The sequence below is a fragment of the Citrobacter sp. MGH105 genome (assembly GCF_001037485.2).
Taxonomy (GTDB): Bacteria; Pseudomonadota; Gammaproteobacteria; order Enterobacterales; family Enterobacteriaceae; genus Citrobacter; species Citrobacter portucalensis.
Genome location: NZ_CP073048.1, coordinates 4,536,743 through 4,767,428 on the forward strand (window position 1 = coordinate 4,536,743; position 230,686 = coordinate 4,767,428).

General features: G+C 52.2%; 212 protein-coding genes, 5 tRNA genes, 3 rRNA genes and 2 pseudogenes (1 of these 222 only partly in view). 107 read left to right on the top strand and 115 right to left on the bottom strand.

The genetic code is table 11. The annotated features are described in order from the left end of the window. Positions 1 to 1,484, bottom strand: partial view of a methyl-accepting chemotaxis protein gene (locus SK35_RS21720; protein ID WP_048215077.1) — the 5' portion only. 88 nt of this gene lie to the left of the window's left edge; the window shows 1,484 of its 1,572 coding nt (coding positions 1-1,484); the start codon lies at positions 1,482 to 1,484; its stop codon lies beyond the left edge, outside the window. 244 nt (positions 1,485 to 1,728) lie between these two features. Here SK35_RS21720 and ytfE point away from each other — a divergent pair, with 244 nt between their 5' ends. Continuing rightward, positions 1,729 to 2,391, top strand: a complete 663-nt coding sequence (gene ytfE / locus SK35_RS21725; protein WP_003025690.1) for an iron-sulfur cluster repair protein YtfE — start codon at positions 1,729 to 1,731, stop codon at positions 2,389 to 2,391. A gap of 147 nt (positions 2,392 to 2,538) precedes the next feature. Here the strand turns inward: ytfE and cycA are convergent, their stop codons facing one another. Both cycA and fklB read right to left on the bottom strand, forming a co-directional pair. After that, positions 2,539 to 3,948: a D-serine/D-alanine/glycine transporter gene (gene cycA, locus SK35_RS21730; RefSeq protein ID WP_008786019.1), complete on the bottom strand. Its 1,410-nt coding sequence runs from the start codon at positions 3,946 to 3,948 to the stop codon at positions 2,539 to 2,541. 308 nt (positions 3,949 to 4,256) lie between these two features. Then, entirely contained in the window at positions 4,257 to 4,877 is a 621-nt protein-coding gene (gene fklB, locus SK35_RS21735; protein WP_032934269.1) for an FKBP-type peptidyl-prolyl cis-trans isomerase, read from the bottom strand. Between the two features lie 219 nt (positions 4,878 to 5,096). Between fklB and SK35_RS21740 the strand changes: the two genes are divergently transcribed. Then, positions 5,097 to 5,747, top strand: coding sequence for a LysM-like peptidoglycan-binding domain-containing protein (locus SK35_RS21740; RefSeq protein WP_008786018.1), 651 nt, complete (start codon positions 5,097 to 5,099; stop codon positions 5,745 to 5,747). Positions 5,748 to 5,818: 71 nt separating this feature from the next. Here the strand turns inward: SK35_RS21740 and SK35_RS21745 are convergent, their stop codons facing one another. From SK35_RS21745 to SK35_RS21770, 6 genes are all read right to left on the bottom strand, one after another. Then, the gene (locus SK35_RS21745) at positions 5,819 to 6,742 is read right to left on the bottom strand and encodes a DMT family transporter (protein ID WP_048215078.1); all 924 of its coding nucleotides are present in this window, start codon (positions 6,740 to 6,742) and stop codon (positions 5,819 to 5,821) included. Positions 6,743 to 6,884: 142 nt separating this feature from the next. Then, on the bottom strand, positions 6,885 to 7,334 hold the full coding sequence (gene rplI / locus SK35_RS21750) for a 50S ribosomal protein L9 (RefSeq protein WP_003025676.1): 450 nt from the start codon (positions 7,332 to 7,334) through the stop codon (positions 6,885 to 6,887). Between the two features lie 41 nt (positions 7,335 to 7,375). Continuing rightward, on the bottom strand, positions 7,376 to 7,603 hold the full coding sequence (rpsR, locus tag SK35_RS21755; RefSeq protein ID WP_000135199.1) for a 30S ribosomal protein S18: 228 nt from the start codon (positions 7,601 to 7,603) through the stop codon (positions 7,376 to 7,378). Between the two features lie 4 nt (positions 7,604 to 7,607). Next, positions 7,608 to 7,922, bottom strand: coding sequence for a primosomal replication protein N (gene priB, locus SK35_RS21760; RefSeq protein ID WP_048215079.1), 315 nt, complete (start codon positions 7,920 to 7,922; stop codon positions 7,608 to 7,610). 6 nt (positions 7,923 to 7,928) lie between these two features. Continuing rightward, positions 7,929 to 8,324, bottom strand: coding sequence for a 30S ribosomal protein S6 (rpsF, locus tag SK35_RS21765; protein WP_003025672.1), 396 nt, complete (start codon positions 8,322 to 8,324; stop codon positions 7,929 to 7,931). Positions 8,325 to 8,482: 158 nt separating this feature from the next. Further along, on the bottom strand, positions 8,483 to 9,247 hold the full coding sequence (locus SK35_RS21770) for a TSUP family transporter (RefSeq protein WP_003830447.1): 765 nt from the start codon (positions 9,245 to 9,247) through the stop codon (positions 8,483 to 8,485). A gap of 299 nt (positions 9,248 to 9,546) precedes the next feature. On the opposite strand from SK35_RS21770, the gene yjfY reads away from it, so the two are divergent. Further along, a complete protein-coding gene (gene yjfY, locus SK35_RS21775) occupies positions 9,547 to 9,822 on the top strand; it encodes a DUF1471 family protein YjfY (protein WP_003025668.1) in 276 nt (91 codons plus the stop codon). 131 nt (positions 9,823 to 9,953) lie between these two features. On the opposite strand, the gene SK35_RS21780 is transcribed toward yjfY, so the two are convergent. The 6 genes from SK35_RS21780 to ulaA are packed head-to-tail and all read right to left on the bottom strand — an operon-like array spanning position 9,954 to position 14,363. Beyond that, positions 9,954 to 10,640, bottom strand: a complete 687-nt coding sequence (locus tag SK35_RS21780) for an L-ribulose-5-phosphate 4-epimerase (RefSeq protein ID WP_048215080.1) — start codon at positions 10,638 to 10,640, stop codon at positions 9,954 to 9,956. Next, a complete protein-coding gene (locus SK35_RS21785) occupies positions 10,640 to 11,494 on the bottom strand; it encodes an L-ribulose-5-phosphate 3-epimerase (RefSeq protein WP_008786014.1) in 855 nt (284 codons plus the stop codon). The genes SK35_RS21780 and SK35_RS21785 overlap by 1 nt, the downstream gene beginning before the upstream one ends. Positions 11,495 to 11,503: 9 nt before the next feature. After that, complete coding sequence (gene ulaD / locus SK35_RS21790) at positions 11,504 to 12,154, bottom strand: 3-keto-L-gulonate-6-phosphate decarboxylase UlaD (protein WP_003025660.1); 651 nt, start codon at positions 12,152 to 12,154, stop codon at positions 11,504 to 11,506. 12 nt (positions 12,155 to 12,166) lie between these two features. Continuing rightward, positions 12,167 to 12,634 carry a PTS ascorbate transporter subunit IIA gene (gene ulaC, locus SK35_RS21795; RefSeq protein ID WP_006686330.1) on the bottom strand — a complete coding sequence of 156 codons (468 nt, stop codon included), beginning with the start codon at positions 12,632 to 12,634 and terminating at the stop codon, positions 12,167 to 12,169. Between the two features lie 10 nt (positions 12,635 to 12,644). Next, positions 12,645 to 12,950, bottom strand: coding sequence for a PTS ascorbate transporter subunit IIB (gene ulaB, locus SK35_RS21800; RefSeq protein ID WP_003025655.1), 306 nt, complete (start codon positions 12,948 to 12,950; stop codon positions 12,645 to 12,647). Between the two features lie 15 nt (positions 12,951 to 12,965). Continuing rightward, on the bottom strand, positions 12,966 to 14,363 hold the full coding sequence (gene ulaA, locus SK35_RS21805; RefSeq protein ID WP_003830456.1) for a PTS ascorbate transporter subunit IIC: 1,398 nt from the start codon (positions 14,361 to 14,363) through the stop codon (positions 12,966 to 12,968). A gap of 367 nt (positions 14,364 to 14,730) precedes the next feature. Here ulaA and ulaG point away from each other — a divergent pair, with 367 nt between their 5' ends. Then, positions 14,731 to 15,795 carry an L-ascorbate 6-phosphate lactonase gene (gene ulaG, locus SK35_RS21810; protein ID WP_003025649.1) on the top strand — a complete coding sequence of 355 codons (1,065 nt, stop codon included), beginning with the start codon at positions 14,731 to 14,733 and terminating at the stop codon, positions 15,793 to 15,795. A gap of 106 nt (positions 15,796 to 15,901) precedes the next feature. After that, positions 15,902 to 16,657 (top strand): HTH-type transcriptional regulator UlaR, encoded by a 756-nt coding sequence (gene ulaR, locus SK35_RS21815; protein WP_003025646.1) that lies wholly within the window; start codon positions 15,902 to 15,904, stop codon positions 16,655 to 16,657. On the opposite strand, the gene yjfP is transcribed toward ulaR, so the two are convergent. Further along, the gene (yjfP, locus tag SK35_RS21820; RefSeq protein WP_048215081.1) at positions 16,654 to 17,403 is read right to left on the bottom strand and encodes an esterase; all 750 of its coding nucleotides are present in this window, start codon (positions 17,401 to 17,403) and stop codon (positions 16,654 to 16,656) included. The genes ulaR and yjfP overlap by 4 nt on opposite strands. Before the next feature lie 181 nt (positions 17,404 to 17,584). Between yjfP and bsmA the strand changes: the two genes are divergently transcribed. After that, complete coding sequence (bsmA, locus tag SK35_RS21825) at positions 17,585 to 17,914, top strand: biofilm peroxide resistance protein BsmA (RefSeq protein ID WP_057066585.1); 330 nt, start codon at positions 17,585 to 17,587, stop codon at positions 17,912 to 17,914. A 147-nt stretch (positions 17,915 to 18,061) separates the two neighbouring features. Beyond that, a complete protein-coding gene (gene yjfN, locus SK35_RS21830) occupies positions 18,062 to 18,337 on the top strand; it encodes a DUF1471 family protease activator YjfN (protein ID WP_003830465.1) in 276 nt (91 codons plus the stop codon). Between the two features lie 86 nt (positions 18,338 to 18,423). Here the strand turns inward: yjfN and SK35_RS21835 are convergent, their stop codons facing one another. The 22 genes from SK35_RS21835 to nnr all read right to left on the bottom strand — a co-directional run bounded on the left by SK35_RS21835 (position 18,424) and on the right by nnr (position 41,328). Beyond that, positions 18,424 to 20,046 (bottom strand): isovaleryl-CoA dehydrogenase, encoded by a 1,623-nt coding sequence (locus SK35_RS21835; protein ID WP_048215082.1) that lies wholly within the window; start codon positions 20,044 to 20,046, stop codon positions 18,424 to 18,426. A gap of 84 nt (positions 20,047 to 20,130) precedes the next feature. Continuing rightward, positions 20,131 to 21,297 carry a glutathionylspermidine synthase family protein gene (locus tag SK35_RS21840; protein ID WP_048215083.1) on the bottom strand — a complete coding sequence of 389 codons (1,167 nt, stop codon included), beginning with the start codon at positions 21,295 to 21,297 and terminating at the stop codon, positions 20,131 to 20,133. 2 nt (positions 21,298 to 21,299) lie between these two features. Continuing rightward, positions 21,300 to 21,941, bottom strand: coding sequence for a DUF1190 domain-containing protein (locus SK35_RS21845; protein ID WP_048215084.1), 642 nt, complete (start codon positions 21,939 to 21,941; stop codon positions 21,300 to 21,302). A 9-nt stretch (positions 21,942 to 21,950) separates the two neighbouring features. Continuing rightward, complete coding sequence (locus SK35_RS21850) at positions 21,951 to 22,349, bottom strand: DUF350 domain-containing protein (RefSeq protein ID WP_003830474.1); 399 nt, start codon at positions 22,347 to 22,349, stop codon at positions 21,951 to 21,953. A 19-nt stretch (positions 22,350 to 22,368) separates the two neighbouring features. Beyond that, positions 22,369 to 23,052, bottom strand: a complete 684-nt coding sequence (locus SK35_RS21855; protein ID WP_156174778.1) for a YjfK family protein — start codon at positions 23,050 to 23,052, stop codon at positions 22,369 to 22,371. Continuing rightward, positions 23,028 to 24,095 carry a potassium channel family protein gene (locus SK35_RS21860; RefSeq protein WP_048215085.1) on the bottom strand — a complete coding sequence of 356 codons (1,068 nt, stop codon included), beginning with the start codon at positions 24,093 to 24,095 and terminating at the stop codon, positions 23,028 to 23,030. The genes SK35_RS21855 and SK35_RS21860 overlap by 25 nt, the downstream gene beginning before the upstream one ends. Beyond that, positions 24,095 to 24,793: a PspA/IM30 family protein gene (locus SK35_RS21865; RefSeq protein WP_048215086.1), complete on the bottom strand. Its 699-nt coding sequence runs from the start codon at positions 24,791 to 24,793 to the stop codon at positions 24,095 to 24,097. The genes SK35_RS21860 and SK35_RS21865 overlap by 1 nt, the downstream gene beginning before the upstream one ends. A 15-nt stretch (positions 24,794 to 24,808) precedes the next feature. Beyond that, complete coding sequence (locus SK35_RS21870; protein WP_048215087.1) at positions 24,809 to 25,213, bottom strand: YjfI family protein; 405 nt, start codon at positions 25,211 to 25,213, stop codon at positions 24,809 to 24,811. A gap of 124 nt (positions 25,214 to 25,337) precedes the next feature. Then, entirely contained in the window at positions 25,338 to 26,069 is a 732-nt protein-coding gene (rlmB, locus tag SK35_RS21875) for a 23S rRNA (guanosine(2251)-2'-O)-methyltransferase RlmB (protein WP_003830482.1), read from the bottom strand. Between the two features lie 72 nt (positions 26,070 to 26,141). Then, positions 26,142 to 28,604 carry a ribonuclease R gene (gene rnr, locus SK35_RS21880; protein WP_048215088.1) on the bottom strand — a complete coding sequence of 821 codons (2,463 nt, stop codon included), beginning with the start codon at positions 28,602 to 28,604 and terminating at the stop codon, positions 26,142 to 26,144. Between the two features lie 38 nt (positions 28,605 to 28,642). Then, the gene (nsrR, locus tag SK35_RS21885; protein ID WP_003830485.1) at positions 28,643 to 29,068 is read right to left on the bottom strand and encodes a nitric oxide-sensing transcriptional repressor NsrR; all 426 of its coding nucleotides are present in this window, start codon (positions 29,066 to 29,068) and stop codon (positions 28,643 to 28,645) included. A gap of 216 nt (positions 29,069 to 29,284) precedes the next feature. Beyond that, positions 29,285 to 30,583 (bottom strand): adenylosuccinate synthase, encoded by a 1,299-nt coding sequence (gene purA, locus SK35_RS21890; RefSeq protein ID WP_003025606.1) that lies wholly within the window; start codon positions 30,581 to 30,583, stop codon positions 29,285 to 29,287. 102 nt (positions 30,584 to 30,685) lie between these two features. Continuing rightward, positions 30,686 to 30,883 (bottom strand): DUF2065 domain-containing protein, encoded by a 198-nt coding sequence (locus tag SK35_RS21895; RefSeq protein WP_003025602.1) that lies wholly within the window; start codon positions 30,881 to 30,883, stop codon positions 30,686 to 30,688. Positions 30,884 to 30,965: 82 nt separating this feature from the next. Then, on the bottom strand, positions 30,966 to 31,970 hold the full coding sequence (gene hflC, locus SK35_RS21900) for a protease modulator HflC (RefSeq protein ID WP_003830491.1): 1,005 nt from the start codon (positions 31,968 to 31,970) through the stop codon (positions 30,966 to 30,968). 2 nt (positions 31,971 to 31,972) lie between these two features. Next, complete coding sequence (gene hflK, locus SK35_RS21905) at positions 31,973 to 33,226, bottom strand: FtsH protease activity modulator HflK (RefSeq protein ID WP_008786005.1); 1,254 nt, start codon at positions 33,224 to 33,226, stop codon at positions 31,973 to 31,975. 189 nt (positions 33,227 to 33,415) lie between these two features. Continuing rightward, on the bottom strand, positions 33,416 to 34,696 hold the full coding sequence (hflX, locus tag SK35_RS21910) for a ribosome rescue GTPase HflX (RefSeq protein WP_003830495.1): 1,281 nt from the start codon (positions 34,694 to 34,696) through the stop codon (positions 33,416 to 33,418). A 74-nt stretch (positions 34,697 to 34,770) separates the two neighbouring features. Then, on the bottom strand, positions 34,771 to 35,079 hold the full coding sequence (gene hfq, locus SK35_RS21915) for an RNA chaperone Hfq (protein ID WP_003025584.1): 309 nt from the start codon (positions 35,077 to 35,079) through the stop codon (positions 34,771 to 34,773). Positions 35,080 to 35,163: 84 nt separating this feature from the next. After that, entirely contained in the window at positions 35,164 to 36,114 is a 951-nt protein-coding gene (gene miaA, locus SK35_RS21920; RefSeq protein ID WP_008786004.1) for a tRNA (adenosine(37)-N6)-dimethylallyltransferase MiaA, read from the bottom strand. Continuing rightward, positions 36,107 to 37,993, bottom strand: coding sequence for a DNA mismatch repair endonuclease MutL (mutL, locus tag SK35_RS21925; RefSeq protein WP_048215089.1), 1,887 nt, complete (start codon positions 37,991 to 37,993; stop codon positions 36,107 to 36,109). Before mutL ends, miaA begins: the two co-directional genes overlap by 8 nt. 9 nt (positions 37,994 to 38,002) lie before the next feature. Beyond that, positions 38,003 to 39,331, bottom strand: a complete 1,329-nt coding sequence (gene amiB, locus SK35_RS21930) for an N-acetylmuramoyl-L-alanine amidase AmiB (protein ID WP_048215090.1) — start codon at positions 39,329 to 39,331, stop codon at positions 38,003 to 38,005. A 16-nt stretch (positions 39,332 to 39,347) separates the two neighbouring features. Further along, positions 39,348 to 39,809 carry a tRNA (adenosine(37)-N6)-threonylcarbamoyltransferase complex ATPase subunit type 1 TsaE gene (tsaE, locus tag SK35_RS21935; RefSeq protein ID WP_008786002.1) on the bottom strand — a complete coding sequence of 154 codons (462 nt, stop codon included), beginning with the start codon at positions 39,807 to 39,809 and terminating at the stop codon, positions 39,348 to 39,350. After that, on the bottom strand, positions 39,781 to 41,328 hold the full coding sequence (nnr, locus tag SK35_RS21940) for a bifunctional ADP-dependent NAD(P)H-hydrate dehydratase/NAD(P)H-hydrate epimerase (protein ID WP_048215091.1): 1,548 nt from the start codon (positions 41,326 to 41,328) through the stop codon (positions 39,781 to 39,783). Before nnr ends, tsaE begins: the two co-directional genes overlap by 29 nt. On the opposite strand from nnr, the gene queG reads away from it, so the two are divergent. Beyond that, positions 41,327 to 42,466 (top strand): tRNA epoxyqueuosine(34) reductase QueG, encoded by a 1,140-nt coding sequence (gene queG / locus SK35_RS21945; RefSeq protein ID WP_048215092.1) that lies wholly within the window; start codon positions 41,327 to 41,329, stop codon positions 42,464 to 42,466. The two genes, nnr and queG, sit on opposite strands and share 2 nt — an antisense overlap. 269 nt (positions 42,467 to 42,735) lie before the next feature. On the opposite strand, the gene SK35_RS21950 is transcribed toward queG, so the two are convergent. The 4 genes from SK35_RS21950 to orn form a co-directional block, all read right to left on the bottom strand. Further along, positions 42,736 to 42,811, bottom strand: a tRNA-Gly gene (locus SK35_RS21950). A gap of 37 nt (positions 42,812 to 42,848) precedes the next feature. Then, a tRNA-Gly gene (locus tag SK35_RS21955) sits at positions 42,849 to 42,924 on the bottom strand. 37 nt (positions 42,925 to 42,961) lie between these two features. Next, positions 42,962 to 43,037, bottom strand: a tRNA-Gly gene (locus tag SK35_RS21960). Positions 43,038 to 43,233: 196 nt separating this feature from the next. Next, on the bottom strand, positions 43,234 to 43,779 hold the full coding sequence (orn, locus tag SK35_RS21965; protein ID WP_020996267.1) for an oligoribonuclease: 546 nt from the start codon (positions 43,777 to 43,779) through the stop codon (positions 43,234 to 43,236). A gap of 105 nt (positions 43,780 to 43,884) precedes the next feature. On the opposite strand from orn, the gene rsgA reads away from it, so the two are divergent. The 3 genes from rsgA (at position 43,885) to mscM (ending at position 49,330) form a co-directional block, all read left to right on the top strand. Beyond that, positions 43,885 to 44,937: a small ribosomal subunit biogenesis GTPase RsgA gene (gene rsgA, locus SK35_RS21970; RefSeq protein ID WP_170974257.1), complete on the top strand. Its 1,053-nt coding sequence runs from the start codon at positions 43,885 to 43,887 to the stop codon at positions 44,935 to 44,937. Between the two features lie 92 nt (positions 44,938 to 45,029). Continuing rightward, positions 45,030 to 45,998: an archaetidylserine decarboxylase gene (gene asd, locus SK35_RS21975; protein ID WP_008785997.1), complete on the top strand. Its 969-nt coding sequence runs from the start codon at positions 45,030 to 45,032 to the stop codon at positions 45,996 to 45,998. A gap of 17 nt (positions 45,999 to 46,015) precedes the next feature. Next, positions 46,016 to 49,330 (top strand): miniconductance mechanosensitive channel MscM, encoded by a 3,315-nt coding sequence (mscM, locus tag SK35_RS21980; protein WP_008785996.1) that lies wholly within the window; start codon positions 46,016 to 46,018, stop codon positions 49,328 to 49,330. 181 nt (positions 49,331 to 49,511) lie between these two features. On the opposite strand, the gene yjeM is transcribed toward mscM, so the two are convergent. Both yjeM and epmA read right to left on the bottom strand, forming a co-directional pair. Further along, positions 49,512 to 51,014, bottom strand: a complete 1,503-nt coding sequence (yjeM, locus tag SK35_RS21985; RefSeq protein WP_008785995.1) for a glutamate/gamma-aminobutyrate family transporter YjeM — start codon at positions 51,012 to 51,014, stop codon at positions 49,512 to 49,514. A gap of 214 nt (positions 51,015 to 51,228) precedes the next feature. Beyond that, positions 51,229 to 52,206, bottom strand: a complete 978-nt coding sequence (gene epmA / locus SK35_RS21990) for an elongation factor P--(R)-beta-lysine ligase (RefSeq protein WP_048215093.1) — start codon at positions 52,204 to 52,206, stop codon at positions 51,229 to 51,231. A gap of 324 nt (positions 52,207 to 52,530) precedes the next feature. Here epmA and frdA point away from each other — a divergent pair, with 324 nt between their 5' ends. The 4 genes from frdA to frdD are packed head-to-tail and all read left to right on the top strand — an operon-like array spanning position 52,531 to position 55,821. Further along, the gene (gene frdA, locus SK35_RS21995; RefSeq protein ID WP_003830519.1) at positions 52,531 to 54,321 is read left to right on the top strand and encodes a fumarate reductase (quinol) flavoprotein subunit; all 1,791 of its coding nucleotides are present in this window, start codon (positions 52,531 to 52,533) and stop codon (positions 54,319 to 54,321) included. Then, complete coding sequence (gene frdB, locus SK35_RS22000; protein WP_003025540.1) at positions 54,314 to 55,048, top strand: fumarate reductase iron-sulfur protein; 735 nt, start codon at positions 54,314 to 54,316, stop codon at positions 55,046 to 55,048. Before frdA ends, frdB begins: the two co-directional genes overlap by 8 nt. Positions 55,049 to 55,058: 10 nt before the next feature. Beyond that, a complete protein-coding gene (frdC, locus tag SK35_RS22005; protein ID WP_003025537.1) occupies positions 55,059 to 55,454 on the top strand; it encodes a fumarate reductase subunit FrdC in 396 nt (131 codons plus the stop codon). Positions 55,455 to 55,464: 10 nt separating this feature from the next. Beyond that, the gene (gene frdD, locus SK35_RS22010) at positions 55,465 to 55,821 is read left to right on the top strand and encodes a fumarate reductase subunit FrdD (protein WP_003025535.1); all 357 of its coding nucleotides are present in this window, start codon (positions 55,465 to 55,467) and stop codon (positions 55,819 to 55,821) included. A 41-nt stretch (positions 55,822 to 55,862) separates the two neighbouring features. On the opposite strand, the gene ampR is transcribed toward frdD, so the two are convergent. Beyond that, positions 55,863 to 56,738 (bottom strand): LysR family transcriptional regulator AmpR, encoded by an 876-nt coding sequence (gene ampR, locus SK35_RS22015; RefSeq protein WP_020996269.1) that lies wholly within the window; start codon positions 56,736 to 56,738, stop codon positions 55,863 to 55,865. 131 nt (positions 56,739 to 56,869) lie between these two features. On the opposite strand from ampR, the gene SK35_RS22020 reads away from it, so the two are divergent. Together SK35_RS22020 and SK35_RS22025 are read left to right on the top strand one after the other, a co-directional pair. Beyond that, on the top strand, positions 56,870 to 58,015 hold the full coding sequence (locus tag SK35_RS22020; RefSeq protein ID WP_048215094.1) for a class C beta-lactamase CMY-183: 1,146 nt from the start codon (positions 56,870 to 56,872) through the stop codon (positions 58,013 to 58,015). Between the two features lie 93 nt (positions 58,016 to 58,108). Continuing rightward, a complete protein-coding gene (locus tag SK35_RS22025; RefSeq protein WP_001221666.1) occupies positions 58,109 to 58,642 on the top strand; it encodes a lipocalin family protein in 534 nt (177 codons plus the stop codon). On the opposite strand, the gene sugE is transcribed toward SK35_RS22025, so the two are convergent. Next, positions 58,639 to 58,956, bottom strand: a complete 318-nt coding sequence (gene sugE / locus SK35_RS22030; protein ID WP_000118520.1) for a quaternary ammonium compound efflux SMR transporter SugE — start codon at positions 58,954 to 58,956, stop codon at positions 58,639 to 58,641. The two genes, SK35_RS22025 and sugE, sit on opposite strands and share 4 nt — an antisense overlap. Before the next feature lie 256 nt (positions 58,957 to 59,212). Between sugE and SK35_RS22035 the strand changes: the two genes are divergently transcribed. Continuing rightward, complete coding sequence (locus tag SK35_RS22035) at positions 59,213 to 59,812, top strand: LuxR C-terminal-related transcriptional regulator (protein WP_048215095.1); 600 nt, start codon at positions 59,213 to 59,215, stop codon at positions 59,810 to 59,812. Positions 59,813 to 59,848: 36 nt separating this feature from the next. Here the strand turns inward: SK35_RS22035 and ecnB are convergent, their stop codons facing one another. The 3 genes from ecnB to efp all read right to left on the bottom strand — a co-directional run bounded on the left by ecnB (position 59,849) and on the right by efp (position 60,861). Further along, a complete protein-coding gene (ecnB, locus tag SK35_RS22040; RefSeq protein ID WP_003025482.1) occupies positions 59,849 to 59,995 on the bottom strand; it encodes a lipoprotein toxin entericidin B in 147 nt (48 codons plus the stop codon). A 107-nt stretch (positions 59,996 to 60,102) separates the two neighbouring features. Beyond that, positions 60,103 to 60,237, bottom strand: a complete 135-nt coding sequence (gene ecnA / locus SK35_RS22045) for a lipoprotein antitoxin entericidin A (RefSeq protein WP_003830568.1) — start codon at positions 60,235 to 60,237, stop codon at positions 60,103 to 60,105. Between the two features lie 57 nt (positions 60,238 to 60,294). Beyond that, the gene (gene efp, locus SK35_RS22050) at positions 60,295 to 60,861 is read right to left on the bottom strand and encodes an elongation factor P (RefSeq protein ID WP_003025478.1); all 567 of its coding nucleotides are present in this window, start codon (positions 60,859 to 60,861) and stop codon (positions 60,295 to 60,297) included. A 41-nt stretch (positions 60,862 to 60,902) separates the two neighbouring features. Between efp and epmB the strand changes: the two genes are divergently transcribed. Both epmB and yjeJ read left to right on the top strand, forming a co-directional pair. After that, a complete protein-coding gene (gene epmB, locus SK35_RS22055; RefSeq protein ID WP_008785989.1) occupies positions 60,903 to 61,931 on the top strand; it encodes an EF-P beta-lysylation protein EpmB in 1,029 nt (342 codons plus the stop codon). A gap of 183 nt (positions 61,932 to 62,114) precedes the next feature. Next, entirely contained in the window at positions 62,115 to 62,978 is an 864-nt protein-coding gene (gene yjeJ / locus SK35_RS22060) for a YjeJ family protein (protein ID WP_032942156.1), read from the top strand. An 88-nt stretch (positions 62,979 to 63,066) separates the two neighbouring features. On the opposite strand, the gene SK35_RS22065 is transcribed toward yjeJ, so the two are convergent. From SK35_RS22065 to SK35_RS22075, 3 genes are all read right to left on the bottom strand, one after another. After that, positions 63,067 to 63,420, bottom strand: coding sequence for a DUF4156 domain-containing protein (locus SK35_RS22065; RefSeq protein ID WP_003025468.1), 354 nt, complete (start codon positions 63,418 to 63,420; stop codon positions 63,067 to 63,069). A gap of 252 nt (positions 63,421 to 63,672) precedes the next feature. Continuing rightward, entirely contained in the window at positions 63,673 to 65,316 is a 1,644-nt protein-coding gene (gene groL, locus SK35_RS22070; RefSeq protein ID WP_003830576.1) for a chaperonin GroEL, read from the bottom strand. Positions 65,317 to 65,359: 43 nt separating this feature from the next. Next, entirely contained in the window at positions 65,360 to 65,653 is a 294-nt protein-coding gene (locus SK35_RS22075; RefSeq protein ID WP_000027827.1) for a co-chaperone GroES, read from the bottom strand. A 275-nt stretch (positions 65,654 to 65,928) separates the two neighbouring features. Here SK35_RS22075 and yjeH point away from each other — a divergent pair, with 275 nt between their 5' ends. Further along, entirely contained in the window at positions 65,929 to 67,194 is a 1,266-nt protein-coding gene (gene yjeH, locus SK35_RS22080; protein WP_008785985.1) for an L-methionine/branched-chain amino acid transporter, read from the top strand. Between the two features lie 49 nt (positions 67,195 to 67,243). Here the strand turns inward: yjeH and SK35_RS22085 are convergent, their stop codons facing one another. Continuing rightward, on the bottom strand, positions 67,244 to 67,720 hold the full coding sequence (locus tag SK35_RS22085) for an FxsA family protein (protein ID WP_003025457.1): 477 nt from the start codon (positions 67,718 to 67,720) through the stop codon (positions 67,244 to 67,246). Positions 67,721 to 68,058: 338 nt separating this feature from the next. Between SK35_RS22085 and aspA the strand changes: the two genes are divergently transcribed. The 7 genes from aspA to SK35_RS22120 all read left to right on the top strand — a co-directional run bounded on the left by aspA (position 68,059) and on the right by SK35_RS22120 (position 76,025). Next, positions 68,059 to 69,495 (top strand): aspartate ammonia-lyase, encoded by a 1,437-nt coding sequence (gene aspA / locus SK35_RS22090; RefSeq protein WP_048215096.1) that lies wholly within the window; start codon positions 68,059 to 68,061, stop codon positions 69,493 to 69,495. A gap of 115 nt (positions 69,496 to 69,610) precedes the next feature. Then, a complete protein-coding gene (gene dcuA / locus SK35_RS22095; protein WP_003830670.1) occupies positions 69,611 to 70,912 on the top strand; it encodes an anaerobic C4-dicarboxylate transporter DcuA in 1,302 nt (433 codons plus the stop codon). Positions 70,913 to 71,040: 128 nt separating this feature from the next. Then, a complete protein-coding gene (cutA, locus tag SK35_RS22100; RefSeq protein WP_003025447.1) occupies positions 71,041 to 71,388 on the top strand; it encodes a divalent cation tolerance protein CutA in 348 nt (115 codons plus the stop codon). Then, positions 71,364 to 73,073 carry a protein-disulfide reductase DsbD gene (locus SK35_RS22105; RefSeq protein ID WP_048215097.1) on the top strand — a complete coding sequence of 570 codons (1,710 nt, stop codon included), beginning with the start codon at positions 71,364 to 71,366 and terminating at the stop codon, positions 73,071 to 73,073. Before cutA ends, SK35_RS22105 begins: the two co-directional genes overlap by 25 nt. Positions 73,074 to 73,109: 36 nt before the next feature. Further along, positions 73,110 to 73,685: a transcriptional regulator gene (locus SK35_RS22110; protein ID WP_008785982.1), complete on the top strand. Its 576-nt coding sequence runs from the start codon at positions 73,110 to 73,112 to the stop codon at positions 73,683 to 73,685. Between the two features lie 152 nt (positions 73,686 to 73,837). After that, positions 73,838 to 73,913 (top strand) — tRNA-Phe (locus tag SK35_RS22115). Positions 73,914 to 74,363: 450 nt separating this feature from the next. After that, complete coding sequence (locus tag SK35_RS22120) at positions 74,364 to 76,025, top strand: fatty acid--CoA ligase (protein WP_048215098.1); 1,662 nt, start codon at positions 74,364 to 74,366, stop codon at positions 76,023 to 76,025. Positions 76,026 to 76,335: 310 nt separating this feature from the next. On the opposite strand, the gene SK35_RS22125 is transcribed toward SK35_RS22120, so the two are convergent. The 5 genes from SK35_RS22125 to SK35_RS22145 all read right to left on the bottom strand — a co-directional run bounded on the left by SK35_RS22125 (position 76,336) and on the right by SK35_RS22145 (position 83,610). After that, the gene (locus tag SK35_RS22125) at positions 76,336 to 78,057 is read right to left on the bottom strand and encodes a SulP family inorganic anion transporter (protein ID WP_008785980.1); all 1,722 of its coding nucleotides are present in this window, start codon (positions 78,055 to 78,057) and stop codon (positions 76,336 to 76,338) included. A 505-nt stretch (positions 78,058 to 78,562) separates the two neighbouring features. After that, positions 78,563 to 78,678 (bottom strand): 5S ribosomal RNA (rrf, locus tag SK35_RS22130). Between the two features lie 100 nt (positions 78,679 to 78,778). Further along, positions 78,779 to 81,686, bottom strand: a 23S ribosomal RNA gene (locus tag SK35_RS22135). 221 nt (positions 81,687 to 81,907) lie between these two features. After that, positions 81,908 to 81,983, bottom strand: a tRNA-Glu gene (locus tag SK35_RS22140). Between the two features lie 85 nt (positions 81,984 to 82,068). Continuing rightward, positions 82,069 to 83,610, bottom strand: a 16S ribosomal RNA gene (locus SK35_RS22145). The 16S, 23S and 5S rRNA genes sit together here with 1 tRNA gene alongside, the layout of an rRNA operon. Before the next feature lie 615 nt (positions 83,611 to 84,225). Between SK35_RS22145 and SK35_RS22150 the strand changes: the two genes are divergently transcribed. From SK35_RS22150 to SK35_RS22170, 5 genes are all read left to right on the top strand, one after another. Then, complete coding sequence (locus SK35_RS22150; protein WP_003826772.1) at positions 84,226 to 85,857, top strand: sensor histidine kinase; 1,632 nt, start codon at positions 84,226 to 84,228, stop codon at positions 85,855 to 85,857. After that, positions 85,854 to 86,573: a two-component system response regulator DcuR gene (dcuR, locus tag SK35_RS22155; RefSeq protein ID WP_008786975.1), complete on the top strand. Its 720-nt coding sequence runs from the start codon at positions 85,854 to 85,856 to the stop codon at positions 86,571 to 86,573. Before SK35_RS22150 ends, dcuR begins: the two co-directional genes overlap by 4 nt. A gap of 717 nt (positions 86,574 to 87,290) precedes the next feature. Then, complete coding sequence (gene dcuB, locus SK35_RS22160) at positions 87,291 to 88,631, top strand: anaerobic C4-dicarboxylate transporter DcuB (protein WP_003031873.1); 1,341 nt, start codon at positions 87,291 to 87,293, stop codon at positions 88,629 to 88,631. A gap of 96 nt (positions 88,632 to 88,727) precedes the next feature. Continuing rightward, positions 88,728 to 90,374 (top strand): class I fumarate hydratase FumA, encoded by a 1,647-nt coding sequence (fumA, locus tag SK35_RS22165; RefSeq protein ID WP_008786974.1) that lies wholly within the window; start codon positions 88,728 to 88,730, stop codon positions 90,372 to 90,374. Between the two features lie 147 nt (positions 90,375 to 90,521). Further along, entirely contained in the window at positions 90,522 to 91,145 is a 624-nt protein-coding gene (locus SK35_RS22170; protein ID WP_048215100.1) for a DUF2238 domain-containing protein, read from the top strand. Between the two features lie 20 nt (positions 91,146 to 91,165). Here the strand turns inward: SK35_RS22170 and SK35_RS22175 are convergent, their stop codons facing one another. The 3 genes from SK35_RS22175 to melA all read right to left on the bottom strand — a co-directional run bounded on the left by SK35_RS22175 (position 91,166) and on the right by melA (position 94,301). Beyond that, complete coding sequence (locus SK35_RS22175) at positions 91,166 to 91,420, bottom strand: SemiSWEET transporter (protein ID WP_032942140.1); 255 nt, start codon at positions 91,418 to 91,420, stop codon at positions 91,166 to 91,168. 2 nt (positions 91,421 to 91,422) lie between these two features. Next, complete coding sequence (gene melB, locus SK35_RS22180) at positions 91,423 to 92,853, bottom strand: melibiose:sodium transporter MelB (protein WP_032942138.1); 1,431 nt, start codon at positions 92,851 to 92,853, stop codon at positions 91,423 to 91,425. Between the two features lie 92 nt (positions 92,854 to 92,945). Beyond that, positions 92,946 to 94,301 (bottom strand): alpha-galactosidase, encoded by a 1,356-nt coding sequence (gene melA, locus SK35_RS22185; RefSeq protein ID WP_008786970.1) that lies wholly within the window; start codon positions 94,299 to 94,301, stop codon positions 92,946 to 92,948. 269 nt (positions 94,302 to 94,570) lie between these two features. On the opposite strand from melA, the gene melR reads away from it, so the two are divergent. From melR to pmrB, 7 genes are all read left to right on the top strand, one after another. Further along, positions 94,571 to 95,503, top strand: a complete 933-nt coding sequence (melR, locus tag SK35_RS22190; RefSeq protein WP_003826756.1) for a transcriptional regulator MelR — start codon at positions 94,571 to 94,573, stop codon at positions 95,501 to 95,503. A gap of 237 nt (positions 95,504 to 95,740) precedes the next feature. Further along, positions 95,741 to 98,008 carry an arginine decarboxylase gene (gene adiA, locus SK35_RS22195; RefSeq protein WP_020996085.1) on the top strand — a complete coding sequence of 756 codons (2,268 nt, stop codon included), beginning with the start codon at positions 95,741 to 95,743 and terminating at the stop codon, positions 98,006 to 98,008. A gap of 314 nt (positions 98,009 to 98,322) precedes the next feature. Further along, entirely contained in the window at positions 98,323 to 99,084 is a 762-nt protein-coding gene (locus SK35_RS22200; RefSeq protein WP_008786968.1) for an AraC family transcriptional regulator, read from the top strand. Positions 99,085 to 99,211: 127 nt separating this feature from the next. Continuing rightward, positions 99,212 to 100,549, top strand: coding sequence for an arginine/agmatine antiporter (gene adiC, locus SK35_RS22205; RefSeq protein ID WP_003031853.1), 1,338 nt, complete (start codon positions 99,212 to 99,214; stop codon positions 100,547 to 100,549). 146 nt (positions 100,550 to 100,695) lie between these two features. After that, entirely contained in the window at positions 100,696 to 102,333 is a 1,638-nt protein-coding gene (eptA, locus tag SK35_RS22210) for a phosphoethanolamine transferase EptA (RefSeq protein ID WP_048215101.1), read from the top strand. A gap of 4 nt (positions 102,334 to 102,337) precedes the next feature. Beyond that, positions 102,338 to 103,006 carry a two-component system response regulator PmrA gene (gene pmrA, locus SK35_RS22215; RefSeq protein ID WP_008786966.1) on the top strand — a complete coding sequence of 223 codons (669 nt, stop codon included), beginning with the start codon at positions 102,338 to 102,340 and terminating at the stop codon, positions 103,004 to 103,006. 9 nt (positions 103,007 to 103,015) lie between these two features. Next, positions 103,016 to 104,089, top strand: a complete 1,074-nt coding sequence (gene pmrB / locus SK35_RS22220) for a two-component system sensor histidine kinase PmrB (protein ID WP_103015279.1) — start codon at positions 103,016 to 103,018, stop codon at positions 104,087 to 104,089. Here pmrB and pmrR read toward each other — a convergent pair. Together pmrR and proP are read right to left on the bottom strand one after the other, a co-directional pair. Beyond that, positions 104,083 to 104,172: an LpxT activity modulator PmrR gene (gene pmrR / locus SK35_RS22225; protein ID WP_003826741.1), complete on the bottom strand. Its 90-nt coding sequence runs from the start codon at positions 104,170 to 104,172 to the stop codon at positions 104,083 to 104,085. The two genes, pmrB and pmrR, sit on opposite strands and share 7 nt — an antisense overlap. A gap of 674 nt (positions 104,173 to 104,846) precedes the next feature. Next, positions 104,847 to 106,349 (bottom strand): glycine betaine/L-proline transporter ProP, encoded by a 1,503-nt coding sequence (proP, locus tag SK35_RS22230; RefSeq protein ID WP_003826737.1) that lies wholly within the window; start codon positions 106,347 to 106,349, stop codon positions 104,847 to 104,849. Positions 106,350 to 107,048: 699 nt separating this feature from the next. On the opposite strand from proP, the gene kdgT reads away from it, so the two are divergent. Continuing rightward, positions 107,049 to 108,047, top strand: a complete 999-nt coding sequence (gene kdgT / locus SK35_RS22235; protein ID WP_003826735.1) for a 2-keto-3-deoxygluconate transporter — start codon at positions 107,049 to 107,051, stop codon at positions 108,045 to 108,047. Between the two features lie 30 nt (positions 108,048 to 108,077). Here kdgT and SK35_RS22240 read toward each other — a convergent pair whose 3' ends face one another. Then, positions 108,078 to 108,971 carry a diguanylate cyclase regulator RdcB family protein gene (locus SK35_RS22240; RefSeq protein ID WP_048215103.1) on the bottom strand — a complete coding sequence of 298 codons (894 nt, stop codon included), beginning with the start codon at positions 108,969 to 108,971 and terminating at the stop codon, positions 108,078 to 108,080. Then, positions 108,968 to 111,325: a clamp-binding protein CrfC gene (gene crfC / locus SK35_RS22245; protein ID WP_048215104.1), complete on the bottom strand. Its 2,358-nt coding sequence runs from the start codon at positions 111,323 to 111,325 to the stop codon at positions 108,968 to 108,970. Before crfC ends, SK35_RS22240 begins: the two co-directional genes overlap by 4 nt. Positions 111,326 to 111,866: 541 nt before the next feature. Here crfC and SK35_RS22250 point away from each other — a divergent pair. From SK35_RS22250 to SK35_RS22335, 18 genes are all read left to right on the top strand, one after another. After that, on the top strand, positions 111,867 to 112,202 hold the full coding sequence (locus SK35_RS22250) for a zinc ribbon domain-containing protein YjdM (RefSeq protein ID WP_048216364.1): 336 nt from the start codon (positions 111,867 to 111,869) through the stop codon (positions 112,200 to 112,202). A 139-nt stretch (positions 112,203 to 112,341) separates the two neighbouring features. After that, positions 112,342 to 112,791: a VOC family metalloprotein YjdN gene (gene yjdN, locus SK35_RS22255; protein ID WP_048215105.1), complete on the top strand. Its 450-nt coding sequence runs from the start codon at positions 112,342 to 112,344 to the stop codon at positions 112,789 to 112,791. 132 nt (positions 112,792 to 112,923) lie between these two features. After that, positions 112,924 to 113,712, top strand: a complete 789-nt coding sequence (phnC, locus tag SK35_RS22260) for a phosphonate ABC transporter ATP-binding protein (protein WP_048215106.1) — start codon at positions 112,924 to 112,926, stop codon at positions 113,710 to 113,712. Between the two features lie 155 nt (positions 113,713 to 113,867). Beyond that, positions 113,868 to 114,884 (top strand): phosphonate ABC transporter substrate-binding protein, encoded by a 1,017-nt coding sequence (gene phnD, locus SK35_RS22265; protein ID WP_008786961.1) that lies wholly within the window; start codon positions 113,868 to 113,870, stop codon positions 114,882 to 114,884. A 133-nt stretch (positions 114,885 to 115,017) separates the two neighbouring features. After that, on the top strand, positions 115,018 to 115,797 hold the full coding sequence (gene phnE, locus SK35_RS22270) for a phosphonate ABC transporter, permease protein PhnE (RefSeq protein WP_038636402.1): 780 nt from the start codon (positions 115,018 to 115,020) through the stop codon (positions 115,795 to 115,797). A 20-nt stretch (positions 115,798 to 115,817) separates the two neighbouring features. Beyond that, the gene (gene phnF / locus SK35_RS22275; RefSeq protein WP_020996086.1) at positions 115,818 to 116,543 is read left to right on the top strand and encodes a phosphonate metabolism transcriptional regulator PhnF; all 726 of its coding nucleotides are present in this window, start codon (positions 115,818 to 115,820) and stop codon (positions 116,541 to 116,543) included. Further along, complete coding sequence (phnG, locus tag SK35_RS22280) at positions 116,544 to 116,996, top strand: phosphonate C-P lyase system protein PhnG (protein ID WP_048215107.1); 453 nt, start codon at positions 116,544 to 116,546, stop codon at positions 116,994 to 116,996. Next, on the top strand, positions 116,993 to 117,589 hold the full coding sequence (gene phnH / locus SK35_RS22285) for a phosphonate C-P lyase system protein PhnH (RefSeq protein WP_048215108.1): 597 nt from the start codon (positions 116,993 to 116,995) through the stop codon (positions 117,587 to 117,589). The genes phnG and phnH overlap by 4 nt, the downstream gene beginning before the upstream one ends. Beyond that, entirely contained in the window at positions 117,589 to 118,656 is a 1,068-nt protein-coding gene (locus tag SK35_RS22290; RefSeq protein WP_048215109.1) for a carbon-phosphorus lyase complex subunit PhnI, read from the top strand. Before phnH ends, SK35_RS22290 begins: the two co-directional genes overlap by 1 nt. Positions 118,657 to 118,702: 46 nt before the next feature. Further along, positions 118,703 to 119,494: an alpha-D-ribose 1-methylphosphonate 5-phosphate C-P-lyase PhnJ gene (gene phnJ / locus SK35_RS22295; RefSeq protein WP_049259807.1), complete on the top strand. Its 792-nt coding sequence runs from the start codon at positions 118,703 to 118,705 to the stop codon at positions 119,492 to 119,494. Beyond that, positions 119,491 to 120,249: a phosphonate C-P lyase system protein PhnK gene (gene phnK, locus SK35_RS22300; protein WP_048215110.1), complete on the top strand. Its 759-nt coding sequence runs from the start codon at positions 119,491 to 119,493 to the stop codon at positions 120,247 to 120,249. The genes phnJ and phnK overlap by 4 nt, the downstream gene beginning before the upstream one ends. 415 nt (positions 120,250 to 120,664) lie before the next feature. After that, positions 120,665 to 121,351 carry a phosphonate C-P lyase system protein PhnL gene (gene phnL, locus SK35_RS22305; protein WP_003826708.1) on the top strand — a complete coding sequence of 229 codons (687 nt, stop codon included), beginning with the start codon at positions 120,665 to 120,667 and terminating at the stop codon, positions 121,349 to 121,351. Then, positions 121,348 to 122,484 carry an alpha-D-ribose 1-methylphosphonate 5-triphosphate diphosphatase gene (gene phnM / locus SK35_RS22310; protein ID WP_048215111.1) on the top strand — a complete coding sequence of 379 codons (1,137 nt, stop codon included), beginning with the start codon at positions 121,348 to 121,350 and terminating at the stop codon, positions 122,482 to 122,484. Before phnL ends, phnM begins: the two co-directional genes overlap by 4 nt. 2 nt (positions 122,485 to 122,486) lie before the next feature. Next, a complete protein-coding gene (phnN, locus tag SK35_RS22315) occupies positions 122,487 to 123,041 on the top strand; it encodes a ribose 1,5-bisphosphokinase (protein ID WP_048215112.1) in 555 nt (184 codons plus the stop codon). Then, complete coding sequence (gene phnO / locus SK35_RS22320; RefSeq protein ID WP_048215113.1) at positions 123,028 to 123,462, top strand: aminoalkylphosphonate N-acetyltransferase; 435 nt, start codon at positions 123,028 to 123,030, stop codon at positions 123,460 to 123,462. The genes phnN and phnO overlap by 14 nt, the downstream gene beginning before the upstream one ends. 8 nt (positions 123,463 to 123,470) lie before the next feature. Further along, complete coding sequence (gene phnP / locus SK35_RS22325; protein WP_048215114.1) at positions 123,471 to 124,229, top strand: phosphonate metabolism protein PhnP; 759 nt, start codon at positions 123,471 to 123,473, stop codon at positions 124,227 to 124,229. Positions 124,230 to 124,307: 78 nt separating this feature from the next. Beyond that, a complete protein-coding gene (locus SK35_RS22330) occupies positions 124,308 to 124,559 on the top strand; it encodes a type II toxin-antitoxin system Phd/YefM family antitoxin (protein WP_006688247.1) in 252 nt (83 codons plus the stop codon). Further along, positions 124,556 to 124,843: a type II toxin-antitoxin system RelE family toxin gene (locus tag SK35_RS22335; protein ID WP_048215115.1), complete on the top strand. Its 288-nt coding sequence runs from the start codon at positions 124,556 to 124,558 to the stop codon at positions 124,841 to 124,843. Before SK35_RS22330 ends, SK35_RS22335 begins: the two co-directional genes overlap by 4 nt. Here the strand turns inward: SK35_RS22335 and yjdP are convergent. After that, complete coding sequence (yjdP, locus tag SK35_RS22340) at positions 124,840 to 125,169, bottom strand: DDRRRQL repeat protein YjdP (RefSeq protein WP_003031807.1); 330 nt, start codon at positions 125,167 to 125,169, stop codon at positions 124,840 to 124,842. The genes SK35_RS22335 and yjdP overlap by 4 nt on opposite strands. Positions 125,170 to 125,238: 69 nt before the next feature. Then, entirely contained in the window at positions 125,239 to 127,503 is a 2,265-nt protein-coding gene (locus tag SK35_RS22345) for a hybrid sensor histidine kinase/response regulator (protein WP_048215116.1), read from the bottom strand. Between the two features lie 114 nt (positions 127,504 to 127,617). On the opposite strand from SK35_RS22345, the gene SK35_RS22350 reads away from it, so the two are divergent. From SK35_RS22350 to SK35_RS22375, 6 genes are all read left to right on the top strand, one after another. Continuing rightward, a complete protein-coding gene (locus SK35_RS22350) occupies positions 127,618 to 129,141 on the top strand; it encodes a sugar ABC transporter ATP-binding protein (RefSeq protein WP_003844755.1) in 1,524 nt (507 codons plus the stop codon). Beyond that, the gene (locus tag SK35_RS22355) at positions 129,134 to 130,129 is read left to right on the top strand and encodes an ABC transporter permease subunit (RefSeq protein WP_008786947.1); all 996 of its coding nucleotides are present in this window, start codon (positions 129,134 to 129,136) and stop codon (positions 130,127 to 130,129) included. Before SK35_RS22350 ends, SK35_RS22355 begins: the two co-directional genes overlap by 8 nt. A gap of 88 nt (positions 130,130 to 130,217) precedes the next feature. After that, positions 130,218 to 131,159 carry an ABC transporter substrate-binding protein gene (locus SK35_RS22360; protein WP_003826688.1) on the top strand — a complete coding sequence of 314 codons (942 nt, stop codon included), beginning with the start codon at positions 130,218 to 130,220 and terminating at the stop codon, positions 131,157 to 131,159. A gap of 119 nt (positions 131,160 to 131,278) precedes the next feature. Further along, on the top strand, positions 131,279 to 131,962 hold the full coding sequence (locus SK35_RS22365; protein ID WP_008786945.1) for a D-lyxose/D-mannose isomerase: 684 nt from the start codon (positions 131,279 to 131,281) through the stop codon (positions 131,960 to 131,962). A gap of 14 nt (positions 131,963 to 131,976) precedes the next feature. Next, positions 131,977 to 132,837, top strand: a complete 861-nt coding sequence (locus tag SK35_RS22370) for a ketose 1,6-bisphosphate aldolase (RefSeq protein WP_003826670.1) — start codon at positions 131,977 to 131,979, stop codon at positions 132,835 to 132,837. Beyond that, positions 132,834 to 133,838: a carbohydrate kinase family protein gene (locus SK35_RS22375; protein ID WP_156174779.1), complete on the top strand. Its 1,005-nt coding sequence runs from the start codon at positions 132,834 to 132,836 to the stop codon at positions 133,836 to 133,838. The genes SK35_RS22370 and SK35_RS22375 overlap by 4 nt, the downstream gene beginning before the upstream one ends. A gap of 87 nt (positions 133,839 to 133,925) precedes the next feature. Here the strand turns inward: SK35_RS22375 and SK35_RS22380 are convergent, their stop codons facing one another. After that, positions 133,926 to 134,657, bottom strand: a complete 732-nt coding sequence (locus tag SK35_RS22380; RefSeq protein ID WP_008786942.1) for a response regulator transcription factor — start codon at positions 134,655 to 134,657, stop codon at positions 133,926 to 133,928. A 288-nt stretch (positions 134,658 to 134,945) separates the two neighbouring features. Between SK35_RS22380 and fdhF the strand changes: the two genes are divergently transcribed. Together fdhF and yjcO are read left to right on the top strand one after the other, a co-directional pair. After that, positions 134,946 to 137,093 (top strand): formate dehydrogenase subunit alpha, encoded by a 2,148-nt coding sequence (gene fdhF / locus SK35_RS22385; RefSeq protein WP_081003612.1) that lies wholly within the window; start codon positions 134,946 to 134,948, stop codon positions 137,091 to 137,093. A 91-nt stretch (positions 137,094 to 137,184) separates the two neighbouring features. Continuing rightward, positions 137,185 to 137,868: a Sel1 family TPR-like repeat protein YjcO gene (gene yjcO, locus SK35_RS22390; protein ID WP_048215118.1), complete on the top strand. Its 684-nt coding sequence runs from the start codon at positions 137,185 to 137,187 to the stop codon at positions 137,866 to 137,868. A 78-nt stretch (positions 137,869 to 137,946) separates the two neighbouring features. Here yjcO and gltP read toward each other — a convergent pair whose 3' ends face one another. The 7 genes from gltP to nrfA form a co-directional block, all read right to left on the bottom strand. Further along, complete coding sequence (gene gltP / locus SK35_RS22395) at positions 137,947 to 139,257, bottom strand: glutamate/aspartate:proton symporter GltP (protein WP_020996087.1); 1,311 nt, start codon at positions 139,255 to 139,257, stop codon at positions 137,947 to 137,949. A 344-nt stretch (positions 139,258 to 139,601) separates the two neighbouring features. After that, positions 139,602 to 140,213, bottom strand: a complete 612-nt coding sequence (gene nrfG, locus SK35_RS22400; RefSeq protein ID WP_003826658.1) for a heme lyase NrfEFG subunit NrfG — start codon at positions 140,211 to 140,213, stop codon at positions 139,602 to 139,604. Further along, on the bottom strand, positions 140,210 to 142,423 hold the full coding sequence (gene nrfF, locus SK35_RS22405; protein ID WP_048215119.1) for a heme lyase NrfEFG subunit NrfF: 2,214 nt from the start codon (positions 142,421 to 142,423) through the stop codon (positions 140,210 to 140,212). Before nrfF ends, nrfG begins: the two co-directional genes overlap by 4 nt. An 8-nt stretch (positions 142,424 to 142,431) precedes the next feature. After that, positions 142,432 to 143,388 (bottom strand): cytochrome c nitrite reductase subunit NrfD, encoded by a 957-nt coding sequence (nrfD, locus tag SK35_RS22410; protein ID WP_032942109.1) that lies wholly within the window; start codon positions 143,386 to 143,388, stop codon positions 142,432 to 142,434. Further along, positions 143,385 to 144,056 (bottom strand): cytochrome c nitrite reductase Fe-S protein, encoded by a 672-nt coding sequence (gene nrfC, locus SK35_RS22415; protein WP_003031761.1) that lies wholly within the window; start codon positions 144,054 to 144,056, stop codon positions 143,385 to 143,387. Before nrfC ends, nrfD begins: the two co-directional genes overlap by 4 nt. After that, positions 144,053 to 144,619, bottom strand: coding sequence for a cytochrome c nitrite reductase pentaheme subunit (gene nrfB / locus SK35_RS22420; RefSeq protein ID WP_003826649.1), 567 nt, complete (start codon positions 144,617 to 144,619; stop codon positions 144,053 to 144,055). Before nrfB ends, nrfC begins: the two co-directional genes overlap by 4 nt. A gap of 44 nt (positions 144,620 to 144,663) precedes the next feature. Then, complete coding sequence (gene nrfA / locus SK35_RS22425; protein WP_048215120.1) at positions 144,664 to 146,100, bottom strand: ammonia-forming nitrite reductase cytochrome c552 subunit; 1,437 nt, start codon at positions 146,098 to 146,100, stop codon at positions 144,664 to 144,666. A 434-nt stretch (positions 146,101 to 146,534) separates the two neighbouring features. Here nrfA and acs point away from each other — a divergent pair, with 434 nt between their 5' ends. The 3 genes from acs (at position 146,535) to actP (ending at position 150,696) form a co-directional block, all read left to right on the top strand. Next, entirely contained in the window at positions 146,535 to 148,493 is a 1,959-nt protein-coding gene (acs, locus tag SK35_RS22430; RefSeq protein WP_003826645.1) for an acetate--CoA ligase, read from the top strand. A 242-nt stretch (positions 148,494 to 148,735) separates the two neighbouring features. Further along, complete coding sequence (locus SK35_RS22435; protein WP_003031750.1) at positions 148,736 to 149,050, top strand: DUF485 domain-containing protein; 315 nt, start codon at positions 148,736 to 148,738, stop codon at positions 149,048 to 149,050. Further along, positions 149,047 to 150,696: a cation/acetate symporter ActP gene (actP, locus tag SK35_RS22440; protein WP_008786931.1), complete on the top strand. Its 1,650-nt coding sequence runs from the start codon at positions 149,047 to 149,049 to the stop codon at positions 150,694 to 150,696. Before SK35_RS22435 ends, actP begins: the two co-directional genes overlap by 4 nt. A gap of 45 nt (positions 150,697 to 150,741) precedes the next feature. Here the strand turns inward: actP and SK35_RS22445 are convergent, their stop codons facing one another. Both SK35_RS22445 and SK35_RS22450 read right to left on the bottom strand, forming a co-directional pair. Next, positions 150,742 to 151,431: an LrgB family protein gene (locus tag SK35_RS22445; RefSeq protein ID WP_003031745.1), complete on the bottom strand. Its 690-nt coding sequence runs from the start codon at positions 151,429 to 151,431 to the stop codon at positions 150,742 to 150,744. Next, positions 151,424 to 151,834, bottom strand: coding sequence for a CidA/LrgA family protein (locus SK35_RS22450; protein ID WP_003826638.1), 411 nt, complete (start codon positions 151,832 to 151,834; stop codon positions 151,424 to 151,426). Before SK35_RS22450 ends, SK35_RS22445 begins: the two co-directional genes overlap by 8 nt. A 101-nt stretch (positions 151,835 to 151,935) precedes the next feature. On the opposite strand from SK35_RS22450, the gene SK35_RS22455 reads away from it, so the two are divergent. Beyond that, the gene (locus SK35_RS22455) at positions 151,936 to 152,826 is read left to right on the top strand and encodes a LysR family transcriptional regulator (protein WP_032942105.1); all 891 of its coding nucleotides are present in this window, start codon (positions 151,936 to 151,938) and stop codon (positions 152,824 to 152,826) included. 75 nt (positions 152,827 to 152,901) lie between these two features. Here the strand turns inward: SK35_RS22455 and SK35_RS22460 are convergent, their stop codons facing one another. The 4 genes from SK35_RS22460 to soxR form a co-directional block, all read right to left on the bottom strand. Further along, on the bottom strand, positions 152,902 to 153,393 hold the full coding sequence (locus tag SK35_RS22460) for an REP-associated tyrosine transposase (protein ID WP_032942104.1): 492 nt from the start codon (positions 153,391 to 153,393) through the stop codon (positions 152,902 to 152,904). 310 nt (positions 153,394 to 153,703) lie between these two features. Then, positions 153,704 to 155,350, bottom strand: a complete 1,647-nt coding sequence (locus SK35_RS22465; RefSeq protein WP_003826634.1) for a Na+/H+ antiporter — start codon at positions 155,348 to 155,350, stop codon at positions 153,704 to 153,706. A 157-nt stretch (positions 155,351 to 155,507) separates the two neighbouring features. Beyond that, positions 155,508 to 156,857 carry a guanine/hypoxanthine transporter GhxP gene (ghxP, locus tag SK35_RS22470; RefSeq protein WP_003826632.1) on the bottom strand — a complete coding sequence of 450 codons (1,350 nt, stop codon included), beginning with the start codon at positions 156,855 to 156,857 and terminating at the stop codon, positions 155,508 to 155,510. Positions 156,858 to 157,465: 608 nt separating this feature from the next. Beyond that, positions 157,466 to 157,924: a redox-sensitive transcriptional activator SoxR gene (gene soxR / locus SK35_RS22475; protein ID WP_003826630.1), complete on the bottom strand. Its 459-nt coding sequence runs from the start codon at positions 157,922 to 157,924 to the stop codon at positions 157,466 to 157,468. 86 nt (positions 157,925 to 158,010) lie between these two features. Between soxR and soxS the strand changes: the two genes are divergently transcribed. Beyond that, entirely contained in the window at positions 158,011 to 158,334 is a 324-nt protein-coding gene (soxS, locus tag SK35_RS22480) for a superoxide response transcriptional regulator SoxS (RefSeq protein WP_003031731.1), read from the top strand. Between the two features lie 2 nt (positions 158,335 to 158,336). On the opposite strand, the gene SK35_RS22485 is transcribed toward soxS, so the two are convergent. Beyond that, a complete protein-coding gene (locus SK35_RS22485) occupies positions 158,337 to 159,923 on the bottom strand; it encodes an EAL domain-containing protein (protein ID WP_048215121.1) in 1,587 nt (528 codons plus the stop codon). 552 nt (positions 159,924 to 160,475) lie between these two features. Here SK35_RS22485 and SK35_RS22490 point away from each other — a divergent pair. After that, entirely contained in the window at positions 160,476 to 160,757 is a 282-nt protein-coding gene (locus SK35_RS22490; RefSeq protein WP_003826625.1) for a YjcB family protein, read from the top strand. 243 nt (positions 160,758 to 161,000) lie between these two features. On the opposite strand, the gene SK35_RS22495 is transcribed toward SK35_RS22490, so the two are convergent. After that, on the bottom strand, positions 161,001 to 161,177 hold the full coding sequence (locus tag SK35_RS22495; protein WP_156174781.1) for a hypothetical protein: 177 nt from the start codon (positions 161,175 to 161,177) through the stop codon (positions 161,001 to 161,003). 166 nt (positions 161,178 to 161,343) lie between these two features. Between SK35_RS22495 and SK35_RS26935 the strand changes: the two are divergent. The 5 genes and pseudogenes from SK35_RS26935 to SK35_RS22510 all read left to right on the top strand — a co-directional run. Beyond that, positions 161,344 to 161,472: pseudogene (locus SK35_RS26935) on the top strand (IS3 family transposase); the annotation flags it as partial. Between the two features lie 84 nt (positions 161,473 to 161,556). After that, entirely contained in the window at positions 161,557 to 161,601 is a 45-nt protein-coding gene (locus SK35_RS26940; RefSeq protein WP_251365199.1) for a hypothetical protein, read from the top strand. A gap of 186 nt (positions 161,602 to 161,787) precedes the next feature. Beyond that, the gene (locus SK35_RS26945; RefSeq protein ID WP_053071026.1) at positions 161,788 to 162,009 is read left to right on the top strand and encodes an integrase domain-containing protein; all 222 of its coding nucleotides are present in this window, start codon (positions 161,788 to 161,790) and stop codon (positions 162,007 to 162,009) included. 222 nt (positions 162,010 to 162,231) lie between these two features. Beyond that, the gene (locus SK35_RS22505; RefSeq protein WP_048215122.1) at positions 162,232 to 163,869 is read left to right on the top strand and encodes an AAA family ATPase; all 1,638 of its coding nucleotides are present in this window, start codon (positions 162,232 to 162,234) and stop codon (positions 163,867 to 163,869) included. Then, entirely contained in the window at positions 163,866 to 165,062 is a 1,197-nt protein-coding gene (locus SK35_RS22510; RefSeq protein WP_048215123.1) for a hypothetical protein, read from the top strand. The genes SK35_RS22505 and SK35_RS22510 overlap by 4 nt, the downstream gene beginning before the upstream one ends. Here SK35_RS22510 and SK35_RS22515 read toward each other — a convergent pair. The 5 genes and pseudogenes from SK35_RS22515 to ssb1 all read right to left on the bottom strand — a co-directional run. Next, positions 165,058 to 165,219 (bottom strand): annotated as a pseudogene (locus SK35_RS22515) (transposase); the annotation flags it as partial. The gene SK35_RS22510 and the pseudogene SK35_RS22515 sit on opposite strands and share 5 nt — an antisense overlap. A gap of 67 nt (positions 165,220 to 165,286) precedes the next feature. Continuing rightward, positions 165,287 to 166,993 (bottom strand): integrase, encoded by a 1,707-nt coding sequence (locus SK35_RS22520; protein ID WP_048216365.1) that lies wholly within the window; start codon positions 166,991 to 166,993, stop codon positions 165,287 to 165,289. Beyond that, complete coding sequence (locus SK35_RS22525; RefSeq protein ID WP_048215125.1) at positions 166,986 to 168,584, bottom strand: tyrosine-type recombinase/integrase; 1,599 nt, start codon at positions 168,582 to 168,584, stop codon at positions 166,986 to 166,988. The genes SK35_RS22520 and SK35_RS22525 overlap by 8 nt, the downstream gene beginning before the upstream one ends. Next, positions 168,581 to 169,756, bottom strand: a complete 1,176-nt coding sequence (locus tag SK35_RS22530) for a tyrosine-type recombinase/integrase (RefSeq protein WP_048215126.1) — start codon at positions 169,754 to 169,756, stop codon at positions 168,581 to 168,583. The genes SK35_RS22525 and SK35_RS22530 overlap by 4 nt, the downstream gene beginning before the upstream one ends. 217 nt (positions 169,757 to 169,973) lie before the next feature. Then, the gene (gene ssb1, locus SK35_RS22535) at positions 169,974 to 170,498 is read right to left on the bottom strand and encodes a single-stranded DNA-binding protein SSB1 (RefSeq protein ID WP_003826621.1); all 525 of its coding nucleotides are present in this window, start codon (positions 170,496 to 170,498) and stop codon (positions 169,974 to 169,976) included. 251 nt (positions 170,499 to 170,749) lie between these two features. On the opposite strand from ssb1, the gene uvrA reads away from it, so the two are divergent. Both uvrA and SK35_RS22545 read left to right on the top strand, forming a co-directional pair. Next, positions 170,750 to 173,572 carry an excinuclease ABC subunit UvrA gene (uvrA, locus tag SK35_RS22540; RefSeq protein ID WP_003826619.1) on the top strand — a complete coding sequence of 941 codons (2,823 nt, stop codon included), beginning with the start codon at positions 170,750 to 170,752 and terminating at the stop codon, positions 173,570 to 173,572. Between the two features lie 29 nt (positions 173,573 to 173,601). Continuing rightward, positions 173,602 to 174,006 (top strand): hypothetical protein, encoded by a 405-nt coding sequence (locus SK35_RS22545; protein WP_187426964.1) that lies wholly within the window; start codon positions 173,602 to 173,604, stop codon positions 174,004 to 174,006. 543 nt (positions 174,007 to 174,549) lie between these two features. Here the strand turns inward: SK35_RS22545 and SK35_RS22550 are convergent. The 5 genes from SK35_RS22550 to dnaB all read right to left on the bottom strand — a co-directional run bounded on the left by SK35_RS22550 (position 174,550) and on the right by dnaB (position 179,765). Further along, entirely contained in the window at positions 174,550 to 174,906 is a 357-nt protein-coding gene (locus tag SK35_RS22550; protein WP_008786927.1) for an MmcQ/YjbR family DNA-binding protein, read from the bottom strand. Between the two features lie 127 nt (positions 174,907 to 175,033). Further along, entirely contained in the window at positions 175,034 to 175,747 is a 714-nt protein-coding gene (gene aphA, locus SK35_RS22555; protein ID WP_003826615.1) for an acid phosphatase AphA, read from the bottom strand. A 184-nt stretch (positions 175,748 to 175,931) separates the two neighbouring features. Then, a complete protein-coding gene (gene tyrB, locus SK35_RS22560; protein ID WP_048215128.1) occupies positions 175,932 to 177,125 on the bottom strand; it encodes an aromatic amino acid transaminase in 1,194 nt (397 codons plus the stop codon). Between the two features lie 128 nt (positions 177,126 to 177,253). Beyond that, positions 177,254 to 178,333: an alanine racemase gene (gene alr / locus SK35_RS22565; RefSeq protein WP_003826612.1), complete on the bottom strand. Its 1,080-nt coding sequence runs from the start codon at positions 178,331 to 178,333 to the stop codon at positions 177,254 to 177,256. Between the two features lie 16 nt (positions 178,334 to 178,349). Then, a complete protein-coding gene (dnaB, locus tag SK35_RS22570; protein ID WP_003826610.1) occupies positions 178,350 to 179,765 on the bottom strand; it encodes a replicative DNA helicase in 1,416 nt (471 codons plus the stop codon). A 64-nt stretch (positions 179,766 to 179,829) separates the two neighbouring features. On the opposite strand from dnaB, the gene SK35_RS22575 reads away from it, so the two are divergent. After that, positions 179,830 to 180,813 carry a quinone oxidoreductase gene (locus SK35_RS22575; protein WP_008786924.1) on the top strand — a complete coding sequence of 328 codons (984 nt, stop codon included), beginning with the start codon at positions 179,830 to 179,832 and terminating at the stop codon, positions 180,811 to 180,813. A gap of 179 nt (positions 180,814 to 180,992) precedes the next feature. On the opposite strand, the gene pspG is transcribed toward SK35_RS22575, so the two are convergent. The 3 genes from pspG to SK35_RS22590 all read right to left on the bottom strand — a co-directional run bounded on the left by pspG (position 180,993) and on the right by SK35_RS22590 (position 182,963). After that, complete coding sequence (pspG, locus tag SK35_RS22580; RefSeq protein ID WP_003031713.1) at positions 180,993 to 181,235, bottom strand: envelope stress response protein PspG; 243 nt, start codon at positions 181,233 to 181,235, stop codon at positions 180,993 to 180,995. A 133-nt stretch (positions 181,236 to 181,368) separates the two neighbouring features. Continuing rightward, positions 181,369 to 182,367 (bottom strand): tRNA dihydrouridine(20/20a) synthase DusA, encoded by a 999-nt coding sequence (dusA, locus tag SK35_RS22585; protein ID WP_048215129.1) that lies wholly within the window; start codon positions 182,365 to 182,367, stop codon positions 181,369 to 181,371. Positions 182,368 to 182,474: 107 nt separating this feature from the next. Further along, on the bottom strand, positions 182,475 to 182,963 hold the full coding sequence (locus SK35_RS22590; RefSeq protein WP_003031710.1) for a cupin domain-containing protein: 489 nt from the start codon (positions 182,961 to 182,963) through the stop codon (positions 182,475 to 182,477). A 115-nt stretch (positions 182,964 to 183,078) separates the two neighbouring features. On the opposite strand from SK35_RS22590, the gene zur reads away from it, so the two are divergent. Further along, a complete protein-coding gene (zur, locus tag SK35_RS22595) occupies positions 183,079 to 183,597 on the top strand; it encodes a zinc uptake transcriptional repressor Zur (protein ID WP_003031709.1) in 519 nt (172 codons plus the stop codon). A gap of 48 nt (positions 183,598 to 183,645) precedes the next feature. Here zur and SK35_RS22600 read toward each other — a convergent pair whose 3' ends face one another. The 4 genes from SK35_RS22600 to SK35_RS22615 all read right to left on the bottom strand — a co-directional run bounded on the left by SK35_RS22600 (position 183,646) and on the right by SK35_RS22615 (position 186,529). Then, a complete protein-coding gene (locus SK35_RS22600) occupies positions 183,646 to 183,855 on the bottom strand; it encodes a CsbD family protein (protein WP_003031706.1) in 210 nt (69 codons plus the stop codon). A 136-nt stretch (positions 183,856 to 183,991) separates the two neighbouring features. Next, the gene (gene dinF, locus SK35_RS22605; RefSeq protein WP_048215130.1) at positions 183,992 to 185,311 is read right to left on the bottom strand and encodes an MATE family efflux transporter DinF; all 1,320 of its coding nucleotides are present in this window, start codon (positions 185,309 to 185,311) and stop codon (positions 183,992 to 183,994) included. A gap of 131 nt (positions 185,312 to 185,442) precedes the next feature. Continuing rightward, complete coding sequence (gene lexA, locus SK35_RS22610; RefSeq protein WP_003826596.1) at positions 185,443 to 186,051, bottom strand: transcriptional repressor LexA; 609 nt, start codon at positions 186,049 to 186,051, stop codon at positions 185,443 to 185,445. 109 nt (positions 186,052 to 186,160) lie between these two features. Further along, positions 186,161 to 186,529, bottom strand: a complete 369-nt coding sequence (locus SK35_RS22615) for a diacylglycerol kinase (RefSeq protein ID WP_048215131.1) — start codon at positions 186,527 to 186,529, stop codon at positions 186,161 to 186,163. 170 nt (positions 186,530 to 186,699) lie between these two features. Between SK35_RS22615 and plsB the strand changes: the two genes are divergently transcribed. Continuing rightward, on the top strand, positions 186,700 to 189,120 hold the full coding sequence (plsB, locus tag SK35_RS22620; RefSeq protein WP_008786919.1) for a glycerol-3-phosphate 1-O-acyltransferase PlsB: 2,421 nt from the start codon (positions 186,700 to 186,702) through the stop codon (positions 189,118 to 189,120). Between the two features lie 55 nt (positions 189,121 to 189,175). On the opposite strand, the gene ubiA is transcribed toward plsB, so the two are convergent. The 5 genes from ubiA to malK form a co-directional block, all read right to left on the bottom strand. Next, positions 189,176 to 190,048 carry a 4-hydroxybenzoate octaprenyltransferase gene (ubiA, locus tag SK35_RS22625; RefSeq protein WP_003826589.1) on the bottom strand — a complete coding sequence of 291 codons (873 nt, stop codon included), beginning with the start codon at positions 190,046 to 190,048 and terminating at the stop codon, positions 189,176 to 189,178. A 13-nt stretch (positions 190,049 to 190,061) separates the two neighbouring features. Then, the gene (ubiC, locus tag SK35_RS22630; RefSeq protein WP_032942095.1) at positions 190,062 to 190,559 is read right to left on the bottom strand and encodes a chorismate lyase; all 498 of its coding nucleotides are present in this window, start codon (positions 190,557 to 190,559) and stop codon (positions 190,062 to 190,064) included. 180 nt (positions 190,560 to 190,739) lie between these two features. Then, positions 190,740 to 191,687, bottom strand: coding sequence for a maltose operon protein MalM (malM, locus tag SK35_RS22635; RefSeq protein ID WP_048215132.1), 948 nt, complete (start codon positions 191,685 to 191,687; stop codon positions 190,740 to 190,742). Positions 191,688 to 191,800: 113 nt separating this feature from the next. After that, positions 191,801 to 193,141 (bottom strand): maltoporin, encoded by a 1,341-nt coding sequence (locus tag SK35_RS22640; RefSeq protein ID WP_048215133.1) that lies wholly within the window; start codon positions 193,139 to 193,141, stop codon positions 191,801 to 191,803. A gap of 91 nt (positions 193,142 to 193,232) precedes the next feature. After that, positions 193,233 to 194,342, bottom strand: coding sequence for a maltose/maltodextrin ABC transporter ATP-binding protein MalK (gene malK / locus SK35_RS22645; protein WP_048215134.1), 1,110 nt, complete (start codon positions 194,340 to 194,342; stop codon positions 193,233 to 193,235). Between the two features lie 360 nt (positions 194,343 to 194,702). Between malK and malE the strand changes: the two genes are divergently transcribed. From malE to xylE, 4 genes are all read left to right on the top strand, one after another. After that, positions 194,703 to 195,893 (top strand): maltose/maltodextrin ABC transporter substrate-binding protein MalE, encoded by a 1,191-nt coding sequence (gene malE / locus SK35_RS22650; protein WP_048215135.1) that lies wholly within the window; start codon positions 194,703 to 194,705, stop codon positions 195,891 to 195,893. Between the two features lie 130 nt (positions 195,894 to 196,023). Continuing rightward, positions 196,024 to 197,568: a maltose ABC transporter permease MalF gene (gene malF, locus SK35_RS22655; protein WP_048215136.1), complete on the top strand. Its 1,545-nt coding sequence runs from the start codon at positions 196,024 to 196,026 to the stop codon at positions 197,566 to 197,568. A 14-nt stretch (positions 197,569 to 197,582) separates the two neighbouring features. Continuing rightward, complete coding sequence (gene malG / locus SK35_RS22660) at positions 197,583 to 198,473, top strand: maltose ABC transporter permease MalG (protein WP_003826575.1); 891 nt, start codon at positions 197,583 to 197,585, stop codon at positions 198,471 to 198,473. Between the two features lie 324 nt (positions 198,474 to 198,797). Beyond that, entirely contained in the window at positions 198,798 to 200,273 is a 1,476-nt protein-coding gene (gene xylE / locus SK35_RS22665; RefSeq protein WP_008786913.1) for a D-xylose transporter XylE, read from the top strand. Between the two features lie 45 nt (positions 200,274 to 200,318). On the opposite strand, the gene psiE is transcribed toward xylE, so the two are convergent. Continuing rightward, positions 200,319 to 200,729 (bottom strand): phosphate-starvation-inducible protein PsiE, encoded by a 411-nt coding sequence (gene psiE / locus SK35_RS22670; RefSeq protein ID WP_003031674.1) that lies wholly within the window; start codon positions 200,727 to 200,729, stop codon positions 200,319 to 200,321. A 138-nt stretch (positions 200,730 to 200,867) separates the two neighbouring features. Between psiE and SK35_RS22675 the strand changes: the two genes are divergently transcribed. Next, a complete protein-coding gene (locus SK35_RS22675; RefSeq protein WP_008786912.1) occupies positions 200,868 to 201,320 on the top strand; it encodes an acyltransferase in 453 nt (150 codons plus the stop codon). A gap of 86 nt (positions 201,321 to 201,406) precedes the next feature. Here SK35_RS22675 and SK35_RS22680 read toward each other — a convergent pair whose 3' ends face one another. The 5 genes from SK35_RS22680 to pgi form a co-directional block, all read right to left on the bottom strand. After that, on the bottom strand, positions 201,407 to 203,503 hold the full coding sequence (locus SK35_RS22680; protein ID WP_048215137.1) for a YjbH domain-containing protein: 2,097 nt from the start codon (positions 203,501 to 203,503) through the stop codon (positions 201,407 to 201,409). Then, on the bottom strand, positions 203,503 to 204,240 hold the full coding sequence (locus SK35_RS22685; protein ID WP_048215138.1) for a capsule biosynthesis GfcC family protein: 738 nt from the start codon (positions 204,238 to 204,240) through the stop codon (positions 203,503 to 203,505). Before SK35_RS22685 ends, SK35_RS22680 begins: the two co-directional genes overlap by 1 nt. Further along, positions 204,237 to 204,875, bottom strand: coding sequence for a YjbF family lipoprotein (locus tag SK35_RS22690; protein WP_020996091.1), 639 nt, complete (start codon positions 204,873 to 204,875; stop codon positions 204,237 to 204,239). Before SK35_RS22690 ends, SK35_RS22685 begins: the two co-directional genes overlap by 4 nt. 118 nt (positions 204,876 to 204,993) lie before the next feature. Further along, positions 204,994 to 205,236: an exopolysaccharide production protein YjbE gene (gene yjbE / locus SK35_RS22695; RefSeq protein WP_003826562.1), complete on the bottom strand. Its 243-nt coding sequence runs from the start codon at positions 205,234 to 205,236 to the stop codon at positions 204,994 to 204,996. A 391-nt stretch (positions 205,237 to 205,627) separates the two neighbouring features. Further along, entirely contained in the window at positions 205,628 to 207,277 is a 1,650-nt protein-coding gene (pgi, locus tag SK35_RS22700; RefSeq protein WP_003826559.1) for a glucose-6-phosphate isomerase, read from the bottom strand. 314 nt (positions 207,278 to 207,591) lie between these two features. On the opposite strand from pgi, the gene lysC reads away from it, so the two are divergent. The 7 genes from lysC (at position 207,592) to SK35_RS22735 (ending at position 214,490) form a co-directional block, all read left to right on the top strand. Then, positions 207,592 to 208,941: a lysine-sensitive aspartokinase 3 gene (gene lysC / locus SK35_RS22705; protein WP_032942084.1), complete on the top strand. Its 1,350-nt coding sequence runs from the start codon at positions 207,592 to 207,594 to the stop codon at positions 208,939 to 208,941. Between the two features lie 87 nt (positions 208,942 to 209,028). After that, positions 209,029 to 209,967, top strand: a complete 939-nt coding sequence (gene panS, locus SK35_RS22710; protein ID WP_032942083.1) for a ketopantoate/pantoate/pantothenate transporter PanS — start codon at positions 209,029 to 209,031, stop codon at positions 209,965 to 209,967. Positions 209,968 to 210,210: 243 nt separating this feature from the next. Then, positions 210,211 to 211,797: a PTS sugar transporter gene (locus SK35_RS22715; RefSeq protein ID WP_048215139.1), complete on the top strand. Its 1,587-nt coding sequence runs from the start codon at positions 210,211 to 210,213 to the stop codon at positions 211,795 to 211,797. A gap of 27 nt (positions 211,798 to 211,824) precedes the next feature. After that, complete coding sequence (locus SK35_RS22720) at positions 211,825 to 212,664, top strand: histidine biosynthesis protein (protein ID WP_032942081.1); 840 nt, start codon at positions 211,825 to 211,827, stop codon at positions 212,662 to 212,664. A gap of 18 nt (positions 212,665 to 212,682) precedes the next feature. Beyond that, positions 212,683 to 213,399, top strand: a complete 717-nt coding sequence (locus SK35_RS22725) for a Cof-type HAD-IIB family hydrolase (protein WP_048215140.1) — start codon at positions 212,683 to 212,685, stop codon at positions 213,397 to 213,399. After that, positions 213,386 to 214,144, top strand: a complete 759-nt coding sequence (locus tag SK35_RS22730) for a DeoR/GlpR family DNA-binding transcription regulator (protein ID WP_048215141.1) — start codon at positions 213,386 to 213,388, stop codon at positions 214,142 to 214,144. Before SK35_RS22725 ends, SK35_RS22730 begins: the two co-directional genes overlap by 14 nt. Before the next feature lie 73 nt (positions 214,145 to 214,217). Then, on the top strand, positions 214,218 to 214,490 hold the full coding sequence (locus tag SK35_RS22735) for a DUF3811 domain-containing protein (protein ID WP_003826541.1): 273 nt from the start codon (positions 214,218 to 214,220) through the stop codon (positions 214,488 to 214,490). On the opposite strand, the gene rluF is transcribed toward SK35_RS22735, so the two are convergent. Continuing rightward, positions 214,487 to 215,362, bottom strand: a complete 876-nt coding sequence (gene rluF / locus SK35_RS22740; RefSeq protein ID WP_008786901.1) for a 23S rRNA pseudouridine(2604) synthase RluF — start codon at positions 215,360 to 215,362, stop codon at positions 214,487 to 214,489. The two genes, SK35_RS22735 and rluF, sit on opposite strands and share 4 nt — an antisense overlap. A gap of 343 nt (positions 215,363 to 215,705) precedes the next feature. Between rluF and SK35_RS22745 the strand changes: the two genes are divergently transcribed. The 8 genes from SK35_RS22745 (at position 215,706) to SK35_RS22780 (ending at position 222,251) form a co-directional block, all read left to right on the top strand. Then, positions 215,706 to 216,659, top strand: coding sequence for a sugar-binding transcriptional regulator (locus SK35_RS22745; RefSeq protein ID WP_048215142.1), 954 nt, complete (start codon positions 215,706 to 215,708; stop codon positions 216,657 to 216,659). Between the two features lie 69 nt (positions 216,660 to 216,728). Further along, on the top strand, positions 216,729 to 217,535 hold the full coding sequence (locus SK35_RS22750) for an SDR family oxidoreductase (protein ID WP_032942076.1): 807 nt from the start codon (positions 216,729 to 216,731) through the stop codon (positions 217,533 to 217,535). A gap of 9 nt (positions 217,536 to 217,544) precedes the next feature. Then, complete coding sequence (locus SK35_RS22755; protein ID WP_048215143.1) at positions 217,545 to 217,952, top strand: mannose/fructose/sorbose PTS transporter subunit IIA; 408 nt, start codon at positions 217,545 to 217,547, stop codon at positions 217,950 to 217,952. Then, positions 217,952 to 218,446, top strand: coding sequence for a mannose/fructose/sorbose PTS transporter subunit IIB (locus SK35_RS22760; protein ID WP_048215144.1), 495 nt, complete (start codon positions 217,952 to 217,954; stop codon positions 218,444 to 218,446). Before SK35_RS22755 ends, SK35_RS22760 begins: the two co-directional genes overlap by 1 nt. A 65-nt stretch (positions 218,447 to 218,511) precedes the next feature. Beyond that, positions 218,512 to 219,309 (top strand): PTS mannose/fructose/sorbose transporter subunit IIC, encoded by a 798-nt coding sequence (locus tag SK35_RS22765; RefSeq protein WP_003826527.1) that lies wholly within the window; start codon positions 218,512 to 218,514, stop codon positions 219,307 to 219,309. Positions 219,310 to 219,320: 11 nt separating this feature from the next. After that, a complete protein-coding gene (locus SK35_RS22770) occupies positions 219,321 to 220,145 on the top strand; it encodes a PTS system mannose/fructose/sorbose family transporter subunit IID (protein WP_048215145.1) in 825 nt (274 codons plus the stop codon). Between the two features lie 68 nt (positions 220,146 to 220,213). Then, positions 220,214 to 221,437 carry an L-sorbose 1-phosphate reductase gene (gene sorE / locus SK35_RS22775; protein ID WP_048215146.1) on the top strand — a complete coding sequence of 408 codons (1,224 nt, stop codon included), beginning with the start codon at positions 220,214 to 220,216 and terminating at the stop codon, positions 221,435 to 221,437. Position 221,438: 1 nt separating this feature from the next. Further along, positions 221,439 to 222,251, top strand: a complete 813-nt coding sequence (locus tag SK35_RS22780) for a shikimate 5-dehydrogenase (RefSeq protein WP_048215147.1) — start codon at positions 221,439 to 221,441, stop codon at positions 222,249 to 222,251. 49 nt (positions 222,252 to 222,300) lie between these two features. Here SK35_RS22780 and SK35_RS26950 read toward each other — a convergent pair whose 3' ends face one another. Further along, complete coding sequence (locus SK35_RS26950) at positions 222,301 to 222,483, bottom strand: hypothetical protein (RefSeq protein WP_008786892.1); 183 nt, start codon at positions 222,481 to 222,483, stop codon at positions 222,301 to 222,303. A gap of 254 nt (positions 222,484 to 222,737) precedes the next feature. Between SK35_RS26950 and SK35_RS22790 the strand changes: the two genes are divergently transcribed. The 4 genes from SK35_RS22790 (at position 222,738) to pepE (ending at position 224,941) form a co-directional block, all read left to right on the top strand. Beyond that, on the top strand, positions 222,738 to 223,289 hold the full coding sequence (locus SK35_RS22790; RefSeq protein ID WP_048215148.1) for an AAA family ATPase: 552 nt from the start codon (positions 222,738 to 222,740) through the stop codon (positions 223,287 to 223,289). A 262-nt stretch (positions 223,290 to 223,551) separates the two neighbouring features. After that, a complete protein-coding gene (locus SK35_RS22795) occupies positions 223,552 to 223,869 on the top strand; it encodes a type II toxin-antitoxin system RelE/ParE family toxin (RefSeq protein ID WP_048215149.1) in 318 nt (105 codons plus the stop codon). Beyond that, the gene (locus SK35_RS22800) at positions 223,862 to 224,140 is read left to right on the top strand and encodes an addiction module antidote protein (protein WP_032942057.1); all 279 of its coding nucleotides are present in this window, start codon (positions 223,862 to 223,864) and stop codon (positions 224,138 to 224,140) included. The genes SK35_RS22795 and SK35_RS22800 overlap by 8 nt, the downstream gene beginning before the upstream one ends. Before the next feature lie 111 nt (positions 224,141 to 224,251). Continuing rightward, entirely contained in the window at positions 224,252 to 224,941 is a 690-nt protein-coding gene (gene pepE / locus SK35_RS22805) for a dipeptidase PepE (RefSeq protein ID WP_032942056.1), read from the top strand. Between the two features lie 166 nt (positions 224,942 to 225,107). Here pepE and SK35_RS22810 read toward each other — a convergent pair whose 3' ends face one another. Then, the gene (locus SK35_RS22810) at positions 225,108 to 226,739 is read right to left on the bottom strand and encodes a Na/Pi cotransporter family protein (protein WP_048213962.1); all 1,632 of its coding nucleotides are present in this window, start codon (positions 226,737 to 226,739) and stop codon (positions 225,108 to 225,110) included. 220 nt (positions 226,740 to 226,959) lie between these two features. After that, the gene (gene metH / locus SK35_RS22815) at positions 226,960 to 230,643 is read right to left on the bottom strand and encodes a methionine synthase (protein WP_048215150.1); all 3,684 of its coding nucleotides are present in this window, start codon (positions 230,641 to 230,643) and stop codon (positions 226,960 to 226,962) included. Positions 230,644 to 230,686: the final 43 nt, after the last annotated feature.

Below are 230,686 nucleotides of genomic sequence, written 5' to 3' on the forward strand. Positions count from 1 at the left end.
GCGGACTCTTCTACCAGCGAGGCGTTTTGCTGCGTGACGCGATCCATTTCGGCAACCGCCAGGCCTACCTGATCGATACCCCGACTTTGTTCATCAGAAGCTGAGGCAATCTCCCCCATGATGTCGGTCACGCGGGTCACGGCGCTAACTATTTCCGCCATCGTTTCTCCCGCTTCATGCACCAGCGCCGTACCGGCATTGACCCGATTCCCTGAGTCATCAATCAGCGCTTTGATCTCCTTCGCCGCCTGAGCGCTACGCTGCGCCAGCGTCCGAACCTCGCCAGCGACCACGGCAAACCCGCGCCCCTGCTCGCCCGCCCGCGCCGCTTCCACCGCAGCGTTCAACGCCAGGATGTTGGTCTGGAAGGCAATGCCGTCAATAACATTGGTTATTTGCGCGATTTTGCTGGAACTGGTGGCGATTTCATCCATCGTACGCACCACGCCATCAACCACGGTTCCGCCTTTTTGCGCCGTCTGTGAAGCATTTTTTGCCAGACTGGTCGCCTGACGCGCGTTATCTGCGTTCTGTCTCACGGTTGCGGTAAGTTGTTCCATGCTGGCTGCGGTCTCTTCCAGAGAGGCAGCCTGCTGCTCGGTACGTGAAGAGAGATCGTTACTGCCTGCGGCGATTTCACCCGCGCCGGTATAGATGGTATCAGCCCCGTCACGCACCACGCTGACCGTATTCGCCAGCGCCTGCTGCATGTCACGGACGTTGCTTGCCAGCAGCGCCATTTCATTACTGCCGTCGGCGCTGATGGGGTGCGTCAAATCGCCTGCGGCAATGTGGCGAATATGTCCCATCACCTCGTGGAGCGGCTTGAGCAGCACTCGCTGCATCGCCAGCCAACTGGCGATAATCACGGTGACGACAATCAGCATCACCGCGGACAGCAGCCAGATTATCTTCTGGTAATCACTCTCATTGTCCTGCACTCCGGCAGTGGCCAGCGCCGTTTGCGCGCTACGCCATTGCCGATAAACTTCCTGCATGGCCGTTTGCTTTTGCTCGGCATTCTGCTTAAACATCTCTTCCAGCTTTCCTTCAGCCAGCAGCGCGTTCATTTTTGCCAGCGTCGCAGAATAGATGCCGTACTGCTCTTCCAGTCGATCGGCCAGATGCTCATCCAGCCCCGGCGTTTCCGGCAGAGCGTAGTATTTATCGTAATGCTCTTTCGATTCGGCCAACAGGCGATTTGCCGTGTTCACCAGCTCCTGCAGCTGACCGCCGTTAATATCGCTGGCCATCGTTCCCTGTAAACGCAGCATGCCCCGGTTGAGCGTGACGCGAGCCTGGTTCAGGCTAATCCACGCATCGGTAAACTCGGCCACGTTCTGGCTGGAAAGTTGAGACACGTTAAAGTTCTGTTTATCGTTATTGAGTGCACCAATAAAGACGCCCGCGGAGATGAGCTGCATTGCGCCCAGCGCGAGTAGCACGGTGATAAGTAAGGTTATCACTTTGATTCGTTTGAACATCTGTAGCCTTTTATTATGCAGGTATTGTCTGAGGTCTAACTATCGGCAGCGGCGTGCGCTTATTTAATCCTGTCGTGCGGCTTTTTTCTCCGTACCTCTCCTTTCCAATAAGATTCAGCATCTTAACGAGATAAGAAATTTTCGTGACGTCCATCACAAAATACCCCACCCCGAAAGGGTTATATCCTTCGCAATAAGTTGCATTTAAAATGCACCTTATATTATTGAGAATGAGGTAACGGCAATGTCTTATCGCGATCAACCTTTAGGTGAACTGGCGCTCTCTATTCCTCGCGCTTCGGCCCTGTTTCGTAAATACGATATGGATTACTGCTGCGGCGGTAAGCAAACGCTGGCACGCGCTGCCGCGCGTAAAGAGCTGGATTTAGACGTTATTGAGGCGCAGCTCGCGCAGCTGGCTGAACAGCCGCTGGAGAAAGACTGGCGTACCGTGGCTCTGGCTGAAATCATCGACCATATCATCGTGCGTTATCACGACAGACACCGCGAACAGCTGCCGGAGCTGATCCTGCAGGCCACTAAAGTTGAACGCGTTCACGCAGACAAACCGAACGTACCGCGCGGTCTGGCGAAAAACCTGACCATGCTGCATGAAGAGCTGTCCAGCCACATGATGAAAGAAGAACAGATCCTGTTCCCGATGATCAAACAGGGCATGGGTAGCCAGGCGATGGGGCCAATCAGCGTGATGGAAAGCGAACATGACGATGCGGGTGAACTAGTAGAAGTGATCAAACACATCACCCATAACGTAACGCCGCCACCAGAGGCCTGCACCACCTGGAAAGCCATGTATAACGGCATTAACGAGATGATCGACGACCTGATGGAACACATCAGCCTGGAAAACAATGTGTTGTTCCCGCGTGCCCTCGCAGGTGAATAAAAAAGCCCGGTAGCGCTAGCGCTTACCGGGCCTACAACGACCTCGAACGTAGGCCTGATAAGGCGAAGCCGCATCAGGCAATCCCGCCAGCATAGTGCCGGATGCGGCGTAAACGCCTTATCCGGCCTACATCTCACGTCTTAGCGATTAACGCACGCCTGCCATACGTTTCTTACCGATAAACAACCAGCCCAGACCCAGCGCGATGAACCACAGCGGCGTCACGATCAGCGCCTGACGGGTATCATCTTCCAGCGTCAGCAGTACCAGTACGAAGACGAAAAACGCCATACATACCCAGCACATCAGCTTGCCTAACGGCATCTTGTAGATTGATTTTTCATGCAGGTGAGGACGCTGCTTGCGGTACACCAGGTACGAGCAAAGAATGATGGTCCAGACGAACATGAACAGAATCGCCGATACAGTGGTGATCATGGTGAAGGCGCCAATCACGCTCGGGTTCACGTACAGCATCACCACGCCGCCCAGCAGACAGATACAGGAGAAGGTTAAACCCTTCGCCGGAACTGCGCGTTTTGAGAGTTTGGCAAACGCTTTAGGCGCAACGCCTTCCTGCGCCAGACCGAACAGCATACGGCTGGTAGAGAACACGCCGCTGTTTGCAGAAGAGGCAGCTGAAGTCAGTACAACAAAGTTGATCAGGCTCGCCGCAGCAGGCAGACCAACCAGCACAAACAGTTCAACGAATGGGCTCTTGGTTGGCACTACCGAGCTCCACGGCGTAACGGACATAATCACGATCAGCGCGAACACGTAGAACATGATGATACGGATTGGAATCGAGTTAATGGCGCGCGGCAGAGATTTCTCCGGGTCCTTGGTTTCCGCTGCGGTCGTACCCACCAGCTCAATACCCACAAATGCGAACACCGCTATCTGGAAGCCGGCAAAGAAGCCGCTCAGACCTTTCGGGAACCAGCCACCGTCATTCCACAAGTGCGTGAACGATGCCTGAACGCCGGTTGGCGACTGGAAGTGCGTCAGCACCATCACCAGACCGACGACAATCAGGCCGATAATGGCAACGATTTTGATCATCGCGAACCAAAACTCCATCTCACCGAACATTTTTACGGTGGCGAGGTTAAGGCTCAGCAGTAGCACGATCACCGCCAGCGAGGCGACCCAGTCTGAGAGTTCGGGGAACCAGAATTGCGCATACGCGGTAATGGCGACAACGTCTGCCATCCCGGTAACGACCCAGCAAAACCAGTAGGTCCAACCGGTAAAATACCCGGCCCATGGCCCGAGCAGGTCAGAGGCAAAATCACTAAACGATTTGTACTCCAGATTCGAGAGCAGCAATTCACCCATTGCACGCATCACGAAAAACAGCATAAAACCGATGATCATATACACAAAGATGATCGACGGTCCGGCGAGACTGATGGTTTTACCGGAGCCCATAAACAGGCCAGTACCGATAGCGCCACCAATAGCAATAAGTTGAATATGACGGTTTGTGAGATTGCGCCGTAGCGACTGTTCAGACGACGCCTCTTCAGCGGTGTCGACTTTTACCTGATCTACCATGTTTTTTCTTCCTGTACCTGTCTGTGTTGTTCAGGCTCTACGGCCTTTAGTGTGTCTATGATACGACGATCCTGTTATCAGGACTCATCGATATTAGGTAAGAATTGGCGGGATGAATACTAAGATTTAGATATAATGTTAATTTAATGTTTAAAGTGAGTGTCATATCACTCTGATAGCGCGAATCAGCTCACAAAAATACACGCTGATGGGGCATTTGCAAGATAAAATATCGACAACGACGTAACTATAGCTTTTCACGCTATTTTTTTGCTCCCCCCGGCCTCGGGGGGAACAGAAGTCACTGCTTACAGGATCTCAAGCAGCTCAACTTCGAATACCAGCGTGCTGAACGGAGGAATGGACGCGCCAGCGCCACGCTCGCCGTAAGCCAGTTCCTGAGGAATAGTCAGTTCCCATTTGGAACCTACCGGCATCAGGGTCAGCGCTTCAATCCAGCCTGGGATTACGCCGTTAACCGGGAATTCAGCCGGTTCGCCACGTGCGACAGAGCTGTCAAATACGGTACCGTCGATCAGCTTACCGGTGTAGTGCACGCGAACGCGGTCAGTACGTGCCGGAATAGCACCTTCACCCTGGGTCAGAACACGGAACTGCAAACCGGATTCAGTGCTGTTCACACCGTCTTTCTCACGGTTTTCTTCCAGATATTTGACGCCATCAGCCGCCATAGCCTGGAAACGCTCGCGACGAACTGCATCAGCACGTTCGTGGATTTCACGCAGTGCGCGATGCACAACATCAACCGGCACTGCCGGGTGCTTACCTTCCAGCGCGTCAGCGATACCCGCTACCAGCGCTTCAGGCAACAGTCCTTCCAGTCCGGATTCGCTCAGCTGTTGTCCTACCTGCAAACCAATGCCGTAGCTTGCTTGCGCTTCGATAGTGTCAAAAGTCGGGTTAGCCATCATATTTCCTTTCATCGGATGTAAAGTAGCGGGCAGCATATCAGCCATGCCGCATCCGGTAAAACTTTGTCTCGGGAACAGATGACAAATCGCGAGGAAACATAAACAATAGGAATATCCCGCGTTGACGTCACGAAAGCGGGTAATATGACGAACATCATAGCGTTAGCCATCTATACTCTATGATCGAGGAACGAGACGCGGAGCAGGAGGAAAGCCATGCCCGGGCGCTTTGAATTAAAACCAACCCTGGCGAAAATCTGGCATGCACCGGACAATTTTCGCATTATGGACCCGCTACCGCCTATGCACCGCCGCGGCATTATTATTGCTGCTATTGTGTTGGTGATAGGTTTCCTGCTCCCTTCCAGTGACACCAGCGATACCCCTGTGGTGACGCGTACTGCCCAGCTGGATTTACAGTCACAATCGCAGCCACCGACCGAGGCTCAGTTGCAGGCACAGCTTGTCCCGCCGCAAAATGATCCCGGCCAGGTCGCTCCGGTTGCGCCAGAGCCAATCCAGGAAGGCGAACCTGATGCGCAGCCTCAGGTCCAGCAATCTCAGCCGCAGACACAACCTTTCCAACAGGATAGCGGAATTGACCAGCAGTGGCGCTCCTACCGCGTAGACTCAGGTAAAACGCTGGCGCAGGTATTCCGTGACCATAACCTCCCGCCAACCGATGTGTATGCGATGGCACAGGTTGAAGGCGCCGGAAAACCGCTGAGCAATCTGAAAGACGGACAGATGGTGCAGATCAGGCAGAATGCCAATGGCGTAGTGACAGGATTAACCATTGATACCGGAAATGGCCAGCAGGTCCTGTTTACCCGCCAGCCTAACGGCAGTTTTATTCGCGCCCGTTAAGCGCTGTGACCCCGCGATTCCAGGCCTGATAAGCGATAACGCCATCAGGCATCAGGCATCAAGGTGAAACGTCAGCGTTTCACCTTGTTCACCCACCAGATCCCCGAACACACCAGCACCAGCGCTACCGCATATTTCCATTCGAGAATGTTTTCACCGAGGAATATTGCCGACAGCACTGCACCCGAAACCGGGATCAGGAAGTTAAACGGCGCAATCATCCCCACGCGATTATGCTTGAGCAGAATACTCCACAAGGCGAAAGCGACCGAAGAGAGTAACGTCAGGTAGCCGAGAATCGCCACCGAAGACGCACCGTGTACGGTTAGCGTGCCGCCAAAAGCGTAGCCGCCGATAACCAACGCCAGGCCGCCACCGCCCAACTGGTACCCTGTCATTACCGTCGGGTCCACCGTCTGAGAAATACGTTTTCCATATAGCGTGGCAGCAGAGAGAATAAAGGCTGCCATCACTACTGAGCCGTCGCCTAACAGGCTGAAGCTAAAATCCATTCCGCTGCTAAAGTTCACCACCATTACACCGGTAAAGCCCAGAATACAGCCCAGCGCTTTGTTGTAGCTCAGTTTGTCGTTATGGTAGATAAAATGGGCCAGCAGCACGCTGAAGAAGGTCCCGGTCGCATTCATGATGGACCCTTTCACTCCCGTCGTGAACGCCAGGCCAATGTAGAAGAAGATGTATTGCAGCGAGGTTTGCGTTAGCCCCAACAGCGTGAGTTGGCCGTACTGACGCGGGCTTAACCGGCCAATCGGTTTACGCTGCGCTACCGCCAGCAGTAGCAGCAATAATCCCGCAAACAGAAAGCGATATCCGGCAAAGACAATCTTTGAGGGAATGTCATCCGTGGCAATCTGGAAGATCTCATATCCGCTTTTGATCGCCGGATAGGCGCTCCCCCACAGCAGGCAGCAGAACGCCGCGCTCAGGTAGACAATATTTTTACGCGCAAACAGAGGTTGGTGCGTTGGTTCCATTCCATCACCACTTTGAAATAATGTTTTATTTTTGTGATTATCCCGAAAAGGATAAAGAATAGCCAGAGAGAAAAGCGGGGGAACAGAAAAGCAAAACGCCGGCACAGGGCCGGCGCTTTTACGCGGTCATCAGAATAAAAACTTATTCTGCAACTACGTTTACAGTCAGCTTAGCAAACACTTCGCTGTGAACCTGGAAGCTCACTTCGTGCTCGCCAGTGGTACGCAGAACGCCGTTCGGCAGACGAACTTCGCTCTTAGCCACTTCAACGCCAGCTGCAGTTACAGCGTCAGCGATGTCGCGAGTACCGATGGAACCGAACAGTTTACCTTCGTCGCCAGCTTTAGACGCGATGGTTACGGTTTCCAGTGCGTTGATTTTCTCAGCACGAGCTTCAGCAGCGGACAGAACGTCAGCCAGTTTAGCTTCCAGCTCAGCGCGACGCGCTTCGAAAAATTCAACGTTTTTCTTGGTAGCAGGAACAGCTTTACCCTGTGGTACCAGGAAGTTACGAGCATAGCCCGCTTTAACGTTAACCTGATCACCCAGGCTACCCAGGTTTGCTACTTTATCAAGCAGAATAACTTGCATTACCTTATCCTCTCAAAGTCGTATTAATGGACCGTGACCGATTACTGATGACGATCAGTATACGGCAGCAGGGACAGGTAGCGAGCGCGTTTGATAGCGCGAGCCAGCTGACGCTGGTATTTTGCACGGGTACCGGTGATACGGCTTGGGACAATCTTACCGCTTTCGGTGATGTAGTTTTTCAGCGTAGCGATATCTTTATAGTCGATCTCTTGAACGCCTTCCGCGGTGAAACGGCAGAACTTGCGACGACGGAAATAACGTGCCATATGGCTAGTCTCCAGAATCTATCAATTCAATCTGCTCGGCATGCAGAACCATTTTGCTCAGGCCGTTCTTTGCCTTGTGGCAAGAGATGAACCCCTGAACGGTCACTGCGCTACCGACCGTTATACTGTGAGTAATGGCCTGGTTTTCGTGTCCGCTAATAATAACGGGCATTTGGCACCACGCCTGCCGGTGAAACCCGGCTTCCTCCTGCACAGAACGATGCTCAAGCACGAACTGGCAATGAGGAATTCCTGATGGACTGACCTTTCGAAGGGGGGCCCTGCACACATTGCCGGACAACGCCAGACGGTTGGTCATCAGAAATTACTCTTCAGAATCCCCAGCTTCAGCATCATCTGCGGTTTCGTTAGCGAAATCATCGCGACGTTCACGACGCTCGTCTTTCGCTTTAACCATCGGAGATGCTTCGGTAACAGCGTGTTTAGTACGCATAACCATGCTGCGGATAACGGCATCGTTGAAGCGGAAGGTAGTTTCCAGCTCATCGATCACTTCCTGCGGCGCTTCAACGTTCATCAGAACGTAGTGAGCTTTGTGCAGTTTGTTGATCGGGTAAGCCAGCTGACGGCGGCCCCAGTCTTCCAGACGGTGGATCGTGCCTTCTGCACCAGTGATGGCAGCAGTGTAGCGTTCGATCATACCCGGAACCTGTTCGCTCTGGTCAGGATGGACCATAAAAACGATTTCGTAATGACGCATCGAATTGCTCCTTACGGATTATTCAGCCTCCTGTCTGGGTCAGCCGAGGCCCATGGAGGCAAGGAACGTGTTAAAGGTCGGCTGAAAAATGACGCGTCATAATACTGGGGTCAGCAGGTAAACTCAAGGTGCTTGTACGATTATTTATCATGTTGCCATTAATACATATCCAGCAGCATTTTGATGCTGATACAAATGGAGACAATGACAATCATGGGTCGGATGACTTTCTTACCGCGCGTCAGTACGACTGTCGCACCAAGACGTGCGCCAAGGGATTGCCCTGCAAACATCACCAAACCCAGCGACCAGATCATTTTACCGCCGAAAATGAAGAACAAAATTGAGGCGATGTTCGACGCCAGGTTAATAAAATTCGAGTGGATTTGCGCTTTATCAATACTGTATCCCCACAGCAGAATATAGCTGAGGGTATAAAAGGAACCTGCCCCAGCCCCGAGAAAGCCATCATAAAAACCAATACATCCCCCACCGATCAACGAGAAGAGAAACAGGGATACCTGCTGCTTTCTTTTCGGTTCGCTAAGGTTTGGCGCAAAAATAAAGTAAATGGCGACTGCGATAATCAGGATTGGGAGCAGTTTCTTCAGCAGTTCCGGTTCAATGAACTGGATAAGCGTCGTTCCCAGCGCAGAACCGATAAAGGCAGATAAAAACACATACTTGTGCTCCTGCACGTTGATATGTCCTCGGCGTAAAAAGTAAATTCCGGAGGTCAGCGAGCTACCCAGAGCCTGAATTTTATTGGTTGCCAGCGCATTAGCCGGGGGTAAACCAGAAATTAAGAGTGCGCCAATAGAGAGAAATCCACCACCACCCGACACCACGTTAATAAAGCCAGCCACCAGCGCGACCATAAACATAACCACGAAATAGCTGAAATCCATGAATGAAGTATCCATAAGTTTTTGCCTTATTATCATAAAGTTATATTAATTATCCGGCTCACTATAAACGGCGTACTCACCCGATTAAATTGACTATTTAGTAAGAGCTTATGCGCGAAAGGCAGGTATTTTTTCACCGCAGCGGTATACACCAGCAGACTGTTAATTAAAGAAAAGATGGCTATGCGGTAATTTTTTGAACAACTGCATCAGAAATGGTCGCTATCGACTACGCTGGTAGCGGTTAAAATTACATCAGAAGTTAATCACTCACAGGAGAGAGGCAACCAGAGACCGCAGTCGAGGAGGTACATATGCGAGCCCGTGTTTTGACCCTTCTGGCTGTGCTTTTGCTCAGTGCAAATGCAACGGCAGCCATCAAAATTGATAACCATCAGGCCAGGAACATGGATGATGTGCAGAGCTTAGGCGTCATTTACATAAATCATAACTTCGCCACTGAAAGTGAAGCCACTCAGGCCCTGAATGAAGAGACCGATGCGCAAGGCGCAACCTACTACCACGTGATCCTCACCAGGGAACCCGGTAGTAACGGAAATATGCACGCCAGTGCAGATATTTATCGTTAACACCAGAAATAACCAACGAGAACATTGCCACAGTTTGACTTGCCCCCTTCACTGGGGGCTTTTTTTGCAAAACAATCCCGAAGCCAGACCGATCTCATCCCCATGAAGAGTTGGCTCCGGAACGTTTTTTCCTACTTCTGCCCGTAATAGGCATTTGGGCCGTGCTTACGCATGAAGTGCTTATTCATCAGATAACTGTCGATGGGGCTAAGAGCCGGATTAATGCCACGCGCAATCCATGCCATTTTTGCCACCTCTTCCATCACCACCGCGTTATGTACCGCGTCATGAGCATCTTTGCCCCAGGCAAACGGGCCATGCTGGTACACCACTACGCCTGGCGTATGCAAAGGTTCCACCTCCCCCAGCGTTTCAACAATCACCCTGCCGGTATTCAGCTCATACTCATCCTGAACTTCCGCTTCAGTTAACGCCCGGGTGCAGGGGATATCACCAAAGAAGTAGTCCGCATGCGTCGTGCCTAGCGCAGGAATTGCCAGACCTGCCTGCGCCCATGCCGTCGCGTGGGTTGAGTGGGTATGCACCACGCCGCCAAGAGAGGAATAGCGACGATACAGCGCCAGATGGGTGGCGGTATCGGAAGAAGGACGATAGCGTCCTTCCACCACGTTGCCGTGCAGATCCACAACTACCATGTCGTCCACTGTCATTGTCTGGTAGTCGACGCCGCTGGGCTTAATCACCACCAGCCCGCGTTCGCGGTCGATGGCGCTGACATTACCCCAGGTAAACGTCACCAGCCCGTAGCGCGGCAGATCCATATTGGCCTCAAAAACCTGCTGTTTGAGTTTTTGCATTACACCGCCTCCACCAGACCGGCGCTGGCCATACGCGCTTTCACCCAGTCGCGCGCCTTCGCCACTTCACGAGCCGGATCGTCCGACGTTTCACTCCACATCTCAATCAAGTATGGCCCGCAATACCCACTCTGTTTGAGCGTCGCAAAACAACGTTCGAAATCGACAACCCCTTCACCAAACGGCACATTTTTGAATACGCCGGGTTTGGTATCCTTCACGTGTACGGCAACGATATGCCCCATTCCCGCCTGCAGCTCCATCTGCACATCGTTGTCCCACGCCGACAAATTGCCGATATCGGGATACAGCTGGAACCACGGATTGTTGAGATAGTGAGCGTATCCCAGCGCCTTACTGATCGAATTCATCAGTGGATAATCCATGATTTCCATCGCCAGCGTCACCTGTGCACGGCTCGCCATCTCTACGCTTTCTTTCAGCCCATCGCGAAACCGACGACGCGTTTCGTTATTGGCCTGCTGGTAATAGACGTCGTAACCGGCCAGTTGAATAACGCGAATACCGATATCCTGCGCAAACTGAATCGCTTTACGCATGATCTCCAGCCCTTGTTCGCGTACCGCATCATCTTCACTGCCCAGCGGGAAACGTCGATGAGCGCTCAGGCACATGGACGGCACCCGTATCCCTGTCTCGGCGATAGCGGCCACCAGCGCCAGTCGCTGCTCGCGGTTCCAGTCAAGACGCGCCAGGCGAGCGTCGGTTTCATCAACCGACATTTCGACAAAGTCAAAGCCCAGTTCCTTCGCCAGCTGCAAGCGCTCCAGCCAGCACTCCCCGCCGGGGAGTGCTTTTTCATAAATACCGAGCGGGACCTGTTTCGACAACATAGTCGCTCCTTATCCCCACAGCTGGGCGATAGAACGTTTGAACTGACGGGCCGCTTCCACCGGAGAGGCGGCATCGCGAATGCTGCGACCGGCAATAAATACGTGAATCGGAATTCCCTGGAACAGCGGCAGATCTTCCAGCGCCAGACCGCCAGTGACAGTGACTTTAAAGCCCATCTCGGACAGGCGTTTGATCGCGCTGATATCCGCCTCTCCCCACGCCACACCCGCTGCCTGCGCATCACGGCTGCGGTGATACACAACTTGCCCAATGCCCGCGTCACGCCACTCTTGCGCCTGCTCCCAGGTCCAGTAACCCGTCAGTTCAATCTGTACATCACCGTTAAATTCTTTCGCCACCTCCAGTGCCCCCTTGGTGGTGTTGATATCCGCACAGCAGATGACGGTGACCCAGTCAGCGTTGGCTTCGAAACACATGCGAGAGAGGATTTTTCCCGCATCGGCAATTTTGGCGTCCGCCAGCACAATTTTATGCGGGTAAAGCGCCTTCAGATCGCGTACGGCGCGCACGCCCTCTGCCACGCAAAGAATAGTGCCCACCTCAATGATATCGACCTCTTCGGCAATCAAACGCGTCGTTTCATACGCGGAAGACATTGATTGGTTATCCAGCGCAACCTGCAACATAGGTAATGACATTTTGGTATCCTTTTAAACAGCCGCCGCAGTGGCGTTATCAATTAAATCCAACACTTCCTGCGCGGTGCGGCAGGCGCGTAAACGGTCAAAATTGGCTTCGTCATCAAAGAGATTCACGATCTGCATGATGCCCACTTCCTGATGCGTGTTGGCGTCAACTGCCGCCATCGTTATCAGAATATCGACCGGGTCATTATCTTCGTGGTTAAACACCAGCGGCGTTTTCAGCGTCACCAGCGCAAAACCGGTTTTCTTAACCCCTTCCTCCGGACGGCCGTGCGGCATTGCCAGGCCTGGCGCAATCACAAAGTACGGGCCAAACTGCTCAACGCCATCAAGGATGGCCTGGTAGTAGCGTGGTTCAACCACATCAGCCTTAACCAACAGATCCACACCAAGCTTTACCGCTTCCTGCCAGGTACTGGCCTCGGCTTGCAAAAGGATGGAATTATTGTCTGCCAGCGAGTCACGTAATTTCATATGCCGCCCCTTACTTCACGTCCTGCGGGAAATGCGCTTTGATCACTTCCAGCAGTTTTGGTCCAAAATCGGCAGGAGACAGCATGTTGCGTACGCCAACGACATATTTATTGCCAGAAACGGTAATCTCACCGGCGATATGCGTAGAAGCGATGATGATATCCGCACCGCTCAGTTCACTTTTGTATTCACCCACGGCGCAGCTGTTCACCGTATGGTCAATATTTGACTGGGTTAAAAACTGGTCCACTTTCATTTTCATGATCATGGAACTGCCCTGCCCATTGCCACACACAGCCAGAATACGTACGGTCATAATCGGAACTCCTTATTAAGCAGAGTGTTCTGCCAGTTGTTTTTCTGCGTCTTCCTCAGCGCGCAACGTGCGTCCTGCGAAAAACATATAAGCCAGTGCAATCAGAATAATGACGGCCATAAACACGATGCCGATGGAGGCAAAGCCTTGCATCATCGGCGGTGCCAGAATTGACCAATCCGCCATGCCCATCCAGGCGCTCATACCGGTGAGCTTAACCGCCCAAACGCAGCCGAAGATTTCGATCATCCCCATCACCAGGCAAATCTTGAGCGCCGCGCGCCAGCCGCCAAAGTGGTTAGCAAATACGCCGATAGTGGCGTTCGAGAAGAACATCGGGATAAAGCCTGGGATAATCAGGATGGAAGAGCCGCAGGCAACCAGAATACCTACCGCAATCAGTTGACCGATGGTGCCCCACATAAAACCCCAGACCACCGCGTTGGGGGCAAAGCTGTAAATCGCTGCGCAGTCGATAGCCAACACCGCCCCGGGGATCAGACGTTGAGAGATACCGTTGAACGCTTCTGAAAGTTCAGCAACGAACATACGTACGCCCTGGGTGATGATGAAGATAGCGACAGCAAACGAAAAACCGGTTTGCAGGATATAGACCGTCCAGTGGGTTTTACCCGCCATCGCCTGAACCACATCTATGCCGAAAGAGAGCAGGATCGCCCCGAAAAAGATGGTCATCACAATCGCGGTGGAAACGATGTTGTCATGGAAGATATTCAGCCAGCCTGGCAGCTTGAGATCTTCTACGCTCTCCTCTTTCTTACCCAGATACGGCGCGACTTTGTAAGCAATCCATGAGGCGAACTGCTGCTGGTGACCGATGGAAAAACCGCAGCCGTCAGTTACTTCCTGCGTCGGTTTGTACATCATATTGGAGGTAATGCCCCAGTAGAGCGACACCAGCACCGCGGTACAGATGATGGTGGTCCACATCGGGTAACCAAAGATGTAGAAAGAGACAGCAATCAGCCCCGCCTGCTGGAACATGATGTGCCCAGTCAGCATGATGGTTCGAATACCGGTAATACGCCGTAGCAGTACGTAACAAATGTTCAGCGCCAGCGCTAACAGTACGGCGTACCCTACCCAACTGTAGGCATCACCCATTCGTTCGATGGTTGCCATCATGGAGGCATAGGTATCGGAGATCGCGCCATTGATACCGTAAACCTCAGACATCTTCGCCACCACCGGTTTAAACGTGCTGGTCAGAATGCCCGACCCTGCCTGCAATAACATAAAACCGATAATCGTTTTGATCGTGCCTTTGATAATGACGCTGACACTTTTACGCAACAGGATATAGCCGAGGCAGGTCACAATACCCAACAGCAACGGTGCATTGGTCATGACCTGATTAAAAAAGACGGTAAAGATGTTGTAGAGGATCTCCATAACGATCTCCAGTAGACGAAGTTGCTGAACATTCATTACAGATGCCCAGGATGTTGTGCCCTCACTCTAATTTTCAAAAGTAATCACAACAAGATTGAATTTGATTAAATGTGATGAAGTACGCAAATAATTCTCTTACTTGCAGAGTGGATTTACTTCAAATTCATACACGTCAAAATAAATTCATTTAAAACAATAAAATACAAAAATACATTTCATATAAACCATGTTGTCACGTTGTAATTTGTTCACATTTTCCCATTCAACACCAAAAATCAGCGCATTGCCTTCTTGAGAAAATGATGTCAGTATCAATCAAAACAAATCATAATTTGATTCAACTTGAACAAACATGAAGGTAATTGCGATGAGTAAAGTAAAAAGCATCACGCGTGAATCATGGATTCTGAGCACATTCCCGGAGTGGGGAAGCTGGCTCAATGAAGAGATCGAGCAGGAACAGGTCGCACCCGGCACTTTCGCTATGTGGTGGCTTGGCTGTACCGGAATTTGGCTAAAGTCTGAAGGCGGAACTAACGTCTGCGTCGATTTCTGGTGCGGTACGGGTAAACAGAGTCACGGTAACCCGCTGATGAAAACCGGTCACCAGATGCAACGCATGGCGGGCGTGAAGAAACTGCAGCCAAACCTGCGCACCACACCGTTTGTTCTTGATCCGTTTGCCATTCGTCAGATCGATGCGGTGCTGGCCACGCACGATCATAACGATCACATCGACGTAAATGTTGCGGCAGCCGTCATGCAGAACTGTGCCGACGACGTGCCGTTTATTGGACCGCAGACTTGTGTGGATCTGTGGATCGGTTGGGGTGTACCAAAAGAGCGCTGCATCGTGGTAAAACCTGGCGATGTGGTGAAAGTGAAAGATATTGAAATTCACGCGCTTGATGCGTTTGATCGTACGGCATTGATCACGCTTCCTGCCGATCAAAAAGCGGCAGGTGTGCTGCCGGATGGTATGGATGCCCGTGCCGTAAACTATCTGTTCAAAACGCCGGGCGGTACGCTTTATCACAGCGGTGATTCACACTACTCCAACTACTATGCAAAGCATGGCAATGAGCACCAGATCGACGTCGCGCTCGGATCCTACGGCGAGAACCCACGGGGTATTACGGACAAAATGACCAGTTCCGACATGCTGCGTATGGCGGAGGCCCTGAATACAAAAGTGGTGATCCCTTTCCATCACGATATCTGGTCAAACTTCCAGGCCGATCCTCAGGAGATCCGCGTACTGTGGGAGATGAAAAAGGATCGGCTGAAGTATGGCTTTAAGCCTTTTATCTGGCAGGTGGGTGGCAAGTTCACCTGGCCGCTGGACAAAGATAACTTTGAATATCACTATCCGCGCGGCTTTGACGACTGCTTCACGATTGAACCGGATTTACCATTTAAATCGTTCTTGTGATCCACACAAAATGCCGGGCCATCCCGGCATTTTTTCCCATTTACTTTAGTATTTCCAGGCTATTTCAAATATCATCTTTTCAAATCAATTTGTATCGGAATAGCTCATGACTGAAGCACAAAGACATCAAATATTGCTGGATATGCTGGCGCAGTTGGGCTTTGTTACCGTTGAGAACGTGATTGAGCGTCTGGGGATTTCACCCGCCACAGCACGCCGGGATATCAACAAACTCGATGAAAGCGGCAAACTCAAGAAAGTCCGCAACGGCGCAGAAGCTATTACCCAGCAGCGACCGCGCTGGACGCCAATGAATCTGCACCAGGCACAGAACCACGATGAAAAAGTTCGCATTGCCAAGGCGGCATCCCAGCTTGTGAATGCGGGTGAAAGCGTGGTGATCAACTGCGGATCGACCGCCTTTCTGCTGGGTCGCGAAATGTGCGGCAAGCCGGTGCAGATCATCACTAATTATCTGCCGCTGGCAAACTATCTGATCGACCAGGAGCATGACAGCGTGATCATCATGGGAGGGCAATATAACAAAAGCCAATCCATCACGCTTAGCCCGCAAGGCAGTGAAAATAGCCTGTATGCCGGGCACTGGATGTTCACCAGTGGCAAAGGGTTGACCGCAGATGGACTGTATAAAACCGATATGCTCACCGCGATGGCGGAGCAGAAGATGCTTAACGTGGTGGGCAAACTGGTGGTACTGGTCGATAGCAGTAAAGTCGGTGAACGCGCGGGGATGCTGTTCAGCCGCGCCGATCAAATCGATATGCTGATTACCGGCAAAAATGCGAACCCTGAGATCCTACAACAGCTCGAAGCTCAGGGCGTGAGCATTATGCGCGTTTAAAGGTGCTGGCGGAAAAACGTCACCGTCGCAGCCAGCGCTTCTGGCGTGATGCGATGTCGTACGCCCGCTTCCCACAGGCAGGTCAGATTGTTGTCCAAACCTGCCTGAATCAGCGCTTGCTGTAAGCGGAAAGTTTCAACAGCCGGTACAACATCATCATCCTGTCCATGCCACAGCAGCAACGGCCTGTCAGCGAGGCGTGGTAACTGATGCGTAACATCCCATTCGGCAAGCGGGGCGATAACGGTATCAAATTCCGCCTGCTGCTCTGGGGTCTGAACCAGTAAAGGGGGAAACAGCGTCTGCGCAAGCCGGGTAAAATAGCCAGAACCCATCAGGCTAGCTACACATTTAACCTCAGGATGGCGCGCCATTATGCCCAATGCTGTCATTCCCCCCATCGACGCCCCACCGACGGCAAGCCGCTCATCTGAAAGCCAATTTTCCGCCACCAGCGCCGCACGTAACGTCGTAAACTCCTGCATATTTTGCTGCAAAATATGCCAGAAGCGGTGCATTCGCACCTGGGCATCGCTTTTGAAGCGAGCGCCATGGTCGGGCGCATCTGGCATGACGACGCGGAACCCGGCCTGAGCCAGCGCAACGGCAAAATAGCTGTAAACCAGGCTTGAAGAGGTAAACCCGTGATAGAAGATAATACAAGGGAGTGAACATTCGCGTTTGCCAGCCGGAACGGCGTGCAGGACAGGGATACCCGCCAACTGTCGTGTTTCAATTTCGATCATTTGTCGCCTCTTTCTTTCTGGTATGCCATGCAGCAATACTTAACGCAAGCGAATGTGTTCGGCAATGATTCATAATGTTGAGAACTGGGTTACGCTTTCGCAACATTTTCATTCGAAAATCGCGTGAGAGATAACAATTCGGGAACATTCCCCTAAAGGGAAATTAATAAGGCACTACACTATGGCTATCAGGAAACGAGATAGAGTTATGCGTCGGTTTGCCTCTTTGTTGTTGGTTATGTTTTTAAGCGCCTGTAGCGTGCTACAGGGAACGCCGCAACCCGCACCGCCCGTTGCCGACCACCCGCAGGAGATCCGCCGTGACCAGAGTAATGGGTTACAGCGATTAGGGACGGTTAGCGCACTGGTAAGAGGCTCTCCGGATGATGCGCTGGCAGAGATCCGTGCCAAAGCCGCCGCGGCTAAAGCTGATTACTACGTGGTTTTATTAGTGGATGAAACTATCGTGACAGGCCAATGGTATTCACAGGCTATTTTGTATCGTAAATAACATTGGGTTGAAATTTAGTCAGCTTTACATTGCTTTGCGCCCCTATGCGTTTACCTGTGCACAATAAACCAACAGCAGGAAGCTTGAGGTTTATTATCGCGATGGAATGCCCTGCCGTGTGTAGGGGTACGAATAATGGAGCTGACGATGAAACAATCACTTGCCTTATCCTCACTGCTGCTTTCTGCCGGACTGGTAGGTACTACGGCGCAGTCTGCCGAATTCGCCAGTGCTGACTGTGTTACTGGCCTGAACGAAATTGGCCAGATATCTGTCAGTAACATTGCAGGAAATCCGCAGGATGTAGAACGTGTTGTCGCGTTAAAAGCGGATGAACAAGGTGCCTCATGGTATCGGATCATTCAAATGTACGAAGATCAGCAGCCCGACAACTGGCGCGTACAGGCCATACTCTATGCTTAACACATTGCCGGATGGCGTAAACTTATCTGAGCTACAGTGAACTGTAGACATGATAAGACGCGAAAGCGTCGCCATCAGGCATATTATTACCGTAATCCCCCCGTTGCCCGCAGAAGCAAATCATTCAGCACCTGCTCAGACAATCGTAGTCCCCCCCGCGTATCAAGCATCATTTGGCACCAGGCCTGCGCCACTGGCGGAGAAGAATAACGCAACATCTGCGCCCCGCAACCGAGCAGGAAAAGCTGCTGTGTAATCTCCCTTCCCATCTCCTCGCTGGGTTTACGTAAACGCTGCTGGAGCTGACGTACCATTCGATCGTAATGTCGATCTTGCCCTTTGACTTCCGCAAAGGCTTCGCTGAGCATATCGTACATGCCGGGTTGTTTGGTCAGTACCCGCAATACATCAAGGCACATAATGTTGCCAGAGCCTTCCCAGATACTGTTTACCGGCATTTCACGATACAAACGCGGCAGCTCGCTCTCCTCGCAATAGCCAATCCCACCCAGCACTTCCATCGCTTCTGCCACAAATGGCATACCGCTTTTGCAAACGGAGAATTTCGCCGCTGGTGTGAACAATCTGGCCCACAGCGCTTCTTTAGCATCAGCACGGCGGTCCCAGGCCCGCGCCAGTCGAAACAGTAACGCCGTTTGACCCTCCAGTTGGAGCGCCATCCGACCTAACACTTGACGCATCATCGGCTGTTTAATCAATGGCTTGCCAAAGACCTGCCGCTGGTGCGCATGGTAAATCGCGACGGAAAAAGCACGCCGCATCATACCGTGACTACCGAGCGCACAGTCAAAACGCGTCATCCCCCCCATTTTCAGGATATGGCGTATACCTTCCCCTTCTTCACCCAATAGCCAGCCAATCGCATCGTGGAATTCAACCTCGCAGCTGGCGTTGGAGCGGTTGCCTAACTTATCTTTCAATCTCTCAAGACGGATAGCATTACGCTGCCCGTCAGGTAAAAATCGCGGCACAAAAAAGCAGGACAATCCTCCCTTAGCCTGGGCCAGCACTAAATGGGCATCGCTTTGCGGCACGGAGAAAAACCACTTATGTCCCACCAGCCGATACGAGCCGTCAGCAAGACGTTCTGCCTGAGTGGTATTGCTCAGCACATCTGAACCACCCTGTTTCTCAGTCATGCCCATGCCGATAAGCAGCCCACGCTTTTGCCCACCTGGCAGTAAATGCGAGTCATAACGGTCGCTTAGCAGCGGCGTAAGCCAGTCGTGAAAGGGGGCGGGTAACATTTGAAGTAACAGCGGCGTGGCGGCAAAAGTCATGGTCACCGGACACAACGTGCCAGCTTCCACCTGCGCATGCAGCATGAAACGGGCCGCCCGGGCAACAAATGTTCCCTGCCTCGCATCTTCTTCCCAGGCCAGATTATGTACGCGGTTGGCGCATAATCCCTGCATCAGCAAATGCCAGGCAGGATGAAAACGCACATCATCCAGCCGCTGCCCCTGCGGGTCGTAGCGCAACAGTTCAGGTGGAAAAGCATTGGCCAGACGGCCCAGTTCGAGCGACTCGGCAGTCCCTAGCTGCTGACCAATACTGGCGAGAAGATCGCTGTCCCAGCCAGCGCCTTCGCGGATAACCGCTTCGCACAGTGCGCCGTCGGACAAATATAAGTTACTGTTATTGAGCGGTACAGGTTGGTTAAAAACGGTATGCGTTTGCCAGTGCATTGTGTCTCCCTCCGTCAATGGCCGTCGCTTTAAGTATGGTCAGAACCACATTATTCGCGACGGAGGGAGATCACAAAAGTACGGTTAGCCCGCAATATAATGAGGAATAAAACGAGAAGTATCTTTAGTGATCAAAGTATTATCCTCGCGGATCCCCATACCACAGGCTTCATCATCCACGATCCAACTGCCAATCAACGTGTAGCTGTCGCCAAAGCGCGGTAATGGCTGAAATGCCTGATAGATCATCGGTTCTTCCGCATAATCCCCCTCAGCATGCTCCACTATCTGCTGCTGACCATTAAAAATGGTAACGTTACCCCCCTCTCGAGAAAATATCGGTTTGCGTACATAGCTTTCACCAGCCGCAATTTGTGGCGTTTCACCGTCAAACCAGGCAGGCAGCAGGTTGGGATGGTTGGGAAAAAAATGCCACAGCAAAGGCATTAGCCCTTTATTGCTGAGCACACTCTTCCACAACGGCTCAACCCACTGTTCGCGGCGATGGCGCAGCAAGGGGCCATTCTCATCTCGCATCATCCACTCCAGGGGATAGAGCTTAAAGGCGCGACGAATGACGTTATCGTCAAGGTCAGTGAGAACGCCGCCAACGCCAAGACCCAGATCCTCCACGTAAATAAACCGTGATTCTTGCCCGGCCTGCTGCGCGCAATCCTGTAAATACAACACCGTGGTACGATCTTCGTCAGTATCTTCGCAGCAGCAAAAATAGAAGGGCTCTGAGCTATAAAGCTCAGCAAAACGGGAGATTAGCCGCTCCTGAATGGCGTTGTACTGGTCGGCGTCGCGTGTGATCACCCCGCTGCGACGCGCATCTTCCAGCCATAGCCACTGGAAATACGCTGACTCATAAAGCGACGTTGGCGTATCCGCGTTGTACTCCAGCAGCTTGACCGGGGCGTTATTTCCGCACCAGACAAAATCCATGCGGCCGTACAGGGAGGGATCGCGATTGCGCCAGCTTTCGGCAATAACGTCCCAGTACAGCGGCGGGATCGCCAGTTGCTGCATAATCTGTTCGTCGTTAACTGCTCGTTCGACGACATCCAGACACATCTGGTGCAGTTCCGCAGTGGGTTTTTCGATCTGCTCTTCCACTTGCCGGAGCGTAAAGCGGTATGCCCGGCTCTCATCCCAGTAAATCTCGTTATCGATAATATGAAAATCAAAGCCGTGATCGTAGGCGATCCGGTCCAAATCCTGGCGAACAGGGACATCATGTCGCAGCATCGTTAACCTCCCCAGTGCCCACGCGCGCTGGACGAACGCCCGTAGCCGCCGCGTGAAACCGTCGAGACTTTCTTCGTCGTATAACTATGGCTGGTTGCAGTATCATGTTTTCCACTACCGGAACGCCAACTGTAATCCCCGGAAGTCGTACGCCAGACCGGGCGCGAAGCATAGGAAGAACCGCCGCTGCTATAAACATATTGTTCGTCGCGATTTTTGCGAATGACGCGGCTGAGTAAAAAACCGGAGAATATCGGCACCCAGCTTTGATCGGTACTATCGAGATAGCAGTCGCCAAACTGCGTCTGACAGCTCTGCTTGTTCATTTGCTTTGGCAGACTGGAGTAGAACTCTGTTTTCGCATTGTTCCAGCCATCGGCACAAACGGTGGCGCTATTGCCATCGTCAATGCATTCACTCACTGCAGAGTAAAAAGTACCGTCACCATCATTATCGGTATTGCCGTCATCAGCACATCCTTTGAGGACAAAAAATGCCGCTCCGCCCATAATGGCCAGCGTCAGGTATTTTCCACTGTATCGGCTGCGTTTTTTTGCATAGGGGTTCGCCGGGCGCCCAATTCGCGTGATGGCAGAATGCCCTGGCACCCTGTTTTTGTTTCCAGATTTACGTTTTCTTGCCATGATCGTCCATTACCATGTCATGCAGGCGGCGTTAAAAATGCCCCCCGCCAGGGCAGCAGTTCCCATAAATAATCCCGCTGCAGTATTATGGTTAATAATTTTTTCACTCAGTGCCGGCATGTATAAACGCACACCGCCGTAAATGACGAGTTGTATCACCAGCGCGATGCCGCCCCAGGCGAAATAATCCGGAATGCTGACGGCGTTAATTGCCGCGCTGGATAATGGAATAACGTAGCCCAGCAACGTGCCGCTAAAGGCCAGTGACGCTGCCGTATTATTATTTTTAATCAGTTGCCACTCGTTGTGCGGCGTGATTTTTGAGTATATAAACAGAAAAACGATCACCATGGCCGCGCCAATAAAAAAATAGGCACAAAAAGCCAGTAATGAATCCAGTATGTGCATTGTGTAACCTTCCCTGAAATTAACCAATTACATTAAGTGATGTTAATGGAATATCTACACCCAGCGCCCGTGAGAATACCCACTCTGGCTCTCCCTGCTCATTAAACGACTCTTCACCGTTCAACAGCAGGTATTCCCATGTATCCTCTGTAACCTGTCGCTGATAGCCCATGGTAAAATTATGTACATTCCATATGGCATGCTGATGATTTTCTACTTTTTCCAGCATATAAACCGGCTCAATGTTCCCCGGTTCTTCCTCGTTAAAAAAGCGTTGCCAGCGCTCTTCCTGCCAGCTAAGCGCCGGAGTCCCTATTGCAGAAGGGCTAATGGCAGACTGCCAGTGTTTTTTCTTCGAAATCCCGTAACTTTCCGCATAAACAAAGAATTTGATATCGTCGATATCATCAATGTCTGAGCCGCCCGTGGTATTAATTTGCAGAAACTCTTCTCCGGACGTGTAGTAGCGAAAAATCTGGCTTCCGCCGCCTAAATCAATGTGGCTGGCGGCTGCAACGGTGTACTCCTCACCAGGCAATTCGATCAATAGTGACTCTTCAAGCAGACGAAATGCCAGCGTGTTAAGCGTAAAACCAGCATTCAGATGTAACCCTAACGGCCCGCGGGCTGGCGCAACAACAGCCTCTTTACCAAATAAACGCCGGATAAAACTCGTGATCATTTTCCCTCTATCTCCATCCATGCAATCTCTTTCGCCAGAATGCGGCTGTTACCTATCAAATGCAGCCACATACCGCCCTTTACCTCTGTCGAAATGACCGGATTTAATTCCATACCCCGACCATTTTTGCAGCTGCTAATACCCAAAACTGTGGCATCGTGGCGAAGCTTCATATAACGCATGAGATCGCCATAACGAATTGAAACGACCTCCTCAGGTATTGGCACGGCAAACCCTGTATCACCCAGCATGGGATTCATGATGGATGCGACCGACTGCGAAGACCCCGGATCCTGAATGGATCGAGAAAGCTGCTCAGCGGAGAGATTGCGCACAATTTCAATACGTGGACAATGAACTTCCAGCAATCCTGCGTAACGCTCATCTTCCATATAAGCAACCACATGGCATTGTTCAGGAATCGAATCCGCCAGTGAAAGCGCGATGGTGAACGTGAGTTCATCTGTACGAGCAAATATGATCGCACTCTGGCAATTGCATAACCCCATACGAGCATGCTCTTGCGGGTCATTAAAATTACGTATACGAATGAAATCGACCCAGTTATTTCCCGACAAAGGATGCTGTATGTCATCGGATTCACACAGGAGCACCCGCTCAAAAACACGCCGGGTGTCATACAGCAGCAGCGATATCATTTTTTCCGTCTGGTGGCCTCGCCAGCCGACCACCAGCATATGGTTTCGCAAATGCCGATAATCTCCCATCCCCATCATTCCTTTTGCTAACATCCCTTGCACCAGGCCGATAACCTTTCCCATTAATGCGCCAAATAAACCAACGCTGACAGGAATTTGCCAGATCACCGTAAAAATCCGGCCTGCCGCAGTTTGCGGACTGATGTCGCCAAAACCCAATGTTGAGCCGACGACTGAGCAGTAATAGATAAAATCGCTCAGACGACCCACCAGCGTTTCTTCACCCAGTAATCTCAGCACCAGGTAACAAAACAGGTACTGCCCAGCGAACAGGCCGAATAATGCAGGCCAGGTCAGTCTTGAAAGATGCCGTTGGCACGTTTTGATGACCCAAGTAAACAGCATTACTCGCCTTGCTGACGCTGCAGTCGTGCCAGTACATCCTGAGCCGAACTTTTATTGCTCGCCCCAATGCCGGCTTCGGCCAGCTTCTCATCCAGGTCACGCCCATCCGCAACCTTTTCCAGCTGCGCAGCGGCATCCAGACGGGCCTGACGCTCTGCCTGTCGCGTTTGCAAACGCTTGAGCGACTCTGCGGCTGTAGACACACTCGAAGACGCGCCTACGGTTGAGGTGGTCACTGCCTGCTGGGCGCGCTGCATCGCTTCCGTCGCCTTTACCACCTCAAGCTGCTGTTCAAACTGTGCAATCCGTTGTGCGGTTGCACTCACCGCTTTTTCAACGCCATCCCGCGACAATTCAAGGTTAGCGAGTACTTGCTCTTCTGCAGCAATGACATTCTCTAAGCGGGCAATTTCTTCTGCAACTTCGTTGATCAGTGACGGGTTAGCGTTTTTACTTAGCGCTTCCAACACTCGTGTTTCCAGACTGGATTTACGCTCACGCAGATCGTTCAACTTGTCATTACTCAGCCTCACGCGCGCCAGCAGGTCTACTCGTGATTTTCCGGCTTTATCCAGCTCACCTTTCGCATCACGGATATGCTGCTCCAGCATGCGGACCCCCTGCGCTTCTTCAATTGACTCTTCCGCCTGAGACAGTACGGACTTACCGAGGGTAAACAGGCTTTTTAAAATTCCCATAAATAGCGTTCCTTGTTATTCGTGAGTGTATTCTTCAGTGATTTCAGCCAGATCTAGCGCGTTTTCCGCAAGCGTAGTCATCTCCAGCACTACATCATCAAGTGATGAATTAAGCGAAAGTGCTCCAAATGCGACGTAATATTCATCCTGCTGAACGCGAGAAATCCCCACGGAAGACAGAGGAAGGAGTTTCTGATTACGTAATAAGAAAATATTGAATTCATTTTTCTGATTAATACTGCAGACAGGACAAATAACTGTTTCAATAATTATCTGGCGGGATGTGAATAAAATACCGAGTGATAAATCACCATAATCATTCATTTTGATAATTAATGATTGCTCGTTATATTCAATATCTATATTTAATTCAGGAAGAGTTTGTACTGCTTCAGCAAGCAACTGCGGAGTCCATGCCATATATTATCCATATATAATTCAATTAAAAATAAATGAAATGAATATCATTTCCTACCCTTTATCATACTCGTTTAAAATAAAAAAAAGCCACCCGAATCCGGGTGACTTTGTCTGAAAAATAAGTTTAGCCGCGCTGGCGGACGGCTTCAAACAGGCAGATACCCGTCGCAACTGAAACGTTCAATGACGAAACGCTCCCTGCCATCGGGATGCTGATCAGTTCGTCACAGTGTTCGCGAGTCAGACGGCGCATACCTTCACCCTCTGCGCCCATCACCAGCGCCAGACGACCGGTCATTTTGCTCTGATAGAGAGTATGGTCGGCTTCACCTGCGGTTCCGACGATCCAGATATTCTCTTCCTGCAGCATACGCATGGTGCGCGCCAGGTTGGTGACGCGGATCAGCGGTACGCTTTCTGCCGCACCACAGGCCACTTTTTTCGCCGTCGCATTCAACTGTGCGGAACGATCCTTCGGTACGATTACAGCATGTACGCCAGCAGCATCAGCGCTACGCAGGCATGCACCCAGGTTATGCGGATCGGTGACGCCATCGAGAATCAAAAAGAACGGCTGATCGAGCGTAGCAATCAGATCCGGCAGATCGTTTTCCTGATACTGACGGCCCGGCTTCACGCGAGCAATAATCCCCTGATGTACCGCACCCTCGCTTTTCTCATCCAGAAACTGACGGTTAGCCAGTTGAATGACAACACCCTGTGCTTCCAGTGCGTGGATCAGCGGCAGCAGGCGTTTATCTTCACGACCTTTGAGAATAAAGACGTCCTGGAAGCGCTCAGGCGCACGTTCCAGCAGGGCCTGCACCGCATGGATGCCGTAAATCATTTCACTCATGAATGTACTCGTTAATAGTTTATGCGTAACGCCGGGCAACGCGAAGGTTGCCCGACTTACAGTCTATGGCTGTTATTGTGCGACTTTCTTTTTCGCCGCACGTTTAGCTTTAGTGGCGGCAGCAATTTTAAGCGTTTTTGCCGAGGGCTTTTTCGCTTTTTTATCACCTTTCTTCTCAGCCGCATTCTTATCCGCCTGAGGTTTGGCTCTGCCTTTCTTCTCGCCGCGGAAAGCGCTGTCCGGCTCGAAATTCACCTTTTTGCCCATCTGACGACGTTTACCGGTATTTTTACCCGCATCGCCTTTTTTGGCTTTTTCGCGCGCAGTTTTACCTTCATTACGCGGCGCACGTTCACTGGAGATCAAACTGAAATCGATCTTACGCTCGTCCATGTTGACTGCTTCCACGCGAACTTCCACGCGATCGCCCAGGCGATACATCTGGCCGCTGGATTCCCCTGTCAGGCGCTGCCCAACCTGGTCGAAACGATAGTAGTCGTTATCCAGAGAGGAGACATGCACCAGACCGTCGATAAACAGTTCATCAAGACGGACAAAGAAACCAAATCCGGTCACGCTAGCAATCACGCCTTTGAAGACATTACCCACCTGGTCCAGCATGAAGTCGCACTTCAGCCAGTCAGAGACATCGCGCGTAGCTTCATCAGCACGGCGCTCGGCCATCGAACAGTGCTGACCCAGTTGCAGCATCTCTTCCATCGAATAATGGTAGCCACCGGTTTCCGTGGTGTTGCCCTTATGGCCCTGCTCCTGCGCCAGCAGATACTTAATCGCCCGGTGCAAGGAGAGATCCGGGTAACGACGGATCGGTGAAGTAAAGTGTGCATAAGATTGCAGCGCCAGGCCAAAGTGACCACGATTTTCCGGATCGTAAATCGCCTGCTTCATCGAACGCAGCAGCATGGTTTGCAGCATTTCTGCGTCAGGACGGTCAGCAATCGACTCCAGCAGTTCAGCGTAATCACGCGGCTCAGGTTTGTTGCCACCTGGCAGCTCCAGCCCCAGCTCTGCCAGGACGGAACGGAACGAGTTAATCGCTTCGGTCGTCGGCTTATCGTGAATACGGAACAGCGCTGGCTCTTTGGCTTTCTCAACGAATCGTGCCGCGGAGATGTTCGCCATGATCATGCACTCTTCAATCAGCTTGTGCGCGTCGTTACGCTGCGTCTGCTCGATACGCTCAATACGGCGTTCAGCATTGAAGATAAATTTCGCTTCTTCACTTTCAAACGAGATACCGCCACGCTCTTCACGGGCCTTATCCAGCACTTTGTAGAGGTTATGCAGCTCTTCAATGTGTTTAACCAGCGGTGCGTACTGCTCACGCAGCTCCTGGTCGCCCTGCAGCATGTGCCAGACCTTGGTGTAGGTCAGACGTGCGTGGGAACTCATGACCGCTTCGTAGAATTTAAAGCCGGTTAAGCGGCCTTTCGACGAAATGGTCATTTCACAGACCATACACAACCTGTCCACCTGCGGGTTGAGTGAACACAATCCGTTGGACAGCACTTCCGGCAGCATCGGAACAACCTGCGACGGGAAGTAAACGGATGTGCCACGGCTACGCGCTTCCTGGTCCAGCGGAGTCGGCGGGCGGACGTAATAGCTTACGTCAGCAATCGCCACCCATAAACGCCAACCACCGCCGCGTTTCTTCTCGCAATAAACCGCATCGTCGAAGTCGCGCGCATCTTCGCCATCGATAGTCACCAGCGGCAGGGAGCGCAGATCGACACGTCCTACTTTCGCCTCTTCCGGCACTTCTTCTTTCAGCCCGGCGACCTGTTTCTCAACCGCCTGCGGCCAGATATATGGGATTTCATGAGTACGCAGGGCCATATCAACGGCCATGCTGGTTCCCATGTTGTCACCCAGCACTTCAACAATTTTACCCACCGCTTTAGTGCGGCGAGTTGGACGCTGGGTCAGTTCAACGACAACCACAAAGCCCATACGAGCGCCCATTACCTCTTCCGGCGGGATCAGAATATCGAAGCTCAGGCGGCTGTCGTCTGGGACGACAAATCCAACACCAGCGTCGGTGAAGTAGCGGCCGACAATCTGGCTGGTTTTCGGCACCAGTACGCGCACAATACGCGCTTCGCGGCGACCTTTACGGTCCGCGCCCAACGGCTGCGCCAGCACCTGATCGCCATGAATGCAGGTTTTCATTTGCTCGCTGGACAGATACAGGTCATCTTTGCGGCCTTCAACGCGCAGAAAGCCGTAGCCATCACGGTGGCCAATAACGGTACCTTTCAGCAGGTCGAGACGCTCCGGCAGCGCATAGCATTGACGACGGGTGAAGACCAGTTGTCCGTCACGCTCCATCGCGCGCAGGCGACGACGCAGCGCTTCTTGCTGCTCTTCACCTTCAATATTGAGTTCAGCGGCCAGCTCATCGCGGTTGGCCGGCTTTTCACGTTTAGTTAAATGTTCGAGGATAAATTCCCGGCTCGGGATAGGATTCGCGTATTTTTCTGCTTCGCGTTCCTGGAAAGGATCTTGTGACATGTCGGTTCCTCCGTCATCATCGCTGCTGGCGGGAGTCGTTACTCCACCAGCAATAATTTATAAAGCGGTTGATTCTTTTCAACCAAATCAGCAAGTGTGTAGTTGTCCAGTTCCGTGAGAAAACTTTGCACTGCTTTAGAAAGCGCCTGTTTGAGTCGACAGGCCGGGGTAATGTGGCAAAACTCGCTGCTACAGTTGACCAACGATAAGGGTTCCAGCTCGCGAACCACATCACCAATACCAATATCCTTAGCGGGTTTACCCAGGCGGATACCGCCATTTTTTCCTCGAATAGCAGTAACAAAGCCCGCCCGGCTAAGTTGATTGATTATTTTGACCATATGATTACGGGACACGCCGTAGACTTCTGTCACCTCAGAAATACTGGTCATACGTCCTTCGGGAAGTGACGCCATGTAGATTAGCGCACGTAATCCGTAATCGGTGAAACTTGTTAACTGCACATCAACCTCAGGAAAAGGGATAAAACGGATAAACCTGGTAGTATTAATTACATTGATGATAAACCAGCCACCAGCCAGGTCGCTAATTTATTTCAGTTCGGGAAGGAAAAAAGCGAGGAACTTACGTGATTTTAAGCCGGATTCTGATGCAAAGCACCTTATCCGGCCTAAATTAGTGCAAGCGCAGCGCCGTTTGACGCTACGCTATAACCAGAATTATGCGTCGAACGGGTCGCGCAGGATCATGGTTTCAGTACGGTCTGGGCCAGTTGAGATAATATCAATCGGCACACCGGTCAGTTCTTCAATACGCTTGATGTAGTTCAGCGCTGCCTGCGGCAGACCGCTACGTTCCTTCACGCCGAAGGTGGATTCAGACCAACCCGGCATGGTTTCGTAAATCGGCTCGATACCTTTCCAGTCGTCAGCTGCCAGCGGAGTAGTCGTTACTTCGCGGCCATCCGGCATACGGTAAGCAACACAGATTTTCACCTCTTTCAAACCGTCCAGTACGTCCAGTTTGGTCAGGCAGAAGCCAGACAGGGAGTTAATCTGTACTGCACGGCGTACAGCAACGGAATCCAGCCAACCGGTACGACGACGACGACCGGTGGTCGCGCCATACTCGTTACCTTGTTTGCACAGGAACTCGCCAACGTCATCAAACAGCTCAGTCGGGAACGGACCCGCACCTACACGAGTAGAGTAAGCTTTGATGATACCCAGAACGTAGTCCACATAACGTGGGCCCAGGCCGGAGCCGGTTGCCACGCCACCTGCGGTGGTGTTGGAGGACGTTACGTACGGATAGGTACCGTGGTCGATATCCAGCAGCGTACCCTGTGCACCTTCAAACATGACGAAATCGCCACGCTTACGCGCCTGGTCCAGCAGATCGGAAACATCAACAACCATTGAGGTCAGGATGTCGGCGATAGCCATCACATCATCCAGCACTTTCTGGTAGTCAACTGCTTCAACTTTATAGAAATTCACCAGCTGGAAGTTGTGATATTCCATCACTTCTTTCAGTTTTTCAGCGAAAGTTGCTTTATCAAACAGATCGCCAACACGCAGACCGCGACGAGCTACTTTGTCTTCATAAGCCGGACCGATACCACGACCGGTAGTACCGATCGCTTTCTCGCCACGCGCTTTCTCACGAGCGTTATCCAACGCAACGTGATAATCAAGGATCAGCGGACAAGCTTCAGACAGCAGCAGGCGCTCGCGAACCGGGATACCACGATCTTCCAGTCCTTTCATTTCTTTCATCAGCGCGGACGGAGACAGAACAACACCGTTACCGATGATGCTGATTACGTTTTCGCGAAGAATGCCTGATGGAATAAGATGGAGGACGGTTTTTTCACCGTTGATTACGAGAGTATGGCCTGCGTTGTGACCACCCTGGTAGCGCACAACATATTTAGCCCGTTCAGTCAGAAGATCGACGATCTTCCCTTTACCTTCGTCACCCCATTGGGTGCCCAGTACGACGACGTTGTTACCCATTTTTCAAAATCACCGTTTGCTTAAAAATGGATTCTACCACCGCTTTTTCAGATATACAGCACTTTTTGCATGCGAAAATCCGCAAATTAGTCTACTTATTGATCAGCCAATCGTTTTCCTCAACATGTAGTAGACCACAACGCCCGCAACCACAAGACCTCCACCAAAACGACGCAAAATATTTTCGGGAAGTTGCGCCATTGCAGAGATCATTTTCTTCCATGCGCTGGGATAAAGCATCGGACCCAGCCCTTCCAGCACCAAAACCAGCGCGAGCGCCAGCAAAATTGTTGAATTCATCCATCGCCCTTATATAAAAAGAAAACCACCGCATCCCTGGAGATGCCGGTGGTTTTGCTGCTTTAAAACCGCTGGAACGCGATTAGCGTGTCGCGGTATTTGGTGTCTTCATGTAGCGGAAGAAATCGCTGTCTGGGCTCATGACCATTACGTCCTGATTCCCTTCAAAGCTCTTCTCGTAAGCACGCAGGCTACGGATGAAGGCGTAGAAGTCCGGATCCTGACTGAACGCATCGGCAAACAGCTTAGCGGCTTCTGCATCGCCTTCACCGCGCATAATACGGCCCTGACGCTCAGATTCTGCCAGCGTTTTAGTGACTTCATAGTCAGCCGTTGCACGCAGTTTTTCCGCCTCTTCTTGGCCTTGTGAACGATGGCGACGCGCTACCGCTTCACGCTCAGCGCGCATACGGTTGTAGATAGCCTCGGACACTTCAGCAGGCAGGTTGATTTGCTTAATACGCACGTCAACAACTTCGATGCCCAATGCCGCCATACTGTTCGGGTTGATGACCGGTACTTTACCGTTCGTTTCAGCCTGAACACGTTCAGCCGCTTCGGCAATCGCGCTATCTGCTGCCGGAGTCGCCACTTCGTCTTCCGTGCCAGCAGAACCGGAGTTCAGCGCGTCACGAACTTCCAGGGTCAAACGACCGCGGGAATCGGTAACGATGTCCTTCACGTCCAGACGACCAATTTCAGAACGCAGACGGTCAGAGAACTTACGTTTCAGCAGGACTTCCGCCTGAGAAACATCGCCACCGCCCGTTGCCAGGTAGTAACGGCTAAAGTCACTGATGCGCCACTTGATGTAGGAGTCAACGATCAGGTCTTTCTTCTCTTTGGTAACAAAGCGATCGGCTTGGTTGTCCATGGTCTGAATACGCGCATCCAGCATCTTCACAGATTCAATAAACGGAATCTTGAAGTGCAGGCCAGGTGCTACGACCAGCGGCTTGTTTTCATCGTCACGCAGAACTTTACCAAAGCGCAGAGTAATACCGCGCTCGCCTTCTTTGACCACAAAGACAGACATGAACAGAACTACCAGAACGATGATGATAATCGCAATAACTGACTTACGCATCGTTATTCCCCCTGACGCTGGTAGTCGTTACGCTGCGCATTCGCGCGGCGTTGATCCATAATATCGCCCTGACTGGTGGACGATGTGTTGCTTGCTCCAGTGCTGGAAGTCGTTGCTGGCGGCAGACGCAGCAGGTTTGAACTGCTGTCAGTCTTTGCTGCTGGCGCACTACCACCTTTCAGCATTTGATCCAGCGGCAGAACCATCAAATTGCTGCCTTTATCGTTAACCAGGACTTTGCGGGTATTGCTCAACACTTTTTCCATGGTTTCGATATACAGACGCTCGCGGGTAATTTGCGGTGCGGCTTTATATTCCGGCAGAATTTTTGCGAAGCGAGCCACTTCACCCTGTGCTTCCAGGATTGTCTGAGTCTTATACGCACGCGCTTCTTCCAGAATACGCTGCGCCTGACCGTTTGCACGCGGCTGAACTTCGTTGGTGTACGCTTCCGCTTCACGGATGTACTGCTGTTCGTTTTCACGTGCTGCGATAGCATCGTCAAACGCGGCTTTTACTTCTTCCGGCGGACGTGCAGCCTGGAAGTTGACGTCCAGCAGGGTGATACCCATGTTGTACGGACGGATCGTTTCTTCCAGTTCACGTTGGGTATCGCTACGAATAACGGTACGACCTTCGGTCAGGATACGGTCCATGGTGTATTTACCGATAACCCCACGCAGGGCACTGTCGGTAGCCTGACGCAGACTGTCATCCGCGCTGGTTACGCTAAACAGGTAACGCTGCGGATCGGTCACGCGGTACTGTACGTTCATTTCGACGCGCACGACGTTTTCGTCAGAGGTCAGCATGACGCCGGATGCGGCAAGTTCACGCACGGCTTCAACGTTGACCGGTGTCACTTCGTCGACAAAGGTCGGTTTCCAGTTCAGACCCGGTTCAACCAAATGGCTGAATTTACCGAAGCGTGTTACCACGCCGCGTTCCGCTTCTTTAATGGTATAGAAACCGCTGGCCGCCCAGATAATGACGATAGCGGCCGCTGCGATAGTAAAGACTCGACCGCCCAGTTGCGGACGCGGGCCTTGCGATGAACTACCGCCGCCAGAGCCAGTACCTTTACCGCCACCCAGACCACCGAGCTTTTTACTCAGTTTGCGGAAGATATCGTCCAGATCGGGAGGTCCCTGCTCGCGACCACCTTTGTTTCCATTTCCCTCAGGGTTGCCGCCAGGTTTGCTGCTTCCCCAGGGGTCGCGGTCTTGTCCGTTATTACCGGGCTGATTCCACGCCATTTTTGTGCTCCATATTTGTTATGCGATGCTATACCTGCGTCTTTTGCGCTGCCGTTGCGTTGGCTGCGTCCCTCAACGCCAGTCACATAGTTGACTATGTTCCTGGAGATTTCAGGACTTGCCGCCTTCCTGCCGCACAAAATCCACAAGGTATAGAGGCGAAAAAATCTTCAGGCCATATCCGTCAGATCAGACAACATAGTCTTCCAGTGCCGGTTCTTGTTTACAGAGGCGACGCCAGTCTACGATCGGCATACGAACCTGCAGACCTACGCTGCCGTCCTCCTCCATCCACTCTTTTTCTATTGCCTGAAGTTGATAAAACCGGCTTCTCAAACGCCCTTCCTGCGGCGGCAAACGCAACGTATGCTGCGCCACCTCACCGGAAAGTCGCTCAGTCAAAGCCTGAAAAAGTTGTGGTATACCAATCCCCGTTTGCGCTGATACCCAAACGCGAATGGGTTTATTCTCTTCATCTCTGTCGATACGCGGCTCAAAGTCATCCAACATATCGATTTTATTCATCACCAGCAGGGTCGGGATCTCATGCGCATCGATCTCTTCGAGCACCGTATCGACGGCCTCAATGTTTTCCTGCACACGAAAATCTGCTGCATCAATAACGTGCAGCAGCAATGTCGCCTGACGTGTTTCCTGCAAGGTGGCCTTAAACGCCGCCACCAGGTCGTGCGGCAAATGACGGATAAACCCAACGGTATCCGCCAGCACAGTCTCACCCACGTCCGCAACGTCTATTCTGCGTAGCGTCGGGTCCAGGGTCGCAAACAGCTGATCTGCTGCGTAGACCTGGGCTTCGGTGATCTGGTTGAACAGGGTGGATTTTCCGGCGTTGGTATATCCCACCAGTGATACGGTTGGGACATCCGCTTTCTTGCGCGACTGTCGCCCCTGCTCACGTTGCTTTTCAACTTTTTCCAGGCGCGACTGTATCTGCAAAATGCGATTACGCAGCAAACGACGGTCGGTTTCGAGCTGGGTTTCACCCGGGCCGCGCAAACCAATCCCGCCCTTTTGCCGTTCAAGGTGAGTCCAGCCACGGACCAGACGCGTAGCCATATGGCGCAACTGCGCCAGCTCAACCTGCAACTTACCCTCATGGGTTCGCGCACGCTGGGCAAAAATATCTAAAATGAGACCAGTCCTGTCGATAACAAGACACTGGCACAACTGTTCCAGGTTACGTTCCTGGGCAGGGCTTAGAGCATGATCAAAAATCACCACCGCAGCGCCAGTCGCTTTTACGGCTTCGGCAATTTCGATTGCCTTACCTTCACCAACAAAATACTTCGGGTGCGGTGCTTTACGGCTCCCGGTAATCACCTGCATTGCTTCGACACCGGCGGAAGAAACCAGAGATTCAAACTCCTGGAGGTCTTCCATATCTTTGTCTTGCGAAAAATAGATGTGTACCAGTACCGCCTGCTCACCGGCATCATAACGGTCAAACAAGCGTCAACCCCTTAATATAAATCAACGGGGAACACAGGATCGCTGGCTCCCCGTATGTAAAACAGCTAATAACCTTATTCGGTTTCTTCGCTGTCCTGTTGCGCAGATGAACCTTGCGCGTTGCTACCGTGATGGTAGTTGCTGCCTGTGCCGCCGGTGGCATTATTGCTGTGATGAGAAACCGGACGAGACGGGACAACAGTAGAAATCGCGTGCTTATAAACCATCTGGCTGACCGTGTTTTTCAACAGGATCACGAACTGATCAAAAGACTCGATTTGACCTTGCAGCTTAATACCATTCACCAAATAAATAGAAACTGGAACACGTTCCCGACGCAGTGCGTTCAGGAACGGATCTTGTAAAGATTGCCCCTTAGCCATTCTCTCTTTTCCTTATATGCTTATTTGTACTTTGAACCTTTCGATTCTGAAAAATTGCGCACGATACGTTTCAATTGTACACATTCAGTTCGCGATAGCACCAACAACCTGTAATACTTCGTTTCGCGCCTGGTCAGGCTTTTCACTGTCAAGCCAGTGCACCCCTTCCCAACCACGCAACCAGGTTACCTGTCGCTTCGCCAACTGCCTCGTGGCGCAAACACCTCTATAAACCATTTCATCGTATGAAATTTCACCTTCAATGTATGACCACATCTGGCGATACCCTACACAACGAATGGAAGGCAAATCCGTATGCAAATCTCCACGGGCAAAAAGCGCCCGGACTTCTGCTTCAAAACCTGAAGCTAACATCTGATGAAAACGCTGCTCAATTCGCTGATGGAGCAGTTCACGGCTCGCCGGGGCGATTGCAAACTGATGCACCTGATACGGCAAAGCATCTCCTGACGTTTGCGTCAGCTCCGTTAAAGTTTTACCCGAAATGAAAAAAACTTCCAGTGCCCGGGAAAGTCTTTGCGGATCATTTGGATGAATACGCGCCGCTGCCACGGGATCGATGTCCTGAAGCTGTCGGTGTAACGCGTCCCAACCCTGCTCTGCCGCCTGCTGCTCAATTCTGGCCCTGACTTCCGGGTCCGCCGACGGTAACGGCGACAGTCCTTCAAGCAAGGCTTTGAAATATAACATTGTGCCGCCCACCAGCAACGGGATACGGCCCGCGGCGGTGATGTCGGCCATCTCGGCTAACGCATCGCGACGAAAATCCGCAGCGGAGTACGCCTGCGATGGATCGCGGATATCCAGCAATCGGTGCGGTGCGGCCTGTAATTCAGCTGCATCAGGTTTAGCTGTACCGATATCCATCCCCTTGTAAATAAGGGCGGAATCAACGCTTATCAACTCTATGGGCAAAACTTTACGCAATTCAATTGCTAATGCCGTTTTACCGGAGGCCGTTGGCCCCATCAAAAAAATCGCCTTTGGCAGGCTCGCCTTACGGGTATCACTCATGTTTCAGGGCATTCATTACCGAATGTAAATCAACAGGTTGTAACAGACCACCCGGCGGTGCCTTCACGAGTTGTGGGCAGAGCCGCTCAACATCCGCTAACAGCGTAATCGCCTGTGCCATGCTCCACTGTGGATGCTCGCTCATCAGGTTACGTGCGATCCACTGTGCAATATTGCCCGGCTCGAATACGGATTGCTGCGCCAGGTAGCCTATCAGTTCAGGAATCAAGATTTGTAAATTTTGTTGGCGTAAGGGTAAAGGCACCGCCCGGATGGTCACATGCTGCGCATCCAGCTGAAATTCAATGCCCAACTCAGCCAGTTGGCTCTGTCCTTTTTGCAGTGCCGCTTTTTCATCAGCGGTCACTTTTAGACGTAAAGGGATCAGTAACGGTTGAGCACAAACCGCTCCCTGACCCGGCGTTAACTGCGCCTGACGCAACCAACGCTCAGCCACCGGTAATGCCAACAACCGAATATGGCCATCGCACTCGAGTAACGCGCAGTCTGCACCAACTATCGTTAGCACCCGGCCAAAGCCCTGACTGCTGCCAGTCAGAGGCGTCGATGGCGTTTCAGAGACCGGCGTTTTACGCGTTGGAGCCGGCGTCTGCATCAGTTGCTGATAAATTTCGCCCTGCTGCTTTTGGTATCCGGGTTGAGCATGAGGCCAACTGGCCCCCGCCTGACGGCCACCGCCACCACTACTGCCACCGCTACTGCCACTTCCAGTGCCAGCGGATGCTGAGTACCGCGGTGTCGCAGGTTCACGCGCGGGAGCCGGCTCGGCAAAATGGTTGCGTCCAGCAGCAACGCGGTTTTCCGGAATGTGCCTTGGGGCGGGTTCGTTGTCATCAGCCAACGGCAGCGGCGTTTCAAGCTGCTGTTGCAGGACACTCAACACGCCCTGGTAAATAAAATCGTGCACCAGCCGGGATTGATGGAAACGGACCTCATGTTTAGCTGGGTGTACGTTGACATCCACTTGATGCGGATCGATTTCCAGATACAACACAAAAGCGGGCTGTTGATCGGCTCCCAGCTTATCTTCACAGGCCTGGCGGATAGCATGGTTGATCAGCCGGTCGCGCATCATCCGACCATTCACGTAGCAGTACTGGATTTCTGCCAGTGCTGCCGTTGTGTGGTTAGGATCGGCCACCCAGCCGCGCAATGTTAAATCGCCATGCTGCCATTCGATCGCCAGCGCATGCTCCAGAAACGGCGTGCCGCAAATCGCGCCCAGTCGGCGCTCTTTCTGCCCATCCGCGGCCACTGCCCGGTACTGACGCACCACTTTGCCGTTGTGCGACAAATTTATCGTCACATCAAAACGCGCCAGCGCAATGCGGCGAATAATCTCGTCGATATGATTAAATTCGGTTTTCTCGGTGCGCATAAATTTGCGCCGCGCCGGGGTGTTGTAGAACAGATCTAGCACCTCCAGCGTGGTTCCCACCGGATGCGCAGCGGGTTTAACTGTGACATCCATGTCACGCCCTTCGGCATACGCCTGCCAGGCTTCGGGTTGTTCTTGCGTACGCGACGTCAGGGTTAAACGAGACACGGAGCTGATACTGGCCAGCGCTTCGCCGCGAAATCCGAGGCTTACGATGGCTTCAAGATCGTCAAGCGAGGCTATTTTACTGGTGGCATGACGCGCCAACGCCAACGCCAGCTCGTCTTTTTTAATCCCGCAGCCGTTGTCACGAATACGGATAAGCTTCGCGCCGCCGCGTTCAATATCGATATCAATGCGCGTCGCACCGGCATCGATGCTGTTTTCCACCAGCTCTTTCACCACTGACGCAGGCCGTTCTACCACCTCGCCTGCGGCAATCTGGTTCGCCAGCTGTGGCGGTAGAACCTGAATCGGCATGGCTAATCCTTAATTTGTTAACGTGTTACCCGGCGATATGGCGCTGGCGGTTTGCGCCGGTGCGCCCTGCGGCCCGGTTTGCATCGGGTGCGCCTGGAAATAGTTACGCAATCCTTTGTAAATCGCCTCAGCCAGTTGCTGCTGGTAATCATCGCTCGCCAACAAGCGCTCTTCGCTGTTGTTACTGATAAAGCCAGTTTCAACCAGCACTGACGGGATATCAGGCGAACGCAGTACGCCAAGACTGGCGTGTTCTGGACGACGCTTATGCATCGAACCAATACGTTCTAACTGGCCGATCATGCTGGTCGCCACATCATACCCGACGCGCTGCGAATGACCGAACTGCAGATCCAGTACGGCCTGGCTGAGATAAGGATCGGACTGGCTGTTTGCCAGCACATCGCCCGCGCCGCCCAACAGCTCCGATTGCTTCTCGTGCTGTTCCAGCCAGCCGGCCATCTCACTGTTCGCCCGACGGTTTGACAGCACCCAAACGGAAGCACCTGTGGCATCACGATTTGGCGCGGCATCCGCGTGAATAGAAACCAGGAAATTGGCGTTTTGTTTACGCGCGACGTCTGAACGCCCCATCACCGAGATAAAGTAATCACCATCACGGGTGAGTACACCTTTAAACATCGGGTCATCATTGAGCAAACTGCGCAGCTTGCGCGCCACGGCAATCGTGACGTTTTTCTCACGCGTGCCGCCAGGACCAATAGCGCCAGGATCCTGTCCACCGTGTCCGGCATCAATGGCAATCACCACCTTATCGCCGTTGCTGGTGCTGGCGCGCGCCGCAGGGCGCGTGGAGGTATTGCTGTTAGTCACAGCCGTAGTGCGATCGTTTTCTGCTTTAAACGGATTGCGCGCTGGCTCGACAGGACGTGGGGCAACAATCGGCGCTTCAACACGCTTTGCAACCACGGGAGGTGGAGGCGGCGGCGGCGCATCAGCGTTGATGGTAAACACGACGGTATAATTGCCGCCGTTCTGGCGTTTTACTGCTTCGGCTTTACCGTTCTCGGTTAAATCCACCACCAGGCGCAGAGACTGCGCATCTTTTGGCGTGCCGGAACGGATAGATTTCACCAGATTATTGCCGCTAAACAGCAGCGGTAACCCCTGAATCACACCGGTTTGTTTAATATCCAGCGCGACGGTTCGTTTCCCGTCCTGCGAAACGGCATATTCAGGATCGCCAATAAAGCTCAGCGTAATCCGCGCCTGTTGATCGCCATTGGACACCTGAAGATCGGAGAGGCTGGCGGCCCCTGCCTGCGCGCACAGCAGGACCAGGGTTGCCATCAGCCAGTTTCTGATGCGATAAATCATCCCGCCACCCTTAAGGTTAATCGGCTAAACGCGCCAGCAATAAATCACCTGATGAGGAGACTGCGCTTACACGCGCCTCTCGACCTTGCGCCTGGTATTCAATGTGTATTTCGACGTCCGGGTCTGGCAGTACACCTTTACCTTGTTGCGGCCATTCCACCAGGCAGATGGCATCATTGGCAAAATAATCGCGGATCCCCATAAATTCCAGCTCCTCTGGGTCCGCAAGTCGGTATAAATCGAAGTGATATACCATCAAGTTATCGAGTGAATAGGGTTCAACCAGCGTGTAGGTGGGGCTTTTTACATTACCTTTATGACCTAACGCCTGCAGAAATCCCCGGCTGAAGGTGGTTTTACCCGCCCCCAGGTCGCCGTACAAATATATAACCGTCGCGCCGTCACAGGCTTTGGCTACCCGCAGTCCCAGGTCTAAAGTCGCCTGCTCATCAGGTAGTGGAATTACTCGATTCATCATGATAAACGTCAATCACATCAGGGTTAACAATACGCTGTAGCGTGGTAAAGAGATCTGTCGCCAGCATGCCGCGCGTACCAAAACGCGCCGCCAGCACATCCGCCGCCGCTCCGTGCGCAACACATCCCGCACATGCTGCATCATACGGGGTAAGCTTCTGTCCGAGCAATGCGCCAATAATACCGGAAAGCACATCCCCCATTCCGCCGCTGGCCATCCCGGCATTGCCGGTATCAATAATACCCAACTCCGCCTGTTCAGCAGCAACAACCGTACCCGCGCCTTTCAGCACCACCACGCCTCCGTACCGTTTTACCAGACGTTGTGCACAAAGTAAGCGATCGTCTTCAATTTCTGCAATGGAACAACCCAGCAGTCGCGCGGCTTCACCTGGATGCGGCGTGATCACGCGATTGTGACGTTTATCGGGGTTGATTGCCAGCAGGTTCAGCGCATCCGCATCCCAGAGCATCGGTTTGCGAAAATTCTCCACTTTTTGCAGCGCTTTTTTGCCCCACTCCTGCTGACCAAGCCCGGGGCCTATCACCACTACATCCGCCCACGCCAGACTCTCTTCCAGCGTCTGCGGCGTCAGCGCATCGACCATCAGTTCCGGTCTGGCTGTCAAAATAGGCGCAATGTTTTCACTGCGCGTCAGCACTTTGACCAGCCCGGCACCTGCTCGCAGCGCGGCTTCCCCGGCCATGCGTATTGCGCCTGCCGTACCGTGGTCACCGCCGATAATCACCAGTCGACCGTGGGACCCCTTGTGCGAGGTGGGTCGACGCGGCGTTAGCCAGTGTGCAAGCTGTTGAGCATCAAAACGTTGTATTGGCGCATTCTGCCCCACCAGCCAGTCGTCCAGCCCAAGTGCGTTAACATGCAGACGCCCGGTGACATCGCGCGCTTTACCGGTGAGCAGGCCCGGCTTGAATGCAATAAAGGTAATGGTATGCGCTGCGTTGATGACCGCGCCCGGCGTCGCTCCCGTCTGCGCTAGCAGGCCGGAGGGAATATCTATCGCCACGGTGGGGGCTGGGTGAGAATTGGCACGTTCAATCAATACCGAGAGAGACTCACGCGGCGCATGTTTTAAGCCAGTGCCTGACAGCGCATCAATAATGACGTCCACGTTATTTGGCCAATTGATATCCGCCGCGTGAATGACGCCACCAGCGTTAAGCCAGGCATCACGCGCCTGCTGCGCCTCCTCGGGGAGCGGTTTGTCACTTTCCTGCGCCAGCAACGTAACTTCAAGACCCAGCGCTTTGGCAAGTCTTGCCACTACGTAACCATCACCGCCGTTGTTGCCATGACCACATAGCACCAGCCAGTGCCGGGCGTTCGGATAAGCCTCATGAGTGACCTGAAACGCCGCCTCTCCCGCCCGTTGCATCAGTTCGTACAGCGTCAGCCCTGAACTGTCTGCCGCCTCTCGCTCCATCCGCCTGATGTCATCGGCGTGCCAGATGGAGTGTGGTATACTTGCGGGGTTTTTCTTCATTGTATGGTCCGTCATGTCAGAGCCCCTCGATCTCAATCAGTTAGCGCAAAATATTAAGCAGTGGGGGCTGGAGCTTGGCTTTCAGCAGGTCGGGATTGCCGATACCGACCTCAGCGAAGCGGAACCCAAACTGCAGGCCTGGCTGGATAAACAATACCACGGCGAGATGGACTGGATGGCCCGTCACGGCATGATGCGCGCCCGACCTCACGAATTATTGCCCGGTACGCTACGTGTCATCAGCGTACGTATGAACTATCTTCCTGCCAATGCGGCCTTCGCCAGCACGTTGAAGAATCCTTCTCTGGGTTACGTCAGCCGTTACGCGCTGGGGCGCGACTACCATAAGCTGCTACGTAACCGCTTAAAAAAGCTGGGAGAGATGATTCAACAGCACTGCGTTTCGCTGAATTTTAGACCTTTTGTCGATTCTGCGCCCATTCTTGAGCGTCCGTTAGCGGAAAAAGCCGGGCTTGGCTGGACAGGTAAGCACTCACTTATCCTCAATCGCGAAGCCGGTTCATTTTTCTTCCTCGGGGAATTACTGATCGACTTACCCCTACCGATCGACCAACCAGTAGAAGAAGGATGTGGGAAATGCGTCGCCTGCATGACCATCTGTCCCACCGGGGCCATTGTTGAACCCTACACGGTGGATGCGCGCCGCTGTATCTCTTATCTCACTATCGAACTGGAAGGCGCGATCCCGGAAGAATTTCGTCCATTGTTGGGGAATCGAATTTACGGCTGCGATGATTGCCAGCTTATTTGCCCGTGGAACCGCTATTCACAGTTGACGGCAGAAGATGACTTCAACCCGCGCAAGCAGCTTCATGCTCCGGAGTTAATAGAGCTGTTTAGCTGGAGCGAAGCGTGGTTTTTAAAAGTCACGGAGGGGTCTGCCATTCGTCGTATTGGCCACCTGCGCTGGCTGCGAAATATCGCCGTTGCGTTGGGTAATGCTCCCTGGAATGAAGCCATTCTTCACGCACTGGAAAGTCGCAGAGGTGAGCACCCACTTCTCGACGAACACATAGAGTGGGCGGTTGCTCAGCAAATCGAGAAGCGAAATGCCTGCGTAGTTGAGGTGCAGCTACCGCAGAAACAACGTTTGGTCAGGGTCATTGAGAAGGGTCTGCCGCGCGACGCTTAAGTCATCCACAGCTTGTGTATAAAAATAAAAACACATTGATATTCAAGAGGGAAAAAATCGTCAAGTGATCGCATTAACAATTTGCAATGATAATTAAATTAATAATTTCAAATAGTTAAAATGATACTATTCACCCGGCGAAGTTTTTTGCATTCCAGGAATAATACCCGAACCTGTGGATAAGTCTGTTTACAAGAGTATGTCAATGACGAAACAAAACGTCCCCAACGCGATTATTCGTTGTGGATATTTTTATTGGGGTAAGAATTTGGAGCGGGAAACGAGACTCGAACTCGCGACCCCGACCTTGGCAAGGTCGTGCTCTACCAACTGAGCTATTCCCGCTTGGGTGTGTCTGTGCTTAATAAGCACTTTCAAATTTTGGAGCGGGAAACGAGACTCGAACTCGCGACCCCGACCTTGGCAAGGTCGTGCTCTACCAACTGAGCTATTCCCGCTTGGGTGTGTCTTTGCTTAATAAGCATTTTCAAATTTTGGAGCGGGAAACGAGACTCGAACTCGCGACCCCGACCTTGGCAAGGTCGTGCTCTACCAACTGAGCTATTCCCGCAAATCTGTACTGCTTTTGTTGCTGTCGTAATTCGCATTTCTGCGTCGTTACGGGAGGCGCATTATACGAGAAATCCGTTTAGCTGCAACCCCCCTGAAAGCGTTTTTTTCGAAAATTTGTTCAAGTGATTAATTTGCAATCAAGCTGAACAATTTAGCGTCAAAAAACCGGTGGCGCAAGCCACCGGAGAACAAAATCAAAGATTAATAAAATGTTCGCGATAGTAAGCAAGCTCAGCAACAGATTCACGAATGTCGTCCATCGCCTGATGTGTTCCCTGCTTGGTGAAGCCCGCAAGGATTTCCGGCTTCCAACGACGCGCCAGTTCTTTGAGCGTACTGACGTCCAGATAGCGATAATGGAAATACGCCTCCAGCTCCGGCATGTATTTAAACAGGAAACGACGATCCTGCCCGATGCTGTTGCCGCAGATAGGTGATTTCCCTTCCGGAACCCACTCTTTCAAAAAAGCCAGCGTGGCCAGTTCAGCTTCACGATCGCCCATGGTGCTCGCCTTCACGCGCTCCACCAGCCCACTTCCGGTATGCGTACGTACGTTCCAGTCATCCATTAATGCCAGCTGTTCGTCGGACTGGTGCACCGCAATTGTCGGTCCTTCAGCCAGAATATTCAGGTTGGCATCCGTCACCAGCGTGGCGATCTCAATAATGCGATCGCGCTCGGGATCCAGACCTGTCATCTCCAGATCGATCCAAATCAGGTTGTTTTCATTGGCACTCATGCTATTTTCCACCCTTCAGCGTCACATTCAGTGTGACTACATTGATCTAAAATTGTGTGTATCATAAATGTTTTGCCCATCATGGGCGACCAGGAGCCAGTCCGATTGAGTAAGAATAAACTCTCCAAAGGCCAACAGCGCCGTGTGAACGCCAATCACCAGCGTCGTCTTAAAACGTCCACGGAGAAGCCTGACTACGACGACAACCTGTTTGGCGAAACCGCTGAAGGCATCGTTATCAGCCGTTTTGGCATGCATGCCGACGTAGAGTCTGCTGACGGTGAAATTCACCGCTGCAACATCCGCCGTACAATTCGCTCGCTGGTTACTGGCGATCGCGTAGTCTGGCGCCCGGGTAAAGCGGCAGCTGAAGGCGTGAATGTCAAAGGTATCGTTGAAGCGGTACACGATCGTACCTCGGTACTGACACGCCCCGACTTTTACGACGGGGTAAAGCCTATTGCCGCCAACATCGACCAGATCGTTATTGTCTCAGCCATCTTACCCGAGCTGTCACTCAATATTATCGACCGGTATCTGGTAGCCTGCGAAACGCTACACGTTGAACCGATTATCGTGCTGAATAAGATCGATCTGCTGGATGATGAAGGCATGGCCTTCGTTAACGAACAGATGGATATCTATCGCAACATTGGCTATCGGGTGTTGATGGTATCAAGCCGCACAAAAGACGGCCTGAAACCGCTTGAAGAAGCATTAACCGATCGCATCAGCATTTTTGCCGGTCAATCGGGCGTAGGTAAATCCAGCCTGCTCAATAACCTCCTCGGCCTGCAGGAAGAGATCCTGACCAATGATGTCTCTGACAACTCCGGCCTTGGACAGCACACCACCACGGCCTCTCGCCTGTATCACTTCCCGCACGGCGGCGACGTTATCGACTCCCCTGGCGTACGTGAGTTTGGACTGTGGCATCTGGAGCCGGAACAAATCACGCATGGCTTTGTCGAATTTCATGACTACCTGGGCCATTGCAAATACCGCGACTGCAAGCATGATACCGATCCAGGCTGCGCTATCCGTGAGGCTGTAGAAAAAGGGGCCATAGCCGAAACCCGGTTTGAAAATTATCACCGCATCCTGGAAAGCATGGCGCAGGTAAAAACGCGTAAAAACTTTTCTGATACAGACAACTGACAACTAAGCTAAGCATCGCTAGAATCGTCCCCCTTTTTTCAGGATCCGGCCCGTATGCCGGATCGGGAACAAATTATGGCCTGGAGGCTACCTTGTTAAACTCATTTAAGCTTTCGCTACAATACATTCTGCCGAAACTATGGCTCACTCGCCTGGCGGGTTGGGGTGCGAGCAAACGAGCGGGATGGCTGACCAAACTGGTTATCGATCTGTTCGTGAAATATTACAAGGTCGATATGAAAGAGGCGCAAAAGCCGGACACCGCCAGCTATCGCACCTTCAACGACTTCTTTGTTCGCCCGCTGCGCGACGATGCTCGTCCGATTAATACCGATCCAAACGTACTGGTCATGCCCGCTGACGGTGTGATTAACCAGTTAGGCAACATCGAGGAAGACAAACTGCTGCAGGCTAAAGGGCACAGCTATACCCTTGAAGCGCTGCTGGCTGGCAACTATCAGATGGCGGACAAATTCCGCAACGGTACGTTTGTAACCACTTACTTGTCTCCACGCGATTACCACCGTGTACACATGCCGTGTAACGGTATCCTGCGTGAAATGATGTACGTGCCGGGCGATCTCTTCTCTGTAAACATCCTGACTGCGCAAAACGTACCGAACCTGTTTGCCCGCAACGAACGTGTAATCTGTCTGTTTGATACCGAATTTGGCCCGATGGTGCAGATTCTGGTCGGCGCGACCATCGTCGGCAGTATTGAAACCGCATGGGCTGGCACCATTACTCCACCGCGTGAAGGCGTCATCAAGCGCTGGACCTGGCCGGAAGGCGAAAGCGAAGGGTCGGTGGCGCTGCTGAAAGGTCAGGAAATGGGCCGCTTTAAGCTCGGTTCCACCGTCATCAACCTGTTCGCACCTGGCAAAGTTAACCTGGTTGAGCAGTTGCAGGATCTGTCCGTGACCAAAATCGGCCAACCAATGGCCATCTCGACCGAGACTTTCGTGACGCCAGAGGCAGAACCGGCCCCGCTGGCGAAAGAAGAGATCGAAGCAGAACACGATGCCAGCCCGCTGGTTGACGACAAAAAAGACGAAAGTTAAACATAGGAATCGCTGCTGTGCGCCTGATTATCACTTTTCTGATGGCCTGGTGCCTCAGCCTGGGGGCGTACGCTGCGACGGCCCCCGATGCCAAACAACTCACCCAGGAACTGGAGCAGGCAAAAGCGGCAAAACCCGCTCAGCCAGAAACCGTCGAGGCGCTCCAGTCCGCGCTGAATGCCCTTGAGGAGCGTAAAGGCTCTCTCGAGCGCGCCCAGCAATACCAGCAAGTTATTGATAACTTCCCCAAGCTGTCCGCAACGTTACGCGCGCAGCTTAGCAACCTGCGTGATGAACCGCGCAATGTACCAACCGGACTCACTACCGATGCGTTAAACCAGGAGATCCTCCAGGTTAGCAGCCAACTGCTGGAAAAGAGTCGTCAGGCCCAACAGGAGCAGGATCGCGCCCGGGAAATCGCCGACTCGTTAAGCCAGCTTCCTCAACAGCAAACCGATGCCCGCCGCCAGCTCAATGAGCTTGAGCGACGCATTGGTACCGCCAACGGCAATTCCGCACAGAATCAGGCGATGCAGGCTGAATCCGCCAAACTTAAAGCCCAGGTCGATGAACTGGAGCTGGCGCAGCTTTCCGCCAATAACCGTCAGGAACTGGCGCGTATGCGCTCCGAACTGGCGGAAAAACAGAGTCAACAACTCGACGCTTACCTGCAGGCTTTGCGCAACCAGCTTAACAGTCAACGTCAGCGTGAAGCTGAGCGAGCGCTGGAAAGCACTGAACTGCTGGCGGAAAACAGCGCGGGACTGCCGGAGGGTATTGTCGACCAGTTCAAGGTAAACCGCGAGCTGTCTCAGGCCTTAAACCAGCAAGCACAGCGTATGGACCTGGTCGCTTCGCAGCAGCGTCAGGCCGCCAGCCAAACGCTGCAGGTGCGTCAGGCATTGAATACGCTGCGAGAGCAGTCTCAGTGGCTTGGGGTTTCAAATATGCTGGGAGAAGCGCTGCGAGCGCAGGTATCCCGTCTGCCGGAAATGCCTAAACCTCAGCAGTTGGATACCGAAATGGCGCAGCTTCGCGTACACCGCATGCGCTATGAGGATCTCCTCAACAAACAGCCGCAGCTGCGTCAGATTCATCAGGCCGATGGACAACCTCTGACCGCTGAACAGAGCAGCATCCTCAACGCCCAGCTACGCACCCAGCGTGAGTTGCTGAACTCATTGTTACAGGGCGGCGATACGCTGATCCTTGAGCTGACCAAGCTCAAAGTTTCCAACAGCCAACTGGAAGATGCGCTAAAAGAGGTCAATGAAGCGACGCACCGCTACCTGTTCTGGACGTCAGACGTTAGCCCTATCTCCCTCTCCTGGCCTGTCGACATCGTTCAGGATCTGCGGCGTCTGATCTCATTAGATACGTTTAATCAGTTGGGCAAAGCCAGCATCATGATGCTGACCAGCAAAGAAACGCTGCTACCGCTGTTCGCGGCGTTGGTATTAGTTGGCTTTAGCCTCTCTTCGCGCAAGCACTTCACCCGTTTCCTTGAACGCTCGTCCGCGCGGGTCGGGAAAGTCACCCAGGACCACTTCTGGCTGACAATACGCACGGTATTCTGGTCAATACTCGTCGCTTCGCCGTTGCCAGTGCTGTGGGCAACGCTCGGTTACGGATTGCAGGAAGCCTGGCCTTATCCGTTGGCTGTCGCGATCGGCGATGGCGTTACCGCCACGGTGCCCATGCTGTGGGCGGTAATGATCTGCGCCACCTTTGCACGCCCCAACGGTCTGTTCATTGCCCACTTTGGCTGGCCGCGGAACCGCGTCGCGAAAGCTATGCACTATTACCTGATGAGCATTGGGCTGATTGTCCCGCTGATCATGGCGGTGATTATGTTTGATAACCTCAATGACCGGGAATTCTCCGCCTCACTGGGACGTCTGTGCTTTATTCTGATTTGCGGTGCGCTGGCGGTCGTAACCCTGAGCCTGAAACGCGCCGGGATACCGCTGTACCTCGATAAAGAGGGCAACAGCGATAACATGGTCAACAGCATGCTGTGGAATATGCTGATGGGTGCGCCGCTGATTGCCATTCTCGCCGCGGCAGTAGGCTACCTCGCCACGTCACAAGCCCTGCTGGCACGTCTGGAAACGTCTGTAGCGATTTGGTTCTTATTACTGGTGGTGTATCACGTTATCCGCCGTTGGATGCTGATTCAGCGTCGCCGCCTGGCGTTTGACCGCGCCAAGCATCGACGCGCTGAAATGCTGGCGCAGCGCGCGCGGGGCGAAGAAGAACCACCGCATTCCACCAGCCTTGAAGGCGCGATTGACGTTGATGAAAGCGAAGTGGATCTGGATGCTATCAGCGCGCAATCGCTGCGCCTGGTACGTTCTATCCTGATGCTTATCGCCCTGCTCTCGGTCATTGTACTGTGGTCAGAAATTCATTCCGCTTTCGGCTTCCTGGAAAACATCTCGTTGTGGGATGTCACCTCCACGGTTCAGGGCGTGGAAAGCTTAGAACCGATAACGCTGGGCGCGGTGCTTATCGCGATTCTGGTATTTATCATCACCACCCAGTTAGTGCGCAACCTACCCGCACTGCTGGAGCTGGCACTACTGCAACATCTGGATTTAACCCCCGGCACCGGTTATGCCATCACCACCATTACCAAGTATTTGCTGATGCTGATTGGCGGTCTGGTTGGTTTCTCGATGATCGGTATTGAATGGTCCAAACTGCAATGGCTGGTGGCGGCTCTCGGTGTCGGTCTGGGCTTTGGTTTGCAGGAGATCTTCGCCAACTTTATTTCCGGCCTGATTATCCTGTTTGAAAAACCAATCCGCATTGGCGACACGGTGACGATTCGCGATCTTACCGGTAGCGTGACGAAAATTAATACCCGCGCCACCACTATCAGCGACTGGGACCGCAAAGAGATCATCGTGCCCAACAAAGCCTTTATCACTGAACAGTTTATCAACTGGTCGTTATCCGATTCCGTTACCCGTGTGGTGTTAACCATCCCGGCACCGTCGGAGGCTAATAGCGAGGAGGTTACGCAGATCCTGCTGACTGCCGCGCAGCGCTGTTCGCTGGTTATCGATAATCCGGCACCTGAAGTCTTCCTGGTTGACCTGCAGCAGGGGATTCAAATCTTCGAACTGCGTATTTATGCCGCAGAGATGGGACATCGCATGCCGCTGCGCCATGAAATCCATCAACTGATTCTGGCAGGCTTCCGCGAGCACGGTATTGATATGCCGTTCCCTCCGTTCCAGATGCGTCTGGAGAGCCTCGGCGGTAAGCAAACAGGGAGAACATTAAGTTCTGCAGGAAGAGGCAGTCGCCCGGCAGGGAGTTTGTAACGCACAATGCAGGCAAGAAATGCCGGATGGCGACCCGTTGGGTCTAATCCGGCCTACGGGTCTGCAATTAACCTGTAGGCCCGATAAGCTTGCACCATCGGGCATTTCATCGCCGACCACAGACATTTTCGGGCTTAATATGCGTCCGGATCGGCAACAGGCAATAAACGCCAGATGGCCTTTATTCCACCGCCCACTCAGGCTCGTTGGTCGTGCGACGGCTGTAGTTCTGATAAATCGCCATCGCCAGCAGTGAGAAGAAGATCGGACCGCCGGTCATCCACAGTGCGCTGTTCCAGTCTCCGGCTTCAATTACCGGCTGGATGATGGTGAACACGTTAGCAAACGTCACCACCAGCACGACCACTCCCGTTGCCAGCAGCGTCGCCGCTCGGGTTTTAAAGACAACAAACGGCCTTTCCAGACCCGGACGGGATTTAAAGAACGGAAACGCCAGCGCCAGGAACAGATACGGCAGCGTCATCGAGACGTTCGCCATCAGCGTCAGTTTGTTATAGAACGCTGAAGCCGTATCGCCACCAAATGAAACCAACAGGATAAACAGGCTCACCAGCAGACACTGTAACCACATTGCCGTCGTCGGCATCCCTACGGCATTCAGTTTGGTCATCGGCGCGGGCCACAACGCCTTCGGCGTACCCTGAATAATCGCTTTCAGCGGTGAGTAGCTGAGGGTGAAAAAAGCGCCGGTGTAGGCAAGGAACATGGAAAGCCCGGTAATACGTGCAAACCATACGCCCATCACCATTGCGGCATCAGGGGAAAGATGTAGCGCGTTACCCAACGTCATTCCGAGGCTTTTCATCAGGATATAGGTAATATTCCCGAGGTTAACTGAGCTATTACTTAATACCTGCTGCCAGTTGGTGCTAACGCCCCATAAAAAGATGGCCAGTGAATAACCAACAGAAATGACAATAGCGGCAAAGACAATGCCTTTTGCAAAGTTCTTTTCTGGTTTTTCTGTTTTATCAACCAGTCCCCCCACAGCTTCAATTCCGCCGTAAGCAAAAATGGCAAACACAACAAATGACAACATTGCCAGTCCAGACTGATATCCTGGATTAGGCGAAGAGATGAAATTAATATCCTGTGCAAAGTGGCCACCAGTTAATAACAAAATAGCGACACTCACTAACAACAGAACTAAATTAAGACACATTACGGCAATTCCACCTACAGCCGTAATACGCGCAATCTTATTAATACCCCGGGATGCCACGCAGGTCACTAGGATCATCCAACCGACTGCGAGCAGTCCGACAACCTGCGTAGGCTCAAGCCCTGCAATACGCCAGTGCTGCGTCATGTCTGCGCCAAACAAGAAGGTTGAAAAAGGTACCCAGACTTTCGCCGCAGTACTAACCATCCATATCACATAAGAAGAAAACCACATAAACGTGCCGATAAACGCATAGCGTGGTCCAACGCTATTATTCATCCACGAATAGATTCCCCCCTCTTCTTTCCGATAGGCAGAACCCATTTCCGCCATCATTAAAGCAAATGGAATAAAGAATAATAATGCAGAAAATATATACCACGGTATTGCACTATACCCCATTAAATAGAACGCGGAGGGGCTATTAGCAAAACCGAAAACTGACGTAAATATCATGAGAATGAGACCTATCAGGCTCATCTTTTTTATTGTTTGGGTCATTAAACCATCCCTTACTCTGGCAAGCGTTTAACAAACGCCGCTCACCGGTTGGCACTGCTCTCTTTGCAGAGTTCAGCGATAAAAAAATCAACACAGAATTGATACCTAAACGATATCAAATATCCAGGTGTAAATTGTGGCTATTAGAGGGGAAATGAAAAAATATGCTACAAAGTGGCGATTAAGCCACCACTTTGTATTGCAGAAGAGTAAGTTATGCGCGATCGACGGTAAATGCGATTACCTCGGCCAGGCTCTCTGCGCCCAGCGCCAGCATCACCAGACGGTCAACGCCCAGCGCAACGCCTGAGCAATCCGGCATGCCGACTTTCAGCGCTTCCAGCAGGTTGGTATCGATAGGTTGCTGTGGTAAGCCTCGTGCGGCACGTTTGCGGTTATCCTGCTCAAACCGCTGCTGCTGTTCGCGCGCGTCGGTTAATTCATGGAAACCATTCGCCAGCTCAATACCTTTGAAATAAACCTCGAAACGTTCAGCCACGCGGTGATCTTCGGTACTGATTTGCGCCAGTGATGCCTGGCTGGCCGGGAAATGATACACAAACGTCGGCTTGTCTTTACCAATATGCGGTTCAACACCCATCGTAAACAGCAGTTGCAGTAAGGTATCCCGGTCTTCTTCGGTATCAGCGATATTGCTGAGATCCAATTTCGCCGCCACTTCCCGCAGTTGGGTTTTATCCGCAGACAGCGGGTCAATCTCCAGATGGCGCTGGAAGGCCTGCTGGTAAGAAAGGCTTTCCGCAGGTGAGCAGTCCAGCACCTGCTGGAGCAAATCATCCACTTCATTCATCAGGCGATACATATCGTAGTGCGGACGATACCACTCAAGCATGGTGAATTCAGGGTTATGATGGCGCCCCATCTCTTCATTACGGAAGCTGCGGCACAGTTGATACACCGGGCCGCATCCTGCCACCAGCAGGCGCTTCATATGGTATTCAGGGCTGGTCATTAAATAGAGATTCATTCCCTGGGAGTGTCCAGGGCCAACGAAACGCGTTTCGAACGGGAACAGGTGGATGTCCGTTACCGTTGCCTGACTCATACAAGGGGTCTCAACCTCAAGCACGCCACGATCGGCAAAAAAGCGGCGAATCTCCGCTATAATTGCTGCACGTTTTAACAGATTGGGGATGGACGCGCTCGGCTGCCAGGTTGCCGTTTCGCTCATGGTTGTTTCTCCGATTTATGACAAGGGCACGAAGTCTACTCGTATCGCGCTAACGAGACAAATTTCAGGCAGCACTAATCATCACTGGCAATTGGATAAAAAAAGCGACTTAGGGTGGTTTAGTAATTAAATTAATCAAATTCAATGATAATTCCCCCCTATGACACGCTAAAAAAATCGAACACGTCAAATTTCCCGCACATCCCTAAGACTATACTATTGTACCTATAAAGGAGCAGTGGAAACGCGTTCATAACCTGTTTGAAGCCGATGAAGCATCTGATTTCAGGCAGGGATGAAATAACAACAATCTGGAGGAATGTCGTGCAAACCTTTCAAGCCGATCTTGCCATTATAGGCGCCGGTGGCGCGGGATTACGTGCTGCAATTGCTGCCGCACAAGCAAATCCCAACGCTAAAATCGCACTGATCTCAAAAGTGTACCCAATGCGCAGCCATACCGTTGCTGCCGAAGGCGGCTCTGCTGCTGTCGCGCAGGATCATGACAGCTTTGACTACCATTTTCACGATACGGTAGCAGGCGGAGACTGGCTGTGTGAGCAGGATGTCGTGGATTACTTTGTCCACCACTGCCCAACTGAAATGACGCAACTGGAACAATGGGGCTGCCCATGGAGCCGTCGTGAAGACGGTAGCGTCAACGTACGTCGCTTCGGCGGCATGAAAATCGAGCGTACCTGGTTTGCCGCGGATAAGACCGGCTTCCACATGCTGCATACGCTGTTCCAAACATCTTTGCAGTTCCCGCAGATTCAGCGCTTTGACGAACACTTCGTTCTGGATATCCTGGTTGACGACGGTCATGCTCGCGGCCTGGTTGCCATGAACATGATGGAAGGCACGCTGGTGCAAATCCGTGCTAACGCTGTTGTTATGGCAACGGGCGGCGCAGGTCGTGTTTACCGTTACAACACCAACGGCGGCATCGTAACCGGCGACGGTATGGGCATGGCGCTGAGCCACGGCGTTCCGCTGCGTGATATGGAATTCGTTCAATATCACCCAACAGGTCTGCCAGGCTCCGGTATCCTGATGACTGAAGGCTGCCGTGGTGAAGGCGGTATTCTGGTCAACAAAAACGGCTACCGTTATCTGCAAGACTACGGCATGGGTCCGGAAACCCCGCTGGGCGAGCCAAAAAACAAATACATGGAACTCGGTCCGCGCGACAAAGTTTCTCAGGCGTTCTGGCACGAATGGCGCAAAGGCAACACCATTTCCACTCCGCGTGGCGATGTGGTTCACCTCGACCTGCGTCACCTCGGCGAGAAAAAACTGCTCGAACGTTTACCGTTCATCTGCGAACTGGCGAAAGCTTACGTGGGTGTCGATCCGGTTAAAGAACCGATCCCGGTACGTCCGACCGCGCACTACACCATGGGCGGTATCGAAACCGATCAGCACTGTGAAACCCGCATTAAAGGTCTGTTCGCTGTCGGCGAATGTTCCTCTGTTGGTCTGCATGGCGCTAACCGTCTGGGCTCTAACTCCCTGGCAGAACTGGTGGTCTTCGGTCGTATGGCCGGTGAGCAGGCAGCAGAACGCGCTGCAACGGCTGGCGCTGCAAACAGTGCTGCTCTTGATGCACAGGTTGCTGGCGTTGAAAAACGTCTGAAAGATCTGGTTAACCAGGAAGGTAACGAAAACTGGTCTAAGATCCGTGACGAAATGGGCCTGTCCATGGAAGAAGGTTGCGGTATCTACCGTACGCCGGAACTCATGCAGAAAACCGTTGATAAGCTGGCGGAACTGCAGGAACGCTTCAAGCGCGTACGTATCACTGATACCTCCAGCGTCTTCAACACCGACCTGCTGTATACCATCGAACTGGGTCACGGTCTGAACGTTGCTGAATGTATGGCGCACTCTGCTCTGGCGCGTAAAGAATCCCGCGGCGCGCACCAGCGTCTGGATGAAGGCTGCACCGAGCGTGACGATGTGAACTTCCTCAAACACACCCTCGCCTTCCGCGATGCTGACGGCACGACTCGCCTGGAATACAGCGACGTGAAAATCACCACTCTGCCACCGGCTAAACGTGTTTACGGTGGCGAAGCGGAAGCAGCCGATAAGAAGGAGAAGGCGAATGGCTGAGATGAAAAACCTGAAAGTTGAGGTGGTGCGCTATAACCCGGAAACCGATACCGCGCCGCACAGTGCTTTCTACGAAGTTCCTTATGATGAAACCACGTCACTGCTGGATGCGCTGGGCTACATCAAGGATAACCTGGCACCGGACCTGAGCTACCGCTGGTCCTGCCGTATGGCGATCTGCGGCTCCTGCGGCATGATGGTCAACAATGTACCGAAACTGGCATGCAAAACCTTCCTGCGTGATTACACCAACGGCATGAAGGTTGAAGCGCTGGGCAACTTCCCGATTGAGCGCGATCTGGTCGTCGACATGACGCACTTTATCGAAAGCCTGGAAGCGATCAAACCGTACATTATCGGTAACCCGCGTACACCGGATCAGGGTCCAAACACCCAGACTCCGGCGCAGATGGCGAAGTATCATCAGTTCTCCGGTTGCATCAACTGTGGTCTGTGCTATGCCGCGTGTCCGCAGTTCGGCCTGAACCCTGAGTTCATTGGACCGGCTGCGATTACGCTGGCGCATCGTTACAACGAAGATAGCCGCGACCACGGTAAGAAGGAGCGTATGGCTCAGTTGAACAGCCCGAACGGCGTCTGGACCTGTACTTTCGTGGGCTACTGCTCCGAAGTCTGCCCGAAACACGTCGATCCGGCTGCGGCCATTCAGCAGGGTAAAGTTGAAAGTTCAAAAGACTTTCTTATCGCTACCCTGAAACCACGCTAAGGAGTGCACGATGACGACTAAACGTAAAGCCTATGTGCGGCCAATGACGTCCACCTGGTGGAAAAAGCTGCCATTTTATCGTTTTTACATGCTGCGTGAAGGCACGGCAGTTCCGGCAGTCTGGTTCAGCATTGAACTGATTATCGGCCTGTTTGCACTCAAGCATGGTGCAGAGTCCTGGATGGGCTTTGTCGCCTTTTTGCAAAACCCGGTGGTGGTAATCCTTAACATTATCGCCCTGGCAGCAGCACTGCTGCATACCAAAACCTGGTTTGAGCTGGCGCCAAAAGCAGCCAACATCATCGTAAAAGACGAAAAAATGGGGCCAGAGCCGATCATCAAAGGTCTCTGGGCAGTTACTGTGGTTGCGACAGTAGTCATACTGTTTGTTGCCCTGTTCTGGTAAGGAGTCCGGAATGATTAATCCAAATCCAAAACGCTCTGACGAACCCGTATTCTGGGGCCTGTTTGGTGCAGGCGGTATGTGGAGCGCAATCATTGCGCCAGTAATGATCCTGCTGGTAGGCATTATGCTGCCGCTGGGCTTTGTTCCTGATGCTTTCAGCTATGAACGCGTACTGGCATTCGCTCAGAGCTTCATCGGACGTGCGTTTCTGTTCCTGATGATCGTTCTGCCGCTGTGGTGTGGTTTACACCGTATGCACCACGCGATGCATGACCTGAAAATCCACGTGCCTGCTGGCAAATGGGTATTCTACGGACTGGCAGCAATCCTGACCGTCGTAACGGCTATTGGTATTCTGACAATCTAAGTACATGCGTTAATTATCAGGCCCGCCATTGGCGGGCCTTTTTATTTGTGCAGCATTCCTGTCAACCAACGGGAAAATTCACGCATCGCGGGTGTCTCCGGACGCGATTGCAAACGCGTTATCCAGTAACTTCCCAAATCAATCTGCGTTAAAAACGGTTGAACGATTCGTTCCCTACTGAGTAAATGCGTGAACATTCTGACTGGTGCAATTGCCACACCGATCCCCGCCTGCGCGGCTTCCAGCATGGTGACGGACGAATCAAACACCACCACGTTGTGCGTCGGTGACGGGGGCGCCTCTCCGGCGGCCTGCATCCAAAGCGTCCATTCATCCCGCCGATACGAACGTAATAACGGAAATTTCAGGATGTCCGCAGGCGTTTGAATCTGCGAAGCCAATGTTGGCGAACACAGTGGAGACATCAACGCGCTACATAAATATTGCGCGTCGGTATCGTGCCAGGCTCCCCCTCCGTAGCGAATGGTATAATCCAGCCCTTCGGCAGCGGGATCCACGCGGTTATTATGGGTAGAAATATGCAAATCAATATGCGGGTAACTGCGCTTAAAATCGCCCAGTAGAGGAAACAGACACCCAACCGCAAAGGTCCCCACCACGCCAATTTTAAGTTTTTCCTGGGTCTGTTTGGTGGCAAAACGATCCAGCATCCCCGCCATACGATCGAAAGAGTCATTAAGTACAGGTAACAGACTTTCCCCTTCAGTCGTCAACATTAATCCACGAGAACCGCGCACAAAAAGCTGACAATTTAGCTGCTGCTCCAGCGCTTTTACATGCTGACTGATGGCAGAATGCGTCACGTTGAGCTCAATCGCGGCGCGGGTAAAACTGAGATGTCTGGCCGCGGCTTCAAAAGCCCGCAGCGAGTTAAGAGGGATATAGCTACGCGTCATCATCCGGCCTGTTAGAAAAACTTATATCTGCTGCTAAATTTAACCGTTTGTCAACACGGTGCAAATCAAACACACTGATTGCGTCTGACGGGCCCGGACACCCTTTTGCTTTTAATTACGGAACTGATTTCATGATGAAAAAATCGTTATGCTGCGCTCTGCTGCTGACAGCCCCTTTCTCCACGTTTGCCGCCGCCAAAACAGAACAACAGATTGCCGATATCGTTAATCGCACCATCACCCCGTTGATGCAGGAGCAGGCTATTCCGGGTATGGCCGTTGCCGTTATCTACCAGGGAAAACCCTATTATTTCACCTGGGGTAAAGCCGATATCACCAATAACCACCCAGTCACGCAGCAAACTCTGTTTGAGCTAGGGTCGGTCAGTAAGACGTTTAACGGCGTGTTGGGCGGCGATGCTATCGCCCGTGGCGAAATTAAGCTCAGCGATCCGGTCACGAAATACTGGCCAGAACTGACAGGCAAACAGTGGCAGGGTATCAGCCTGCTGCACTTAGCCACCTACACGGCAGGCGGCCTGCCGCTGCAGATCCCCGATGACGTTACGGATAAAGCCGCATTACTGCGTTTTTATCAAAACTGGCAGCCGCAATGGGCCCCGGGCGCTAAGCGTCTTTACGCTAACTCCAGCATTGGTCTGTTTGGCGCGCTGGCGGTGAAACCCTCAGGAATGAGTTACGAAGAGGCAATGACCAGACGCGTCCTGCAACCATTAAAACTGGCGCATACCTGGATTACAGTTCCGCAGAACGAACAAAAAGATTATGCCTGGGGCTATCGCGAAGGGAAGGCTGTACACGTTTCTCCGGGACAACTTGACGCCGAAGCCTATGGCGTGAAATCCAGCGTTATTGATATGGCCCGCTGGGTTCAGGTCAACATGGACGCCAGCCGCGTTCAGGAGAAAACGCTCCAGCAGGGCATTGCGCTTGCGCAGTCTCGCTACTGGCGTATTGGCGATATGTACCAGGGATTAGGCTGGGAGATGCTGAACTGGCCGCTGAAAGCTGATTCAATCATCAACGGTAGCGACAGCAAAGTGGCATTGGCAGCGCTTCCCGCCGTTGAGGTAAACCCGCCTGCCCCCGCTGTGAAAGCCTCATGGGTGCATAAAACGGGATCCACTGGAGGATTTGGCAGCTACGTAGCCTTCGTTCCAGAAAAAAACCTTGGCATCGTGATGCTGGCAAACAAAAGCTATCCTAACCCTGTCCGTGTCGAGGCGGCCTGGCGCATTCTTGAAAAGCTGCAATAACTAACGATGAGGCCCAGGATATTGGGCCTCCTTTCTTTCTCTTTTTTTCCTGTTGTCATCTACACTTAACAAAAATACAGCAAGGAAAATCCCATGCGCATTTTGCCCGTCGTTGCTGCAGTTACGGCTGCATTCCTGGTTGTCGCGTGTAGCTCCCCGACACCGCCGAAAGGCGTTACCGTGGTAAATAACTTTGATGCCAAACGCTATCTGGGAACCTGGTATGAAATTGCACGCTTCGACCATCGTTTCGAGCGCGGGTTGGATAAAGTGACCGCAACATACAGCTTGCGCGACGACGGCGGCATCAACGTTATTAACAAGGGCTATAACCCTGACAGGGAGATGTGGCAGAAAACGGAAGGGAAAGCCTATTTCACCGGCGACCCAAGCAGAGCCGCGCTTAAAGTTTCTTTTTTCGGCCCCTTCTATGGCGGGTATAACGTAATTGCACTCGACCGGGAATATCGTCACGCGCTGGTTTGTGGTCCGGATCGCGACTACCTGTGGATCCTTTCACGGACCCCTACTATTTCAGATGAAATGAAACAGCAAATGTTAGCCATCGCGACCCGGGAAGGGTTTGAAGTGAATAAACTGATTTGGGTGAAACAGCCTGGCGCTTAGTGAGTGCTCAGCTTCAGACCAATAATACCAGCTACGATCAGCCCAAGGCTCAGCAAACGTGCCGGGCTGGCAGACTCACCCAGCAGCAAAATCCCTGTAATGGCCGCCCCAACAGCGCCAATACCGGTCCAGACCGCATAAGCTGTTCCAACAGGCAACGTGCGCATTGCCCAGGAGAGCATGGCGATGCTGACGATCATCGCCGCAATAGTGATAATGCTTGGCGTAAGACGCGTAAAACCGTGGGTGTATTTCAGGCCAATCGCCCATACGACTTCGAGCAAACCTGCAATTAATAAAACGATCCAGGACATATCAGGCTCCAGAACTATGGGGCCGTCCCCGGTGAATGAAGCGTTTGCAGGTCGTCCTGCAAAGCTGATGTGTGAAATGGCATTTTTGCCCGGAAGAAAATGAATTTCAACCTTTTTATTCACTGCCTGCTAAAAGCAAGAATTAAGCATAATTAGCGGCGTAGTTCCCGCATTTGGCACTCATCGGAGTTCTCTATGATGAAGGGCTTTCTGAAACCAGAAAGTCGATTGCCCCTCTTCTGAATGCGAAACGTTTATGCTTAAAATTTTAGTGATTGACCGGTGCCACTTTACCCGCACAGGGATAGAGGCCTTGCTTAATCATTCTGGCAGGTTCAGCTCCTCATTTCTGGTATCAGGAATCAATAATCTCCTGTTAGCAAAAGAGCATATTTTGCAATGGAAACCGCATCTGGTGATCGCGGATTTATACAGTTTTATTAGCGAGACGCACTCCAGTCCGCCAATTAAACCTTTTTTTATGAGTTGTGGCGTCATCCCACTGATTTTACTGCAATCAGCAGACAGACAGCATGCCCCCATCGTGCCCTCTCAATCCGTAGCCCATTCGGTCTTGACCAAGCACACCACGCTGAACACACTCTCCCACACAATTCAGGAAGCGCTTCAGGTTCGCCCCGCATTAGAAATAGCCAAAAACGCCACGCCTTTGCTTACGCCGCAAGAGGAGAAAGTATTATCAATGTGGATGGATGGTGTGAGTAACAATGCCATTGCCGCCGCGCTCAGCATTCATGGCAAAACGGTCTACACCTATAAGCGGAATATCCGTATGAAACTGCACCTGGGGAACCGCTTCTCGCCGTTCCTGTCACTCCCAAAGAAGGGTGATTAACGGTACGACACGACGTCGTACCGTTCTTCATTATTGCTATTGCTGAGCTTTTGTCGCTGCACCAGAGATTGCGCTACCGCCTTCAGAGATATCCTGTCCTACGCCTCGTGTGGTATTACACGCGGTTAAAACGGAAGAAAGTACCAACACAGAAAAGATCGCAGCAATTGTTTTCTTAACCATAACGTCTTCCTTTTCTAGCCAATATTGTTTGTGTATAGCTACTTAATAATAGACAAGATCCGGGAGTGTGATGGATAAACAACCGTTTTTAAGACTATATGAAAGGATTAGCTGGCGGCGTGTGAAATTGAGTTGCCAAGATGTTTGATGTCTTCACCGAAGCCGCGCGCGGTGTTGCATCCTGTCAGAAGGGTGCTGGTGAAAAGGAGTAGCATTACAAGACCGAGAAGACGTTTCATCATTCCTGCCCTGGAAAAAGTATGGCGCAGCAACCTGCGCCATAAGATCAAATGGAAGACTTATTTTACGCGAGAAACGTATTCGCCGGAGCGGGTATCCACTTTGATCACTTCGCCGATCTGTACGAACAGCGGAACTTTAACGACTGCGCCGGTAGACAGGGTAGCCGGTTTGCCGCCAGTACCAGCGGTATCGCCTTTCAGACCTGGGTCGGTTTCAACAACTTCCAGCTCAACGAAGTTCGGCGGAGTTACGGAGATCGGCTGACCGTTCCACAGGGTCACGATGCATTCAGCCTGGTCCAGCAGCCATTTAGCGTTATCGCCTACCGCTTTCTCGTCTGCAGCCAGCTGTTCGAAAGTGGTGTTATTCATAAAGTGCCAGAACTCACCGTCGCTATACAGGAAGGTCAGGTTCATGTCGGCTACGTCTGCGCCTTCAGCGGAGTCAGTAGACTTGAAGGTTTTCTCTACGCGAGTACCGGTCAGCAGGCGACGCAGCTTAACGCGCGCAAACGCCTGGCCTTTACCTGGTTTAACGAATTCGCTGGCTTCAACCGCATAAGGTTCGCCGTCCAACATGATTTTAAGACCAGCACGAAAATCGTTGCTATAGTACGTTGCCATAAGGCCCTCTGAAAATTGTTAACTGGTAGCTAAGCCACAAAATGGCGCATATTGTAACCCTAAATACCCCATCCAGAGAAGATTGGTTATCGCAACTTGCCGATGTTGTGACCGATCCCGATGAACTTCTGCATCTTTTGAACATAGATGCAGATGAAAAACTGTTGGCCGGACGCGACGCGAGACGGCTTTTCGCCCTGCGCGTGCCGCGTGCGTTTATTGCCCGCATGGAGAAAGGCAACCCGGACGATCCGCTTTTACGTCAGGTACTGACTGCCCAGGAAGAGTTTGTGGCCGCGCCAGGCTACTCAACCGACCCACTGGAAGAACAGCACAGCGTGGTTCCCGGTCTACTGCATAAATATCGCAATCGGGCACTGCTGCTGGTTAAAGGCGGTTGCGCGGTAAATTGTCGCTATTGCTTCCGCCGGCATTTCCCATACGCCGAAAATCAGGGCAATAAGCGCAACTGGCAGGTCGCCATCGACTACATTAACGCGCACCCTGAGCTGGATGAAATCATCTTCTCTGGTGGAGATCCGTTAATGGCCAAGGACCACGAACTGGACTGGTTGCTCACGCAACTGGAAGCTATCCCGCACATTAAGCGTCTGCGTATTCACAGCCGTTTGCCGATAGTGATCCCGGCGCGCATTACAGAAGGACTGGTCGAGCGTTTTGCGCACTCCTCCTTGCAGATTCTGCTGGTCAATCACATTAACCATGCCAATGAAATTGATGAGACGTTTCGCCAGGCGATGAGCAGTCTGCGCGCCGCGGGCGTTACGTTACTCAACCAGAGCGTATTGCTGCGTGGCGTGAACGATAACGCACAAACCCTGGCTAACCTTAGCAACGCACTGTTTGATGCCGGTGTAATGCCCTATTACCTGCACGTGCTGGATAAAGTGCAGGGTGCCGCACACTTTATGGTAAGCGACGATGAAGCGCGTCGCATTATGCGTGAGCTTCTGACGCTAGTTTCCGGCTATATGGTCCCCAAACTGGCGCGTGAAATTGGTGGAGAGCCAAGTAAAACACCGCTGGATCTGCAGTTACGTCAACAATAGCCATTACTGAGTGTCCGATTCCGGACACTCACCACGATTACTTATTATTTAAATCCCCACAAGTGGAGCCTCGCTTTTAATCTGTGCTATTTTAATTAGCGCAGTTCAATTATTCATTCGTAAATTTTATCAATAGTTTCAAATGCAGAATATTAATAAATATATGGTTAGGGAGAACCTTTTATGGCTATAAGTATTAAGGGCGTTAATACTGGCATTATTCGCCAAAAGAATGAATTTGTTGCCATGGCATTAAAAATAAAAGAACCAAGAAACAAAGAATCTCTCTTTTTTCTCTCTCCACTTGGACTTAGAGACCTGCTTATCGCGCTGGAGAGCCGGCTGTACGCCATTTCACAGCTAAACACAGACGAGCGTATGCAATATGAAAAGACATGTGATAAAGCCAGCAAAAAAATGCACGAGAATATTCCGTCAATTCAGGAAGATGAACTAAAAAATGCGGATATTAACCGTCGCATAAATTCGCTGATGTTAGTGGATGACAAAGGCGAGAATTTAACATTTTCTCTGACGTTGCATGACGGACAAACATGCGAATTACTGGTTAATGAATTACAGATTCAGGTGCTGGCGCATGCAATTATTCACGCAATAAATAATGCTGGCATGAGAGAACTCGCGCTACGAATAACATCGCTGCTGGATTTCCTGCCGCTGTACGATGTTGATTGTCAGCAAAACGACAATCTGGAATACGACTCTTATACACAACCCGAATGGAAACATAACCTGTTTAATCATTATCTGGCGATTATTTACCGCTATACAGATGATAAAGGAAAAGCCCAGTTCTGTGGTTCGGTCGTGAAAACTCGCGCCCTTTCCGGTAGCAAAGAAGCCGAAGCCATTACTCGCCGCCTTCTCGACTTCAGCCCGCGGCTGAAAAAACTTGCCGGTGTACCGTGCCAGGTGTTTGTCAGAACGTTGACGGGTGATAAGACGCAAAAGCTCAATCAGGATCAGTGCCTGCGCGCATTGCATCATTTACGCGTTCAGTCTGCGCATAAGACTCAGAATGCCTGATGGCGCTGCGCTTATCAGGCCTACGATCATTCGTACCGTAGGCCGGATAAGACGATTTAGCGTCGCCATCCGGCATCAGCAGCAGTTCTCAATTAGGGCACTTATAAACCTGTCCAATCATCTCACTGGCGGTAGGAACAAAGCTGGACAGCATTCCCTGCGATGGGCTGCTGACGCCATAAATCACGTTACCGCCCATTGCCGCAGCCTGGTTACGCAGATCGTTTGCTGCGCCACGCATTGAGCCGCCCTCTTCGCCGTGCTGGCCTGAAAGCCAGTTGCTTTGCTTACCGGTTGCAGTGCCTATCAATTGGCACTCTGCGCCAGGCTTGTCTTCAACAAAACGGACGCTTTGCCCGGCAGAACTCAGTTCGTTGCTGGAGCTACAACCCGCCATCAGTAGCGCGGCACCAACGATCCCTGCTAAATATTTCACGTGCATGTCATTCCCCATAATCAATTAGTTGGACGTTATGTCCGTAGCTGAATCATATACTAAAAAGATGACCAAAAGAAAAACCCCCAGACATTTCTGCCCGAGGGTTTCTCAATTCTGGGAGATGAGCACCCAAATCATTCTGGTTGCAGGAAGGCGGCCAGTTTGTTAATCCCCTGGAGCTTACTCAAGTAAGTGACTGGGGTTAGCAAACGCAGCCAACGCATCTGCAGCCTGAAGGATGCAGGGTGTAGGCAATTACATCATGCCGCCCATTCCACCCATGCCACCCATACCGGCAGCACCTAAGTCAGGCGCATCGCCTTTCGGCAGGTCGGTAACCATGCACTCGGTGGTGATCATCAGACCCGCAACAGAAGCCGCGTACTGCAGAGCAGAACGAGTTACTTTGGTTGGATCCAGGATACCCATGTCGATCATGTTGCCGTATTCTTCAGTTGCAGCGTTGTAACCGTAGTTACCGTCACCCGCTTTTACGGTGTTAGCCACTACAGACGGCTCTTCGCCACAGTTCAGTACGATTTGACGCAGTGGGGATTCCATTGCGCGCAGCGCAACTTTGATACCTACGTTTTGGTCTTCGTTCTGACCTTTCAGGCCGGCAATTTTAGACGCTACGCGAATCAGCGCAACACCACCACCAGCAACCACGCCTTCTTCTACCGCAGCACGGGTAGCGTGCAGGGCATCTTCAACGCGGGCTTTCTTCTCTTTCATTTCAACTTCAGTCGCAGCACCAACTTTGATAACCGCAACGCCGCCTGCCAGTTTCGCTACGCGCTCCTGCAGTTTTTCACGGTCATAGTCAGAAGTTGCTTCTTCGATCTGCTGACGAATCTGAGTCACGCGACCCTGGATTGCAGCTTCGTCGCCCACGCCATCGATGATGGTGGTGGTATCTTTGTTGATAACAACGCGTTTCGCCTGACCCAGATCTTCCAGAGTTGCTTTTTCCAGCTCCATACCGATCTCTTCAGAGATAACGGTACCACCGGTCAGGGTAGCGATATCCTGCAGCATTGCTTTACGACGATCGCCGAAGCCAGGTGCTTTAACCGCAGCGACTTTCACGATACCGCGCATGGTGTTAACAACCAGAGTTGCCAGCGCTTCGCCTTCAACATCTTCAGCGATGATCAGCAGCGGTTTGCCTGCTTTCGCTACAGCTTCCAGAACCGGCAGCATTTCGCGGATGTTGGAGATTTTCTTGTCAGCCAGCAGGATGAACGGGCTTTCCAGTTCTACTGCGCCAGTTTCCGGCTTGTTGATGAAGTAAGGAGACAGGTAGCCACGGTCGAACTGCATACCTTCAACCACGTCCAGTTCGTCCTGCAGACCGGTACCGTCTTCAACGGTGATCACGCCTTCTTTACCGACTTTGTCCATCGCTTCAGCGATCAGTTTACCTACGGTTTCGTCGGAGTTAGCGGAGATGGTACCAACCTGAGCAATAGCTTTAGAGTCGGAGCACGGTACGGACAGTGCTTTCAGTTCTTCAACTGCAGCAGCGACAGCTTTGTCGATACCACGTTTCAGATCCATCGGGTTCATGCCCGCAGCAACGGCTTTCAGACCTTCAGTGATGATGGACTGAGCCAGTACGGTTGCGGTGGTGGTACCGTCACCTGCAGCGTCGTTCGCTTTAGAGGCAACTTCTTTCACCATCTGCGCACCCATGTTTTCGAACTTGTCTTCCAGTTCGATTTCACGTGCTACGGAAACACCATCTTTAGTGATGGTCGGTGCACCGAAAGATTTATCCAGAACTACGTTACGGCCTTTTGGACCGAGGGTAACTTTCACTGCATCTGCCAGTACGTTTACGCCGCGCAGCATTTTCACACGAGCGTCGTTACCGAATTTTACGTCTTTAGCTGCCATTTTCTCTTTCCCTTAAATTCGTATGTTCAGTGTCGTTCGCGGATTAGGCTTCAACAATCGCCAGGATGTCGCTTTCAGACATGATCAACACTTCTTCATTGTCGATCTTCTCAGATTTAACTCCGTAGCCATCGTTGAAAATAACGATATCGCCGACTTTCACGTCCAGCGGCTGTACGGTACCGTTGTCCAGGATGCGACCCTTACCGACAGCGATGATTTCGCCACGAGTTGATTTACCTGCTGCAGAACCGGTCAGTACGATGCCGCCAGCAGATTTGGATTCAACTTCTTTACGTTTGACGATCACACGATCATGTAACGGACGAATACTCATTGATAGCTCTCCTTTGAGAAAGTCTTTATCAGTTATGGGTGACGCCGGCCCGTAAACGGTTTCCCGGCTAGTGACCAGAGAGATGGGGATGGGGTTTTGTGCCTTCAAGGGGGCAAGCGAAAAAAATTTTTTATCAGCAGAAAATCCCGTCAAAACGCCGACGCACCTCACATTTCATAACGATTTCAGTCACGTCGTCATAAGCAAATCTGATTGTGATACCATCAAAAATCTGCGCTGTAGCCCGATCAATGGGCATAACCGGATAACAATTTATGAGCGGACTGAAACAAGAGCTGGGACTGGCTCAGGGCGTTGGCCTGTTGTCGACATCATTGTTAGGTACAGGCGTTTTTGCCGTCCCCGCGCTGGCCGCACTGGTTGCGGGCAACAACAGCCTGTGGGCATGGCCGGTGCTGATTGTTTTGGTCTTTCCTGTGGCGATTGTCTTCGCCGTACTGGGTCGTCATTTTCCCAGCGCAGGCGGTGTGGCGCATTTTGTCGGCATGGCCTTTGGTTCACGCCTGGAGCGCGTCACCGGATGGCTATTTTTGTCGGTCATTCCTGTCGGTTTGCCTGCGGCATTGCATATCGCCGCCGGATTCGGTCAGGCGATGTTTGGCTGGCATGACGAGCAGCTTTTGCTGGCTGAGCTCGGTACGCTGGCATTGGTTTGGTACATCGGCTCCCGCGGCGCAAGCTCCAGCGCGAATCTACAAACGGTCATTGCAGGACTGATTGTTGCCCTGATTGTTGCTATCTGGTGGGCAGGCGATCTGACACCTGGCGAAATCCCCTTCCCTGCGATTACCGATATTGAGCTTCCCGGCCTGTTCGCCGCGTTGTCGGTCATGTTCTGGTGCTTTGTCGGCCTTGAAGCGTTTGCTCACCTGGCGTCTGAATTCAAAAATCCGGAGCGAGACTTCCCACGCGCACTGATGATCGGCCTGCTGCTGGCAGGGTCTGTTTATTGGGCATGCACCGTTGTCGTTCTCCATTTTGGTGCCTACGGCGAGCAAATGGCGGCCGCAGCGTCGCTGCCAGAGATCGTCGTGCAACTGTTTGGCGTACAAGCTCTGTGGGTCGCCTGCATCATTGGTTATCTGGCCTGTTTTGCCAGCCTCAACATTTATATACAAAGCTTCGCCCGGCTGGTCTGGTCGCAAGCGCAGTATAAGCCGGAGAGTTATCTGGCTCGTCTGTCCCCCCGACACCTTCCGCGCAATGCGCTAAACGCCGTATTGGGCTGTTGCGTAATCAGTACTCTGTGCATCTATATGCTGCAAATCAATCTCGATGCGTTAATCGTCTACGCCAACGGCATCTTTATTATGATTTATCTGCTGTGCATGCTGGCAGGTTGTCGATTACTGAAAGGGCATTATCGCGTACTGGCGGTCATTGGCGGTCTGCTGTGCCTACTGCTACTGGCGATGGTCGGCTGGAAGAGTCTGTACGCGTTGATTATGCTGGCAGGACTGTGGCTGTTTTTACCCCGCAGGCCGGATAAGGCAACGTTGACGCCATCATCCGGCCTATAAACACTTTTGCCGGATGACGCTAATGCTTATCCGGCCTACATACTGATGCTTAATCCCGACGATCGTCTTTATGTTCGATGCTGTCGCGCTTGTCATCCTTGCGCTGAAATTCACCATCAAAAGTCTCACCGCCACCCGTTCCGGCGCTAAAACCACCGCCAGGCATACGCGAAAAACGCAAATGTGGCAGCAGTTTCATCGTCAGATGTTTTTGCACCGGGGGTAATAAAAGAAGAAGACCGAGGAAATCGGTGAAAAACCCGGGCAGCACCAACAGCAGACCGGCAATAATCAGCGATACGCTTTTGATCATTTCTGCAGCCGGACTTTCACCTGCCGCCATTTTCTGTTGCATCAGTAAAAAGTTCTTAAATCCCTGATTACGAACCAGAGACATACCGATAACCGATGTAAAAATAACCAAAATCAGCGTCATCAGGACGCCCATCACATGGGCAACCTGAATAAAAATAGATATCTCTATGTAAACATAGAGAAAAATGGCAAGTAATGGTATCCAGCGCAAAGGGATCTCCTGTTAATAACAGCCGTTTTGTTCAACTTCTGTTCGAAAAATTATGTTAATCGCATCGATTTGATATTGTGGTGGTTAGCAAAATTTCAAGTGGCTTGTACACTAATATTTGGGGTTAATCACAAAGGGGTGATCCATTTCACAGAATAATAAATAAGGGGTAAATTCCACGCTTTAAGTGATCCAGATTACGGTAGAAATCCTGAACCAGCATATGATCTCGGGTATCAGACCGATGCAGGGGATAATCGTCGGTCGAGAAACAATCGAAATCACATATATCCTGTGTGTTTAGTCAAATCATTGGCAGCTTGAAAAAGAAGGTTCACATGTTAAACAACATTCGTATCGAAGAAGACTTGTTGGGTACCAGGGAAGTTCCAGCGGACGCCTACTACGGTGTCCACACTCTGAGAGCGATTGAAAACTTCTACATTAGCAACAACAAAATCAGCGATATTCCTGAATTTGTTCGCGGTATGGTAATGGTTAAAAAGGCAGCGGCTATGGCCAACAAAGAGCTGCAAACCATTCCTAAGAGTGTGGCAAATGCCATCATCGCGGCGTGTGATGAAGTCCTGAATAACGGAAAATGCATGGATCAGTTCCCGGTAGACGTTTACCAGGGTGGTGCGGGTACCTCCGTCAACATGAACACCAACGAAGTTCTGGCCAATATCGGTCTGGAACTGATGGGTCACCAGAAAGGTGAATATCAGTACCTGAACCCGAACGACCACGTTAACAAATGTCAGTCTACCAACGACGCATACCCAACTGGCTTCCGTATCGCTGTATACGCATCCATCATCAAACTGATTGATGCACTGAACCAGCTGCGCGAAGGCTTCGAGAAAAAAGCTGTTGAATTCCAGGACATCCTGAAAATGGGTCGTACCCAGCTGCAGGATGCTGTACCGATGACCCTCGGTCAGGAATTCCATGCTTTTAGCGTACTGTTGAAAGAAGAAGTGAAAAACATTAGCCGTACCGCTGAGCTGCTGCTGGAAGTTAACCTCGGCGCGACAGCAATCGGTACTGGTCTGAACACACCGAAAGAGTACTCTCCGCTGGCAGTACAGAAACTGGCTGAAGTCACCGGCTTCGCCTGTGTTCCGGCAGAAGATCTGATTGAAGCAACTTCTGACTGTGGCGCATACGTTATGGTGCACGGCGCACTGAAACGTCTGGCTGTGAAGATGTCCAAAATCTGTAACGACCTGCGTTTGCTCTCCTCTGGTCCGCGTGCGGGTCTGAACGAGATCAACCTGCCGGAATTGCAAGCTGGTTCTTCTATCATGCCAGCTAAAGTGAACCCGGTTGTTCCGGAAGTCGTAAACCAGGTGTGCTTCAAAGTCATCGGTAACGACATCACTGTAACCATGGCATCTGAAGCTGGTCAGCTGCAGCTGAACGTAATGGAGCCGGTCATTGGTCAGGCAATGTTTGAATCCATTCACATTCTGAGCAATGCTTGCTACAACCTGCTGGAAAAATGCGTTAGTGGTATCACTGCTAACAAAGAAGTCTGTGAAGCGTTTGTATTCAACTCCATCGGCATCGTTACTTACCTCAACCCGTTCATTGGTCACCACAACGGCGACATCGTCGGTAAAATTTGTGCCGAAACCGGTAAGAGCGTACGTGAAGTTGTCCTGGAGCGCGGTCTGTTGACCGAGTCTGAACTGGACGATATCTTCTCTGCACAGAACCTGATGCACCCTGCTTATAAAGCAAAACGTTATACTGATGAAAGCGAACAGTAATCGTGTAGGGTAGTACCGGAGAAGGCACGTCATGATGACGTGCCTTTTTTCTTACTCGAAGTTACTTAAAAACAACAATTTAATATCAACTTGTTAAACAACAAGGAAGGCTAATATGATAGTTTTAGAACTTATCATCGTTTTGCTGGCAATCTTTTTAGGTGCCAGACTTGGGGGTATCGGTATTGGATTTGCAGGTGGGCTGGGTGTTCTGGTTCTCGCCGCTATCGGCGTAAAACCCGGTAATATCCCGTTCGATGTTATTTCCATCATCATGGCGGTTATCGCTGCCATTTCAGCTATGCAGATTGCAGGTGGTCTGGACTATCTGGTTCATCAAACTGAAAAACTGCTGCGTAAAAACCCGAAATACATCACGATCCTTGCACCTATCGTGACCTATTTCCTGACTATCTTCGCAGGTACCGGCAACATCTCTCTGGCAACGCTGCCAGTTATCGCCGAAGTTGCGAAGGAACAAGGGATCAAACCTTGCCGTCCGCTCTCTACTGCAGTGGTTTCTGCACAGATTGCGATTACGGCTTCTCCAATCTCCGCAGCCGTGGTTTACATGTCTTCCGTAATGGAAGGTCATGGCATCAGCTACATTCACCTGCTGTCCGTGGTCATTCCGTCCACCCTGCTGGCTGTTCTGGTCATGTCCTTCCTGGTAACTGCGCTGTTCAACTCCAAACTGTCTGACGATCCGATTTATCGTAAGCGTCTGGAAGAAGGCCTGGTTGAACTGCGTGGTGAAAGACAAGTTGAAATCAAAGCGGGCGCAAAAACTTCTGTTTGGTTGTTCCTGCTGGGCGTGGTTTGTGTCGTCGTATATGCGATCGTCAACAGCCCAAGCCTCGGTCTGGTCGCTAAACCGCTGATGAACACCACCAACGCAATCTTGATCATCATGCTGAGCATCGCGACGCTGACCACGATCATCTGCCGCGTTGAAACTGACTCCATCCTGAACTCCAGCACTTTCAAAGCCGGTATGAGCGCCTGTATTTGTATCCTGGGTGTTGCATGGCTGGGTGATACCTTCGTATCTCACAACATTGACTGGATCAAAGATACTGCAGGTAGCGTAATTCAGGGTCATCCGTGGCTGCTGGCTGTCATCTTCTTCTTTGCTTCTGCACTGCTGTACTCTCAGGCTGCAACCGCTAAAGCACTGATGCCGATGGCTCTGGCTCTGAACGTTTCCCCACTGACTGCTGTTGCGTCTTTCGCCGCGGTTTCTGGCCTGTTCATTCTGCCAACCTACCCAACTCTGGTTGCGGCAGTTCAGATGGATGACACCGGTACAACTCGCATTGGTAAATTCGTCTTTAACCATCCGTTCTTCATCCCGGGTACTCTGGGTGTGGTTCTGGCTGTCTGCTTCGGCTTCTTGCTGGGCAGCTTCATGCTGTAAGTTTTTCCTGCAGGGTGCCTGGGCGCCCTGCAGTTCCTCCTCCCCACCCCGCTTTAACTAACATCCTTCCCTCGTCCGTTGTATAGTGACCATTCTTTTGCTGGTTACTCTGTTCTTTCGAGGTGTTTATGCTTGATGTAAAGAGTCAGGATATTTCCATCCCCGATACCGTTGTGGTGCTCTGTACCGCCCCGGATGAAGCAACCGCCCAGGATCTCGCCGCCAAAGTGCTGGCGGAAAAGCTGGCTGCTTGCGTGACCCTGCTACCCGGTGCGACCTCCCTCTACTATTGGGAAGGCAAACTGGAACAGGAATATGAAGTCCAGATGATTTTAAAAACCACCGTCACACACCAGCAAGCCCTTCTCGATTGCCTGAAGTCACATCATCCATATCAAACACCTGAACTTCTGGTTTTACCCGTCACTCACGGAGACTTTGATTACCGCTCATGGCTCAACGCATCCTTACGCTGATCCTGCTGCTGTGCAGCACATCTACCTTTGCCGGATTATTTGACGCGCCTGGCCGCTCGCAGTTTGTTCCTGCCGATCGGGCGTTTGTTTTTGATTTTCAGCAAAACCAACACGATCTGAACCTCACATGGCAGGTTAAAGATGGCTACTATCTGTATCGCAAACAGATAAGCATTACGCCATCTCAGGCCGATATTGCTGAGGTAAAACTGCCGCCAGGCGTCTGGCATGAAGATGAATTTTACGGCAAAAGTGAGATTTACCGTAAACAGCTGACTGTCCCGATCACGGTCAATCAGGCTAAGTCTGGCGCAACATTAACGGTCACATATCAGGGCTGCGCCGACGCTGGATTTTGCTATCCACCAGAAACAAAAACGGTGCCATTAAGTGAAGTGTCTTCTGGTTCCGCGGCGGCCCCTGCACCAGCCCCAGCCACTGCAGATCCGCAAGAAAAACCGCAGCCCACGGCCCAACTCCCCTTCTCTGCGCTGTGGGCATTGCTGATCGGAATTGGTATCGCGTTTACGCCTTGCGTATTGCCGATGTATCCGTTGATTTCCGGTATCGTACTGGGTGGCAAGCAACGCTTATCAACCGGACGGGCACTGCTGCTGACGTTTATCTACGTTCAAGGTATGGCGCTCACCTATACCGCGCTGGGTTTGGTTGTTGCAGCCGCCGGTTTGCAGTTTCAGGCTGCGCTTCAGCATCCCTACGTCCTGATTGGCCTTGCCGTCATCTTTACGCTGCTGGCTCTGTCGATGTTTGGCTTGTTCACGCTGCAATTGCCTTCATCACTGCAAACGCGTCTCACGCTAATGAGTAACCGCCAGCAAGGCGGATCTCCCGGCAGCGTCTTTGCGATGGGGGCGATTGCTGGCCTCATCTGTTCTCCTTGCACAACGGCCCCGCTAAGCGCGATTTTGCTGTATATCGCTCAGAGCGGGAACATGTGGCTGGGAGGCGGCACACTGTATCTGTATGCGTTGGGGATGGGATTACCCCTGATGCTGATTACCGTATTTGGCAACCGCCTGCTGCCTAAAAGTGGCCCATGGATGGAACATGTCAAAACCGCTTTTGGCTTTGTCATTCTGGCGCTTCCCGTCTTCTTACTCGAACGTATCGTTGGCGACGAGTGGGGCGTTCGCTTATGGTCACTGCTAGGCGTCGCGTTCTTTGGCTGGGCGTTCATCACCAGCCTGCAGGCAAAGCACGCCTGGATGCGCATCGTGCAGATTGTCCTGTTAGCCGCAGCGCTTGTCAGTGTACGTCCATTGCAAGACTGGGCGTTCGGCGCGCCACATGCTCAAACCCAGGCACATCTTAACTTCACACCGGTGGCATCGGTAGATGCGTTAAATCAAGCACTGGCGCAAGCTAAAGGCAGGCCAGTCATGCTGGATCTGTATGCCGACTGGTGTGTAGCCTGTAAGGAATTTGAAAAGTACACGTTCAGTAATCCGCAAGTTCAGCAAGCGCTAGGCAACACGGTGCTATTGCAGGCGGATGTGACAGCAAACAATACCCAGGATGTCGCTCTCCTGAAACATCTACAGGTTTTAGGTTTGCCGACTATCTTGTTCTTTGATGCCGAGGGGAAAGAGCACCCGGAAGCTCGGGTTACGGGCTTTATGGATGCCGCGACCTTCAGCGCACATTTGCGCGATCGCCAACCGTGAGCGACACTTGCAACAGGAAATACGGAGGAGAATACCGTGCAACGTGAAGATGTCCTGGGAGAAGCCCTGAAATTACTTGAGGTGCAAGGGATAGCCAATACCACGCTGGAAATGGTGGCCGAACGCATCGATTATCCTCTGGATGAACTGCAGCGCTTTTGGCCCGATAAAGAGGCCATTCTGTACGATGCGCTACGCTACCTCAGCCAGCGGGTGGATATCTGGCGGCGTCAGCTTTTGCTGGATGACACGCTGAGCGCTGAGCAGAAATTACTGGCGCGCTACACTGCGCTGTCCGAATGCGTGAGCAATAATCGCTATCCCGGCTGTCTGTTCATCGCCGCCTGTACGTTTTACCCCGATCCCGGGCATCCGATCCATCAGTTAGCCGATCAGCAAAAAAAGGCGGCACATGACTTCACCCATGAGCTGCTGACGACGCTGGAAGTTGACGACCCGGCAATGGTCGCCAAACAGATGGAACTGGTGCTGGAAGGCTGCCTGAGCCGCATGCTGGTTAATCGTAGTCATGCTGATGTCGAAACGGCACACCGCCTGGCTGAAGATATCCTGCGCTTTGCCCAGTGCCGAATGGGCGGTGCGCTGACCTAAGCGAGCATTATCTGTTTTCGTCGCCTCTGCCGGATAGTTTTGTGCAAACTTCAGGCATAACCATGCAGATTGCCGCAATATTAAGCGGTTGAACAATGTTTCCAGAAATTTGATTGACTGACAGACGTGAATACGGTTTAATGCGCCCCGTTGCCCGGATAGCTCAGTCGGTAGAGCAGGGGATTGAAAATCCCCGTGTCCTTGGTTCGATTCCGAGTCCGGGCACCACTATTTAGAAGAACCCGCCTATGGCGGGTTTTTTGCTTTCTGGGCTCCGCGAGATTTCTTATCGTTCTGACCACAGAAACTCCTACCCCACCTCATCACGACAGTTAAACCTTTCACTGGAACCACCATAGTACGGCAAAAAATATAGCGGTATCAGACACACCTCTTTGTCTGGCGTGCTTAACCGTAGGCTAAATTTGAGTAATTTATCTGAACAACCTTGGGCACAATACTGTTGCGGGTGCGCCAGGTCGCGCCGCATTTCATTGATAAGCTCGCTGAAGGTCGCCCCCCTCTTCCAGCTGGCGTTGTAGGTTACGCACATTCATCCCCAGGGGCTGGAGCTGGTGTGCCGCCTCGACATCTGAAGCAAACGCCAGGGAGTAAATACCAACCTTCATCTACAATTGCCATCATACCGAGCAAATAATGAGTCAACGAGGAACCTGGATGGTGAAAACAAGAGTCATACAGTCAGCGCAGGGAGCCCATGCCTATCCGCTGCTGATCAAGAGCTTGCTGCTGTCGGGTGGGCGTTCTCATCCCGAGCGAGAAATCGTCTACGCCGACAAGCTGCGTTACGACTATCGCACCCTCAAACAGCGCATCCATCGCCTGGCAAACATGCTGACAGCGGCCGGTGTCATGCCTGGAGACACCGTCGCCCTCTTAGATTGGGACAGCCATCGCGCCCTCGAGTGCTTCTTCGCGGTGCCTATGATTGGTGCCGTGCTACACACGGTGAACGTCCGCTTCTCGGCGGACCAAATCGCTTACACCATGAATCATGCCGAGGACAACCTGGTACTGGTGCACGACGACTTCTTGCCGGTTGTCGAGTCACTGGCAGAGACACTGACCACTGTCCGGGGATACATCCAGCTTAGCGACGAAGAATCGAAGGCAACCAGCCTGCCGGTGCTGGGGGAATATGAGCCCCTTCTGGCCGCAGCGGGAGATCGCTTTGACTTCCCCGACTTCGATGAAAACTCGGTAGCGACCTTGTTCTACACCACTGGAACCACGGGCAATCCCAAGGGGGTCTACTTCAGCCATCGTCAGCTGGTCCTGCACACGCTCAATGAGCTGGGCCTCCTGGCAGCCCACGAGGGACAGTCGCTGCTACGATCGAACGATGTCTACATGCCGATCACTCCTATGTTTCACGTGCACGCCTGGGGCGCTCCCTATGTCGCAACAATGCTTGGTGTGAAGCAGGTCTACCCCGGTCGTTACGAACCCAACAAGCTGGTGCGGTTCTATCACGATGAGGGTGTAACCTTCTCGCACTGTGTGCCAACCATCTTGCAAATGATCCTCGAGTGCGACGAAGCCACACGGACCGATCTGTCGGGATGGAAGATGTTGCTGGGTGGCAGTTCACTGTCCCTTGGACTGGCGACACAGGCCCACCATAAGGGCATACGCATTCACGCTGGCTATGGTATGTCTGAAACCTGTCCCCTGCTCTGTATGACCCACTTAAGCGATGCCGAGCTGGCCCTTCCCATGGATGAGCAGTTACCCTTGCGGATTCGAACCGGCCTGCCTGTTCCGTTGGTGGATCTGCGTATCGTCGATGGCGAAGGTCGGGAGGTAGTGCACGACGGCGAAGCCCTGGGTGAAATAGTGGTGCGAGCCCCTTGGCTGACTCAGGGCTACCTGAAGGAACCCGAGAAAGGAGCTGAGCTATGGAATGGCAGTTGGCTGCATACCGGCGACATTGCCTCTATCGATCCCCATGGGATAGTGGAAATCAAGGATCGCATCAAAGACGTAATCAAGACGGGCGGTGAGTGGATAAGCACGCTGGAGCTGGAGAGCCTCATCAGCTCACACGCGGCGGTCAGGTCGGTAGCCGTCGTCGGGATACCTGATGAACAGTGGGGCGAACGCCCCCTGGCTCTGGTGGTTTGCAAGGAAGGAGAAGACCTGGAGCCGCAGGCCATAGCGGCACATCTGCAAGGATTCGTCGACCGCGGCCACATCACTAAATGGGCGATCCCACGGCAGATAAGGATAGTCCCGGAAATTCCCAAAACCAGCGTCGGCAAGATCAACAAGCGCTTGATCCGCGAGCTCGAAGCCAGCAATGGGAAGGAAAGCATTTAAGCGATCTGTCGCATTCATAGCGTAAGGTTAACAACAGTCACACTGCTTATATTTCAGGTAGCATGTCGGTATCAATGCTCTGCCGGGGATCTCACCGTCCCCGCGCGGATGCTGATCGCCCTTTAGCAAATGGGTGCCTGGGCATGTTCATCGCCACAGGCACCTCGGGCCCGGCGTTATGTTGATTCGGCAAAATCAGTTTACGGGCTGATTTCCTTGCTTTGTGGATTCCGGTCAATGTCAGGTCCTGCTGGACGAAAAATCCTCCCCCAGACCTTCCATCCAGCCTGATCACTTACCTAAATCTGCATTATTCAACAACGCCAGATTCACCCTCACTCATGCTTTCTTTGCTTTGAATGAACCGGAGCGCCAAATAAAGGTCTGGTGCCAGAATCATGTCGTCATCTTTCATTGTCGGTCGACTCTCCTTAAACCAGCGTGTTAACTCCGTTTTTCGGCCCGCAAGAATTAACTTAATCTGCCGCCCCTTCAGGTCCCGTTTTAACTCATTAATGGTTGCCAGAACGCTGATATCTGAATAGGTAAAGCAAGAAACGGCGTCAATGACCACCCATTTAGGTTGTAGTACTGCACCATCGACTAAATTCAAAACGCGGCGCTTAAAATAGGCCACATTAAAATAAGTCAGCGGTGAGTTAAATCGGTACATCAACACGCCAGGGATCATTTTCACATCAGTTGAATTACCTAATGAGTGAATCATTCCATGTTCGTCAATTCCCAATAAGTGTTCAGTAGGACGAAAAACTGTGCGCAGGAACTGCAACAGACCCAGCAATACCGCAAGGCCAATCCCCTGAATAACACCAATAATCAGAACACAGCCAAAGGTGAAGAACGCCAGGCGAAATGCGGGTTTATTTCTTCGCCTCAGGTTCCAGAGTCCGCGTAAATCAATTAATGACCACGATGCATAAATTAGAACAATGCCTAATGCAGATACCGGAATAAATTGTAATGGCTGCGTGAAAAATACCACGACGATTCCGATGATTAAGGCAGCAACAACGGAAACAAGCTGGCTTTTCCCTCCAGAGGAATCATTTACCGCAGTCCGGGAATCGGCTCCGCTAATCGCAAACCCCTGAGATAAGCCAGACATTAGATTCGCGACACCCAAAGCCCTGAACTCAGCATCAGCATTTATTTCGTATCCGTTTTTTGCGGCAAAACTGCGAGCGGTTAGCATCAGGCTAACAAAACTGACTAACGCCAGGTTCAGCGCAGGGATCAATAAATCACGCGCCAGACCAGGCTGAAACGATCCCCAGTGAACGACGGGCAAACCAGACTGAAAGCCCGATCCCCCAATAGTGGCAATCCCATACTGCTGCGCAGATGTAATCCATACCAGCGCCGTTGTTATCACAATAGCAATCAACGGTGCTGGCCATTGGCTACGAAACGTTTTGATAGCTATTAAAATCGCTAACGTTAGGATGGAGATACCTAAGGTTAATAAATGAATTTCTGAGAGTCGGCCAGGCAGGGCAATGATCTTCTCAATCACTTGCTCTTCATCAAGCGTAATCCCCAACACCTTACCGAGTTGCCCGACAATAATCGTCACGGCAACCCCGTTAAGCAGACCCGTTAGAATAGGATGCGAAAGCAAGTCAGCAAGCGCACCCAGGCGAAATTTACTGGCAAGCAGGCACCATCCCCCCATCATCACAGTCATGACAATTGTCAACTGCCAGTGAAGTTCTGGGTTTCCGGCAGAAAGAGGAACCACAACGGCCGCAATCACCGCGCAGGTCGTGGCATCAGGACCAACAATCAATTGGCGGGAAGAACCAAACAGCGCATAAGCTAGCATTGGCAAAACGCAGGAATATAACCCGACGATAGCCCCGACTCCCGCCAACTCAGCGTAAGCAATCGCAACCGGTAGTGCTACGGCAGCAACGGATAACCCGGCTTTAACATCATGTTTTAGCCAGCTTTTATCGTACGCTAATAAATTTTTTAGCCCTGGCATGTAGTTTAATACCATTTTTCCGAACACTTTATTCTCCGGATAGACCCTTACTTATAGATAAAGGTACACGTAACTGTCGCAGGCGATCCTGATATTTTCGGGAGGTAATACAGAAAATTCAGATTGGGGGTTTACTGCATATACCGCAGGATGGCTTGTGTTATGGAGGCTCAGGATATAGCTTTGCACCCGATGGTGCGGTGTTGTGATGTGCCTGATGCGCTGCGCTTATCAGGCCTACAAAATACGTTCAGCCCGGCCTCTGTAGGCCGGATAAGGCGGCACGCCGCATCCGGCGGTTTTCATCCCGCACAGACGCAAAAAAGCCCATCCGTCAGGATGGGCTTCTTCACTTTAATTAATGCCTGGCAGTTTATGGCGGGCGTCCTGCCCGCCACCCTCCGGGCCGTTGCTGCGCAACGTTCAAATCCGCTCCCGGCGGATTTGTCCTGGGCAGGAGAGCGCTCACCGACAGACAACAGATAAAACAAAAGGCCCAGTCTTTCGACTGAGCCTTTCGCTTTTATTTGATGCCTGGCAGTTCCCTACTCTCGCATGGGGAGACCCCACACTACCATCGGCGCTACGGCGTTTCACTTCTGAGTTCGGCATGGGGTCAGGTGGGACCACCGCGCTACAGCCGCCAGGCAAATTCTGTTTATCAACACACCTCCTGGGCATGTCGATGTAATCTGTAATCAAACTGAATCTTGTGTCTGTCTCTTCGCCAAAACATCTTCGGCGTTGTAAGGTTAAGCCTCACGGTTCATTAGTATCGGTTAGCTCAATGTATCGCTACACTTACACACCCGACCTATCAACGTCGTCGTCTTCAACGTTCCTTCAGGACCCTTAAAGGGTCAGGGAGAACTCATCTCGGGGCAAGTTTCGTGCTTAGATGCTTTCAGCACTTATCTCTTCCGCATTTAGCTACCGGGCAATGCCATTGGCATGACAACCCGAACACCAGTGATGCGTCCACTCCGGTCCTCTCGTACTAGGAGCAGCCCCCCTCAATTCTCCAGCGCCCACGGCAGATAGGGACCGAACTGTCTCACGACGTTCTAAACCCAGCTCGCGTACCACTTTAAATGGCGAACAGCCATACCCTTGGGACCTACTTCAGCCCCAGGATGTGATGAGCCGACATCGAGGTGCCAAACACCGCCGTCGATATGAACTCTTGGGCGGTATCAGCCTGTTATCCCCGGAGTACCTTTTATCCGTTGAGCGATGGCCCTTCCATTCAGAACCACCGGATCACTAAGACCTGCTTTCGCACCTGCTCGAGCCGTCACTCTCGCAGTCAAGCTAGCTTATGCCTTTGCACTAACCTCCTGATGTCCGACCAGGATTAGCTAACCTTCGTGCTCCTCCGTTACTCTTTAGGAGGAGACCGCCCCAGTCAAACTACCCACCAGACACTGTCCGCAACCCGGATTACGGGTCTACGTTAGAACACCAGCCATTAAAGGGTGGTATTTCAAGGATGGCTCCATGCAGACTGGCGTCCACACTTCAAAGCCTCCCACCTATCCTACACATCAAGGACCAGTGTTCAGTGTCAAGCTATAGTAAAGGTTCACGGGGTCTTTCCGTCTTGCCGCGGGTACACTGCATCTTCACAGCGAGTTCAATTTCACTGAGTCTCGGGTGGAGACAGCCTGGCCATCATTACGCCATTCGTGCAGGTCGGAACTTACCCGACAAGGAATTTCGCTACCTTAGGACCGTTATAGTTACGGCCGCCGTTTACCGGGGCTTCGATCAAGAGCTTCTCCTTACGGATAACCCCATCAATTAACCTTCCGGCACCGGGCAGGCGTCACACCGTATACGTCCACTTTCGTGTTTGCACAGTGCTGTGTTTTTAATAAACAGTTGCAGCCAGCTGGTATCTTCGACTGATTTCAGCTCCATGAGTAAATCACTTCACCTACATATCAGCGTGCCTTCTCCCGAAGTTACGGCACCATTTTGCCTAGTTCCTTCACCCGAGTTCTCTCAAGCGCCTTGGTATTCTCTACCTGACCACCTGTGTCGGTTTGGGGTACGATTTCGTGTTACCTGATGCTTAGAGGCTTTTCCTGGAAGCAGGGCATTTGTTACTTCAGCACCGTAGTGCCTCGTCATCACACCTCAGCGTTAATAAGATACCGGATTTACCTGGAACCTCCGCCTACATGCTTAAACCGGGACAACCGTCGCCCGGCTAACATAGCCTTCTCCGTCCCCCCTTCGCAGTAACACCAAGTACAGGAATATTAACCTGTTTCCCATCGACTACGCCTTTCGGCCTCGCCTTAGGGGTCGACTCACCCTGCCCCGATTAACGTTGGACAGGAACCCTTGGTCTTCCGGCGTGCGGGTTTTTCACCCGCATTATCGTTACTTATGTCAGCATTCGCACTTCTGATACCTCCAGCATACCTCACGATACACCTTCAACGGCTTACAGAACGCTCCCCTACCCAACAACACATAGTGTCGCTGCCGCAGCTTCGGTGCATGGTTTAGCCCCGTTACATCTTCCGCGCAGGCCGACTCGACCAGTGAGCTATTACGCTTTCTTTAAATGATGGCTGCTTCTAAGCCAACATCCTGGCTGTCTGTGCCTTCCCACATCGTTTCCCACTTAACCATGACTTTGGGACCTTAGCTGGCGGTCTGGGTTGTTTCCCTCTTCACGACGGACGTTAGCACCCGCCGTGTGTCTCCCGTGATAACATTCTTCGGTATTCGCAGTTTGCATCGGGTTGGTAAGTCGGGATGACCCCCTAGCCGAAACAGTGCTCTACCCCCGAAGATGAATTCACGAGGCGCTACCTAAATAGCTTTCGGGGAGAACCAGCTATCTCCCGGTTTGATTGGCCTTTCACCCCCAGCCACAAGTCATCCGCTAATTTTTCAACATTAGTCGGTTCGGTCCTCCAGTTAGTGTTACCCAACCTTCAACCTGCCCATGGCTAGATCACCGGGTTTCGGGTCTATACCCTGCAACTTAACGCCCAGTTAAGACTCGGTTTCCCTTCGGCTCCCCTATTCGGTTAACCTTGCTACAGAATATAAGTCGCTGACCCATTATACAAAAGGTACGCAGTCACACCCCGAAGGATGCTCCCACTGCTTGTACGTACACGGTTTCAGGTTCTTTTTCACTCCCCTCGCCGGGGTTCTTTTCGCCTTTCCCTCACGGTACTGGTTCACTATCGGTCAGTCAGGAGTATTTAGCCTTGGAGGATGGTCCCCCCATATTCAGACAGGATACCACGTGTCCCGCCCTACTCTTCGAGTTCACAACACATGCACTTTTGTGTACGGGACTTTCACCCTGTATCGTGCGACTTTCCAGACGCTTCCACTAACACACATGCTGATTCAGACTCTGGGCTGCTCCCCGTTCGCTCGCCGCTACTGGGGGAATCTCGGTTGATTTCTTTTCCTCGGGGTACTTAGATGTTTCAGTTCCCCCGGTTCGCTTCATTACGCTATGTATTCACATAATGATAGTGTGTCAAAACACACTGGGTTTCCCCATTCGGAAATCGCCGGTTATAACGGTTCATATCACCTTACCGACGCTTATCGCAGATTAGCACGTCCTTCATCGCCTCTGACTGCCAGGGCATCCACCGTGTACGCTTAGTCGCTTAACCTCACAACCCGAAGATGTTTCTTTCGATTCATCATCGACTTGCAAAAATTTGAGAGACTCGAACACACCGCTTTTCATTTCTTATTACGGAGAAATGAAACAGTGTGTCGTTTCAATTTTCAGCTTGATCCAGATTTTTAAAGAGCAAATATCTCAAACGTGACTCGAAAGTCAGTTTTGAGATACTTCGGTCGGCGACTTTCACTCACACATACCAGCAAGTGGCGTCCCCTAGGGGATTCGAACCCCTGTTACCGCCGTGAAAGGGCGGTGTCCTGGGCCTCTAGACGAAGGGGACACTGAAGTCTCAATCGCAAGACGCCTTGCTATTTACTTTTCATCAGACAATCTGTGTGAGCACTACAAAGGCAGGTTCTTTAAGGTAAGGAGGTGATCCAACCGCAGGTTCCCCTACGGTTACCTTGTTACGACTTCACCCCAGTCATGAATCACAAAGTGGTAAGCGCCCTCCCGAAGGTTAAGCTACCTACTTCTTTTGCAACCCACTCCCATGGTGTGACGGGCGGTGTGTACAAGGCCCGGGAACGTATTCACCGTGGCATTCTGATCCACGATTACTAGCGATTCCGACTTCATGGAGTCGAGTTGCAGACTCCAATCCGGACTACGACATACTTTATGAGGTCCGCTTGCTCTCGCGAGGTCGCTTCTCTTTGTATATGCCATTGTAGCACGTGTGTAGCCCTACTCGTAAGGGCCATGATGACTTGACGTCATCCCCACCTTCCTCCAGTTTATCACTGGCAGTCTCCTTTGAGTTCCCGACCGAATCGCTGGCAACAAAGGATAAGGGTTGCGCTCGTTGCGGGACTTAACCCAACATTTCACAACACGAGCTGACGACAGCCATGCAGCACCTGTCTCAGAGTTCCCGAAGGCACCAAAGCATCTCTGCTAAGTTCTCTGGATGTCAAGAGTAGGTAAGGTTCTTCGCGTTGCATCGAATTAAACCACATGCTCCACCGCTTGTGCGGGCCCCCGTCAATTCATTTGAGTTTTAACCTTGCGGCCGTACTCCCCAGGCGGTCGACTTAACGCGTTAGCTCCGGAAGCCACGCCTCAAGGGCACAACCTCCAAGTCGACATCGTTTACGGCGTGGACTACCAGGGTATCTAATCCTGTTTGCTCCCCACGCTTTCGCACCTGAGCGTCAGTCTTTGTCCAGGGGGCCGCCTTCGCCACCGGTATTCCTCCAGATCTCTACGCATTTCACCGCTACACCTGGAATTCTACCCCCCTCTACAAGACTCTAGCCTGCCAGTTTCGGATGCAGTTCCCAGGTTGAGCCCGGGGATTTCACATCCGACTTGACAGACCGCCTGCGTGCGCTTTACGCCCAGTAATTCCGATTAACGCTTGCACCCTCCGTATTACCGCGGCTGCTGGCACGGAGTTAGCCGGTGCTTCTTCTGCGAGTAACGTCAATTGCTGTGGTTATTAACCACAACACCTTCCTCCTCGCTGAAAGTACTTTACAACCCGAAGGCCTTCTTCATACACGCGGCATGGCTGCATCAGGCTTGCGCCCATTGTGCAATATTCCCCACTGCTGCCTCCCGTAGGAGTCTGGACCGTGTCTCAGTTCCAGTGTGGCTGGTCATCCTCTCAGACCAGCTAGGGATCGTCGCCTAGGTGAGCCGTTACCCCACCTACTAGCTAATCCCATCTGGGCACATCCAATGGCAAGAGGCCCGAAGGTCCCCCTCTTTGGTCTTGCGACGTTATGCGGTATTAGCTACCGTTTCCAGTAGTTATCCCCCTCCATCGGGCAGTTTCCCAGACATTACTCACCCGTCCGCCACTCGTCACCCAAGGAGCAAGCTCCTCTGTGCTACCGTTCGACTTGCATGTGTTAGGCCTGCCGCCAGCGTTCAATCTGAGCCATGATCAAACTCTTCAATTTAAAAGTTTGATGCTCAATGAATTAAACTTCGTAATGAATTACGTGTTCACTCGTTGAGACTTGGTATTCATTTTTCGTCTTGCGACGTTAAGAATCCGTATCTTCGAGTGCCCACACAGATTGTCTGATAAATTGTTAAAGAGCAGTTGCGACGCGCTTTAGCGCTCTGTCGCGAGGTGGCGTATATTACGCTTTCCTCTTTCAGAGTCAACCCTCATTTTCAGGTTTTTCTCTTCAACCGAACTGGCTGTTTGTGTGAAGTGATTCACATCCGCCGTGTCGATGGAGGCGCATTATAGGGAGTTTCCTGCGGCCCGCAACCCTTAAATGACAGAAAAATGACTGACTGCTGCATTCCACAGCAAAACCCCGCCTTATACCCATTTACACACAGAGTTATCCACAATCGTAAGGAAATTATCTGTAAGCGTCCCTAAAAAGGGAGAGAATCGGTATGAAAACCTCTATTATGAAAACCTCTATATAGAAAGAAATTCACTCTACGCTATATAAAGAAGAAGGACTGACAACTTAAGCGCCATAATCCCTACCACCTTTGAATTACGCACCCCATCAGGCAATAATACCCGCACAAACCGTGATTTCAGGACCGTGATGAGATACTCCCTGCAACGTACTGCTATACGTAAACGCCCGATGAAGCTTGGCACCACCGTGATCCTCATGGTTAGTGCAGTACTCTTCTCCGTGCTGCTTGTCGTTCATCTGATTTATTTCTCGCAGATCAGCAACATGACGCGCGATGCATTAGCGAGTAAAGCGCTTGCGGTCGCGCGAACGCTAGCCAACTCTCCGGAGATCCGCCAGGGACTAATGAAAAAGCCCGAGGAAAGCGGCATTCAGGCGATTGCCCAGGCGGTGAATAAGAGCAACGACTTTTTGTTCATCGTCGTCACTGATATGCAAAGCATTCGTTACTCCCATCCCGAAGCGCAGCGAATCGGTCAGCCATTTAAAGGTGATGACATATTGCTGGCCCTGCAGGGTAAAGAGAATGTCGCCATTAATCGCGGATTCCTGGCTAAAGCTCTACGTGTATTTACTCCTATCTATGACGAACATCACCGGCAGATTGGCGTCGTGTCGATCGGCCTTGAGCTAAGCCGGGTGACTGAGCAGATCAATAACAGCCGCGGCAGCATCATCTGGTCAATCTTATTTGGCGTACTGGTTGGACTGCTCGGTACATGGGTATTTGTCAAAGTCCTCAAGCGCATTCTGTTTGGCCTGGAGCCTTATGAAATCTCCAATCTGTTCGAACAACGCCAGGCGATGCTGCACTCTATAAAGGAAGGTGTTATTGCCGTTGACGAATGCGGTGAAGTGACCCTGATTAACCAGGCTGCGCAGGAGCTGCTGGATTATCACAAATCACAAGATGATGCCCAGCTCTCCACACTCAGCCATGCGTGGTCACAGGTGGTCGATTTTTCACAGGTACTACATGACGGAACGCCACGCCGCGATGAAGAGATCATGGTGAAGGATCGGCTACTCTTAATTAACACGGTCCCGGTACTCAGCAACGGTAAAATCATCGGTGCCATTTCAACCTTCAGAGATAAGACAGAAGTCCGAAAACTAATGCAACGTCTGGATGGTATGGTCAACTATGCCGACGCACTTCGTGAACGATCCCACGAATTCATGAATAAATTGCACGTGATTCTGGGATTATTGCATCTGAAAAGTTATAAGCAGCTTGAAAATTACATCCTGAAGACCGCAAACAATTATCAGGAAGAAATTGGCTCACTGTTAGGAAAAATAAAATCACCGGTGATCGCAGGATTTTTACTCAGTAAGATTAATCGCACATCTGATTTAGGCCATAGTCTGGTCATTAGCAATGAAAGCCAGTTACCGGAAAATAGCAACGAAGATCAGGTGGCGGTGCTGATTACCGTTCTGGGGAATCTGATTGAAAACGCCCTGGAAGCGCTAGGTCAAGAACCTGGTGGTGAGATCAGCGTATCCTTGCATTATCGACACGGCTGGTTGCATTGCGAAGTGAATGACGATGGTCCGGGGATTGCCCCCGAAAACATTGAGCACATCTTTGAGAAGGGCGTTTCGTCAAAAGGAACCGAACGGGGCGTTGGTTTAGCGCTTGTTAAACAACAGGTTGAAAACGTTGGCGGTAATATTTCCGTCGAGTCTGAACCTGGGATCTTCACCCAATTTTTTGTACAGTTACCGTGGAATGGTGAGAGGGCCAGCAGATGATCAATGTCTTAATTGTCGATGACGATGCAATGGTAGCGGAATTAAACCGCCGTTATGTCGCGCAACTCTCCGGTTTTCACTGCTGCGGCACAGCCTCCACGCTGGAGAAAGCAAAAGAGATAATCTTTCATAGCGGTCATCATATCGATCTGATTTTGCTAGATATTTATATGCAAAAAGAAAACGGTCTGGACCTGCTGCCGGTTCTGCACAGCGAAGGTTGCAAGTGTGATGTCATCGTCATCTCTTCCGCCGCTGATGCCACCACCATCAAAGATTCACTTCACTACGGTGTTGTTGACTACCTGATCAAACCTTTCCAGGCTTCCCGGTTTGAAGAAGCGCTCACCGGCTGGCTGCACAAGAAAAATGAGATGGACAAGCATCAGTATTATGAACAGTCTGAGCTTGACCAGCTGATTCACGGCAGCTCTTCCAATGAACAGGAAGCACGGCGCTTACCTAAAGGGTTAACGCCACAAACGTTACGCACGCTGTGTCAGTGGATTGATGAGCACCAGGATCAGGAGTTCTCCACGGATGAGCTGGCCAACGAGGTCAATATCTCGCGCGTCTCTTGCCGTAAATACCTTATCTGGCTCGTCAATTGTCACATCTTATTTACCAGCATCCATTATGGCGTGACCGGCAGACCTGTTTATCGTTATCGCGTGCAGGCTGAACACTACTCATTGCTTAAACAATATTGCCAATAAATACACTTGGGATTATTTGTTATTTGAAAGTAACAATTATTAAAATAATGAAAAATCCCAATTTCACCAGCTGGCACTGTAAAATTATAAATTTGCGTTAGATCAAATATATTTGTATCCGGCATGTTAAATGTATTATTTTAATATTGACAACCATCACACTGTTTTTAATTTCAAAATCGCTAACAAAAGTTAATTAAGTATTATCTAACTCGCAGAGTGTGTATTTTTACCCATAAAGGATTAGTCTGAAATTAACCAGACATACAAAATCTAGACTGGTAGCAATGGAGACCATGCTACGTACCATGGACACCGTACATTTTTGTGAGCAAATAAAAGTATCCCCACGCCAACTTCATCACATCATGAAATGGCGTGACCGTGATCACATAAATAACCCACTCACTCATTCTGTCGGTGGTTCATGTAATAGCGGAAAACGCAAAACAGATAAATTACAGCGTCAACCGCGGCTCTCCATGTTCAGCTCTGCTTCCCATCGCCTGAGGATTCTCTCCTCTGATCAAAGCCACAGAAAAAAACTAAATATCGCCATAACTTTAAAAAAACATTCTAGCAAGACATTTGAACATTAATCGCAAATACGGACATATCGAATACTGACCATTTTTTGATGCTTATTCTGGCAAAAAAGAATGTGGCACAGATCCATTTTTCAAAAAATTGACTGGGTTTTTCGCGAGGGTAAATAAAATGTTATTTAGTATACAACTTCTCATAATATTAATATGTTTGTTTTATGGTGCCAGAAAGGGCGGTATCGCGCTGGGTTTATTAGGCGGTATCGGCCTGGTCATTCTGGTTTTCGTTTTCCATCTCCAGCCGGGTAAACCACCTGTAGATGTCATGCTGGTTATTATTGCCGTGGTGGCCGCATCGGCAACCTTGCAAGCCTCCGGCGGCCTTGACGTTATGCTGCAAATCGCTGAAAAGCTGCTGCGCCGTAACCCAAAATACGTTTCCATCGTCGCACCTTTCGTTACCTGCACCCTGACGATTCTCTGCGGTACAGGGCACGTGGTATACACCATCCTGCCAATCATTTATGACGTTGCCATTAAGAACAATATTCGCCCGGAACGTCCGATGGCGGCGAGTTCTATCGGCGCGCAGATGGGGATTATCGCCAGCCCGGTTTCTGTAGCCGTGGTGTCACTGGTGGCAATGCTGGGTAACGTAACGTTTGAAGGCAAGCATCTCGAATTCCTCGACCTGCTCAGCATCACCATCCCGTCTACCCTGTTGGGTATCCTGGCGATCGGTATCTTCAGCTGGTTCCGTGGTAAGGATCTGGATAAAGATGAAGAGTTCCAGAAGTTCATTTCCGTACCTGAAAACCACAACTATGTGTATGGCGATACCGCCACGCTGTTAGACAAAAAGCTGCCGAAAAGCAACTGGCTGGCCATGTGGATCTTCCTGGCTGCTATCGCCGTTGTTGCCGTGCTTGGCGCGTTCTCTGAGCTGCGTCCTACCTTTAGCGGCAAACCGCTGTCAATGGTGCTGGTTATCCAGATGTTCATGCTGCTGACCGGTGCGCTGATTATTATCTTGACGAAGACCAATCCCGCTTCAATATCTAAAAACGAAGTCTTCCGTTCCGGTATGATCGCGATTGTGGCGGTGTACGGTATTGCCTGGATGGCCGAAACAATGTTCGGCGCGCACATGACAGAAATCGAAGGTGTGCTGGGCAATATGGTGAAAGAGTATCCGTGGGCCTATGCAATTGTTCTGCTGCTGGTATCCAAATTTGTAAACTCCCAGGCAGCGGCGCTGGCAGCGATTGTTCCGGTCGCGCTGGCAATCGGGGTTGATCCCGCGTACATCGTGGCTTCTGCTCCGGCATGTTACGGTTACTACATTCTGCCGACCTACCCGAGCGATCTGGCTGCAATCCAGTTTGACCGTTCCGGCACCACCCACATCGGCCGCTTCGTTATCAACCACAGCTTCATTCTGCCTGGCTTGATCGGCGTAAGCGTATCCTGTGTCTTTGGTTGGATCTTCGCCGCAATGTACGGTTTCCTGTAATCACAGTTCGCGTGCCGTCCACGTTGGTACGGCACGCCACCATGAAGACACAGAGAATTTTAAAATTCCTGAGAAAAATGAAAAGGCTGGAAGCAAATGTCAAAAGTTGAATTCACTTACCAGGCGGCTTTCCCACTGGGGGAAGACAAAACTGAGTACTACCTGCTGACATCCGATCACGTCAGCGTCGGCGAGTTTGAAGGCGAAACAATCCTGAAAGTAGCCCCTGAAGCACTTACACTACTGGCCCAGCAAGCCTTCCACGATGCCTCCTTCATGCTCCGCCCAGAACACCAACAGCAAGTCGCCTCAATTCTCCATGATCCCGAAGCCAGCGAAAACGATAAGTACGTGGCGCTGCAGTTCCTGAGAAACTCCGAAATCGCCGCCAAAGGCGTGTTGCCAACCTGCCAGGACACCGGTACGGCAATCATCATGGGTAAAAAAGGTCAGCGTGTTTGGACCGGCGGCGGCGATGAAGCGGCGCTCTCCAAAGGCGTATTTAATACCTATATCGAAGATAACCTGCGCTACTCACAAAACGCGGCGCTGGATATGTACAAAGAAGTGAATACCGGCACCAACCTGCCCGCACAGATCGATCTGTACAGCGTGGACGGCGACGAATACAAATTCCTGTGCGTGGCCAAAGGCGGCGGCTCAGCCAACAAAACCTATCTGTATCAGGAAACCAAAGCGCTGCTGACTCCCGGCAAACTGAAAAACTTCCTGGTTGAGAAAATGCGCACGCTGGGTACCGCAGCCTGCCCGCCGTATCACATCGCATTCGTTATTGGCGGTACGTCAGCGGAAAGCACCCTCAAAACGGTGAAGCTGGCCAGCACACACTACTATGACGCGCTGCCGACTGAAGGTAATGCTCACGGCCAGGCGTTCCGCGATCTGCAACTGGAACAAGAACTGCTGGAAGAAGCGCAGAAACTCGGCCTTGGTGCTCAGTTCGGCGGGAAATACTTCGCACATGATATCCGCGTGATCCGCCTGCCTCGCCATGGCGCGTCCTGCCCGGTTGGTATGGGTGTTTCTTGCTCCGCAGACCGTAACATCAAGGCCAAGATCAACCGCGAAGGGATCTGGATTGAAAAACTGGAACATAACCCAGGTCAGTACATTCCGGAATCTCTGCGCCAGGCGGGCGAAGGCGAAGTGGTTAAAGTTGACCTTAACCGCCCAATGAAAGAGATCCTCGCCCAGCTCTCTCAGTACCCGGTTTCTACTCGTCTGTCACTGAGCGGTACTATCATTGTTGGTCGTGACATTGCCCACGCGAAGTTAAAAGAACGTATTGAGTCCGGCGAAGGTCTGCCGCAGTACGTGAAAGATCATCCGATCTACTACGCGGGTCCGGCCAAAACGCCTGCAGGCTACCCGTCCGGTTCTTTAGGTCCAACTACCGCGGGTCGTATGGACTCCTACGTTGACCTGTTGCAGTCTCACGGCGGCAGCATGATCATGCTGGCAAAAGGTAACCGTAGCCAGCAGGTGACTGACGCCTGCCACAAACACGGCGGCTTCTACTTGGGCAGCATCGGTGGACCAGCAGCGGTACTGGCGCAGCAGAGCATTAAGCATCTGGAATGCGTGGAATACCCGGAGCTGGGTATGGAAGCTATCTGGAAAATCGAAGTAGAAGATTTCCCGGCTTTCATTCTGGTCGATGACAAAGGCAACGATTTCTTCCAGCAAATCGTCAGCAAACAATGCGCTAACTGCGCGAAGTAACCCATTCGGCCCGGCACTGGACTGGCACTAAATTTTTGGCGTCAGTCCAGCGATCCCCCCGGGCCAACTTTATCCCCCCATTTACTGGTATTGAATTTTTGCCGTTCACAGGGAATAGTGATCTTTTCCATTACGTGTGAATTCGCAATGCTCCGCACTCTGAACCCCACAATCTTGCGCACCGGTGCATTGATCCTGGCGCTGATTCTAATCTACACCGGTATCTCTGCCTCTGAGAAAATCACCTGGCTGATGGAAGTCACGCCAGTCATTATTGTCGTCCCGCTGTTGCTGGCTACCATGAAGCAGTACCCATTGACGCAGCTGCTTTATACGTTGATTTTCTTGCACGCCATCATTCTGATGGTAGGTGGGATGTATACCTACGCCAAAGTCCCCGTCGGTTTTCAGGTTCAGGAATGGCTGGATCTCAGTCGAAACCCCTATGACAAGCTGGGCCACTTCTTCCAGGGGCTGGTACCAGCCCTGACGGCAAGAGAGATTTTAGTGCGCGGCAATATTGTCCGTGGTCGTAAGATGCTGGCATTTTTGGTCTGCTGCGTAGCACTGGCGATTAGCGCAATGTATGAACTCATCGAATGGTGGGCCGCGCTGGCAATGGGACAAGGTGCGGATGACTTCCTTGGCACGCAGGGTGACCCGTGGGATACCCAGTCGGACATGTTCTGCGCCCTGCTCGGTGCGTTAACAACGGTCCTCGCACTGGCGGGCTGGCACAATCGGCAGTTGAAAACGGCCGGAGAGCGCTAACGCTTCTCCGGCAATCTACATTACCTACTGCGATACTTGATAACCAGAATCGGCAAGGCGAACAACAGTGTCAGAAAGTTCGCCATGCTGACGGCAGTATCTTCAATCAATAATCCGTAAATCAGCCACAAAACCAGCCCGCACACAAACATCACATACATCAAACCGGAGATGCCTTGCGTGTTGCGAGTGGTAATAACCTTAATGGCTTGCGGTAAGAAAGAGAGCGTCGTCAGGCTGGCCGCCAAATATCCAATCAACGAATGCCATTCCATCGCTACGCCTTCACATCGCCCGGAGCCACTACCGCAATAGCCGGGATATCCGGTTGCTCATGGTGCTGAGGCACCTTGCGATACTTATCCAGTAAATGGATCTGGATCCTGCGCAGGGTGTCGCCATTCAGTCGATAAAAGCGGAAATACAGGACTAAGGTCACCACAAAAAAGAGTGCGGGTAGCGCTATCATAATAAACTGCATGCCAACGATGGTTTCGGCAGACTGCGCGACATTTGGCGCGTAATTAATCACTCCGAGTATCAACGCGATAAAGAAAGCGGCAAATGCTGACCCACCTTTTACCACCATTGTCTGCACCGAATAAGCGATACTTTCACAACGAACATTAAGTTTGTATTCGCCGTAATCAACGGTATCCGCCACCATAATGACCTGCAACACCCAGAAAAGCGCAGAACCAATATTCAGTAAAACACCCGCTATAACAATCAGTAAGATATTATGGAAATCTGCCAGCGCCATCACCAGTAGTACGCTACAGCTAAGCACCGGCAACACCGATGCCCCAGCCCACAAGATCCGTCGTGACAACGCGTTTACCAGCCGAGGAAAGAAAATCAGCGTCAACAGGTTTGCCGCACCTGCGTAAGACATGTAGTACGGGAAGAGACTTGCATCGCCAATCACGTAGGTAAAATAGTAAATGGCAAAGCCAGCAATGATATTGGATGCAATATTGTAAGCCAGTGCCATACCTAACAGGCAGGATAGCTGGTCATTTTTATAGATAAGCCCAACGATCGCTTTCAACCCAAGACGACTGCTGTCTGCCGTGGCCTCACTGTCTGACGAATAAACCTCATGCACATTCCGTAGCGTCACAACGGTGGAAACGATAAAGAACGCGATGAGAATTAGTGTAAACATCTGAAAACCAAAACCACGATCTGCTCCGCCAACATAGCTCACAAAAGGCAGCGTCACGCCTGCGGTAACAAACCCAGAAAGGCTGGCGAAGAAACGGGGGTACGGCACCAGTTGTTCACGCTCGCGTTTATCCAGCGTAATGGTTGGCACCAGTGACCAGAATGGAATATCCATAATGGTGTAGGTCATTCCCCATAATATATACGTCACGCAAACAAATACGACCTGCGCAGTACCCTCAAAAAGATGTGCGCTAAAAAGCAAAAACAGCACCAATGAGTTCGCCAGCGTACCGAGCAAGATCCAGGGTTTAAATTTCCCCCAGCGCGATCGGGTGGCGTTCACAATCCAGCCCATGATGGGATCGTTTACCGCATCCCAGATCCTTGCCGCCAGGAACAACGTTCCGACCAGCCCCACCGATAATCCCACTACGTCGGTGTAGTAATACATCAGGTACATGTACACGATACCGATGGCGAAATCCTTACCAAACGCTCCAAATCCATAACTGAGTTTTGTTGTCAGAGATATGCTCATAGGGTATCGGGTCGCTGTTACCAGCGCCCGCCTTCTGTAAGAGGAAACGTCAGAGGTTAAACGCCGGATACAATGCCCGGCGTGATTGTGTATTAACGGTGCAGCCAGGCCGGCAGCCAGTCGCCGTGAGACGCGATCAGGTCGTCCACCAGCGCATAAATCTCTTCAATCCCCAGTACCGCGGCGGTATGCGGATCCATCATCGCCGCGTGATAAACGCGATCGCGATTCTCCGTCAGGATGGCTTCCGTTAGCAGGGTCTGAACATTGATATTGGTTTGCATCATGGCCGCCAAATGTGACGGGAGAGTCCCGACTTTCGTTGGCTGAATACCATTCGCATCAACCAGACAAGCGACCTCAACGCAGCAGCCTTGCGGCAGGTTATCGATCAGATTGTCATTGCGAACGTTGCCATACACGACGCTCGGTTCACCGGTCCAGATAGCGTTCATGATAGTGCTGGCATATTCGCGCGACGGTTTAATGTCGATCCGCTCAGCCGTTTTGTACTCTTCCAGCTCTTTTTTCCAGTTCGCCAACTGTTCCACACAACGTTTCGGATATTCATCCAATGGCACCTTATAGCGCTCAATCAGATCTTCACGCCCCGGTTTGATAAACCACGGCGTATATTCGGCGAAGTGCTCCGACGATTCGGTGACGAAATACCCCAATTTTTTGAACATTTCATAACGCACAATGTTCTGGCAACGGGTATTTCCGTGAATATTTGGTTTCGGCGCCTGACCGGATTCATAGGCCGCCAGCAGCTCCGGGTAGAGATTCACATAGGCACCGTCCGCCGTTTTGCGCTCCAGCTCCAGATAAAACGCCATATGGTTGATCCCGGCACTGCGATAGCGCAAAGAAGCAGGGTCGATGTTCAGATCGCGGGCCAACTCCTCCGCCGTCCCCTGCACCGAATGACACAACCCAACCTGCTTAATATGCGGATAGCGCGCATACATTGCCCAGGTGTTCATTGCCATCGGGTTAACGTAGTTAAGCATCGTGGCCTGCGGACAAACTTCGGTCATATCCTCACAAATCTGCCATAAATGCGGGATGGTGCGCAGCGCGCGCATAATGCCGCCCGGCCCCAGCGTGTCGGCAATCGTCTGCTCCAGACCATGGCGTTTACACACCGTAAAATCGGTGACGGTACAAGGTTCATAGCCGCCAATCTGGAAAGCGACCACCACAAAATCAGCATCCTGTAATGCTGCTTTTTGATCGGTATAGCAGGTGATTCGTCCAGACGCGCCCGCAGAATCCATCAACTTGCGCACAACAACGTGTGACTCTTCCAGACGCGTAGGATCGAGATCCATCAAGGCGATATGCGCAGATTTAAGCGCATCGCGGTGAAAGACGTCCCCAAGAATATTTTTGACGAAAATCGTGGAACCGGCGCCGATAAAGGTAATTTTGGGTGCAGACATCATGACTCTCCAGAACATTAGTGAACACAGTCATGGTGGCACAGCGCATAGATGAAAACCTCCGACTTCCCTGCTGAGCATTCCCATAAACTCAGATCATCACTCTGCGCCCTATTGGATCTGAGTTTATGGGACAAAATTACCCAAAAAGCAGAGTATGCGGCCGCAAAATGTCGCTATGCTCAATGGTAACGGTCCAATTTGTGTCCTGATTCTCAGCCTTAATACGTGTTAAATGACATGATTCTGATAATTCAGGAAATGGAGCAACCATGAGTACATTACCGACATCGCCTCTCCCTCCCGATCCGCACATGTGCAGTAGCGATGAAGAACAAACCCGCAGCCCGCTATCGCTGTACTCAGAATATCAACGGATGGATATCGAGTTGCGCTCACCGCATGCTATGCCTGCCAGCCACTGGCATGGGCAGGTGGAGATCAATGTTCCGTTTGATGGTGACGTCGAGTACCTTATCAACAACGAAGTCGTGCAGATAAAACAGGGACACATCACGCTATTCTGGGCCTGTACACCGCATCAGCTCACGCGTCCGGGCAGCTGCCAAAGTATGGCTATCTTCAATTTACCGATGCACCTTTTCCTCTCCTGGCCGCTGGATCGCGAGCTGATCAACCATGTTACCCATGGAATGGTCATCAAATCGCTGGCGTCGCAGCAGTTGAGCACCTTTGAGGTTCAGCGCTGGCAACAGGAACTGAGCAACCCGAACGAACAAATTCGCCAGCTCGCCATTGATGAAATTGGTCTGATGCTCAAACGGTTTAGCCTTTCCGGTTGGCAGCCTATCCTGGTCAATAAAACCTCGCGGACCCACAAAAACAGCGTGTCGAGGCACGCCCAGTTTTACGTCAGCCAAATGCTGAGCTTTATTGCCGACAACTATGATCAGGCGCTCACCATCAACGACGTCGCGGAACACGTGAAGCTCAACGCCAACTATGCGATGGGGATTTTCCAACGCGTAATGCAACTCACCCTGAAGCAGTACATCACGGCAATGCGGATTAATCACGTCCGCGCATTGCTTAGCGATACCGATAAAACCATTCTCGACGTTGCGTTGACCGCCGGATTCCGATCCAGCAGCCGTTTTTATGACACCTTCAGCAAGTTTGTCGGCATGTCGCCGCAGCAGTACCGCAAACTAAGCCAGCAGCATCGGCAAACAATCGCTGGTTGATATCATTCGGCAATATCAGTATCAGCCAAAAAAATATTCCCCCTGTCGATAAACGGCGGTGAAAAACCGCCAACAAGCAAACATAACCTACTGTTTAAAAACAAATTAAACACAAATCAGACTATTTTTCACCCGCTTTACAGCCCATTTTGACAGGATAATACTTGCCTGCGTCACATTCATACGGTGTGTCTGCAATTCATAGATTGCAACCTTTCCACAACCGGGTAAAAGATGATGAAAGTATTAATTGTTGAAAGTGAGTTTCTGCATCAGGACACCTGGGTCGGTAGCGCTGTCGAACGTCTGGCTGACGCATTAAGCCGCCAAAATGTTACCGTCATTAAGTCCACCTCATTCGACGATGGTTACGCAATCCTCGCCGCCAATGAAGCCATTGATTGCCTGATGTTCAGCTATCAAATGGAACAACAAGACGAGCACCTGAACGTCAGGCAATTGATCGGCAAGCTCCACGAGCGCCAGCAAAACGTTCCCGTTTTCCTGCTGGGCGATCGCGAAAAAGCCACCGCATCGCTGGATCGCGACCTGCTGGAGCTTGTCGATGAATTCGCCTGGATTCTGGAAGATACCGCAGACTTTATCGCCGGTCGCGCCGTTGCGGCGATGACCCGCTACCGCCAACAACTTCTGCCACCGCTGTTCAGCGCGCTGATGAAGTACGGCGACATCCATGAATACTCCTGGGCAGCTCCGGGTCACCAGGGCGGCGTCGGATTCACCAAAACGCCGGCCGGTCGTTTCTACCATGATTACTATGGTGAAAACTTATTCCGTAGCGACATGGGTATTGAACGCGCATCGCTCGGCTCGCTGCTGGATCATACCGGCGCGTTTGGCGAGAGCGAAAAATATGCCGCCCGCGTGTTTGGCGCTGACCGCTCCTGGTCCGTAGTGGTCGGGACTTCCGGCTCTAACCGCACCATCATGCAGGCTTGTATGACCGATGATGACGTCGTGGTGCTGGATCGTAACTGCCATAAATCCATCGAGCAGGGGCTTATCCTCACCGGGGCAAAACCGGTGTACATGGTGCCAAGCCGCAACCGGTACGGCATTATCGGGCCTATCTACCCGCAGGAAATGCAGCCTGAAACATTGCAGAAAAAGATCAGCGAAAGCCCGCTGACCAAAGGTAAAGCCGGGCAAAAACCGTCTTACAGCGTTGTGACCAACTGTACCTACGACGGTGTTTGCTACAACGCCAAAGAGGCCCAGGACCTGCTCGCGCAAACCAGCGATCGCATCCACTTCGATGAGGCCTGGTACGGCTATGCTCGCTTCAACCCAATTTACGCCGATCACTACGCCATGCGTGGCGCGCCGGGCGATCATAACGGTCCTACCGTTTTTGCCACCCACTCGACCCACAAACTGCTGAATGCGCTTTCTCAGGCATCTTACATTCACGTTCGTGAAGGTCGTGGGGCCGTGAACTTCTCCCGCTTTAACCAGGCGTACATGATGCACGCCACTACCTCTCCGCTGTATGCCATCTGCGCCTCAAACGACGTGGCGGTCTCCATGATGGACGGTAACAGCGGCCTGTCGCTCACCCAGGAAGTGATCGACGAAGCGGTCGATTTCCGTCAGGCCATGGCACGGTTGTACAAAGAATTCACCGCCGAAGGCGACTGGTTCTTCAAACCGTGGAACAAAGAGATTGTGACCGATCCGCAGACCGGCAAAACCTATGACTTTGCCGATGCGCCAACCCAACTCCTGACCACCGACCAGAACTGCTGGGTAATGCGCCCGGGTGAATCCTGGCACGGATTTAAAGACCTGCCGGATAACTGGAGCATGCTGGACCCGATCAAAGTCAGCATTCTGGCTCCGGGGATGGGCGACGATGGTGAACTGGAAGAGAACGGCGTACCGGCTGCACTGGTCACCGCCTGGCTTGGCCGTCACGGCATCGTGCCGACCCGTACCACCGATTTCCAGATTATGTTCCTGTTCTCCATGGGGATTACCCGCGGGAAATGGGGCACACTGATCAACACGTTGTGCTCTTTCAAACACCATTACGATGCCAATACCCCGCTGGCACAGGTGATGCCAGAACTGGTTGAGGAACATCCAGACACTTACGCCAACATGGGCATTCACGATCTGGGCGACACCATGTTCGCCTGGCTGAAAGAGAACAACCCAGGCGCACGTCTTAACGCGGCCTACTCCGGCCTGCCTGTTGCTGAAATCACCCCGCGTGAAGCCTATAACGCGATAGTCAGCGATAACGTTGAGATGGTGGCCATTGAAAATCTGCCGGGTCGTATAGCCGCGAATTCCGTTATTCCTTACCCACCAGGAATTCCGATGCTGCTGTCCGGGGAAAACTTTGGCGACGCCAATAGCCCGCAGATTAGTTATCTACGTTCGTTGCAGTCCTGGGACCACCACTTCCCTGGATTTGAACATGAAACCGAAGGAACGGAAATTATTGACGGTGTGTACCACGTTATGTGCGTGAAAGCATAATGTCGTTTTATAGATAGTCCGATGTTTAAGGTAGACATGTCATGCTTGAGTAATTCCTGAGTATTGCTGCAAAACAATAACATTGTCATACCTTTTTGCGCGGGACCACCCCGCGCTTTTTTTATACGCAAATAGCGCCTTTCCACTTGCGTACAAAAATGTGTACATAAGAAAAATCCCGCCAAACATTGTAATTAATTTCAGACACGTTATTTTATTGCAGTCCTGGTTTCATCATACAATTTCAATTTAGCCGATTTGGCTCATCTGATGTTGAGCTACGGTGTTTTATGTTCATATTCCTGGAGTTGGGTATGAGGCTTTGCAGCAAAGAAGCTTGTGTTGTTGTATTAACGGAGAAGGATGTTTGGTTAAGGATTAACGGTAAAGAAGCCATCAGTTTAAAAGCTAATCATATGGCACTGGTGGCATGCGATAATAATATTATCGATTTCTCATCACTTAATAACGCATTGGTCGTACATATCAGCCGCGATATCATTAAAGATTATCTGCGCTTTTTAAATAAAGACCTTTCACAGATCCCACTCTGGCAACGCAGTGCCAGCCCAGTGATGACCGCCGCGTGCCTGACGCCGGATGTCTTCAGGGTGGCAGCCCAACATAGCGTAATGGACACAGTGAACGAAGCTGAAAGAGAGCGTACGCGCTCGCTACTGTTCACGGTGTTATCACGCTTTCTCGACAGCAAAAAGTTTATTTCTTTGCTCATGTATATGCTGCGCAACTGTATCAGCGATAGCGTTTATCACATTATTGAGAGCGATATACATAAAGACTGGAATTTAAGCATGGTTGCCAGTTGCTTATGCCTGAGTCCCAGTTTGTTAAAGAAAAAGCTCAAAAGTGAAAATACAAGTTACAGCCAAATAATTACCACATGTCGCATGCGATATGCCGTCAATCAATTACTGATGGACGGCAAAAACATTTCTCAGGTCTCTCAACTGTGTGGATATAACAGTACCTCATACTTTATCTCCGTATTCAAAGAGTTCTATGGGATGACGCCTCTGCATTATGTTAGCCAACATAGGGAGCCATCCGCCGCCTGATTTTTAATCAGTTAGCGATAAGCCATAATAATATCAGCATTAGCGATACCCCAGCTCCGTCATCATTAAACAGACTTTTGACGAGGTATGATAAGGCGTCATTTATCCTTATCAGGAGTTAAAAAATATGTCGACGGATGCTGATGCTCACAAAGTGGGCTTAATCCCCGTCACCCTTATGGTGTCGGGGAATATTATGGGTTCCGGTGTATTCCTGCTACCCGCAAACCTTGCGTCAACTGGCGGGATTGCAATCTACGGATGGTTGGTCACGATTATCGGTGCTCTGGCACTGTCGATGGTGTACGCCAAAATGTCGTCCTTAGACTCCAGTCCCGGTGGTTCTTATGCTTACGCCCGCCGCTGCTTCGGTCCTTTTTTGGGCTACCAGACCAACGTGCTGTACTGGCTGGCCTGCTGGATTGGTAACATCGCCATGGTGGTCATTGGCGTCGGTTACCTGAGCTACTTCTTCCCCATCTTAAAAGATCCGCTGGTCCTGACGCTGACCTGCGTCGTAGTGCTGTGGATCTTCGTATTACTGAACATTGTCGGACCGAAAATGATCACCCGCGTGCAGGCCGTCGCAACGGTACTGGCACTGGTGCCAATTGTCGGGATTGCCGTCTTCGGCTGGTTCTGGTTCCGCGGTGAAACCTATATGGCAGCCTGGAACGTCAGCGGGATGAACACCTTCGGCGCGATTCAAAGCACTCTGAACGTCACCTTGTGGTCATTTATCGGGGTGGAAAGCGCCTCCGTTGCGGCTGGCGTGGTTAAAAATCCCAAACGTAACGTACCTATCGCTACCATGGGCGGCGTGCTGATTGCCGCTGTTTGCTACGTGCTCTCCACCACCGCAATCATGGGTATGATCCCTAACGCGGCGCTGCGTGTATCAGCCTCTCCGTTCGGTGATGCCGCACGTATGGCGCTGGGTGACACCGCTGGGGCGATAGTTTCCTTCTGTGCTGCTGCCGGGTGTCTTGGTTCTCTGGGCGGCTGGACGCTGCTTGCCGGGCAAACCGCCAAAGCCGCAGCCGATGACGGCCTGTTCCCACCTATTTTTGCCCGCGTGAACAAAGCCGGTACGCCAGTGGCCGGGTTAATTATTGTCGGCATCCTGATGACCATCTTCCAGTTCAGCAGCATGTCGCCGAACGCAGCAAAAGAGTTTGGTCTGGTCTCTTCGGTTTCCGTTATCTTCACCCTGGTGCCGTATCTGTACACCTGCGCCGCGCTGCTGCTGCTCGGCCATGGCCACTTTGGTAAAGCACGCCCGATGTACTTACTGGTGACCTTTATCGCCTTTGTCTACTGCATCTGGGCGGTTGTCGGTTCCGGCGCCAAAGAAGTGATGTGGTCGTTCGTCACGCTGATGATCATCACCGCGCTGTACGCATTGAACTACAACCGGATCCATAAAAACCCGTATCCACTGGATGCCCCGGTAAACAATAACTAACGCCAACAATCGTCGTGGCCCGATGGCGTAAGTTCATCGGGTCAACGTTCTCCTACCGCTCTTCGAAAAATCAACATTAAGAACTTAAGGTTGGCTTAATTTTACTTTGAGAGGATTTGCGCCACATAGTCGATGGAACCCCCTTAATGTTAAAGCTCTTGTTTAAAAGGCCCACTCTCGGGCTAATCAGCTGGCTTCTGCTGATCTCATTTTATCTTGCGACCTTCCTGAACATTGCGTTCTATAAACAAGTGCTGCAAGACCTGCCTCTGGACTCTGTGCGTAACGTGCTGGTGTTTTTATCAATGCCAGTCGTCGCGTTCAGCGTCATGAACATCGTGCTGACGCTGGCCTCATTCCTGTGGCTTAATCGCCTGGTGGCGTGCATTTTCATTCTGGTTGGCGCATCGGCCCAATATTTCATCATGACCTACGGCATCATCATCGACCGCTCGATGATCGCCAATATGATGGACACTACGCCCGCCGAAACCTTTGCTTTGCTGACGCCGCAAATGCTCATCACACTCGGGGTGAGCGGCATTCTGGCCGCGCTCATTGCCTGCTGGGTAAAAATTAAACCGATCACGCCAGTTATGCGCAGCGTACTGTTTCGTGGCGCGAACATTCTGATCTCCGCGCTGCTGATCGTGCTGGTCGCTGCGTTCTTCTATAAAGATTACGCCTCACTGTTTCGCAACAACAAAGAACTGGTGAAATCCCTCAGTCCATCCAACAGCATTGTGGCGACGTCATCCTGGTATTCACACCAGCGACTGGCCCACCTGCCGCTGGTGCGCATTGGCGAGGATGCACATCGCAATCCGTTGATGGTGAAAGAAAAGCGTAAGAACCTGACGATTGTGGTTCTCGGCGAGACCTCGCGCGGCGATAACTTCTCCCTGTCAGGCTACTCGCGCCAGACCAACCCGCTGCTGGAAAAAGATGATGTGGTCTATTTCCCCCGCACCACATCCTGCGGAACGGCAACGGCAGTATCAGTACCCTGCATGTTCTCGGATATGCCACGCGCGCACTACGACGAAGAACTGGCACAGCATCAGGAAGGCGTACTCGACATCATTCAGCGGGCGGGAATTAACGTTCTGTGGAACGATAACGACGGCGGCTGCAAAGGGGCTTGCGACCGGGTTCCACACCAGAATATGACTAAGCTGAACCTGCCAGGGCAGTGTATTGACGGTGAATGCTACGATGAAGTCCTGTTCCACGGGCTGGAAGAGTACATTAATAATCTGCAAGGCGACGGCGTGATTGTGCTGCATACCATCGGCAGCCACGGTCCGACCTATTACAACCGCTATCCTGCGCAGTTTAAGAAATTTACGCCAACCTGCGATACCAACGAAATCCAGACCTGTTCGCAGCAACAGTTGGTCAATACTTACGACAACACCATTCTTTACGTTGACTATATTGTTGATAAAGCGATCAATATACTGAAAGAACATCAGGATAATTTCACCACCAGCCTGGTGTATCTTTCCGATCACGGCGAATCCTTAGGGGAAAATGGCGTCTATTTGCACGGCCTGCCGTATTCGATTGCACCAGATACACAAAAACATGTGCCGATGCTGCTGTGGCTCTCCGAGGATTATCAGCAACGCTATCAGGTCTCTCAGACATGTTTGCAAAAACGGGCAAGCTCAGAAGACTTCTCGCAGGATAATCTCTTCTCAACTCTGCTGGGATTAACGGGCGTGCAAACACAGAAATATCAGGCGGCAGATGATATTCTGCAACCCTGCCGGGGAGGCTAAACGAATGAAAATCCTGATTGTTGAAGACGATACGTTGTTATTACAGGGACTGATACTCGCTGCGCAAACAGAAGGCTACGCCTGTGATGGCGTGTCAACCGCCCGTGCAGCCGAGCAGTGTCTGGAGACCGGACATTACAGTCTGGTTGTTCTGGACCTGGGCTTGCCGGATGAAGACGGTTTGCACTTCCTGACCCGTATCAGACAGAAGAAATACTCTCTCCCCGTGCTGATCCTCACCGCCCGTGACACGCTCAAAGACCGGGTCAGCGGGCTGGACGTGGGTGCCGATGACTATCTGGTCAAACCGTTCGCACTGGAAGAACTGCACGCCCGCATCCGGGCACTTCTGCGTCGCCACAACAATCAGGGTGAAAGTGAATTAATTGTCAGCAATCTGACGCTGAATATCGGTCGTCGCCAGGTGTGGATGGACGGACAAGAGGTTATCTTAACGCCGAAAGAATACGCGCTCCTGTCGCGTCTGATGCTCAAGGCAGGCAGTCCTGTTCACCGGGAAATTCTGTATAACGACATATACAGTTGGGATAACGAACCGTCGACCAATACGCTGGAAGTCCACATCCATAATCTGCGCGATAAAGTGGGGAAATCACGTATCCGCACGGTCAGGGGATTTGGCTATATGCTGGTCGCCACTGAGGAAAGCTAAGTGAAGCTGCTGCAATATCTAAAACGACCTCTCCCTCTTCGCCAACGGTTAATACTGACGATCGGTCTAATTCTGCTGGTCTTTCAGCTCATTAGCACCTTCTGGTTGTGGCACGAAAGTACCGAGCAAATACAGTTATTCGAACAGGCGCTGCGCGATAACCGTAACAACGATCGCCACATCATGCATGAGATCCGCGAGGCTATCGCCAGCCTGATCGTCCCCGGCATCTTTATGGTCAGCCTGACGCTGCTAATTTGCTACCAGGCGGTGCGACGTATTACCCGTCCCCTTGCCGATCTGCAAAAAGAGTTAGAAGCGCGAGCAGCCGATAACCTGGCCCCCATTGAAATTCACAGCTCAACCGTTGAGATCCAGGCCGTTGTCTCAGCGCTCAATGACCTGGTAACGCGGCTGACCAGCACTATTGAAAACGAACGTTTATTTACCGCCGATGTCGCCCACGAACTGCGCACACCGCTATCAGGCGTTCGCCTGCATCTGGAATTATTATCCAAAACCCATAAGGTCGACGTTACGCCGTTGATTGCCCGCCTTGATCAAATGATGGACAGCGTATCGCAGCTGCTGCAACTCGCCCGCGTCGGACAGTCGTTTTCGGCCGGGAGCTACCAGCATGTCAAACTGCTGGAGGACGTTATTCTACCCTCCTACGATGAACTCAGCACCATGCTGGACCAACGTAAACAGACGCTGCTCCTGCCACAAAGCGCGGCGGACGTTGTCGTGCGTGGCGATGCTACGCTGTTGCGGATGCTGCTACGAAATCTGGTGGAAAACGCGCATCGTTACAGCCCGGAAGGCACCCATATTACGATTAGCCTGAACACCGAGCATGATGCCGTCCTGGCCGTCGAGGATGAAGGGCCGGGCATTGATGAAAGTAAATGCGGGGAGTTGAGTAAAGCATTCGTCCGTATGGACAGCCGTTTTGGTGGGATTGGGCTGGGGCTGAGCATTGTCAGTCGCATCACCCAGTTACATCACGGGCATTTCTATCTGCAAAATCGCCAGGGAGCCAGCGGCACTCGCGCATGGGTGGAATTGGCGAAAAATCAGTAAGAGCTCACCCACACATACAAAAAGCTGCTGACGATAAGCACACTGCACACGGTGGTCAAACTTTCATAAATACGGGTTTTCATGACACTCTCCTCCGAAACTATGGAGGAGAGTTTGCCTGACACAGATTAAGCCAACCTTAAGTTGATATCATAAGACACCTTATCCGGCCTACTGAGTACAATGCTGCCCGTAGGCCTGATAAACGTAGTCTCATCAGGCAATAACACGAATGCCCTGGCCATGCGCCGGATGGCGGCTAACACCTTATCCGGCCTACTGAGTACAACACTGCCCGTAGGCCTGATAAACGTAGTCTCATCAGGCAATAACACGAATGCCCTGGCCATGCGCCGGATGGCGGCTTGCGCCTTATCCGGCCTACTGAGTACAATGCTGCCCGTAGGCCTGATAAACGTAGTGCCATCAGGCAATAACACGAATGCCCGGGCCATGCGCCGGATGGCGGCTAGCGCCTTATCCGGCCTACTGAGTACAATGCTGCCCGTAGGCCTGATAAACGTAGTGCCATCAGGCAATAACACGAATGCCCTGGCCATGCGCCGGATGGCGGCTAGAGCCTTATCCGGCCTACTGAGTACAATGCTGCCCGTAGGCCTGATAAACGTAGTGCCATCAGGCATTAACACGAATGCCCTGGCCATGCGCCGGATGGCGGCTAGCGCCTTATCCGGCCTACTGAGTACAATGCTGCCCGTAGGCCTGATAAACGTAGTGCCATCAGGCAATAACACCGTTACTCTTCAATACGCGGATGCTGCTGCACCAGACGCGTGCGCTTAACCTGTAGCTCAGCAATTTCCTGATCGATATCTTCGATTTTCTGTTCAATGTTATCGTAGTGTTCGCCGAGGATCTCTTTCGCTTCCTGAATATCCGAAGCAGCAGGTGTCGCGCCTTTCAGCGGCTGATTAGCCGTCTCTTTCATGGTCACGCCGGTAATCAAACCTACTACCGCAATCACCATCAGATAATAAGCGGGCATCATCAGATTCTGCGAGCTTTCCACCAGCCATGCGGCCAATGTCGGAGTCAGACCGGCGATTAATACCGAGATATTAAACGCGGCGGCCAGCGCACTGTAGCGAATATGCGTCGGGAACATCGCCGGTAACGTTGACGCCATCACCCCGGTAAAGCAGTTGAGGATCACCGCCAACATCAGCAACCCGGCGAAAATCAGGCCAATAACGTTACTGTTAATCAGAATAAATGCCGGAATCGCCAGCACAAACAGCGCAATACTGCCCATGATCACAAACGGACGACGCCCAAAACGGTCGCTGAGCAACCCCATAATCGGCTGCACAAACAGCATACCAATCATGATGGCGATAATAATCAACACGCCATGGTCTTCAGAGTAATGCAGGTTATGCGACAGATAGCTCGGCATATAGGTGAGCAGCATGTAGTAGGTGACGTTGGTGGCAATCACCAGACCAACACATGCCAACAGGCTGCGCCAGTGCTTAGTCGCAATCTCTTTAAACGAGACCTTAGGACCTTCCTGCAGACCCTGACGATCGCCCTGCTCCAGTTTATCCACGTGCTGCTGGAACGCCGGCGTCTCTTCCAGCGCATGGCGCAGGTACAGACCAATCAGCCCTAACGGTAGAGCCAGGAAGAACGGAATACGCCAGCCCCACTCAAGGAAGTTATCCTCGCCGACGATAGTTGAGATCAGGACCACCACGCCCGCGCCCAGCACAAACCCGGCAATCGAGCCGAAGTCCAGCCAACTGCCCATAAATCCGCGCTTACGGTCTGGCGAGTACTCTGCGACAAAAATCGATGCCCCGGTATACTCTCCGCCGACCGAGAACCCCTGCGCCATCTTACACAGCAACAGCAGAATCGGTGCCCAGATACCAATTGAGGCATACGAGGGAATAAGACCGATACAGAATGTACTGATCGACATGATCACGATGGTGATAGCGAGTATCTTCTGACGACCGTATTTATCGCCGAGCATACCGAAGAACAATCCGCCAAGCGGTCGAATCAGAAAGGGAACAGAGAAGGTGGCGAGTGCAGCAACCATCTGCACGCTGGGGTCAGCCCCCGGGAAGAACACTTTACCTAATGCGTAAGCAACAAATCCATAAACACCAAAATCGAACCACTCCATCGCATTACCTAATGACGCTGCGGTAATGGCTTTTCGCAATTTACCGTCATCAATGATGGTAACGTCGCGCAGCGTTATCGGTTTTATTTTTTTCCTTTTTAGCATACTCGTCCTCATAGACTTAGCCCTGTCGCGCTCCAGTTCGAGTCCCCTAACGCCCATGCGTCAGGGTCATCACCGAGCGGGGAATGCACAGGCGCATTCCCTGTAACAAGCGTAGCAGGTTTACTTACACTGACGAGAAACGCACAGTACAACCGAACCTGTTGACGCCTGATTGGGCGGTTAATGACCTCTTTACCCTAACAGCGTTTAAATTTGTGATCAACTTCACATATAGTTTTTCATTTCGTCAACATGCGTAAATTAGGTCATTCTTAGTCAGCTTTTTTACATGTAATGCTTGCGATTTACTGACAATTAAATACAAGAATAAATCGCTTTATTGCACCAACAATCACAGCGGTCACTATTATTCTGCTAGCAAAAAAACCACCTAATCCCTTCACAAAAAGATCACAGCTTTTTTAATAATCAGAGCGACCGGGAACTTTTGCGCGGAATATGTGATAAAGATAACTAAAACATCGTTTTATTTTGATTGAATCAATGTTCCTGTGAATGCAAACTAATTCCAGACGCAATATCCCTGGGAGCAGCAACACGCTCAACGTATGCCGCGTTAGATTTTATAAAACAAAGAGATAGCGATTTTCTTTGTTAAGAAACACCAGTAACTATTTGAATTTATTAATTTTTACCCTCTTGCGCGAGTTTTAGCAGCGACAAGACATGAGGACGTTTATGAAAATTAAAGCCACGATTGAACGCATCCCCGGCGGAATGATGTTGATTCCTCTGTTATTAGGCGCAGTGTTAAATACGTTAGCTCCGGATACCGGTGCGTATTTCGGTTCGTTTACCAAAGGAATGATCAGCGGAACGGTACCGATTCTGGCAGTGTGGTTTTTTTGTATCGGCGCATCTATTGATTTACGGGCAACCGGTACGGTATTACGCAAGTCCGGTACGCTGGTAATAACCAAAATAGCCGTGGCGTGGGTAGTAGCAATGATTGCTGCTTCATTTATTCCTGATACCGGTATTCAAACCGGGTTCTTTGCAGGCCTCTCAGTTTTGGCAATTGTCTCCGCAATGGACATGACCAACGGTGGTTTGTACGCCAGCCTGATGAACCAGTACGGCACCAAAGAAGAGTCCGGCGCATTTGTGTTGATGTCTCTGGAATCCGGTCCGTTAATGACCATGGTGATCCTCGGCTCTGCGGGTCTGGCCTCCTTCGAGCCACACCATTTCATCGGCGCGGTATTACCGTTCCTGATTGGCTTTACGTTGGGCAACCTGGATCACGACCTGCGTTCTTTCTTCAGCAAAGCCACACCGGTGCTGATCCCGTTCTTCGGCTTCGCGTTGGGTAACACTATTAACCTGAGCGTGATCGTTGATACCGGTCTGCTGGGTATCCTGCTGGGTGTCGCGGTTATCGTCATCACCGGTATCCCGCTGATTATTGCTGACCGTGTTATTGGTGGCGGGAACGGTACGGCAGGCGTCGCAGCCTCTTCAGCAGCAGGCGCTGCGGTAGCAAACCCGGTGATTATCGCTCAGATTAACCCGGCGTTCGAACCGGTTGCCGCATCCGCTACGGCGCTGGTTGCCGCCAGCGTAATTGTCACCGCCATTCTGGTGCCGATTATCACCGCGCTGTACGCCAAACGTTTTAATAAAAACCTGGTCGCCAACGAAGCGGTGGCCACCCCGGCAGACTCTCTACACCACTAAACCTGCCATTATCCTACTCACCAGCCCTGCTCAATTGACGAGCAGGGTCGGTGCAAAAATCTCCTCAACCATCGCATCGACCAGCCGCTTTGCCGAACACAATCGCGGCATTCCCAGCGCCACATTTTGCCAACGCTGCGTCACCGACCAGCTCACAGGATGGCGTTGCGCATCGCACCAGCTCCCCAGCCAGCTCAGCATATCGTTATACTCGCCCGATCCGCCGACAGCTGGCGTGCTGAGCCAATGATGATAGTAATGACGCGTAGCAGGCGCTGCATTCACGCTATCCGCCAACGCCTGAGCCGCCATGGTTCGCAGGTTGTCTTTTAGCATTAACACCACATCGGCATTCGCTAACCGGCAGGCATCACCAAAAGCCCCCCAACGTAGCTCCTCCAGCGCGACAAAACAGCGTCCTGGTAACGACCAGCCGTCATACGCGCCAGCCCGCCAGCGGGTAAAAATTTGTTCGCTATGCTCGCCCGCCTGAACCGTGAGGCCGCGCTGGGTCAGCGCCTTCTCTTTATACGCCGCGCGTTGGGTAAACCAGTCAGTCAGTGAATTTATTTGCTGTAAAAGACCGGGGGTTGAAAACCCACGCGGGTGTTCTGTTTGTTGCAAAAACATCAGCCCTTCGGCGATCCGTACCAGCGCCAGATGACCCGGGTCAATCATGCCTGCCAGCTTCTCCACCAGCTTAAGGCGCATCACCAGATGCTCGCTGGACACTCCCGCCATCACCCACGCACGCAGTTGCGTCTGGGATAACACTTCCTGCGTCAGACGCGCACGCAGCCGCTGCTGCTGTTGCAGAAAACCGCCGGAACGTTTGGTTTCATCTCCCTGAACCAGATCGACCATAAACTTCGGGTAGACACACTCCAGCGTCCTCCCGGGGCCTTCCAGTAAAACGTTAGTCATGTGTGCTCGGTTGCAAAAAGGGTATTGATATCGTCACGCAGCAATCGGGAATCTTCATAAAGCCATGCCGCAATCGTAATGCGCTGCTGCAATTGCTCATTCATTGCATTCACCGCGGATTCATTTTGTTGGCGTAGCGTCAGACTCTCACTCAGACTCGCCTGCAATTGCGCCAGGCACAGAGAGAAATCAGCAAAAAATGTGGCCATGCCAGCCGTAACGGAGATATCGACCTGAGCAGCTAAAGCTTTACGAATTTGTTGGCAAAACTGGGAGACGTACTGCACAAGGTTTTTATGCAATGCGCCCATATCAATGAGATAACGCGTTTTTGTTTCGACGTAATCATTCCATCCCCAGTTGGGTTGATTTAGCCAACGAGAGAAAGTGTCACGCACCACACCGCCAGTAGACGGCACATTTTCTGCCGGAATATCCTGCTCAATGGCCTCGTTAAACAATTGGCGGGTATTGAAATTAAACATCGCCGTATGGAACGCTGGAAAACGGATCCGCGCACGAAAACCGGCGTGGTTTAGCTCCTCTTTCACCCTTTGCTCAATTGGCCGCATCGCGTCATTTAGCGCCCGGGAGAGCGTCGACTCAAGCTGTTCAAAACGCAGGGCTAAGTCCCGGCTGATGCTTTCCTGCGCCGCCAGCAATACCCCCTCACAGGACGAGCGAATTTTATCTAACACAATTTTTGCCTGCCCTTCATCATGCAGCACCAACATCTCTCCGGCCATTTCTGCCGTATTCACAGCATTCCCCAGACCGTGTTGTGACATCATCAGGACGTTATCTTTGACAAAGAACGTATTGATACCGCAAAGAATCTCAGTCTGTTGCTCACTGAGATAGGCAGCGGCAGCCTCCAGCGCCAGTTCTACTTCATGGCTGACTTCATCGCTCACCCGCCCCTGGCTCACTTCTAACTGCTGCATATCCTCTTCAATATGCGTGATGTTCAGCCGCAGTTTGTCATAGGCGACCGTTAACCCGTGGGCGCGAAATTCCAGATATTCGTGCACGCTTTGTGCATAGTTCAATAACTTATGTGACGCAGAGCGAAGCGCATACAACGAAGCATTAGCATAAGCGGCGTGGATCACTTTCTGGATCGGCTGTTCAAACAGCGAGTCTTCCCACAACAGGTCGGCGGCATGGCGGATGTGTTCCGTATCGTCAAGATCGGTGGTGCGCCAGCGTCTGCCAAGCGCCGCTTCGGCAAAATCCTGCACCCAACGTTGCTCCTGATGATCCGGCAGTCGCCCGCGCGTCGTCAGCTCATGACGCGCCCTGTTTGCCAGATAGCCCCACATTGAGGAGACCGGATAAATTCTTTCAGGGGCGATTCCGCCTTGCATCAATGTGCCGGAAATCAACGCCCGCACCTGGTCTTCATCGTCACTGTTGCGGTCTTTCTGATCGAACTTGTTCACCAGCGCATACAGAGGAACTGACTTGCCGACCGCCATAATCGCCTGACGCACTTCCTCATCGGAAATCGATTTCAGTTGGGTGTAATCCAACACCGCCAGCACCGCAGAGGCCCGCACCAGCTGTTCATTGAGCATTTTTTGTAAGTGCGGTTGTCCCGCCTCGTTCGGCCCCGGCGTATCCAGCAGCGTTAATTGCCCTGGGTAGCTTGCCTGTCCGGCCAAATGGACAAATTCAACCTCAATAACCGGAATATGCTCAATCGCAGCATAGGCAGCAAAAGGAAAATCAACGTCCAATGCTTTTGACAGGCGCACCAGGTCGTTCAGGCTTTTAAGGCAATGGAAAATAGGCTGTGCGCCAAGATAATACCGTTCAAATGCCACACCATTTTCAATATGTTGCAGCAGGACATTCATATCCTTGTCAATTTCCAGGGTCTGCGTAAGACGCAGGCGATCGCACTCGCGCACGCGTTGCTGCAAAACCTTCATTAAGGCATCGATCGGCGCGACATGTGAAAAATGCAGCACCGGCTCTTTCTGCCCCGGCGTATGGCGTATTAGCGTTGGTAACGCCGTCATGGGGCGATTACGATTAGGTAACACCTCTGTCCCCACAATCGCGTTAATCGTCGTCGATTTTCCCGCTTTCATGGTGCCAACAATCGCCAGCACCATTTCCAGACGCGTAATCTTGCGCAGCTCATTATTGAGCGTTGCTTGCTGGACATCCATGCCACGCGCGCTGAAATGCAGGGGCTGAACAACCTGACTGCTATGCTCTCCTTGTTTTAGCGCGACATCATCCAACGAGGTCACGGGCAATTTTTGCAATTGCCTGAGATGTTCAAGCGAGAGCATCAGCAAGCGTTCCGCTTCCTGACTTAATTCATAAATTGTCTGTGTGTGCATGGAAAATTTTTCCTTAACGCAAATGGCATTACTTTTATTTAGCCCAATCGTTTTATTTATAGATTTTTTGGCTTTTATAATTACGTATAGAAATAATTAAAATCAAAACAACCAATTGATATTATTAAAATAAATTTGGTGTATAACCGCTGGCCCGATGCCTCTCACTTATGAAAATAAGTAAGAAAGATAGACAGCGTAGTTCAGTTTTAAAAAATGCCAGCGGAATCCCCCTACTAAATTTAAGGGGTTCAATGATATTCAATCACAATGACTTAGGCATTTCTAAGCAATGTTACCTATGAATATCAGATATTTCGCCTCACCTTATCTTAAATATCTAAGCGTAGCAATTTCCCTTAAAAAATATTCCGCCATACTTTCATTGAGGTGAAAGCAGAGGGTCTTTACAGCAGATCATTTTGCGTAATCGCGCAGTAGTCCCGACAAATGCAGGGATTTTATGTATAATTGCGGCCTTTTTCGGCAATCTGCCATTTTTTGGGCGCATTTGCCCCTGCTGACTTTTGAGGAAATCCACATGTCATTACCACACTGCCCGCAATGCAACTCCGAATACACTTACGAAGATAACGGCATGTTCATCTGCCCGGAATGCGCTCACGAATGGAACGATGCTGAACCGGCGCAGGACAGCGACGAACTGATCGTTAAAGATGCCAACGGCAACCTGCTGGCTGACGGCGACAGCGTGAGCGTCGTGAAAGACCTGAAGGTAAAAGGTAGCTCTTCCATGCTGAAGATTGGTACCAAAGTGAAAAACATTCGTCTGGTTGAAGGTGACCACAACATCGATTGCAAAATCGATGGCTTTGGCCCAATGAAGCTGAAATCTGAGTTTGTGAAAAAGAACTGATGCAAATTGCCTGATAGCGCGACGCTAATCAGGTCAACACCAGCTCATCTGCCAGGCGGGAAGCTCATACTTCCCGCCTGGTTTATTTTTGCAGACGCTAACTACACTTAATTGGCTTCTTTTACCTGAGGTAAAGATTATGCCGTTAAGTCCCTATATCTCCTTTGCAGGCAACTGCGCTGACGCTATCGCCTACTATCAAAAAACGTTAGGCGCTGAGCTACTCTACAAAATCAACTTCGGTGAAATGCCCAAATCGGCGCAGGAAAGCGAAGATGGTTGCCCTTCAGGCATGAAATTCCCCGACACCGCCATCGCCCACGCCAACCTGCGCGTTGCGGGCAGTGACATCATGATGAGCGATAGCGCCCCGGACGGAAATGCTCACTACTCTGGCTTCACGCTGGTGCTCGACACGCAAAACGTCGATGAAGGCAAACGCTGGTTTGATAACCTGGCAGCAAACGGAAAAATCGAAATGGACTGGCAGGAAACCTTCTGGGCCCACGGTTTCGGTAAAGTGAGCGACCAGTATGGCGTGCCGTGGATGATCAACGTCGTCAAACAACAGCAACCCCCTACAGAGTAATCCAACGGGAGGCCAGCCCTCCCGTACTGTCATCAAATAGCGCTCAACTCTTCATCATCGAGTAACCATCACTTAACGAAAACGTCACATTGATCCGCCACGATGGGGCCACTTTTTTAGGGAGGCCGCATCATGCAAACGATTATTCGCGTCGAAAAACTCTCCAAGTCCTTCAATCAACATCAGGCGCTCAATGCGGTTGATCTGAACATCTGTTCCGGTGAGATGGTGGCTCTGCTTGGGCCGTCTGGCTCCGGCAAATCCACCCTTTTACGTCATTTAAGCGGTTTGATCACCGGTGATAAATCACCCGGTAGCCGCGTCGAGCTGCTGGGCCGCACCGTTCAACATGAAGGCCGCCTGGCGCGCGATATCCGCAAAAGCCGTGCCCACACCGGCTACATCTTTCAGCAGTTCAATCTGGTGAACCGCCTGACGGTGCTGGAGAACGTCCTGATTGGCGCGCTCGGCAGCACGCCGTTCTGGCGTACCTGTTTTAGCTGGTTTAGCCAGGAACAAAAACAGCGCGCATTACAGGCGCTGACCCGTGTGGGCATGGCGCACTTTGCATACCAGCGCGTTTCCACGCTTTCGGGCGGTCAGCAGCAGCGTGTCGCAATCGCCCGCGCGCTGATGCAGCAGGCCAAAGTGATCCTCGCCGATGAGCCGATTGCTTCGCTGGACCCGGAATCCGCACGGATCGTGATGGACACCCTACGCGAGATAAACCAGACCGACGGCATCACCGTGGTCGTCACGCTGCATCAGGTGGATTACGCCCTGCGCTACTGCGAACGCATCGTCGCGCTGCGCCAGGGCAACGTCTTCTTTGATGGCAGCAGCCAGCATTTTGATAACGATCGTTTTGACCATCTCTACCGCAGCATGAACCGCGTAGAACAGAACGCGCAGGCTGCATAGTTCTAAAAAACCAGGCGTTATTGGCGCAGCCAGGCTGGAGACGACCAGCGCGGAAAAACCGGAGCGTACACGCAGTACGTGAGGATTTTGAGCACTGCCCGGATTCAGGCTGGCAAGTGAAATAGCCTGGAACAATGACTAATTAAGGAAACGACATGAGCTATAAGACAGTTGCCGCGCTGGCCTTCACCAGCATGTTTAGTCTCAGCACACTGCTCACCCCGGCCCATGCCGAAGAACAGGAAAAAGCGCTGAACTTTGGCATTATTTCGACCGAATCACAGCAAAACCTGAAACCGCAGTGGGAACCGTTCCTGAAGGACATGGAAAAATCACTGGGCGTGAAAGTGAACGCCTTCTTCGCCCCGGACTACGCCGGGATCATCCAGGGAATGCGCTTTAACAAAGTTGATATCGCCTGGTACGGCAACCTCTCGGCAATGGAAGCGGTGGATCGCGCTAATGGGCAAGTGTTTGCCCAGACCGTCGCCGCCGACGGATCCCCAGGTTACTGGAGCGTGTTGATCGTTAACAAAGACAGCCCGATCAATAACCTGAACGATCTGATCGCCAAACGTAAGGATCTGACCTTCGGCAACGGCGATCCCAACTCAACGTCAGGCTTCCTCGTCCCCGGCTACTACGTCTTCGCCAAAAACAACATCTCCGCCAGCGACTTCAAACGCACCGTTAACGCCGGACACGAAACCAACGCGCTGGCCGTCGCCAACAAGCAGGTCGATGTCGCCACCAACAACACCGAAAACCTCGACAAGCTGAAAACTTCCGCACCGGAAAAACTGAAAGAGCTGAAGGTGATCTGGAAGTCGCCGCTGATCCCGGGCGATCCGATCGTCTGGCGTAAAAACCTCTCCGAAACCACCAAGGACAAGGTGTACGACTTCTTTATGAATTACGGCAAAACGCCGGAACAGAAAACCGTACTGGAACGCCTGGGATGGGCACCGTTCCGCGCCTCCAGCGATCTGCAACTGGTGCCGATTCGCCAGCTGGCACTGTTTAAAGAGATGCAGGGTGTGAAGGACAACAAAGGGCTGAACGAGGAAGAGAAAACCAGCAAAACCTCGGCATTGAAAGCGCAGCTCGATGACCTTGACCGTCTGACCGCCGCACTGGGCGCTATGACCAGCGTCACCAAAGCGGTGCAGTAAACCTGGTGACCAAATTGTAGGCCTGATAAGCGCAGCGCCATCAGGCAATGCAAGGGATTCCATGCCGGATGGCGGTGCCAGCACCTTATCCGGCCTACAACAGACCCGAAACATCGACACCCAGGAGCTAAACATGCAAACCATCACCGTCGCCCCGCCCAAACGTAGCTGGTTCTCGCTGCTGAGCTGGGCCATTCTTCTCGCCGTGCTGGTGGTCTCGTGGAAAGGTGCCGAAATGGCCCCGCTCACGCTGATCCAGGATTCCGGCAATATGGCGACCTTCGCCGCCGACTTCTTCCCGCCGGACTTCAGCCAGTGGCAGGACTATCTCGGTGAAATGGCCGTCACCCTGCAAATTGCCGTCTGGGGGACTGCCCTTGCCGTTGTGCTATCAATTCCCTTCGGCCTGATGTGCGCCGATAACCTCGTGCCGTGGTGGATTTACCAGCCGATGCGCAGAGCGATGGACGCCTGCCGCGCCATCAATGAAATGGTCTTCGCCATGCTGTTCGTAGTCGCCGTCGGCTTAGGCCCATTCGCCGGGGTGATGGCGCTGTTTATCCACACTACCGGGGTGCTCTCCAAGCTGCTTTCCGAAGCGGTAGAAGCTATTGAGCCAGGTCCGGTAGAAGGCATTCGCGCCACCGGTGCCAACAAAATTGAAGAGATCCTGTACGGCGTTCTGCCACAGGTCATGCCGCTGCTTATCTCCTATTCGCTGTATCGCTTTGAATCCAACGTTCGCTCGGCCACGGTGGTCGGAATGGTAGGCGCAGGCGGTATTGGCGTGACCTTATGGGAGGCGATTCGCGGCTTTCAGTTCCAGCAAACCTGCGCCCTGATGGTGTTAATCATCGTCACCGTCAGCCTGCTGGATTTCCTTTCCCAGCGTTTGCGTAAGCACTTTATCTGACTAGCGAGGCCTTGATTGCTATGCACTTGTCTACACATCCGACCAGTTATCCAACGCGTTATCAGGAAATTGCCGCGAGACTTGAGCAGGAGCTTCGTCAACATTATCGCTGCGGTGACTATCTGCCCGCTGAGCATCAGCTTGCCGCGCGCTACGAGGTAAATCGACATACCCTGCGCCGCGCCATTGACCAGTTGGTTGAGCGCGGTTGGGTTCAGCGTCGGCAGGGCGTCGGCGTGCTGGTGCTGATGCGCCCGTTCGATTACCCGCTTAATGCCCAGGCGCGCTTTAGTCAGAATCTGCTGGACCAGGGCAGCCATCCCACCAGCGAAAAACTGCTGGCGGTGCTGCGTCCGGCCTCCAGCCACATTGCCGATGCGCTCAGCATAAACGAGGGCGATAACGTGATTCACCTGCGCACCCTGCGCCGGGTTAACGGCATCGCACTGTGCCAGATCGACCACTATTTTTCCGACCTCTCGCTGTGGCCGCTGCTGCAAGGCTTCAACAGCGGTTCACTGCATGACTACCTGCGCGAACAGTCCGGTCTGACGCTGCTACGCACGCAAACGCGCATCAGCGCCCGCCGCGCGCAGGCCAAAGAGAGCAAGGTACTGGAAATCCCCAATATGGCGCCGCTGCTGTGCGTGCGCACCCTGAACCACCGTGAAGGCGAAGAACACGCGGCGGAATACTCCGTCAGCCTGACCCGCGCCGACATGATCGAATTCACTATGGAGCACTGAATGCATTTCGATACCGCCACCCGCCAGCGCTGGATGCGCGCGCTGGCTTACAGCAATGCCGATGCCCTGAACGCCCGCATCACCGCGCTCAAACTAACGCCGGACTATGAACTTATCCGCGCTCCGGAAAGCGGACTGATGCAGATCCAGGCCCGTATGGGCGGTACCGGCAACCGCTTCTTTGCTGGCGACACCACGCTTACCCGCGCAGTGGTACGCCTGAAGAGCGGCACGCTGGGTTACAGCTACCTGCTGGGACGCAATAAACAACATGCCGAGCAGTGCGCGGTGATTGACGCACTGCTGCAGGAACAAACGCATTTCCAGAACCTAATGGAAACCTTAATTACCCCGCTGGAAGCGGAACGCGATGCGCTGATTAACGCACGCCGTGCCGAAGTCAACGCCAGCCGGGTCGACTTCTTCACGCTGGTACGCGGAGATAACGCATGACACGATCTACAGCACTTCTGACCGCTTTTAATTTACCCGTTCAGGATGCTCAGCAGAGCTTTCGTCGCCTGCTGAAAGCCATGAGCGAACCGGGCGTAATCGTCGCCCTGCATCAACTGAAACATGTCTGGCAGCCGCTGGGTCTGGCCACCACCAGCGTGCTGCTGACCCTGGTCGATGGCGACACGCCGGTCTGGCTAGCGCCGTCGATGGATAACGATATTGCCCGCCAGAACCTGCGTTTTCATACCAACGCGCCGCTGGTGGATCAGCCGCAGCTGGCGGCCTTTGCCGTCGCCGACGAGCGCATCAGCAGCGAACAGCTTAACGCCCTCTCCGCCGGTTCAGCCGTCGCGCCAGAGACCAGCGCCACGCTGATTGTGCAGGTCTCTGGCTTAAGCGGCGGACGCATGCTGCGTCTGACCGGAGCGGGCATTGCCGAAGAGCGCATGATCGCGCCACAGCTGCCGGAATGCCTGATTCACGAACTCACCGAACGCCCGCACCCGTTCCCACTGGGGGTCGATTTGATCCTCACCTGCGGCGAACGCCTGCTGGCTATTCCGCGAACCACCCATGTGGAGGTGTGCTGATGTACGTCGCCGTCAAAGGGGGCGAAAAGGCGATAGCCAACGCCCACGCCCTACAGGAAAACCGACGCCGGGGCGATGAAACCATAGCTGAACTGAGCGTGGCACAAATCGAACAGCAGATGAACCTGGCCGTTGACCGGGTAATGACCGAAGGCGGCATCGCCGACCGCGAACTGGCGGCACTGGCGCTGAAGCAGGCCAGCGGCGATAACGTCGAAGCCATCTTCTTGCTCCGCGCCTACCGCACTACGCTGGAAAAAGTGGCGGTCAGCGAGCCGCTTAACAGTGCAGAAATGCGCCTTGAGCGCCGAATCTCGGCGGTCTACAAAGATATTCCCGGCGGGCAACTGTTGGGTCCAACCTATGACTACACCCATCGCCTGCTGGATTTTACCCTGCTGGCCAATGGCGAAACGCCGCCTCTGCGCAGCGCAGACGGCGCGCAGGATGCCTCCCCGCACGTTTTTTCCCTGCTGGCCAACCAGGGGCTGGCAAAGCGTGAAGAGGATGATGGCGCGACACCCGACGACATCACCCGCACGCCGCCGGTTTACCCCTGCTCACGCGCTTCACGTCTGCAGCAGCTGATGCGCGGTGACGAGGGCTATCTGCTGGCGCTGGCCTACTCCACCCAGCGCGGCTACGGGCGCAACCACCCGTTTGCCGCCGAAATCCGCAGCGGCTATGTGGCACTGGAAACCGTACCGGAAGAGCTGGGATTTGCGGTGAACGTCGGCGAACTGCTGATGACCGAATGCGAAATGGTGAACGGGTTTGTCGCACCAGAAAACGAATCTCCCCATTTTACCCGCGGCTACGGGCTGGTGTTCGGTATGAGCGAACGTAAAGCGATGGCGATGGCGCTGGTGGACCGCGCCCTACAGGCAGCCGAATACGATGAAACGGTCACAGGACCGGCGCAGGACGAAGAGTTCGTGCTGGCGCATGCGGATAACGTCGAGGCGGCGGGTTTTGTTTCGCACCTCAAACTTCCCCATTACGTCGATTTCCAGGCCGAACTGGAACTGCTCAAACGCCTGCAACAGGAGGCCACCCGTGACCACTAACCTCTCCGGCTACAACTTTGCCTATCTTGATGAGCAGACCAAACGCATGATCCGCCGCGCAATTCTGAAAGCGGTGGCAATCCCCGGTTACCAGGTCCCGTTTGGCGGACGTGAAATGCCGATGCCCTACGGCTGGGGAACCGGCGGTATTCAGCTTACCGCCAGCGTGATTGGCGAGCCGGACGTACTGAAGGTGATTGACCAGGGCGCAGACGACACCACTAACGCCGTGTCGATTCGTAATTTCTTCAAGCGTGTGACCGGGGTGAATACCACTGAACGTACGGAAGATGCGACACTGATCCAGACCCGCCACCGCATCCCGGAAACGCCGCTGGTGGAAGATCAAATCATTATCTTCCAGGTACCGATCCCTGAGCCGCTGCGCTTTATCGAACCGCGCGAAACGGAAACCCGCACCATGCACGCGCTGGAAGAGTACGGCATCATGCAGGTGAAACTGTATGAAGATATCGCCCGCTTCGGCCATATCGCCACCACTTACGCCTATCCGGTGAAAGTTAATGACCGCTACGTCATGGACCCGTCGCCCATCCCGAAATTCGACAATCCAAAGATGGACATGATGCCAGCCCTGCAACTGTTTGGCGCTGGCCGCGAAAAGCGTATCTATGCCGTTCCACCTTATACCCGCGTGGAGAGCCTCGATTTCGACGATCACCCGTTTACCGTGCAGAGCTGGGATGAGCCTTGCGCCATCTGCGGCTCAACCCACAGCTATCTCGATGAAGTGGTGCTCGATGACACCGGCAAACGCATGTTTGTCTGCTCCGACACCGACTACTGCCGCCAACAGAGCGAGGCCCTCAGCAAATGACGCAACCGCTGCTTTCAGTCAACAACCTGACCCATCTCTACGCGCCGGGCAAGGGCTTCAGCGATGTCTCTTTTGACCTGTGGCCAGGCGAAGTGCTGGGCATCGTCGGCGAGTCCGGTTCCGGCAAAACCACGCTGCTGAAATCAATCTCTTCACGGCTGACGCCGCAGAGCGGTGAGATTTTGTATCAGAACCGTTCGCTGTACGGCATGAATGAGGCCGACCGTCGCCGTCTGCTGCGCACCGAATGGGGCGTGGTGCATCAGCATCCGCTGGATGGCCTTCGCCGTCAGGTCTCCGCAGGCGGCAATATCGGCGAACGCCTGATGGCCACCGGCGCGCGCCACTATGGCGACATCCGTGCCACCGCGCAGCGCTGGCTGGAGGAGGTGGAGATCCCTGCCTCGCGTATCGACGATCTACCCACCACCTTTTCTGGCGGCATGCAGCAACGCCTGCAGATTGCCCGCAACCTCGTCACCCATCCCAAACTGGTGTTTATGGACGAACCTACCGGCGGGCTGGACGTTTCCGTACAGGCCAAACTGCTGGACCTGCTGCGCGGCCTGGTGGTGGAACTGGATCTGGCGGTAGTGATTGTCACCCACGATTTGGGCGTCGCGCGCCTGTTGGCCGACCGTTTACTGGTGATGAAGCAAGGTCGGGTGGTGGAAAGTGGGTTAACCGACCGCGTGCTCGACGACCCGCATCATCCGTATACCCAGTTGCTGGTGTCGTCGGTGTTGCAGAACTGATTTTTTGTTGTGCCGGATGGCGGCTGCGCCTTATCCGGCCTACGGAGCGGCATCGCTTGTGCCGGATGGCGGCTGCGCCTTATCCGGCCTACGGAGCGGTATCGCTTGTGCCGGATGGCGGCTGCGCCTTATCCAGCCTACGGAGCGGTATCGCTTTTGCCGGATGGCGGCTACGCCTTATCCGGCCTACGGAGTGGCATCGCTTGTGCCGGATGGTGGCTATGCCTTATCCGGCCTACGGAGCGGCATCGCTTGTGCCGGATGGCGGCTATGCCTTATCCGGCCTACGGAGTGGTATCGCTTGCGCCGGATGGTGGCTATGCCTTATCCGGCCTACGGAGCGGCATTGGTTGTAGGCCTGATAAGCGAAGCGCCATCAGGCAATCGAACGCAAAAATGTCTAAAGAGGCTAAAAATGAACGCGATCCGCGTTGAAAATGTCAGTAAAACTTTTGTCCTGCATCAGCAAAACGGTGTGCGTCTGCCGGTGTTGCAAAACGCCACTCTGGACGTTAAAAGCGGCGAATGCGTGGTGCTGCACGGTCACTCGGGCAGCGGCAAATCCACATTGCTGCGTTCGCTGTACGCCAACTACCTGCCGGATGAAGGACACATCCACATCCGCCACAGCGATGAATGGGTTGATCTGGTGCAGGCCCCGGCGCGCAAAGTACTGGAAGTTCGCCGTTCAACCATCGGCTGGGTGAGCCAGTTCCTGCGCGTGATCCCGAGGATTTCCGCGCTGGATGTGGTGATGCAACCGCTGCTGGATCTGGGGGTCTCCCGTGAGGAGTGTGCAGCCAAAGCAGCTAACCTGCTTACCCGCCTGAACGTGCCGGAGCGATTGTGGCACCTGGCGCCGTCGACCTTTTCCGGCGGCGAACAGCAGCGCGTCAATATCGCCCGCGGGTTTATCGTCGATTACCCAATTCTGCTGCTCGATGAGCCTACCGCCTCGCTGGACGCCAAAAACAGCGCCGCCGTCGTCGCATTAATTGAAGAGGCGAAAGCCCGCGGCGCAGCAATTGTCGGCATTTTTCACGATCAAACCGTGCGCGACCGCGTAGCGGATCGTCTGCATCTGATGGGAACAACAGCATGATTATCAATAATGTAAAGCTGGTACTGGAAGATGAAGTGGTGCAAGGATCGCTGGAAATTGCGGGCGGGTTTATTCGCGCCTTTGCCGAAACCCAGAGCCGTCTACCTGAGGCGCTGGACGGCGAAGGCGGCTGGCTGCTACCAGGGCTTATCGAGCTGCATACCGATAATCTCGACAAATTTTTCACCCCGCGCCCGAAGGTAGACTGGCCTGCCCACTCGGCGATGAGCAGTCACGACGCGCTAATGGTCGCCAGCGGCATTACCACCGTGCTGGACGCGGTGGCAATTGGCGATGTACGCGACGGCGGCGACCGTCTGGAAAATCTGGAGAAGATGATCAATGCAGTCGAAGAGACGCAAAAGCGCGGGGTCAATCGCGCCGAGCATCGCCTGCACCTGCGCTGTGAGCTGCCGCATCACACTACCCTGCCGCTGTTTGAAAAACTGGTCAGCCGCGAGCCGGTAACGCTGGTGTCGCTGATGGATCACTCGCCAGGCCAGCGTCAGTTCGCCAATCGCGAGAAGTACCGCGAGTATTATCAAGGCAAGTATTCGCTCACCGACGAGCAGATGGCCCGCTATGAAGAAGAACAGTTAGCGCTGGCGGCGCGTTGGTCACAGCCCAATCGCGCGGCGATTGCCCAGATGTGTCGTGAGCGCCAGATTGCGCTGGCGAGCCATGATGATGCCACCCATGATCATGTGCTGGAATCGCACCAGCTTGGCAGCGTGATCGCCGAATTTCCCACCACCTTCGAAGCGGCTGAAGCCTCGCGCCAGCATGGTATGAACGTGCTGATGGGCGCGCCGAACATCGTGCGCGGAGGATCTCATTCCGGCAATGTGGCGGCGCATAAGCTGGCTGAGCTGGGGCTACTGGATATTCTTTCTTCCGATTACTACCCCGCCAGCCTGCTCGACGCGGCATTTCGCGTGGCGGATGACGACGCCAACCGCTTTACCCTGCCGCAGGCCATTCACATGGTGACCCGCAATCCGGCGCGGGCATTAAATCTCGACGATCGTGGCGTTGTAGCCGAAGGCAAACGCGCGGATCTGGTGCTGGCACACCGCAAAGGCGGCAACATCCATATCGACCACGTCTGGCGTCAGGGCAAAAGGGTATTCTGACTATGGGTAAACTGATCTGGCTGATGGGGCCATCCGGCTCCGGTAAGGACAGTCTGCTGGCCGAACTCCGCCAGCAGGAACCGGCGCAACTGCTGGTGGCGCACCGTTACATCACCCGCGCCGCCAACGCCGGGAATGAAAATCATATTGCGCTGAGCGAACAAGAATTTTTTACCCGCGCCGGGCAGAACCTGCTGGCACTGAGCTGGCACGCCAATGGCTTCTACTACGGCGTTGGTGTGGAGATTGACCTCTGGCTACACGCCGGTTTTGATGTGGTGGTCAACGGCTCGCGTGCACATCTGCCCCAGGCGCAGGCCCGTTACGGCACATCTTTACTCTCCATTTGCTTACAGGTTTCTCCGGCGATTTTACGCCAGCGCTTGCAGGCTCGTGGACGGGAGAGCGAAACGGAAATCGCCGCCCGTCTTGAGCGCGCAGCCCGCTACGCCCCGTATGACTGCCACGTCCTGAACAACGATGGAAGTTTACTACAGTCTGTCGATACACTACTCACACTGATGGGACGCAAGGAGAAGAAACATGTCTGTCTGTGAATTACGCCGCGCAACGCTATACGATACCGATGCGGTTTATGCGCTCATCTGTGAGTTGAAACAGGGTCAATTCGACCTGCAGGCCTTTAGTGCCGGGTACGCCGCAAATCTGCAAGATCCCAATATGCACTACCAACTGGCGCTGCTCGACGGACAGGTCGTCGGCTTGATTGGTCTGCACCTGCAGTTTCATCTGCACCACGCTAACTGGATTGGCGAAATACAGGAACTGGTGGTGATGCCGCAGGCGCGAGGATTAACGGTAGGCAGTCAGTTACTGGCCTGGGCCGAAGCCACCGCGCGCGAAGCGGGTGCAGAGATGACCGAGCTTTCCACCAGCACTCAACGCCTTAACGCTCACCGTTTTTATCAGCGCGAAGGCTATACCCAGAGCCATTTTCGCTTCACTAAACCGTTGTAGGGGGAGCCATGAGTCTGACCATTACGCTGACGGGAACGGGCGGCGCGCAGCTGGTGCCGACATATGGCTGCGACTGTGCGGCCTGCCAACGAGCACGCTTACAGGCGCAATACCGTCGACGCCCTTGTAGCGGGGTGGTCAAGTTCAATAATACGGTGACGCTGCTGGACGCGGGGCTCCCACATCTGATGGACGACTGGCCGGCGGGCAGCTTCCAGCAGTTTCTACTGACCCACTATCATATGGATCATGTGCAAGGGCTGTTTCCGTTGCGCTGGGGTGTGGGGGCGACTATCCCGGTGTACGGTCCGCCGGATGAACAGGGTTGCGACGATCTGTTTAAGCATCCCGGCATCCTCGATTTTAGCCATACCGTGGCACCGTTCGTGGTGTTCGACCTGCAAGGATTGCAGGTAACGCCGCTACCGCTCAACCATTCAAAGCTGACGTTTGGTTATCTGCTGGAGACCGCACATAGCCGCGTGGCGTGGCTCTCCGATACCGCCGGACTTCCCGACAAGACGTTGAAGTTTCTCCACAATAACCAGCCTCAGGTGATTATCATCGACTGCAGCCATGCCCCGCGCGCCGAGCCACCGCGCAATCATTGTGATTTAAACACCGTTATCGCCTTAAACGAAGTTATCCGCTGCCCACGGGTGATCCTGACGCATATCAGCCATCAGTTTGACCTGTGGATGATGGAACATCCGCTACCAGTAGGGATTGAGGCAGGATATGACGGAATGGAGATTGTGCTGGAGTAATTTCCCGGACAATAAGACTTGTTAACAGGTCTCTTAAATCCTATATTAAGACCAGTTAAATGGTCTTTAGGAGAGGTTATGCCGCATATCATTTTAAGCGATACCACCGCGAGTGTGAGTGAGCTAAAAAAGAACCCGATGGCGACTGTTAGCGCAGGAGATGGGTTTCCGGTCGCAATCCTGAACCGTAACCAGCCCGCCTTTTATTGTGTGCCAGCAGAGCTTTACGAAAAAATGCTCGATGCGCTGGACGATCAACAGCTGGTTAAATTAGTCCATGAACGTAGCCAACAACCCCTGGTGGATGTGGATCTGGACAGCTACTTATGAGTTATACGGTAAAGTTCAGGGAAGATGCGCTGAAAGAATGGCAAAAACTTGATAAAGCCATTCAGCAGCAATTTGCCAAAAAACTAAAGAAATGCTGTGAAAATCCGCATATTACTTCAGCAAAGCTCAGGGGAATAAAAGATTGCTACAAAATCAAACTACGAACATCAGGGTTTCGTCTTGTTTATCAAGTCATTGACGACACCCTGGTCATCGTGGTCGTTGCCGTCGGTAAACGCGAGCGTAGTGAAGTCTATAATCTTGCCAGCGAAAGATTTCGCTAACGATCGTAATCTTCTTCCATTCTGCGCTCTTCGTCTTCTAACTGACGCCGTTCTTGATCGAGCTGGCGCTGGCGGTCATCCAGTTGGCGACGTCGATCTTCAAACTGGCGGCGGCGATTGTCATATTGCCTGCGCCGGTCGTCACTCATCTGGCGCTGCCAGCTTTCATCACGGGAGTCGTCATAATCCCGCCCGTTGTCCGGTTTGTATGCGTCGTTAATCGCCTGCTGAATATTACCAATGGCGTCATCGATAATATCCGCCTGTGCCGATACGGTGGTCAGCATTAGCAAACTAAAAAGAAGGAATGTCGCGGAGCGTTGCATAAAACCAGCCTCATCAAGAAACTCGCCCCACGGTAATCAAAGCGTATTTGCGCGGGTAGCGGAGGAATCTCAATTACGCGAATGCCGCAGCGCCTGCGCCAGCTCTCCCCGAGTAAAAGGCTTACGCAATAGCGCCACATCCGGCAACGCTGGGTTATGCGCCGGACGTAAATCCTGACCGCTAATCAGCAGGATGGACAACTGCGGATAATGTGCCAGCGCATGATTCACCACATCCACGCCGCTCAACCCTCCTGGTAGCATTAAGTCGCTGATTAAAATATCAATCTCGGATGAAGCCGCCAGCATATGCATCGCCTGTTCGCCGTTGGCGGCCTCTAACGTCAGGTAGCCCAGCAGGTGTAACTGCTCGCACAACGTCTGGCGTACATCGGCTTCATCTTCAAGCACCAACACCAGTTTTTCACCGCTGTTCGCCGCATGTACCGCCACCGGTTCTGCCTGAGCCTGCACCGGCACAACGGCGCGAGGCAGTTGTAGCCTGACCGTCGTTCCCTGCCCGGGAGCGCTTTCAATCTCCACCCGACCTCCGGACTGGCGCACAAAACCGTAAACCATCGACAGCCCCAGTCCGCTGCCGCTACCGGTCTGTTTGGTGGTGAAAAACGGCTCGAAGACCTGGGCTTTCACCTCCTGTGACATCCCGCTCCCCTGGTCGGCAACCTCCAGCATCACCATATCCTGCTTGCGCCCATCGCTGCGCGTGACCCGCTGATTCCAGGTACGGATTTTAATCGTGCCCGCCTGCCCGTCCATGGCGTCACGGGCGTTCATCACCAGATTGATAATAGCGTTTTCCAGTTGGCTGACGTCAATCCACGCGGGCCAGGCGGGAGACTGGGCTTCAATCTCCAGCGTCAACGTGGCCGGAAGAGAGTGGCGCATCAGTTCGCCCAGATTTTCCAGCAGCGTTTTCAGCTCCACCGCATGAGGGTGCAACGACTGTTTGCGCGAAAAGGCCAGCAGTCGCTGGGTAAGCAACGCCCCACGCTCGGCGGCTTTTAGCGCCCGATTGACCCGTGGCGCATCGGGCGACTCCGGATTCACCAGATCCAGACTGCCAATAATAACCGCCAGCAGGTTATTGAAATCATGTGCTAATCCACCCGTCAGTTGCCCCACCGCCTTCAGCTTTTGGCTGTGCAACAGCGCTTCTTCCAGCCCCTGACGTTCGGTGCGATCGATTTCCATCTGGCTGGTTTTTTCTTTTAGCAGTCGGGTTGTGTGCTCCAGCGACGCGGTGTTACGGGCAAAGACGCTAAAAGCGCGGGCCAGCTCGCCCAGCTCATCGCGACGCTGCAGGGCCGGGACGCTGACGTCTGATTCACCGTGCGCCAGCCGGGTCATCGCCCGTGAAATGGCCGTCAGGTTGGAACCGAGATTACGGTAGATATACCACCCGGCAAAACCGGTGATCACCACCGCCAGCAGCGCAAACACTAAAATAAACAACGCGCCGGATTGCAGTTCCTGATGGCTTTGCGCCACCCGCTGCTCTGAGATCAGCGCCACCTGCGAGGCATACTGATTGATATCGCTGTTGAGGATCGCCACCAGCGCTTTGATATGAAACATATACCAGTTGATGGCCAAATCGCTCTGCTCCAGCGCGGAAGAGAGCGGCTCCAGCTTATGCAGCTCCTGGTTGAAGTCGTTGAGGATACCGCTAATCAGCGGACTAGCATGGCGCAAGGGAAGCGCAGGCATCACCGCATCCAGTTGTTTCACCACCGAACGCGGCGTGGGCGTGTCGATGGCGGCAACAATTAAGCGGTCCATCTGCCCCAGCAACGCATCATCCTGCGCGCCGGTCAACTTTTGCAGATGACGTAAATAGCTTTGATTTTGATACAGCGAACTGAGCAACGCGTTACGCTCCAGGTGTCGCCGCTGCCCGCGCTGCAACATCCCTTCTACGCTTCTTTGTAGTTCATTACTGCGCTGGATAATACGCTCGACCAGCACCGGCTCTTGCTGTGCCAGCGGCGCGGTAGCCAGTTGTTCCAGCGACTGCTTCAGCGCCCTTTGCGTCTCCTGCAGCCGCTCCGCTTCCCCTTTGTATTCCAGCGCCCCGACCACCTGCGACAACCGCACCGCCGCTGTCGCCACATTCGCCGTATCCCGCGCCAGGTTCATGCTGCCGGTCATGTCGTCAACGGTTTGCTGCTGCACCTGCTCCTGAATCTGACTGGCATGCTGAAAACCCAGCACCGCCACGCCGCTCACCATCAGCGTGACAGCCACCACCAGCAGATTGAAGAACAGCAATCGTCCGCGCGCACTGGCGAAAAAGTGACGTCCCGGTTGCGGCATATCACGCTCCGTGAAGAAAAATCGCAATATGACAAATATGAACGGCTTCTGACATTTTGCATTTACATTCCTGTGATGGACTGCTGATATCGGCCACCCCACAGGAGATCCGCCATGAGCAGGACACCGGTTCTGGAGATGCGCAACATTGCTAAAGCGTTTGGCAAATTTTACGCGCTGAAAGGGGTCGATTTAACGGTCTGGCCGGGCGAGATTCATGCCCTGATGGGCGAGAATGGCGCGGGGAAGAGCACCCTGATGAAGATCCTCGCGGGCGCCTATACCGCCACCAGCGGTGAGATCCTGATTGACGGTCAGCCGTTCCATATTCGCGGTCCTAAAGATGCGCTTAGCGCAGGCATCACGCTGATTTATCAGGAGATGCAGCTCGCGCCGAACCTGACGGTAGCGGAAAATATCTTTCTTGGCAGCGAGCTGTCGCGCGGCGGGCTGGTCCAGCGTAAAGAGATGGTGATGCAGTCGCAGAAAGTCATCGACCGACTCGGCGCCCAGTTTAAGGCCAGCGACCGTGTGATGACGTTGACCATCGCCGAACAGCAGCAGGTGGAAATTGCCCGCGCCCTGCACCGTAACAGCCGCATTCTGGTAATGGATGAACCCACCGCCGCCCTCTCCTCACGTGAAACCCACCGCCTGTTTGAACTGATCATGCGCCTGCGCGATGAGGGGATGGCGATTATCTACATCAGCCATCGCATGGCGGAAGTGTACGAACTTTCGGACCGCGTCAGCGTCCTGCGCGACGGGCAATATGTTGGCAGCCTGACCCGCGACAAGCTCAACGCCTCGGAGCTGGTACGCATGATGGTGGGCCGTCCGTTGAGCGATCTGTTCAACAAAGAGCGCGACATTCCCTTAGGTAAAGCACGCCTCAATGTTCATCACCTGACCGACGGCCATAAAGTCCAGCCGTGCAGCTTGCTGGTGCGCTCCGGGGAGATCGTCGGCCTGGCCGGGCTAGTCGGTGCCGGGCGTTCTGAACTGGCTCAGCTTATTTTTGGCGTGCGTAAAGCCATCGGCGGCATGATTGAAGTAGACGGTGAACCGGTAGTGATCCACTCCCCCCGCGAGGCGATTGACCACGGCATTGGCTTTCTGACGGAAAACCGCAAAGAACAGGGATTATTTTTAGAGCTGGCAGCGGCAGAAAACATCACCATGGCAACGCTGGAGCGTGACGCCAACTGGGGCATGCTCGATCGCAAAAAGGCGCAGGCTATTTCCGATGACGCCATCAAGCTGCTCAACATCCGCGTGCCGCACGCACAGGTACGCGCGGGTGGGCTGTCCGGCGGTAATCAGCAAAAACTGCTGATTTCACGCTGGGTCGCGATCGGCCCACGTATTTTGATCCTCGATGAACCCACGCGCGGCGTGGACGTCGGTGCCAAAAGCGAGATCTACCGGATCATGAACGATATGGCGCGCAAAGGCGTAGCGATCCTGATGATCTCCAGCGAACTGCCGGAAGTCGTCGGTATGAGCGATCGCGTGTACGTCATGCGGGAAGGCAGCATTGCCGGCGAGCTGAACGGACAAAGTATTACCCAGGAAAATATTATGACGCTGGCAACCGGCGTGAACGACTCCCACCATCAGGCGGTGCCCCATGAATAATCCAACCACTCCCCAGCAGGTGGCGAAATCCGCCTCCGCAAAAAAAATGCTGATGAGCGATCTGATGCAAACGGTCGGTATCTTACCGATTCTCATCCTGATTGTGGCGGTATTTGGCTTTATCGCGCCTAACTTTTTTACCGAAAGCAACCTGCTGAATATTACCCGTCAGGCCTCAATCAACATCGTGCTGGCGGCTGGCATGACCTTCATTATTTTGACCGGCGGGATCGACCTCTCGGTTGGCTCGATTCTCGGTACCACCGCTGTCGCAGCCATGGTCGTTTCTCTTATTCCTGAGCTTGCCATGCTGTCGATTCCGGCGGCGCTGATGCTCGGTCTGGTGCTGGGGCTGTTTAACGGCGCGCTGGTTGCTTTTGCCGGACTACCGCCGTTTATCGTCACGCTTGGAACCTATACGGCGCTGCGCGGTGCGGCCTATCTGCTGGCCGACGGTACAACGGTGATTAACTCCAATATCAGCTTTGAGTGGATCGGTAACAACTATCTCGGCCCGGTTCCGTGGCTGGTGGTCATTGCGCTGGCGGTGGTGGTGGTGTGTTGGTTCATTCTGCGCCGCACCACGCTCGGCGTTCATATCTACGCGGTCGGCGGCAATATGCAGGCCGCACGTTTAACCGGGATCAAAGTGTGGCTGGTGCTGCTGTTCGTCTACGGCATGAGCGGTTTGCTCTCAGGTCTTGGCGGGGTGATGAGCGCCTCGCGGCTGTATAGCGCCAACGGCAACTTAGGTATGGGTTACGAGCTGGACGCCATCGCGGCGGTGATCCTCGGCGGCACCAGCTTTGTTGGCGGGATCGGCACCATCACCGGCACGCTGGTGGGGGCGTTGATAATCGCCACGCTCAATAACGGCATGACGCTGATGGGCGTCTCCTATTTCTGGCAACTGGTGATCAAAGGGGCGGTGATCATCATAGCGGTGCTGATCGACAAATACCGTACCCGACACCATCAAAGTGCATAGACAAGCTTACTGGCCTGCTCATTCGTAGGCCTGATAAGCGCAGCGCCATCAGGCGTATAACAACAATACCCTACGTGAGGAAACGAGTATGCGTTTGAAGCCATTAGTAACCGCGCTCTGTGCTGGCGCCCTGCTTGCTGCAGCTCCGTTTGTGCAGGCAAAAGAACTGAAATCGATCGGCGTTACGGTAGGCGATCTGGCCAACCCGTTCTTCGTGCAGATCACCAAAGGCGCGGAGCTGGAAGCACGCAAGCTGGCAGGTGATAGCGTTAAAGTAACGCTGGTTTCCAGCGGTTACGATTTGGGGCAACAGGTGTCGCAGATCGACAACTTTATTGCCGCAAAAGTCGACATGATTATCCTTAACGCCGCCGACTCCAAAGGCATCGGCCCGGCGGTAAAACGCGCGAAAGACGCCGGGATCGTGGTGGTTGCCGTTGACGTGGCGGCGGAAGGCGCAGACGCGACCATTACCTCCGATAACACCCAGGCAGGTGAAATGGCCTGTAAATACATTACCGACCGCCTGAAAGGCAAAGGCAACGTCGTCATCATCAACGGGCCGCCGGTTTCCGCCGTCCAGAACCGCGTGGAAGGCTGCCAGACTGAGTTCAAACGCCACCCGGACATCAAGGTGCTGTCGCATAACCAAAACGCCAAAGGCAGTCGCGAAGGCGGGCTGGAGATCATGACCGCGTTGCTGGCGGCGAATCCGAAGATCGACGGCGTATTCGCCATTAACGATCCGACGGCGATCGGTGCCGATCTGGCGGCAAAACAGGCGCAGCGTAGCGAATTCTTTATTGTCGGCGTAGATGGATCCCCGGACGGTGAAGAAGCGCTTAAGCGCGAAAACTCACTATTTGTGGCGACTCCGGCACAAGATCCGCAGGTGATGGCTGCCAAAGCGGTCGAAATCGGCTATGACATATTGCAGGGGAAACCCGCCCCGAAAGAACCCGTGCTGATCCCGGTGACGATGATCGATAAAAACAACGTCGGCAGTTATAAGGGTTGGACGGTTAAATAGCCCGCCACAACAACGCCGGATGGCGGCGAAAATGCCCTATCCGGCCTACAAGATCGCTATGAATTTGTAGGCCGGATAAGCGCGGCCCATCCGGCATTATATTAAGGAGGATTCAGCCGATGAAACGCTCCGCAATAAACGAGATCCTTGGCCACACGCGCCAGTTTTTCTCTCAGCACGACGTGCATCTCCCCCCTTTTGCCAGCTTCCCCCCGACCCAATGGCGCAAGCTTGATGCCACAGCCTGGAGCGAAGTGTTCGACCTTAAGCTCGGTTGGGATGTCACCGCATTTGGCGGCAACAATTTCGCCGCGCAAGGGTTAACGCTGTTCACTCTGCGTAATGGCTCGCCGAAAGGAATGCCTTACGAGAAATGCTACGCCGAGAAAATCATGCATGTTCGCGATGCGCAGGTCACGCCGATGCATTTTCACTGGCGCAAACGCGAAGACATTATCAATCGCGGCGGCGGCAATTTAATTGTGGAACTGTGGAATGCGGGGATCCGGGAACAAACGGAGGAGACCGACGTGAGCGTAGTGATTGACGGCTGTCGGCAAACCCATGCAGCGGGCAGTCAGTTACGCCTGACGCCGGGTGAAAGCATCTGCCTGCCGCCGGGCCTGTATCACAGCTTCTGGGCGGAAGAAGGTTTTGGCGACGTGTTGGTCGGCGAGGTTTCTTCTGTTAATGACGACGACCACGATAACCACTTTCTGCAACCGATCGCCCGCTATAACGACATTGAAGAAGACGAGCCGGCGCAGCTGGTGCTGTGTAACGAATATCGCCTGTTCCGCTAACCAAGGAGCGCATTATGCCGTTGATATCTCTCGCTGATGGCCTTGCACATGCCCGTGAGCATCGCTATGCCTTAGGGGCATTTAATGTTCTGGATTCACACTTCCTGCGCGCGCTGTTTGCCGCGGCAAAGCAGGAACGTTCGCCGTTTATCATCAATATCGCCGAAGTACATTTTAAATATATCTCGCTGGATTCTCTGGTCGAGGCGGTCAAGTTCGAAGCCGCGCGGCATGACATTCCGGTGGTGCTAAACCTTGACCACGGCCTGCACTTTGAGTCGGTAGTTCGGGCACTACGCTTAGGGTTCAGTTCAGTGATGTTCGATGGCTCCACGCTGGAGTATGAAGAAAATATCCGCCAGACCCGCGAAGTGGTGAAAATGTGCCATGCCGTCGGCGTGTCGGTGGAAGCCGAACTGGGTGCGGTGGGCGGTGATGAGGGCGGCGCGCTGTACGGTCATGCCGACGAGTCGCTGTTTACCGACCCAATGATGGCGCGTGATTTCGTCGACAGAACCGGGATTGACGCGCTGGCGGTCGCCATTGGCAATGCCCACGGCAAATACAAAGGCGAACCGCTGCTCGACTTCCCGCGTCTGGACGCCATTCGCCAGCAGGCGGCAATCCCGCTGGTACTGCACGGCGGCTCCGGCATCAGCGACGACGATTTCAAGCGCGCGATTGAACTCGGCATTCACAAAATCAACTTCTATACCGGCATGTCGCAGGCGGCGCTGTCGGCGGTAGAAACACGGATGGCGAATCGCCAGCCGCTGTACGACGAATTCGCCGAACTGCTGCTCGGCATTGAAGAGGCCATTACCGATACCGTTTCGGAACAGATGCGCATTTTTGGCAGCGCGGGACGGGTCTGATGGAACGCAAAGGCGTTATCGCCGCAGGCAACATGCTGGTCGATCACGTGCATCAAATTGTGCAGTGGCCGGAACGTGGCTGGCTGGCGGAAATCACCCGTAGCGAACGCGCCACGGGCGGTGCGCCGCTTAATGTGCTGCTGACGCTGGCAAAAATGCACACTGGGCTGCCGTTGCAGGCGGTGGGGTTAATCGGTCAGGACAGCGACGGCGACTACATCATGGCGATGCTGGAGCAGTATCACGTTAATCGCCAACACGTGCAGCGCACCACATTCGCCCCCACGTCGATGTCGCAGGTGATGACCGATCCCAGCGGTCAGCGCACCTTTTTCCACTCGCCCGGTGCCAATCGGCTACTCGATCTGCCTGCGTTTGAGCAACTGGATACCTCGATGAAAATCTTCCATCTGGGATATCTGCTGCTGCTCGACAGTCTGGACATGCCGGATGAGGAGTTCGGGACGCGTAGCGCACGGCTGCTGGCGCAAATGCGCGACAACGGCTTTGAAACGTCGCTGGATCTGGTCTCACGCAAGGGCGACCCGCGCTATCAACCACTGGTGATGCCAGCCCTGCGCCATCTAGACTATCTGGTGATTAACGAGCTGGAAGCCGGGGAGTTCAGCGGGCTGGAGATCCGCCAGCCCAACGGCGAACTGCATATTGCGCACATCGCCACCGCCGCACGCGAATTATTGGATGCAGGTGTACGCCAGCGGGTGGTGATCCACTGTCCGGAAGGTGCCTGGGGTGAAGCGCCGGATCTGCCGGGCGTCTGGATCCCGTCGCAGTACCTGGCGCAGGAGGAGATCGTTGGCAGCGTCGGGGCGGGAGATGCGTTTTGCGCTGGATTTTTGTATGGCTGTCATGAGCGCTGGTCGCTGGCGGACAGCGTCAGGTTGGCACACGCCTGTGCGCGGGCAAGTTTGCTGTGCGCGAATGCGATAGATGGCGCGAAGACGCTGGCAGAGTTGAAAGCAGAAATGGCTGACGCCTGATGCGCTACGCTTATCAGGCCTACGGAGTTGTTATCGCTTTTGTAGGCCGGATAAGGCGTTTACGCCGCATCCGGCAACTGCACACGTTCACGCCGCCTTATCGTGATGTTGCACGTCGGCGGCAAACACATAACCCAGCCCGCGCAGGGTTTTGATCAACATTGGCTGGTGCGGGTTGTTCTCTATTTTTCGCCGCAGCCGCATGATTAACACGTCAATAGTGCGGTCAAACACCTCAACGCTGTCGCTGCGCGTCAGCTCCAGCAGTTGTTCCCGGCTCAGCACCCGCCGGGCATTTTGGGCCAGCGCCAACAGCAGGCTGTATTCCCCTTGCGTCAACTCCACCTTCAACTGCTGGGGATTATGTAACTGGCAACCGGCGGTATCGAGATGCCAGCCATTAAAAGAAAGCCCCGTGGTCTGTGGGCCGCCGCTTTCTGCCGTTAACACGCCAACGCGTCTGAGCACCGCCTTTACCCGCGCCACCAGCACCCGCGCATTGAACGGCTTACCGATATAGTCGTCAGCCCCCATTTCCAGCCCGACAACCACATCCGACTCGCTGCCTAAGCCCGTCAGCATGACTACCGGTAATCCGGGCCTCATCTTCTGCACCTGTTGTAGCACCATCAGACCGTTAATATCGGGCAACATCATATCCAGTAATACCAGAGCGATATCCGGCTGAGTCTCAATGCAGCGCAGCGCCTCCTGCCCGGTGTGACAGGCGGTCACCGTAAAGACGTGTTCGCTCAGCACATCCTGTAAAAGCGTGCAGACAGCGATGTCATCATCCACAACCAGTATGGCTGGCTTCATTGTTTTTCCCCATTTCTGGCCAACTTAAATGAGTGTGATTGATTCTGCACAGAGTGACAGCGATAAGGCACAAGGATGTGCGGGAAACATAACCTCGGTCACACTGCCGGGGCGTCACGTATTGGAGATTCGTCACGTCAAATATGACGACAGCCTGTTTTTCGTCAGGGTTTTGCGCAAAATTCGCCCGTAATATCGACTAATGCCCCTGATAAAAACATGGCATAAAAGATGCATAACAAAAACGACAAGCGCGTATGCGCGATTTGATTAACTGGAGCGAGACCGATGAAAAAAGTCGTCACGGTTTGCCCATATTGCGCATCAGGTTGCAAAATCAACCTGGTGGTCGATAACGGCAAAATCGTCCGGGCTGAAGCGGCGCAGGGGAAAACCAACCAGGGTACCCTGTGTCTGAAGGGCTACTATGGCTGGGATTTTATCAATGATACCCAGATCCTGACCCCTCGTCTGAAAACCCCTATGATCCGTCGCCAGCGTGGCGGCAAACTGGAATCCGTTTCCTGGGATGAAGCGCTTGATTACGTCGCCAGTCGTCTGAGCGCCATCAAAGCGAAGTATGGCCCGGACGCTATTCAGACGACCGGTTCATCTCGCGGTACGGGTAACGAAACCAACTATGTAATGCAAAAATTCGCGCGCGCCGTTATTGGTACCAATAACGTTGACTGCTGCGCTCGCGTCTGACACGGCCCATCGGTTGCAGGTCTGCACCAATCGGTCGGTAACGGCGCAATGAGTAATGCTATCAATGAAATTGATAACACAGATTTAGTGTTCATCTTCGGGTACAACCCGGCGGATTCCCACCCGATCGTGGCGAATCACGTGATTAATGCTAAACGTAACGGGGCGAAAATCATCGTCTGCGATCCGCGCAAAATTGAAACCGCGCGTATTGCCGACATGCACATCGCGTTGAAAAACGGCTCGAACATCGCGCTGCTCAACGCTATGGGTCATGTCATCATCGAAGAAAAACTGTACGACCAGGCGTTCGTCGCCTCCCGTACGGAAGGATTCGAAGAGTACAGCAAGATCGTCGAAGGCTATACGCCGGAGTCTGTCGAAGATATCACGGGCGTTAGCGCGCAGGATATTCGTCAGGCTGCACGTATGTATGCCACGGCGAAAAGCGCGGCAATCCTGTGGGGCATGGGTGTTACCCAGTTCTATCAGGGCGTGGAAACCGTGCGTTCACTGACCAGCCTCGCAATGCTGACCGGCAACCTCGGTAAGCCGAGCGTGGGCGTTAACCCGGTTCGTGGGCAGAACAACGTTCAGGGCGCATGTGACATGGGCGCCCTGCCGGATACCTATCCGGGCTATCAGTATGTGAAAGATCCGGCTAACCGCGAGAAGTTCGCTAAAGCCTGGGGCGTGGAAAGTCTGCCTGCTCATACCGGTTATCGCATCAGCGAACTGCCGCACCGTGCAGCGCATGGCGAAGTCCGCGCGGCGTACATCATGGGTGAAGATCCATTACAAACCGATGCTGAACTCTCCGCAGTGCGCAAAGGCTTTGAGGATCTGGAACTGGTCATCGTGCAGGATATCTTCATGACCAAAACTGCCGCTGCCGCAGACGTTATTTTACCGTCTACGTCATGGGGTGAGCATGAAGGCGTATTCTCCGCAGCTGACCGTGGCTTCCAGCGCTTCTTTAAAGCCGTTGAGCCGAAGTGGGATCTGAAAACGGACTGGCAGATTATCAGTGAAATCGCCACCCGTATGGGCTATCCGATGCACTACAACAACACCCAGGAAATCTGGGACGAGTTGCGTCATCTGTGCCCGGATTTCTATGGTGCCACTTACGAGAAAATGGGCGAACTGGGTTATATCCAGTGGCCTTGCCGCGACACCTCAGAAGCCGACCAGGGTACGTCTTATCTCTTCAAAGAGAAGTTCGACACCCCGAACGGCCTGGCGCAGTTCTTCACCTGCGACTGGGTAGCGCCAATCGACAAACTCACTGAGGAGTACCCGATGGTACTGTCTACAGTGCGTGAAGTCGGCCACTACTCTTGCCGTTCGATGACCGGTAACTGTGCGGCGTTGGCCGCGCTGGCGGATGAACCGGGCTATGCCCAGATCAACACCGCCGACGCAGAACGCCTGGGCATCCAGGATGAAGAGCTGGTGTGGGTGAACTCGCGTAAAGGCCGGGTCATTACCCGTGCGGCAGTCAGCGATCGTCCAAACAAAGGCGCGATTTACATGACCTACCAGTGGTGGATTGGTGCATGTAATGAACTGGTAACCGAGAACTTAAGTCCGATTACCAAAACGCCGGAGTACAAGTACTGTGCTGTAAACGTTGAACGCATTGCCGATCAGCGCGCTGCCGAGCAGTATGTCATTGATGAGTACACCAAGCTGAAAGCCAGCCTGCGCGAAAGCGCGATGGGTTAAGCTTCCCCTGACGGCCTCCATTCGGAGGCCGTTTTTTTATGCACATAATCTCTCTATACTGTTCATTCCCTACACTAAATCTAAATATAAGATGAAACGACTTTTCGCCTTGATGGTGTTAATGACATGCTTTGTCCATGCCGAAGAGCCCGGTAGTCAGTTTTTGAAAGCCGCCGAGTCCGGAGACCGACGTGCACAATATTTCCTCGCTGATACCTGGTTTAGCTCAGGCGATTTGGGTAAAGCGGAATATTGGGCGCAAAAAGCCGCCGACAATGGTGATGCCGATGCTTACGCATTGCTGGCACAGATTAAGATTACCAATCCGGTCAGTCTGGATTACCCCCAGGCCAAAACGCTGGCGGAAAAAGCGACCCAGGCAGGCAGTAAAACCGGGGAAATTACGCTGGCGCGTATTCTGGTCAACACTCAGGCTGGACACACCGATTACCCCAAAGCCATTACCTTGCTGCAAAACGCCTCCGAGGACCTGGAAAACGACTCCGCCGTCGACGCGCAAATGCTGCTTGGGCTGATTTACGCCAACGGCGTGGGTATTCCCGCAGACGATGAGAAAGCGACGTGGTATTTCAAACGTAGCTCAGCCATCTCCCGCACCGGTTATTCCGAATACTGGGCCGGGATGATGTTCTTAAACGGTGAGCAGGGTTTTATCGTGAAGAATAAACAGAAGGCATTGCACTGGCTGAATCTGAGCTGTACGGAAGGATTCGATACCGGCTGCGAAGAGTTTGAAAAGTTAACCAACGGGTAGTCGTTGTAGGCCTGATAAGCGTAGCGCCATCAGGCAACCCGGAGCAGGTTGCCGGATGGCGGCGTTGCCTTATCTGGCCTACAAGGCGGTCTTATCAAACTTACCTAATACTTCGCGCTCATAGGCCAGCGCTTTTTTGCGGTCAAATTTGTGTTCCCACTTGGAGATAACCAGCACCGCCAGTGCGTTACCCACCACGTTCAGCGCGGTACGCGCCATGTCGAGGATACGGTCAACACCAGCAATAAACGCCAGGCCTTCCAGCGGGATCCCCACGCTGCCCAGCGTTGCCAGCAGCACCACGAATGATACGCCCGGCACGCCCGCAATCCCTTTCGAGGTCACCATCAACGTCAACACCAGCACGATTTCCTGCCACAGCGACAGGTCGATACCGTACAGCTGTGCAATAAAGATCGCAGCAATACTCTGATACAGCGTTGAACCATCAAGGTTGAATGAGTAGCCGGTCGGCACCACAAAGCTGGTGATTGAAGCTGGCGCGCCATAGGCTTCCATCTTCTCGATAATACGCGGCAGTACGCTCTCGGAGCTGGCGGTAGAGTAAGCCAGAATCAACTCGTCTTTCAGAATGCGGATCAGGATCCAGATGCTCAAACCGCAGATACGCGCCACGATACCCAGCACCACCAGCGCGAAGAACAGGATGGCAAAGTGCACCAACAGCACCAGCTTCGCCAGCGGCCACAGGGAGGCAAAACCGAAGTTTGCGACGGTAACGGCAATCAGCGCGAAAACGCCGACTGGCGCATAGCGCATAACCATGTGGGTCACTTTAAACATGGTTTCGGAAATAGAACGGAACACGGTAACCAGCGGTTCGCGGTGAGTTGCCGGCAGGGAAGACAAGCCTAAACCGAACAGCACCGAGAAGAAGATAATCGGCAGCATATCGCCTTTTGCCATCGAGGCGACGATATTGGTCGGCACCAGTGACAAAATTGTCCCCATCAAACCATGCGCGTGGCTCTGTACTTCTGCAGTCGTGCTTTGATATTTCGAAATATCCACGGTCGCCAGTTGCGACATATCAATCCCGGAACCCGGCTGGAACACATTAGCCAGCGTGATCCCAAGGATAATCGCCACGGTGGTGATCACTTCGAAATAGAGAATAGTTTTGGCGCCAATGCGGCCCAGCTGTTTTGCATCACCGACTCCGGCAATACCGACAACCAGCGTAGAGATGACAATGGGCACAACGATCATTTTGATCAGATGGATAAAGATATCGCCCGCCGGTGACAGCAGGTTTACAACCAGCCATTCACGGCTGTCACTATGGTAATGCAGGTAACTCCCTAGCAGAATGCCCAGCACCATGGCGATTAGAATCTGCCATGCCAGGCTGACTTTCAAATTTTTCATAACAACGGACTTCCTCGATGGAGCGCTATTCCACATGCGGTGTGTGGGAATAGTACATACTGAAAGGGTATGAATTGTGTTGCGTTCGTTTATGGAGTTTTTTAACGCTTATTATCATTATCATCTGCATGGCATTCCGCGCAACCCTCTAAGAACAGGGCTTTTGGCTGATTTTATGCATAAAAATGCAATTTTATCGCGGTATTGATGAATAACTTTTTGTTATAAAAGAATTTTAATATGTTCAAAAATGAAGAAGTCATGGTGTGAGTTTTTTTCGCCCATTTGTTCGTTTGCCTGTTTTTTAAACAGGCCAAATGATACAAATCACAAAAAAAACAAATTTATTTTTGCCGATTCTGCAATAACTTCGCCATATTAATAGAGTCAACGAGCTGTGCCCGGTTCACCCTAGGCGAGTTTAAATCCATAACCTTTTGCCACACTGAAATAGCCTGGGCGTAGTCTGCCTGCATAAACGCATCTGAGGCTAACAGCATCAGCGCGGTGACCTCTGCCGGGTCCAGCGCCAGAGCCTTATCAATCATCTCGCGAGTGGGTGGCGTCATATGTTGTCCGGCCTGGTAATACAATACCGTTGCCATCGCGGAATAGATCTCAGCATTTTCACCGCCGACACGCAGCGCCTGTTCGTAGGCCAGCAGCGCATTATGATACGCGTTTTGCCAAAGATAGTACTCCCCGAGTTGCGCCCATTTCACGCCGTCCTGGGGATTAGCGCGAATCTGCGATTGCAGCAAAAGCAACTGTTTTTCCTGAACATTTTCATCGGAGAAAGCATGTAAAGGGTCTGCCAGTCTCGTTTGCTCCTGACGAACCGCCTGCCATTTTGGCGTCAACAAGTAGCCTCCAATGCAGGCCACAACCATCAGCACCGCCGCAGCGGTCAGCCGCTTCACAGGCATTGGGCGTAACAGCGGTTCGGACTGGTTCATTGTTCACCTTCCTCCGTATGCTGACGTCTTCTCACTCGCCAGACCACCACACCTACCAGCAATAACAGCAGGCACGGCAACGCCCACAGCAGCAGCGTTTGCTCATTCAGCGGCGGATTATAACGAACGAAGTCACCGTAACGCTCGGTCATCCATGTCGTGATCTCAGCTTCGCTTTTCCCTTCCGCCACCATGCTATAAACCTGATGGCGCATACTGACCGCTACCGGCGCATTGGATTCCAGCAAGTTTTGGTTTTGACACTGCGGGCAGCGAAGCTGGCTGGCAATGGACAGCGCTTGTTCCTGCTGTTGCGGATTTTCAAAGCGCCAGGTATCCACAACCTGGGCATGTGTGGTAAAAGGTAGAAAAATCAGTAAAGCCACAAGTAACATCGTTTTGCCGGATGGCGGCGTGAACGCCTTATCCGGCCTACCCTGCTTTTCACTCGTAGGCCTGATAAGCGCAGCGCCATCAGGCAATAACTCTGGATGCTTCCTTCCTCGCCATGCGCTCAGCAGCGCGCCAAAGACCATTAATAGTCCCCCACCCCAAATCCAGCGCACGCCGGTCTGCACGTACAAACGCATGGCATAGCGGTCAGGTCCGGTTTTTTCACCCATTACCGCGTACCAGTCATGCATCAGATTCCAGCGGATCCCCGGCTCCATCATCTGTTGACGGCGCGCGGCATAGAAGCGCCTTTCAGGTTGCAGGCTGCCAATACGTTTCTCATTGTGCCACAGCGTGATCTGCGCTTTTTCACTGGTGTAGTTACCTTTGGCTTCCAGGTCGAGACGCTCAAAACGGAAAATGTAACCCGCCAGTTCAACCTGCTGCCCAGGGCTCAGGTTCAGGCTTATCTCCTGACGGCTACCGCTGGAAAAGACGATCCCCGCCGCAAACACCAGCACCCCGGCATGCGCCAGCAGTGCCGGAAGCTGGATGCGGAAAGACACGTTGCGGCTTCTGACCGTTGCCAGCACGATAACCAGCAGCATCAGCAGGCCAAAGGGCAGCGTAGCACGGTTAAAGTACGGTGCGCCTACGGAGAGCCGTCCCCAGCCGAACAGCCCGTAAATCATCGGGTAGAGCGTGCCAATCAACACAATCAGCAGCACCGCACTAAAGAGCAGCAGCGCAACCAGAATCAGCATCTCGCGTGACCAACCGCCAAAACGCGCATTCTGCCGGACTTGCTGGCCCCGCCAGGCGTACAGCCCGAGCGACGCCAGACTCAACACGGTAAACAGCGCAAACAGCGGCGCGGCGCGGACGTTATCCAACGCGAAAGCATGCACCGAAACGAGAATGCCGGAACGTACAATCAGCGTCCCAAGCAGCGATAAAATCAGCGTGACGATCGCCAGTAGCAGCGACCAGTGGCGGAAGATTCCGCGCTGGCGCGTGATATACAGGCTATGCAGCAGCGCGCTGGCGGAAAGCCAGGGTAATAAGGAAGCATTTTCAACCGGGTCCCAGAACCACCAGCCGCCCCAGCCCAGCTCGCAATAGGCCCACCAGGAGCCGAGGATAATCCCCAGCGTCAGCGCGCACCAGCCGGGCAGCGCCCAGCGCCAGCACACCCAGGCGCTCTGCGCATTAAAGTCACCACGTAGCAGCGAGGCCAGCGCCACGCCTGCCGCCACCATCAAACCACCGTAACCCAGGTACAGCAGAGGTGGATGGAGGATTAACCCGAGATGTTGCAGCATCGGGTTAAGGTCGCGCCCTTCAATGGCAGGCGGGAAGATGCGCACGAACGGATCGGACCATACCACCACAAACAGCAGCAGCAGGGCCGTTATCATTGAAAGGACGCTGAGCGTCAGCGGAAACAGCGCGTCGGTATCACGCCGATAGCGTAAAGCGAACAGCGCGCTCCAGCCGGAAAGAAACAGCACCCACAGCAGCAGCGATCCTTCATGACCGCCCCACACCGCCGCCAGTTTTAATCCCCACGGCAGCAGGCTGTAGCTGTGCTGAGCAACGTAGACCACCGAAAAGTCGCTGGTCAAAAAGCAGAATACCAGAATGGCAAAAGCCAGCAGTAGCAGGGTAAATTGCGCCCACACGCCCACCGTTGCAAGGCGCATCACCCCTTGCCAGCGCTGGCGGACACCCACCAACACGGCAAGCGGGGTCAACACGTTGACCCCAAGGCTTAATAACAGCGCCAGAAAACCGGCTTCAGGAAGGAGAACGTCCAGATATCACCTTACGCAACGGTTAGCTGACCCGCATAGAGTATAAAAAAACGCAGCAGCAGTACGCCGGTCAGGCTGGCACCGCAGACTGCCAGCACGCCATGAAACGTCGAACTGCGGTTGGCCCAGGGTTTTAGCAGCATCGGCAGTATCAGCCCAAGCCCAGCCACGCCAAGCCAGAACCACCAGGTCCAGAATCCGCCGCCCAGTGCCGCCGCCAGCGCGCGCATTTTGCCGTCATCGCCCAGCGCCAGACCGACGAAGAACGCCGCCAGCAGGAAGATCTCCAGCCATACCACCGGGACTTCCATGCGATGCACAAAGTGCGCTTCGGTACTGTGCGGGTTGCTACGATGGCGTAACGCCATGGCGATCAGCGCCACCGCGGCACCGGAGGAGATCCCAGAGAACAGGAACAGCACCGGCAGGATCGGGTTATTCAGGAACGGGTAAGATTTCAGCGCCGACAGCAGAAAACCGGTGTACGCCCCGAGCAGGACCGCCAGCACCAGCATTAACGTCTCAAGCGCACGATGGAAAGGCGCGATCAACGTCAATACTTTCTGCACGATACCTAACCGCGGCAGCCAGCGCTGTTGCAGGGCAATCACCTCTTTTTCAAAGATTTTTGCCAGCCACAGCACTAACACCACCATGTACAACTGGAACAGCATGACCCCCATCGACATCACCGAAGTGAAGCTGTAGTGGAACATCAGTTTCCAGAAAGTCCATGGCCGCGTCAGGTGGAACACCAGAATCAACAGACCGAGGATAATCGCCCCCGGCCCTAACACCAGCGTAGTGCGCAGCAGCGTGCTGTCCGAACCGCCCGCCTCCGGATGGAAGCGACGCAGCAGAATCGCCAGCGTGACCAGTCCGGCAGAGATACCTATCAGGAACAGATAGATGGCAATGGGCCAGTCCCACACCAGTGATTCAAAATGAAATGCAGAAGCGGATGTCATTGGCTCACCTCCCCAAATTTAAAGGGAACGCGGTAGACCTTCGGTTTTGTACCCAACGCCAGCTTGTAACGGTAGGTCGTTTTCTGCTGCAACAAACGGGAGATATCGCTGTTGGGATCGTCCAGATTACCAAACGTCAGCGCCTTCGTCGGACATGACTCAACGCAGGCGGGCTGTTTGCCCGCTTTCAGGTTGGTTTTCCGGCAGAAATCGCATTTATCCGCCGTTTTGCTCACCGGATGGATAAAGCGCACGCGATAAGGACACGCGGCAATGCAGTACTGGCAGCCAACGCAAAGGTCCGGGTTCACATCCACAATGCCGCTGGCGGCATCGCGATACGATGCCCCCGTCGGGCAGACGTCAACGCAGGGAGCGTGGTCGCAGTGCTGGCACGAATGACGGAAGAAGCGATACTTCACATCAGGAAACGTTCCTTGCGGCTCACTGCGAATAATCGTCAGACGCGATACGCCTTCCGGCACGTTGTTGACTTCGCGACAAGCATCCATACAGGCCGTACAGCCGATGCATAATGACTCATCATGTACCATACCGTAACGCACGCCGTTGATGTTCAGCGTCTTCGCCACAACGCGCCCCGCCGTCCCGCTCACTGCCACCAGCGCGCCGACGCCGGTGATAAACTGGCGACGAGAGCAACTCATGGATGCTCCTTAAGCAACGGAATCGACGCCGGGTTAAAGTTCGGATTGTTACGCTGATCGCTGTGGCAATCGACGCAAATCTTGATCCGTCCTTTATCGCTCAGCGTTTGCATCGTGTCTTGCTTCGGATGCAGTGAGTGACAGCTGGCACACGCCACTTTGGTTACATGGACATCGTGCGGCCAGAACGCTTTTTGCAGCTGCTCAGGCAGGTGACAGGACATACAGACGCTGTTCTGCTGCTCCACGTTGTACATCGGCTCATTAAAGCGCATCACATCTTTCACCCCTTCACGGTGATTCGGTGATGGCTGGCCGTGACAGTTAGTGCAGGTGACCGGCAGTTTGTTATTCGGGTTGATGACTTCCGCATGTTTACCATGCATGCCTTCGGTATCCGGCTTGTGACAGTCCAGACAGGCGGCATCCGGATTACGCTGTTGGGTAACCGTCCAGCGTTGATCCGACTCCTGCGGCGTTGGCGTGGCAGTGATTCCACTCAGGCTCCATAACAAGCCTGACGCCAGCACCCCAGCAGTTAATAACGAACGTAATACGCTCATATTCACTCCGTTGAGTTATCCGCCCCTTGCGGGGCGAAATGGGGTTATTGGCTTAACAGACCGTTTTTACGCGCCTGATCTTCCCACTGCGGAATCACCGTTTTGATGAAGTCCTGCTTCTCAGCATTGATTTGCTGCATGTTGAGACCAATCGACGCCTGGGCTTTCTCTTTGGTCGAGATATCCGGCAACGGAATTTCATGCGTGATGCCTTTGGTCGCCAGCAGACGGACCAGTTTGGTACGCGCGTCGGCGGCTTTATCCATTGCGCTACCCAGCATCCGCAGACCTTCTTCCGGGGCGTGCATATGAATGCCGTGTGAGGCGATAGACAGGTCCCAGCGCCATTGTGCGTGACGGATATCTTCCAGAATCGGCTTCATTTCCGCTTCAGTCGCACCCGCATCCCATGCGGCTTTCGCTTCGAAGTGCGCACGAACCAGCTGATCTTCAACTTTGATTTTCAGGTCATGAATAGCCTGTTTACGCTCGGCGACCACTTTTTGCAGGGACGCTTTGTCCTGGGTGTGGCAGTTCGCGCAGGTCTGAGGGAAGTTATCGAACGGGTTACCAATCTTATGGTCGGTGTAGATCTTGCCTTCCGCGTTTTGCACTTTCGGCATGTGGCAGTCGATACAGGTCACGTTGTTCTTGCCGTGAATGCCCGCGCTCCAGGTTTCATACTCCGGGTGCTGCGCTTTCAGCATCGGCGTTTTAGACAGGGAGTTGGTCCAGTCAGAGAAAGCAATGTTGTCGTAGTATTTCTCCATGTTCTCGACTTTCATGCCGTCGTCCCACGGGAACTTAACGGCTTTGTTTTTACCGTCGAAGTAGTATTCCACGTGGCACTGGCCGCAGACCATGGATTGCTGGTCAAAGCGACCGGCTTTCTCAAACGGTTTACCGATGGCTTCCATCGCGCGTTCTGCATAAGGACGCGACAGGGTCAGTTCTGGCTTGCCTTTGGCGAAGTCTGGTGACGCGGTATTATGGCAATCCGCACAACCGAGGTTGTTAACAATTTCCGGACCGCCGCGCGCCCATTTACCGTGGAAGTAGCCATCTTCACCGTCTTTCTGGATAAGACGCGCTACGTCCGGGCTTTTACAGCTCCAGCAGGCCATCGGCAACGGACCATCTTCTGCCGTTTTTGGTGCGCCGGTACGTAAGGTTTCACGGACATCGGTCACGGCATACGCGTGTCCCCGCGGTTTGTTGTAATCGCGCGAGAATGGGTATCCCGCCCACAGGATCACCAGACGCGGATCTTCTGCCAGTGCATCTTCACGGGCTGATTGCTCAGACGTGGCTTTCCAGGAGAGATATTGATCGGGATGCTGAGGTGCGAAGGTTTCATTCTTCGCTTCAACAGTGACGGTTTTTGCAGGTACAGAAGTTTGTTCAGCGTGAACAGCAGAAATAAATAATAAAGGTAATAACAGGCTGAAGAAACGGCGTACGCGTGATTTTATCCTTGCCATAGGGGTCTCATCCAGATGACGCCATTATCTGCAATGGCGGTTCTTTTATTGTTTTCCACAACAGCAACCACACGAATACTGTCATGACATTGCTCCACCCTATTTGTAACAAGAAACCACACTGAAAATGTTGTCTTTAATCAATTGTAAGTGTATGTAAAATACCACTTTAGAGTTATAACACCCCTCTAATCTCTCACTCTTTTGTCTAATTCAGAGACAGATCACCTTTTCAACAATCCTTTAGATAACTGCATGTTATCGCGAGACTTAATCAATTTTTGCTAGTTCCCTTCAAAATTCAGTTTGTCGCTAATTTGCACAATTCGTTTATTGCGTGATCTGCCGCGCAAATACTAAACAAAACTCTCAAAGCCCCTACATTTAACTTTTATGAGACATATTATTAACATCCTACAAGGAGAACAAAAGCCATGAGCCAAATACATAAACACGCTATTCCCGCAAACATTGCGGATCGTTGCCTGATAAATCCGGAGCAGTACGCAGAGAAATACCAGCAATCCGTTAACGAACCCGACACATTTTGGGGCGAGCAGGGAAAGATTCTTGATTGGATCAAGCCGTACAGCCAGGTGAAGAACACCTCCTTCGCACCAGGCAACGTGTCTATTAAATGGTACGAAGACGGCACCCTGAACCTGGCCGCAAACTGCCTTGACCGCCATCTGCAGGCAAACGGCGATCGTACCGCCATTATCTGGGAGGGCGATGACGCTACCCAAAGCAAAAACATTACCTATCGCGAGTTGCATCGCGATGTCTGCCGTTTCGCCAATACGCTACTGGATTTAGGCATTAAAAAAGGTGACGTGGTGGCCATTTATATGCCGATGGTGCCAGAGGCTGCGGTTGCCATGCTGGCCTGTGCCCGCATTGGGGCCGTGCATTCTGTCATCTTCGGTGGTTTCTCACCGGAAGCCGTCGCCGGACGTATCATCGACTCTAATTCACGCCTGGTGATCACCGCCGATGAAGGCGTACGCGCCGGACGCGCTATCCCGTTGAAAAAGAACGTCGATGATGCGCTGAAAAACCCGAACGTGAAGACCGTTGAACATGTGGTCGTCCTCAAACGTACCGGTGGTAAAACGGAGTGGCAGGAAGGCCGTGACCTGTGGTGGTCCGATCTTATCGAGAAAGCCAGCTCAGAACACCAACCGGAAGAGATGAACGCGGAAGATCCGCTGTTTATCCTGTATACCTCCGGTTCAACCGGCAAGCCGAAAGGCGTGCTGCACACTACCGGCGGGTATCTGGTCTACGCTGCAACCACCTTTAAGTACGTGTTTGATTACCATCAAGGCGATATCTATTGGTGCACCGCTGACGTGGGTTGGGTAACCGGACACAGCTACCTGCTGTACGGCCCGCTGGCCTGCGGCGCAACCACGCTGATGTTCGAAGGCGTACCAAACTGGCCAACGCCTGCGCGTATGTCACAGGTTGTGGACAAGCACCAGGTCAATATTCTGTATACCGCACCGACCGCCATTCGCGCACTGATGGCAGAAGGCGACAAAGCGATTGAAGGTACTGACCGTTCGTCGCTGCGTATCCTGGGTTCCGTTGGCGAGCCGATCAACCCGGAAGCGTGGGAGTGGTACTGGAAGAAGATCGGCAACGAAAAATGCCCGGTCGTCGATACCTGGTGGCAGACCGAAACCGGGGGATTCATGATCACCCCACTGCCGGGCGCTACCGAGCTGAAAGCCGGTTCTGCAACCCGTCCGTTCTTTGGCGTACAGCCTGCGATTGTCGATAACGAAGGTAATCCACTGGAAGGCGCGACGGAAGGTAACCTGGTGATTACCGACTCGTGGCCAGGCCAGGCGAGAACGCTGTTTGGCGATCACGAACGCTTTGAGCAAACCTACTTCTCTACCTTCAAGAATATGTACTTCAGCGGCGACGGCGCGCGCCGTGACGAAGATGGCTATTACTGGATTACCGGACGTGTGGACGATGTGCTGAACGTCTCTGGCCACCGTCTGGGAACGGCTGAAATCGAATCGGCGCTGGTGTCGCATCCGAAGATTGCCGAAGCCGCGGTGGTGGGAATTCCGCATAATATTAAAGGCCAGGCGATCTACGCCTACGTCACGCTGAATCACGGTGAAGAGCCGTCACCTGAGTTGTACGCCGAGGTTCGCAACTGGGTGCGTAAAGAAATTGGTCCGTTGGCAACGCCAGACGTGCTGCACTGGACCGACTCACTGCCGAAAACCCGCTCCGGCAAAATCATGCGCCGCATCCTGCGCAAAATCGCGGCGGGCGATACCAGCAATCTGGGCGATACCTCGACCCTCGCCGATCCTGGCGTCGTGGAGAAACTGCTCGAAGAGAAGCAGGCCATCGCGATGCCATCATAACAAAGTCCTGAAAATGCCGGATGGCGACGCGAAAGCGTCTTATCCGGCCTACAAATCTGACCCTACCCTCTCTTCACCGGGAGGGAAATATAAAAAACCTCCCCCAAAGGATTTCGTGTTACAGGAAGGCGGCAAGCGAGCACATCCCCAAGAGCATAGTTCACTATGTGACTGGGGTGGGCGAGTGCGGCCAACGAACCTGTAGCACGAAAGACGCAGGGGGACCTCTGGAGAGCTCTGTGATGAATGACCAAATTTATCAGCGGATAGAAGACAGTGCGCGTTTCAGGGAGTTAGTAGAAAAACGGCAACGGTTTGCCACCATTCTGTCCATCATCATGCTGGCAGTTTATATCAGCTTTATATTATTGATTGCCTTTGCGCCGGGCTGGCTGGGTACTCCGCTACACGCGGGAACCAGCGTCACCCGCGGTATTCCGATTGGGGTCGGTGTGATCCTTATCTCCTTCATCCTGACCGGGATCTACATCTGGCGGGCAAACGGTGAATTCGATCGCCTGAACAATGCGGTTCTGCACGAGGTTAAAGCATCATGAAGAGAGTCCTGACGGCGCTTGCCGCCACGCTGCCCTTCGCCGCAAACGCGGCGGATGCTATTAGCGGTGCAGTCCAACGCCAGCCAACCAACTGGCAGGCGATTATCATGTTCCTGATTTTCGTCATCTTTACGCTCGGCATTACCTACTGGGCGTCAAAGCGCGTACGTTCGCGTAATGACTACTACACCGCTGGCGGTAACATCACCGGTTTCCAGAACGGGCTGGCGATTGCGGGCGACTATATGTCGGCGGCATCGTTCCTCGGGATTTCCGCGCTGGTCTTTACCTCCGGTTATGACGGGCTGATCTATTCACTCGGCTTCCTGGTCGGCTGGCCAATTATTCTGTTCCTGATTGCTGAGCGTTTGCGTAACCTGGGTCGTTACACCTTTGCAGACGTTGCGTCTTATCGTCTGAAGCAAGGGCCAATCCGTATTCTGTCCGCCTGTGGTTCCCTGGTGGTGGTTGCGCTGTATCTGATCGCGCAGATGGTTGGCGCAGGTAAGCTGATTGAGCTGCTGTTTGGTCTGAACTATCACATCGCTGTCGTACTGGTTGGCGTGCTGATGATGATGTACGTTTTGTTTGGCGGCATGTTGGCGACCACCTGGGTACAGATCATCAAAGCCGTACTGTTGCTGTTCGGTGCCAGCTTTATGGCCTTTATGGTGATGAAGCACGTCGGCTTTAGCTTCAATAATCTGTTCACCGAAGCGATGGCGGTACACCCGAAAGGTTCAGCCATTATGAGCCCGGGCGGGTTGGTAAAAGACCCAATCTCCGCACTGTCGTTAGGTCTCGGCCTGATGTTTGGTACGGCGGGCTTGCCGCACATCCTGATGCGCTTCTTCACGGTTAGCGATGCCCGTGAAGCACGTAAGAGCGTGTTCTACGCCACCGGTTTTATGGGTTATTTCTATATCCTGACCTTTATCATCGGCTTTGGCGCAATCATGCTGGTAGGTGCAAATCCGGCGTACAAAGATGCTGCGGGCGCGCTGATTGGCGGTAATAACATGGCGGCGGTTCACCTGGCGAATGCGGTGGGCGGTAACCTGTTCCTCGGCTTCATCTCAGCCGTGGCGTTTGCCACCATTCTGGCGGTGGTTGCCGGTCTGACGCTGGCGGGCGCATCGGCAGTGTCTCACGACCTGTACGCTAACGTGTTCCGCAAAGGCGCCACCGAACGTGAAGAGCTGCGGGTTTCGAAAATCACCGTGCTGGTGCTGGGCGTGATTGCCATCGTGCTCGGCGTGCTGTTCGAAAACCAGAACATCGCCTTCATGGTCGGCCTGGCGTTCGCCATCGCGGCGAGCTGTAACTTCCCCATCATTCTGCTCTCTATGTACTGGTCGAAACTGACCACGCGTGGCGCAATGTTGGGTGGCTGGTTAGGCCTGCTGACGGCAGTGGTGCTGATGATTCTTGGTCCAACGATTTGGGTCCAGATCCTCGGTCACGAAAAAGCCATTTTCCCGTATGAGTATCCGGCGCTGTTCTCCATCAGCGTAGCATTCCTCGGGATCTGGTTCTTCTCTGCCACCGACAACTCAGAAGAAGGCAACCGCGAACGCGAGCAGTTCCGTGCTCAGTTCATCCGTTCCCAGACCGGGTACGGCGTAGAACAAGGTCGCGCGCACTAACTTCCCTTCTCCTCCGGCTTTCGGGCCGGAGGAATATATCTTTCCTCAGAACATCAGCCTCGCCACCAGCGGTGCCACCAGCACCATTACCACGCCGGAAAGCATCATCACCAGGCTGGCAACGACCCCTTCCTGCTGACCGAGTTCATAAGAGCGTGCCGTGCCCGCACCGTGCGATGCTGCGCCAAATCCTGCGCCTTTCGCCATCCCTTCACGAATGGAAAGCCGTAAAAACAGCACATCGCCGACCGCCATACCAAATACGCCGGTCACCACCACGAACAATGCCACCAGGTCCGGCTGCCCGCCCAACGGTTCTGCCGCCGCCAGCGCAAACGGTGTGGTGACGGAGCGCACCGCCAGACTGCGTTGGATCTCATCAGGCAACATAAACAGGCGCGCCAGCCATACGGAACTGGTGACGGCCACCAGCGTTGCCGTTACCACGCCCGCCGTCAGCGACATCCAGTGACGCTTAATCACGGCAAGGTTGTCATACACCGGAACAGCAAACGCGATGGTCGCCGGGCCTAACAACCACAGCAACCAGTGCGATTCACCAATATAGTTTTGCCATGAGATATGGCCGAAAACCAGCATCAGCACCAGCAGGGCCGGGGTGAGAACTAATGGCATCAGGGGTAATTTACGAAAACGGCGATACAGGCGCTTATTGGCAAAGTAGATACCCAGCGTAATCACCAGACACAACACGCTTAACTGGAAATTACTCACGGTTTAGCCTGCGCATTTCATAGCGATACACTTTATCCACCACCCACGCCGTTGCGCCGAGCACCATCAGCGTACTGATCGCAATCACGGCAAATATACGCCAGCCATCAACCAGCAACAGCTGCGTGTAGTTCACAACGGCGACCACCGCCGGGACAAAAAACAGCAGCATTTCAGCCAGTAACCAGCGAGCACCTGCGCGAATCCAGTTCAGCGGGATAACCCGACAGACAATTAACGCCAGCATCAGCACCATCCCGACCAGGTTGGCGGGAAGCGGCAGATGCAGCCAGGAGACAAGATATTGAGCAAATACAAAAAGACCTGCGTACAACAGAACCTGAACAGGAATCTGGAGTCGATGAATAACAGCAGGCGTCACGCGGCTTATCGCCACAGCCATGAGGGTATGTCCTTAAAAAATAGAGAGCGCCAGTATAGAGAGCCCCCTTCCAGGACTGAAATGAATTAAACTCATTGCAGGCATAGTCTTAAGGAATAATCATGGATATCAGAACGCTGCGATATTTTGTTGAGGTGGTTCGTCAGCAGAGCTTTACCCGCGCAGCGGAGAAGCTTTTTGTCACCCAGCCCACCATCAGCAAGATGTTGAAGAACCTTGAAGACGAGCTTAACTGCACGCTGTTAATCCGCGATGGTCGGCGACTGCTGTTAACCGACACCGGGCAGGTCGTTTTCGAACGCGGCCTGGCGATCCTTGCCGAGTTTCGCCAGCTTGAAGCGGAACTCAGTGACATAAATCACCTCAACAAGGGCGTGCTGCGCCTCGGTATCCCGCCCATGGTGGGGATGTTAATGGCTGGGCCGATCGGCCTGTTTCGCCAGCGCTATCCCGGCGTTGAGCTGAAGGTCTCTGAATTTGGCGGCTTAACCGTTCAGCAGGCGGTAATGAACGGTGACCTGGATGTCGCGATGACCGCGCTGCCGGTTGAAGAAGAGAGCGGTCTGGCAACCTTACCGCTTTTTAGCCATCCACTCTGCGTGTTGGTTCCTCGCTCCGGTCAGTGGACAACGTGCGAATCCATTTCCCCCGAGGCGCTGGCGGAACATCCGCTGCTTATCTACAACGAAGATTTCGCGTTGAGCCGCCAATTGCTTGAGCTGTTTAGCCAACACAACGTCAAACCCCGCATCGCGGTGCGCAGCGGGCAGTGGGATTTTCTGGCGGCAATGGTACAAGCCGGGGTCGGGATTGCCATTTTACCGGAGCCGATTTGCCAGCGGCTGGATAAGCAAACGTTGCGCTGGATCCCTCTGGAGAGTGACTTACGCTGGCAGTTGGGCATGATTTGGCGCGAAGGCGTGTATCTGTCGCACAGCGCACAGGCGTGGCTCAAATGCTGTGAAGGGTTTTGGCTACCGCAAGCGTCGTAAAATGCCGGATGCGGCTAACGCCTTATCCGGCCTACATCGGTATGCCGGTGTTGTAGGCCTGATAAGCGTAGCGCATCAGGCACGTTCACCCGCATTAAAATCCATGATTTCACCTGCCCAATCTTGCGGGTACAAACCGTGCCTCACATCACGATGAAATGTTGAAAAAGGCCAAGCCTGTACCTGCTTTACCCAACCGTGCTTCACCGGGTTAATGTAAATATAATCAACATGCTGGCGATAATCATGTTCATCACGGATGGTGTGCTCCCAAAAGCGAGATTGCCAGATATGTCGGGAAGACAATGAGTGGGTGAAATGCTTCTTAATTTCCCGCCAGCGAGAGGAATAATCCGCATCATTGCCAGGTAACGTCCATATACAATGCATATGCTCGGGTAAAACGACCCACGCATTGATGCGAAAAGGCCTAACCTTTTTGACCGCAGCGATTGCACACCGAAGCGCGTGAATGTTGTCTGTCAGAAGGTGGCTTCGACGGTCCTGCAGATTTACCGTAAAAAACCAGGTTCCCCCATTGATGTAATTTCGTCGATAGTTGGACATGTTTCCCCCTTTCCTCAACCGTATGGAGAAAAGAGGGAATCGACAAGAGGGATGGTTTCGTTCAGGAAAGCCGCTCGCAAATTACACGATGAATAATTTCTTGCAGCCAGTTGCGCGGCATTTGGCCCACCTTTCGCCGGATGCGGCTAACGCCTTATCCGGCCTACATCGCTATTGCCGGTCTTGTAGGCCAGATAAGCGTAGCGCATCAGGCACCCCCTTCGCCGGATGCGGCTAGCGCCTTATCCGGCCTACATCGCTGTTGCCGGTTTTGTAGGCCTGATAAGCGTAGCGCATCAGGCGCTATCGTTTACTGATTCTCAATCAACAGCGCTTCCAGCAAATCCAGGTCGTGCAGTAGTTTTTGCAGCGTTTCATTGCTGATTTCACGCGTGGCGCGCAGGTGATAAAGCTCCGCGCGTTCTGAACGCAGCGCTGCCAGGCGGAAACGTCGCTCGAGGTTTTCTTCCTGCATCGAGCTTTCCACATCGTTGCGCCCGTCGGCGCGTCGGCGCAGGTTACCAATCACGCGTGAACTCACCTCGGTGAGCAACTGGTTATCGATGTTCTCTTCGGTGTCTGCGGCCAGTCGCTCCTCCATTTTCTGGATCGCGACAATTGCCACTTCTGCCGTGGCGGCGCGGGCAATACGTTCCTCTTTCTGCTGCTGCGAGTGGTCTGCCACTTCCAGATGTTGTAGCAGAATCGGCAGCATCACCACGCCGACAAACAGCGAGAACAGGATCACGCCTGCGGCAAGGAAGATCAGCTCATATCGCGCCGGGAAGCCGCTACCATCCGGTAACAACAGTGGAATGGAGAGCACACCGGCGAGGGTAATTGCCCCGCGTACACCGGCAAAAGAGGCGATCATGATTTCACGCGTCGTCCAGGATCCAAACTCCATCGGTTTTTTCTTCAGGAAGCGCAGACTGAACTTTTTCATGGTCCACAGCCAGCCAAAACGTACCAGCATTAGCGCCACGTAAATCAGCACGACATCGGTAAACAGCATCCAGATTTCAACATTCGGATCGGCCTCGGCCGCCGCCAAAGAAGACTCCAGAATTCCCGGTAACTGTAGCCCTAACAGCAAGAAGACCATGCCGTTAAACACAAACTCCAGCATCGCCCAGGTACTGTTAGCACGTAAACGCATCGCCAGCGGCGCGCGGCGCATCACCCCGGAACGGGTGATCGTCATCCCGGCAGCGACCGCCGCGAGGATACCGGAAACGCCGATATGTTCCGCAATCAGGTAAGACGCAAACGGCAGCAGGAACAGCAGGACGATTTGCGTTGCCGGCTCGTCCCCGCCCCAGCGGCTGAGGAAGCGCAGGGAGCGGCCGTACAGCCAACTGACGACAAAACCAGCCAGGATGCCGCCAATCGCCACTTTGAAGAACTCAAGCGTTGCGCCACCAACGGTAAACACCATCGTCCCCATCGCCACGGCGACGGCAAACTTCAGAGAGACCAGACCGGAGGCGTCGTTCATCAACGCTTCGCCCTGCAGGATACCCATGATTTTCTTCGGTATACGTCCCTCTCCCACAATGCCGGAAAGTGCGACGGCATCGGTTGGCGATAGCACAGCAGCCAGAGCAAAGGCTGGGATGAGAGGGATCCCCGGCACCAGCCAGTAAATCATAAATCCAATGCCGACCACCGTGACCAGCACCAGCGCCAACGCCAGGCCGAAAATCTCTCGCCCGTGCTCGAGAAACTCACGCGTTGGCGTCTTCCAGCCATCGGCAAAGAGCAGCGGCGGGATGAACAGAACCAGGAACAGCTCAGGATCGAATTCCACATGCAAACCAAACGTCGGCCACGCCAGCAAGGCGCCGATGGCGATCTGCATAAGGGGTAAAGGAAGTTGGAAGGGCAATACGCGAGTAAATACCCCCGACAGCGAGACCACAAGGGTCATGATGAGTATGGTGAAAAAGATTTCCATGCGTTCCCTGTTTGCGATGTTTCTTATGATTGCTAATGAGAGGCGTCGTGCCTCAATTCTATCTAATTGAGAGTAACGCAAAAGACAACGAGTGTGTTCTGAAAATGAAAACGGGCGGCCAAAGCCACCCGTTTTTAGGATCGTCAGGAAATCAGAATCAGATAGCCCAACCGCCGGCGTAGAAGGCCACCAGCGCGATGGCGATCACCACGGTGCCGATGTTCAGTTTGCGCCATTCACCAGAAACGATGCGGCCAATTACCAGGGTAGCAAAGCCAATCATGATGCCGGTAACGATGTTACAGGTCAGCACGATAAATACGGCCGTCACTAGTCCTGCCATTGCGTCGACAAAGTCAGCGAAATCGATTTTCGCGACGTTGCTCAGCATCAACAGACCCACATACATCAGCGCAGGTGCCGTTGCGTACACAGGTACAAGATAAGAGAGCGGAGAGAGGAACAGGATCAGCAGGAACAGTACGCCAACGGTGATCGCTGTCAGGCCAGTTTTACCGCCTGCCGCCGTACCCGCTGCGGATTCAATGTAAACCGCCGCCGGAGCTGCGCCCACCAGACCAGAGAACACGCTGCTCAGGGAGTCAGTGGTCAGCGCCTTACCACCGTCGATAATCTGTCCGTCTTTATCCAGCAGATTCGCCTGTCCGGCTACCGCGCGGATGGTTCCGGTTGCATCGAAGACAGCGGTCATGACCAGCGCCAGCACGCTCGGCAGGACAATCGGGTTCAGTGCCCCCATGATATCCAGGCTGCCGATCAGCGAGTTGCCGTTTTCATCACTCAGAGACGGCATGGCAAAAATGCCGGAGAAATGCACGGCCGGGTCGAAAATCAGACCAACCACGGAAATACCGATAATGGTCAGCAGAATGCCACCCGGTACTTTCAGTTTTTCGAGGCCAATAATCACCGCCAGACCAATTAACGACATAATGACCGGGAAGGTATCGAAGTCACCCAGCGCAACCGGCAGGCCGTCCAGCGGGTTCTTAATTACCAGACCGACACCGTTTGCCGCAATCAGCAGCAGGAACAGGCCGATACCAATCCCCGTACCATGCGCAACGCCCTGCGGCAGATTGCGCAGGATCCAGCTACGGATACCGGTCGCGGAAATGATGGTAAACAGGACACCCATCAGGAACACCGCACCCAGCGCAACGGGCACGCTAATATGTTGGCCCAGCACCAGGCTGAATGCGGTAAATGCGGTCAGAGAAATGGCGCAACCAATTGCCAGCGGCAGGTTTGCCCACAGGCCCATCACAATAGAACCGACGCCCGCGACCAGACAGGTCGCCACAAATACAGCAGCAGGTGGGAACCCGGCTTTACCCAGCATCCCCGGAACCACAATAACGGAGTAGACCATGGCCAGGAAGGTCGTTAATCCGGCAACGACTTCCTGACGAACGGTACTGCCGCGGAGCGAAATTTTAAACCAGGCGTCGAGTGAACCGCCGGTACGCGCTGAAGGCGTAGACATAGAAAACATCCCCTGAGAGTTTATTTTTTCGTCATTATGCGTGCTGGACAATCCACTGCCTGCTAAACGTTTTCTCCATGTGCCAGGTTTGCGTCAATAGGGGTGTCGCAAAAAAGCAAACGTTTAGCTCCGCGCATAAAAAACGGGTGGTAAAAAAAAGCAAACGATTATCCAGCGATCATACGCTGGTTATCAACTGAACTTTGCCGCTTTTTACTCATTTCTTCTTATAACGCGCAAGAAATAACCAGTCGATGCGCAAACGTTATCGTCAATGCGCAATTTGGCAACAAATTTCGCGGAGTTATTACAACATCGGCGTGTTTATTTCGCGCAACTCGCGCAAGAAAACAGGTGAAGATGCGTAAAATTTTTTGGCTAAAAAATCACCATTTCACTGGCAAATGGAGAGAGGTGGCTTACACTTACATTATCAACACAGGCCGGAACCTCCCCTAATGTGCTCGACTGAGGGGTGTTGATGTCGGGGGAAACCCTCCCGTGAACCAGCGGGATAGAGTGAAAGACAAAGACCGGAACCAAACTAAAGCGCCCTCTGTGGCGCTTTAGTTTTATATCCTTCATACCCGTCACATATTTTAAACCAATTAATCATCTTCCAGCAGGCGCGCTCCGGTCCCCTGCTCACCAAGCTGATCGCCAGGGTTACGCAACGGGCAATCGCTACGTGACAAGCATCCGCAACCAATACACCCATCCAGCTCATCGCGTAACGCCACCAGAGTATGGATGCGTCGGTCCAGTTCTTCACGCCATTGCGAAGAGAGCTGCTTCCACTCTTTGGCACTAAGCGAATGCCCCTCAGGTAATACCCCTAACGCGTCACCGATCGTGGCCAGCGGGATCCCGATGCGTTGAGCAATCTTGATTATCGCGACGTAACGCAACACATCACGTTTGTATCGGCGCTGATTGCCGCTGTTGCGCATGCTACTGATTAACCCTTTGCTTTCATAGAAATGCAGGGTCGATACCGCCACGCCGCTACGTTTGGCGACTTCACCTGGTGTGAGCAGCGCTTTTATCCGGGGTAATTTCTTTTCCATAAATCGCTTTACCTCAAGTTAACTTGAGGAATTATACTCGCCCACAGACAAAACGACGAATCGAATACTGAGAAAGAGGCAGCCCTATGTCCCATCAGCAGATTATTCAGACCCTTATTGAATGGATTGATGAACATATCGATCAACCGCTGAACATTGAGGCGGTGGCGAAAAAATCAGGTTACTCGAAGTGGTATTTACAAAGAATGTTCCGCACGGTGACGCGCCAGACCTTGGGTGACTACATCCGCCAGCGTCGGCTTTTGCTGGCCGCCGTTGAACTGCGGACAACTGAGCGACCTATTTTTGATATCGCGATGGATCTTGGTTATGTGTCGCAACAAACCTTCTCGCGTGTGTTTCGCCGCGAATTTGATCGTACTCCCAGCGACTACCGCCATCGTCTGTAAGATTATTGCCCGCTCTGCGTCAGTATGGCGGGCGACCGTTGTATCCAGTGCATGAACTCCTGCGGCGGCAGCGCCTTCGCAAAATACCAGCCCTGACAATACTGTACGCCGCGTTCAAGCAGCCATTCGATTTGCTCCTTCGTTTCCACCCCTTCCGCAATCGTCTTCAGGTGTAAGCTTTGTGCCATCTCAATAATATGTTCGGCAATCAAGTGACTGGTGCTGTTAGTGGACAACGTGCTAATAAACGATTTGTCGATCTTCAGGATATCGACATTCAGCGCTGACAAATTATGCAGATTGGAATATCCCGTGCCAAAATCATCAAATGCCACTTCATAACCCGCTTTGCGGAACGCCTGGATTACGGGGGTCATTTTATGTACATCTATGAACCCACGCTCGGTCACTTCGACTTTAATTTGCTGGGCCGCCACGGAGTACTCACGATTTTTGTCGTTAATCAGAGCAATCAATCGGGATGAATGAAAGTCAGAAGCGGAAAGGTTAATCGATATAGAAAGCTGAGGATGCGCCGAAAGAAAATACCCCAAATCGTTGAACACCTCTTCAACGACATAATCCGTGATCCGCTCAATCATTCCCTCTTTTTCAGCCAGCGGAATAAACTCCGTCGGGCTCATCACCTCACCTTTACAGCCCGGCCAGCGCAGCAGAGCTTCAGCACCAACACATTGCCCATTCTTAATATCAATAATCGGCTGGTAATGCAGGCAAAGCTGACGTTTTTTGATCGCGCGTTTTAGCAAACGCCGAGGGGATAAGTATTCCTGGCGCGTGCGCCACCACATTAGCAATATCAGGATGCTGCAGATAATCCCGAAGGGGATGGTTAATACCGCCTCGTGATAGAAAATCTGACTTACGCGGTTGTCTGAGGTCGACACAATAATCGCAATTGGACGTTTTTCAGAATGCACGATGGTGTAGAAGCGATCGTCTTGTTGAAAGGTCGAGGCTTCACCGCGTATGAGCGGCGCGAATTGCGCAATATTTGCCGCTTCGCTGGCAGAGAAAAACGTATCTGTTACTGTGTCATACACGCCCCAGGAGAGATCCGGATCATCTGACATGACTTCGCTGTAGGACAATGGATTGATGACTGCGACGTAGTTCCCGCGTTGCATGTACGTCATTCTGTAGCCAGCGAAAAAAGGGGTATCGCGGTAGTAATAGATGGCGATATCCGGCGTACGTTTATAGTCAGGTGTCGGCATAATATAAGTAACAGGCGGCGTCATAGACGTAGAGCACAAAAAATGATCGCCCTGCGCATAAATTAGCTCACTGATATATAAACGACCGCGAATAATATTTAGCATACTTTTCTGATGTGCCGGGGTACACATCTTACCCTGATACAACTGGGCCATATCACGCGCCAAATCAGCTTGTAGGATCACCAATTCTGTTTTATTTAACACCAGTTGAGCAAAAGAGCGGAGTTGGCTATGGGTTTCGGTCATCGCCCGGATGTGCGCAAACCATATCGCCAGCACCACGGGGAACAATACCACCATGAATGTTCCCAGGAACTTCAGCATCTTGCGTCGCGCACTGTGATTCATGTCAGCCCTATTTCCCTGTTTCGTATATGCCAGAACCCATCAAGGCAGGATGCTATAAACACCGACTGATTAAGTTGCATGAATCTATCAGTATTAGCAACAGACTTCTCTATGTAAAAGTCTGATAATAGTTGATGATGATATTATTTTTCCGTAAGGCAAACTTAAAGTTATGCTTATTTCATAACGTTATTATCCCCACGGAGTAATTTTTTATGAGCATTATCCTGGCTGCATTTAAGAAATTCATTAAATTTTTTTAACGTTTAATTTAGGATAAATATAACAAGTAGATTAAATGTATGTTTAAAAGATGGTTATTTATTATCAACTCTTCATTAAACAAAACCACACATTTAGAGTGGTTATAAGCCTACAAAAATAACGGCCAATACTGGTGAACAAACGACCAGATGTGATATAGTTCACAAAAATCATGTAACAGAAACAATGTTTCATTCATGTTATTGCCCGTCGATAGCCAGAGTATCACACCCTCGGTGAACACCCCCGCGCTGTCCTGGGCATCCAGACTTTCTGAGGACGTTTTTCATGGCGACAATAACAACTGGCGTGGTTCTTCTGCGGTGGCAACTACTCAGCGCGGTGCTGATGTTTTTAGCCAGTACGCTCAATATCCGTTTTCGTAAATCAGATTATATTGGCCTGGCCGTCATTAGCAGCGGTTTGGGGCTGGTTTTTGCCTGCTGGTTTGCGACTGGATTGCTCGGCATAACCCTGGTGGATATGTCCGCTATCTGGAAGAACATTGAAACCGTAATGGTTGACGTGATGAGCCACACACCGCCAGATTGGCCGATGGTGTTGAACTGATAACAAAATTGCATATGGCTACCCCAGTCTTGAGGTAGCCATTATTTTCAGCGTAGCGCAGTGGGATTAGAACGGTAGTTCACATATAAAACCGATAAAGAAGGACAACCCATTGATTAAGTTAGCTTTAAAATAAAAAACGCTACATATGTTAAGTTAACACATACATTTCAGTACATCAGTCAATGCGTTTTGTAAAAGATGGGACCAAATGTAAAGATAGAAAGTTTACAATTTACACATTCACTCGTCGTTTGGCGTATGAAGAGTATCTTCTAAACCTGTTGCTTCATAGGCTTCTTCAGAAACAGGAACGACGTGCAAATGAACATTTTCAGACAATAGGAAAAACTCGCCTTTCTCAATTAAGAGCATTTCTTCCATACTACATACAAGACTTTCAGAGAGTTTTTTATCCATCTAAAATCCTTTAGATGAAAGGATCATCTGTTAATTGTGTTTATCAGCAGGTTATTATATCACTTTAAAACTTTGACCTGCACCCATCATTAGATACTTACAATAGCGTGTTTACAGCAATACTCGCAGGTATAAATGCCTGCCTTAACTTCGCAGAGAATATTAATTGTCTGCCATCGGGGGGGAACGCTTTACCAGCCGTGAGATAATGCGGGCTGCAGTGTTCAACTACATAGAGATAGAGTGTGATTGCAATCGGTGGCGTCGCCACAGTGCCTGCTGCGATCTCAGCTAGGAGCAGTTTGAAAACCAGTCCCTCACTTATAGGTGTGTCCACATTACACGGGTAAGATCAGTAAACCATATCAAGCCCCACCACATCGAGCATTACGTAAGAAGCCGTCTGGCAAATGAAATTTCTTAGCGTACGCTTCAAAAAGAAATGCGGATCTGCGAGCGGCTGAGGCCACTGCAGGCAAAACCAAACCGTCTGCTCCAAAGCATAAGAATTTGATTCATGATGTGCTCGCCCTCGTACGTAGTAAAGGCAAAGGCATCGCATTGCCGATGGTGATTACGCGCTATTTAGGGGCTGTGAACAGAAGAAACGGTGCAGTCGGCAAAATCACTTAAGACGTGGCAACAGGCGCTGGCGCGTGGGGATGTACTGTTGCGTGTTGTATCCGGCACCAAAGGCGGCAGACCGAGAAATACAACGGTCGCTAGGTGCAATGAGTTGGTGCACGGCTTAAATGCTGCGGTAGCATATTCGGTCGCGCACGGTAGTAAGTTGGTCGATAAACTTGGGCTGAGGAGTGCGATCGCTACGTAAATGTGTTTAAGGATGCGAGTTTTTCTGGGAAAAAGCGCCGCACAGGCTGAGATATGCAGATATACGAGAGACTACAGAGTAGCATAGGAAAAATTGCCTTAGCAGGAAAGAAGCTGAGGCCATGGTTTCGATGGATTTGGAACATGGAGATGGAAAAGGTTGCAATGTTTCGAGAGTTTATGGTAGATAAATATCAAAAAATATTACTGGTTAATAAATCAAATGAAAATTGCACACATATATATAAAAAAGTACAAAATCCTTAACGAAATAAACATACCTATAAACGCAGAGCACGATTGTAACTTCAATCATGGCTGCATAGAAATAAATAAAAAAGAAAAAGATTTAGTTCCCGAAAAATATTATGATGAAATCTCTCTCTCAGCTGTAATTGGTGAAAATGGCGTAGGTAAAAGCACGTTACTTGAATTCATAGAAGCCTCCTTTAGTTATGTTAACGGCTCAGGAATAATTGTTTGGCACGATCCCGATAGTGGATACCTAATACATGTATACAACATGAATGTTAAACAAGTTAATAATACATCTCAATTCCCACATGAAATATATTACCTTTATGAAACTACGTTATTCAAGGAAAACGTAAAAGTAATAAAGATAAATAATCTGCCGAGCCCTACCGGAGAATCGAAAAATAAAAAATCAAGACATGTCAAAAATATACCGCTATCAAAGATAGAAATAAATACTAAAGACCGTTTTTTACGGACGTACACCTATCTCCTACATAATCCAAGAGGGAATAAGCTCAAGGGTTCTCAAGCAAGCTTTGAATTTATATTTAACCACCACAACCTTAACGATATAATTGAGTTGAATAATAAATATAACATCAAGCGGGGCAACTCAAATAGTTACGTCGTCAACAAAATTGATAAAATATTTAGTTATAAATATGAGTCAACTAACACCATAGATGAAATAATTGACCAGATATTAGATGCTACATGTTTATCTACGCTAAAATCATTAGTATCAGGACTCAAATATGAATCCAGTGAACTCAACATGCATTTAATTGAGTTAATCTCATCCTACTTGAATAACAGAAGTTACGGTGTGGAAAATGCGAATCAATCCTTTGAGTTATGCCTTAAAGGGCTTAACAAAAATTCAATCTCAGAAAAATTATTAGAAAATTATATTTACGGTTTTAGGTCACTTTCATACTTATTAGAAAACAAGATTATTTTTAAAAAAAATAACATAGAAAGTATAGTAATTGAAGATGAAAGAATCACGGTAAAAACTGAAAGTGCAGAAGAAGCCTATCGTGGTGTCAAACACCTCGACGCAATACCAAGAGTGATTAAGCATAATATTTCATATGGATGGAAAGGTTTCAGTAGTGGAGAGTATGCATTAATAAAATTCTTTTGCGAACTTGAAGCAGCAGTATTAAAGTTACAAAAAAAAACCAAAAGCTTTATATTTATAATTGATGAGGTGGATTTATATCTTCACCCTGAGTGGCAAAGAGAGTTCATTGATGAGCTAATTGAACATTTAGCATCTCTTCGAATAAACATGAAGTCACAAGTGATATTAACTACTCACTCTCCCATCATCATAAGCGACTTTCTATCTGAAAATATAGTAGCACTTAATAAAAACAATTCTGGTCAAGTGGAAAAAATTAGTTCCAGCGGATTTGGAACGCCGATATCTGAGCTCTACATTGATGGAATGCATTTATCATCAACTTTTGGATCTCGCTCAAAAAGATATATTGATGACATAATTGAAAGTCGTGACAACCTTGACGAATTCCAGAAAAAACTCATCGAGAAAATTAAAAGTAAAAATATCAGATTAATGCTTGGAGCGTCCCAATGATTAAAACCACCCCGCGATTCACGAAGGATTTCATGGTTCGCTATAGAAATGAAGTATCTGTTAAAAAAGTTTTCAAAGAAATATGTGAGATTAATCAATTTGTACCATATGAAAGCAAGAGAATATTTGAATATTATTTTAGCTTAAACAATATAATTAAATTAACATTGCTCCCGGCAAATTATTTAAAATGGTATGTAAAAGAACTGGAAATAAACTTACCAATAATAATCCAAAGATATAACCCCACCATATTGCTTACTGATTTTGATATTAGTAAACTGTCCATGCTTCCTGAATCAACGAGGAACAAGGCTGATAAGCTTAAAGTAATCGATTGTTTACAACTTGTAATTGCTGAGCTTAACAGAATAAAATGTGTAAAGAATGAAATAATCGTTGATGAGTTAATCTCTTACATTAACAATTCTACATTACCGGGTGACATTAGAAAAAGCCTTGAAAAAGTGAAAGGATTCCTAAATGGCAAACCTGGCGTATTGAATGAAATATACCCTACAAAATTTCCCATTTGGGTTAATATGCTCGAAAAAGCATTTGATTACGAACATGTTAGTAAAAAATTTGGTCATGAAATAAATGGTTTCTATAACATTGGCTATTGTCCATATTGCAATGATGAACCGATACACTCCATCCAGTCTACACGAAAGACCTTTAGACCACCTCTTGACCATTTTTTACCTAAAGCTCTTTACCCTTTTTTAGCAGTATCAATATATAATCTAATACCTTCAGGAACCAGATGTAACAACTCATTTAAGCTTATGAGAGACACAAGAACTGCTTCTAATCCTAATTTAATTACAGATCAGATCCCACATCAGGCAGTTTTTTTAATTAACTACATCCCAGATGTCAAGATCTCTACAAACAATATATCGATTGACATTTTAAATGTAAGCGAAAAATTCAAAGTTAACACCGAAATATTTGGCCTATATGATGTTTATAACAAACCAGATACTAAGCAAGAAGTTGCTTGGATAATGGAAAGAATTGAATTCTTAAGGGACTCCGGAACTCTCAATGAGACATTAAATGATTTTAATAGATTTTACCTACATCTAAAAATTCAATTAGGGGAAAAGGCAAATAATTTTAGATGGAAAAAGTTGCTTTTAGACACAGTTAATCAAATGACCAACTCAAGCTTCAATGCCTGCATATAGATTTAAGCCGCTTCACCTCAGGAACTTCCATGCCACCAAACTTCTTGCGCCAGGTGTAGAAAGTGGCATCGGAAATGGCGTGCTTGCGGGCAGAAACTCCGGCTTCCGCTTCGCGGAGAATACTGATGATCTGTTCGTCGGAAAAACGCTTCTTCATGGGATGTCCTCATGTGGCTTATGAAGACATTACTAACATCGAGGTGTATTAATCAACGGGGAGCAGGTCAGCCCGTACCTACATCATGCACAGCGTGGATACGAGCTTTAAGAATTGCGTCCTGAACCTCGACCGAAACTACTTTAATCTGTTCGGCCAGTTGCCCACCAACCAAACCTTTTTTTATCTCTTCACGGAGCATCAATGCTCGTTTTTCACGTGAAGTATGTTGATAGGCCCTAGTATCTCTTGAATTGGTTCTACCAAACCATGAAGTTTGCAACAGATCGCTTAAACCACCCTCATCAAGTAAGGTGTTGAGCGTATGCCGGAAGTGGTGACTAGTAAAATCAACATCAATATTACTAGAGGTATATTTAGCGGCAAGCCTAGGTAAATAGCGTAGGAAAGTGGTGAACATGGACTGGCTACAACTTGCCGCCAACCAGTGAGCATAGTATCCACTGGAAATTCCCAGCGAACGAATAAACAACAAATCCTTAATATAGTATTTATTTCCGAATTGGTCAGTATGAATAGCCAATAGATATGTGTCCGAGAAATCTCGACAACAATACTTTATGATCTCGGATTTATAGGTATAGTAAACTGGGTATAATGGACTACGTCCAGTTTTGGTGAAAGCATTATTATCAGGCCATGCAAATTTTTTCTTTCTTAACCAACCAGTAGTAGCCAAAACAGTATCACTTATTCCAAGCTTAACTAGCTCATTAGAATATATTTTTTTATCATCTGGAATTTTTTGCAAAAATCTTATATCAGGGCCGCCAACTCTAAGCATTTCTTCAGCAGTTATTCGAGCATCTGACGTTAATTCGGAAACTTCAACCAGAAGATCCCCGACAATAGAACTCATTTCTGACGATAAAAATAATCTGCGCTTCGGCGTGAATACCTTCCCACGACTAGCTTTCCGAGGGAAGTATTCTATATATGCATTCCCCTCGGCATCAAACGACAGCTGTTGATTGGGTAATAGTGAAACTTCACTAAAGCGACGTCCTGTGCAAGCAAGAAAGGTCAACATCAAGACATATAACCTATATTTATGCTTACTTGGAACCTTTAAATAAAGCTCACCTATGATTCGATACACATCAGGAGCAATGAGCTTATTCGACTTTGTTTCTAAAACACTAGGATCATCTAACCTTTTATAGTTTAATCCTCCTGAAATATCAGGACGCGTCATATTGATATATTTATATTGCAATAAAACTCTGCATAACCCATTAGCATCACAGTGTGCACTAAATTCTGCAACATGCTTGTGGATATTATAAGCCGTTGATTCACTATAATGCGTTGAGACTAATGCACATGCATTATCGAGCGTTTCTCGTGTTATATTAGTTAGATCCTGCGCTAATTGCTTGGCTGCGAAAGCTACATAACCTATGGCCGTAATAAAATTATGTTGATTGGGCGTTGATTGATGCTTTCTATGGAATCGTAGAATAAATAGCGATTTTGCCACTTCCGCCCAATTACCGATAAATAGCTCCCCTCCTAATTTTGGTGAAAGTGAAAACTTGAAAGAGGCTGACTTCACATGTTTGCCTGACTGTTCAATCAGACGACCAGCAAAAATTTGCCAAACTGAATCAGTCCAAATTACAGACTCAAATCCCTCAAGCCTCATTATTTTTGCTCTGTAAACCAAATGAGTAAGGTTTTCCTTTCTATCGCGTTCAACTCGATTAATGAAAGGAATGACTTTAAACTTTCGATTAGAACGGCCATCAGTCATTACTGATACCCTCCTCACAAAACTTAACCACCTGTGCAACTGCCATTATCACTTCATCAAGTTGTATCCCTAATCGCGAATTTTCGTACTTCTCTAAGCGCTCTTCACGGCTGGCTAGTAGGCATTCCAACACATTTTCATGGTCAGCATTACGATAAGGCTGAAATTTGGGACATACATAACATGAGTAAGGCGGATCTAGATGGCATACAGTTATTTCCCCGCATACGCCGACATCAATTATTTCAGATGAATCTTGTTCATCTAGAAATATTAAATGCTTGTCATTGCGCTCACCATTGATAGCCTCTTCATCACTAGAGATCAGATTACCCTTGAAGAAATCAAGATATTTAGAGAATCCTTTCGCCATCGCTTTATCGAGATGCCCTACTATGTTACCTGCCATATCAAAATAAACATTTACATTTTGCGTGTCTGTATGATCCAATATTCTGGCTAACTCTCGCTTACTAATCCCTTCAGCAACCAAACCTGTAGCTAAGGAATAACGTAGACGCCGAGGGGTTACATGTAATAACTCCCCGGTAAAAGGAGATATTATTTTGTGGCGCTTAACAAAAGCTTTTATTAGATTAGCTATCCCAATCGACATCATATTGAATGCTTCATCCCATCTTTTTGACTCAATAGCATAGCGATTTTTATTAAAGTTTATAAATAGTGGCCTCGTAACTTCTACAGGATGCCCCATTATTTCTAGAACAAGCTTTTTGTCTCTCGAAGCGTCAATAAGTGCCAAAAGATGTTCAGCGATCTGCGGCTCTAAGTATTCATCAACCATGTCATCTCTAGGAGTTAATTGTCTCTTTTTGATTCTCGGCATCTTTAAGACATAACATGGAGTGACAGTTTCAGGAGCTAAATTGACGAGATCGGTTTCTTTTAAAAAGGTTAAGTTCGCAGGATTTCGCCCGAATGCAATAGAAAGAGCTACAGCAGCTTTCTGCTGTAAATGCTCATAAATTAAACTCTTATCCTGCTTGAGTGCATTTAAAATTGGCTGTAGTTCAAATGTTCTATGTAATGGGCCATGATTCTGGTCTTCTTGCCTGACGGCCTCGCCTTTGGGATTACCCGGTATTTCAAGAGCCTCAAGCTCTTGTGCGTAATCAATAGAAAACCCAAGCTCAGGATAATTTTCAGCACACCATATATACCAACGTATAGGACGATATAAAGCCCATAGCTTATTTTTTTTACGCGCGTGGCTGATAATATATTCCATCAGAACAACAAGACGTTCTTCAAACTGTTGTATTGGAACCCCGGCTATAAGAGAAAAATGAGTTTGGCGAGAAACTATTGTTGCAGATATATCGCTCCAATAAGCACACCCCGAATGTGATGAAACTCTAGTCGCCTGTTCAATAATACATAATATTATCGCTTCTTTTAATTTTTCATTTTCTATTCGAGTAAAATCAAGCTTGCTATGTCTATAGAAAAGAGGTAAAACAAAATTATCTTCTGTAATATCAACTTTAACGCCTTCTCGGGTATAAAAGTAGGGCGGCAGCCCTAATTTATGATCTAAATCATGGGGTAATTGATGCAATTGCTGTTTCATTTAATTATCCCTGCAATCAATTTACGCTGATACTCTGAGAGAGCCTGATAAGCCCTCTCCTCAATCTCTTGTGCAATGTATATTGATTGAGACTCTAGACTTGAATCTCCGCGTAACATAGCCAAAGCTTCCCTTCTTCGATCCTCTTCCAAACCTGCAGCCCTCAAAGCTTTCTCCATACGACTAGAGAATGTATGTCTTAACGATTTAGGTGTCAGCATTTCAGGTAATGAATCAGCATACGTGCTCCGAAGACGAGAAAAAAGCTGAGTTAAAGATGAGTGTGACAAAGGCTCGCCTTCATCACTTAGTATTAAATAATTAGTCGAGTTATTCGATTTTCTCTCTAAGAAATCTCGCCATTCTACGATGTATCTATCCAAAATTTGTAGAAAATACCGCCCTTCCAGGGGCAATACTCTGCCATTCCGCTTTACACTTGGTCTTGGCCTTCTTATATCGAAAGGGTCTGGCGGTCTTCGTTTGATTGTCACTGCTGAAATCGCCCCTATTTGTATATCCTCAACACGTAAACTGAGCAATTCTCCTGGACGTATTCCACAATTAAGCATCATCGACACGATTACAAAATTTCTGCATTTCACTGGCTGAAATAATCCGAAAGAGTTAGGGCTTTCTGGGTCCAAACACTTAAGTAAAAATTCAGTTTCATCACTTGTTAAATACTTTCTAGAAATACTTCCCCGCTTAGGGGTATTAATGAATGCTTTATCGATCCATGAATTTATACGTTTTCTCTCACACTTGAGACTGTCATATTTTTCGTCACCTAACGGCAGCAAAGATATAAAAATATCAATGACCCACATAAAATACTGTCTAATAGTTACTAACCTACTATTAAACGTGTGAGGGGAAACAACAGCCCCCTCAACCTCCATATCTTTTCTCAAGTATTCTATCAAACCTCCGCAATATTCTGCCTCTGTAAAGAACCTGCCATTTCTTAACCTACACTCTAGAACAATCTGCTTATTTGCAAGCCATCTATATAAGACTGACAGTTCTCGGAGATTTCTAAGTAACGTGTTTGTACTTAGATGTCTTCGGCTCAATAGGAACTCATTTGGTAGCGGTATAGGTAATTCGTTATGGTCCAAAAGAATTGGCAATAAATCACCAGTTTTATGGCCAACAGTGACGATTCTCATTCGTCCTCCTAACCTTACATAACCAACTTTATCCGGAGTAATATAATTACAAACGATACTTTATAAGAAACATTATAGTTACACTTTCTGCGAACATAAAAAAACCCTCAGTATCTTTACAAATACTGAGGGTTTAAATTCAACTTAACTTATTAATTCTTAAACTCTTACGATTTATGAAAAACTTGTAAAAGTTACAAATTAATATTTATCAGAGTTAGAACGGAATATCGTCGTCGAAATCCATCGGCGGCTCATTAGACGGTGCTGCCGGCGCTGACTGTTGCGGGCGAGACTGTGCGCCGCCGCTGAACTGGTTACCACCCTGCGGCTGCTGAGGTTGACCCCAACCGCCCTGCTGCTGACCGCCACCTGCCGGAGCACCACCACCCTGACGACCACCCAGCATTTGCATGGTGCCGCCAACGTTAACCACAACTTCTGTGGTGTACTTTTCTACGCCGGACTGATCGGTCCATTTGCGGGTACGCAGCTGACCTTCGATATAGACCTGAGAACCTTTACGCAGATATTCGCTGGCCACTTCCGCCAGTTTGCCGAACAACACAACACGGTGCCATTCAGTCTGCTCTTTCATTTCACCGGTCGCTTTATCACGCCAGGATTCGGAAGTAGCCAGCGTAATGTTGGCAACTGCGCCACCATTCGGCATATAGCGTACTTCCGGGTCCTGGCCCAGATTACCGACGAGAATCACCTTGTTTACGCCTCTGCTGGCCATGATCGTGTCTCCTGAAAAACGTTACTGAATAAGTGTAAGCGCGGGATTGTAGCATTTCCAATAGCGCTTTTACTACGTTGCGAAGTTGATTCCAGTAAACAACCCCAGCCAGACATTGTTGCACAGACGTCTGCGTTTTGCATTCCAATACTGTATATCCATTCAGGTCAGGTTGTGTCATAATTAACCGTTCGTGATCGCCGGTAGCACCATGCAGCCAGGCAAAAAAGCGTTTAATCCGGGAAAGATGAATGGATAAGATCGAAGTTCGGGGCGCCCGCACCCATAATCTCAAAAACATCAACCTCGTCATCCCGCGCGACAAGCTGATTGTCGTCACCGGGCTTTCGGGCTCAGGCAAATCTTCGCTCGCTTTCGACACCTTATATGCCGAAGGGCAGCGTCGTTACGTTGAATCCCTTTCCGCGTACGCGCGTCAATTTCTGTCGCTGATGGAAAAACCGGACGTCGACCACATTGAGGGGCTCTCTCCTGCCATCTCAATTGAACAAAAATCGACGTCCCATAACCCGCGATCCACGGTAGGTACAATTACCGAAATTCACGACTATCTGCGTCTGCTGTTTGCCCGCGTTGGCGAGCCGCGCTGTCCGGATCACGACGTCCCCCTGGCAGCGCAGACCGTAAGCCAGATGGTGGATAACGTCCTGTCGCAGCCGGAAGGTAAGCGTCTGATGCTGCTGGCGCCGGTGATCAAAGAGCGTAAGGGCGAGCACACCAAAACGCTGGAAAACCTGGCAGGCCAGGGCTATATCCGCGCCCGTATCGACGGTGAAGTCTGTGACCTTTCCGATCCGCCCAAGCTTGAGCTGCAAAAGAAACACACCATTGAAGTGGTGATTGACCGCTTTAAAGTCCGTGACGATCTCACCCAACGACTGGCGGAATCCTTTGAAACCGCGCTGGAACTGTCCGGCGGTACGGCGGTCGTTGCCGATATGGACGACCCGAAAGCGGAGGAGCTGCTGTTCTCCGCCAACTTCGCCTGCCCTATCTGCGGCTATAGCATGCGCGAACTGGAACCGCGGCTGTTCTCGTTTAACAACCCGGCGGGCGCGTGTCCAACCTGTGACGGTCTCGGCGTGCAGCAATATTTCGATCCTGATCGGGTGATCCAAAACCCGGAACTGTCGCTGGCCGGTGGTGCTATCCGCGGTTGGGATCGCCGTAACTTCTATTACTTCCAGATGCTTAAGTCTCTGGCGGAACACTATAAGTTCGACGTTGAAGCCCCGTGGGCCAGCCTGAACCCTGCTGTGCATAAAGTGGTACTTTACGGTTCCGGTAAAGAGAATATCGAATTTAAATACATGAACGATCGTGGTGATACGTCCGTACGTCGCCATCCGTTCGAAGGCGTATTGCACAATATGGAGCGCCGCTATAAAGAGACGGAATCCAGCGCAGTACGTGAAGAATTAGCCAAGTTCATCAGTAACCGTCCTTGCGCCAGCTGTGAAGGGACGCGTTTACGCCGGGAAGCCCGTCACGTATTTGTTGAAAATACGCCGCTGCCTGCGATTTCTGACATGAGCATCGGTCATGCAATGGATTTCTTCAACAATCTGAAGCTCGCAGGTCAGCGGGCGAAGATTGCCGAGAAAATTCTTAAAGAGATTGGCGATCGTCTGAAGTTCCTGGTCAACGTCGGCCTCAACTACCTGACGCTATCGCGGTCGGCGGAAACACTCTCCGGCGGTGAGGCCCAGCGTATTCGCCTGGCAAGCCAGATCGGCGCGGGTCTGGTCGGTGTAATGTACGTACTGGATGAGCCGTCTATTGGCCTGCACCAGCGCGATAACGAACGTCTGCTGGGTACGCTTATCCACCTGCGTAATCTGGGTAATACCGTTATTGTGGTCGAGCACGATGAAGACGCGATTCGCGCCGCTGACCACGTTATCGATATCGGCCCGGGCGCGGGTGTTCACGGCGGTCAGGTCGTCGCCGAAGGGACACTCGACGACATCATGGCAGTGCCTGAGTCGCTGACCGGCCAGTACATGAGCGGTAAACGCAAGATTGAAGTGCCTAAACAGCGCGTTGCGGCTGACCCAGAGAAAGTGCTGAAGCTCACCGGCGCACGCGGTAACAACCTGAAAGATGTCACCCTGACGCTGCCGGTAGGTTTATTTACCTGCATTACCGGTGTTTCCGGTTCGGGTAAATCGACACTGATTAACGACACACTGTTCCCGATTGCACAGACGGCGCTGAACGGTGCGACGCTGGCTGAACCTGCGCCGTATCGCGACGTTCAGGGCCTGGAGCATTTCGACAAAGTGATCGACATTGACCAAAGTCCGATTGGCCGTACGCCGCGCTCTAACCCGGCAACCTACACCGGCGTATTTACGCCAGTGCGCGAACTGTTTGCCGGTGTACCGGAGTCACGCGCACGCGGTTACACGCCGGGGCGTTTCAGCTTTAACGTCCGTGGCGGACGCTGTGAAGCCTGTCAGGGCGACGGCGTGATCAAAGTCGAAATGCACTTCCTGCCGGATATCTACGTGCCGTGCGATCAGTGCAAAGGCAAGCGCTATAACCGCGAAACGTTAGAAATTAAGTACAAAGGCAAGACTATCCACGAAGTGCTGGATATGACGATTGAAGAAGCACGTGAGTTCTTCGATGCCGTTCCGGCGCTGGCGCGTAAGCTGCAAACGCTGATGGACGTTGGCCTGACGTACATTCGACTGGGCCAGTCCGCTACCACGCTCTCGGGCGGTGAAGCACAGCGCGTAAAGCTGGCGCGCGAACTGTCCAAACGCGGTACCGGGCAAACGCTGTATATTCTCGATGAGCCGACCACCGGTCTGCATTTTGCGGATATTCAGCAACTGTTGGACGTGCTGCATCAACTCCGGGATCAGGGCAACACCATCGTAGTGATTGAGCACAATCTGGACGTGATTAAGACCGCAGACTGGATTGTCGATCTCGGTCCGGAAGGCGGCAGCGGCGGCGGCGAAATCCTTGTCTCCGGCACACCAGAAACGGTCGCTGAGTGTGAAGCCTCACACACGGCCCGTTTCCTCAAGCCGCTGTTGTAATTACGCAACACTTGTCTGGCCTACAGAATATGCATAAAGCCTGTAGGCCGGATAAGGCGCTTGCGCCGCATCCGGCAACCGTTGTGCCTGATGGCGCTGCGCTTATCAGGCCGACGAAACTACAGACCGGGCATAAAGCCTGTAGGCCGGATAAGGCGCTTGCGCCGCATCCGGCAACCGTTGTGCCTGATGGCGCTGCGCTTATCAGGCCTACGAAACTACAGAATATGCATAAAGCCCGTAGACCGGACAAGGCGCTTACACCGCATCCGACAACCGTTGTGCCTGATGGCGCTGCGCTTATCAGGCCTACGAAACTACAGACCGGGCATAAAGCCTGTAGGCCGGATAAGGCGCTTGCGCCGCATCCGGCTACCGTTGTGCCTGATGGCACTGCGCTTATCAGCGCCTACGAAACTACAGACCAGGCATAAAGCCTGTAGGCCGGATAAGGCGCTTGCGCCGCATCCGGCAACCGTTGTGCCTGATGGCGCTGCGCTTATCAGGCCTACGAAACTACAGAATATGCATAAAACCTGTAGGCCGGATAAGACGCTTGCGCCGCATCCGGCTACGGTTGTGCCTGATGGCGCTGCGCTTATCAGGCCTACGAAACTACAGACCAGGTATAAAGCTTGTCGGCCGGATAAGGCGCTTGCGCCGCATCCGGCAACAGTTGTGCCTGATGGCGCTGCGCTTATCAGCGCCTACGAAACTACAGACCAGGCATAAAGCCTGTAGGGCGGATAAGGCACTTGCGCCGCATCCGGCAAGCGTTGTGCCTGATGGCGCTGCGCTTATCAGGCCTACGAAACTACAGATCAGGTATAAAGCCTGTAGGCCGGATAAGGCGCTTGCGCCGCATCCGGCTACGGTTGTGCCTGATGGCGCTACGCTTATCAGGCCTACGAAACTACAGAATATGCATAAAACCTGTAGGCCGGATAAGGCGCTTGCGCCGCATCCGGCGAAACGGATCAGGGCTGCGTCAGTATCCGGCGTTTATCTTCCGGCAACGTGTTCACAGCCTGCTGATAAGAGGCGTCGACCAGATAATAAATCTGTGAATCCGGCAGCGAGCCGTCCAGATACACCGTACTCCAGTGCGCCTTATTGAGATGCCTGCTTGGCCGAACATCGCTATGCTGCTGGCGCAATAGTTCTGCCAGTTCTGGGCTGGTTTTCAGAGACACCGCCGGGCGTTCTTCCACCTCTTTTACCATGGCAAAAAGCACATCTTCGACTTTGATTTGCGTGGCCTTCCAGTCACTGTGAACGCTCTGTTCTGCGCCCGTTTTTGCCATGCAGTATTGCAGCAACTCCGAATTCGTCATCTTTATTCCCCTTACCAGCATATTGCCTCATGAGAACATCTTTTATTCAGTGTGCAGCAAGTCCGCAAAAGGTAAAAGCCAGCAATGTAAATTTGTTTAAAAAAACAGCAATCCGCAGCCAGCGTCCTCAATATTCCGAGTTGACGATCACCTCTTCACCAAACGCACCGGCCTGTGGCAGCGGCTTATAAGTGGAGTTAGAGGCGCGCAAAATGCGAATACCGCGAATACCCACGTCGCGAGCGGCAGTGATGTCATTATCGGAGTCACCGTAGAACATGCGGATATTTTTATCCTGCAGCCACTGCGTTTTGGTGTTCTGACCCGGCTTGTCGCCGGCAAAAATGACCGGATTCATATTTCCAGCTGGGATGTGAAAGTTATCAGACAACGTTTTCGACACCGTTTCAGTCTTCGTCTGGCTACGCCCGGTCACGAAAAAGATGCTGTCACCGCGACGCACGTGCATATCAATCAGTTGGCGCGCGACTTCTTTTGGAATACTGAACTCGTCCCAGCCATTGTTCATTTTTTCCCAGAAGGCCGGATTCTTCAGGTAATCCTCACTGTCCGGAGAATACGTTTTTTTACCGCGCCAGAAGCCTGGGCTGGAAAAGAGGACAGTGTCATCGATATCAAACCCGACGGCCATCGGCGGACGTCCGGTCAGGCTGTTTTCAATTTGTGCCACGGAGACCCAGTGAATGGGAGCCTGCTCAGCGAGCTTTGCAACGTTAGTGCCTGGATTGAGCTGAGAGGGAGAAGAAACGAGTGCCTGGGCTGGCTGATTAAGCGTGAACAATAAACAAACGGCACTCAGTGCCAACGTAAACTTGCGCATATTTTTCCCTAAGTAGTCAGTTAGTTATCATTTTTTTATTAACAACTGGTCAAAAAACTATCTGACCTTACCCCTTAGGGGGAGGGAAAGGAAGGATTTTCTCTGGTTTTGTCCTGGAAAAGGAGCACGATCACATTGGAAAACAGGCCTGATGGCGTGACGCTTATCAGGCCTGCAAAGTCGGTTACATGACGGCGGCAAATGCCTTCGCCACGCGCTGCACGTTACCGTGATTCAACCCGGCCACGCACATGCGACCGCTGGCGATCAGGTATACACCGAACTCATCGCGCAGACGATCAACCTGGGCTGCGCTAAGCCCGGTATAGCTGAACATCCCGCGCTGTTGCAGCAGGTAGTCAAAGTTACGGCCTGGGATCTCCGTATTCAATACGTTAACCAACTCCTGGCGCATCGCCAGAATGCGGGTACGCATCTCTTCAACTTCCGCCAGCCAATTGGCTTTCAGCGCGTCATCACCCAGTACCGCGGCAACTACCTGCGCACCAAAGTTTGGCGGGCTGGAGTAGTTTCGACGCACCGTCGCTTTTAGCTGCCCCAGCACGCGGCTGGCGGTATCAGCGTCTTCACATACCACTGACAGTCCGCCGACACGCTCGCCGTACAAGGAGAAAATCTTCGAGAATGAGTTGCTGGCAAGAGCGGGCAATCCGGCGCTGGCAATGGCGCGAATCGCATAGGCGTCGTTTTCCATTCCACCACCAAAGCCCTGGTAAGCAATATCCAGGAACGGGATCAGATCGCGTGCTTTCAGGATCTCAATAACGCTATCCCACTGCGCAGGCCTTAAATCCGCCCCTGTCGGGTTATGGCAGCACGGATGTAGCAGCACGATGCTGCGCGCCGGTAGGGTATTCAGCGTTGCCAGCAGGTCGTTGAAACGCACGCCGTTGGTCGTGTCGTCATACCATGGGTAAGTGCTTACTTCGAATCCGGCACCTTCAAAAATCGCGATATGGTTTTCCCAGGTCGGATCGCTGACCCACACGCCAGAATCAGGGAAATAACGTTTCAGGAAGTCTGCGCCAACCTTTAACGCCCCGGAGCCGCCCAGCGTCTGAATGGTTGCGACGCGCTGCTGCTGGAGAACCGGATGTTCTGCGCCAAACAGCAGCGGCGCAATAGTATGGCGATACGTGTTCAGACCTTCCATCGGCAGATACAGCGAAGCGCCATGCGGTTTGGCATTGAGGCGGGCTTCCGCTTCCGCCACAGCTTTAAGCTGAGGAATAATGCCGTCTTCGTTGTAATACAGGCCGATGCTGAGATTCACTTTGTCGCTACGTGAATCTTCTTTGAAGCGCTCCATGAGCGATAAGATCGGGTCGCCGGCGTAGGCGTCAACTTTTTGAAACACGTGTGGTTCTCCGGGTTTACAGGCAGGGGTTAAGAACACAATAAACCGGAAGTGGGAGAAGATCGAGAGGATGTTGAGAGGAATATTGCCGGAAGGCGGCGTAACCACCTGTCCGGCACATCATGCTGCTAATCGATATACTTCATCGCTACCCTTGAGGTCAGGCGCGTAATAAGTTCGTAAGCACTTACTTTCGTCATTTCAGCAATGCGTTCAACGGGCAAGCCCTCGCCCCACAGAATCACCGAATCGCCGGCTTTATCCTGTGCTTCGGGGCCTAAATCGACGCAGATCATATCCATCGCGACGCGACCGACGATCGGCACTTCACGGCCATTGACCAGTACCGGCGTCCCCGAAGGCGCTGCGCGCGGGTAACCATCTCCATAGCCCATCGCTACCACGCCAAGACGCGTGTCGCGCTCACTCAGCCAGGTTCCACCATAACCAACCGGCTCCCCCGCTTTGTGCTCGCGCACCGCAATCAGGCTTGAGGTCAGCGACATTACCGGCTGGCAGCCAAAATCAGCGCCGATGGAGTGATTTTCCAGTGGCGATACGCCATACAGAATCAGCCCCGGACGCGCCCAGTCGAAGTGAGACTGCGGCCACAGCAAAATACCACCCGACGCGGCAATCGAACGCTGCCCCGGTTTGCCTTCACAAAAACTGTTGAAGATATCGAGCTGTTTTTCGGTCGCGCCACACTCAGGCTCGTCCGCGCGAGCAAAGTGGCTGACGATATTGACCGGTTGGCGCACGTTTTCACACTGTGTTAAGCGCTGATAAAACGCCTCGGCCTGCTCAGGGCGTACGCCCAGGCGGTGCATACCGGTGTCGAGCTTCATCCAGACGGTAACGGGTTCAGCCAGTTTAGCGGCTTCCAGGGCTTCGAGCTGCTCCTGGTTGTGGACGGCAGTATGCAGGCGCTGCGCGGAAATAGTCGGCAGATCGGAGGCATCAAAAAATCCCTCCAGCAGCAGGATGGGCTGCGTGATCCCTCCCGCTCGCAAGCGCAGGGCTTCTTCAAGACGAGCGACACCAAAAGCGTCCGCATCGGGGAGCGTTCGCGCGGTCTCTAACAGACCATGGCCGTAGGCGTTCGCTTTCACGACCGCAACCAGTTTGCTGGCTGGAGCCAGTTCACGCAGACGTTGCAGGTTGTGTCGCAGAGCGCGGCGGTTAATAACTACAGTTGCCGCTTGCATTTGTATTCCTTAGAAATTACTCATCGTCATATTGAGGACCGGCATAGTTGTCGAATCGCGACCACTGACCGTTAAACGTCAGGCGCACCGTACCAATCGGGCCGTTACGTTGCTTACCAATAATGATTTCCGCGATCCCTTTCAGGTCGCTGTTTTCGTGATAAACCTCATCACGATAGATAAACATGATTAAGTCGGCATCCTGCTCGATGGAGCCAGACTCACGCAGATCCGAGTTGACCGGACGCTTGTCGGCACGTTGTTCCAGAGAGCGGTTAAGCTGCGACAGCGCCACCACCGGCACATGCAGTTCTTTCGCTAACGCTTTCAGCGAGCGGGAGATTTCTGCAATTTCCAACGTACGGTTGTCGGAGAGCGACGGTACGCGCATCAGTTGCAGGTAGTCGATCATGATAAGTCCGATACCGCCATGTTCACGGGCGATACGACGGGCACGCGAGCGCACTTCCGTAGGCGTCAGGCCGGAGGAGTCATCAATATAGATGTTTCGTTTCTCCAGCAAAATACCCATTGTTCCGGAAATTCGCGCCCAGTCCTCATCATCCAGTTGACCGGTACGGATTTTAGTTTGGTCTACGCGTGAGAGCGAGGCCAGGGAACGCATCATGATCTGTTCTGAGGGCATTTCAAGACTAAAGATAAGAACCGGCTTATCCTGCAACATCGCCGCATTTTCAACGAGGTTCATTGCAAATGTCGTTTTACCCATCGACGGACGCGCGGCGACAATAATTAAGTCTGACGGCTGCAAACCAGCAGTCTTTTTATTGAGGTCGTCATAACCGGTGTTCACCCCGGTGACGCCGTCGTGCGGTTGCTGGAACAGCTGCTCGATACGCGCTACGGTGGCGTCGAGCACATCCGTAATATTTTTCGGGCCTTCGTCTTTATTAGCGCGACTTTCCGCGATTTTAAAGACGCGAGACTCCGCGAGATCCAGCAGGTCTTCACTGGAACGTCCCTGCGGATCAAACCCGGCTTCCGCGATTTCGTTTGCAACTGAAATCATGTCACGAACAACGGCGCGTTCGCGGACGATATCCGCATAAGCGCTAATGTTCGCCGCACTTGGCGTGTTTTTAGACAACTCAGCCAGGTAAGCAAAACCGCCGACGCTGTCCAGTTGTCCCTGAACTTCCAGCGACTCTGCCAGCGTGATCAGATCGATGGGTTTTCCCATCTCCTGCAGGCGATGCATTTCCGTGAAGATATGCCGGTGCGGACGGGTATAAAAATCTTCCGCCACCACACGCTCGGCAACATCGTCCCAGCGTTCGTTATCCAGCATTAAACCGCCCAACACCGACTGTTCCGCTTCAATCGAGTGCGGCGGTACTTTCAGCCCGGCGACCTGGGGATCGCGCTCACGAGCATCAGTCTGTTGTTTGTTGAAGGGTTTATTTCCTGCCATAGTGAATGGAGTTACCGAGATAATGATTGGGTCGAAAGATTACCACATTTCTTTTGGAGGAAGCATGGCAACACGTATTGAATTTCACAAACATGGTGGCCCTGATGTACTCAAGGCGGTGGAGTTTACGCCCGTAGACCCGGCGGAAAACGAAATCCAGGTCGAGAACAAAGCGATTGGGATCAACTATATCGACACCTACATCCGCAGTGGTCTTTATCCGCCGCCATCTCTGCCCAGCGGGCTGGGTACCGAAGCCGCCGGCGTAGTCAGCAAAGTTGGCAGCAAAGTAACACACATTAAAGCTGGCGATCGCGTGGTGTACGCCCAGTCTGCTCTTGGCGCCTACAGTTCAGTGCATAACGTTCCGGCCGATAAAGCCGCCATCCTGCCTAACGCTATCTCGTTTGAACAAGCTGCCGCCTCGTTTCTTAAAGGGCTAACCGTTTTTTATCTGTTACGTAAAACCTATGAAATTCAACCTGATGAGCCGTTTTTATTCCACGCAGCCGCAGGTGGCGTCGGTATGATTGCCTGCCAGTGGGCAAAAGCATTGGGTGCGAAGCTGATTGGTACCGTCGGCAGTGCGCAAAAAGCGCAAATTGCACTGCAGGCTGGTGCATGGCAGGTCATTAACTATCGTGAAGAGAGCATTGTTGAGCGAGTGAAAGAGGTAACTGGCGGTAAAAAAGTGCGGGTGGTGTATGACTCGGTGGGGAAAGATACATGGGAAGCCTCGCTGGATTGTTTGCAGCGCCGGGGACTAATGGTCAGCTTTGGTAATGCTTCAGGGCCGGTTACTGGCGTGAACTTAGGCATTCTGAACCAGAAAGGTTCGCTCTACGTGACCCGTCCTTCTCTACAGGGTTACATCACCAATCACCGCGAATTAACCGAAGCCAGCAATGAGCTTTTCTCGCTGATTGCCAGCGGAGTGATCAAAGTGGATGTCGCGCCTGGTCAAACATTCGCACTGCACGATGCACAGCGTGCTCATGAAGTACTGGAAAGCCGTGCCACTCAGGGATCGAGTTTGCTAATTCCTTAAGATGACGGGGAAAGAAAGAATTAGGGCTTCCCGCAGGAAGCCCTTTCTTTTTTTAGTTCGGCTGTATGTAGGGTACAGCTCGATGAATTCGTTAACCTGGCAATAGTGACAGATTTGATAATCAATTCCTATTTGGTTCTAAAGGCAATGTTGCAGGTTGTGACGTACCGCTCAATACCTTAGTAAAACCGGCGGTTATTGCGCTGATACTGTGGGACTTTTGGCGCTTTTATCGCCTTGATCACCCACACCACGGCAACAGCCAGTAGCAGCCAGGGCAACAGTTTAATCATCAAGGCAAATAGTCCGCCCAGAAACATCACGGCGGTGGCTACGACCAATGCGGCCAGAACGCCCAGCAAAGATACGCCGGTGACCATCAGCATGATAAAAAATCCAATCACAAAAAGTAGTTCCAGCATGGCTCTCTCCCGAAATGAAATTCTCTCCATTGCTTTACAAGAAACATGCCAAAAATAATGCTTTGATTTATAAAGAAAACGCCCCGCGACAAAGCGCAGGGCGTGGTGAAATTAACTAACTTTTGGTGAAAACTTAACGCTTGTCTGCCACCAGCTTCAGCGCGTGCTCCAGAACGTTAATATCTGCCCCGGCTTTATGTGCATTCTCGCTCAGGTAACGACGCCACTGGCGCGCACCGGGAATACCCTGAAACAGCCCCAACATATGGCGTGTCACATGTCCCAAATAGGTTCCCTTACTCAGTTCACGCTCAATATACGGGTACATGGCACGCACCACGGCGACTGGATCGGAATCTTTGGTGGTAGCTGCAAAAATCTCGCGGTCAACGGACGCCAGAATGCCTGGGTTTTGATACGCCTCACGCCCCACCATCACGCCATCCATATGTTGCAGATGAATTTTCGCTTCTTCCAACGATTTAATGCCGCCGTTGATCGACATCGTCAGATGCGGAAAATCGCGCTTTAACTGATAAACACGGTCATAATCCAGCGGTGGAATTTCGCGGTTTTCTTTCGGGCTTAACCCTGACAGCCAGGCCTTGCGGGCGTGAATGATAAACATCTCACATTCGCCTTTGCCAGATACCGTGTTGATGAAATCGCAGAGGAATTCGTAGCTGTCCTGGTCATCAATGCCGATACGAGTTTTCACCGTAACCGGAATCGACACCACGTCGCGCATTGCTTTGACGCAATCGGCGACCAGTTGCGCATTCCCCATCAGGCAGGCGCCGAACATGCCATTCTGTACGCGGTCGGAAGGACAACCCACGTTGAGGTTAATTTCGTCGTAGCCCCGCTGTTCAGCGAGCTTTGCGCACTGCGCCAGCGCCGCAGGATCGCTCCCGCCCAGTTGCAATGCGACCGGATGTTCTTCTTCGCTATACGCCAGATAATCGCCTTTACCATGAATGATTGCCCCAGTGGTTACCATCTCCGTATAGAGCAGCGTCTGGCTGGACAGTAAGCGCAAAAAGTAGCGGCAGTGTCTGTCCGTCCAGTCGAGCATCGGCGCGATAGAAAAACGATGAGCGGGAAAAGCGGTAGACTGAGATTCAGGCAGCATGGCGAATATTCAAGCATCCGGTTAAAAAAGGGGCGCTACTATAGCATAGACCGTTACGATAGTGAGCCACATCCTCGCGGCTCACTCCCCCTGACCCTAAACAAAAGCTATTTACGCCCCGGTTTTCCGTCGTGAGATCCAAAAAACTGCGGCGGATGGTCGACCCAGCGATCCTCACGTGTAGCGGCATAGACCGGGTTAAGCGGATAATAAATGCGGTTGTATTTTTTGTTCGCCTCACCCACGACTAACAGGCGCACCTCTTCACTGGTGTTATTGATAAAGGTATGGCACACGCCTGTACCTGCCGGGAAACCGACGCTGTCACCCGGTTCCAGCTTCCATAAATACCCGTTAATCCAGGCCTCAGGATAACCTTCCAGCACGTAGATAAATTCTTCCTCATCGCTTTCGGCGTGCGGGTACGACGTGCGCCGACCCGGCGGCAGGCGTTCATGATGAATGCCGAGTCGTCCTAACCCCAACTTGCGGGCAAGCGGCGCGCCAATAGCAAATAGCTCATCGCTGTCAGGATAAGTGGAGTCATCAGCCCCCTCAACCTCACGCCAGTGGCGAATACAATCGGGTCTTTTCATGGTTATTTTCCAGTATTGCGATGCGTCAGGTATAGCACACCATGGTGGATCTCGGCGTTTTAAGCAGAACATGTTAAAGTAAGGGATTAACCTTCCACGCAAATCGAGGCGCCAAATGGACAAAACCACTACGCAAGAGTTATTGGCTCAAGCTGAAAAACTCTGCGCGCAACGCAACGTGCGGCTTACGCCACAACGCCTCGAAGTACTGCGCCTGATGAGCCTGCAGGAAGGTGCGATCAGCGCCTATGACCTGCTCGACCTGTTGCGGGAAACTGAGCCGCAGGCTAAGCCACCTACCGTATATCGTGCGCTCGATTTTCTGCTGGAACAAGGTTTCGTGCACAAGGTGGAATCCACCAACAGCTATGTGCTTTGTCATCTGTTCGATCAGCCAACCCACAGTTCCGCAATGTTCATTTGCGACCGCTGTGGCGTGGTAAAAGAAGAGTGTGCGGAAGGCGTGGAAGACATTATGCATACGCTGGCGGCAAAAATGGGCTTTGCACTGCGGCATAACGTTATTGAAGCCCACGGGCTGTGTCCGGCCTGTGTGGAAGTTGAATCTTGCCGCCATCCTGGCGAGTGCCAGCATGACCATACGATTCAGGTGAAGAAGAAAGTTGGGCGCTAGGTAAGCGGGAGAGCGTACATCCTTGTACTCTCAGGAGGGAAGGGTTAATTACCAGCGGTAATCATTACGTTTTTCCCAATCGTTAACTTCTTTCTCCGCCTGATCTTTCGCGTAACCGTAACGCTCCTGGACTTTACCGACCAGTTGGTCACGTTTACCTTCAATGACCGTCATATCATCATCGGTCAGTTTGCCCCATTGCTCTTTCACTTTACCTTTAAACTGCTTCCAGTTGCCGCCGACTTCGTCTTTATTCATCATCAAGTCCTCATCGTTAGGTTGTGAATAGCGAGAGTGCCATGTCCAGACACATGCTGTTTTTGCTGGACGTGAGAATAAGTGTAGTCAGTGATTCTGGGTTTTATTTACTATTCGGAATTTTTAACCATCCCGCTCAGGCAAACCAGGTTCCATTACGCCAGTGACGTCGCCAGATAAAGGCCAGTGAAAGCCCGCGCAACGCCAGGAAAACGGTTAACGCCAACCACAAGCCATGATTTCCCAGCCACGGCAAAGTCAGCAGCGTTAATGCGAATCCTGTGGCGGCAACGGCCATACTGTTGCGCATTTCTGCCGCGCGCGTCGCGCCAATAAACATTCCGTCGAGCAGATAACACCAGACACCCACCAGCGGTAACACCACCTGCCAGAAAAGATAGCGATCGGCCAGCTGTTGGATCTGCGGCAGCGAGGTCAGCAGCGCAACAATCTGCTCGCCAAACAGGGCATAAGCCAGCGAAAACAAAATAGCCACAATACCGGACTGTCGGCAGGCCGCCCGCCAGACGTCCTGCAACTGGCTACCATCTCGCGCCCCATAGGCCTGGCCCGAATGCGCTTCCACGGCATAGGCAAATCCATCCAGCGCGTAGGCGGTAAAGGTTAGCAGAGTCATTAGAACGGCATTAACCGCAATGATATCGCCTCCCAGACGCGCACCCAGCACCGTGATAGCGCCAAAACAGAGCTGCAGCAGCAGCGAGCGCAACATGATGTCACGGTTAAGCGCCAGCAAACGGCGGAAGTTGCCACGCCACGCCTGCTTCAGCATTGCCAGCGAAATTCCGCGCATATGCAGGACTTTGCGCACCATCATCAGGCCGATCAGCAAGGTGGCATATTCAGCAATCACCGTTGCCAGTGCCGCACCCTGCACGTTCATATGCAGGCCCATCACCAGCCATATATCAAGCACAATGTTGAGAATATTGCCGACAATCAATAGGATAACCGGCGCACGCGCATACTGAACACCAAGCAGCCAGCCGAGTAGCACCAGATTCGCCAGCGAGGCGGGTGCGCTTAACCAGCGAATTTCGAGGAAACGTCGGGCCTGCTCCAGTACCGCTTCACTTCCGCCAACAATGTGCAGAGCCAGATCGATAATCGGCGTACGAAACAGTGCGATAAGCAACCCCGCCCCCAGCGCCAGCATGAGCGGCTGCACCAGTGCGCGCGCCAGCGCCTGCGGATTTTTCGCACCAAATGCCTGGGCGGTAAGACCGGTGGTGCTCATGCGCAAAAAAAGCAGCAGCATAAAAAGAAAACTGGTTGCCGTAGCACCAACCGCAACACCGCCAAGATAGACCGGACTATCCAGATGACCAATCACCGCGGTATCCACCAGTCCCAGCAGGGGAACGGTGATATTGGAAAAGATCATGGGTAAGGCGAGGTGCCAGAGTGCTTTATCAGAAGAGGTAAAGAAAGGCATACAGGAGGGCCTGAGAAGAAGTTAGACGTACTGGATAATGTGATGCAGGCCCGGCAAGCGCAGCGCTACCGGGCACGTTGCCGGATGGCGACGTCATCGTCTTATCCGGCCTACAGGGATTCAACAGAAAATTACAGCCATTCACCGTTACGGATGACGCCTACTGCCAGCCCTTCAATAGTGAAGTTTTGTTCGCGCAGGTCGACAACGATAGGTTTGAATTCGCTGTTTTCTGGCAGGAGTTCAACCTTGTTTCCCTGCTTTTTCAGGCGCTTAACCGTAACTTCGTCATCAATACGGGCAACAACAACCTGGCCGTTACGCACGTCCTGGGTTTTATGCACAGCGAGTAAATCACCGTCCATAATCCCGATATCTTTCATCGACATACCGCTAACGCGCAGAAGAAAATCGGCGTTCGGTTTGAACAGTGAAGGATCGACTTGATAGTGGCCTTCGATGTGCTGCTGCGCCAGAAGTGGCTCACCGGCTGCCACGCGCCCCACAAGCGGTAACCCTTCTTCTTCTTCCTGCAACAGTCGAATACCGCGCGATGCGCCGGATACAATTTCCAGCACACCTTTACGCGCCAGCGCTTTCAGGTGTTCTTCAGCTGCGTTTGGGGAACGGAACCCCAAACGCTGCGCGATCTCCGCACGCGTCGGTGGCATACCTGTCTGGCTGATGTGATCTCTAATGAGATCAAACACCTCTTGTTGCCTGGCCGTTAACGCTTTCATTACGCCCCCTGGGTGTATATACAGTTATGCTGTGAGTATATACAGCTAAAGGCGATTTTGGAACCGCAAACTGCACAAAAAACAGGAGATTTATGCAGTTGTGGAAGCCTTATCGCAAATGCGACCACAACAGGATGCCCCAAGTGATTAGAGCGACAAAAATAGACAGCAATACCGCAGCCGACCCCATATCTTTCGCCCGGCCGGAAAGTTCGTGGTACTCAGAACCAATACGATCAACCACCGCTTCAATCGCACTGTTGAGGATTTCAACGATCATCACCAGCATCACAGAACCAATCAACAACACGCGGGTAATTGCATCAACATCCAGCCAGCAGGCGATGGCGACGCCCAGCAGGACAGCAATACTTTCCTGACGGAATGCCGCCTCATTAATCCATGCGGCGCGAAAACCTTTCCAGGAATAACCTGCAGCTTTGATAATTCGGGTGAATCCAGTGGTATTATTGGCCATCAAAAAGAACCTTTTTACATTATTAGCGTCAATGTCATTGTAACGTTACCCCGTTTGTTCAGGGTGTGGCAAAGCAGCGCGAAGTATGACCGGATACCACAGAAATTCACTAAACTTTCTGATATCCTTGCAGCGCATTTGCATTATTAACCAGAGGCTTTACATCGTTTATGTCCGGCTGGCCACGAATTTACTACAAATTACTGAATTTACCATTAAGCGTCCTGGTAAAAAGCAAGTCTATTCCAGCAGAACCTGCTCCGGAATTGGGACTCGATACTTCGCGTCCCATTATGTACGTCCTACCGTACAATTCGAAAGCTGACTTGCTGACGCTGCGTGCCCAATGTCTGGTGCACGACCTCCCCGATCCCCTGGAACCACTAGAGATAGACGGAACGCTGTTACCGCGCTACGTGTTTATTCACGGCGGTCCGCGTGTATTCACCTATTACACGCCGAAAGAAGAGTCCATCAAGCTGTTCCACAACTATCTCGACTTGCATCGCAGCAATCCGGATCTGGATGTGCAGATGGTGCCAGTTTCGGTGATGTTTGGCCGTGCGCCAGGGCGTGAAAAAGGCGAGGTCAATCCGCCGTTACGTATGCTAAACGGCGTACAGAAATTCTTTGCGGTGTCCTGGCTGGGTCGCGACAGTTTTGTCCGCTTCTCCCCGTCGGTCTCTCTGCGCCGTATGGCGGATGAACATGGTACGGATAAGATCATCGCTCAGAAGCTGGCACGCGTGGCGCGTATGCACTTTGCTCGCCAGCGCCTGGCCGCTGTCGGCCCGCGCCTCCCTGCCCGCCAGGATCTGTTTAATAAGCTGTTAGCTTCAAAAGCGATCGCTCGTGCGGTAGAAGATGAAGCGCGCAGTAAAAAAATCTCCCACGAAAAAGCGCAGCAAAATGCCATTGCGCTGATGGAAGAGATTGCCGCCAACTTCTCCTACGAAATGATTCGTTTGACGGACCGTATTCTGGGCTTTACCTGGAACCGTCTGTATCAGGGGATTAACGTTCACAATGCTGAACGTGTACGCCAGTTGGCGCACGATGGGCATGAAATCGTGTACGTTCCGTGCCACCGCAGCCATATGGACTATATGCTGCTGTCGTACGTTCTGTACCACCAGGGTCTGGTGCCGCCGCACATCGCAGCCGGTATCAACCTGAACTTCTGGCCAGCGGGTCCGATTTTCCGCCGTCTGGGCGCGTTCTTTATTCGTCGTACCTTCAAGGGCAACAAGCTCTATTCCACCGTCTTCCGCGAATACCTGGGCGAGCTGTTCAGCCGCGGTTACTCGGTTGAGTACTTTGTCGAAGGGGGCCGTTCACGTACCGGTCGTCTGCTCGACCCGAAAACCGGCACGCTGTCGATGACTATTCAGGCGATGCTGCGCGGCGGTACGCGCCCTATTACCCTCGTTCCTATTTACATCGGCTATGAGCACGTTATGGAAGTGGGCACCTACGCGAAAGAGCTGCGTGGCGCGACGAAAGAGAAAGAAAGCCTGCCGCAAATGCTGCGTGGCTTAAGCAAGCTGCGTAACCTGGGTCAGGGCTACGTCAACTTTGGTGAACCAATGCCATTGATGACTTACCTCAACCAGCATGTGCCGGAGTGGCGTGAATCTATCGACCCTATCGAGTCTATCCGCCCGGCCTGGCTGACGCCGACGGTGAATAACATTGCCGCCGATTTGATGGTGCGCATTAACAACGCAGGCGCGGCCAACGCCATGAACCTGTGCTGTACTGCTTTACTGGCCTCCCGCCAGCGCTCTCTGACCCGTGAACAGCTGACTGAACAACTCGACTGCTACCTGAGCCTGCTGCGCAACGTGCCGTATGCTGCGGATTCGACGGTGCCGGCACAGAGCGCCAGTGAACTGATCGACCACGCCTTGCAGATGAACAAGTTTGAGGTCGAGAAAGACACTATCGGTGACATCATTATTCTGCCGCGCGAGCAGGCGGTATTGATGACCTACTACCGCAATAACATTGCGCATATGCTGGTTCTGCCTTCGTTGATGGCAGCCATTGTGACTCAGCATCGTCGTATTTCACGCGCCGCGTTGCAGCAGCATATTGATGCGCTGTACCCGATGTTAAAAGCGGAGCTGTTCTTACGCTGGGAGCGTGATGAGCTTGCCGGGGTGATTGACGAACTGGCCAGCGAAATGCAGCGCCAGGGACTCATCACCCTGACCGATGACGAACTGCATATCAATCCAGCCCGCTCCCGCACGCTACAGCTGCTGGCGGCAGGTGCTCGCGAGACGTTGCAGCGCTACGCCATTACCTTCTGGCTGCTGAGCGCGAACCCGTCCATCAACCGTGGCACGCTGGAGAAAGAAAGCCGCACCGTGGCGCAACGCCTCTCAGTGCTGCACGGCATTAACGCGCCGGAATTCTTCGATAAAGCCGTGTTCAGCTCTCTGGTGCTGACGCTGCGTGACGAGGGATTCATCAGCGATACCGGAGATGCCGAACCGGAAGAGACGATGAAGATCTATCAGATGCTGGCCGAACTGGTCACGTCAGATGTGCGTCTGACCATCGAGAGCGCCACTCAGGGCGAGTAAGCATAAAAAAACCGGTCGGAATGACCGGTTTTTTATTTTGCAGGCTAAGCCAAAATCAAAAATGCCAGTAGCTCATTGCCAGGCCTAAGAACAGCACCAGGCCGACGTAGTTATTGTTCATAAACGCTTTAAAGCAGGCATCACGTTCACGGTTAACGATCAGTTTCTGCTGATAGACAAACAGCGCGCCCGCCACCAACAGAGACCAGTAATAGCCCAGTCCCAACCCGTTTAACCAGCCCACCAGCGCCATCAGCACCAGCACGCCTACCTGCAAAATACCAATAATCAGCTTGTCGTTCTGACCGAACAGGATCGCGGTCGATTTAATGCCGATCTTCAGGTCATCATCCCGGTCAACCATGGCGTACTGCGTATCATAGGCCACCGCCCAGAGAATATTCGCAAGGAACATCAGCCAGCAACTCAGCGGTACGGATTCACTCACGGCGGCGAACGCCATCGGGATCGACCAGCCAAACGCCGCCCCCAGCACCACCTGCGGCAGATGCGTATAGCGCTTCATAAACGGGTAAACCCACGCTAATGCTAATGCCGCAACGGACAACAAAATGGTCATCGTGTTGAGGGTCAAAACCAGCAGGAAGGCCAGCAGCACCAGTACCACAAACAGCGTTCGGGCTTCTTTCTCGGTGACAGCCCCACTCGGCAGCGGTCGATTCGCGGTGCGTTTGACGTGCCCGTCAAATTTCCTGTCGGCATAATCATTCACCACGCATCCGGCGGCGCGCATTAACCAAACGCCAGCGACAAAAACCGCCAGAATCCACAGTTGCGGCATGCCTGGGGTCGCCACCCACAGAGCCCACAGCGTAGGCCAGAGCAGCAGTAAGGCGCCGATTGGCTTATCCGTACGCATCAAGCGGTGAAACGCCAGCAGCTTATTCTGCGTCAGACTCCACTCCATCTTTATCTTCCTCTCAGTACAACGGCGACGCAGGCAGAAAAAGCTCGGTAAGCATCAGTGGCTTACCGCTCAGCCGCAGGCGGGAACGACGCCCCCACAGCGCTGCATCGCGGCCAATCTCAATAAAATCTCGGGTCAATGTCGATGACGTAAACAGGTAGCGTCCGAGCGGGGTTTTCCCCAGGTTCTGTAAGGCCAGTTCAGGGCCGCACAAGGTTGATTCAGGCACCACGGTACGCCCGGCAAGCCAGGGTTCACCATCCGCGCATAACAGGATTTCGCGTAACCAATAGCGGGACTCTTTGGGCAGCAGAGTCAGTTCTTCAGCCACCTCATTTTGCCCAACGAACGCTTCGCGAATCAACGTGACGGTGACTTCTTTGCCCTGCTGCTCAAAACGTTTGGTCATGGAATCTTCCAGTAACAACCAGTCGAGCAGTTGGGCGTCCAGCGCCGGAATCGCATCAAAATAACGCAGCGCACGCAGTTGCGTTAACGCAGGGTGTGGCATGCCTTACTCTCCGATTTATAACCTAAAGGCATTGTATCGCAGAAAAGGCATTACGGGGTGAGCAAACACGATTAAGTGATCGGTAGGGCAACATAAGTGTAACAATTCGCACCGAAGGATAAAAAAAGGTGCGCCAGGAGACGCACCAGTTGTTGCAAAATCAACAATGTGGGGAGATGTTTACCCCTTGCCTTTTACACTGCTGATAAAGGTGGATCGGGCAGATTTGGATCCCAGACGTTCCGCTTCATCAAGCAGCTTCAGCGCTTTATCAACATCGCCTTTTGCAACTGCATCCTTAATCGCCTGATTAAAATAGCTTTCCGTGTCGTTCAGCATTGGCTCGCTTTTCTTCACCGGCTGCGGCGCTGGAGCGGCAACGGCTGCCGCCGGAGCCGCATAAGTCACTGCAGGCGCTGCGGTATTGCCGACAGTGACAGGGCCAGGGCCGGAAGAACCGAACAGCGGCCCGACCAGCACGCTGGAGGAGGAGCTGGTTTTGACTTTCAGTTTCAGCAGACCATCGGTGGTGTGGCGGGCGATCGGGTCCGGAATATCGGGAACAGCGTTACCGACGCCCTTGGCATAAGCTTTCGCCGGGTCGAGCAGGGTCGTGGTCTGCTGGAGATCTTTATCTGTGGTAAAGACCAGAACATACAGTTTTTGCTGGCCCAGCGCTGGCGTCAGACGCATTACGCCTTCCAGACGATCGGCACTCATCACGCCGGGCTCCTGGTAGGTGAAATAGCTGCTGGGAAAGAACGCAGATGGCGTCATGTTTTGGTCAAGAATTAAGACGTTTGGCGCAAATACGCTGGTTTGTTTGTTGACTTCACTGGACAGCGTCAGGGTCAGTTCGCCAATGTTCGCCGGTACGCTATAGGCCGCTACAGGGCCAGTAATACCAGCAACATCTAAACGCTGACCTGCATTGGCAAGCTGGGTGGACTGAGTTTTAGATTGATCAACCGGCGTCCAGGTTAACTGTTGCAGCGCAGCAGTGGGAATTGCTGGGGCCGCGGTGGTGTTCTGCGGAACAATATTTACATCGGCCAGGCTGATGCCAGGCGCGCTGGCAAATAACCCTGCAGATAAACAAAGGGCAACGAGACTTTTCTTCATTTTCATTGTTATCACCTCAGATAGCATGGGTTCAGCGGTGGCCAGGCAATAGCGCGCTAAACCGTAATCAAGAGGGGCTTGCGCCCCTCTTTCGGTCTTTACGTCAGGTTAGTGCTGAATTACCACCAGATTTCCATCTGAGCACCGAAGGACCACTCATCGCTGTCGCCACGGCTGGTTGTGCTGATACCAGAGTTCGTTGCAGCTGCGTATTTAGATACGTTGTTACCATTTTTGATGTAACCCCACTCTTCATCCCATTTTGCATAGGTTGCGAAGACACGGATTGCCGGACGAGACCAGATGCTGTCGCCAGCCTGCCATTGTTGAGCCAGGGTGATTTTGTACTGGCTGTTGCGATCGCTGGTCTGCTGAGATTTGACGTTGTCGTAGCCGACTTCCAGCAGGGTGCTCATGATTGGCGTCCATTTATACATCGGGCGAATACCGACGGTGTACCATTCGGTCCCCAGGTCGTTATCCATATCGAGGTTCTGGTACATACCGACGTACATCAGGTCCCATTTGTCGCCAAGGGAAATTGCACCGTGGTCAAGCACGCGGAACAGGCTACCGTTGTTATTCACAACATTGTTGGCATAGTTCACGCCATCAATAGTAATGCTAGATGAACCGTAGGAACCTTGAGACAGGCCTTTGCCCTGAGTAGTCATGGAATCTGTCGCGTACTGAACCACAAACTTGTTGTAGCCCTTCAGCATGCTCTGGGTATGTTCAGCGGTGAACATCCAACCGTCTTTAGATGCGCCGTCTGCCAGGCTGTAGTCGTCGGTGGTGTTAGCACGACCGTAGTCGACGCCCAGCTCCAACATACCATCCGGGTTAGTAGCCATCTGCGCTAAACGAACGTCAAATACATCGTTCGCGGTGTCTTTGGTACGGTCATAGATATTCTGGCTGCTGAACGCGTATGAACCGCCCGCTTCCTGAGAACGGGTTGCTGCCAGAGATAGTTTACCGAAGCCCAGATCGATGTTTTCAATACCAGCACCAGGACCTGAAATATCCCAGTAGTAGAAGTCGATCATGTGGACGTCATGACGCTGATAGAAGCGCTTACCGGCCCAGATAGTGGAGCCTGGCAGCCATTCAATCAGGTTTTTACCCTGCACGTTGGCTTCACGGAAGGCCGGGTCAGTCCCTTCCCAGTCATTTTGCTGTGCAACGGAGTAGGCAACGTTAGTGTCGAAGTAGAAACTCTTATCGCCCTCTTTCCACACTTCCTGACCTAATTTAATTTCCGCATAGGTTTCACATTCGTTACCAAGACGGTATTTACTTTGTGCACCTGTTGCCTGGAAACATTGTTGTTCACCGCCGCTACCTGTCCAGCCAATGCCGGAACGAGCATAACCATGGAAATCCACAGCCATTGCCTGAACAGACATAATGCCTGCTGCTACAGCAACCGCCAGAGGAAGTTTGCGCAGAGTAATCATCGTTCTATCTCCTGAGATCATTGCTTTTCTTTAAACGCTGCCACCTTCTAAAACTGCGAATGGTTTTGCGTTTCGTTTTTTTATGGGGACCTTAAACGCCTGGCTCCTGGTGCAACCGACGACATGCAGTGCCATCCTCACGGAACAGATGGCAACGCTCTGGCGGCAGGCCGATAGCGAATGTGGCACCCTCTTCTACCAACACCACGTCGTTCTGGCGGTAAACCAGGTTTTGACGGATGGCGGGGATCTGGATATGAATTTGTGTTTCGTGACCAAGCTGCTCGACCACCTGCACTTCACCTTCGAGGGTGACATCGGCGATATCGCTGGGCAGCAGATGTTCCGGGCGGATACCTAAAGACATGTTGGCGCCAACCTGTACCGCATGGCTGTCTACCGGGAGCCATATTTGCTGGCGGTTGGGCAGTTCAACCTGCACCTGATCGATAGCCGTTGCCGTGACTTTCACCGGCAGGAAGTTCATCTTCGGTGAACCAATGAAGCCCGCCACAAAGCGGTCAGCCGGGTAGTGATACAGTTCCAGAGGCTTACCAACCTGCGCTACGCGACCGGCATCCAGCACCACAATTTTGTCGGCCAGCGTCATCGCTTCGACCTGATCATGGGTGACGTAAATCATCGTGCGGCCAAGACGTTTATGCAGGCGGGAGATTTCAATACGCATCTGCACGCGCAGAGCGGCGTCAAGGTTCGACAGTGGTTCGTCCAGCAGGAATACGCGCGGTTCGGCGACCAGCGTACGGCCAATCGCCACACGCTGACGTTGTCCACCGGAAAGCGCTTTCGGTTTACGCTCCAGCAGGTGTGCCAGTTGCAGAACTTCCGCAACCTGATTCACGCGCTGGTTCATCACCTCTTTTTTCGCTCCGGCCAGTTTGAGGCCGAACGACATGTTCTCCGCGACGGACAAATGGGGATACAACGCGTAGGACTGAAATACCATGCCCACTCCGCGTTCGGCGGGTGGAATGTCGTTCATCCGGGTCTCCCCGATAAACAGGTCACCACTGGTGATGGTTTCAAGTCCGGCGATCATACGCAGCAAGGTCGACTTACCGCAGCCTGACGGTCCGACAAACACCACGAATTCCCCTTCGTGAATGTCGAGATTGATATCTTTCGATACCACCACGTCACCCCAGGCTTTCGTTACATTTCGTAGCTGTACGCTCGCCATGCCCTTCTCCCTTCGTTACAACCTGTCATCGACAGCAACATTCATGATGGGCTGACTATGCGCGATCCCTTGACTGCGTGAATCCTCCACCCCCCGGCTTTTTTATGGGGGAGGAGGCGGGAGGATGAGAGAGCTGCGTCTGAGACCCGGGCCACCAGCCTCAGAGGAATTTCGTGATGCAGCCTGCAAAAATCGGTGGGTTTTTATGTGCGCCAGTACGCAATACTCACATTTATGTAACACAGATCACATAAAGAGCGGGTGGGGCGTAGGGGTAAGGAGGATGGAAAGAGGTTGTCGTATAAAGAAACTAGTAACCGTTAAGCCACCTCTGCAAAATCACCAAACAGGATGGGAACTATGAAAATCAAAACTGGCGCACGCATCCTCGCATTGTCTGCATTAACGACGATGATGTTTTCCGCCTCGGCTCTCGCCAAGATTGAAGAAGGTAAGCTGGTTATCTGGATTAACGGCGACAAAGGCTATAACGGCCTCGCTGAAGTGGGCAAAAAATTCGAGAAAGACACCGGGATCAAAGTCACTATTGAGCACCCTGACAAACTGGAAGAGAAATTCCCGCAGGTTGCCGCGACCGGCGACGGCCCGGACATCATCTTCTGGGCGCATGACCGTTTTGGCGGCTACGCTCAGTCTGGCCTGCTGGCTGAAATCACGCCTGACAAAGCGTTCCAGGACAAGCTCTATCCGTTCACCTGGGATGCCGTACGCTATAACGGCAAACTGATTGCCTACCCGATCGCGGTTGAAGCGCTGTCGCTGATTTACAACAAAGACCTCGTTCCAAATCCACCGAAAACCTGGGAAGAAATTCCTGCACTGGATAAAGAGCTGAAGGCGAAAGGTAAATCCGCGCTGATGTTTAACCTGCAAGAACCGTACTTCACCTGGCCGCTGATTGCCGCCGACGGTGGTTACGCGTTCAAGTTTGAAAACGGCAAGTACGACGTGAAAGATGTTGGCGTGGATAGCGCTGGCGCGAAAGCGGGTCTGACCTTCCTGGTTGATCTGATCAAGAACAAACACATGAACGCGGATACCGATTACTCCATCGCCGAAGCGGCCTTTAACAAAGGCGATACCGCGATGACCATCAACGGTCCGTGGGCGTGGTCCAACATCGATAAGAGCAAAATCAACTACGGCGTCACGCTACTGCCAACCTTCAAAGGCAAAGCGTCTAAACCGTTTGTTGGCGTTCTGAGCGCCGGTATCAACGCCGCCAGCCCGAACAAAGAACTGGCGAAAGAGTTCCTCGAAAACTACCTGCTGACCGATCAAGGTCTGGATGAAGTGAACAAGGACAAACCGCTGGGTGCCGTTGCGCTGAAATCCTTCCAGGATCAGTTAGCGAAAGACCCACGTATCGCCGCCACCATGGATAACGCCCAGAAAGGCGAAATCATGCCGAACATCCCACAGATGTCCGCATTCTGGTATGCCGTTCGTACCGCAGTGATCAACGCAGCCAGCGGCCGTCAGACCGTCGATGCCGCACTGAAGGACGCGCAGGGTCGTATCACCAAGTAATGCAGTTGTGAACGTGCCGGATGGCGGCATAAATGCCTTATCCGGCCTACAGGGTATGTAGGCCTGATAAGCGCAGCGCCATCAGGCACGCTGACCAACAGGTTTTCATTGTTGTTGAGGATTGAACCCCATGGATGTCATTAAAAAGAAACACTGGTGGCAAAGCGACACGCTGAAATGGTCAGTGATGGGTCTGCTTGGGCTGCTGGTCGGTTACCTTGTTGTTTTGATGTACGCTCAGGGGGAGTACCTGTTTGCCATCATGACGCTGATTTTAAGCTCTGCTGGCCTGTATATTTTCGCTAACCGTAAAGCCTATGCCTGGCGCTATGTTTACCCGGGCGTTGCCGGTATGGGGCTGTTTGTCCTGTTTCCGCTGGTTTGTACGATCGCCATTGCTTTTACCAACTACAGCAGTACCAACCAGCTGACATTTGAACGTGCTCAGGAAGTCCTGATGGATCGTTCGTACCAGGCTGGGAAAACCTACAACTTTGGCCTGTATCCGGCGGGTGATGAGTGGCAACTGGCCCTCACCGACGGTGAAACCGGCAAGAATTACCTTTCTGACGCCTTTAAATTTGGCGGCGAGCAGAAACTGCAACTGAAAGAAGCCGAGGCGCTACCGGCAGGCGAACGTGCAACGCTGCGTATCATCACGCAGAATCGCCAGGCGCTTACCCAATTGACCGCCATCCTGCCGGATGAAAGCAAAGTTACCATGAGTTCGCTGCGCCAGTTTTCCGGCACGCAGCCACTTTATACGCTCACTGAAGACGGCACACTCACCAACAGCCAGAGCGGCGTAAAATACCGCGCCAACAACGATATTGGTTATTATCAGGCGATTAACGCTGACGGTAGCTGGGGTAGCGAAAAACTCAGCCCGGGCTACACCGTTGCCATCGGCTGGGATAACTTCACCCGCGTGTTTACCGACGAAGGCATCCAGAAACCATTCTTCGCCATCTTCGTCTGGACGGTGGTCTTCTCGGTACTGACCGTTATTTTGACCGTTGCCGTGGGCATGGTGCTGGCCTGTCTCGTACAGTGGGAGTCTCTCAAAGGCAAAGCGATTTACCGCGTCCTGCTGATTCTTCCGTATGCCGTACCGTCGTTTATCTCGATTCTGATTTTCAAGGGCTTATTCAACCAGAGCTTTGGTGAAATCAACATGATGCTGAGCGCGCTGTTTGGCATCAAACCGGCCTGGTTCAGCGACCCAACCACCGCGCGTTCGATGATTATTATCGTCAACACCTGGCTCGGTTATCCATACATGATGATCCTGTGCATGGGTCTGCTGAAAGCGATTCCTGACGACCTATATGAAGCCTCGGCGATGGATGGCGCAGGTCCGTTCCAGAACTTCTTTAAGATTACGCTACCGCTGTTGATTAAGCCGCTGACGCCGCTGATGATCGCCAGCTTCGCCTTTAACTTTAACAACTTCGTGCTGATTCAGCTGTTGACCAACGGTGGACCGGACCGTCTTGGTACCACCACACCAGCCGGTTATACCGACCTGCTCGTGAGCTACACCTACCGTATCGCCTTTGAAGGCGGCGGTGGTCAGGACTTCGGTCTGGCGGCGGCGATTGCCACGCTGATCTTCCTGCTGGTTGGTGCGCTGGCGATTGTGAACCTGAAAGCCACACGTATGAAGTTTGATTAAGGGAGATAACGACAATGGCTATGGTCCAACCGAAATCACAAAAGTTACGTTTATTCGCAACGCACTTAGGGCTGCTGATTTTTATCGCGGCGATCATGTTCCCGCTGCTGATGGTTATCGCTATCTCGCTGCGCGAAGGTAACTTTGCCACCGGCAGCCTGATCCCGGAAAACATCTCCTGGGAACACTGGAAACTGGCGCTGGGCTTTAGCGTTGAACACGCGGATGGCCGCGTGACGCCACCGCCGTTCCCGGTACTGTTATGGCTGTGGAACTCGGTGAAAGTGGCCAGCATTACCGCGATCGGTATCGTGACGCTTTCCACTACCTGTGCTTACGCCTTTGCTCGTATGCGTTTCCCGGGCAAAGCAACCCTGCTGAAAGGGATGCTGATTTTCCAGATGTTCCCGGCGGTACTGTCTCTGGTCGCGTTGTATGCTTTGTTTGATCGCCTGGGCCAGTACATTCCGTTTATCGGCCTGAACACGCACGGCGGCGTGATCTTCGCCTATCTTGGCGGTATCGCGCTGCACGTGTGGACGATTAAGGGCTATTTCGAAACTATCGACGGCTCACTGGAAGAAGCGGCCGCGCTGGATGGCGCTACACCGTGGCAGGCATTCCGCCTGGTGCTGCTGCCGCTTTCCGTTCCGATTCTGGCGGTCGTGTTTATTCTGTCTTTCATTGCCGCTATTACCGAAGTACCGGTCGCGTCACTGCTGCTGCGTGATGTGAACAGCTATACCCTTGCGGTAGGTATGCAGCAGTACCTCAACCCACAGAACTATTTGTGGGGCGACTTTGCCGCCGCGGCTGTACTTTCCGCTATTCCGATCACTCTGGTGTTCTTGCTGGCGCAGCGCTGGCTAGTCAACGGTCTGACCGCGGGTGGTGTGAAAGGTTAAGTTTTACCGAAGTACCTGCCCGGCAACGGGCAATGCCACTGCAACCCTCAACTTATGTTATCCCAACCTGTGACTGTTATTCGGCGCTCTACGGAGCGCCCTTTTTTTATGTTATTTTGCATCACTGTTACGATTATTTCCTTTCGTGCTCTCCATCACTGCAATTCTATTTCCTGTCTGAATATAGATAAATTAAACAGAATTAAGATCACAGAAAAGACAAAACGTAATTGCAATGTAAAAAATGATAATTGTCTTCCCTGCCTGTTAAATTCACCATCACGACACTGATCAAAAGAGCTGTATCCTCTAAGGCAGGTCTGAATGAACTCTCAATATAATTCCAGTTATATTTTTTCGATTACATTAGTGGCAACGTTAGGAGGGCTATTATTCGGCTACGACACTGCGGTCATATCCGGTACGGTAGAATCCCTGAATACCGTGTTTGTCGCGCCACAACATTTAAGTGAATCCGCCGCCAACTCGCTGTTGGGCTTTTGCGTCGCCAGTGCGTTGATAGGCTGCATCATCGGCGGTGCACTGGGCGGCTATTGCAGTAACCGGTTTGGCCGCCGGGACTCGCTGAAAATCGCGGCTCTGCTGTTCTTTATTTCCGGTATTGGTTCCGCCTGGCCAGAATTAGGTTTTACAACTATTAATCCAGATAACGCCGTACCTGTTTATTTGGCCGGATACGTTCCCGAATTTGTTATTTATCGTATCATTGGTGGTATTGGCGTAGGTTTAGCCTCAATGCTCTCACCAATGTATATTGCTGAACTGGCACCCGCACATATTCGTGGAAAATTGGTGTCATTTAACCAATTCGCCATTATTTTTGGTCAACTGTTGGTGTATTGCGTTAACTATTTTATCGCCCGTTCTGGCGACGCTAACTGGTTGAATACCGATGGCTGGCGCTATATGTTTGCGTCCGAAAGTATTCCCGCCCTGCTGTTTTTACTGCTGCTGTACACCGTGCCAGAAAGCCCGCGCTGGCTAATGGCGCGTGGCAGACACGAGCAGGCGGAAGGTATTCTGCGCAAAATTATGGGCAGCACCCTCGCCACCCAGGCCATGCAGGAGATCAATCAGTCTCTGGACCATGGTCGTAAAACCGGTGGTCGCCTGCTGATGTTTGGCGCAGGCGTTATCGTCATCGGCGTAATGCTGTCTATCTTCCAGCAATTCGTCGGTATTAACGTCGTGCTCTACTACGCCCCAGAGGTGTTTAAAACGCTGGGAGCCAGCACCGATGTGGCGCTGTTACAGACCATCATTGTTGGCGTGATCAACCTGAGCTTTACCGTGCTGGCGATTATGACGGTGGATAAATTTGGTCGCAAACCGCTGCAGATTATTGGCGCTCTGGGCATGGCCATCGGTATGTTCAGCCTCGGTACCGCGTTTTATACCCAGGCTTCCGGGCTGGTTGCACTGCTGTCGATGCTGTTTTACGTCGCCGCATTCGCCATGTCCTGGGGACCGGTTTGCTGGGTGCTGCTGGCAGAAATCTTCCCCAATGCGATTCGCGGCAAAGCGCTCGCCATTGCGGTGGCCGCACAATGGCTGGCGAACTATTTCGTCTCCTGGACCTTCCCGATGATGGACAAAAATTCGTGGCTGGTTTCCCATTTTCACAACGGTTTCTCCTACTGGATTTACGGTTGTATGGGTATTCTGGCGGCGCTGTTTATGTGGAAGTTTGTACCGGAAACCAAAGGCAAAACGCTGGAAGAACTTGAAGAACTGTGGGAACCCGCCGCAGAGAAAACCCAGCCTGCCTCTGCGCAGTAATCCTGACCTGCAACACGCCGCAGCCCGATTGCGGCGTGTTGTCTTTTACTCTCGCTTCAGCCGTTTTGAATTACACAGCCACAAGGTGATCACCAGCAGCAGGATCGCCGCAGAATAGATCAGCACATCCATCGGTGCTTTATGATCGACAATGATCAACCGCACAATCGCGGTGATCCCGATATAAACAAAATAGCGCAACGGAAAGTGAAACCCCGACTGAAAGTACTTCACAATCAGCGCGATAAATTCAAAATAGAGGAAGTAAACCACCAGCCCTTCCACCAGCTCATACTTGCTGGTTTGTTCCGGCGCGAACAGCACATCCGCCAGATGCAGCGTTTCTTTCCCGAGGAATACAACCAGGATCAGGCCCAGACTCAGCAGTCCCAGATTCAACACGGTCTGTAAGATGGTGGAGATAAACTCCACTCGCGGACGAGATAGCGACGTCATAACAGCACCTCTTACTCAGTGGCGAGGTTCATGTATAACGCAAAAATGTGACAGAGATCTACATTTTTTGTTTATGTTTTGTGCAAGAAAGGTCAGCGGGGAATGATGAATGTCACGACACATTTCACAGGATGAAGTATGCAGCTAAGACAATCCGCTGTCCGCAACGTTACCTGCGGTGAGAACGTGGTAATTTATGAACCCGCAAATCTCTACAATTGCACATTGGGTGACAACGTTTTTGTCGGGCCATTTGTTGAAATCCAGGGTAATACGCAAATTGGCGCAGACAGCAAAATTCAGTCGCACACCTTCATCTGCGAATATGTCACCCTGGGTGCCCGCTGTTTTATCGGTCATGGCGTGATGTTCGCCAACGATATGTTTCGCGAAGGAAAACCCAACGCCGACCGCAACAGTTGGGGAAGAATTTCGATTGGCAACGATGTCTCAATCGGCAGTGGAGCGACCATTCTGGCGGTCACCATCTGCGATGGCGCGGTCATCGGTGCGGGGAGCGTGGTGACCAAATCGATCACCGAGAAAGGCGTGTATGCAGGAAACCCGGCAAAATTATTGCGTCGCCTGTAACTTGCCAGCTGACGGCGTAAACGCCTTATCCGGCCTGCAGTACAGGCAGGATAAGCGTAGCGTCATCCGGCTGGCAAACGGCTCGATTAACGGAAGTTCTCACTTCTGTCGCTGGTCATGTCGTACAGACCAAACTTACGTCCAAGCTGCTGGCCGCCATCACGCGTTAACGGCGTCCAGCCAATCGCCGCACGGCTGCGGGTCGGACCTGACGAGAACAGATCCAGCGGCACGGATACGTACACCCCTTTGGTAAAATCACCCTCTCCGTACTCATCCGGCGAGGCGTCGGTGATGGTCGCATAGCCGCCTACCACAACGCCGCTGTCAAAGCGCTTCGCCACTTCCAGCGTTCCGCCCTTATCTCCCGCCAGATACTGGCCCACGCTGGCTTTCACCAGTACATCCTGAGCGAATGACGGATTCCAGTACGCCGTCAAATGCCCGGTCTTCACGCTGTAGTCGGTGAATTTCATCATGTCCTGCGCGCTACGCCAGTCACGCTGTTTCACGTAGTTGGCATCAACACCAAACGCCCAGTTGCTGTCTAACGGACGATACAACACTTCTGCCCCCGCTCCGCCGTACATGGTTTCCAGATAGCCACCGTAAACCTGTCCGTAGAACCCGTTTCCGAGTGACTGGAAGTAGTTGGCCTGTAGGTTATTCACGTAGACATCGTTTTGCACATACTCGCGCACATGGGTACGCACTCGTGGCAAATGCGAATCCTGCGGCGGGTTGGTGTAGTTAAATTTGTCATAGTTATTGGCGATGTTGGCGAACAAACTCCCGGTGGTCAGCAGGTGATCGGTAACCCACCAATCCGCCGTTCCCATCACGCCCAACTGATACATATAGAAGTTTTCCGGGCCGCCCACCGACTGGTTAAGCACCGGATCGATGTGGAAATCGAAGCGTGACTTATCGATATACCAGCCCTGCTCGGTCGTTTTCGGCACCACGGGCTCAACGCGTTTTTGCGCCAGCTGGGTTTCATGGCCCAACGGTTCACCTTCCAGATGACGCTTGAGGCTGGAAACCTCCGTTTCGGTCGTCACCTGCGGCAAGTTAAGACGATTTTCCGTAATACGGATCGTGCGGATCCCGTCGGGAAGATCGTTCATCACGATCCGGTTGGCACGTTCGATCCCTTCGCGCGAATCACGGTATTTCACCTGTTCACCGGTCACATATAGCGTATCGCCCTGCACCTGAATTTTAGGATCGGCCAGTCCGGCGTTATATTTCAGCAGCGTTAGCTGATTCGCCACCACCGAATGTTGCAGGATGGCATCCTGCGGCTGTGCCTGATATTTCGGGCGGGCATTGTCGTTATAGTTTGGCCGCAGATCGTTGAAGTTAGTCCGCAGCGTGACCCCAAACATAAAGGTGTTCCCGCGCTCATAGCTGAGGTTAACGTCGGCCCAATCGGTGACGCGATAAATAGCGCCGACGTTAAACTTGCTCTTCTGATCCAGCTTGCCCGCAAAATCCTGCTGGTAATTGTTTCCCTCATACTCCAGTTTCAGACGCAACGGCTGCCAGGGCGTCTGATACTCGACGCCGCCAAACAGTGATGCCGGGCCGTGGAACATCTGGCTGCCGTCAATAGAACCGGCCTGCTTGTAGCTGTTATCGCGATAGCAGAATTTATCGCTGTATGAGCAAAACGGATTGCTGACGTTACCGCTGGTCCCGAGATATCCCCAGCCCAGGCCAAGCGAGAAATCAAACGGCCCCCAGGCTTTATTCGCCACAATATACTCCGCATCGAACAGGCCAGTTCCGCCAATATCTCGCGCGCCAACCGCCACCTGCGGCATCCAGTAGCTCTCTTCCCACAGCCGTAGTTTGAGATCAAAAGCTTTATCCTTGTAAGTCTGATCGCCAGAAAACGACTCCACGCTACTGTATTTTTTGGTACGCACATCGGTGTAGCGCAGCGTGGTTTCCAACCACGGGAAGAGCTGCACCGACGCAGAGTAGTAGCGGTACTGATCGTTATCGCGGTAATTGAGGCTCATTTCGCCCTCACGTGCCATGCGTGCGGTTGGGGTTTGCAGCAGCCCCACGCCGCCAAAATCGGACTGCGAAGGTCCAATGGGCGCGGGCCAGGTTTCACCGTGGCAGGCAACGCTTACGCCCAGCGCCAGTAAGCTGAGCAGGTAAGTTTTTCTCATTATTCGGGTATCCGCTGGGTCAGGGTGCGAAGAATGTCGGCATTAATTTCATCCGGGGTGCTGCTCCAGACAGCATCAGAGAGTCCGACATAAATGATGCTGCCGGGCATCGGCTCAACGTGACGTTTGTTCCAGTAAGCGACAGGTACTTTTTGCGTGCGCCCGTCAGGATAGATAACCCAGGCGAAGCTACAATCCGCGCCGCTGAGCCGACTTTGCCCATCGAGATAACTGGCAACATCACGCCCGGGCATAAACGGTTGTTTACCCGGATGGCTTAGCAGGCCAAACAGCGTGATATGCGTTGGCTGCGCTCCGACCCACAGCGTGTAATTGCCCTGCAACGGCGGGTTACCTCGCTCGCTGACGCGCACCACATCCGGGTCAAGGTTAATTTTCTGCCTGCCAGTCACCTTCAGCGCCTGAATTTGCTGGCGTAAGGTGTTGATAGCCTCGGCATCGTCACCGCTTTCTTCAGCACTCAGCGCTGCCAGACGAGCCAGTAATGCCTGCTGCTGACGTCCCGCCTCCATCGTTGCCCGCTCTTCGCTGATAACCGCGCCTGGCCACCAGCTATTGCTCAACCGCGGCTGTCCAACCAGGTCGAGCAGATGTTCGGCCCCGGTCAGCGTTTTTGGCTCTTCGCTAGCGGAGGTAAAGACCTTAACGCTGCCCGCAGCAAAAACAGACGCTGCGCTCAGGTTCAACAGCAGCGCCATAACGACTCGTTTGATCATGATTTTGCCGCCTTAATCAGCGTGGTTTTCACCGGGAAGTAATGCGCGCCTAGATACTGTTCCGACTGGCGAATCTGCCCTTCACTGTCTATCCAGTAGCGGTTATGCCAGCGCGTTTGATCGGTCGTTATCTCTTCATCGAGGATCCGTACCGGCGTGTCATCGCTGCCGACCTTGATGGTGTCTGCGCCATCCCATTTGAAAACCGATCGCGCGGTGGCATAGCGTACCTGCTGATGTTCAGTCCAGCCCATTGTGCGGGTCCACGTTGCGCCATCGACTATCTGATTGGGTTTGATGAGTGGGTCTTCCGCCAGATTATTCACCTCAATTAGGTTGTCCCCGCCGAGATGCGTTTTCACAATGCGCCCATGCTGCGTGACGAGAATAGCCCGATCCTGAGTCACCCATTTCTGCTGTCCGTTTTCCGCAAACGCGAGTACCACAAACAGTTGGGGACCGCCGTTTAGCTGCATATACTGGCTGGCGTAGGGCATATTTTGGATTTCATCGTCCGTCATCTGTACGCCGGGAGTACCAAACACGCTATCCCACAGCGAATGCCCCAACCCTTCGGTGGTGGCTGAGCACGCCTGCAGTAACAGGCAAACCATTATGAGCGCTGGTCGCTTCACGACGTTTCTCCGCATTATTGCCGGGTGGCGCAACGCTTATCCGGCCTACAAATCCCACATACTTTTGGCAATTCAAAATAACCACACCGAAGTGTGGTTAGAATTAAACGTACCTTTATTACTGGGTACTGGTGGTTGTGGTGGTTGTGGTTCCGGTATTAGAACCATCGCCGCCACCGGTCGCCGCCAGGGCGACCCCCACTGCAGAACTTACGGTGCTCACGCTGGTTGCGGAGGAACTTCCTGCCGAAACCGACGCGGCAGCCGACCCTGCTGCCTCACCCACCTGAACGGGGGCGGCATAGACAGAAGTCGCCGCAAGCGCAGATATAGCCCACAGGCCATACAGAACTTTTTTCATCACAAATTCCCTTCATTGTATGAATGGAGATTTACCCAAAAGAATTTCGGGCGAGATCGAGTATACACAAGCCAAAGTGTGCAAATTACGCCACGCGGGAATTTAGGATAATTAGATAACGAAAGGAAAAATGATTAAAAAATACAACAAAAACAATTAAATCAATAAATTAAAATATAAAAATTAAAATGCAATATCCGGTAAATCCGAAAACATCAGAAATTGAATAACATTAATAAAATTATTTTAGGATTAAGCTCAATTAAGGTATGAAGTTAAAACGTAGATATCCTGGAGCATTCTTATAAAAAAGCCGATATTAATATCGGCTTTTTATTTCATTAATGCCGGATGCGGCTAAACGCCTTATCCGGCCTACAAGTGTGTGCTATCAGGCACGCCAGGACTTATAACGGTTAATCAAACCGTTGGTAGAACTGTCGTGGCTGCTCACTTCGGAACCATCTTTCAGCTCTGGCAGAATGCGGTTCGCCAGCTGTTTGCCCAGCTCAACGCCCCACTGGTCAAAGGTGAAGATGTTCAGGATAGCGCCCTGAGTGAAGATTTTGTGTTCGTACAGTGCAATCAGCGCACCCAGGCTGAACGGCGTGATTTCGCGCAGCAGAATGGAGTTCGTTGGGCGGTTACCTTCGAACACTTTGAACGGCACAACGTGGTCCAACGTTGCCGGATCTTTACCCTGGTCGCGGTATTCCTGCTCAACCACTTCACGAGATTTACCGAATGCCAGCGCTTCGGTTTGCGCGAAGAAGTTAGACAGCAGTTTCGGATGGTGATCCGACAGCGGGTTGTGGGTGATGGCCGGCGCGATGAAATCGCATGGAACCATTTTGGTGCCCTGGTGGATCAGCTGGTAGAACGCATGCTGGCCGTTAGTACCCGGCTCACCCCAGATGATTGGGCCAGTCTGGTAATCCACCGCATTGCCGTTACGGTCAACGTATTTACCGTTGGATTCCATGTTGCCCTGCTGGAAGTAGGCCGCGAAACGGTGCATATACTGGTCATACGGCAGAATTGCTTCGGTTTCGGCACCGAAGAAGTTGTTGTACCAGATACCGATCAGCGCCAGCAGCACCGGCAGGTTTTTCTCAGCCGGAGTGGTGGAGAAGTGTTTGTCCATCGCATGCGCGCCGGAGAGCAGCTCAACAAAGTTGTCGAAGCCTACGGACAGGATGATGGACAGACCGATTGCAGACCACAGGGAGTAACGACCGCCAACCCAGTCCCAGAACTCGAACATATTGGCAGTATCAATTCCGAACTCGCCAACCGCTTTACCGTTAGTGGAGAGCGCAGCGAAGTGTTTGGCAACGTGCTTGTTGTCGCCTGCGGTCGCCAGGAACCAATCGCGCGCGCTATGGGCGTTAGTCATGGTTTCCTGGGTGGTGAAGGTTTTGGAAGCGACCAGGAACAGCGTGGTTTCCGGGTTCACTTTCTTCAGCACTTCGGCAATGTGCGTACCATCGACGTTAGACACAAAGTGCATGTTCAGGTGATTTTTGTAAGGACGCAGCGCTTCAGTCACCATGAACGGGCCGAGGTCAGAACCGCCGATACCGATGTTTACTACATCAGTGATGGCTTTACCGGTATAGCCTTTCCAGCTTCCGGAGATGATCGCTTCAGAGAAGGATTTCATCTTCTCCAGCACAGCATTCACTTCCGGCATGACATCTTTGCCGTCAACGATGATAGGCGTATTGCTACGGTTGCGTAGCGCCACGTGCAGCACGGCACGGTCTTCAGTGCGGTTGATTTTCTCACCGGAGAACATGGACTTGATGGCACCCGCCAAATCGGTTTCTTTCGCCAGATCCTGCAGTTTAGCCAGCGTCTCTTCAGTGATGCGGTTTTTGGAGAAATCCACCAGCATCAAATCGTCAAACGTCGCGGAAAACTTAGTGAAACGATCGCTATCTTTCGCGAAAAGATCCGCGATAGTAACGTCTTTCATTTCTTCAAAGTGTTTTTGTAGTGCCTGCCAGGCTGAGGTCTGCGTTGGATTGATGTTTTTCATTAGCAATACTCTTCTGATTTTGAGAATTGTGACTGAGATCGATTGTAACGCCAGTCACAGAAAAGTGTGATTGTTTTAATGCCATTGCCAGGGCATCCGCCAAACGTGGCTAAAAAGTATAGCGGTTATCAGCGTTGTTATTAGTACCGTTACTCAACGCAGTTGCAGCATGAAAAATCCGCATAATCCCAGCGTTGACAGTGCAAGCTACACATTTTATTTATAAATACGGTATTTGCATTTGCGCCTGCACCGGTTTCTGTTCTGCCTTATGTGCCATGGTCGCTCTATTCATTCCCTGACACGAGGTAGTTATGACTGATGTAGTTGTCTCCAAATTTGGCGGTACCAGCGTGGCGGATTTTGATGCCATGAATCGCAGCGCTGATGTAGTACTTTCTGATGCTAACGTCCGTGTAGTGGTACTTTCCGCTTCTGCGGGAATCACCAACCTGCTGGTCGCACTGGCTGAAGGGCTGGAGCCAACCGCGCGCTTCGAAAAACTCGATGCCATTCGTCAAATTCAGTTCAATATTCTGGAACGCCTGCGTTATCCAAACGTGATACGTGAAGAGATCGACCGTCTGCTGGAAAACATCACCACGTTGGCAGAAGCAGCGTCACTGGCGACCTCAACCGCGCTGACCGACGAACTGGTTAGCCACGGTGAACTGATGTCTACCCTGCTGTTCGTCGAGATCCTGCGTGAACGCAACGTGCAGGCGCAGTGGTTTGACGTACGTAAAGTGATGCGCACCAACGATCGTTTTGGCCGCGCAGAACCTGACGTCGCGGCGCTGGCCGAACTGGCAACGCTCCAGTTGGCCCCGCGTCTGAGCGAAGGTCTGGTGATTACTCAGGGCTTTATCGGCAGTGAAGGTAAAGGCCGCACCACCACGTTGGGGCGCGGCGGGAGCGATTATACGGCTGCCCTGCTGGCCGAAGCGCTGCACGCCACGCGCGTCGATATCTGGACCGATGTTCCTGGCATTTACACGACCGATCCGCGCGTTGTTCCGGCGGCGCAGCGTATTGATGAAATCGCCTTTGAAGAGGCCGCAGAAATGGCGACCTTTGGCGCGAAAGTGCTACACCCGGCAACGTTGTTACCTGCCGTACGTAGCGATATCCCGGTGTTTGTTGGCTCCAGTAAGGATCCAAAAGCAGGCGGTACGCTGGTATGCAATAAAACCGCGAATCCACCGCTGTTCCGGGCGCTGGCACTGCGCCGTAAGCAAACGCTGCTAACGCTGCATAGCCTGAATATGCTGCACTCTCGCGGCTTTTTGGCGGAAGTGTTCGGCATCCTCGCACGCCATAACATTTCGGTCGATTTAATTACCACATCCGAAGTCAGCGTGGCGCTGACGCTGGATACCACCGGTTCGACCTCCACCGGCGATACACTGTTAACACAGTCTCTGCTGATGGAACTGTCTGCCCTGTGTCGGGTTGAAGTGGAAGAAGGCCTGGCGCTGGTGGCGCTGATTGGTAACGACCTGTCCAAAGCCTGTGGCGTGGGTAAAGAGGTGTTCGGCGTACTGGAGCCATTCAACATCCGCATGATTTGCTACGGCGCGTCCAGTCATAACCTGTGCTTCCTGGTGCCCGGTACTGAAGCCGAACAGGTGGTACAGAAGCTGCACCATAATTTGTTTGAATAAAATTTCATCACGCAATAAACAATAACGATAGCCGGGCTCGAACCCGGCTTTTTTATAACAACACATTTCAATCGCAAGGAATATAACATGCTCGCTACTCTCACGCGGCTGTTCCCGTTATGGGCACTGCTGCTCTCTGTTGTTGCGTATTACACGCCCACCACCTTTACGCCTGTCGGGCCATTCGTGCCGTCGTTACTGATGCTGATCATGTTCGGTATGGGCGTTCACCTGAAGGTAGACGACTTTAAACGCGTACTCTCACGTCCTGCACCAGTCGCGGCGGGTATTTTCCTGCACTATCTGGTGATGCCGCTCGCCGCATGGATTTTAGCGCTGGCATTTAATATGCCGCCGGAATTGTCCGCAGGGATGGTGCTGGTCGGTAGCGTCGCCAGCGGAACAGCATCAAACGTAATGATCTATCTGGCAAAAGGCGATGTGGCGCTCTCTGTGACTATTTCATCGGTTTCAACGTTGGTCGGCGTTGTCGCCACACCGCTGCTGACACGGCTGTATGTCGACGCGCATATCCAGGTGGATGTGATGGGTATGCTGCTGAGTATCCTGCAGATCGTGGTCATTCCAATTGCGTTGGGGTTGGTCATTCACCACCTGTTCCCACGCGTCGTAAAAGTCGTGGAACCGTATCTGCCCGCATTTTCAATGGTGTGCATTCTGGCAATCATCAGCGCCGTCGTGGCGGGTTCTGCCTCGCACATTGCATCCGTCGGCTTTGTGGTCATTATCGCCGTAATCCTACATAACACCATTGGCCTGCTCAGCGGCTACTGGGGCGGAAAATTGTTTGGTTTCGACGAGTCAACCTGCCGTACGTTGGCAATTGAAGTGGGCATGCAGAATTCAGGACTTGCCGCTGCGCTGGGCAAGATCTACTTTGGCCCGCTTGCCGCCCTGCCTGGCGCGTTATTCTCCGTCTGGCACAACCTTTCCGGTTCGCTGTTGGCAGGCTACTGGTCCGGTAAGTCGATTGAAGAGAAACCACACTCAGTAAAACAACACTAATCTTCATAAATGGAGGAGGCATCCTCCATTTCTCCCTACCCGCATTTGAACCCCATCACAAAACAACAAACATCAACATAAAACAAAATAATTATTTAATTGTTATTTTTCAAAAAAATACACAAACAAACCTGTTTTTAATTCAAATTTAATCATTTTTCTAATGTTGATTTAGTTTGTTTTAATTGGGAATATGATTTCACTACAACACAGATAAACCCTTACCCTATCTTCGAGGCCGCTATGAAAAAAATTGCGATTATTGGAAGCAGTGGAGGCAACCTCTACAACCTGGGTGGTGCTGAACCAGAAAAGCTACTCCAGGAAATTTACCAGCAGTGCGAAGCCGCAGGAGTGGAAGTTGCCGCTGTGCAGTTCATTGCGGCAGAAGCCTCAATGGACGTTGCCAAAGCTCACACGCCAGCGTCGGTATTTGCACTAACCACAGAAAACCAACAAAAACCACAAAGGATATTTCAGGGCAAACTTTCAGATGTGAACGACTCGGTAGTTGAGAGCGATTGCAGGATTGCTGAAATGATCCGTAACGGTGAGATCGACGGGATCATCGTGATGAGCGCCGATCCGGTGAAGGCCAACCAGGCGGTCTTTGCCGCAGCTGTTGAAATGAAAACACCGATTGTTGGCACCGGCGGAACCTCAATGGCGCTAGTGGCGGCAAAAGGGGCAAATGTCGTCGCAACCTCGGGCACGACGGGTACCACCAGCCGAACCCGCGCAGTCTCCTTCATCGCATCACTGTGTAAGTACTGGGGCGTTAAATACAAACCACAGTTGGGCAGTGCCTCTCCTTCACAGGGCGGTTCTGGAAAAAGTCTGCTTAAGCGCTTCAATATTCGCAGCATAATGATCCCTGCGCTGCCGGGCTTTATTGCCATGGCAATCGTGCTCGCACTCAGTCACATTCCGGGCCTGGAAAAACTCAACGATATCTTTGAAATTCTACTGAAGGGCCTACCGGTTTTAGTTGCGGTTCTCGCAGCAAAACAGATTTCGGAACTGGATGAAGTCTCAATTGTGGCCGGGGTGGTCGCCGGAGTACTTTCCGTCGAAGGCGGTCTGATTGGAGGGATCATCGGTGGTTTGATGGCCGGGATTTTCGTTCGTTGGCTGTTCGAATTATGCCTGAATTGGCGCTTTCCGATGACCACCGTCAACATTGTAGCGGGTGGGATCTCAGGCCTGGCCGCTGGGTTAATCATGCACTATCTGCTGAGTCCGCTGGCGCTGTCAGCAGGTAATTACATCAAACTGGCTATCGAAAGCACGCTGGCCTTCAGCCCTATTCTTGCCGGCCTGCTGGCTGGGTTGGTTATCTGGCCAGCTATTCTGGGGGGAGTCTATCACGCAGTCATTCTGCCGCTGGTGCTCCTGGAAATGGAAAAATCCGGAGTCAGCTTCCTCGGCGCTGTCGATATGGTAGGCCTGGTGATGGTTGCTGCAGGAATCAACCTGGCTAACGTCATCGCACCACGAGAAAAAAGCGAAGCAGCCGTCGCGACGCCCGGCCTGCTTATCAACCTCGGCTTTGGGACCTTCGTTGAATCGGCCTATCCGTTCATGTTTGCCAACAAAATTGTCTTTGGTTCAGCGATCGTTTGGGCCGGTCTGGGCGGCATGATGCTGGGTTTCTTTAACGTCAAAGGCGTAGCTTATGTCCCCGCATTTGCCTCTCCGTTCTTATCCAGCAATGCGCTGCAAATGGCGATTGTGATGGTTACCGTCATGGGCCTGACCTGTATTTCCACCATTATTGCCAACCGTTTTAAGGCTGTCGCACAGAAAGAATCTACCGCGTCAGCCCATTAATTAATGCACCAACACCAGAGGTACACCATGTTTAAAGGCGATATGAATAAAAAACGCGCTAAAGCGTTACAGAAAGTGAAAGATGCCATCACGCTGCACGGCGGGCAGACCATCCTCAGCACAGGGATAACCGGCGACGATGCGCGTCTGGCAAAAGCAGTATGTGAGGCGGGCGTTAAGCTGCTCGAACCGAACCATCCCGCACTGGCGCTGGCGCGTGGGCATAAGGGGGTGAGTAACATGCACGCGGCAGAACAAATCCGCCACGAAATCACCAACAGCCAGATGGCCGAAGCAGTACATGGCGTACGTAATGTGGTTCCTGACGATATCTTCATTACCGTCGGTATCGCAGGTGGCTTTACCGAAACGTTACCGGTCCCGCTCACGGAAACAGAGATACTGGAGATTGCTCGTGCTGGTGCCGATGGCTTACACACTCATAAATCCGACTGGGACGATCTACAGGACATCGTTAATCTCGCCCATCAGTATGGCCTGACCGTTGATGCTTATATTGGTCACCCGGATGACCTGCATACCTTCGGTATTCCTGCGCGCACTCCAGAAGAGGTCGCCAGCGTAGCAAAACGGATGCAGGAGATTGGCGTCGACATGATTGGTTTAATGACCGGTATGAGCTACGAAGGCGTAGCCGCAGGTGATATTCCGCAAGCCATTAAAGATCGCCTGTGGGCGCTGGTCGGCGCGGTAAGCGTGCCGACGCTGGCGGAAGGCGGAATTAACCTCGCCAATGCCAAAGCGTTTAAGGATACCGGGGTCAATATTCTGGTCGTCGGTACGGCAATCGACAATATGGTCTGCAACGCCGCCAAAGAGGCTGTCACACCGTTTATTGCGCATTGATATTAAGGGAAAAAAAGCATGTTACTGGTCACCGATCTGGATGGAACACTACTGACTTCGCAAAAGACAATCAGTCCACGCACTCGTCAAGCACTCGTAGAATTCCACCAGCGCGGTGGCCTGTTGGTCGCCTGTTCCGCCAGACCGGTCTCCTCTATGATGCGCCTGCTACAGCAGCAGCAGGTTAATGCGCTGTTTGGCTGGTGCGCAGGCTTTAACGGAGGTCAGATCCTCGAGATGGCGCAGCAGCGCAATATTCATACTGCAGCGCTCTCTTGTATGAATCTTCGGGATATTGACCGACATATTGCACTTTCCCTCTGCCCTCATCACTTTTTTAGCGCCGATGCTATTTATCATCGTTGCGACCTACAGGTAGCGCCATGGACAACTTATGAAGCCCGTTTATTTGAATTACCACTTTACATTGATATCCAACGTAGCGAAATAAATAAAGGTTATGCTATTAGCATGTTAATGCACCAGCTAAATATAACAGCCGATAAAGTTGCGGCGATTGGCGACCAGCAAAACGATATCAGTATGTTTTCCGCCGCCGGCATTGGTATTGCAATGGGGAATGCGCCTGAGGTAGTAAAACGACAAGCCAGCTATGTGACGGCCTCTAATGATGATGAGGGTATTGTCTGTGCGCTGGAGTGGTTGCGTTGCTCTGCACATCCAGTTACCATGCGCCAAAGCACGACGTTGGCGGAAAATAATGAACCCGATTAAAAGAAGAAAACATATCCTCGATGAATTAAATAAATTCGGTGAAGTGACGGTTATCAAATTATCGGAAACGCTAAAAGTCACATCAGAGACCATTCGCCGCGATCTCTCCATCCTGGAGTCTGAAGGGCAAATTACCAAGATTCACGGCGGAGCCGTCAAAAAGCAGGTTGTTCAGGAAGATGAATTTGGCGCGCGGATTGATATACACCGCGAAGAAAAAATGGCAATTGGTAAACTTGCCGCCGGGATGGTCTGCGAGCACGACACTCTATTCATTGACTCCTGTACAACAAATCTTATTCTGGCCGAACAATTACCTCCTCTGGCCTACTCCGTTATTACTAACTCAGCCTTAATTGCCGATAAAATAAAAGAACATAATCTTAAAGCGCGCGTTTATGTATTAGGTGGTGAATATGACTACCATTTCCGTGCCAATCTCGGCGTCTCCGTTTGTCAGCAAATAAACACTATTCACGCAGATATCTGCTTCATCGGCGCGGGTGGTATTTCACCTCAACATGGTGTCCTGGTGAAAAGCTTCGATGAAGCCTATGTTGCCAAATCAATGATTGCTATGAGTAAAAAGTCGGTAATTCTTGCCGACCATACAAAATTTGGCCAGGACGGAGTGATGTGTATCGCCACATTAAAAGAGATCGATAACATCATCACAGACAAACGATTCAGAACAACGGGCTATACACAGCAGGACTTCGCCGGAAAATTACGTATTGCTGAATAATACAATACATGACGCTATCAGCAGGTTCTGGATTACCGTACACTGAGGATATCGGCTAACAGAGGGCACCCTTATGGCACTCCCCCGCATTACCCAAAAAGAGATGACCGAGCGCGAACAGCGTGAACTGAAAACGCTGCTCGACCGCGCGCGCATTGCGCATGGTCGTCTGCTGACCAACGCAGAGACCAACAGCATCAAGAAAGAGTACATCGATAAACTGATGGCCTTGCGCGAAGCAGAAGCTAAAAAAGCCCGCCAGTTGAAGAAAAAGCAGGCCTATAAACCGGATGCGGAAGCATCGTTTTCCTGGTCAGCAAATACGCCGACGCGCGGCAGACGTTAACGTCCCTTCTTCTTACGTCCCGGCGAAGTAAAACGCTTACCGTTTGCCGCCGGGCGCGATTTCTCTTTCTCCGCTGATTTTTCGATTTTCACCACCGGACGCTTAATGCCTGCGGTTTTTGGCTTCGCTTTCGCCTTCGGTTTGGCTTCTGAGGACGAGTTCTCAATCAGCTTGAACAGATCGATCAGTTCGTCATCTGTCAGGTCGCGCCATTCACCAAGCGGCAGACCAGACAAACCAACGTTCATGATACGCGTACGCTCAAGCTTGGTAACTTCATAGCCAAAGTGTTCGCACATACGACGGATCTGACGGTTAAGCCCCTGAATCAGCGTAATACGAAACACAAACGGCGCTTCTTTCTTCACCTTACATTTTTTGGTGACGGTACCGAGAATGGGCACACCGGCCCCCATACCACGGATAAAGTCATCAGTGACCGGCTTATCGACCGTCACCAGATACTCTTTTTCGTGATCGTTACCGGCACGCAGGATTTTATTCACCAGGTCGCCGTGGTTGGTCAGAAAGATAAGTCCCTGAGAATCTTTGTCCAGACGACCAATTGGAAACACGCGCTTGCTGTGATTCACGAAATCAACAATGTTGTCGCGTTCGCTGTCTTCGGTGGTGCTGACAATCCCTACCGGCTTATTCAGCGCGATAAAAACCAGATCTTCCGCTTCACGCGGCTCAATCAACCGACCATTTACTTTTACGACGTCGCCAGGCATCACCTGATCGCCGATGGTGGCGCGTTTACCATTCAGGAAGACATTCCCTTGTTCGATAAAGCGATCCGCCTCGCGGCGCGAGCAGATTCCGCTTTCACTGATGTATTTATTTAATCGGATGGATGAGTCGGGCAGCATAGTTTCTCCTTTGACAGCGAAATATACCCTACCTTGCGGACGATAAAAAATAATCGTGTTCGACTGTCCACGCGCTATTTGTGATCCGTCACACCTTTTGACACAAAAGTGTCAGCGATCCATCCCTGCAATTTTGTTGAGTGAAAACAAGCAGAATCAATACATTAGAGAGGTATGCACATCTGTGCCGACAACGCGCCATCACCACATCAAATGTGCAACACAATCGGTCATTTCAGGGCGCTGAAATAAGTGAAAATAGCTTTGAGATGGAGAACAGATGGGGTTATATCAGATCAAGAAGGCAATTTCGTGATTTGCACAAATGTGCAGGAGTCCAAAAATGGCGACGGAAAACAGCGATGATATCCGCCTGATCGTAAAAATAGCGCAGCTGTATTACGAACAGGATATGACACAAGCGCAAATCGCCCGCGAGCTGGGTATTTATCGCACCACGATCAGCCGGTTACTAAAACGTGGACGCGAGCAGGGTATCGTCACCATCGCCATTAATTACGACTACAACGAAAATCTGTGGCTGGAACAGCAGCTAAAACAGAAATTTGGCCTGAAAGAGGCGGTCGTAGTCTCCTGCGATAGCGAGCAGGAAGATGAACAACTTAATATGATGGGCGTACATGGCGCACAGTTGCTGGAACGCTTACTGGAACCTGGGGACATTATCGGGTTCTCATGGGGCCGCGCGGTACGGGGACTGGTGGAAGGATTATCTCCTGCCAGCCAGTCGCGCCAGCTGATCTGTGTGCCGATTATCGGCGGACCATCCGGCAAGCTTGAAAGCCGCTACCACGTCAATACGCTGACCTACGGCGCTGCGGCAAAGCTCAAAGGGGAATCACACCTGGCAGATTTCCCGGCACTGCTGGAAAACCCGCTGATCCGTAACGGGATCATGCAGTCACGACATTTTAAATCGATTTCTGCGTACTGGGATAATCTGGACATCGCGCTGGTCGGGATTGGATCTCCGGCGATACATGATGGCGCCAACTGGCACGCCTTTTACGGCAGTGAAGAGAGTGATGACCTGCATGCCCGCCAGGTCGCCGGAGACATTTGCTCGCGCTTTTACGATATCAACGGTGTAACCGTAGAGACCAATATGAGTGAAAAGACGCTCTCCATCGAAACCAATAAATTAAAACAGGCGCGTTACTCCATTGGCATTGCAATGGGTGAAGAAAAATACAGTGGGATATTAGGCGCATTACGTGGGAATTATATTAACTGTTTAGTCACCAACAGTCATACCGCTGAATTATTGTTGAAGTAAATAAATTCTAATTGGTCCTGCCATAATTAATTTTATGTGGGATCACCTTATCTGAATCGGGAGTTTATTATGCAAACGTGGTTAAACTTGCAGGGCAAAGTCATTATTGTTACCGGTGGTGCATCCGGAATTGGTCTGGCGATTGTCGAAGAGTTATTAGCGCAAGGCGCTAATGTACAAATGGCAGATATTCATGGTGGAGAAGGTAAATACGATAGCCATGACGGGTATCATTTCTGGCCAACGGATATTTCCAGTGCCAAAGAGGTTAATCATACTGTCGCTGAAATTATCCAACGCTACGGACGTATTGATGGGCTGGTAAATAATGCTGGCGTTAATTTTCCGCGTCTGCTGGTCGATGAAAAAGCACCCGCCGGGCAATACGAACTCAACGAAGCTGCTTTCGAAAAAATGGTTAATATCAACCAGAAAGGTGTGTTCTTAATGTCGCAGGCAGCGGCACGCCAAATGATAAAACAGCGTAACGGCGTGATTGTGAATGTCTCTTCCGAAAGCGGACTGGAAGGTTCTGAAGGTCAAAGCTGTTACGCCGCGACCAAAGCCGCATTGAATAGTTTTACCCGTTCCTGGTCGAAAGAGTTGGGCAAACACGGCATCCGCGTGGTTGGTATTGCACCTGGCATTCTGGAAAAAACCGGACTGCGGACCCCCGAGTATGAAGAAGCGCTGGCCTGGACCCGCAACATCACCGTCGAACAGCTGCGCGAGGGCTACACCAAGAACGCGATCCCGATTGGTCGTTCAGGGCGCTTAAGCGAAGTTGCTGATTTTGTTTGTTATCTTTTATCTGAGCGCGCCAGTTACATCACCGGAGTAACCACTAACATTGCGGGCGGAAAAACGCGCGGCTAAGGAGGTTTTATGGTCAATGCAATCTTCTGTGCTCACGGCAAACTGGCCTGCGCCATGCTGGAATCGGTACAGATGGTCTACGGTGATGCCAACGTTGAAGCCGTGGCATTTGTCCCCGGAGAGAACGCCAGCGACATTGTGGAAAAGCTAAAAAAGTTAGTAAGTATTCACACTAGCGATGAATGGCTGATTGCCGTCGATTTACAGTGTGGCAGTCCCTGGAATGCTGCCGCGACGCTGGCGATGCACAATCCGGCGATACGGGTCATTAGCGGGTTATCACTGCCGTTGGCGCTGGAGCTGGTAGACAACCAAAGCAGTATGAATGTAGATGAACTGTGCGAACACCTGACGACCATTGCTCAACAAACCTGTGTCGTCTGGAAGCATCTGGAAACGGCCGAAGAGGATTTCTGATGAACATTACCCTTGCTCGTATTGATGACCGTCTGATCCACGGTCAGGTCACCACCGTCTGGTCGAAGGTGGCGAATGCCCAACGGATTATTATCTGTAATGACGACGTTTATAACGATGAAGTACGTCGCACATTATTACGTCAGGCTGCCCCACCGGGAATGAAAGTGAACGTCGTTAATATCGAAAAGGCGGTCGCGGTTTACCATAATCCGCAATACCAGAACGAAACCGTTTTTTATCTATTTACCCGCCCACAGGATGCATTAGCAATGGTAAAACAAGGCGTGAAAATCGCCACGTTAAATATTGGTGGCATGGCCTGGCGGCCTTGTAAAAAACAATTAACCAAAGCCGTTTCTTTAGATAACGACGATATTCATGCGTTTCGTGAGTTAGGTAAACTGGGTGTTACGCTGGATTTACGCGTTGTCGCATCCGATCCATCTATTAATATTCTCGAAAAAATAGAAGAACAATCGTTCGCTGAATAAATAAAAATGCCTGTGTACTTATGCTTTAACAGGCAGGGATGATCACATTCACAAGGTGACATATTATGGAAATAAGTACCCTACAAATTATCGCCATATTCCTATTTTCCTGTATTGCCGGAATGGGCAGCGTGCTGGATGAGTTCCAGACCCACCGTCCGCTAATTGCTTGTACCGTTATCGGCCTAATCCTTGGTGATTTAAAAACCGGGATTATGCTCGGCGGCACGCTGGAGTTAATCGCTCTTGGCTGGATGAACGTCGGCGCAGCGCAGTCTCCCGATTCGGCGCTCGCCAGTATTATCTCCGCCATTCTGGTTATCGTCGGTCAGCAAAGCATTGCTACCGGTATCGCCATCGCCCTGCCAGTCGCGGCGGCAGGTCAGGTGCTGACGGTATTCGCCCGTACCATCACCGTGGTGTTCCAGCACGCGGCGGATAAAGCAGCCGAAGACGCCCGCTTTCGCACCATCGACATGCTGCACGTTTCCGCTCTCGGCGTACAGGCGCTGCGCGTTGCCATTCCTGCATTAATCGTCTCGCTGTTTGTCAGCGCCGATATGGTCAGCAATATGCTCAACGCCATTCCGGAATTCGTCACCCGCGGATTGCAGATTGCCGGTGGCTTTATTGTGGTGGTCGGCTACGCCATGGTGCTGCGCATGATGGGCGTGAAGTACCTGATGCCCTTCTTCTTCCTCGGGTTTATCGCTGGGGGTTATCTCGATTTGAGCCTGCTGGCTTTCGGTGGGGTTGGCGTGATTATCGCGCTGGTCTACATCCAGTTGAACCCACAGTGGCGTAAAGCCGAACCGCAGGCGCAACCCGCCTCTTCTCAAGCTCTCGATCAGCTTGATGACTAATGGAGCCAGCCATGGAACAGAAAAAACTGACCAAATCCGACCTGTTTAGCATGTTTGTTCGCTCCAACCTGCAACAGGCGTCATTTAACTTTGAACGCATTCATGGGCTGGGCTTTTGCTACGACATGATCCCTGCCATCAAGCGCCTGTATCCGCTGAAAGAGGACCAGGTTGCAGCACTCAAACGCCACCTAGTGTTTTTCAACACCACGCCTGCCGTGTGCGGCCCGGTGATTGGCGTGACCGCCGCGATGGAAGAAGCTCGCGCCAATGGTGCGGAAATTGACGACGGCGCCATCAACGGCATCAAAGTTGGGCTGATGGGCCCGCTGGCCGGTGTTGGCGACCCGTTGGTCTGGGGAACATTGCGCCCGATTACCGCGGCGCTCGGCGCATCGCTGGCGCTGTCCGGAAACATTCTCGGCCCACTATTATTCTTCTTTATTTTCAATGCAGTACGTCTTGCCATGAAGTGGTACGGCTTACAGCTTGGCTTTCGTAAAGGGGTCAATATCGTCAGCGACATGGGCGGCAACCTGCTGCAGAAACTGACCGAAGGCGCATCGATTCTCGGCCTGTTTGTCATGGGGGTGTTGGTCACCAAATGGACCAGCATCAACGTGCCGCTGGTGGTATCGCAAACGCCTGGCGCAGACGGCACCACCGTCACCATGACCGTGCAGAACATTCTCGACCAACTCTGCCCCGGCCTGCTGGCGCTGGGTCTGACGCTGCTGATGGTGCGTCTGCTCAACAGGAAAATTAATCCGGTATGGCTGATCTTCGCCCTGTTTGCGCTGGGAATTATCGGTAACGCGCTGGGCTTCCTGTCCTGATTTTTTCGCCCCGGCGATGCCGGGGCTACTTCAACAAATAGTCTTCGAAAGAGGAAGAGGTGGTAACAATGCAAACAACAACAGCTTTACGTCTTTATGGTAAACGCGATCTGCGCCTGGAAACCTTCGATCTTCCTGAAATGCAGGACGATGAAATTCTGGCCTCAGTCGTAACCGACAGCCTGTGCCTTTCTTCCTGGAAAGAGGCTAACCAGGGCGAGAACCACAAAAAGGTGCCAGACGATGTGGCTACCAACCCGATCATCATCGGTCACGAGTTTTGCGGCGATATCATTGCCGTAGGCAAAAAATGGCAGCATAAGTTTCAGCCCGGCCAGCGCTATGTCATTCAGGCTAACCTGCAACTGCCGGATCGCCCGGACTGCCCCGGCTACTCCTTCCCGTGGGTAGGCGGTGAAGCCACGCACGTCATCATTCCTGATGAAGTCATGGAGCAGGACTGCCTGTTAGCCTACGAAGGTGAAACCTATTTTGAAGGCTCGTTGGTTGAGCCGCTGTCCTGCGTGATTGGCGCATTCAACGCCAACTATCACCTACAGGAAGGCACTTATAACCATAAGATGGGCATTCGTCCGCAGGGGCGCACGTTAATCCTCGGCGGTACCGGGCCAATGGGACTACTGGCGATCGACTATGCACTGCATGGACCGGTTAACCCGGCGCTGCTGGTGGTGACCGACACCAATAACGACAAGTTGAACTACGCCCGCAAGCACTATCCATCAGAACCACAAACGTTGATCCATTATCTCCACGCCCAGGATGCGGGTTATGACACCTTGATGGCGCTGAGCGGCGGACACGGGTTTGATGACATCTTTGTTTTTGTGCCCAACGAACAGCTGGTTACGCTGGCCTCTTCTTTGCTGGCTGCTGATGGTTGCATGAACTTCTTTGCCGGTCCGCAGGATAAGCAGTTTAGCGCACCGATTAACTTCTACGACGTGCACTATGCCTTCACCCATTATGTTGGGACATCTGGCGGCAATACCGACGACATGCGCACGGCGGTAAAACTGATCGAAGAGAAGAAAGTTCAGGCGGCAAAAGTGGTGACACACATTCTGGGATTGAATGCGGCAGGTGAAACAACGCTGGAACTGCCGCAAGTCGGTGGGGGTAAAAAACTGGTTTACACCGGAAAAGCATTGCCGTTAACTGCGCTCACCCAGATTGACGATCCGGCCTTGCGCGATATCCTGGAGCGTCATCAGGGGATCTGGTCGCAGGAAGCCGAACAGTACATATTGTCTCACGCCGAGGAAATTTAACATGATTAACCGCGACACCCAGTTGTGCATGTCGCTTGCCGGTCGCCCCGGCAACTTTGGCACACGCTTTCATAACTATCTATATGAAAAGTTAGGGTTAAATTTTATCTACAAAGCCTTTACTACGCAGGATATTGAGGCCGCAGTGAAAGGCGTTCGCGCACTCGGGATTCGCGGCTGTGCGGTCTCTATGCCGTTTAAAGAGAGTTGCATGCCGTTTCTGGATGCCATCGACCCTTCCGCAAAAGTCATTGATTCCGTTAACACCATTGTCAATGACAACGGTACGCTGACAGGATTTAACACCGACTACATTGCGGTAAAAAGCCTGATTACCAGCCACCAGCTTGATAACCACGCACGCGTCATGATCCGCGGCAGCGGTGGAATGGGTAAAGCGGTCATTGCTGCATTTCGCGATGCCGGTTTTCGCGATGTGATCGTCGCCGCCCGTAACCGGGAGAGCGGTCCGGCGCTGGCAAAACAGTACGGTTTCCAGTGGCAACCGCAGCCGGAAGGGATTACCTGCGATATTCTGGTCAACGTGACGCCAGTCGGCATGGCTGGCGGTAAAGAGAGCGATGAACTGGCCTACAGCGAAGCAATGGTCGCTGCCGCCAGCGTGGTGTTTGACGTCGTCGCCCTGCCGCCGGAAACACCGGTAATCAAACTGGCACAGCAATTATGTAAAAAGACCATCAGCGGTGCAGAGGTGATTGCCTTACAGGCCGTAGAGCAGTTCGCCATGTACACCGGCGTACGCCCAGATGACGCGCTAATCGCCGAAGCGGCAGAATTTGCGCGGGCGGGGTAAGAGAGCAGGAACAGAGCGCCAGGGGTGGGCGCTCTGTCTATTTTAGGTACTATGCAACAGCGAACAGTTGCTGGTCAGCTTTCGCTTCTAACTGCACCAGTGCGGGAATCAACTGGCTGATGTTGACCAGACTGTGTCCTAACTGGCATATGCTCTCATACGCAAAATGTTCCTGACCTTCACCCGCCATGGTCAGCAGGCTTTCGCCCATAAAATTCAGCGTCTGGTACAACCCTGCCAGCGCCTCTTCACAGCCAAACGATAGCGCCAGATTTTCTTCAGTAGTGAGATGGCTACAATCAAGATGGCGGAACGCCTCGGCGAGTGAGAAATAAAGTAGATCGGCCTGTGAAATGAGAGAATAGCGGACATTAAAATGGGGATAAAACGTAGTTAGTCATGCCATCAGCAGGTAATATGACGATACGCAAAAAGTACGCCATCAATTGCTAAATCATCGCGTCTAAGAAGGTTTGGGAGAGTTCAATGTCTTCAGCGTTTCAGCATCGATTCATTCTGACTGGTGGCCCAGGGTCAGGCAAAAGCACGATAATTGATACGATTATAAAACGAGGGTTTTGGTGTTCTAAAGAAGCTGGAAGAGGTGTGATCCAAGACCAGGTTAACATCGGCGGCGATGCATTACCGTGGGCCAACCAGACTGCATTTGCAGAGCTGATGCTATCCTGGGAAATGCGTTCGTGGCATGAAGCGGAAGGGCATACACAACCCTGCTTCTTTGATCGTGGTGTTCCTGATGTTGTAGGTTATTTATGTCTTTCTGAACTTACCATACCGAGGCATCTGGAAAACGCCATCGAGAAATTTCGCTATAACCGAATCGTATTTATTGCACCACCCTGGCGTGAAATATATGTACAGGACACAGAGCGCAAACAATCTTTCGATGTTGCCATCGCGACATATCACGCAATGGTAAAAACATACCGTATGTATGACTATCAGTTGATTGAATTACCATGTGTTTCTGTAGAAGAGCGAGTGGATTTTATTCTTTCCAAGATAAAACCCTGCTAAGACGGCAACTACGTGTAGTGGTGAATCACCATGCATGAATCTGTCATATTCTAGTGGACATATAGCTTCCGCTCCTGGCACAAAGCCCTCCCAATCCCCTATCATCGATTCTCGTATCAACCGCAGCATCCTGAAAAACTACGTATTATTGCGAGACACTTTCCTGTTTCCTCCAGCAAGCATTTCCCCTTACTCCCCATTTTTTACTCTCTAGTCTCAACTTGTCAATTCATAATGTAGTTTATAAAATACATGGAACGTCATCATGGAAATTCTTCAGACAATGGTTTTCCGGCGTTGGGAGCAAAACCTACGGGACAGGAGAGCTAAAACGTTCATTGCCACACGCCTTTTTCGTCTGGCTAATGGTTTAGCTGGTGATGTTAAACCTGTTGGGGAAGGCGTCAGCGAAATGCGCATTTCTTACGGTCCTGGCTACAGGATTTACTTTAAACAGCAAGGTTGCCGCATCATCATTTTGTTATGTGGGGGCGATAAAAGCTCACAAGCCAACGATATTACTCTTGCAAAAATGCTCGCCCGTACACTGGATTCACAGGAGATCTTCTGCCATGAATAAACTTACTCACTACGATCCCGCGACTGCGCTGGTTGATGATGAAGAAATTGCCGTGTTTATGGCCGATGCCCTCGAAACAGGCGATGCAGCATACATTGCAAAAGCACTGGGCGTGGTAGCTCGCGCTAAGGGAATGGCGAACATTGCGGCAGAAACGGGATTATCCCGCGAGCAGCTTTATCGCTCTTTTAGTGAGAAAGGTAACCCGACGCTGAAAACCACCCTTGCAGTGATGAAGGTACTCGGCATTGAATTGACACTTAAAAAATAGCCTCAGCTTCTATCTCCCCCCTTCCAACATCGTGAGCCATATCAGTAAGGCGTTAGCCTGATAGTGGTAGCATTAGCGCGGTTTGTAATTTTCTGATTACATGGAGAAATGATGGAACTGCTTTTATTGAGTAACTCGACGCTGCCGGGCAAAGGCTGGATGGAACATGCGCTGCCGCTGATTGCTGAACAACTGAATGGTCGCCGTACGGCGGTGTTTATTCCGTTCGCTGGCGTGACGCAAACCTGGGATGAGTACACGGCGAAAACGGCTGCCATCTTTGCGCCAATGGGCGTCAACGTTACGGGTATTCATACCGTTGCCGATCCGATTGCCGCTATTGAAAACGCAGAGCTGGTGATTGTCGGCGGGGGTAATACCTTCCAGTTACTGAAAGAAAGCCGCGAACGCGGACTGCTGGCGCCGATTGTGGATGTCGTCAAACGCGGTGCGCTGTACATCGGCTGGAGCGCAGGTTCCAACCTTGCCTGCCAGACCATCCGCACTACCAACGACATGCCGATTGTCGATCCAAAAGGTTTTGATGCGCTGGGTCTGTTCCCGCTGCAGATTAACCCACACTTCACCAACGCGCTGCCGGAAGGCCATAAAGGCGAAACGCGTGAACAGCGTATCCGCGAGCTGCTGGTTGTGGCACCGGAGCTGACGGTGATTGGCCTGCCGGAAGGGAACTGGATTAAGGTAAGTAACGGTCAATCCGTGCTCGGCGGCCCGAACACCACGTATATCTTTAAAGCGGGTGAAGAAGCGGTTGCCGTTGAAGCAGGCCACTGCTTTTAGTTGATTTGTTGTCTGATGCCGGATGGCGGCTTCGCTTTATCCGGGCTACAACTGTAGGCCTGATAAGCGCAGCGCCATCAGGCAGTTCAGCGCACATTGCCGGATGCGGCTTCGCCTTATCCGGCTTACCGGACTGCGCCATCGGGCAATATTTCACCTGTCCTCATTAGTAATCATCCCGCTCATCGTCTTCATCCGGCTGTTCCAGCACGCTGTAAGCCACGGAACAAAACAGCGAGTTCAGACGCTGCATATCGCCCAACAGCGCCAGGTGCAAGGAGCTGGTCTCGATGCTCTGCACGTTCTGTTGATGCAGACGGTCAACGTGCGCATGCGAATAACGACGATTGAGAATACGGAAGCGGTGCTTGCTGCGACGCAGACGACGGGCACTGGTCACATCTCCTGAGAAGAACACTGACATCGCCAGCTGCAGATTGCTGAGCAACTGATCGTAGAGCGCATCCAGTTCTTTCAGCCCTTCGACAGAGAATGCCCGGCGGGCGGCCAGCGACTTATCGGCTATCTCGCTGCCCATACGTTCGACAATATCGGAAGCCTGCTCAAGGTTGAGCGACATTTCGATAATCTCCGCCCAACGGCGCGATTCCTCTTCCGCCAGCTCATCCTTTGGCATCCGCGCCAGATAGAGCTTAATTGCCGTGTACAGCACGTTAATGTCGTCCGCCATCCTGCGCAGCTCTTTCTCTTCACGTGGTTCGCCGTGCATTACTTTCTTCAGCCCGTCCATCATCTGCTCCATCGCGTCGCCGATACGCAGGGCTTCACGGGCGGCATTGGCCAGCGCGAGCGTCGGCGTATCCAGCGCGCTGACGTCCAGATGTTTGGGTTTCAGATGTGCATCCAGCTCCGGCTCATCGCGGATGATGCGCTTACAAAAACGCGCCATCGGTTCGGCGAACGGCACCATCGCCACACAGCGCACCAGGTTGTAGAAGACGTGGAAGTAGATAACCAGTTCAGATTTCGGCAGCGGCAGTTCATCCATCAGATTGGCCAGCGGATGAACAAACGGCAGGATAATCAGACTGCCCACCAGCTTAAACAGCAGGCTGCCGAGCGCCACGCGACGGGCAGCAGCATTCGCAGCACTGTTGTTGAGCATCGCCAACAGACCGGAGCCGAGGTTGGCACCAATCACCAGACACAACGCCACCGGGAACGAGATAATGCCTGCCGCGGTCAGCGTGGCCGTCAGCAGCACCGCCGCCAGACTGGAGTAACTGATAATCGCAAACATAGCGCCAATCAGCGCATCCAGCATAATATCGCCGGTCAACGAGGCGAAAATAACCTGTACGCCGTTAGCCTGAGTTATCGGCGTGACCGCCTGCACAATCAGCTCCAGCGCAAGTAAAATCAACCCCAGCCCGATGCCAACCCGCCCCAGTTGCCCCACGCGGGACTGCTTACGCCCGAGAAAGAAGATCACGCCGATGAAAATCAGCAGTGGGGATAGCCATGAGAGATCGAAGGTCAGGATACGCGCCATCAGCGCGGTCCCCACGTCGGCACCCAGCACAATGACCAGCGCCGGGGTAAGCGCCACGAGATCTTGGGCGACAAACGAGGTCACCAGCATGGTGGTGGCGTTGCTGCTTTGCACCAGCGCCGTCACGCCGATACCCGCACAAAAGGCGAGCGGCTTCTTTTCAACACTACGGCTGAGGACGGTACGCAAGCGGGCGCCAAAGACACGCATCACGCCGGTACGCACAATATGCGTACCCCAAACCAGCATAGATACAGCAGAAAGCAGGTGTAACAGAGTTAACACGGAATCAGGTTCTCCTTATTTTTATGGTTTTTTGAGGCTCATTTGCCTGATGGCGCTGCGCTTATCAGGCCTACAAATCATCCCTATGTAGGCCGGATAAGGCGTTTACGCCGCCATCCGGCAACGGCCCCCTTTCAGTATAAGGGTTTAAACGTAATAAAGAGACAGGGCACTCATTGAGCGCCCTGTTTGTTGTAAAGAAAGATGACAGTTTTGTGAATCAGTCGGCGTCGTAGCCGAGGTTCGGCGCTAACCAGCGCTCCACTTCCGCCACGCTCATGCCTTTACGGAAGGCATAATCTTCAACCTGATCGCGCTGGATTTGCGCCACGGCGTAGTACTTGCTGTCCGGATGACTGAAATACCAGCCGGAAACCGACGCGCCTGGCCACATGGCGAAGGATTCGGTGAGTTTCATCCCGGTGTGCGCTTCCACATCCAGCAGTTCCCAGATGGTGGCTTTTTCGGTGTGTTCCGGGCACGCCGGATAGCCTGGTGCCGGGCGAATCCCCTGGTAGTTTTCGCGGATCAGCTCCTCGTTACTGAGGTTCTCATTCGCCGCATAGCCCCAGTAGACTTTACGCACACGCTCATGCAGATATTCTGCGAATGCTTCCGCCAGACGGTCAGCAATCGCTTTCACCATGATCTTGTTGTAGTCGTCATGCTGGGCTTCGAAGGCGTCCGCCAGCGCATCTTCCTCCAGCCCCCCGGTCACCGCGAAAGCACCGATATAATCCGCTTTGCCGCTCAGTTTCGGCGCAACAAAGTCAGACAGGCAGTAGTTGGCGAAACCGACTTTTTCCGTCTGCTGGCGCAGATGATGACTCACGTTGATGACGTGCGTACGCGTCTCGTCACGGTAAATCTCGATGTCGTCACCCACGCGGTTTGCCGGGAATAACCCCACCACGCCGCGCGGATTCAGGGTCTTCTCAGCGCTGAGTTTATCCAGCATGTCGTTGGCGTCTTTGAACAAGCGCTTCGCCTCTTCTCCTACTACCTCATCTTCGAGAATGCGCGGGTATTTCCCGGCCAGCGACCAGGTCATAAAGAACGGCGTCCAGTCGATGTAATTGCGCAGAGTTTCGATGCTGGCTTCCACTTCCTGCACGCCCAGACGGTGCGCCACCGGCGGGGTGTAGTTTTCCCAGTCGAAGGCCAGATCGTTGTCGCGGGCAGCCTGTAACGTTACTGGCGGGGTACGCGGTTTCTTACGCGCATGCTGGATACGCACGGTTTCGTACTCTTTACGCGTACGGGCGACAAAGTCATCGCGCTGGGTATCAGATAGCAGCGCAGCCACCACGCCAACGGTACGCGAGGCGTTCTGCACGTACACCGTCGGGCCGCTGTAGTTCTGCTCAATTTTCACCGCCGTGTGCGCTTTTGAGGTGGTCGCGCCGCCAATCAGCAGCGGAATAGTGAAACCCTGACGCTCCATCTCTTTCGCCACGTTGACCATTTCGTCCAGCGACGGGGTAATCAGCCCGGAAAGGCCTATCAAGTCGGCATTCACTTCACGCGCCGTTCTGAGGATTTTCTCCGCGGGCACCATCACGCCAAGATCGACGATTTCGTAGTTGTTACATTGCAGCACCACGCCGACAATGTTTTTGCCGATATCGTGCACATCGCCCTTCACGGTCGCGATGACCATTTTGCCATTGCTGGAGCCTTTCTCTTTGCTGGCCTCAATGTACGGTTCGAGGTACGCCACCGCCTGCTTCATCACGCGGGCGGATTTCACCACCTGCGGCAGGAACATTTTTCCTTCGCCGAACAGATCGCCAACGACGTTCATGCCGTCCATCAGCGGTCCTTCAATAACTTCGATCGGACGCGCAGCCTGCTGGCGCGCTTCCTCGGTATCCAGCTCAATAAACTCGGTAATGCCTTTCACCAGCGAGTATTCGAGGCGCTTTTTCACCTCCCAGGTGCGCCATTCCGCCATCTGGGCATTCGCCGTGTCGTCGGTTTTACTGCCGCGATATTTCTCTGCCAGCTCCAGCAGTCGTTCGGTGCCATCGTCACGACGGTTGAGGATCACATCTTCAACCGCATCGCGTAGCTCGGCGGGCAGGTCGTCGTAAATTGCCAGCTGCCCGGCATTGACGATCCCCATGTCCATGCCGTTGCGAATGGCGTAGTAGAGGAATACCGCGTGAATGGCTTCACGTACCGGGTCGTTGCCACGGAACGAGAATGAAACGTTAGAAACGCCGCCGGAGATCAGTGCGTGTGGCAGTTCGCGTTTGATGTCTTCACACGCGCCGATAAAGTCCTGCGCGTAGTTGTTGTGCTCATCAATACCGGTCGCGACAGCAAAGATGTTCGGGTCGAAGATGATGTCTTCCGGCGGGAAGCCTACCTCTTCGGTAAGAATTTTGTACGCCCGACGGCAGATTTCGATTTTACGTGCGCGGGTATCGGCCTGCCCTTGCTCGTCAAAGGCCATCACCACCACCGCGGCACCGTAGCGACGCAGCAGCTTCGCGTGATGGATAAAGGTCTCAACCCCCTCTTTCATCGAGATGGAGTTAACGATGCCTTTACCCTGAATGCACTTCAGCCCTTTCTCGATAACGTCCCATTTCGAGGAGTCGATCATAATCGGCACGCGGGCGATATCCGGCTCACCGGCGATCAGGTTGAGGAAACGCACCATTGCCGCTTCGGCGTCGAGCATCCCCTCATCCATGTTGATATCGATGATCTGCGCGCCGCTTTCCACCTGCTGACGGGCGACGTCCAGCGCTTCGCTGTATTTCTCTTCTTTGATCAGGCGTTTAAACTTGGCCGAACCGGTGACGTTGGTACGCTCGCCGACGTTCACAAACAGGCTGTCGTCGCCGATGTTCAGCGGCTCAAGGCCGGAAAGGCGGCAGGCAACCGGGATTTCCGGCAAGCGGCGCGGCGGTAAGCCATCCACTGCGCGGCTCATGGCGGCGATATGTTCCGGCGTGGTGCCGCAGCAGCCGCCGACGATATTCAGGAAACCGGCCTCAGCCCACTCGCGAATCTGCGCCGCCATGGTGTCGGCGTCGAGATCGTATTCACCAAAGGCGTTCGGCAGACCGGCGTTCGGGTGCGCGGTCACGTAGCATTCGGCTATGCGCGACAGTTCCTGCACGTACTGGCGCAATTCGTCCGGACCTAAGGCACAGTTCAGACCGAAGGTCAGCGCATCGGCGTGGCGCAGGGAGTTGTAGAATGCTTCGGTAGTCTGGCCGGAGAGCGTACGCCCGGAAGCATCGGTGATGGTGCCGGAGAGCATAATCGGCAGCTCAACGCCCAGCGCTTCAAATTCGGTTTTAACCGCGAAAATAGCGGCTTTGGCGTTCAGAGTATCGAAGACGGTTTCAATCAGGATCAGGTCACTGCCGCCTTCCACCAGCGCTTTGGTGGATTCACGGTAGGCGGCCACCAGCTGATCAAAGGTAATGTTGCGGTAAGCCGGGTCGTTAACATCAGGCGAGATAGACGCCGTACGGTTCGTTGGGCCAAGCACGCCCGCGACGTAGCGCGGTTTTTCCGGCGTGCGCGCCGTCCATTCGTCAGCCGCCGCACGCGCCAGTTTGGCTGCCGCAAAGTTGATTTCCGCCGACAGGGATTCCATCTGGTAATCCGCCATGGCGATAGTCGTCGAGTTAAAGGTGTTGGTTTCGATGATATCCGCGCCCGCCTCAAAGTAGGCGTTATGGATGGCGGCGATGACCTCCGGTTTGCTGAGCACCAACAAGTCGTTGTTACCTTTCAGATCGCACGGCCAGTCGGCAAAGCGTTCGCCGCGGAAATCCTCTTCGCTCAGACGATATCCCTGGATCATGGTGCCCATACCGCCGTCCAGCACCAGAATACGTTCATTTAACTGCTGACGTAATTGTTCTACTTTGCTGCTCACACTCGCTCCCGACAACGCTCAACCAGACCGAAAAAAACTCAAC

Excerpts from the sequence above, each read along its gene's own strand:
- ytfE (WP_003025690.1), top strand. The coding sequence starts at position 1,729 with ATGTCTTATCGCGATCAACCTTTAGGTGAACTGGCGCTCTCTATTCCT.
- cycA (WP_008786019.1), bottom strand. The coding sequence starts at position 3,948 with ATGGTAGATCAGGTAAAAGTCGACACCGCTGAAGAGGCGTCGTCTGAA.
- fklB (WP_032934269.1), bottom strand. The coding sequence starts at position 4,877 with ATGGCTAACCCGACTTTTGACACTATCGAAGCGCAAGCAAGCTACGGC.
- SK35_RS21740 (WP_008786018.1), top strand. The coding sequence starts at position 5,097 with ATGCCCGGGCGCTTTGAATTAAAACCAACCCTGGCGAAAATCTGGCAT.
- SK35_RS21745 (WP_048215078.1), bottom strand. The coding sequence starts at position 6,742 with ATGGAACCAACGCACCAACCTCTGTTTGCGCGTAAAAATATTGTCTAC.
- rplI (WP_003025676.1), bottom strand. The coding sequence starts at position 7,334 with ATGCAAGTTATTCTGCTTGATAAAGTAGCAAACCTGGGTAGCCTGGGT.
- rpsR (WP_000135199.1), bottom strand. The coding sequence starts at position 7,603 with ATGGCACGTTATTTCCGTCGTCGCAAGTTCTGCCGTTTCACCGCGGAA.
- priB (WP_048215079.1), bottom strand. The coding sequence starts at position 7,922 with ATGACCAACCGTCTGGCGTTGTCCGGCAATGTGTGCAGGGCCCCCCTT.
- rpsF (WP_003025672.1), bottom strand. The coding sequence starts at position 8,324 with ATGCGTCATTACGAAATCGTTTTTATGGTCCATCCTGACCAGAGCGAA.
- SK35_RS21770 (WP_003830447.1), bottom strand. The coding sequence starts at position 9,247 with ATGGATACTTCATTCATGGATTTCAGCTATTTCGTGGTTATGTTTATG.
- yjfY (WP_003025668.1), top strand. The coding sequence starts at position 9,547 with ATGCGAGCCCGTGTTTTGACCCTTCTGGCTGTGCTTTTGCTCAGTGCA.
- SK35_RS21780 (WP_048215080.1), bottom strand. The coding sequence starts at position 10,640 with ATGCAAAAACTCAAACAGCAGGTTTTTGAGGCCAATATGGATCTGCCG.
- SK35_RS21785 (WP_008786014.1), bottom strand. The coding sequence starts at position 11,494 with ATGTTGTCGAAACAGGTCCCGCTCGGTATTTATGAAAAAGCACTCCCC.
- ulaD (WP_003025660.1), bottom strand. The coding sequence starts at position 12,154 with ATGTCATTACCTATGTTGCAGGTTGCGCTGGATAACCAATCAATGTCT.
- ulaC (WP_006686330.1), bottom strand. The coding sequence starts at position 12,634 with ATGAAATTACGTGACTCGCTGGCAGACAATAATTCCATCCTTTTGCAA.
- ulaB (WP_003025655.1), bottom strand. The coding sequence starts at position 12,950 with ATGACCGTACGTATTCTGGCTGTGTGTGGCAATGGGCAGGGCAGTTCC.
- ulaA (WP_003830456.1), bottom strand. The coding sequence starts at position 14,363 with ATGGAGATCCTCTACAACATCTTTACCGTCTTTTTTAATCAGGTCATG.
- ulaG (WP_003025649.1), top strand. The coding sequence starts at position 14,731 with ATGAGTAAAGTAAAAAGCATCACGCGTGAATCATGGATTCTGAGCACA.
- ulaR (WP_003025646.1), top strand. The coding sequence starts at position 15,902 with ATGACTGAAGCACAAAGACATCAAATATTGCTGGATATGCTGGCGCAG.
- yjfP (WP_048215081.1), bottom strand. The coding sequence starts at position 17,403 with ATGATCGAAATTGAAACACGACAGTTGGCGGGTATCCCTGTCCTGCAC.
- bsmA (WP_057066585.1), top strand. The coding sequence starts at position 17,585 with ATGGCTATCAGGAAACGAGATAGAGTTATGCGTCGGTTTGCCTCTTTG.
- yjfN (WP_003830465.1), top strand. The coding sequence starts at position 18,062 with ATGAAACAATCACTTGCCTTATCCTCACTGCTGCTTTCTGCCGGACTG.
- SK35_RS21835 (WP_048215082.1), bottom strand. The coding sequence starts at position 20,046 with ATGCACTGGCAAACGCATACCGTTTTTAACCAACCTGTACCGCTCAAT.
- SK35_RS21840 (WP_048215083.1), bottom strand. The coding sequence starts at position 21,297 with ATGCTGCGACATGATGTCCCTGTTCGCCAGGATTTGGACCGGATCGCC.
- SK35_RS21845 (WP_048215084.1), bottom strand. The coding sequence starts at position 21,941 with ATGGCAAGAAAACGTAAATCTGGAAACAAAAACAGGGTGCCAGGGCAT.
- SK35_RS21850 (WP_003830474.1), bottom strand. The coding sequence starts at position 22,349 with ATGCACATACTGGATTCATTACTGGCTTTTTGTGCCTATTTTTTTATT.
- SK35_RS21855 (WP_156174778.1), bottom strand. The coding sequence starts at position 23,052 with ATGGATGGAGATAGAGGGAAAATGATCACGAGTTTTATCCGGCGTTTA.
- SK35_RS21860 (WP_048215085.1), bottom strand. The coding sequence starts at position 24,095 with ATGCTGTTTACTTGGGTCATCAAAACGTGCCAACGGCATCTTTCAAGA.
- SK35_RS21865 (WP_048215086.1), bottom strand. The coding sequence starts at position 24,793 with ATGGGAATTTTAAAAAGCCTGTTTACCCTCGGTAAGTCCGTACTGTCT.
- SK35_RS21870 (WP_048215087.1), bottom strand. The coding sequence starts at position 25,213 with ATGGCATGGACTCCGCAGTTGCTTGCTGAAGCAGTACAAACTCTTCCT.
- rlmB (WP_003830482.1), bottom strand. The coding sequence starts at position 26,069 with ATGAGTGAAATGATTTACGGCATCCATGCGGTGCAGGCCCTGCTGGAA.
- rnr (WP_048215088.1), bottom strand. The coding sequence starts at position 28,604 with ATGTCACAAGATCCTTTCCAGGAACGCGAAGCAGAAAAATACGCGAAT.
- purA (WP_003025606.1), bottom strand. The coding sequence starts at position 30,583 with ATGGGTAACAACGTCGTCGTACTGGGCACCCAATGGGGTGACGAAGGT.
- SK35_RS21895 (WP_003025602.1), bottom strand. The coding sequence starts at position 30,883 with ATGAATTCAACAATTTTGCTGGCGCTCGCGCTGGTTTTGGTGCTGGAA.
- hflC (WP_003830491.1), bottom strand. The coding sequence starts at position 31,970 with ATGCGTAAGTCAGTTATTGCGATTATCATCATCGTTCTGGTAGTTCTG.
- hflK (WP_008786005.1), bottom strand. The coding sequence starts at position 33,226 with ATGGCGTGGAATCAGCCCGGTAATAACGGACAAGACCGCGACCCCTGG.
- hfq (WP_003025584.1), bottom strand. The coding sequence starts at position 35,079 with ATGGCTAAGGGGCAATCTTTACAAGATCCGTTCCTGAACGCACTGCGT.
- miaA (WP_008786004.1), bottom strand. The coding sequence starts at position 36,114 with ATGAGTGATACCCGTAAGGCGAGCCTGCCAAAGGCGATTTTTTTGATG.
- mutL (WP_048215089.1), bottom strand. The coding sequence starts at position 37,993 with ATGCCGATTCAGGTTCTACCGCCACAGCTGGCGAACCAGATTGCCGCA.
- amiB (WP_048215090.1), bottom strand. The coding sequence starts at position 39,331 with ATGATTTATCGCATCAGAAACTGGCTGATGGCAACCCTGGTCCTGCTG.
- tsaE (WP_008786002.1), bottom strand. The coding sequence starts at position 39,809 with ATGATGAATCGAGTAATTCCACTACCTGATGAGCAGGCGACTTTAGAC.
- queG (WP_048215092.1), top strand. The coding sequence starts at position 41,327 with ATGTCAGAGCCCCTCGATCTCAATCAGTTAGCGCAAAATATTAAGCAG.
- nnr (WP_048215091.1), bottom strand. The coding sequence starts at position 41,328 with ATGACGGACCATACAATGAAGAAAAACCCCGCAAGTATACCACACTCC.
- orn (WP_020996267.1), bottom strand. The coding sequence starts at position 43,779 with ATGAGTGCCAATGAAAACAACCTGATTTGGATCGATCTGGAGATGACA.
- yjeM (WP_008785995.1), bottom strand. The coding sequence starts at position 51,014 with ATGACCCAAACAATAAAAAAGATGAGCCTGATAGGTCTCATTCTCATG.
- epmA (WP_048215093.1), bottom strand. The coding sequence starts at position 52,206 with ATGAGCGAAACGGCAACCTGGCAGCCGAGCGCGTCCATCCCCAATCTG.
- frdB (WP_003025540.1), top strand. The coding sequence starts at position 54,314 with ATGGCTGAGATGAAAAACCTGAAAGTTGAGGTGGTGCGCTATAACCCG.
- frdC (WP_003025537.1), top strand. The coding sequence starts at position 55,059 with ATGACGACTAAACGTAAAGCCTATGTGCGGCCAATGACGTCCACCTGG.
- frdD (WP_003025535.1), top strand. The coding sequence starts at position 55,465 with ATGATTAATCCAAATCCAAAACGCTCTGACGAACCCGTATTCTGGGGC.
- ampR (WP_020996269.1), bottom strand. The coding sequence starts at position 56,738 with ATGACGCGTAGCTATATCCCTCTTAACTCGCTGCGGGCTTTTGAAGCC.
- SK35_RS22020 (WP_048215094.1), top strand. The coding sequence starts at position 56,870 with ATGATGAAAAAATCGTTATGCTGCGCTCTGCTGCTGACAGCCCCTTTC.
- SK35_RS22025 (WP_001221666.1), top strand. The coding sequence starts at position 58,109 with ATGCGCATTTTGCCCGTCGTTGCTGCAGTTACGGCTGCATTCCTGGTT.
- sugE (WP_000118520.1), bottom strand. The coding sequence starts at position 58,956 with ATGTCCTGGATCGTTTTATTAATTGCAGGTTTGCTCGAAGTCGTATGG.
- SK35_RS22035 (WP_048215095.1), top strand. The coding sequence starts at position 59,213 with ATGCTTAAAATTTTAGTGATTGACCGGTGCCACTTTACCCGCACAGGG.
- ecnB (WP_003025482.1), bottom strand. The coding sequence starts at position 59,995 with ATGGTTAAGAAAACAATTGCTGCGATCTTTTCTGTGTTGGTACTTTCT.
- ecnA (WP_003830568.1), bottom strand. The coding sequence starts at position 60,237 with ATGATGAAACGTCTTCTCGGTCTTGTAATGCTACTCCTTTTCACCAGC.
- efp (WP_003025478.1), bottom strand. The coding sequence starts at position 60,861 with ATGGCAACGTACTATAGCAACGATTTTCGTGCTGGTCTTAAAATCATG.
- epmB (WP_008785989.1), top strand. The coding sequence starts at position 60,903 with ATGGCGCATATTGTAACCCTAAATACCCCATCCAGAGAAGATTGGTTA.
- yjeJ (WP_032942156.1), top strand. The coding sequence starts at position 62,115 with ATGGCTATAAGTATTAAGGGCGTTAATACTGGCATTATTCGCCAAAAG.
- SK35_RS22065 (WP_003025468.1), bottom strand. The coding sequence starts at position 63,420 with ATGCACGTGAAATATTTAGCAGGGATCGTTGGTGCCGCGCTACTGATG.
- groL (WP_003830576.1), bottom strand. The coding sequence starts at position 65,316 with ATGGCAGCTAAAGACGTAAAATTCGGTAACGACGCTCGTGTGAAAATG.
- SK35_RS22075 (WP_000027827.1), bottom strand. The coding sequence starts at position 65,653 with ATGAGTATTCGTCCGTTACATGATCGTGTGATCGTCAAACGTAAAGAA.
- yjeH (WP_008785985.1), top strand. The coding sequence starts at position 65,929 with ATGAGCGGACTGAAACAAGAGCTGGGACTGGCTCAGGGCGTTGGCCTG.
- aspA (WP_048215096.1), top strand. The coding sequence starts at position 68,059 with ATGTTAAACAACATTCGTATCGAAGAAGACTTGTTGGGTACCAGGGAA.
- dcuA (WP_003830670.1), top strand. The coding sequence starts at position 69,611 with ATGATAGTTTTAGAACTTATCATCGTTTTGCTGGCAATCTTTTTAGGT.
- cutA (WP_003025447.1), top strand. The coding sequence starts at position 71,041 with ATGCTTGATGTAAAGAGTCAGGATATTTCCATCCCCGATACCGTTGTG.
- SK35_RS22105 (WP_048215097.1), top strand. The coding sequence starts at position 71,364 with ATGGCTCAACGCATCCTTACGCTGATCCTGCTGCTGTGCAGCACATCT.
- SK35_RS22120 (WP_048215098.1), top strand. The coding sequence starts at position 74,364 with ATGGTGAAAACAAGAGTCATACAGTCAGCGCAGGGAGCCCATGCCTAT.
- SK35_RS22150 (WP_003826772.1), top strand. The coding sequence starts at position 84,226 with ATGAGATACTCCCTGCAACGTACTGCTATACGTAAACGCCCGATGAAG.
- dcuR (WP_008786975.1), top strand. The coding sequence starts at position 85,854 with ATGATCAATGTCTTAATTGTCGATGACGATGCAATGGTAGCGGAATTA.
- dcuB (WP_003031873.1), top strand. The coding sequence starts at position 87,291 with ATGTTATTTAGTATACAACTTCTCATAATATTAATATGTTTGTTTTAT.
- fumA (WP_008786974.1), top strand. The coding sequence starts at position 88,728 with ATGTCAAAAGTTGAATTCACTTACCAGGCGGCTTTCCCACTGGGGGAA.
- SK35_RS22170 (WP_048215100.1), top strand. The coding sequence starts at position 90,522 with ATGCTCCGCACTCTGAACCCCACAATCTTGCGCACCGGTGCATTGATC.
- SK35_RS22175 (WP_032942140.1), bottom strand. The coding sequence starts at position 91,420 with ATGGAATGGCATTCGTTGATTGGATATTTGGCGGCCAGCCTGACGACG.
- melB (WP_032942138.1), bottom strand. The coding sequence starts at position 92,853 with ATGAGCATATCTCTGACAACAAAACTCAGTTATGGATTTGGAGCGTTT.
- melA (WP_008786970.1), bottom strand. The coding sequence starts at position 94,301 with ATGATGTCTGCACCCAAAATTACCTTTATCGGCGCCGGTTCCACGATT.
- melR (WP_003826756.1), top strand. The coding sequence starts at position 94,571 with ATGAGTACATTACCGACATCGCCTCTCCCTCCCGATCCGCACATGTGC.
- adiA (WP_020996085.1), top strand. The coding sequence starts at position 95,741 with ATGAAAGTATTAATTGTTGAAAGTGAGTTTCTGCATCAGGACACCTGG.
- SK35_RS22200 (WP_008786968.1), top strand. The coding sequence starts at position 98,323 with ATGAGGCTTTGCAGCAAAGAAGCTTGTGTTGTTGTATTAACGGAGAAG.
- adiC (WP_003031853.1), top strand. The coding sequence starts at position 99,212 with ATGTCGACGGATGCTGATGCTCACAAAGTGGGCTTAATCCCCGTCACC.
- eptA (WP_048215101.1), top strand. The coding sequence starts at position 100,696 with ATGTTAAAGCTCTTGTTTAAAAGGCCCACTCTCGGGCTAATCAGCTGG.
- pmrA (WP_008786966.1), top strand. The coding sequence starts at position 102,338 with ATGAAAATCCTGATTGTTGAAGACGATACGTTGTTATTACAGGGACTG.
- pmrR (WP_003826741.1), bottom strand. The coding sequence starts at position 104,172 with ATGAAAACCCGTATTTATGAAAGTTTGACCACCGTGTGCAGTGTGCTT.
- proP (WP_003826737.1), bottom strand. The coding sequence starts at position 106,349 with ATGCTAAAAAGGAAAAAAATAAAACCGATAACGCTGCGCGACGTTACC.
- kdgT (WP_003826735.1), top strand. The coding sequence starts at position 107,049 with ATGAAAATTAAAGCCACGATTGAACGCATCCCCGGCGGAATGATGTTG.
- SK35_RS22240 (WP_048215103.1), bottom strand. The coding sequence starts at position 108,971 with ATGACTAACGTTTTACTGGAAGGCCCCGGGAGGACGCTGGAGTGTGTC.
- crfC (WP_048215104.1), bottom strand. The coding sequence starts at position 111,325 with ATGCACACACAGACAATTTATGAATTAAGTCAGGAAGCGGAACGCTTG.
- SK35_RS22250 (WP_048216364.1), top strand. The coding sequence starts at position 111,867 with ATGTCATTACCACACTGCCCGCAATGCAACTCCGAATACACTTACGAA.
- yjdN (WP_048215105.1), top strand. The coding sequence starts at position 112,342 with ATGCCGTTAAGTCCCTATATCTCCTTTGCAGGCAACTGCGCTGACGCT.
- phnC (WP_048215106.1), top strand. The coding sequence starts at position 112,924 with ATGCAAACGATTATTCGCGTCGAAAAACTCTCCAAGTCCTTCAATCAA.
- phnD (WP_008786961.1), top strand. The coding sequence starts at position 113,868 with ATGAGCTATAAGACAGTTGCCGCGCTGGCCTTCACCAGCATGTTTAGT.
- phnE (WP_038636402.1), top strand. The coding sequence starts at position 115,018 with ATGCAAACCATCACCGTCGCCCCGCCCAAACGTAGCTGGTTCTCGCTG.
- phnF (WP_020996086.1), top strand. The coding sequence starts at position 115,818 with ATGCACTTGTCTACACATCCGACCAGTTATCCAACGCGTTATCAGGAA.
- phnG (WP_048215107.1), top strand. The coding sequence starts at position 116,544 with ATGCATTTCGATACCGCCACCCGCCAGCGCTGGATGCGCGCGCTGGCT.
- phnH (WP_048215108.1), top strand. The coding sequence starts at position 116,993 with ATGACACGATCTACAGCACTTCTGACCGCTTTTAATTTACCCGTTCAG.
- SK35_RS22290 (WP_048215109.1), top strand. The coding sequence starts at position 117,589 with ATGTACGTCGCCGTCAAAGGGGGCGAAAAGGCGATAGCCAACGCCCAC.
- phnJ (WP_049259807.1), top strand. The coding sequence starts at position 118,703 with ATGATCCGCCGCGCAATTCTGAAAGCGGTGGCAATCCCCGGTTACCAG.
- phnK (WP_048215110.1), top strand. The coding sequence starts at position 119,491 with ATGACGCAACCGCTGCTTTCAGTCAACAACCTGACCCATCTCTACGCG.
- phnL (WP_003826708.1), top strand. The coding sequence starts at position 120,665 with ATGAACGCGATCCGCGTTGAAAATGTCAGTAAAACTTTTGTCCTGCAT.
- phnM (WP_048215111.1), top strand. The coding sequence starts at position 121,348 with ATGATTATCAATAATGTAAAGCTGGTACTGGAAGATGAAGTGGTGCAA.
- phnN (WP_048215112.1), top strand. The coding sequence starts at position 122,487 with ATGGGTAAACTGATCTGGCTGATGGGGCCATCCGGCTCCGGTAAGGAC.
- phnO (WP_048215113.1), top strand. The coding sequence starts at position 123,028 with ATGTCTGTCTGTGAATTACGCCGCGCAACGCTATACGATACCGATGCG.
- phnP (WP_048215114.1), top strand. The coding sequence starts at position 123,471 with ATGAGTCTGACCATTACGCTGACGGGAACGGGCGGCGCGCAGCTGGTG.
- SK35_RS22330 (WP_006688247.1), top strand. The coding sequence starts at position 124,308 with ATGCCGCATATCATTTTAAGCGATACCACCGCGAGTGTGAGTGAGCTA.
- SK35_RS22335 (WP_048215115.1), top strand. The coding sequence starts at position 124,556 with ATGAGTTATACGGTAAAGTTCAGGGAAGATGCGCTGAAAGAATGGCAA.
- yjdP (WP_003031807.1), bottom strand. The coding sequence starts at position 125,169 with ATGCAACGCTCCGCGACATTCCTTCTTTTTAGTTTGCTAATGCTGACC.
- SK35_RS22345 (WP_048215116.1), bottom strand. The coding sequence starts at position 127,503 with ATGCCGCAACCGGGACGTCACTTTTTCGCCAGTGCGCGCGGACGATTG.
- SK35_RS22350 (WP_003844755.1), top strand. The coding sequence starts at position 127,618 with ATGAGCAGGACACCGGTTCTGGAGATGCGCAACATTGCTAAAGCGTTT.
- SK35_RS22355 (WP_008786947.1), top strand. The coding sequence starts at position 129,134 with ATGAATAATCCAACCACTCCCCAGCAGGTGGCGAAATCCGCCTCCGCA.
- SK35_RS22360 (WP_003826688.1), top strand. The coding sequence starts at position 130,218 with ATGCGTTTGAAGCCATTAGTAACCGCGCTCTGTGCTGGCGCCCTGCTT.
- SK35_RS22365 (WP_008786945.1), top strand. The coding sequence starts at position 131,279 with ATGAAACGCTCCGCAATAAACGAGATCCTTGGCCACACGCGCCAGTTT.
- SK35_RS22370 (WP_003826670.1), top strand. The coding sequence starts at position 131,977 with ATGCCGTTGATATCTCTCGCTGATGGCCTTGCACATGCCCGTGAGCAT.
- SK35_RS22380 (WP_008786942.1), bottom strand. The coding sequence starts at position 134,657 with ATGAAGCCAGCCATACTGGTTGTGGATGATGACATCGCTGTCTGCACG.
- yjcO (WP_048215118.1), top strand. The coding sequence starts at position 137,185 with ATGAAACGACTTTTCGCCTTGATGGTGTTAATGACATGCTTTGTCCAT.
- gltP (WP_020996087.1), bottom strand. The coding sequence starts at position 139,257 with ATGAAAAATTTGAAAGTCAGCCTGGCATGGCAGATTCTAATCGCCATG.
- nrfG (WP_003826658.1), bottom strand. The coding sequence starts at position 140,213 with ATGAACCAGTCCGAACCGCTGTTACGCCCAATGCCTGTGAAGCGGCTG.
- nrfD (WP_032942109.1), bottom strand. The coding sequence starts at position 143,388 with ATGACATCCGCTTCTGCATTTCATTTTGAATCACTGGTGTGGGACTGG.
- nrfC (WP_003031761.1), bottom strand. The coding sequence starts at position 144,056 with ATGAGTTGCTCTCGTCGCCAGTTTATCACCGGCGTCGGCGCGCTGGTG.
- nrfB (WP_003826649.1), bottom strand. The coding sequence starts at position 144,619 with ATGAGCGTATTACGTTCGTTATTAACTGCTGGGGTGCTGGCGTCAGGC.
- nrfA (WP_048215120.1), bottom strand. The coding sequence starts at position 146,100 with ATGGCAAGGATAAAATCACGCGTACGCCGTTTCTTCAGCCTGTTATTA.
- acs (WP_003826645.1), top strand. The coding sequence starts at position 146,535 with ATGAGCCAAATACATAAACACGCTATTCCCGCAAACATTGCGGATCGT.
- SK35_RS22435 (WP_003031750.1), top strand. The coding sequence starts at position 148,736 with ATGAATGACCAAATTTATCAGCGGATAGAAGACAGTGCGCGTTTCAGG.
- actP (WP_008786931.1), top strand. The coding sequence starts at position 149,047 with ATGAAGAGAGTCCTGACGGCGCTTGCCGCCACGCTGCCCTTCGCCGCA.
- SK35_RS22450 (WP_003826638.1), bottom strand. The coding sequence starts at position 151,834 with ATGGCTGTGGCGATAAGCCGCGTGACGCCTGCTGTTATTCATCGACTC.
- SK35_RS22455 (WP_032942105.1), top strand. The coding sequence starts at position 151,936 with ATGGATATCAGAACGCTGCGATATTTTGTTGAGGTGGTTCGTCAGCAG.
- SK35_RS22460 (WP_032942104.1), bottom strand. The coding sequence starts at position 153,393 with ATGTCCAACTATCGACGAAATTACATCAATGGGGGAACCTGGTTTTTT.
- SK35_RS22465 (WP_003826634.1), bottom strand. The coding sequence starts at position 155,350 with ATGGAAATCTTTTTCACCATACTCATCATGACCCTTGTGGTCTCGCTG.
- ghxP (WP_003826632.1), bottom strand. The coding sequence starts at position 156,857 with ATGTCTACGCCTTCAGCGCGTACCGGCGGTTCACTCGACGCCTGGTTT.
- soxR (WP_003826630.1), bottom strand. The coding sequence starts at position 157,924 with ATGGAAAAGAAATTACCCCGGATAAAAGCGCTGCTCACACCAGGTGAA.
- soxS (WP_003031731.1), top strand. The coding sequence starts at position 158,011 with ATGTCCCATCAGCAGATTATTCAGACCCTTATTGAATGGATTGATGAA.
- SK35_RS22485 (WP_048215121.1), bottom strand. The coding sequence starts at position 159,923 with ATGAATCACAGTGCGCGACGCAAGATGCTGAAGTTCCTGGGAACATTC.
- SK35_RS22490 (WP_003826625.1), top strand. The coding sequence starts at position 160,476 with ATGGCGACAATAACAACTGGCGTGGTTCTTCTGCGGTGGCAACTACTC.
- SK35_RS22495 (WP_156174781.1), bottom strand. The coding sequence starts at position 161,177 with ATGGATAAAAAACTCTCTGAAAGTCTTGTATGTAGTATGGAAGAAATG.
- SK35_RS22505 (WP_048215122.1), top strand. The coding sequence starts at position 162,232 with ATGAAAATTGCACACATATATATAAAAAAGTACAAAATCCTTAACGAA.
- SK35_RS22510 (WP_048215123.1), top strand. The coding sequence starts at position 163,866 with ATGATTAAAACCACCCCGCGATTCACGAAGGATTTCATGGTTCGCTAT.
- SK35_RS22520 (WP_048216365.1), bottom strand. The coding sequence starts at position 166,993 with ATGACTGATGGCCGTTCTAATCGAAAGTTTAAAGTCATTCCTTTCATT.
- SK35_RS22525 (WP_048215125.1), bottom strand. The coding sequence starts at position 168,584 with ATGAAACAGCAATTGCATCAATTACCCCATGATTTAGATCATAAATTA.
- SK35_RS22530 (WP_048215126.1), bottom strand. The coding sequence starts at position 169,756 with ATGAGAATCGTCACTGTTGGCCATAAAACTGGTGATTTATTGCCAATT.
- ssb1 (WP_003826621.1), bottom strand. The coding sequence starts at position 170,498 with ATGGCCAGCAGAGGCGTAAACAAGGTGATTCTCGTCGGTAATCTGGGC.
- uvrA (WP_003826619.1), top strand. The coding sequence starts at position 170,750 with ATGGATAAGATCGAAGTTCGGGGCGCCCGCACCCATAATCTCAAAAAC.
- SK35_RS22545 (WP_187426964.1), top strand. The coding sequence starts at position 173,602 with ATGCATAAAGCCTGTAGGCCGGATAAGGCGCTTGCGCCGCATCCGGCA.
- SK35_RS22550 (WP_008786927.1), bottom strand. The coding sequence starts at position 174,906 with ATGACGAATTCGGAGTTGCTGCAATACTGCATGGCAAAAACGGGCGCA.
- aphA (WP_003826615.1), bottom strand. The coding sequence starts at position 175,747 with ATGCGCAAGTTTACGTTGGCACTGAGTGCCGTTTGTTTATTGTTCACG.
- alr (WP_003826612.1), bottom strand. The coding sequence starts at position 178,333 with ATGCAAGCGGCAACTGTAGTTATTAACCGCCGCGCTCTGCGACACAAC.
- dnaB (WP_003826610.1), bottom strand. The coding sequence starts at position 179,765 with ATGGCAGGAAATAAACCCTTCAACAAACAACAGACTGATGCTCGTGAG.
- SK35_RS22575 (WP_008786924.1), top strand. The coding sequence starts at position 179,830 with ATGGCAACACGTATTGAATTTCACAAACATGGTGGCCCTGATGTACTC.
- pspG (WP_003031713.1), bottom strand. The coding sequence starts at position 181,235 with ATGCTGGAACTACTTTTTGTGATTGGATTTTTTATCATGCTGATGGTC.
- dusA (WP_048215129.1), bottom strand. The coding sequence starts at position 182,367 with ATGCTGCCTGAATCTCAGTCTACCGCTTTTCCCGCTCATCGTTTTTCT.
- SK35_RS22590 (WP_003031710.1), bottom strand. The coding sequence starts at position 182,963 with ATGAAAAGACCCGATTGTATTCGCCACTGGCGTGAGGTTGAGGGGGCT.
- zur (WP_003031709.1), top strand. The coding sequence starts at position 183,079 with ATGGACAAAACCACTACGCAAGAGTTATTGGCTCAAGCTGAAAAACTC.
- SK35_RS22600 (WP_003031706.1), bottom strand. The coding sequence starts at position 183,855 with ATGAATAAAGACGAAGTCGGCGGCAACTGGAAGCAGTTTAAAGGTAAA.
- dinF (WP_048215130.1), bottom strand. The coding sequence starts at position 185,311 with ATGCCTTTCTTTACCTCTTCTGATAAAGCACTCTGGCACCTCGCCTTA.
- lexA (WP_003826596.1), bottom strand. The coding sequence starts at position 186,051 with ATGAAAGCGTTAACGGCCAGGCAACAAGAGGTGTTTGATCTCATTAGA.
- SK35_RS22615 (WP_048215131.1), bottom strand. The coding sequence starts at position 186,529 with ATGGCCAATAATACCACTGGATTCACCCGAATTATCAAAGCTGCAGGT.
- plsB (WP_008786919.1), top strand. The coding sequence starts at position 186,700 with ATGTCCGGCTGGCCACGAATTTACTACAAATTACTGAATTTACCATTA.
- ubiA (WP_003826589.1), bottom strand. The coding sequence starts at position 190,048 with ATGGAGTGGAGTCTGACGCAGAATAAGCTGCTGGCGTTTCACCGCTTG.
- ubiC (WP_032942095.1), bottom strand. The coding sequence starts at position 190,559 with ATGCCACACCCTGCGTTAACGCAACTGCGTGCGCTGCGTTATTTTGAT.
- malM (WP_048215132.1), bottom strand. The coding sequence starts at position 191,687 with ATGAAAATGAAGAAAAGTCTCGTTGCCCTTTGTTTATCTGCAGGGTTA.
- SK35_RS22640 (WP_048215133.1), bottom strand. The coding sequence starts at position 193,141 with ATGATTACTCTGCGCAAACTTCCTCTGGCGGTTGCTGTAGCAGCAGGC.
- malK (WP_048215134.1), bottom strand. The coding sequence starts at position 194,342 with ATGGCGAGCGTACAGCTACGAAATGTAACGAAAGCCTGGGGTGACGTG.
- malE (WP_048215135.1), top strand. The coding sequence starts at position 194,703 with ATGAAAATCAAAACTGGCGCACGCATCCTCGCATTGTCTGCATTAACG.
- malF (WP_048215136.1), top strand. The coding sequence starts at position 196,024 with ATGGATGTCATTAAAAAGAAACACTGGTGGCAAAGCGACACGCTGAAA.
- malG (WP_003826575.1), top strand. The coding sequence starts at position 197,583 with ATGGCTATGGTCCAACCGAAATCACAAAAGTTACGTTTATTCGCAACG.
- xylE (WP_008786913.1), top strand. The coding sequence starts at position 198,798 with ATGAACTCTCAATATAATTCCAGTTATATTTTTTCGATTACATTAGTG.
- psiE (WP_003031674.1), bottom strand. The coding sequence starts at position 200,729 with ATGACGTCGCTATCTCGTCCGCGAGTGGAGTTTATCTCCACCATCTTA.
- SK35_RS22675 (WP_008786912.1), top strand. The coding sequence starts at position 200,868 with ATGCAGCTAAGACAATCCGCTGTCCGCAACGTTACCTGCGGTGAGAAC.
- SK35_RS22680 (WP_048215137.1), bottom strand. The coding sequence starts at position 203,503 with ATGAGAAAAACTTACCTGCTCAGCTTACTGGCGCTGGGCGTAAGCGTT.
- SK35_RS22685 (WP_048215138.1), bottom strand. The coding sequence starts at position 204,240 with ATGATCAAACGAGTCGTTATGGCGCTGCTGTTGAACCTGAGCGCAGCG.
- yjbE (WP_003826562.1), bottom strand. The coding sequence starts at position 205,236 with ATGAAAAAAGTTCTGTATGGCCTGTGGGCTATATCTGCGCTTGCGGCG.
- pgi (WP_003826559.1), bottom strand. The coding sequence starts at position 207,277 with ATGAAAAACATCAATCCAACGCAGACCTCAGCCTGGCAGGCACTACAA.
- lysC (WP_032942084.1), top strand. The coding sequence starts at position 207,592 with ATGACTGATGTAGTTGTCTCCAAATTTGGCGGTACCAGCGTGGCGGAT.
- panS (WP_032942083.1), top strand. The coding sequence starts at position 209,029 with ATGCTCGCTACTCTCACGCGGCTGTTCCCGTTATGGGCACTGCTGCTC.
- SK35_RS22715 (WP_048215139.1), top strand. The coding sequence starts at position 210,211 with ATGAAAAAAATTGCGATTATTGGAAGCAGTGGAGGCAACCTCTACAAC.
- SK35_RS22720 (WP_032942081.1), top strand. The coding sequence starts at position 211,825 with ATGTTTAAAGGCGATATGAATAAAAAACGCGCTAAAGCGTTACAGAAA.
- SK35_RS22725 (WP_048215140.1), top strand. The coding sequence starts at position 212,683 with ATGTTACTGGTCACCGATCTGGATGGAACACTACTGACTTCGCAAAAG.
- SK35_RS22730 (WP_048215141.1), top strand. The coding sequence starts at position 213,386 with ATGAACCCGATTAAAAGAAGAAAACATATCCTCGATGAATTAAATAAA.
- SK35_RS22735 (WP_003826541.1), top strand. The coding sequence starts at position 214,218 with ATGGCACTCCCCCGCATTACCCAAAAAGAGATGACCGAGCGCGAACAG.
- rluF (WP_008786901.1), bottom strand. The coding sequence starts at position 215,362 with ATGCTGCCCGACTCATCCATCCGATTAAATAAATACATCAGTGAAAGC.
- SK35_RS22745 (WP_048215142.1), top strand. The coding sequence starts at position 215,706 with ATGGCGACGGAAAACAGCGATGATATCCGCCTGATCGTAAAAATAGCG.
- SK35_RS22750 (WP_032942076.1), top strand. The coding sequence starts at position 216,729 with ATGCAAACGTGGTTAAACTTGCAGGGCAAAGTCATTATTGTTACCGGT.
- SK35_RS22755 (WP_048215143.1), top strand. The coding sequence starts at position 217,545 with ATGGTCAATGCAATCTTCTGTGCTCACGGCAAACTGGCCTGCGCCATG.
- SK35_RS22760 (WP_048215144.1), top strand. The coding sequence starts at position 217,952 with ATGAACATTACCCTTGCTCGTATTGATGACCGTCTGATCCACGGTCAG.
- SK35_RS22765 (WP_003826527.1), top strand. The coding sequence starts at position 218,512 with ATGGAAATAAGTACCCTACAAATTATCGCCATATTCCTATTTTCCTGT.
- SK35_RS22770 (WP_048215145.1), top strand. The coding sequence starts at position 219,321 with ATGGAACAGAAAAAACTGACCAAATCCGACCTGTTTAGCATGTTTGTT.
- sorE (WP_048215146.1), top strand. The coding sequence starts at position 220,214 with ATGCAAACAACAACAGCTTTACGTCTTTATGGTAAACGCGATCTGCGC.
- SK35_RS22780 (WP_048215147.1), top strand. The coding sequence starts at position 221,439 with ATGATTAACCGCGACACCCAGTTGTGCATGTCGCTTGCCGGTCGCCCC.
- SK35_RS22790 (WP_048215148.1), top strand. The coding sequence starts at position 222,738 with ATGTCTTCAGCGTTTCAGCATCGATTCATTCTGACTGGTGGCCCAGGG.
- SK35_RS22800 (WP_032942057.1), top strand. The coding sequence starts at position 223,862 with ATGAATAAACTTACTCACTACGATCCCGCGACTGCGCTGGTTGATGAT.
- pepE (WP_032942056.1), top strand. The coding sequence starts at position 224,252 with ATGGAACTGCTTTTATTGAGTAACTCGACGCTGCCGGGCAAAGGCTGG.